Raw genomic sequence first — 230686 nt, forward strand, 5'->3', positions numbered from 1 at the left:
TTCGGCTCGCCATGCCAGAAATACAGGGACGGGACTGGAATAATGTCCTGACACAACATGACGAACACAAAGGGCCAGAACGGCCTTAATGCCGTGAGAGACGGGCTTAACGCCGCCAAGGTTGTACCAATGCCCGGTGCAAAGACAAAACAGAAAACCGCAAACCAGCGTATAGACTCACCCTGTGGCCGGTTCTTCTGTGATGCACACGGGCTATTCCGCAAGGCAGCGGATAACTCCAAAACAGATATGAAGCTTTCTGGTCCCGTCTGGATACTTGCCGAGACACGCGGGGCAGATGGTAAAGGCTGGGGCATATTGCTGGCATGGACAGACCGAGACGGGCAACAACATGAACAAGCCTTTCCTCGTGCCATGTTTTGCGGAGATTGTGCCGAACTGCGGAGCCAGTTGGCAGACGGTGGCTTAACCTTACAGGCTGGCCCCGCCGCTAAAGCCGCGTTTGCAGATTGGCTTTCTTCCATTTCCAGTCAGGACAGGGCGCTTTCAGTCAACCGTATAGGCTGGCACACCCTAAACGGAGGGCTGGCCTATGTGCTGCCTGACGCCACCTACGGCAACCTGAAAGAGAGGGTTGTGCTGCAAACAACCGAACAGGAAGCCAGCCTGTTTGGTATTTCCGGCACCACAGAAGAATGGCAGCGTCATATCGGGCAATTCTGTAAAGGAAACTCTCGGCTTGTTCTGGCTGCCTCTACTGGCTTTGCTGCTCCACTTTTAGGGGCATTAGGGCTAGATGGCGGCGGTGTTTCGTTTGTGGGGGCTTCTCGTGCTGGTAAGTCTACCGCGTTGCTGCTTGCCTCTAGTGTATGTGGTGGCACTCCGGAAGCCGGGGCCAAAGGTTATGCCCGCTCTTGGCGCTCTACCTCTAACGGACTGGAAAGCGTGGCGCTGGCAAGCTGTGACAGTCTTTTGCCTATGGATGAAATTGGCCAGCTAGACCCAAAGGAAATTGGTGATGTGGCCTACATGCTCGCCAACGGCCAAGGCAAGGTGCGTGCCAGCAGGACAGGCAGTGCCCGTGCCACGACACGTTGGCGTGTCCTGTTTCTCTCTACTGGCGAAAAGACGCTTGATGACCTGAATAAGGAAGTCGGCAGGACAACAAAAGCAGGGCAGGAAGTTCGCTTTGTGGATGTCCCTGCCGATGCCGGGCAAGGCATGGGGCTTTTTGAAAATATCCACCACCATGACAGCCCCGGTGAGTTTGCCGATTATCTGGGTACTGTCTGCGGGCAGTATTACGGCGCACCCCTCCGAACCTTTTTAGCCAGTCTCTCCCAGCGTATGGAGGCTGAGGGCATCAAGCCATTTCGTGAGGCACTCCTAGAGCGGTTAGAAGTCATAGCCACAGGCTATCTCCAAAACTGGCCTAGTGCCTCCGGTCAAGTTCGTTCCGTTTCCCGGCGCTTTGCCATGATTGCACTTGCTGGGGAATTAGCCACCAGCTTTGGCCTGACAGGTTGGGACAACGACACCGCAGAAGTCTTGGTTGGTATGGCCTTTGGTGACTGGCTTCGTGCGCGTGGCACAGCAGGCCGGAGGGAAGATGAACAAGCCTTACAGCAGCTCAGAGACTTCATTGCTCGCAATGCCTCTGCCCGCTTTGAAGATTGGGTGGATAAAACAGCGGAGGAACTGCCTCAGAGTGGTGAGGAAGGCAAACCACCAGCAGAACGCTACCGCACACAAAACCGCGCTGGTTGGCGTTATTGGGTGAAGGCGCCAGATGGGCGGTATGTTTGGCGCTATCTCCTGACTTCTGCTGGCATGAATGAAGCTCTGAATGGCCTAAACATAAGGGATGCCAAGCGAGTGCTGGTAGAACGCGGCCTGCTCATTCCTGCCAAGGATGGAAAACTTTCGGAAAGCCTGCGCCCACCTGGCCAAGGTCTGGTGAGACTCTACCAAGTGCATCATGACATTCTGGCTGTTGCCACCGGTGACAGGTAGGCGGTGTGTGACCGGAGGGTTTATGTACCCTTTATCGCTCTCTCCATTTGCCATGCGCCTCATACATGGCTCGGAATGTACCAATAGGGCAAGGTCTATTGGTACAGATGATGTGGAACACTTTTACCCCCGCTTTCTGTTCCAATAGGGTTGTTTTTCGTAGTTTGGAACGATATAGGCCTAGGGTCTAGACCTTTTGGAACAGTTTTAGGAACGCTCTCACATGAAAATTGGATACGCACGGACTAGCACCACCGATCAGGTGGCTGGCCTTGAAGCACAAGCCCGTGACCTGTCAGCCAATGGGTGTGAACGTATCTTCCGTGAACAGGTGAGCGGTAGCAGCACGGACCGACCTCAGTTGAGTGCGGCGTTCGATCACATGCGGGCCGGTGATGTGCTGGTAGTGACCAAGCCAGACAGGCTGGCCCGTTCCACTGCGGACCTGCTGCGACTTGTAGAAGAGGTCAAGGCAAAGGGTTGCGGCCTGATCGTGCTATCCATGAATGGCATGACGCTGGATACCACAAGCCCCACCAGCAAGATGATGCTGACCATGCTCGCCGCTGTCGCTGAGTTTGAGCGTGATATTATGAAAGAGCGGCAACGAGAAGGCATCACCAAAGCCAAAGCAGAGGGGCGCTATAAAGGGCGCAAGCCTACAGCACGAGGTCAGGCCGAGCAGGTGCAAGCACTGGCGGCTCAGGGTGTGAATGCTACGGAGATAGCCAAGCGTCTGGGCATTGGCCGGACCTCTGTTTATCGCTGTCTGGCGGCTTCTGCTTCGTCCTGACTGGGCATTGTGCCGTGGGCGGGTGTGCGCGGGCAGCGCGCGGGTTTATTTCCCGCGATTTTAGCCGTTTTATCCCGAAACGAAATAATATTACTTTGATGCATGTCGTGAGCGCATGGCTTATCGGGGCAAAAACACCCTGTTTTTTGATCCTAAAAATGCGTCCAATACGTTAAAATTTAGTAGAATAAGCCAAAAATGACCAGAAAACAGCCAATCTTCTTTTTCAGGTGTTACACCTTTTTCGGCAAGGTGTAACATTCTGAAATAGCTTGGTGTGACATTTTTTCTGTTTATTATCATATGCTTATAAAGAGTGTTACACCTTGTACACCTGTTACACCTCTTTTTGGTAGGGGGTAAGGTAAGGACGCGGGAAGCAAGGCATGGAGGTTCATGCACAAATTGCATAGCTAAGGATAAAGACGATTAGGGGGGTAGGTTCAATGTTGAAACCGGCATGGGCACTGCAACCGCTTCAGGGCCACGCACAGATTTTCTTGGCAATTTTTGAAAACAATCAAGTTTTTCAAATAGGCCGGGGGCAGCATTAAATCTCTAGGAGCGTTAAGCACCCGGACCGCACCATAGTAAAATTTTCACACCCGCGAAATTGAGAAGAAAAGATACCAGGGCAAACAGAGAGAATGAGGCACGCACGGTAGATAGACACCTAGAGCGAGAAAAAGCCTCTACCCTGCCAGCACCAACCCATTTCAAATGACTCCGGATTGACTCCGGAAGTCTACCGGGGTGAAGCACCCCGAAGCCTGAATACCACCTAAGTCTTTGAAAAGATTGGTGGGCGCACAAGGGCTCGAACCTTGGACCCGCTGATTAAGAGTCAGCTGCTCTACCAACTGAGCTATGCGCCCTTACAGCCTATCAGACTGAAGTGGGGGCTTTTTATCACCCCCATGATAAAAAGACAAGATAGATTTTCAGCTTTTTAAACGCAGAAGCACGTCATCCAGTTGGTCGAGACTTTTATAGTGAATTTCGAGAAAGCCGCCCTTGCGTCCATCAAAGTTCACCTTGACCTTGAGCCCTAAACGGGAAGCCAGCTCTCTCTCCAACGCCGCAATTTCCGGATCTTTTGCTTTCTTGGTAGCGGCTGTTTTGCCGGCCTTTCCTTTATTTTCGGATGCGGCCTGCACGAGGGCTTCCGTCTGCCTGACTGACAACCCTTTGGTCAGGACATCATGTGCCGCTGCGACAGGGTCAGGATGCCCCAACAAGGCGCGTGCATGCCCGGCAGATAAAGCCCCGCTCCCCACTGCTTTACGGACAGAGTCAGGCAGCCTTAACAAGCGGAGTGTGTTGGCTACATGGGGGCGTGACTTCCCGATAGCAACAGCCAGTTCATCCTGTGTCAGGCTGTAGTCTTCCATCAACCGGCTGAAGCCTTCGGCTTCTTCAATCGGGTTCAGGTCAGCGCGCTGAAGGTTTTCAACCAACGCCGCAGCCATGGCATCGGCCTCGTCCAGATCCCGTATATGCACTGGCACTGTATGGCACTGCGCCAGTTGCGCCGCACGCCAGCGGCGCTCACCTGCGATGATCTGGTAATAGCCCTCTTTATCCGGATTAGGACGCACAAGAATGGGCTGCAAGATACCTCGTGCACGGATGGACTCTGCCAACTCCTGCAATGCCTCAGGCTCCATTTCCTGCCGAGGCTGGAAGGGGCCGGGAGCAAGAACTTCTACTGGTAACACGTTAGATGGTGCAGCCAACTGCGCATCTTCCCCTTTTTCAGATTTATTCCCCTCTGTGTTTGTAGACAGAGAACGCGGGGCTGTATCCCCCAATAAGGCAGCCAAACCACGGCCAAGCTTTGGCCGTGCAGCAGGTTTACGAGCCATCTTACGCTGTTCTCCTCTTAATTTCCGCTGCCAGAGCACGATAAGAGGCAGCACCACTTGCCCGTGGGTCATAGCTCATAACGGGTTGACCATAGCTTTGCGCTTCAGAGATACGGATATTCCGAGGGATAACAGTCTCAAGCACATCATCCCCAAAGAAGCTCCGGGCATCTGCCCCGACCAATTCCGAAAGATTGTTCCGGCGGTCATACATAGTGAGCACAATCCCCGTGATAACGAGAGACGGATTAAGCTTCTTTTTGACCCGGTCAATTGTTTTAACCAGGTGCCCCAACCCTTCCAGTGCAAAAAACTCACACTGCAAGGGGGCCAGTACACCGTTGGCAGCCACAAGAGCATTCAATGTCAGCAGGCTCAGGCTGGGGGGGCAATCAATAATGATATAATCGTGGTTTTCAGCCAGGGTCGCCAAGGCTGTGCGGAGCCGATTTTCACGCCCCTCTTCATCAACCAGTTCAATCTCAGCCCCGACCAATTCCGTATTGGCCGCTATGACTGAGAGGTTTTCAATTTCTGTCGGTTGAAGGAGTTCTATTGCTGGCTTTTCCTGCATCAGCAGAGAGTAGGATCCACCCTGCCGCGCATCATAACCAACACCAAGCCCTGTAGAGGCGTTTCCCTGCGGGTCCATATCGACCAGAATGACGCGCTTTCCGTCTTCTGCCAACGCGGCTGCCACATTGATAGCTGTTGTGGTTTTACCCACCCCACCCTTCTGGTTGGCCACGGCCAGCACAAAACATTTTCTGGTTGTTTTATTCGTTTTAGACACGGTCAAGATTGCTCACTTCAAGAATCACCCCATCATGGCTGGTTATACTGGGGTGAATAGAAACATCCATGTGCCAGCAGCGTCGAGCCTCGGTCAACTCATCCTCAGCCTGCTGGCCTTTAAGAAAAATGGCTTTTCCGCCCTTGGCCAACAGTGGAGCAGTCCACTCCAGCAGTTTTGGAAGGGCGGCCAATGCACGGGCGGTTACCACGGGGGCAGGCGCAATGTCAGCTCGCTCGATGCGTTCAGCCAGAACAGTTATCGGTGCCTGCGTAACGCGTGCAGCCTCCCGCAGGAAGGTTGCCTTACGTTGGTCTGACTCAATCAGTGTGCCCGGCACATTGGTTGCAATGGCCGTGACAATACCCGGAAAGCCACCGCCTGAACCAATATCAATAAACTGCTTTACCCCTGCCACCAGAGGGGCAATTTGCAAGCTGTCCTTGACGTGACGGTCCCACACAAAAGGAATATCCCGCCCTGATACCAGATTGATACGTGGGTTCCACTTTTGCAGCAGGGCTACAAAGGCCTCTAACCGCTCCTGTGTTTCACGTGAAACGTCCATACTCTCCCCTGATCGGCTTAGTGTGACACGCGCTGCCGCACATGCGCCAGAATAGCCACGAGGGCTGAGGGTGTTATACCCGGTATTCTCTGCGCTGCACTAAAATTCTCGGGCTTTGCAGTTTCAAGTTTTTCCTGCATCTCCGCGCTCAACCCGCCAATTGCTTTAAAGCTGATCCCTGCCGGGAAACGTATTTCACTTTCAGCTTCAAGCTGTTTGATCTCGCGCTTCTGCCTTGCAAGGTAGCCTTTGTAGCGGGCTTCCGTGGTGACAAAATGACTAACACGCGGGGGCACCATTGCAAACCATGGTGCAAGCTCTTTCAGGCTTTCCTCACCCACACCATATCCCAGAATCTCCAGTAAGCTCCGGCGGCGACCATCCTGAGCTACCCTTACCCCAGCCTGCAACAGAACCTGCGGTTGCCAGCTTTCCTGCTCTGCTTTTTCTGTCACCTGCTTAATAGCGGCGCAGTCCTGTTCAAAAACAGACTGCCGCTCAGCACCCACGCATCCCCACTCCACACCAATTTGGGTCAGCCGCATGTCAGCATTATCAGCCCGCAAAGTCAGCCTGTATTCTGCTCTGGACGTAAACATACGGTAAGGCTCGCTCACGCCTTGGGTGGTCAGGTCATCTACCATAACCCCGATATAGGCCTTCCCACGATCAAGGGTAACAGCCTGTTGCCCGCCTGCCCGTCTGGCTGCGTTCACGCCTGCCAGAAGGCCTTGTGCGCCTGCCTCTTCATAGCCAGTCGTGCCATTAATCTGGCCTGCGAGAAAGAGATTAGGGCATTTTCTTAACTCAAGAGATGTCGTCAGTTCTCGTGGGTCAACATAATCATATTCCACCGCATAACCGGGCTGAGCGATGACCGCGTGTTCAAGACCCGGAATAGCATGGATCATTTCTTCCTGAACATCGGCAGGAAGACTTGTGGAAATCCCATTTGGGTAAATGAGATCACCGCCCTCATGGTCTGGTAGCGCTTCTGGCTCAAGAAAGATTTGATGGCTGGTTTTTTCCGCAAACCGAACCACTTTATCCTCAATTGACGGGCAATACCGTGGCCCTCTGCCTGAAATCGCACCACCATATACAGCAGAAAGATTAATATTTCTTCTTATTATATCATGTGTTTTTTCGTTTGTAGCTGTAATGCCGCAAACAAGCTGGGGGTTTGTAATACTCTGCGTCAAACGGCTAAACGGTTCTGGAATTGCATCCCCACGGTCTTCCGCCAAGGATGCCCAGTCAATCGATTTTTTCAATAAGCGTGCAGGTGTGCCTGTTTTTAGCCGACTAACCGCAAGCCCCAACTTCCGAAGCCTCTGCGCGAGCGCAACCGCTGGTTGTTCGCCCACTCTTCCTGCCGGTTGGGATTTATGCCCAATGTGAATAACTCCACCCAGAAAGGTTCCTGTGGTCAGGACGACCGCCCCTGAGCGATAGGCCGTGCCATCTTCACACACGACCCCTTCCACTGCGCCCTGATCGTTGCACAACAGGTCTCCTACAGCACCTTCTGCACACTCCAGATTAGGGGTTTCAGCAAGAAGTTCTTGCACCGCTTTTTTATAAAGGTAGCGGTCAGCCTGTGCCCGTGGCCCCTGAACCGCTGGCCCCTTTGAACGGTTGAGCAGCTTAAAGTGAATGCCTGCACGGTCAGCCGCGCGGGCCATAATGCCGTCCAGCGCGTCTATTTCCCGCACCAGATGACCTTTACCAATGCCACCAATAGCCGGGTTGCAGGACATGGCCCCGACTGTGCTTTTGTGATGTGTCAGCAAAAGGGTGCGGGCACCACATCGGGCAGCCGCCGCAGCAGCCTCGCACCCGGCATGGCCGCCACCCACAACAATCACATCATAAAAACGGTTCATCATATCCCGCCTTTTTCAAAAAACTTATTTGCCAATGCAAAACTGCCCGAACACAGCATCTAACAAATCTTCCACACCAACATGTCCGGTCACACGCCCCAGGGCGCGCATGGCAAGGCGAAGTTCCTCCCCACGCATTTCCGGCCAATCCTGTGCTAAAGCCGCCTGCAAACAGGCAACCGCCTCCTGCACACCGGCTTTATGGCGTGCACGTGTTAACAACGGAGCGCCGAAAGAAGACCGCGCTGTCAAAGCCTCAACTTTCTGTTCAAGCAGTTGACGCAATGCCTCAAGCCCTTCGCCTGACTGAAGGCTAATGGGCACTACTGTCTCCCCTAGCACTTTTGCCGGCACAGGCCCAAGGTCTGTTTTGTTACCTATGAGTACGGCGCCCGGAAATATGGTTTTTGGCTGATCATCCGCAGGGAACATCTGCAATACGCAATCGGCCTGTTTCACGTGAAACAGCGCACGCTTCACACCCTCAGCTTCTATCGCGTCCTCAGTTTCGCGCATGCCGGCAGTATCTACAAATGTTACACGCACCCCTGCAAGGCTACCGTTGACCTCAATGGCATCTCGCGTCGTCCCGGCTACGGGAGAAACAATAGCCGCGTCACGGTCCGCAAGCCAATTCAACAGGCTGGATTTGCCTGCATTTGGAGGGCCTGCGATAGCAAATACCACACCGCGCCGGATACGCTCCCCGCGTTCCCCTTCCCGAATATGGGTCTGCATGGCGTTAATCAGGGTGTTAATTTCTGTCAGTAAACCTTGCTCGACTTCGGGGGGAAGGTCTTCGTCCGGAAAGTCAATCAGGGCTTCCTGATGCGCCAGAACATGCTTAAGCCTGTCAGCCCAGTTCTGATAGAGTTTGCTCAAAACACCGTCTGACTGAGCTAGCGCCAGTTTGCGCTGGCTCTCTGTTTCCGCTTCAACAAGGTCCGCAATCCCCTCAGCTTCAACAAGGTCCATACGGCCATTCGTGAAGGCTCTACGGGTGAATTCGCCTGGTTCTGCAGGTCGTGCTCCGTAGGCAACAAGGGCTTCTGCTACCGCTTTAATAACCGCAGGGCCTGCATGAAGATGAAGTTCAAAACCGTCTTCACCCGTATAACTCTTCGGGCCGGGAAACCACAGGACGAGCGCTTCATCTAGCAAGTTTTCCTTTGTACCTGCATCCTGCCAGAGCTTACGCAGCGCCGCATGGCGGGGCGGGGGCACATCCCCACACAGGCGTGTCAGCAGGTTTTTACTCTCTGCTCCACTCACACGCATTACGGCAATGGCGGCACGCCCCAAGCCGGTGGAAAGTGCAAAAATGGTTCCTTCGTTTTCATATCCCATCAGTGCATTACTCCTTCCACATGGTGGTTATTGTCATTTCTGTATGCGCTTTGCTGCGGTTGTTCTACCTTGCGTGCAAAGCGTGCAGGAATGTGTGTCGAGCGGGTTCTAAAACAGAATAAGGCTCAGGCGTAGCCCTTAAATGGTCACATACATAGCCTCGCATTAAAGCATGGTCTTAATGGGTACGTCCTCCTACTATAGGCGCCATACTTATTTTTCCTTTTACGGACCAATCTGCCATGCCTCAGCTCTCACTTCATTCCCCACTCGGGCCACTCACTTTGTCAGAAGAAGATGGTAAGATCATTTCTCTTGATTGGGGCTGGGGCCGGGACCAGACGGAAACACCATTGCTGTGTGACGCACGGGACTGGCTGGACAAATGGTTTGATGACCCCAAAGCCCTTGGGGCATGTCCCTTCCCTCTGGAGGCCTTTGGCACACCCTACCAGCAAAAAGTATGGGCTGCCTTGTGTGCCATCCCGGTAGGGACAGTCACGACATATCAGGCCCTTGCCCACTCTGTGGGTGGTAGCGCCCGCTCTGTTGGGCAGGCCGTGGGCCGCAACCCTATTCCCATTCTTATACCATGCCACCGTGTTGTGGCGCGGCATGGGCTTGGCGGGTATTCTGGCGATGGTGGCGTTGATGATAAAAAGTGGCTTCTTGCCCTTGAAGAAGCCACCCTGCCATCTTTCAAAAAATGATCTTTGAGCGGGGTTTTATTTCCCGCTTATCCCTCGTGCTGCGGTGCCTGCGGCCTCTACTGGCACAACAATGCCGTCTTCCGGCAGGGCCTGTATTTCTGTTTTAACCTTGCCCACAAAACTATTATCGCCGCGATTAATGTCTGGAATAACGTGATCCGGGTCCAGTATAGCGGAGCGTATGGCCTGCCGCCCTGGCACTATGAGGCTCACCTCGTTTTTCTGATACCACGCCTCTGTTGGGATCGTGGTGCGGGTGGTGCTTCCATCCGCCCATGTCACTGCCAGTACGACTGGCAACGGTAACCAGCCTTTATTAAACACATGCACAACGGTGCTGTGGGCGGGATCATTTTTCACAGAAGCAACGGCACCCACTGCATAGTCGGGGGCCCAGTTTTTGAAATACCATCCCCGCCAGAACCAAGACAGATTTTCTCCCCCCTCACTTTCCATAACACGGAAAAAGTCGGACGGTGTTGGGTGTTTATAGGCCCACAGGGCAATATACTGCCTGAAGGCATGGTCAAAACGCTCTGGCCCCAGAATCTGCTCCCGCAGTAATTTCAGCCCGTAGGCACCCTTGAAGTAGGTTATGCTGTGGCGGTATTTTTCAGGGATAAGGTCAGCCTCAGTCATCAGGCTTGGCGCGGCGGGGTCCTGCAAAACAGGCACAATATCGTCAGCCGGGTTACCCGTTTTGGGGGCAAACTCCACATCCTGCTTTGGCGCAAATTCACCTTTGTTGAAATGGTCCGATGCATACGCATCAATGAAGGTATTGAACCCCTCATCCATAAACGCAGCGCGGCGTTCATTTGAGCCTACAATCATTGGGAACCAGTCATGCCCCAGTTCATGTGTGGTAACCCAGAACAGCTCCGCTCCGGCATCTTTTTTGCCGTCAAACACTATGCCCGGATATTCCATAGCTGCACCATGCCCACCAACATTAATGGCGTTAGGCCAAGGATACGGAAACCACTTTTGTGAGAAATATTCTATGGCGTGTTTGACGTATTCCGTTGAGCGATCCCATTTTTCCTTTCCAACGGATTCAATAGGGTACACAGACATGGCCAGACGCGGCTGGTTATTCCCTCCCTCTTGTGCAGGAAGGTCGAGTTTGGCGGCGTCCCACAGCAAGGCCGGAGAAGCGACAAACGCCACGTCCCGCGTGTTGGCCATAGTGAAGTGCCAGGTCTGGGTGGCCTGTGTGGGGTGCTGTGCTGCAAGAAGATCTTCCGCTGTGCGGATCATGACACGGCTCTCACTCTGCGCTGCCTGTGCCAGTCGTGTTCTTTCTGTGTCTGTCAAAACGTCTTGCGGGTTGACCAGAGCCCCACTCCCAACAACCAGAAAGTTTTTGGGAACAGTCACACTGTACTCTATATCTCCGTAATCAAGATAGAATTCCTGCCCCAAATACGGCTCCGTATCCCACCCTCTTACATCATCATAAACAGCCATGCGTGGGTAGAATTGGGCAATCTCAAAGACTTCTCCGGTCTTATTGTGACTGTAGGCTGTGCGCCCTCCCCACTCACCTGGGATTGAGTAATGCCAGGAAATCTTGAGCTTTGCAGTGCCGCCTTTTGGTGCAACAGGGCTTTGCAAAACAACCTGAAGCCTTGTGTCCGAAACAACAGTCCTGGCTGGTACGTCTTTTCCATCTGACGAGATATTTTGAACCGCATCCAGGCACAGGCCGGACGTGTGGTGCCGTAACCATTGCGGCGCAGCAAACGATGCTCTGGACGCTGGCCCATACATGTTCTGATCCAACTGGACCCATAGAGAGGACAAAGCGTCAGGGCTATTGTTGGTATAGGTCAGAACTTCCGTGCCAGACAGAGTGTGCGTGGCTGGATCTATGGTAACGTGAATGGAGTAATCTGCTTTGTTTTTCCATGCCAGCGGGCCGGGTGCGCCGCTGCCTGAATGGTAAGCATTGACCGGCTGCGGGTAGCTCAACGGGGCAAAAATGCTTTGTGGGTCCGGTGGTGCGGCCAGAGCCATGCGGGCACATGGCACGGCGCATAGAAAACTGATCCAGAAGCCACTTTGCCGCCACCGTATTTTGCGCTTGCCGTCTTGCACCTTACACCTTGTCCCATCTCATTTTTTCAATACTGTCCCGTAATGTAATATGACGGCGGGTGAAATACAAAGAGGGGAGGATAAGCCCAAGCCTATCCTCCCCTCTTTTCTAGTGTGGCACGCCATAGTCAGTGCGTGATGCTGTTAGCGAGCGTCACAGCTTTCTGTGAGCGTATTGAAAAACTTGCCTGCACTACAATGCACGACATCCGCCCCTTGGGCGGCCGCAGAAGGCGGAGGGGGAACATTCTGGTATGATGTCCCCTCTCCCTGCAAATACGAGCCTCCTGGGGCTTCTACGGGCTGTTGTGGCGCTGCATAGTAGCTTGATGGCGCATAATAACTTTGGTCGGCATAAATAGCCGGCGTGGAGGACGCCGCAACCGCACTCCCTAAAGCCAGACCAACGGCCGACCCAAACAGGAACGGGGCACCCCAACCCCAGCCCCAACCGACACCACCATACGGGCCTGCGCCCCAGCCCCAGCCGGGGGCTCCCCATGACCAGCTATAAAACGGGTAACCGCCACCCCAGCCCCAACCAGGGCCGCCGCGCCACCCGTATCCGCCGCCCCATCGTGGGCCGCCACCCCAGCCAGGCCTTCCCCAGCCCGGACCACGAAAGCCACCCGGCGGGCCACCCCGCCAACCAGGCCGAAAGCCGCCGCCACCCCAGCCACCGGGACCACCTCCAAAACGCCCCCCTGCCGGAGGGCCAAAATGCCCAAACCTAGGGCCACCGCCACGCGGGCCAAAGCCGCCTCCACCTGGGCCACCACCATGAAAGCCACCGCCTCCGCCACCTCCCCCTGGATGTGCAAAGGCCGGCGCACTACAGACCAATGCTGAAGACAGCAGGAGCATGGCCGCACTACGGTATGTGAAAGATGCTTGTTTTTTCATGTGTCCCTCCTCAAGGCCACATCCGGAAGCCACATAAGGCGGCCTCTTAATCCGTCTCTCGTGCTTTGATAGTCTTTAACGTGGGGCAGTCGTGCACAAAGTGCCACACAATTCAGCCCTGAAACCTTATCAATACGGTCTTGTAGACAGGTCTAAAGGCTTTCTCGTGGCACAATTTCTGTATTGTATGTCTTTGGAATACTTACAGAATAGCCTGATGCCAAAGAGGAGCGCGCCTGCTTTGTATCAATAATATTATATTTCATGGATTTTTTTGGTCGGAGTAAGAGGATTCGAACCTCCGGCCCCTGCGTCCCGAACACAGTGCTCTACCAGGCTGAGCTATACTCCGTCGACCTGACGGCGGCTATAGCGCCCTCAGGCCATTTTAGCAAGAGTGGAAACGGAGGGAATATGCTTCCGCTCCAGTTTTCTCTTGTTCGTCCTTAAAACTGCTCAATCGACACAGGCTGAGTTTTTGGTTCTGTCTCGCTATGCTTCAAGGCAGTTTCAATATCAGAGACAATTTCTATTTTGCCGCGTGCGGAAGCCGTTGCAAACCCTTGCGTTACTGCGGCATCCAGCATGGCGATTACCTGATCAGCCCAGCCTGCTGTGTTGACGATAATAATGGGCTTTGCATGCTGCTGAAGCTGCTTCCATGTCAGAATTTCCATCATTTCGTCAAATGTTCCAAAGCCTCCGGGTAATATCCAGAAGGCATCCGCACGGGAAAACATGATCTGCTTTCGAACATGCATGGAATCCACAACGATCAGTTCGGCCACGCCCTCATGCATAACTTCCCGTTTATGCAGGAAATGGGGGATAACACCTGTAACCTGCCCCCCTGCCTGTAAGGTTGCGTCTGCCACAACCCCCATGAGCCCTTGTGCGCCACCACCATAAACCAGCCTGATATTTTTCTGTGCCAGCACCTGACCAGCCTTCTGTGCAACCTGTTTGTACAGCGGGTTATTCCCCAGGCGTGACCCGCAAAATACGGCAACAGCTTTAACAGATACCGGCATGTCCATTTTCTCCTGCTTGCGTTTCTTTTTTGTATTCTCTCATGGTCTTTTAACCAACACCAGATGCATCCGCCCGCTCTTTGCTTTTTAGAACAAGACAAAGAGCCATACCTGCCAGGCAAACTAAAGCTGTAATTTCAAACATGGGGCCATAGCCCCACCGCGGAATAATAAGCCCCAGCAGGGGGCCGGAAACACCAATAGCAATATCCAGAAAAAGCGAGAACGCGCCTATGGCAGCACCCCGGTTTTCTGCCCCTACCTGTGCAACTGCTCCAACACCAAGTGCTGGAAACAAAAGGGAAAATCCTGCACCGGCTATCCCTGCCCCAAGACACGCCCAGAATGGTGTAGGAGCCCACGACAAAACAGACAGCCCCAAAGCCTCGACCAGCAAAGAAGCCACCGCCACACTGGCACCACCATGCCGTGCGATCTGTTTGGTAAAAGCAAAGCGGGTTAGCACAAACACTATACCAAACAGCGCAAGCGCCGTGGCAACGCCATGCCAATGATTATCGGCAAAATACAAGGCCAGAAGTGCTGAGATAGCCCCAAAACCGATAGACCCAGTTGCCAGTGCCAGCCCAAAAGACCAGACACTGGAAAGCGTTTTAAAAAAGGATTGAGGACGCACGCCCGGAAGAGGTGCAACGGCAGGCTGCCTGATAGCTAACGGAAGCCCTATAAGCATAAGCAGCGTGCACATAAGTCCTACGCCACAATAACCCGACAAAACTGACGGGAACTGACTATGATAAAGCATAGTTGCCACGGGCGCACCGACAGCAATACCCCCATAAGAACAGACCCCGTTCCAGGATATAACCTGTGCCGTGTTGGCAGCCCCTACGCGCCGAATGTTCCAGACAATGACCGCCGTTGAAACCCAGCTTTCTGCAAAACCAAGAATAATGCGCCCTACAAAAACGCATACCAACGCCATGGTGGGCCACGCTGTCAGTAACGCTGCGGCCGTTATGAACAGCCCACACAATACGCCGGCGACAAGGCCTATCAGCACAACATATCTGGGACCCTGCGTGTCAATTCTGCGCCCTACCCCCACACGCGTGACAAAGGTCGCTAAATACTGAACAGACACGGCAAAGCCTGCCATGGCAGAGCTAAAACCCAGTTTTTCACGCACAAACAAAGGCGTTACCGCCATTTGCAGGCCTATGACCATGTAGCAAAGCAACGTGAACAGCACGACCGCCCATAAGGTTCTGACTACAGATGGCGGACGCGCAGGCACAGCAGGCATGAAAAAACCCTCTTAGATAATACCAGCACTACTTTTGTGCATTCTGATCAGTCTTTTCTGGTTCGAGACTGAAAAAACTGCAAAATTCGTCTCTCATACTTCATACAGGCAGCAAGGACACCTTATGACCAACCCCGTGCCAGACGCTGGCGGCTACCTCGTTCTGTCTACCCGCATTGCCTATGAAAACCCATGGACCCGTGTAAGGGAAGACATCATTCGTCGTCCCAACGGCAAAGACGGCTTATACGGCGTGGTGGAGCGCGGTCAATTTGTTGTTATCCTCCCTCTTGGACGGGATGAGAATGGCAAACCGACCATCACTTTGATCAACCAGTATCGCTACCCTATTGGTCAGCGTTTGTGGGAATTACCCATGGGCATGTGGGAATCCCGCCCAGATGCAACACCCGCAGAAGTTGCAGCAGGAGAATTGCGGGAGGAAACCGGTTTAAGTGCCGGAGCCATGCACCATGCAGGTATTGTGTATCAGGGTGCTGGCTATTCCACCCAAAAAGGGCATGTCTATCTGGCTACAGACCTGACGCAAGGTGCCACACAACTGGAAGAAACAGAACAGGACATAACCTGCCATACATTTTCACTTGAAAAAGTGGAAGATATGATAAGAAAAAATGAGATTACCTGCATGGTAACGCTTGCTGCTTTTGGGCTTTTGAAAGCTCAAAATCTTATCTAAAACAAACAGGGCCGCACTAAAACCAGTGCGGCCCTGTTCTAACCCTTTGTGTTTCTGTCACTAAAAATCAGAACGGACGCACAATAACCATAATAACAATAATCATCATCAGTACGGTCGGCACTTCGTTCGCAATACGATAGTATCGTTCTGAATGACTGTTTTGGTCACGCTCAAAATCTTTACGCCAGCGGGCACAAAAACCATGGAATAGAAACATGAAGACCAAGGCTGTCATTTTACAGTGCCACCAGCCTGCGTGCCAATCTACCCCCCCCGGTGTTAGTACCAAAAGCACACCAAAAACAAGACTTGCAAGCATGGCGGGATTGATAATGGCCCGTAAAAGACGCCGTTCCATAATCTTAAAACGTGCGCTCTCCTCAGAACCTATCTGAACCTGACAATGATAAACAAATAAACGCGGCAGATAAAACATGCCTGCCATCCATGCCATCACAGACATGACGTGAAAGGCCAGAATCCAGCGCATCCAGGGGAGAAGGACTTCAAACACCATGAAATTCTGCCTGCTTCAACAAGGTTTTTTGTAACAATGGCGCAAATTCTGACAGATGATGAATAACCAGAAGATTTGGCCATTCTGGTACAGGCTCACCCTTAGCCCGCAGTAACACACACACCATACCGGCATCTACCGCAGCACGTGCGCCTGTATTGCTATCTTCCAACACAACACAATTGGCAGGGTTTACGCCTTCCTGCTGTGCTGCGTACAGATAGACATCCGGCCTTGGTTTTGGAATCCCCATATCTTGTGCAGAATGGATACGATTTTCAAAATACTGCGTCATTTTAGTTGCCTGAAACTTGGCTTCCATTTCTTCGCAGGAAGAATTAGAACCAACTCTTACAGGTAAACCAAGTTTCCTGATGTCTTCAAGCATAGCGTGAACACCATCAATGGCCTCCACCCCTTGCCGCATAGCCGCGACAAAACGCTTTTTTGTTGCGTCAATCCAGTCTGACGGTAATTGATTTCCTGTTTTTTCTTCAATTATTTTTTTAACGGAGGGGAGTGCCATGCCGGAAAATGTTGCAACAGCATTTTTGTCAGATACATCCATTCCGGCAGCACGGGCTTCTTCCGCACTGATACGGCAACAGGTTTCCTCACTATCTACCAGAACCCCATCACAATCAAATATGACCAGCTTGAGCTGGCCATCCGGAGAAAGAGCGAGTGGAGCTGCCATTATTCTGTCTCCCTGACAGTTTTGACCAGCTCTTCTACATGTTCAACTGGTGTTTGTGGCAAGACGCCATGGCCAAGGTTAAAGACATGAGCACGGCCTTTACCAGCATTCCTCACGCTTAACGCTTCACGCCGCATGGCTTCACCGCCAGACAGCACGGCAAGTGGGTCCAGATTGCCTTGCAGCCCAATATGCTCAGGGATCAGTGTGCGCGCCAAAGACAGATCAGCCCCGGTATCAAGCGCTACAACATCAACCCCAGTTTCACGGGCGTATTCAGGCACAAGCATACCACCAAGACGCGGGAAACCGATAACACGCACTGTGGGGTGTTTCGCCTTGATCGTTTTTACAATTTGCCGTGTTGGCGCAATGACATGCTTGCGGAATTCAGAAGGCGGAAGCAGCCCTGCCCAGGAATCAAACAACATCACCGCTTCTGCGCCAGCTTCTATCTGGGCGCACAGGTAATCTGCTGTGGTTTCTGTCAACAAAGCCATGAGCTTATCAAACAAGGCTGGTTCTGAAAAAGCCATGTCGCGGGTTACGGCAAACTCTCGTGAGCTACCGCCATCAACCATGTAGCAGGCAACGGTAAAGGGAGAGCCGGTAAAACCAAGTAATGTTGTTGCGCCAGCCTTTGCGGCACCAATATTTTCTACACCATTTAATGTTTTGTGCAGGCGGCTGAGAGTTTCCAAAACAGGTGCCGTTGCTTCGGCAATGCGGTTACGGTCAAGTTTTGCCAGGTCCTGCGCTGTGCGTATGGCACCCAAGACCGGGCCTTTCCCTTCTACAAATTCCAGTGACTGACCCATAGCCCAAGGCAGGATCAAGATATCTGAAAACAGAATGGCACCATCCATCCCGAACCGACGGATGGGTTGCAGTGTTAATTCTGTTGCAATGTCCGGTGTCATGCATCGTGTCAGAAAATCTGCCTTTGCACGCATGGCGCGGAATTCAGGCAAAAAACGTCCGGCCTGTCTCATCAACCACATCGGAGGGGGCCACAGGGCCTCACCATTCAGAGTTCTGAGAAGGCGTTTCGCGGAGGGGATGTGTGAGTTGCTGTTCATGCTCAGCAGTCCTGCACGTCTTTTCCCACGCTGTCCACGCCCCCTTAAATATAAAATAAGAGATAGAAATGATTGTTGAGAGTAGTAGGTACTGTGGATGACGGGGTACCCAGCATTCCAAAAATGTACCCCAGCTTTCCCACAGTGTGTACAGTTTACAGATGCTTGAGAAATAAGGTATTTTTCGACTTATCCAGAAAACTCCACAGAGAGGCTGTGTACAACTCACCGGTTCATGAGTCTTGAGAGTTGTGCACGGTACTCGGTACGCCGTTGTCATGATCGCCGTACAATCCACATGTACCCCGGTACTCATGACAGTACTCACAGCCCCTATTTTACGCAGTACCTGAAAGAGACTCGTAGCGATGACAGATTTAGTACTGAAACCGACTCCATTACAGAACAGTGATTCGTTGCTAGTACTAGCGAGCGGATCTGTTACAAGAAGACATCTGCTGAATAGTGCAGGGCTTTCCTGTTCTGTCATGCCTCCAGACCTAGATGAAACCGAGCTTAAACAAAAAGGCAGTGCAGAAGGGTGGAGTGCAGCAGAAATTGCCCTCCGGCTGGCTGAAGCAAAAGCGCTGGCTGTGCAGAAGCCAGACGCCTTTGTTATTGGCGCAGACCAGGTGCTGTCCTGCAACGGGACGCTTTATGACAAACCTGCATCCATCAACGCGGCGCGGCAGCAACTTGAAGCTTTGAGGGGGCAGACACATACGCTGCATACAGCAGTGGTTGTGTGCCATCAGGGACAAGTGGTCTGGCATCATGTGGCAGAGCCAAAACTGACCATGCGTGCCTTCTCATCCCTATTTCTGGAAGCCTATCTGGCGGAAGAAGGGACACGGTGCCTCTCTTCCGTAGGCGCTTACCGGGTAGAGGGGCCGGGGCTGCATTTGTTTGAACGCATTGAAGGCGAGTATGCTGCTATTCTTGGCTTGCCGCTTTTCCCGCTCCTGCACGCTTTGCGGGACAGAGGGGTCATACTTTCCTGAAAAAAGGGGCTTGCAAGCTGTCACAACGCCTTGTATTAGCGAGCACACGCACATCATACCCAAGGATGTTGCCTGAAACAGTGTGGGGCCATAGCTCAGTTGGGAGAGCGCTTGAATGGCATTCAAGAGGTCGTCGGTTCGATCCCGATTGGCTCCACCAGTTTTCTTCTCTCATAAAATATATTTCTTATTAGAAATCCAAAGTCTCAAGCTTTGTCATGCTTGCGTGTTGCACCCTGCCAGCAGCTTTTAGCCTCAGGATACCGTCCCAAAATATCCCTCCCCACCCTGTTCAAAATTTATCAGGGGGGATGGAGCGTGTGTGGTATGCGCCACCTGTTTGCACGGAAAGTCTGGACAAGGTGGGGTGAACTAACCCAAGAGCAGGGTAGATTTTCCTTTTTTCACATCAGGTCTGTTGCATGACGCCTTCTTCCTCCTCCCATGCACCACCGGCTCGTCAGTTTTCAGCTTGGCATATTGTGCTGTTGGGTTTGGTTACCGGTATTGGTCCGCTTGCAACGGATATGTACCTGCCTGCTTTCCCGGAAGTGGAGCAGGATCTGGGTGGCGGTCCCGGCTCTGCCCAGTTTACGCTGGCTGCGTGGTTTCTTGGGCTGGCCTTTGGCCAGTTTTCCCAAGGCCCCTTATCTGACCGGTTTGGACGGCGTGCCCCTCTTGTAGTGGGGCTGGCTATTTTTGCCGTGGCATCCGCTGGGTGTGCTGTTGTGCAGGACTATCACCTGTTCTGCCTCTGCCGTTTTCTGGGAGCTGTTGGGGGGTCTGCCTCTGCCGTTGTCCCTCGGGCTATTGTACGTGATGTGGCAACCGGCAAGAAAGGGGCGCGCATTATGTCCCAATTGACGCTGGTTTTTGGCGTAATGCCCGTACTTGCCCCAAGCTTTGGCAGTATTGTGCTGAAATTTGGGAACTGGCGGTGGATTTTCTGGGTTGGCGCACTGTATGGTGTGCTGGCAATTCTGGGCATTCTCCTCACCCTGCCGGATACACTGGCTAGGGAACGCAGAATACCCTTCTCTCCAACCCGTATTGCTGCGCGCTATCTTGTCATTTTGCAGGAGCCAGTGTTCCGGGCAAATGCGCTTATTGCGACCTTTTCAACATTCGTCATGTTTGCTTACTTGGGAAGTGCTCCTGTCTTGTTTGAACAGGTGCTCCATTTCTCCTCAGCGCAATTTGGTCTGTTTTTTGGGGTGAATGCAGCGGCGTTTATTCTTGGCACGCAGATCAATGGTAAGCTGGTGCATAAAGTTGCCATGCCTGCATTGCTGGAAGGTGCCTTGCTCTGGGCGTTGGTCATTGGCGCTGTGTTCGTTGTACTGGCCTGTATAGGGGTTGCGGGCGAGCATCATCCCATCCTGACCTGTGCGCTTATTACCAGTATCACAGGTGCGCTTGGCTTTATTGGCCCTAATGCAACTGTCATGTCTTTCTACCATCATGGTCACCATGCCGGGAGCGCATCAGCCATGTTGGGAACCTTACAGTTTAGTATTGGTTCACTCAGCAGTGTGCTGGTGGGGCTATTGCCAGGTGGGAGCGCCATCCCCACGGCACTGGGCATGATGGCAGGTATTCTTGGTATGGCAGTGGCTGACGGTATGCGCCGCTTTGCCCCGCCAATAGGGGCGGAGGACGACTAAGCCCTGTTCTGAGCACAAAGGTGATAAGGCAGAATGAAACGTAAAAACGGTTTTCTCAGTCCCATGCCCTGCAAAGGACATGCCTTTTCCCTACTGGCGGGTGTTTGCCTGACGGTATGGTGCGCAGGGGTAACCCACGCAGCACCATCGGACACTACTCTGCTTGAGCATGTGCAAGTTTTTGATGGATCATCCCTTACAGAGCAGCCTGAAAGGGATGTGCTGATCCAGAACGGTGTTATTCGCGCTGTTGGTAAAAGCGGCACAGTGTCCGTGCCTAAAGGGGCACGCCATACTGATCTGAGCGGGAAAACGCTTATCCCCGGCCTTATTTCTGACCACAGCCATGTAGGCGTGGTGTCCGGCACACAGGTTGGGTCTGCCAACTTCACCGCTCCCATCATTCAGGCTGCTTTAGGGCAATATGCACGGTATGGCGTGACAACGGTTACGGCGCTGGGGCTGACCAAGTCTCCTTTGTTTGACCAACTCCGCCAGCAGCAACATCAGAATACACAGGGGGCCGACCTGTTTGGCGTGGACCAAGGGATAGGCACCCCCGGAGGGATGCCGCCTGAAGGTATGGTCAAAGTCGGGAAGGACCAGATCTTCAGGCCTGCCACGGCAGAAGAAGGCCGACAGGCTGTCCAGAAGATGGCGGCTGAGGGCACGGACCTCGTCAAGCTTTGGATTGATGATTTCAAGAATGGCGTATCGTCCGCCAAACCATTGCCTGTCATGAAACCTGAGGTCTGGCAGGCAGTCATACAGGAAGCTCACGCCCGGCATTTGCGGGTTGCTGTTCATATTCATGATCTGCGCTACGCCAAGCGGTTGGTCGCGGATGGAGCAGATATTATTGCTCACGGTGTCAGAGATGAACCTGTGGATGGTGAGTTCATAACCCTCATGAAGTCTCATTCTGCCTGGTATGTACCTACTATCAGCCTGGATGAAGCGACTTATCTGTTTGCGGAACAGCCAGCCCTGCTGCAGGACCCGGTTTTAAAACCAGCTTTGAGTGAAGACCTTATCCGGCAGATTTCTGACCCCGCCTGGCAGGAAAAAACCCGTACAGCGCCTTTGGATGCGGCATCGCACAAAGCTGTAGCCATGAACCAGCAGAACCTTTTGGCTCTGTATAAAGCGGGTGTGAATATAGGGTTTGGCACGGACTCAGGTGCGGCACCGGTCCGTTTGCCCGGTTTTGCTGAGCACAGAGAACTCCGCCTGCTGGTAGAAGCCGGTTTGACCCCGCTGCAAGCCCTCCGGCTGGCAACCAGTCAGGCCGCGGCATTGCTGGGCCTGTCCGACCGAGGCATGATTGCACCTGGCAAACGGGCTGACTTTGTCGTGTTGGAGGCAGATCCCGCACAGAATATTGCGGCAGTAGACCAGATTGCTGCGGTCTGGCGGGGTGGCGTTAAAACGGAAGGACCGCTCGTTCCACGATAATACGGTGCATTACTCTGGCAGATACCGGGAACAGTCTCTGCCAGACGGTTTTATTGTGGAGACTGTGGCGTGGTCTGCGGTGCTTTGCCGTATATGGGCTGTGCTTGTGGAATAACCATATGACCATCGCCAGACTCAAGCGGGCCAGATGTTGCGTTGGACGGCATGAGTGCTTCAAACCGGTCTTCAGGACGGTTTGATGGCTCAGGCGGTTTCTGACCATTTGCCGCAGCCAGATCTTCGCGGTCCTGCGCCTCCTTGGAGCGGCGTGCTTCTGCTGGAGCAGCTTCCGGAATAAAGCGGCCAGGCCGTTCTGGGGGCAGGTCTATGTTTTCACCTTCAATTTCCCGGTGGCATCCCGTCAGGCACGGGATGCAGGAAAGCAGGGCAAGCCCAAGGCAGAGTGTTACAGGTGAGCGGCGCCAAATCCCGCGCGGCCGGAACCGAACAGGAACAGTTTGGGTGCAGGGGGAGTGATGGATCACGAGCAAGCTACACCCAGTCCTGTATCAGCCTTCCAGGTGGCGGGCTTCTTCTGGCAGCATAACAGGAATGCCGTCACGAATGGGGAAAGCAAGCCCGGCCTGCTGGCTGACCAGTTCATTTGTCTCGGCATTATAGGTCAGTGGCCCTTTGGTTACGGGGCAGACCAGCAGAGACAGCAGGCGGGGGTCAAGCGGGGCGTGGGTATGGGCACCGGACATATAAAGAGCATTCCTACAAAATCATTTACGAAGGCGGACCATTATCTTCCGGCCCGGCCAGATCAAGCAACATCTGTAGCACACGCACACGCTCTGTTAAGGTGGCTGCATCAAGCAATGCCTGTTTTTCTGCCGGAGGGAAAGGACAGATCATGGGAAGGGTGACAAGCAGAATGTCATCTCCCATCTGTTCAATGACCGACCAGCGGGCATTAAGGCCTTTCTGCCGAAAATAGCGGCGCAGGGCCTCCAGCAGCTTTTGCCGGTCAAATGGGGCGGACGGCAGTTCAGACAAATCTGCCGCGAAGGAAGAGACATCCACGCGGGCATGGCGATACCCCCTGTCTATTTCTGTCTCACGCAAAAGCCTGAAGCGGGCAATGCCGGTCAGGGTCACGGCATAAGTGCCATCACTGCGTTCTGTGAAGGAGGTGATACGGCCCACACACCCGATTTTGTAGAGAGGCGGGGTGGCCTCTGGCGTTTCCTCATCTTCTTCCCGCCAGACAGGCTGGATCATGCCAACAAGCCGGTGGGAGGCCAGAGCATCTTCCATCAAGGCAATATAGCGCGGCTCGAATATATTGAGCGGGAGCTTCCCTCCCGGTAGCAGCAATACGCCACTGAGCGGGAACAGGCCCAGCTCAATAGGCATATCTGCCAGAGTAAGGTCACAGACCCGCGGAATATGCCGCGGGATATCTGTCACGTCATCTTGGGGGAGGTAGGATGCCAAAATTATAGATCAGGAAAAGAGCAGGGAAGACAGCTTGCGGCGTGCTGCAAGCGTTGCCGGGTCCATATGGCCCCAAGCTTCAAAAAAGCGCAGAAGCTGCTGGCGCGCGGCCCCATTGTTCCATGTCAGGTCAGCCTTGATAACGCTGAGGAGCTCATCTGCCGCTTCCATCCGTTTGTTGGCCGCGTTAAGGGCTGTCGCAAGTTCACATCGGGCTTCGTAATCATCCGGGTTGGCGGCAAGGCGGGCTCGCACGCCTTCCATTTCCTGCGCGGCTTTTCTGCCTTCTTTTTTCAGCTCCAGTGCGGCACGGGCGCCAACAACATCCGGGGCCTCGGTAATTTTGGCGGGTACATCCGCCAGGGCAGCCGTGGCGGCTTCCTCATCATCCAGCGCCAGTAGGGCGCGCACCAAGCCGCCCCATGCCTTGGGGTTTTCGGGCTCTTCCCCAATAACGGCAGAATAGAGTTCTGCGGCTCGGTCCGGCTGGTCGGTTTCCAACGCAACATCCGCTTCAGCCAGAAGTTCGGTTGCGGGTAAGGTGCCGCCACCAGCAGCTTTTAGAACACCTTCAACAAATTTCTTGATTTCACTTTCCGGCAATGCCCCCTGAAACAGATCAAGGATCTGCCCCTTCCAGAATGCTGCAACCATGGGGATGGACTGAAGCGGCAACCCAACCTGCGAGAGCTGGGCTGCAAGAGCGCGGTTGGCATCAATATCAAGCTTGACCAGACGCACACGGCCTTTGGCTGCGGTTACAACCTTTTCCAGCACCGGGGCCAGTTGTTTGCAGGGGCCACACCAGTCCGCCCAGAAATCCACCAGAACAGGAACCGTACGGCTGGCCTCAATCACATCCTGCATGAATGTGGCCTGAGACCCTTCTGAAATAACAGGGGCAGACCCTTGCCCTGTTGCACCGTTCTGTGTCTCAGGACGTGGCTGGCCGATAATATGGTCCATCTGGTGTCTTCCTTACTCAAAACAGTGGGGAGTTTTTGTGCAACCGCTCCCCGTTTTGCGGCGTTTGCCGCCCTTGTTGTCCTAGATGGTCAATGAAAGGCGTGGGTGCAATGGGAATTCCGACGCAACATGCCCATATAGCTTATTAAGTATGCCTGACAGCATTCCATACCCTTTGGAGAAGCGCTAGAACAGGTAGTAGGACAAAACAGGAACGGCAGCGAAAATTCTGATGGAAAATACCCTTCCCCCCGATCAATCAGCTATTCGCGTCCGTGGTGCGCGGGTTCATAACCTCAAGAATGTTGATATTGATATTCCGCGTGACAGCCTGACAGTCGTGACCGGCCTGTCAGGGTCGGGTAAATCTTCCCTGGCGTTTGATACCATCTACGCAGAGGGGCAGCGGCGCTATGTAGAAAGCCTGTCCGCTTACGCTCGCCAGTTTCTGGAACTGATGGGAAAGCCGGATGTGGATTCCATAGAAGGACTGTCTCCCGCAATTTCCATTGAGCAGAAGACAACCTCCAAGAACCCGCGTTCAACCGTTGGCACTGTGACGGAAATTTATGACTATATGCGCCTACTATGGGCGCGTGCAGGCATACCGTACTCTCCCGCCACAGGTTTACCCATTGAAGCCCAGACCGTCAGCCAAATGGTTGACAAGGTGCTGGCGTTGCCGGAGGGCACACGCCTGCTTCTGCTCGCTCCGGTTATTCGGGACCGTAAGGGGGAATACCGCAAGGAACTGGCCGAGCTTCAGCGTAAAGGCTTTACACGTGTTAAAGTGGATGGAGACCTTTACGAAATTGCTGATGTACCCACACTTAATCGGAAGCTGCGGCATACGATTGAGGTTGTGGTTGACAGAATTGTGGTCAAAGAAGGGATTGAAACCCGACTGGCTGACAGTTTTGAGACAGCACTGGAGCTTTCCGATGGTATTGTTTATGCCGAGGAAGTGCTGAAAGACAGTAAAGCTGATGCTGAGAGATGGGTTTTTTCTTCCCGTTTTTCTTGCCCGGAAAGTGGCTTTACTCTGGAAGAAATAGAACCGCGCCTGTTTTCTTTTAACGCGCCCCAAGGTGCTTGTCCGGCTTGTGATGGCATTGGCACGGAAACATTTTTCAACCCGGCACTTGTTGTTCCCAACCCGGCACTCTCCTTGAAAAAAGGTGCGATAGCACCGTGGAAGGATGCAAAGTCTCCTCTGCTTGACCAGACATTGGAGAGCCTTGCTGCACATTTCGGGACCAGCATGGATACGCCATGGAAAGACCTGCCAGAGGATGCTCAAACAGGTATTTTAAATGGTGTTCTTGAAGATGTAACCTTCACCTATAAAGATGGCAAAAAAAGCTATTCCGTTACAAAACCTTTTGAAGGGGTTTTGAAAAGTCTTTCACGCCGCCTTGCCAATACCGATAGCATGTGGGTGCGTGAGGAACTTTCACGGTATCAGTCTGAAAAATCATGCCATGTTTGTCATGGCGCACGGCTACGCCCGGAAGCATTATGCGTTAAGGTTGCGGAGAAGACAATTTCAGAAGCATGTGATTTACCGATTGGAAAATCACTGTCCTGGTTTGAAAGTGTTTTGCCGACATTGACACCACAACGTGCCGAAATTGCCCGACGTATTTTGCGAGAAATTCAGGACCGGTTGAAATTTCTGGATGATGTCGGGCTGGATTATCTTACTCTCTCACGGAGTTCGGCAACGTTATCTGGAGGCGAGAGTCAGCGTATCCGTCTGGCAAGCCAGATCGGGTCTGGTTTGACAGGCGTATTGTATGTTCTGGATGAACCGTCCATCGGGTTGCATCAGCGTGATAATGAACGCCTGCTTGGAACTCTCGATCGTCTTAAAAAGCTTGGTAATACACTCATTGTTGTTGAACATGATGAAGATGCCATAAGGAGCGCTGACTGGCTGGTTGATATGGGGCCCGGTGCGGGTGTAACTGGTGGCACGGTGATTGCAACCGGTACGCCGGAGCAGGTTGCCAAAGTGCCGGAAAGTATTACTGGTGCTTATCTTTCTGGCCGAAAAGTTATTCCAGTCCCTGCTCAGCGTAGGCCGATAGACAAAAAACGCCTTCTGACTGTGGAGGGTGCAAGTGGGCATAACCTTAAAAATGTTACGGCACGTTTTCCGCTTGGTACATTTACCTGTGTAACTGGCGTTTCCGGCAGTGGAAAATCGACACTTGTTATCGATACATTGTACAAAACCCTGTCGCGTGAACTTATGGGGTCTTCAACATCACCAGAACCTTGTAAATCCATAAAAGGGTTAGAACTGCTCGATAAAATTATCGATATTGATCAGTCACCCATTGGCCGTACACCACGATCTAACCCGGCGACCTACACTGATCTGTTTACCCCCATACGTGACTGGTTTGCCGAACTGCCTGAAAGCAAGGCGCGCGGCTATAAGCCTGGCCGCTTTTCATTCAACGTTAAAGGCGGACGGTGCGAGGCCTGTCAGGGGGATGGCGTTCTCAAAATTGAAATGCACTTCCTGCCAGATGTTTTTGTGACGTGCGATACCTGTAAGGGGAAACGCTATAACCGTGAAACACTGGAGATTAAATTTAGAGGCAAATCCATAGCAGATGTTTTGGCTATGAGCGTGGATGAAGCCTTGCCCTATTTTTCTGCGCAAACCCGTATCCGGGACAGGTTGGCCATATTGCAGCAGGTTGGCTTGGGTTACGTGGCGCTTGGCCAACAAGCGACAACCCTTTCTGGCGGTGAAGCGCAGCGCGTTAAACTTTCTAAGGAACTTGCGCGCCGGGCAACAGGCCGCACGCTTTACATTCTGGACGAACCCACAACAGGGTTGCACACGGAAGATGTCCGGAAACTTCTTGAAGTTTTACATGCCCTGGTAGACCAGGGGAACACGGTGGTTGTGATTGAGCATAATCTGGAAGTTATTAAAACAGCTGACTGGTTGATAGATGTGGGGCCAGAAGGCGGCGATGGCGGTGGCCAGATTGTTGCAGAAGGTACCCCTGAAGATATTGCGGCCTGCCCAGAGAGCTATACGGGGCGTTTTCTTGCACCTCTTCTCAAATCAGTGCCAGCAAAAAAAACAACACGAAAAAAGAAATAACATGATAATTTCAAAAAAAGTCATTGCCAGGGTTTTATGTGTCTCTGCTCTGTTTTCGCCTTTTTCGGTGCATGCACAGCAGGCAGGACAGGTTTTGTTCGAGCAGCAAACCTGGACAGAAATACAATCAGCTTTGAAAGCGGGTACCACGACCATTCTTGTGCCCATTGGTGGTACAGAGCAAAGCGGTCCGTACCTTGCTGTCGGGAAGCATAATGTGCGTGTTATGGCGCTGTCACAGCAGATTGCACAAAAGCTGGGCCATACACTGGTAGCGCCTGTGGTCGCCTATGTGCCAGAGGGTACAACCAACCCCAGGTCATCCCATATGCGTTTTCCCGGCACGATAACCGTGCCGCCTGATGTTTTTGAGAAAACCCTTGTATCAATAGGCAAAAGTTTTCAGGTGCAGGGGTTCAGAAATATTGTATTTCTGGGAGACCACGGCGGGTACCAGAAATATATGGAAAAAGCGGCTACAGCGTTAAACCATGAATGGCAGGGGAAAAACGCAAAAGCGCTTTATATTAAAGACTATTATACCGCTATTACCAACCAGTATGCAAAATGGCTTACTCAGCAAGGGCACGGGAGTGAGGTAGGTATGCATGCCGATATAAGTGATACGTCTCTGCTTCTGGCTGTTGACCCCTCAATGGTAAGGGAAAGTGCGTTACGGGCTTCTGGCACTCCGTCTGCGGCAGAGGGCATGTATGGGGGAGACCCCCGCCATGCCTCTGCTGAACTGGGGCGCGTAGGCCTGGCCATGCAAGTGAACGCGGCAGTTAAGGCCATTGAAGAAGAGCGTGTTAAATAATTAGTAGTAAAAAAGTCCGAAATAGCCGGAAAATAGACGGCCTGTCCTAGTTATGCTAAGCCCATACAGTGTTCATTTGGGCAAAAGTAAAAGCAAGGTACAGGCTGTAATATAATGATAGTAAAAAGGCATCTGGCAGCGGCAGCAGCTATAATGGTCACGCTGGGCACAGGGTATAACCTGGCCCATGCGCAAACAGCCGCTCCTGCCCCCGCCCCAGCGGAAGCTCCTGCCCCGGCAATTCCTTCGGGTAGTGCTGCGCCATCTGCTGGTGCAGCTCCGGTTAATCAGCCGGTGTATCCGGGGACAACTGTCTCTGCTGTCCAGACCATTCCTGGCATGCCGCCGGTCCTGAACCCGACCAACCTGTATAGTGAAACGGCAGAGGGCCATATCGCCCCCCAGATTGCTCAGGACCCTGCCCGCGTTTATGTGCCGAACCTGCGGTCTAATGATGTTTATGTTATTGACCCTGCGACCAATACGGTGGTGGATAAATATAAGGTTGGCAAAAGCCCGCAGCATGTTGTGCCGTCCTGGGACTTACGTACGCTTTGGGTGACCAATAATGCTGAAGGCACCTTTGACGGAAGCCTGACACCGATTGACGCGCATACAGGCAAACCGGGCCCAGCCGTACCGGTAGATGACCCGTATAACATGTATTTTACGCCAGACGGTAAGTCCGCCATTGTTGTGGCTGAAGCCCGCAAGCGGCTTGACTTCCGTGACCCGCATACAATGGCGTTGCAGCAGTCCGTGGATACGCCTGATTGTAAAGGCGTGAATCATGCTGATTTTTCCATTGATGGTCGGTATGCCATTTTCACCTGTGAGTTTGGTGGTCACCTGGTAAAAGTCGATACAGTTAATAAAAAAGTTTTAGGATACCTGAAACTTTCAAGCGGTGGCATGCCTCAGGATATCCTGATTTCGCCGAATGGTAAGGTTTTCTACATCGCGGACATGATGGCTGATGGTGTTTTTGTTGTAGACGGTGATAACTTCCGTGAAGTTGGGTTTATCCCCACAGGTGTTGGCACGCATGGCTTGTACCCAAGCCGTGATGGCACAAAAATGTATGTCGCTAATCGTGGGTCTCATAAAATCCACGGCAAACCCCATAGTGCTGCTGGCGGTGTAACGGTTATTGACTTTGCAACGAACAAGATTGTTGCAAACTGGCCCATTCCCGGTGGTGGCAGCCCAGATATGGGCAATGTCAGTGCAGATGGAAAAACCCTTTGGTTATCTGGCCGCTTTGATGATGTTGTTTATGCTATCAACACACAGGATGGCAGCATGGTCAAAGTGCCTGTAGGGGCAGAACCACATGGCCTTACAGTCTGGCCCCAGCCTGGCCGCTATTCCATTGGCCATACAGGTATTTTACGCTGATATTTATAGAATGTTTGAGAAAAGGGGTGCAAATATGCACCCCTTTTTTTATTCAGGCATTCAGATAGACGGTTTTGGTTTGCACATAGGCCTCCAGACCATATTTTCCGTCCTCTCCGCCTAGTCCGCTATCTTTGTAACCATGGTGGAAGCCCTGTGGTGCTTCTCCGCCTTCACGGTTCACATAGACTTCCCCAAAATTCAGGTCAGAGCTGATACGCATAATGCGTTTTAAATCCTGCGTGAATACGTAGGCGGAAAGACCATATTGGCACTCATTTGCCTGACGCAGGGCATCATCATAATCAGTGACTTTGGTAAGAAGAAAGACTGGCCCAAACACCTCGTCTTTAACAATATCCATATTTTCCGTTACGTTGGTCAGGAGCGTGGGTGCATAGAAAAATCCCTGGTCATAAACGCCGCCTGTAAGGCGTTTGCCCCCCATCTCCAATGAAGCGCCCTGTGCCACGGCCTGCTCCACCATTTTATGCACTTTTTCAAGCTCTTGCAGGCTGACTTTGGGGCCCATATCTGTTTTGGCATCCAGCGGGTTACCAACCGTCAGGGCGGCAATTTTCTGGCGCACAAGCGTTAGGAACTGGTTATAGACCGCATCATGCACATAGGTGCGTTCATTGCTGGTACAAACCTGCCCAGCGTTTGAGAATCGAGCCTGAACGGCAGCGCTGGCGGCTTTCTCAATATCTGCATCTTCCATGACAATGAAAGGAGCTTTTCCACCCAGTTCCAGACGGACTTCCTTAAGAGTGTTTGCTGCCGCAGCCATAATTTTTTTGCCGGTTGCGGTGCTACCGGTCATTGTAATCAGCTTAATGTCGGGATGTTCCACCAGGGGTGTCCCCACATCTTGACCATTCCCGGTAACAACATTCAGCACACCTGCTGGAATACCGGCTTCTTCCGCCAGACGGGTGGCCTCCAGCGCAGCTAGTGGGGCGAGTTCGTGTGGTTTGATAACAATGGTGTTGCCTGCGGCCAGAGCGGGCGCGACCTTGCGGGCAAAAAGAGCTAGGGGAAAATTCCAGGCTGAAATAGCGCCTATGACACCGTGCGGTATCTTCTCAAACAAAATTTTCTCACCCGGTCGGCTGCCGGGTATAATGTCGCCTTCAAGTCTGCGTGTGTTCTCAGCAGCAAAACGGATGAGGCCTGTTGCAAAGTTAACTTCCGTGCGTGCCTCCGCAAGGGGTTTTCCCATTTCGCTCGAAATGATATGTGCAAAATGATCCGCCTGTTTTTCTATTAAAGCCTTGAAGGCATAAAGAATGTCGGCCCGTTCTTCAGCCGTTTTTCTGCTCCATGCGGGGAAGGCATCCGCAGCAGCTTTAACAGCTTTTTCAACATCTTGCTTTGTCCCGTTTGTTGCTTTGGCAACAAGAGCACCTGTTGCAGGGTTACGAATTTCAGTGACACCATCAGCACTTCCGCTTTCCCACTGACCATTGATGTAGAGTTTGTAGGTATCTTTAAGAGCAGGATTGGGCATGAAATTTTCTTTCCCTAAAAATTGCGTGCAAGACTGGTTTCGTGAAGACTAACGCCTTGCGAGCTCATGGTTTCATAGTGCCTGCTGTTCAGAAGGGATGAAAAGTGATTAATTAAGACGTTCATCCTCATTTTTTATGAGTCTTAAAAAATGTATCATCCCAAACTGTCTCAGCTCCGCTTTTTTTGCGCTATTGTGGAAATGGGTTCGATTGCTGCGGCAGCGGATAAAATGCACTGTGTGGCATCCAATATTACCATGCGCCTGAAAGAGCTGGAAAATGATATTGGGCATCCGCTTTTCACGCGGGAGAACAAAAGCCTCATCATCACTCCGGCAGGCCGAAAGTTTTATCAGGACGTCAAACCACTGGTCGAGAAATGTGACGAACTTCCGTCTTTATGGGCGCAGAACAAACAGAGAGCTATTTTCAAAATAGGCGCTCTGGATGTTGCGTTTCTGACTTGTATTTATCAGAAATTACCACAATTTATAAAAAATTATCCTGATATTGATCTAAGCCTTATTAAAGGCTCCAGTTTTGCGTTGGAACGTATGGTGCTGGAGCAAGCCATTGATCTGGCCGTTACAGATGGACCCGTACAAACAACCCAATTGCAGAGTGTCTTTGCTTTTCATCAACCGCTTTATCTGGTTATGCCGCAAGGTATGAAAAAAGAGAGAGCCGATATCATCAAAAAATCGAATTTTTACCTTTTTAATCGGGATTGTTTTTACCGGCAGCGTGTTGAAGTATGGCTTGAACAAAAAGGGTATCAGCCGCGCTCTATTCAGACGATAGAATCTTACGACGTCATAACCGCGTGCCTGGATCTCGGGAATGGCTTTTCCTGTATGCCGGAGAGCATCATCAGACAGTTGCGCAAGCAGGGTCATGTTTTGAATGTGCGGCCCATGCCCGAAATTGGGCCAACAGATGTTTATTTTGTTTGGCGCAAAACTGCGGCGTCCGAAATAAGAGAGAAATTTATAAGCATGATGAAGATATAAAATTTTAAAAACCAGCCTTGATAGAGCAATCTACAGTCTGTGTGTTGTTTTGCTACCGATATATCTCGACACTCTAATGTTATAATGCTTCTAGTAGGAGCAGTTTTTCCCCGGCAGTTTGGCGTGTGTGGCTGATCTGATACCGGGGCACAGGGAGTATATCACAGTATGTCTTTCCGCCGTTTTATTCTGTCTTCCGTGGCTGGGGTCGGTCTTATGTTTGGGGCTGTGCTGGCTCATGCGGCAACGCCACAGGAGCAGCCGCAGCCTCTACCGCTGCCTCCCGCGCTCCCAACCCCTCAGGACAAGCCTTATGCCGGGCAGTTGTCCCTTCAGGTTGATGCTACGGATCTGTCCCGCCACATACTGAGCATGAAAGAGACGGTACCTGTTCCAGCAGATATCGCCCAGAATGGCGGTGATTTTGTTTTACTCTACCCAATGTGGATTCCGGGTGATCACTCCCCTACCGGCACCATAGACCAGTTGGGCGGCATAACCGTAAAGGCAGCAGGCCAGTCCCTGCTCTGGAAGCGCGATACGGTAGAGGTCAGCGCCTTCCATATTCAGGTGCCTAAAGGCACGCACGAAGTCACGGTTGCCTATCAGCTCTTAACGCCCGTTTCCCCTAATGAGGGGCGTGTTGTCATGACTGATGCCATGGTCAATGTGCAATGGTCGGCCGTCTCGCTTTATCCTGCCGGATATTTTACACGGCAGATTATGGTCAAACCGCAGGTTACTCTGCCCACGGGCTGGGATTATGGTACCGCCTTGCGTGCGGATGGCGCAAAGACCGGCGGAACAGTCACATTTAAGCCGGTCTCCTTTAACGTACTAGTTGATTCCCCTCTCTTTTCTGGAAAATACTTCAAGAAGTTTGACCTGACACAAGAGGACCATGTTCCTGTAACGCTAAACGTCATGGCAGATCACCCTGAGGATCTTGCCGCAACAGATGCGCAGATAAAAGCGCATAAAGAGTTAGTAAAGCAGGCAAACCTGCTGTTTGGCTCACACCATTACGACCATTATGATTTTCTTCTGGCTTTGACCGAGCATCTGGGCGGGATAGGCCTGGAGCATCATCAGTCCAGTGAAAATAGTGGACCACGTGGTTACTTTACCAAATGGGATAAAACATTCGCGGCGCGCGACCTGCTGGCACACGAATATACGCATTCCTGGAATGGCAAATATCGTCGTCCGGCTGGTTTGTGGGCGCCTAACTTCAACACACCGCAGCGTGGTGCCGGTTTGTGGGTGTATGAAGGGCAGACCCAGTATTGGGGCTATGTTCTGGCTGCTCGGTCTGGTTTGATGAGCATTCCGCAGGTGGAAGAAGCTCTGGCACAGGTTGCTGCGGTGTATGATGACCGACAAGGCCGCCAGTGGCGCCCCTTGATTGACACGACCAATGACCCGATTATTGCACAACGTGCTGCACAATCCTGGAAAAGCTGGTTGCGGAGCGAGGATTACTATTCTGAGGGCCAGTTAATCTGGCTGGATGCAGATACGCTTATTCGCAAATTGTCGAATAACAGCAAATCCTTGAATGACTTTGCGGCGAAGTTTTTTGGCACGCACAATGGCAGCTTCATAACCAGCACGTATCAGTTTGATGAAGTGACACAAACGCTCAACGCTGTGCAACCGTATGACTGGGCTAGCTTCCTGCACCAGCGTGTTGACGAAATTCAGCTTCACGCCCCCTTGGATGGGCTGACGCGTACAGGTGCCAAGCTTGAGTTTTCGGAAAAGCCTTCAAGTTACATAGAGTCCGCTTCTGGCATCCGTCATAGCTCAGACTTTCTCTTTTCTCTTGGCTTTTCTGTCAGCAAAAAGGGCGCATTGTCTGAGGTTCTGTGGGGTAGCCCTGCTTGGAAGGCCGGAATCACCCGTGATCAGGACCTTATTGCCGTCAATGGGGAAGCCTACGATGCCGATACTCTGAAAGATGTGATTACGCAGGCCAAAGGCGCTAACAAAGCCCCAATCACGTTACTCCTGCGTGACAGAGACCAGTATCGCACTGTCACCCTCTCTTACCATGATGGGCTGCGCTATCCGTATCTAGCGGGTAATCTGGACGGGCTGAAGGCTCTTTTGTCCCCTATTACAACGCACTAACCGCACTATCTTCTGGCAGGGTTGGCAAAGCATAACGCCAACCCTGCTTGGAGCGGGTTACCATATCAGGTAGCGGGTCTGCCTGACTGTATGGTTATACTCCGGCGCTGTCAGGGCGTGCCTGATAGCTGGAGAATGGGTTTTCTTTTTGTAACAGGACTTGCCGTGTCCTCATTCTGATGCCACCTGATAGCGACATAGTGAGCTTTTCAGAGATCAGGACCCAAACCGATGTTCATTGAAACAGAAGACACCCCTAATCCCGCCACTCTCAAATTTCTACCAGGCCGCCCTGTCATGGGGGATGCAGGCACAATAGACTTTATTGATGCTGATGCCGTGATAGGCCGCTCGCCTCTGGCAGATGTGGTGTTTGCTATTCCGGGTGTGTCCCGCGTGTTTCTGGGGCAGGACTTTATTTCCGTAACCAAAGCCGATGGTACGGATTGGTCAGACCTGCGCCCTGCCATTCTGGCTACGGTGGCAGACCATTTTGCTGCGGGCCTGCCGGTGGTGGGTGAGGGCGTAGGGGTTGTGGAAGACGCTATTGCCCCGGAAGATCAGGAAATTGTGGCGCAGATCAAGGAACTGCTTGATACCCGCGTACGCCCTGCCGTGGCAGGCGATGGTGGGGATATCGTCTTCCGTGGGTATCGGGACGGTATTGTGCGTCTGACCATGCAGGGTGCCTGCTCTGGCTGCCCATCATCCCGCGCAACACTCAAGCATGGTGTGGAAAACATGCTCCGGCATTATGTGCCGGAAGTGGTTGGGGTTGAGCAGGTAGAAGGCTAACAGCCCCACCATCTTTGCGTTGGCGCGTCTCTGACCTAAAAGGGACGTACCAAATGCACTATACCGCCATCATGCTGGTGGCGGGACTATGGAGACAACATACCTATGCTGGACGAAAGCGGGCTGGACCTTCTTTTCCATAAAGCGCGCACGCCACGGCGCTGGATGGCCCGCCCGGTGGAGCCAGACCTCTTGCGCCAGCTCTACGAGGTGGTCAGTCTTGGCCCTACGTCCGGCAACTGTAGCCCTGCCCGCTTTGTATTTATTACAGGTTCGGAGGGGCGGGAAAAGCTGCGCCCTGCTTTGTCCGCAGGCAACGTGAACCGCGTTATGGGGGCACCGGTCATTGCCGTGGTGGCGCATGACCCGTTGTTTTTTGAACAACTGCCCCGTCTGTCCCCCAACGAAGAACTGCGTTCGTGGTTTGCCGCAGATGTAGGGCTTGCGGAAGAAACATCCTTCCGGAATGGCACATTGCAGGGCGGGTATATGATTTTGGCGGCCCGCGCATTGGGGCTGGACGCCTTGCCCGTTTCCGGTTTTGATCAGTCTGCTGTGGAAGATGAGTTTTTGGCGGACACTGGCTGGCGCGCCAATTTTCTACTGTGCCTGGGGTATGGGGATACGGAAAACCTGCCGCCTCGTGCGCCACGTCTGGCCTTTGAAGAAGCCTGTCGTCTGCTGTGAAACAGATGAGCCGAATTCTTGTGCTGGATGGCAGTGCAGCAGGTGATGCAGCCTTTGGTCTTGCTGCGTGTGTGCAACAGACTGACGGGGGAGACTTCCAGCCAATAAGCTGCCAGCAGGCTCCGGGGAAACAAGCTGCGGAGGGCATAGGTCTGCTGGCCGCGCAGGCGCTGAAGGATGCCGGGTGGCAGGCGGGTTCACCATTTCAGCCAGAGCTTGTGGCAGTGGTGGTAGGGCCGGGTTCTTTTACCGGCCTGCGGGCTTCCTGCGCTACGGCTGCCGGTTATGCTCTGGGGCTTGATGTGCCTGTTGTGGGCGTTACACGCGGTGAAGCGCTATGCCCTGTGCTGGACGCAGAGTGTACGCAGCAAGAGAACGAGGCCCTGCAAGGCTGGATGGTGGTGACTGCCGCGCGGCGCGGGCGTGTTTTTGTAGAAACAAAGGCTGGCACACAAGCGGTCGCTTTGGACGCATGGCAGTTTCCCGCAGGGCGCTGGCTGGTTGCTGGTGACGCCGCAAATGTTGTGGCAAGTCCGGACTGTGTTTTGTCCAGCACTAACATCCCTGATCCAGCGCAGATTGCCGCTGCGGCCTGCGCACGTTTGCGCGGAGAATTGCCCCCTCGTGATGCGCTTCCACTTTACGTAGATCCACCTGAAGCCAAACTGCCAGCAGCGGGTTTGCGGTCGGCTCCTGTATGAGCGCTGATATTCCAATTTACCCCGTGGGGGCCGCTCATGCCGGTGTTCTGGCTGCACTGCATTGCGCAAGTTTCTCTGCGGGAGATCAGTGGCAGGAAGCTGCCATACGCGAGCTTTTGCCGTTGCCTGGCACATATGTAGGGCTTGCAGTTCAAGGGGGGCACCCCGCAGGTTTTATTATGATCAGATGTGTTGCGGGTGAAGTTGAAATCCTGACCATTTGCGTAGCCGCAGACTATAGACAGCATGGCGTGGGAACCGCTCTTTTGACGTGGGCCATACAGCAGGCTGAGGCAGAAGACGCGGAAAGCCTGTTTCTGGAGGTTTCCTCACACAACCATGTTGCGCAGCATGTTTACCAAAAAGCAGGTTTCAAGCAGGTGGGTTTGAGAAAGCGTTATTACCCTGATGGCTCTGATGCATTTGTACTTGGTTACACCTGTAACAGAGCAGCATTGGCTGAAGCCTGAAACTTCCGATACCTATTTTCTGACTATGCGGTGTAAGGAAGGGTGTAGCGAGTATGCCTTTGCCTGCATAAGGAGAAAGAGTGCGTAAATCTTTTTTTTTAATCAGTTGTTTTTATTTTTTTCTACCTACCTCTGGTTTAGCCGCGTCCTGCCCGGACATGTTTGCAAACGGGCAACCGCCTGTTGTGTTGTCTGAAACACAGCGTATCGGGACAGTTATGCTGTGCAACACACACTATGCTGTTCTTGCATCTGAGCAGAAGCGCGCACCGTTATGGTCTGCGGAAGATCTGACAGAAGAAAACCTTGAAATAGCGGATAAAACCCGTCGGCAGGGCAGTTTTGCTCCAGATACCCGGCTCCCTCCTGTTATGCAGGCGCAGCCGGAGGATTACACCCGATCTGGGTATGACCGTGGGCACATGACCCCAAGTGGAGACCAGCCGGGGCTGGATGCACAAAAGGAAAGTTTCTTGCTGTCAAACATCGTTCCCCAAACACCCGAGCTAAACCGTGGGCCGTGGGAAGGTGTTGAAAGTGCTGTAAGAGGTTGGGCGCGGGAGGAAGGCGAGATATTTGTAGTGAGCGGGCCAGGATACGACCCGGACTCATTCCGGAGTATCGGGTCCCATCATATTCCCATTCCAGCCGTAACATGGAAGGCCGTTTATGACCCGGCAGGCAACGGAACTGGTGCGTATGTGTGCATGAATACCCACACGCCAACATGCCGTATTACATCTGTTGCCATGTTGACCCGGTTGGTAAACATAGATCCCTTCCCCGGCGTGCCGCAGGCCTTAAAGGACCGGGTGACAGCTATGCCCCCTATACGGGAAAGCCCATATGCTTTGGCCAAACACGATAATACACGTAAACTGCTTAAAGAATGGGGAACAAAGGCTGCCAGAAAGGCGCTGAGAGCTTTGGTGAAATCTCTGGTGCCGTAATGTGCAGAGAAAATGAATTTCGAAACCCTTAGTGACGCAATAAAAGGGTTTCGAAATTTTTAAACCAAAAACCTAGTTTAAAGAGCGCGGTTGCCGATATCTGTGCGATACTGTGCACCATCCCACGTTATGGCTTTAACACCAGCATATGCTCTTTCCTGTGCTTCTTTAACAGTTTTACCTAAAGCACAGACAGCCAGCACGCGGCCACCAGAGACGACAGTTTCACCAGATATGTTTTTCTGTGTGCCTGCCTGAAAAACCTTGACGCCTTCAAGAGCATTGGCATCCTCAATGCCGGAAATAACAGCACCGGTTAAGGGTTTTCCAGGGTAGTTTTGTGCGGCCATGACAATACTGATGGACGCACTGTCAGAAAACGTAATGGGTGTTGTGTCCAGCTTTCCGTCAGCAAGTGCTTTCAGGGCGGGGAGCAGGTCTGATGTCAGGCGTAGCAGCAGGGCCTGAGCTTCCGGGTCACCAAACCGCACGTTATATTCAATAAGTTGTGGCCCTTTGTCTGTCAGCATCAAGCCGGCAAAGATAACACCCCGGAAGGGTGTAGCACGGTGGGCCATTTCGCGCAGCATGGGGCGCACCAGCAGGTCCAGCGCGTTTTCCTGTGCGGCATGGTCAAACCCACGGGGGGGAGAAACAGCGCCCATGCCGCCTGTGTTGGGGCCAGTATCCCCATCGCCTATGCGTTTATGGTCCTGTGCCGCACCAATAAGGACAGCACTTTCACCGGAACAGAAGGCAAAGAGGGAAACTTCCTCCCCCACAAGGCAGTCTTCAATAACAACACTTTTGCCGGCATCGCCCATGCTGCCCTGCGTCATCATCTCGCGCACGGCGTCTTCTGCTTCAGCAACGGTTTGGGCCACCACAACGCCTTTGCCAGCAGCAAGGCCATCTGCCTTGACCACAATGGGGGCGCCGCGTTCACGCACGTAAGTCAGGGCGCTCTCAACAGAAGTAAAGCGTTCACCCTGTGCCGTGGGAATACCTGCGGCGTAGCAGATCTCCTTGGTAAAGCTTTTGCTGCCCTCAAGCCGGGCGGCGGCCTGTGTAGGGCCTGCACAGGCAATGTTTGCCTTGGCGCAGGCATCTGCCAGCCCGGCAACCAGCGGAGCCTCAGGGCCGGGAACAATCAGGTCTATCGCCTGCTCTTTGGCAAAGGTAATCAGCGCCGGTACGTTTTCAGCCCCTATAGGCACGTTCACGCCAAGTTCTGCCGTGCCGGGGTTGCCCGGAGCAATGAAAAGCGCCGTAAGAAGCGGCGAGCGAGCGAGCGTTGCGGCCAGCGCATGTTCCCGTCCGCCTGATCCAACCAGTAGTACCCGCATTGTTTTCTCCCGCATCTGTAAGGTCTGCTCTTTCAGGGCGAGCGTCTGTAGCATAAGTTAGGCCTATGAACGAAGAGTTTGCAGCAGCGGCTCCCTCTGCGGGGAATGTGCCGGAATACACCGTCTCGGAAATTTCAGGGGCTATCAGGCGCACGCTTGAGGGCACCTTCGGCCGTGTGCGGGTGCGTGGCGAAATTACGGAATTCAAGCGCTACCCCTCCGGCCATGTTTATTTCTCGTTAAAAGATGAGAATGGGAAGATTTCCGGCGTGGTGTGGCGTGGATCACTCTCCCGCCTCGGGCTGGTGCCGGAGAACGGGCTGGAGATCATAGCAACCGGCAAGATCTCGGCTTATGGCGAGCGTTCAAGCTACCAGTTGGTGGTTGAACGCATGGAGTATGCGGGCGAAGGAGCGTTGCTCGCCCGTATTGAGCGGCTGCGCCTGAAACTTGCAGAAGAAGGCGTGTTTGACGCTGACCGTAAGCGATCCCTGCCGCTGCTGCCGCGTGTCATTGGGGTTGTGACCTCCGCTCAGGGGGCTGTGCTGCATGATATTCGCACAACGCTGGCCCGGCGTTTTCCGCGCTTTATGCTGGTGTGGCCCGTGGCGGTGCAAGGTGAAGGCGCCGCCGCACAGGTCAAGGCGGCTATAGAGGGGTTCTCGCGTCTGGATGGCACGGGGCCGGTCCCCCGGCCTGATGTGCTGATCGTAGCGCGAGGGGGCGGGTCTTTGGAAGATCTGATGGCGTTTAATGATGAGGGTGTGGTGAGGGCTGCTGCGGCCTGTACCATTCCGCTTATCTCCGCCGTTGGGCACGAGACTGACACAACCCTGATAGATTTTGCATCCGACCGCAGAGCGCCTACGCCCACAGCAGCAGCGGAAATGGCCGTGCCGGTGCGTACGGAACTGCTGGCAGACCTTGAGCACAGGGGAGCCCGTGCCTTGGGGGCTTTGTCCCGCCAGTTACAGACAAGCCGCCTCAGGCTGGACCGCGCGGCCAACGCTCTGCCTGATCTGCCGAGCCTGCTCCAGACAGCCCGGATGCGCCTGGATGACCGGGGCCGCAGGCTTGAGGTTGCGCTGCCAGGTTTTGTGCAGAAACAGCGTGTAGCTCTGGTTGCCGTGGAGCGGCACATGCCCTCCGTTGAGACACTCCTTGCCGCACGGCGTACACGCTTAGCCCTGCTGGGCAGCGCGTTACAAAACGGCCAGCGGCACATGGTACAGGTCAGGGAGGCCCGTTTGGGGCGGCTGCGTATTTCACCAGCGCCTCTTGCCGCACTAGTAAGGGAGCGCCGGGCCACATTGGCAGGCCTTGGCGGGCAGCTTGAAGCGGTTTCTCCGCAGGCCGTACTGGCGCGCGGATATGCTCTTGTTACGGCACAGGGCCAGCCCGTTACATCCGCCAAGGCCCTCAAACAGGGGCAGGCGGTGCAGCTTACCTTTGGTGATGGGAGCCGGGAGGCTACAATTGGTACACAAAACCGGCAGGACCGGCCACAAGGCCAGCTTGACCTGTAAGGCTGAGTTGAGCCGCCATACGCAGCGTATTATACTAAGACACTCCATACAGGATACCGGGGCCAGAAACGCCTTGCGGGCCAAAAACAAAGGGAAGAAGCCATGTCTGTCCGTTTTATGTCCCGTGCTGCGGGTTGTGCTGTTGTGGCCCTGTTGGCCGGATGTGCGGCCCAACCGCAGGCTCCGCAAAAAACATCCGCCCCCGGCTTTGCGCCCGGTATGATATCTGACACGCCCTCAGCGAATGAAAGCCAGTTGAAGAACGACCCGTCCGCGCCGCTGAACACTCCTCTGTGTGGAACAGCCGCACGGGAAGCCCAAAGCATGGGTGTGCAAAACTACCCACAGCCGCTTGCTGTGGGAAATAGCTGCACACAAAATGCCTGCTTCAATACCCAGACAGGCACATATATTGCTGCGGATGGCTCCGCACGGGTTTGCCGCTAACAGTAGAAAAAACCGTATAAGCCTTACTGTGTGGGACAAATAAGGCTTTAAATACAAGAAGCAGACTTTTCCCATAAGCATTTTGCTGATAGGGAGAGGCTTCAGCCGCGAGAGTGACGGAATCGGTAGACGTAGTCGGCTCAAAATCGACCGCCGCAAGGCATAGGGGTTCGAGTCCCCTCTCTCGCACCATGACTTGTCCCACGACCCATATCCGGACAGGGTGAATGACCTCCACACAATCCAGCGTTTCTTCTCGCCCGGTTACACGACCGGGCAATCCGTGTTTTTCCTCTGGCCCGTGTGCAAAACGCCCCGGATGGAGTGTAGCCGCTTTATCTGATGCCTTTACCGGGCGCTCTCATCGCTCAGCAGAAGGACGTGCGCGTCTGGCAGACGTGATTGAGCGTTCATCTGCCATACTGGGTGTGCCGGAGGGGTGGCGCGTTGGCATTGTACCCGCCTCTGATACGGGTGCGGTGGAAATGGCGTTGTGGTCTCTGCTTGGGGCCCGCCCGGTAGATGTGCTGGCATTTGAAAGCTTTTCCACCCTTTGGGCGCAGGACATTGTGTCTCAGCTCAAGCTGGACAACGCCCGCGTTCTGAAAGCGGATTATGGCCACCTGCCGGACCTGAGCGAGGTCAATTGGACGCATGATGTCGTGTTGGCATGGAATGGCACGACATCAGGCGTTCGCCTGCCATCTTGTGATGTCATTCCCGCTGAGCATGAAGGGCTGGTCATTTGTGACGCAACGTCTGCCGCGTTTGCTATGGACCTGCCTTGGGACCGCCTGGATGTTGTCACCTGGTCCTGGCAAAAGGCTCTGGGTGGAGAAGCGGCACATGGGATGCTGGCACTTTCCCCGCGTGCGGTGGAGCGGCTGGAACAGTTCGAGGCCCCACGACCACTGCCCAAAATTTTTCGTCTGACCAAAAAGAACGCACTGATAGAACCTATTTTCAAAGGAGATACTATCAACACGCCGTCCATGCTGTGTGTGGAAGATGCGCTGGATGGCCTGAAATGGGCGGAGTCTATCGGCGGTCTGGCTGGCCTGAAAGCCCGCAGCAAGGCCAATCTGGCCGAAGTGGTGGCATGGGAAGCAAAAACGGACTGGGTGTCTTTTCTGGCGGAGAAAGAGGAGGAACGCTCCTCTACCGCTATTTGCCTGCGTATTGTGGCACCGTGGTTTCTTGCGCTCGAGCGGGCTGAACAGAGCAAGGTTGTCAAACAGATGACGGGCTTGCTGGACAAGGAAGGTGTGGCTTTTGATATTGCCAGCTACCGTGATGCCCCCCCCGGTTTGCGGATATGGGGCGGTGCCACAGTTGAGGCAGCAGATGTCAAGGCGCTCTTACCGTGGCTGGACTGGGCTTTTGCACAGGTTGCCCCGTCTGCCTGATATAATGTGTTGAAAACACGCGAGAGAAAACCGGCTTCTTTCTGGAAAAGGAGCCGGTTTTTTATTGCCGTATTGGAGCGGTTGCCAGAACTCTCTGTCTATAAGTCAGAGGCAAACGTAACGACCTATCGTTTTTTAGTTTTGGTCATGAAACAGGGTGGACGATTTGGAAAAACCAACGCATCGTCCCGTTTAAAGTCTTCCGGCCGGAAGCAGAAATACTCACGCATGGAGCAGAACGCAGGTTATCATGATACATGCCAGCCACTCAGTCCTTCCCTCGGGTTTCTCTCGTATGATGCGCTATGCACTGCCTGGGGCTCTGCTTACGCTCTTATCCGGCACGGCTCTGGCTGCTGGCGCGGCCCCTGCGCCAGCACAGCAGCCGGATAACCTGAGTGTTCAGACGGGAACAGACATACCGGCCAAAGTCTCTTTTCCAAATGCTGAGCAGCAGCGTGATTATATCAAGCGGGAAGTCATGGTGCCTATGCGCGATGGCGTAAAGCTTTACACTGTTTTGGTTATTCCTAAAAATACTCGTAATGCTCCTATTCTATTAACGCGCACGCCGTACCACGCAAAAAACCGTGTAGACCGAGTATCAAATGGTCTGACCATGCGCGAAATACTTCCACAGGGCGATGATGTGTTTGTGGAAGGGGGGTATATTCGCGTATTCCAGGATATTCGTGGGAAATATAATTCACAGGGCGATTATGTCATGACACGCCCCCCGCGTGGCCCGCTCAACCCCACCCAGACAGACGAAACAACAGATGCGTGGGATACAATAGACTGGCTGGTCCATAACGTGCCGGAAAGCAACGGGCGAGTGGGGATGACTGGGTCATCCTACGAAGGCTTTACGGTTGTCATGGCGCTGCTTGACCCCCATCCGGCTCTGAAGGTGGCGGCACCAGAAAGCCCGATGGTGGATGGCTGGATGGGCGATGACTGGTTCCACTACGGTGCGTTCCGTCAGGGTGGTCTGGATTATTTTACATCCCAAATGACAGCCCGTGGATCTGGGGACACTATTCCGCGTAAAGATGCTGACGATTATACGAATTTCCTCAAAGCAGGGTCTGCAGGTGCTTTTGCAACACAGGCCGGGCTTGACCAATACCCGTTCTGGAACCGGATGCGGGCCCACCCGGCTTATGATTCTTTCTGGCAGGGGCAGGCTTTAGACAAACTACTGGCCTCTAAAAAACCCACTGTTCCTATGCTGTGGGAGCAGGGACTGTGGGACCAGGAAGATATGTGGGGCGCCATCCATGCGTGGCAGGCCATAAAAGATACAGATATCAAAACGCCGAATACCCTCGTTATGGGACCATGGCGGCATAGTGGCGTAAATTATAATGGGTCTAGCCTGGGGCCAATAGATTTTGAGGGCGATACGGCGCACCAATATCGGCGGGATGTGTTCCGTCCATTCTTTGATACCTATCTTAAACCCGGCAGTACATCAGTACATTTGCCAGACGCCATTATTTACAATACGGGTGACCAGAAGTGGAATTATTACCGCTCATGGCCATCTGTTTGTGAAGCAGAGTGCAGCGGGGCGCTCACGCCTCTTTTCCTGTCAGCAGGGCATGGTTTGAGCTTCTCCAAACCGGGAAAAGAAAGTGCTGACAATTATATTTCAGATCCATCCCACCCCGTTCCTTTCCTGTCCCGTCCCTTTGCTTTTTCTGATGGGCCACGTTGGAAAAGCTGGCTGGTGCAGGATCAACGTGACGCAGAATCTCGCCCAGATGTCGTGACATACGAGACAGGCGTTCTGGATGCGCCAGTGCGCGTAAGTGGCGTTCCTGTTGCAGACCTGTACGCAGCAACAACCGGGACGGATGCTGACTGGGTTGTAAAGTTGATAGATGTTCAGCCAGCGACAACACCGGATACCCCTAAAATGGGCGGATATGAACTTCCGGTTTCCATGGATATTTTCCGTGGGCGTTACCGCAAAAGCTTTGAAAAACCTGAAGCAATTGCAGCTAACCAGACAGAACATTATCACTTTTCTTTACCAGCCGTGAATCATGTGTTTGGCAAAGGGCATAGAATCATGGTGCAAATTCAGTCTTCCTGGTTCCCGGTGTATGACCGCAACCCACAGAAGTTTGTGCCTAATATATTTGATGCAAAACCAGAAGATTATACAACGGCAACACAAAGTATCCATTATGGTGGAGCGGCTTCGACCGCTATCCTCTTGCCTGTTGTAAAAGAGGATCAAAAATAAAAGAGTGAAACACTAAATTTTTGAAACAGTGGAAGGCATGTGTTGTATTAAACACATGCCTTTTTTCATGAATGGACACAGGGTATGACACTCAAAAAAATCGTTCATATGGCGCAGATGACAGCAGCTGATATGCGGGAGGTTGCGCAGCGTAATCCTGTTATTCTTTTGCCGTTGGGTAGTTTTGAAGACCAGGGCCCACACATGCCTATGGGTGACTATCTGTTAGCGGATGCGATTGCAGAACGTATAGCGTTGGCAGCAATGCAAGAGGGGTGTGAGACCTATGTTGCGCCTGTTCTCCCTTTTGGGGGAGCAGATTACTTTGGATATATGCCAGGTGGTATTGCGCTTTCACAAACAACATTACGTGCCGTTATTGAGGATATGCTTGGCAACCTGATACGGCATGGCTTTACAAAGTTGATTATCCTGAATGGGCATGGTGGCAACTGCACCATGATTCATGATGTTACACAGTCTATTTTAAAAAAGAACCATATCATTATTCCAAGTTTTTATTTATGGCGTGTTGCGGCAGCTTATCTGCCTGCCGTCGTTGGCGAGGAAAAAGCAAAACAATCAGGTGGTCACGGCGCTAATCCGTTAACCAGTATAGCGCTTTATCTCAAACCTGATTTAGTCAAAACAGAAAATTTAAAACAACAAGCTCTTGATAAGAAGGCTTGGGGCTTACCCGTTCTTGATTTTGGGACTGTTGAACTGAATGGCGTACCAATCTCCATCCCTCTGGAAGGGGACCAGACCGCCACGCAAGGTATTGGGCGTGGCAACCCGTATTTGTGCGATGGTAAAACGGGGGAGGCTTTAACAGATCATCTTGTTAAAATAGGCGTAAAATTAATAAAACATTTGTTAGAGCAATAAAGGAAAAGTTTTGCCCCCTGAGTTTCATCAAGGGGGCAAAACGCGTATTATCACTGCCGAAAATCGAGAACGATACGGCCTTCCACCTGACCTTTTTCCAATTTCTCAAAAATAGTATTGATATTTTCGAGCTTATCCGTCTGGGTCACAGACGTAATTTTACCATCAGCAAAAAATGAGAGTGCCTCAATCATATCCAGACGCGTACCAACAATGGACCCGCGAATGGTGGTGCCTTTCATAACCATATCAAAAATTGAAATCGGGAATTCGCCAGGTGGCAGACCATTCAGGACAAGAGTGCCACCAGAGCGTACATATCCCATAGCTTGTGAAAAGGCCTTTGTAGAAACAGCCGTAATAAGACCGCCATGTGCGCCGCCTACCTCTTTGTGAACAAAGGCAGCCGGATCTGTTTTGAGAGCGTTTACCGTGTGTGCTGCACCAAGTTTACGCGCTGTTTCCAGTTTGTCGTCATCAATATCAACGGCAATAATATTAAGGCCCATGGCAACACCATATTGTACAGCCATTTGCCCTAACCCCCCCACGCCAGAGACAGCAACCCATTGGCCTGCCTTGGCATCGGTCATTTTCAGGCCCTTATATACGGTTAACCCCGCGCATAGCACAGGGGCAATCTTGATGGGGTCAACGCCTTTCGGAAGACGGGCAACGTAGTTTGGGTCTGCCACAACATATTCTGCAAAGCACCCGTTAACGGAATACCCTGTGTCCTCTTGTTTGGCGCATAATGTTTCCCAGCCTGACAAGCAATGGTCACAATGGCCACAGGCGGAATACAGCCAGGGCACACCTACTTCATCGCCTTCTTTCACCCAACTTACGTTTGCACCCACTTTAACAACCGTGCCTACGCCCTCATGGCCGGGAATAAAGGGGAGAGTTGGTTTTGCGGGCCAGTCCCCGTGGGCCGCGTGCAGGTCTGTATGGCATACGCCACAGGCAATCATTTTTACCAGAATCTGGTTTGCGTTAATGTCTGGAATAGCCAGTTCTTCAATGCTCAGGGGTTTGCCAAATTCCCGAACAACGGCGGCTTTCATTTTTCCTGACATGTTTTTGTTCCCTTTGTGCTGTGCGATGCAGGGTTTGTCCAGGGCAACGCACGTTTCTTTACACAAAGAGGTTACAGCACAATAAGATGAGATGCCTATAGAGAGTTATAAGAATTTTGAATGAACAAGTTATATAATAACATTTTCAAAGAGTGCTCGTCTCCTGGATTTTTCAAGGCGTACAAAAATGGTGCTCATTATGCCACTGTTAATCTTTATCTTTAGTTAAAGATGCCCATTTCCGACCATCACGGGCTAATAATGTCTCGGCACTGAGCGGGCCACTGCTTCCGGCGGTATAAAAGTCGAGTTTTGATTTTTCGGTGTCTTGTAAAATACCATTTACGGCACGCCAGGCGGCCTCAATATTGTCAGCGCGCTGGAACAGGGTGGCATTCCCTTGCAGGCAGTCATAAAGCAAAGTTTCATAACCAATATTGGGTGTGTTTCCAAAAGACTTTTCATATCGGAATTCGGATGTGACTTCAGAGACTATTGTCTCCGGCCCTGGATTCTTGACGTTAAAATACAGGTTTGCACCTTTATCCGGACGGATATTGTAAACAAACCGGTTGGCGGCTTCTGGCTCGCCTTGGCCGGTATGGAACAAGGGGTTTGTCGGTGCTTTAAATTGCACAACAATTTCAGTGACCGCCCTGCTCAGGGCTTTCCCGGTACGCAGGTAAAACGGCACGCCCTGCCAGCGTGCTGTTTCAATATCAACTCTGAGTGCGGCATAGGTTTCCGTCATGCTATCAGGGCTGACACCCTGACTATCACGGTAGGAGGGAACGGCGCGCCCCTTGCAGGTGCCTGCCTGATATTGGCCCCGTACCATATTGTCTGGCGTTATGGGGCGTATGGCCTCAAAAACAGCCTGCTTGGCATTGCGGATTTCTTCAGAGTTGAGAGATACTGGCCGCTCCATGGCCACCAAGGCAAGAATTTGGAAAAGATGATTGGGCACCATGTCCCGTAAAGCGCCGGTAGCATCGTAAAACACGCCGCGTCCTTCAACCGAGAGTGTTTCAGCGGCCGTAATCTGGATATGGTCGATATAGTCTTTGCACCAGAGGGGCTCGAACAGGATATTGCTGAAGCGCAGGGCAAGAAGGTTCTGCACCGTCTCTTTACCCAAGAAATGATCCACACGGTAAATCTGCTTTTCGTGGAGTATGGAGAGAAGGTGCGTGTTGAGGGCCTGAGCGGATTGTAAGTTCGTCCCAAATGGTTTTTCAATGACAACCCGCCGGAACTGGTCCGTCTTTTCCAGCAGCAGCCCTGCCTGAGACAGGGTAGTGGTTGCTGGTTCGAAAAAACGGGGTGGCGTTGCCAGATAAAAAACGACGTTCCGCCCGGTAACAAGCGCACTTAATGGCGATAGGGCTGCCGGGTCCGTAAAATTGAGGGACAGATAGTGCATACGGCTGGAGAGCCACTGCCATGCGGAATGATTGAGCGTGGCACTGGAAGAGGCGGCATGCCGCTCCCGCATGGAGTTTTCCAGCCGAGACTGAAGAGAAGAAACCCAACCCTGCGTTGTCTGCTCTTCCAGGCTGACCCCAATGATCTGGAAGTCTTCTGGTAGGAATTTGCTGCATGCCAGATCGTATAAGGCGGGAACAAGCAGCCTGTGTGTCAGGTCTCCGCCTGCGCCCAGAATGACCAGTGTGCAGGCAGGTGCCGGATGTGTGGCAGCCGGTGCGGCAGTGGCGGCATGAAGAGCAGCAGAGGGGGAACGCAGGGTCAAAACGGGTCTCCTTCACCAGAGTGCAAAATAGACGCACCGTGCACGGAACGTAGAAAATCGTGGTTTTCTGGCCTGTAGTCAGGTGCCTGACAATTCCCTTTGCACCCACTTTAGTTTAGGTTGCGTGCCCGGCCAGACTTTTAACAAAAACAGAATATAGGTGACGTAATGGGGTATCGGGTTGCAGTTGTAGGTGCCACAGGTGCTGTGGGGCGTGAAATACTCAAGACTCTCGCTGAGCGGGACTTCCCGATTAGCGATATTGTCGCCCTTGCCTCCCCCCGTTCTGTTGGCCGGGAAGTGTCCTTTGGTGATCGTACACTCAAGGTCCAGAACCTTGAGACATTCGATTTTACCGGCTGGGACGTTGGCTTGTTCTCGCCCGGTGGGTCTGTGTCCGCCAAGTATGCTCCTATTGCTGCCAAGGCCGGGTGCGTTGTCATTGATAACACATCCCATTTCCGTATGGAGCCGGGTGTGCCGCTGGTTGTGCCAGAAGTAAACCCCAATGCTCTTAAGGGCATGAAACATAACATCATTGCCAACCCTAACTGCTCCACCATTCAGATGGTTGTGGCCTTAAAGCCGCTGCATGACCTGTTTGGCCTCAAGCGTGTTGTGGTCTCCACCTATCAGGCGGTTGCAGGTGCCGGGAAAGACGGCATGGATGAACTGTTTGCCCAGACCCGCGGCAGCTTTGTGAATGATCCGCCCAAAATTGAACAGTTCCAGAAGCAGATTGCCTTTAACTGCATTCCCCAGATTGACCGCTTCATGGATGATGGTGCCACCAAAGAAGAGTGGAAAATGACAGTCGAGACCAAGAAAATTCTTGATCCTGATATTGCCGTTATTGCCACTTGTGTGCGTGTGCCTGTGTTTATCGGCCATTCCGAGTCCGTCATTGCCGAGTTTGAAGAGCCGGTTGATCTGGCCCAGGCGCGTGCCGCCCTGCGTGAAGCAGACGGCGTGATCCTGCGGGATGAGCGGGAAGATGGTGGTTATGTGACCCCGATTGAGTGTGTGGGGGAAGATGCCACCTATGTGTCCCGCCTGCGCATTGACCCTACGGTTCCGCACGGTCTGGCGTTCTGGTGTGTGTCTGACAATCTGCGCAAGGGCGCTGCCCTGAATGCGGTACAGATTGCTGAAACCATGATTGCGCTGGATCTGCTGCCAAAACACGGCTGAGTGAGGCGGCCCCGCCTCTCGGTCTCGTGTTGCCTGACCGAATTGACCGCTTGGCAGGCGGGGCGTAGGAAAAAATTCAATGCTGGAACACCGGCACACAGGCTGGTGTAGGGATAGACGGACGGGATACGAGGCGGACAATGCAGGATATCCGAAAGGCCCTCTATGTGGGAAACCGCAGTGACGGCGAACTGATACAGCGGCCTATGTCGCCGCATTTGCAAATCTACCGTAGTCGGCTTTCTATGGTTCTCTCCATTTCGAACCGTATTACGGGCGTTGTGGCAACAGGTGGGGCTGCCTTGGGCGTGTTCTGGCTGTCTGCCGCTGCCAAAGGGCCGAAGTCTTTTGAAGTTGCGCGGAAAGTAACAGGCAACCCGGTTGGCCAGCTTGCGCTGGTTGGGTGGCTTGCTTCCGTCGTGTTTCATACTGTGGGTGGTATTCGCCACCTGATCTGGGACAGCGGTTACCGCTACGACAAGGCCGAAATTAATAAGGACGGCCCAATTGCTGTTGGTGTCACGGCTGGCGTGAGCACGGCTCTCGCTGCTGGCCTTCTGACAGTAGCCTGTGGACGCTCACGCAAGCGTGCGAAAATTGGGAAGGCATCCTGAAATGAATGCGCCTTTATCACATGTTGAGGTCATGCGTTCGCAGCTTGGGCGGGCTCGTGGTCTGGGGGCTGGTGGCTCCGGTGTCGGCCATTGGTGGGCAGAGCGTGTTTCTGCTGCGTCCCTGCTACCGCTTTCCACATGGTTTATTGTTCAGATGTTCCGCCTTGGCGGAGCAGACCATAAAGATGTGGTGAGCTGGGGCGGAAAGCCCATTAACGCAACCATGCTGACAGCCCTGATCATTACCACATTCTACCACGCCCAGCTTGGGTTGCAGGTGATTGTGGATGACTATGTTCATGGCAAAGCCCACCTGCCCACGCGGATTCTGGTTAAAATTGGAACGTCGCTGATTGGGCTTCTGGGTGTGTTTGCCGTCATCAAACTGGTGGCAACAGCAAGCAGCCGTAAATCCTGACCAAAATACTGAGCCTTATGCCGCTGGTCTGAGCAGACAGGTGCGGCATGAATCCTGAGACATGACAGGCCGAACGCACATGGGAGCGCCGTCACGATGAATGCTTCTTCCTCTCCTTCCCGGGGAGCTTACCGAATTGTTGACCACGCCTATGATGTGGTTGTTGTAGGTGCCGGGGGCTCCGGCCTGCGTGCCACGCTGGGCATGGGGGCCGCTGGCCTTAAAACTGCCTGCGTAACCAAAGTGTTTCCAACCCGTAGCCATACCGTGGCGGCACAGGGCGGCATTGGCGCGTCTCTTGGCAACATGGCAGAAGATAACTGGCGCTGGCATATGTATGACACCGTAAAGGGGTCAGACTGGCTGGGGGATCAGGACGCTATTGAGTTCATGTGCCGTGAGGCCGTGCCCGCCGTGCAGGAACTGGAACATTTTGGTGTGCCTTTCTCCCGCACGGAAGATGGCAAAATCTATCAGCGTCCGTTTGGCGGGCATATGAGCGATTACGGCAAGGCCCCCGTGCCCCGCGCCTGTGCTGCGGCCGACCGTACCGGCCACGCCATTCTGCATACGCTGTACCAACAGTGCCTGAAGCATAACGTTGAATTCTTTGTTGAATACTTCGCCATTGACCTGATCATGGATGATGAAGGGGCATGCCGGGGTGTTATGGCCTGGTGTCAGGATGATGGCACCATGCATCGCTTCAATGCCAAAATGGTGGTTCTGGCAACAGGCGGCTATGGCCGTGCTTACCAGTCCTGCACCTCCGCCCATACCTGTACGGGTGATGGTAACGGTATGGCGATGCGCGCTGGTATTCCTACGCAGGATATGGAGTTTGTGCAGTTTCACCCAACCGGCATTTACCCGGCAGGGTGCCTGCTGACGGAAGGCTGCCGTGGTGAAGGCGGGTATCTGACCAACTCGGAAGGGGAACGCTTTATGGAGCGGTATGCTCCTACGGCCAAAGACCTTGCCTCGCGTGACGTGGTCTCCCGCGCTATGACCATCGAAATTAACGAAGGCCGTGGTGTTGGTCCGAAAAAAGACCATATCATGATGCATCTGGAGCATCTGGGCGCAGATCTTCTGCACCAGCGCCTGCCGGGGATCAGTGAGACAGCCCGTGTGTTTGCTGGTGTGGATGTCACCAAGGAACCGGTGCCTGTGCTGCCAACAGTGCATTATAATATGGGCGGCATTCCTACCAATATTCATGGTGAGGTTATTCGTCCCACCAAGGATGATCCGAATGCTGTTGTGCCCGGCCTTATGGCTGTGGGTGAAGCGGCCTGCGTTTCCGTGCATGGGGCAAACCGCCTTGGCACAAACTCACTGCTTGACCTGATTGTTTTTGGCCGTGCTGCATCCCGCCGTGCTGCCGAGGTGGTGAAACCAACCGACTTCATCAAGCCTTTGCCTGCTGGTGCAGGTGAAGCAGCGCTCGACCGGTTGGATGCCCTGCGTTATGCCAAAGGTGGCACCAAGGTTTCTGCCATGCGTGAGCGCCTGCAACGTGACATGCAGGCTCATGCGGCTGTTTTCCGGACTGAAGAAAGCCTTCAGGAAGGGGTGAACAAAATTCACGAAATCTGGGGCGGCATGAGCGATATTTCCGTGTCTGACTCATCACTGATCTGGAACAGTGACCTGATGGAAGCGCTGGAATTTGAAAACCTGCTGGCCAACGGCACAGCCACGCTGGAAAGCGGTTTGGCCCGCCATGAAAGCCGCGGCGCGCACGCCCGTGACGATTACCCGGACCGTGACGACAAGGAGTGGATGAAGCACTCCGTTTCCTGGCTGGACGAAAAAGGCAACGTAAAGCTGACCTATCGCCCGGTTCATATGAAGACTTTGACAGATGACGTTGAAGTCTTCCCACCCAAAAAGCGCGTTTACTGATCTGCCGGCACGATCGAGCGAAAAAGGGAGGTAAAGATGGTTGAACTCACTCTGCCGCGCAACAGTGTGATCGGGAAAGGTAAAACCTATTCCGCACCAGCCGGGGCAAAAAACGTCAAGACATTCCGGGTGTACCGCTGGTCCCCGGAAGATGGCAAAAACCCGGTTGTAGATTCCTACGAACTGGACCTTGATACAATTGGGCCAATGGTGCTGGACGCCATTATTCACATCAAAAACGATGTGGACCCAACGCTGACGTTCCGGCGCTCCTGCCGTGAGGGCATTTGCGGGTCCTGCGCCATGAATATTGATGGTGAGAACACGCTTGCGTGCCTCAAGCCCATCAAGGACATCAAGGGTGATGTGCGGATCTATCCGCTGCCGCATATGCCGGTAGTCAAGGATCTGGTGCCTAATCTGGAAGGAGCTTACGCGCAGCTACGCTCCATCGAACCCTGGATGAAGTCTGACAGTGCACCGCCACCAGATGCAGAGCGCAAGCAGAGCATTGAAGAACGGGCCAAGCTGGATGGTATGTGGGAGTGCATCCTGTGCTTCTGCTGCACAACCTCCTGCCCGTCTTACTGGTGGAATGGGGACCGCTACCTTGGTCCGGCAGTTCTGCTGGCAGCTTATCGCTGGATTGCAGACAGCCGTGACGAACATACCGGTGACCGTCTGGATGAGCTGGAAGATACCTTCAAGCTATATGCCTGCCGCACCATCATGAACTGCACACAGACCTGCCCGAAAGGGCTGAACCCTGCCAAGGCAATTGGTAAGATCAAGGAGTTGCAGATCGAGCGCAAAGCCTGATCACCTTTATTCTGGTCAGATCATGAAACAGAACCCCCGGTTTGCCAGCGCGCAAGCCGGGGGTTTTTGTTATGTAAGGCAGGATACGCTGAGAAACGGAGAGGCTGCGCAAAATGATAACAGTACGAGATGCGACAGAGCAGGACGCGGCAGCTCTGATGGAAATTTATAACCACGCAGTGTTGCATACAACGGCAATATGGAATGAAGCCTGTGTGGATGTGCCTAATCGTATAACGTGGCTGCGGGATCGCCAGAAGGCTGGTTTCCCGGTGCTTGTGGCCAGCAGGGGCGATGGCACAGTGGTAGGATATGCCAGTTTTGGCCCTTGGCGCGCATTTGAAGGGTACCGGCATACTGTAGAGCACTCCGTGTATGTGCACCCGGCTTATCAGCGGCAAGGTATTGGCCATATTTTGCTGGAAGCTCTGATAGCAGTAGCGCGCACCAAGGCACTGCACGTCATGGTTGCGGCCATTGAGGCGGAGAATACTCCTTCTATTGTGCTGCATAAAAAACTTGGGTTTGAACAGACTGGCGTGATGAAAGAGGTTGGCACCAAATTCGGCCGGTGGCTGGACCTCACTTTTATGACACTGGCGTTAAATGCAGACCAACCGTTAGGGTGAGCAGGATGAAAAGATTGACCTTGCCGCCCGTGGATGGGAGAGAGAGCCCTATGCAGAAGAGACGAGCTGGAGCTGCGCGCTATTGTGTTTGATGGTCAGATAACGTCTCAGGCGGGCCGTACACGGGCCTGGATTGATAGCCTTTTTGTGGACCATGCAGTTTTTCGACTGGTGTGGACCAATTTCAGGGAGGTTGTACCGGGCAAAGTGTATCGGTGTAATCACCCAACGCCTGCACGGTTGAAGTGGGCCATGCGCCGCTACCGGCTGCGCACGCTGGTTAATTTGCGCGGGCATCGTCAATGCGGCTCTGACGCGCTTTCCCGCTCTACAGCTCAGGCTATCGGGCTGGGGCATGTTGATATGGCGTTTGAAAGCCGGGGTGCGCCGCATAAGGACCGTATTTTGCGGTTTGCTCAGCTTTATAAGCAAATAGACTTCCCCATGCTCATGCATTGCAAATCAGGGGCTGATCGGGCAGGTTTGGCTTCCGGCCTTGTTATCCTGTTTGAAGGGGGCTCAGCCGCACGGGCGCTGAAAGAATTATCATGGCGGTTTGGCCACTTCCGTGGGTCACGCACGGGGATATTGGATGCCTTCTTCCTGCGTTATCAGGCGGATGCAGAAGGGCGACTGCCTTTTCTGGAGTGGGTAGAGCACGAATATGATGAAGTGGCGCTGAAGCGCGACTTTGTTGCTGGGAAGCTAGCATCTTTCATGACAGATCAGGTTTTGCGGCGCGAATAAGCGTGGCTTTAATTCTCTGGCTTGAGCAATGGTTACAAAAAAGGCCGGTCACACAGGATGTGACCGGCCTTTTTCAGGACGATATGACGCTGAGCGATTAGACTGGAATGGTTTTTTCCAGCGTTGTGCTCAGAGCTGTCAGGCCGGGTAGAACCTTACCTTCCAGCCATTCCAGAAACGCACCGCCTGCGGTGGAGACATACGTCATGTCATGCAGCACGCCAGCATGGCGCAGGGCAGACACGGTATCACCACCACCAGCAATGGTTTTGAGCTTGCCCTCTTTGGTCAGGCGGGCTGCTTCCTGCGCAACTGCGTTTGTTGCAACGTCAAACGGTGGGAGCTCGAACACGCCCAGCGGGCCGTTCCATACCAGCGTTTTTAGCCCGGTCAGCTTTTCTTTCAGCAGTTTGACGGTTTCTGGTCCAACGTCCAGCGCCATCCAGCCATCAGGAATGTCGGACACGGCCGCAACAGCGGTCGGGGCACCTGCCATGAAGTCTTCCGCCAGCACAACGTCAATCGGCAGGATCAGCTCACAGTTTTTGGCCTTGGCCTTTTCCATGATCTGGCGTGCCGTATCCAGCATATCCTCTTCTTTCAAGGACTTGCCGACCTTGTAGCCTTTGGCTGCAAGGAACGTATTGGCCATAGCGCCGCCAACAGCCAGAACATCGACTTTTTCAAGCATGTTTTCCAGCAGTTCCAGCTTGGTGGAAACCTTGGCTCCCCCCACAATGGCGCCTACCGGGCGTTCCGGATTTTCAAGAGCGGCATCCAGGGCAGAAAGCTCGGCTTCCATCAGGCGGCCAGCATAGGCGGGCAGATGGTCTGCAACGCCTGCCGTGGAGGCATGGGCACGGTGTGCGGCTGAGAACGCATCGTTCACATACACATCACCTAGCCTTGCAAGGGCTGCTGACAGGTCTGGTGCGTTGGCTTCTTCACCCGGCTGGAAGCGGGTGTTTTCAAGCAACAGCACTTCACCATCCTGCAGGGATGCCGCAGCGGCCTCAGCATCAGGGCCAATGCAGTCATGCGCAAAACTGACGGATTTGCCCAGTGCAGTGGCCAGAGCGGTTGCAATCGGTTCGAGCGACATGCCCGGCACCACTTTGCCTTTGGGGCGGTCAAAGTGGCTGAGCACAATAACCCGGCCGCCCTTGTCCGCCAGTTCGCGGATGGTGGGCACAATGCGCTCAATACGGGTGAAGTCAGAGATGACTCCATCCTTCATGGGCACGTTCAGGTCCACACGCAGCAGAATGCGTTTGCCGCGCGGGTCCAGCTTATCCAGGGTGTTGAAAGGAAGCAGGGCCATTAGAGGGATCCGAACAGAGCGGCTGTGTCAGCCATACGGTTGGAGAAGCCCCATTCGTTGTCATACCAGGAGCAGATACGGACCAGCTTGCCGCCGTCGATCAGAGAGGTCTGGGTGGCATCAAAGCTGGAAGAGGCCAGAGCATGGTTGAAGTCAGAGCTGACCAGAGGCGCTGTGGAGTAAGCCAGAATGCCTTTAAGCGGGCCGGATTCAGCCGCAGCCTTAATGGCGTTGTTAACCTCTTCAACGGAGCCTGGAACCTTTTTCGGCACGAAGTCGAGGGAGACCAGAGAGACGTTGGCAGTCGGGACACGAATGGCCGTGCCATCCAGTTTGCCTTTAAGCTGCGGCAGAACCAGACCAACGGCACGGGCTGCACCGGTGGAGGTTGGAATCATGTTCAGGCCAGCAGCGCGGGCGCGGCGCAGGTCTTTATGCAGGGTGTCTACCGTGCGCTGGTCACCCGTGTAGGAGTGAATGGTCACCATGTAACCGCGTTCAATCCCAAACGTGTCTTCCAGCACCTTGGCAACCGGAGCCAGGCAGTTTGTGGTGCAGGATGCGTTGGAAATGACCGTCATGTCAGAGGTCAGCACATCGTGGTTCACACCGTAAACGATGGTGGCATCGACATCCGTACCCGGTGCGGAGATGATGACCTTGCGTGCGCCTGCCTGCAAAAGCTGGCCTGCTTTTTCCTTGGAGGTGAACAGGCCTGTGCATTCCATGGCCACATCAACGCCTGCAAACGGTACTTTTGACGGGTCACGTTCAGCAGAAACGGTGATGGGGTCCCACGTCCGGCCATGTGCGGAAATAATCAGCTTGTTGCCATCCACGCGCACATCGGCAGGCAGGCGGCCATGCACACTGTCATAGCTGAGCAGGTGGGCGTTATCTTCAACGCTGCCAAGGTCGTTAATGGCTACGGGCACAACGTCGGTCCGTCCGCTTTCAATCAGCCCACGCAGGACAAGCCGGCCAATACGTCCAAAGCCGTTGATCGCGATTTTGACTGCCATGTTTCTGTTCTCCGTTTTTATCTTATGGTCTTGTCAGTTACGGTCCCCGTGCGTGCGCCCGGGGCTGGTGTGGCGCAGCCCGTGCTGCACCGGAAACAAAAAGATGGTGTTCCACCTTTTTACAGATCGCCTCGGCAGTAATGCCAAAGCGTTCATACAAAGCGTTGGCTGGGGCAGAGGTGCCAAAATCATCCATGCCAACAAAAACTCCCTCCGGCCCAAGCCAGCGCTCCCACCCAAAGCCGGAAGCCGCTTCTATGCCAACACGCAGCCCTTTACCGCCCAGCACTTTCTGGCGGTAAGTTTGCGGCTGCATGGCAAAAAGCTCCCAGCAGGGAATGGACACTACAGTGGCGCGGATATCGCGCCGGGCCAGATGGTGCGATGCTTCAACCGCAATAGCAACCTCCGGCCCGGAGGCAATTAAGGTGACCAGCCGGTTCTCCTGCTGCTGCACCACATATCCGCCGCGGGCGGCGCTGCCATAGCTGGGTGGTGGGAGGGGAACAGCGCTATTATGGTTTTGCGGGCACAGCACCAGAACGGCCGGACCGCCCTGCCAGTCCAGCGCTGCCTCCCAGCATTTGAAGGTTTCAGATGGGCTGCCGGGGCGGAATACGGCCAGATTGGGCGTGGCCCGCAAGCTGGCAAGCTGTTCCACCGGTTGCCAGCCACCACCGCCATCCCCCAGCGCCAGACCGTCACCCGTTAACAGATACAGCATTTTCTGGCGCATCAGGGCGGCCATGCGCAGGGCGGAGCGCATACGGTCAACAGTCATCATGCTGGCGGCACAGCAGGGAAGCACGCCGCCATGCAATGAAAGACCGTTCAACACCCCGGCCATGCCGTGTTCCTGAATGCCGCAGTCCAGCCCGCTGGCAAGCGCCGGAGGGGCACGCCACCCTGTTTGTTCCTCTCCGGTGGCAGACATGCTGTAAGCAGAGGATGCGGTGAGGCACACCAGTTCCGGCAGAATATCGGACAGGGCATGTAGACCTGTCAGACCAGATTCCTGCGTGGAATTGTCCAGTGCCGACCGCATACGCCACAGCCAGGCGCGGTGCCAGTCTTCCTGAAACAGGGCTGGGCGGTGGCGCATCAGTTCCCGCTCAAATGCGTCCCGTTGGCGGTGGCGGGCAAAACGGCGCAGCCAGGAGCGGCGGGTGGAGGCCCCCCGGCGTGCTGTTGGGCTCCACGGGCCTGTCAGTTCTTCCTCCGGCGGTAAATGAACGGCCAGAGAGGACGGGGTGGAAGATGGCGGCAGGCAGGCAATAAGGGTGGGTTTTCTGGCCCGCAAGGTTGCCGCAAGGGCGGAGGTTATGGCGGGCAAATCATCCGCCGCAACCTTGCGGACCGTCCAGCCGGAGGCGCTGAACCGTGCCAGCGAGTCGGCAAATTCCGAGCCACGGTCTTCAGCCGGAGGGGCCACCAGCATGGCCAGCCTGTCCAGCCCAAAGCGCCCTGCCAGTTGGGCAGCCTCCATGGCCACACCTGTTGCAAGGTCCGTATCCTGTGCCAGCACCCATGTCCGGTGATTGACGAGAGAACGGCCAAACCTGCGGGACAAAACCTGCTCTGCCAGCGCCATGCCAGCCGCTGCGGCCACACCTTGGCCAGCAGGGCCGGGGGCGACTTCAATGGCCGGGTGTTCGCCATATTCCAGCACAGGGGTGCTGTGACTGTCGGTGCCTGTCAGGCGCAACATGGCGGCAAGCAGGGGCAGCATTGTGGTGGAGGGCACGACAAACCTGTCGCGGTCGGGCCAGTCCGGGGCTGCGGGGTCAAACCGTAAGACCCGGCACCATAGGGCGGTTACTGGCAGGCACATAAGGGAAAGGAGTTTGGCGGTGTGGGTGGGCAGATTATCTGCGTGAAGCAGGAGCCGGGCTGCGTGGCTCATGCGCGCAACACCAATCTGCTGGGCAGAGAGGCCTCCGTCCTGCTCCAAACTGCGCTGGTCTGTCGAACTGGCTACTGCCATGCGCGCCTGCCTTATGGTGACGGGCCTGATCATTGATGACAGGTCTTCTCATCACTCCTGCTTGGTCAATAAAGGCGCACCTGCATTTGGGCAAGGGGGTTTTGGGGTGCCGGAGTCGCATAGCTGGGGTGGAGAAAAGCACTTGTTTTTTTTGCTCACCCTCCCTGTTCTCCTTGCGTCTGGACGGAATGGGCGCAAAAGAAGGAGAAGTTTTGTTTTTGTGTGCGGAGATACGCCAGCCATGCCCCCAGTTGTTCGTTCTGCCACACAGCATTCTGCCATAAAAATGGTGGTGCTGGCTGGTGTTGTGCTGGGTTTGGGCGGGTGCAAGCTGGTAGACCAGAAAACCTTTAACCCACAGGCGGGCAAGGCTCCTCAACCGTATATTCCGCCAGCGCCCGTTGTTGCCCCTATTCCTCCATTGATTGAACTGGTTGGTGGAACCCCGGCGCATGAATGGGAAGGCCCAGTTGACCAGATGACCCGTAAGGCGCTGGCGCGGAAGCCCGCCATTCTGTTTGTGGTCAAGTGCCTGGTGCCTGCTTCTGGTAATTCGGAGCTTGACCAGCTAACATTGGTACAGCTTGTGCAGGGGGATGGGCAGGCGGTGGCGCAGGCCATTACGCACGCAGGAGCCCCGCTACAGCAGGTTGAAATAACGGCTATGCCGGATTCGACCGTGACGAAGCCCCTTATCAGGGTGTATGTGCAATAACGTTCACATCATATTTGTGAAAATATTGGAAAAGACCGGCCAGACGGCCGAAGGGCCATGCGCCGTGCCCCGACCGTTTCTGACGACGCGAGGAGAGTAGTAGCGTGGGATTGATCAAAAACGCCCGGCATCCGTTTTATGACCATTGTGATGCGGCGTTGAACGAGATCAGGCAACAGGGGCGTTACCGGACCTTTACGCCACTGGCCCGGCTGGCAGAGCGTTTTCCGCTGTATGAAGAAGACGTGGCAGCCCAGCCCGAGGGGCGTGAGGTTATTGTCTGGTCCACCAACGACTATCTGGGCATGGGTATTGTGCCGGAAGTACAGGAAGCCGCTATTGCTGCCATTCGGGAGCATGGTGCAGGGGCTGGTGGTACCCGCAACATTGCTGGAACAAGCCCACTGCATACGCAGCTTGAAGCAGAACTGGCGTCTTTGCATGGCAAGGAAGCAGGGCTTCTGTTCGTCTCGGGTTACGTGTCCAATCAGGCCAGCTTGCAAACCATCCTGACCTCCATGCCGGGCTGGATCTGTTTTTCAGATCGTCTGAACCATGCCTCCATGATTGCAGGCATTAAGGGGGCTCGTGGCTCCCAGACCGTTATTTTTGAACATAACGATCTGGTTGACCTTGAAGCCAAACTGGCAGCCGCCCCGGTTGATGCTCCCAAGCTGATTGCCTTTGAGAGCGTTTATTCCATGGATGGCGATATCTCGGATATTGCTGGTATTTGTGCTCTGGCGCGTAAATATAATGCTCTGACCTATCTGGACGAAGTCCATGCCGTTGGCCTGTATGGGGAAGAAGGCGGTGGTATTTCCCAGCGTGATCAGGTGGCGGATCAGGTCGATATTATTGAAGGAACTCTGGCCAAAGGGTTTGGGGTGCATGGCGGTTACATCACGGCTTCTGCCGAGATTGTGGATTTCCTGCGCTCCACAGCGTCTGGCTTTATTTTCACCACGGCCCTGCCCCCTTCCGTAGTGGGAGCAGCCCTGACCAGCGTGCGCAAGGTGCGGGCTGAAAACTGGCGGCGTGAGGCTATTTTTGAGCGGGTCAACACCTTCCGTCAGCGCCTGCGTGCTGCGGGGGTGCCCTTTACCATGACACCAAGCCACATTGTGCCGGTTCCGGTAGGGGATGCAGAGGTCTGCAAGCGTATAAGCCGCCGTTTGCTGAACGATTACGGGCATTACGCAACGCCTATCAACTACCCAACTGTTCCGCAGGGAACTGAGCGGTTGCGCCTGACGCCAGGCCCATTCCATACGGATGAGATGATGGATGATATGGTGCGTGCGCTTGCCACGCTGCTGCGTGAAGAAGGCGTTATTCCGGTACGCCAGACAGAAGTTGCCGCCTGAGACTAGAACGCATTGATTCTGGGAAAAAGCCTCTTTCCTCCACCCGTGGGGAAAGAGGCTTTTTTTGTGACTAACCTGCTTTACGCAAGCGTGCCAGAGCGGCCTTCAGTTCATCCAAAGACGCTGCGCCGGGGATAATTTCCTTGTCACCGAACACGAAGGTTGGTGTGCCTTCCAGATCAATGGAGCGGGCAAGGTCAAGATTCTGGCGCATCATGTCCGTAACCTTGGGGCTTTTCATGTCCGTTACCAGACGATCTGCATCCAGCCCGACCTTTTTTGCCACGCGGCGAATCCGGTCTGTAGAGGGGCTGGCGGCATCGGCCATCAGGGCTTTCTGGAACGGAACATAGGCGTTTTGCAGGCTGGCTGCCAGAATGGCCTGCGTATCCATCACGCTGTTGGGGCCAAGAACCGGAATAACTTTTTCAACCAGTTTCAGGTCAGGCTCGGAGGCGACCAGTGTGTCCAGGTCAGCCAGAACCTTGCGGCAGTAGGGGCAACGTGGGTCATAAAATTCTACAACTTCCAGTTTGCCTTGGGGGTTGCCCAGCACCACATCCGTTGTGCTCTGGCCAAACTGCGCATGGTTGCGGCGGACCGCATCCAGTGCGGAGGAGGCTTTACGCGCTGTAGCCTGCGTTTGCAGGGCTGTAATGGCCTCAGACAGAATGGAGGGGTCTGTCTTCAGCGCGTTGCGCATAATGCTCACAATTTCGGCGCGTTGAGCCGGAGTGAAGCTGGTGTCAGCCGTTGCGGGCGAAGGGGCTACGCCTGCACCCAGCAGGAAAAGGCAGGAGGCCCCGGCAAGGGCATAGTGCCTTATGGAAGAGGGAATTAGCTTTTTCATGCCAGCAAACGTAAAGCAGTTCAGAACCGATGGGAATGGCGGAACAGAGGCGTTGCATTGGCTAAACTCTCCATGAAATGCGTTGTGCGTGTTGCTGCCGGAGCAGAACAAGGTTAATCGGGAGAGAACCCTGCGCCCGTTTTCGGGTCGATCAGAAAGATGGAGAGACCACGGCGTGTCCGAGCGTTTCATAAAGACCCGTTCTGCCCGGCTTGCGCCGTTACGTTCAGCGCCGGCCCGTATGCTGGCCCTGGCGTTGGCATCTACACTGACAGCATGTAGCTCTCTCAACCCCCTGACGTCTTTTACCCGTGAGAAACCACAATCCGTTTCCGGGTTTGTGGGGGACGTGGTGGCGGATGAACCGCAGGCTGCTCTGGCGGCGCGGGATGTGCTGGCCAAAGGTGGTAACGCGGCTGATGCGGCTGCTGCGCTGGGTATGGCGCTGTCTGTTACCCTGCCCTCTCGCGCGTCTCTGGGCGCAGGTGGCGCCTGTCTGGCCTGGAAACCCGGTGAGCAGGAAGGACATGCCTTTATTTTCCTGCCTAACGCGGGGCAGGTTGATGCGAAAGCAGACAGGCCCGCTGCTGTGCCCATGCTGGTGCGTGGCCTGTACCTGATGCAGCTCCGCTATGGCAGTGTAGAGTTTGGCGATGTGGTGCTGCCTGCACGCAACATGGCGCGCGATGGTGTGCCAGTCAGCCCGCTGCTGGCAGCGGATATGAGCGCCGTTGAAGGCCCGCTGTTGGCCGATGATAAAACACGCAGCATTTTCAGTAACGGTAATGGACAGGTTCTGAAAGCCAGCGACCTGATGGTTCAGCCCCGGCTTGCTGGTGCGCTGGAGCGTATTCGCCTTGCTGGTGCGGGTGATTTTTATACCGGAGCGCTGGCAGAAACATTCGCCCAGGCCGCACAGGCAGCCGGTGGTGGCCTGAGTAAGGCTGACCTACGCAATAGCCTGGCGACAACTGAGCGCCCCCTTACTTTACATACCAACGGCGTTGACATCAGCTTCCTGCCACCCCCGGCGGATGGCGGATTGGGTACGGCGGCTGCGTTTACGGGCAATCAGGCTCAGGCGACTGTGCGTGGTGAAGCCGTTGTGTCAGGCTGGCGTGCGCGTCAGGCTGGAAAAGGCACCAGTGTCAGTGTTGCTGACGCACAGGCGTTGCTGAATTCCGGGTCATTGCCCAGTGGTTCTGCGCTGCCGCCTCTGCCTGCTTCTACATCCTTCGTTGTAACGGATAGGCAGGGTGGTGTTGTGAGCTGTGGTCTGACCATGAACAACCTGTTCGGGACAGGCCGCGTTGCTGGCTCTACGGGTATTATTCTGGCGGCGTCTCCTGCTAAACGGCCTCTGCCTCTGCTCACGGCAGCGATTGCCCATAATGGCACAAGCCAGTTCCGTGCGGCGGCAACGGCTTCCGGGCAGAATGTTGCAGCGGATACGGCTGCGGTGGCCTTGCAGGCGGCCTTGGCAGGCGGGCGGCCAGAGGTGACCAACGGTCCCGGTCGCGCCAACTTTGTGTCCTGTCCGGCTGGTCTGCCGGGTAACAGTGCCAAATGTTTTGGTTGGACAGACCCGCGTGGCAATGGGCTTGCAGTCTCATCTGGCGAGCAGAAATAACCGGCCGCGCAGCGGATAAGCTATGTATTCTGGCAGGCGGCGTAAAAGCCGCCTGTTTTTGGGTTGAAATGTTCCCATTTTGTTCTATTTTAGAACAAAGAGAGATCAAAATATTAAGAACGCCTGCAAGCAGAGTCCTCCCTCCACACGTTGCGGAAAACTCTGTTTTTGTGGCACGTCTTGTAACACAAGCGTTGGGCACACGGTAAGAAATGCGTCAACGCGCTACTGCCACTGGAATGCGCCTTTGGTCAGCTCCAAAGGCAATTGGAAAGGTAAAGCATGGATAAGGCAAAAGCTCTTGAAGGCGCGTTGGGGCAAATTGAGCGCGCTTTTGGTAAAGGCTCTGTCATGCGTTTGGGCCAGCGCCCGCGTGAGCAGGCAGATGTCATTTCCACAGGCTCTCTGGGGCTGGACATTGCGCTGGGTATTGGCGGCCTGCCACGTGGCCGCGTTGTTGAAATCTACGGGCCAGAAAGCTCCGGTAAGACCACGTTGGCGCTTCATGCTATTGCAGAAGCCCAGAAACGCGGCGGTACCTGCGCCTTTATTGACGCCGAGCATGCACTGGACCCCGGCTACGCCAAAAAACTGGGCGTTGATATTGATAACCTGCTGATCAGCCAGCCAGACGCAGGCGAGCAGGCGCTGGAAATTGCCGATACTCTGGTGCGCTCCGGTGCCATTGATGTTCTGGTTGTGGACAGTGTTGCCGCCCTTGTGCCTCGCGCCGAGCTGGAAGGCGACATGGGCGATAGCCATGTTGGTCTTCATGCCCGTCTCATGAGCCAGGCCCTGCGTAAGCTGACTGGTTCTGTTGCCCGTTCCAACACCATGATGATCTTCCTGAACCAGATCCGTCTGAAAATTGGGGTCATGTTCGGGAACCCGGAAACCACGACAGGCGGGAACGCCCTGAAGTTTTATGCTTCCGTCCGTCTGGATATCCGGCGTATCGGGTCCATCAAAGATAAGGATGAGGTCGTAGGTAACCAGACCCGCGTTAAGGTGGTCAAAAACAAAATGGCCCCGCCTTTCCGGCAGGTTGAATTTGACATCATGTACGGCGAAGGCATCAGCAAGGTTGGTGAGTTGATCGACCTTGGCGTGAAAGCCGGTGTGGTGGAAAAATCGGGTGCATGGTTCTCCTGTGATAGCCAGCGCATTGGTCAGGGGCGTGAGAACGCCAAGCAATATCTGCGTGACCATCCCGACATGGCCAACGCCATTGAGCGTAAGGTCCGTGAGCAGGCCGGTGTTGTGGCAGATGCCATGATGGTCGGCCCGGATCAGGATGACGCTGTAGACGACGCGTAACAATACACTGCCACCCCCACCTTTTTGGTGGGGGTGGCAGTTTAAAGATGCACCGGGCGGGAGAGAAGCTGGGCGTAGGGGTCGTAACTGGCCAGAACAGCTTGTTCTTCCGCTGGCGTATTCTCTGCCATGAAGCCCTGTTTGTGCCAGAACCCCAAGGCATGACGTGTGGAAACCAGACTGATTAGGGGGAGGCGATGGTCCTGTGCCGCCTGCTCCACCAGAGAAATGGCTTTTTGAGCACAGCCCTGCCCCCTTACCTCTTCCGTTAACGCAATATCATGCAAATACCATCGGTCTGGCTGTGCAGGCAGGCGGTGCAGAAGTGTATTGAGTGCAGGCGTAAGGGTGCCCCGCCATGGGTGGCTGAGCAGATAGCCTTCAAGCTTTTCCGGCCCTTGCAGCACAAAACAGCCCTCAGGCGATAAAGCCAGCCGCTCCATGAAAATTTCGTTATCTTCAGGGTAATCCGTGTGCAGTTTACCTGCCAGGTGGATAGTAGGCTCAAGATCATCTGGTGTCATGGCGCGCCAGATGGTAGGTGCTAAATCTGTTATCACAATAGAATGCCTTGGTCAGGGCCTGAAGTAAGAGAACATATGAGTGCTCAAACTATCATGCATAATGGCCCGTTGCGACAGGAGAGCGCCTCATGTCACAACGGTTGAAATTGACGTTGCGGCTTGATGCGGACGGAAAGGCAGCTATTGGGCACGGCAAGATAAAGCTTCTGGAAAAACTGGCTGAGACCGGGTCCATCTCTGCTGCGGGGCGTGCTCTTGGCATGTCATATCGCCGGACATGGCTGTTGGTGGATAGCCTTAATTCCCTGTTTTCTGAACCAGTTGTGGCAACGCGCCCTGGCGGTGGTGGCGGTGCATTTCTGACAGAAACAGGCCAGACAGTTCTGTATTTATATCGAGATATTGAGCAGCAGGCAGCCCGCGCCAGCGCCCCCAGCATGAACAGGCTTGCGCGCCTGCTGGCGGTGCCGGAAGCCGAATGCCCTTAAAAAGCCGTATGGCAAGAGCAACCCTTGAAGGAAGAGTTTAGAGTATAATGCCGTCAGATAACGGAAAGCGGGAGATTGGTGTGTCATCATCTATTCAGCGACGCGACCTGATGCGGGTTGGCGCAGGCGCAACGTTGGCGACCCTTGCTCAGGGTGTGGTCAGTCAAGCGCAGGCGCAGAGCAACACAGCGCCAGGGTTGGCAGGCGCAACAGGAACATTTGATGACGGCACAGTAAGGCAAATTGCCAAACGCCTTGCTTCCGCACCGTATAAGGCCCCAGATCAATCCCTGCCCAAAGCAATTGATAACCTCAATTTTGACCAGTTCCGGAATATCACCTACCGGGAAGAGCGTGCCCTCTGGCACGGTGACAGTCTGGCGTTTGACGTAGAATTCTTCCCCCGTGGGTTCCTGTATCGGCCCCGGATTGATATTTTCGAGGTCAAGGACGGTCAGTCAGAGGCTGTTCCCTATAGCCCGGATTTGTTCAGCTATGGTGACCCGGCTTTGGAAGTTCAGGAAGACGTGGGCTTTGCCGGGCTGCGCCTGCGTACAGCCATCAATACGCCTGGCGTGATGGAAGAATTCTGCGTTTTTCTGGGGGCCTCCTATTTCCGGGCTGTGGCCAAGGGGCAGAATTATGGTCTGTCCGCACGTGGTTTTGCGGATGGCACTGGCGACCCGAAGGGAGAGGAGTTTGCGCTCTTCCGGGCTTTCTGGCTCGAAAAACCGCAGCCTAACGTCAAATCCGTTGTTATCCATGCCTTGATGGACAGCCCGTCCGTTGCCGGGGCGTTCAGCTTCACAATTCGGCCTGGGGATACGACTGTTTTTGATGTGCAGTCCACTTTCTTCCCCCGGACAGCCATTCAGCAGTCAGGCATCGCGCCGCTGACAGGCATGTTCTATTTTGACACGAACGACCACAACCATGTGGATGACTGGCGCCCCGCAGCGCATGACAGTGAGGCCCTGCAAATGTGGACGGGAGCTGGCCAGCAGCTTTTCCGCCCCTTACGCAACCCGCTGGACCTTCAGTTCTCAGCTTTCCGGGATGTTTCGCCTCGCGGTTTCGGCTTGATGCAGCGGCGCAGAAGCTTCCATGATTTTGAAGATCTCGCGTTAAATTATGAAAAACGCCCATCCCTCTGGATTGAACCGATCGGGGATTGGGGTGAAGGTTGGGTGGATCTGGTTGAAATTCCTACCCCTAATGAAGTGAACGATAACATCGTCTCGTTCTGGAGGCCTAAAACACCCTTGGCTGCGGGGAAAGAATACAGCTTTACCTACCGTATGTACTGGGGCTGGGATAACCCCTTCCCCACCTCTCTGGCACGGATTGCGGGCACGCGTGTGGGCTCCGTTGTGGATGACAAGAACGCGCGTTTCTTTGCTATCGACTTCAGCGGCGCACCGTTTGAGAACCTGCCGCAGGATGCGCATTTGCATCTTGTGCCGCAGGCTTCGGCTGGCACAATCCGCAATGTTGTGGTGGAGCCTAACCCGAATATCAAGGGGTGGCGCACCACCTTTGAATTTGTGCCGGGTGATGAAAAACTGGCAGAACTCCGTGCCGTACTGGCAACTGATACCGCTCCGATTTCAGAAGAATGGTTGTACCGGTGGACACCGTAACACAGCAGGCCTCCCCCTCTACCACTCCGTTTTTTGAGGCTCTGCCTCCGGAATCTCCCCTCTCCATGCCCGTGCAGGACCTGCACGGTGCACCGGATTTTGAGGGTCGGCCCCGTACACCGGTCACAGAGCCGCGTAGTATTGTGGCACGGCGTCTGGCTGTGCTGGGCTCTGCCTTTGCGCTGACTGTTTTTGGGGCATGGCGCACCCACAAGGTGCTGGATGCCAATGGGCTGACAACGCTTGGCGTGATCATGATGGTGCTGTTCGTAGCCCTGTTCATGTGGATTGCGCTGGCGTTTACGTCCTCCCTCGCCGGGTTTTTCTCCCTCATTACGCGTGGCGGTCTTGGTTTGGGCATTACCCGTTCCGGCCCCCTGCCGCAGCTTAACAGCCGCACCGCTTTGCTGCTGCCAACTTATAATGAGCCACCAAACAGAGTGATGGCTGGCCTTAAGGCCATTTACACAAGTCTTCAGGAAACCGGGCAAGGACACGCGTTTGACGTGTTCATCCTCTCTGACACAACGAATGCCGATGTCTGGGTGCAGGAAGAAGCCGCTTTTCTGGCCCTGCGTGAGCAGACAGGTGGGCATAATACCATTTTCTATCGGCGGCGGCACAACAACATAGAGCGTAAAGCCGGGAATGTGGGTGAGTGGGTGCGCCGTTTTGGTGGTGCCTATGAGCAGATGGTGACGCTGGATGCGGACTCGGTCATGTCCGGGGACACCCTGGTGCGTATGGCTGCTGCCATGGAGCGCCACCCCAGTGTTGGCCTTATTCAGACTCTGCCGGTTATTGTAGGTGGCACGACCCTCTTTGCCCGGATGCAGCAGTTTGCTGGGCGTGTGTATGGCCCCATTATTGCGCACGGTATTGCATGGTGGCACGGCTCGGAAGGTAACTACTGGGGGCACAATGCCATTATCCGGACGCGTGCCTTTGCGGGTCAGGCTGGTTTGCCACATGTGCCAGGGCGGCCACCTTTTGGCGGCCATATTCTGAGCCATGACTTTGTAGAAGCGGCTCTGATGCGGCGGGGTGGCTGGGCCATTCATATGGTGCCAGCGCTTGATGGCTCCTACGAAGAAAGCCCCCCTTCCCTGACTGACGTGGCTATTCGGGATCGCCGGTGGTGCCAGGGTAATCTTCAGCATGTCAAAGTGCTGCCCAGTAAGGGGCTGCACTGGGTTAGCCGGATGCACATGATTGTGGGGATCGGGGCGTATGTGACATCCCCGCTCTGGCTGATCTTCCTGCTGACGGGTATCCTGATTTCTCTTCAGGCCCATTTTGAGCGGGTCGAATATTTTGGGGATACCAAAACCCTTTACCCGCATTGGCCACATGTGGACCCGGTGCAGGCAAAATATGTGTTTATTGGCACCATGCTGATTTTGCTGGCACCAAAAATGCTCGCCTTCTTGGCGTTGTTGTTTGATCGTACGACCCGCAAAGGGTGCGGCGGTATTGTGCGTGCTGCAGGGTCTGTTCTGGTTGAAACGTTTATTGGTGGCCTGATTGCCCCAATAGCCATGCTCATCCAGACCTCTGGCGTTGTGTCTATTTTGTCAGGGCATGACTCCGGCTGGAATACCCAGCGCCGGGACGATGGGGGTTTTCCTCTCATGGTCGTTGTGCGGCAATATGCCAAATTTACACTATTTGGCCTTATCCTTGGCTGTGGTGCCTGGGTTGTATCCCCATCCCTGTTTTTCTGGATGACGCCGGTTCTCCTTGGGCTGGTTTTCTCCATTCCTCTTGTGGCGCTGACCAGTAGCCGAGCAGTTGGGCAAAGCTTTTTGAAAGCCGGACTGCTGCTGGTGCCTGAGGAAACACAGATGCCTGACGTGCTGCGTAAAACAGTGAGGGCGCTGGAAAGCGATGAAACCCCTCACCTGCCCCACGGTGCGCTGCGCGCCTTACGGGCTGACAGCAGTTTGCTGCAAGCACACAGGGACATGCTCCCGCCTGCCCGTAAAGCAGGAGAGCCAATTAATGCAGACCGTTTGGTAGGTTTGGTAAAAATTGCTGAGGCAGAAAACATCGCCATGGCGGACAAGGCTTTGACCCCTAAGGAAAAAGCTGCTGTTTTGGGTTGCGCTGAGGGGATAGACGCAGTGTTGCGACTGCCCGAATAAATCCAGCAAAACGAGAGATATAAGGTGCATGGCGTGGGGTGAAAACTCCACGCCTTTTTGTTACGAAGCCTCGGAATATCCTAACAAACACAGTGTACACTATGGTAGTAAAGAGCCATTACCTCTTAAAACCAGCAGCACAAAATCACAGGGGTCGTACCCCTCTTATTTCATAGGACATACCCACAGCATGCGTCTGGATGATGAGCGCGAAAGCACCAATATTGACGACCAGAGAAGCAGTGGTGGCGGCGGTGGCCGTATCCCGTTGCGCATTGGCGGGATTGGGAGTCTTGTTCTTGTGCTGGGGGCTTTATATTTTGGGGTGGACCCAAGGCTGGTCATGAGCCTGCTTGATGGCGGATCAGCTTCTGCGCCATCCGTCTCGCAAAGCACAAGTCAGGATGGGCTGGTGGCTCGGAATGATTCTCAAAAGCGGTTTATCTCCAAGGTTTTGGCCTCAACAGAAGACACATGGGGCACCTATTTTCAGCAGATGGGCCGCACATATCATGATCCGCGGCTTGTGCTGTTTACGGGAGGCGTGAAGTCCGCCTGCGGTTATGCACAGACCTCCGTAGGGCCGTTTTATTGCCCCGCAGACCATAGGGTTTATCTGGATCTCGCGTTTTTCAGGGAGCTGGAAGGTCGGTTGGGGGCCCGGGGAGACTTCGCAAAAGCGTATGTCGTGGCGCATGAAATCGGCCACCATGTCCAGAACGAGCTTGGCATCATGGCGCGGTATGCAGATATGAACGCCCCCATGCCGGAGAAAGGGGACAACGGTAAGTCTGTCCGGTTGGAATTGCAGGCGGATTGCTTCGCAGGGATATGGGCAAAGCGTGCGGATGACAGCAAGGGTATTTTACAAAGCGGTGATGTGGAGCAGGGCATGAATGCCGCCGCCGCTGTTGGGGATGACAGGCTGCAAAAGCAGGCGCAGGGCTATGTTGTGCCAGACAGCTTTACGCATGGGTCTTCTGCCCAGCGCGTAGAATGGTTCCGGCGGGGGCTTGCCTCAGGCGATGTGAAGCAGTGCGACACGTTTAGCGTGCCGTCTCTGTAACGTATTTACACAGTGTGTTGGACGGGAGAAGCAGGGCACTCGCCCTGCTTTTTTATTAAGGCGTACTGGCGTGTTCCAGTTCAGCCTTGTCTTCATCCGTCAGGATAAGTGTGGCGGCTTTTGCAAAGCTTGCAACATGGTCCCGCCGTGTGGCGCTTGCAATTGGGGCGGTAACACCCTTGCTGGCAATAAGCCATGCGAGCGCAATTTCAGCCGGTTTTGCGGCATGGCGTGCTGCAACATGGTCTAGGGCTTGAAGGATACGCAGGCCGCGTTCGGTCAGATATTTTGCAATGCCGTCACCGCGTGCGCTCTGGCTCAGGTCTTTTTCCGAGCGGTATTTCCCGCTCAAAAAACCAGATGCGAGGCTATAATAGGTCACAACACCCAGATTGTTTTGCAGGCAGAGGTCTTTCAACGCACCGTCAAAGCCTGAGCGGTCATAAAGATTATATTCCGGTTGCAGCACATCGTAACGGGGCAGGTTGTGTGCCTGAGAGACCGCTAAAGCATCCCCAAGTTGCTGGGCATCCAGATTGGAGGCTCCTATGGCGCGGATTTTTCCGGCTTTCAGCAGTTTGTCGTACGCCCGGAGGGTTTCCTCGTACGGTGTGTCCGGGTCTGCCCAGTGTGAAAAATAGAGGTCAATCCGCTCACAACGCAGCCGTTGCAGGCTGCCGTCTATTGCCTCTGTAATCCAGCGTTCGGACAGGCCTTTTTGCCCTGCGCCTCCCAGATCTGAGCCTACTTTTGAGAAAATAAGAACCTGATCCCGTTTGGACGGGTTGGCCTTCAGCCAGTTGCCAATAATGGTTTCAGACTCACCGCCTTCATTGCCGGGGCACCAGCGGGAGTAAACATCGGCAGTATCAATGGCGTTAAAGCCGTGATCGACGAAGGCGTCCAGAATGGCAAAACTGGTTTTTTCATCAATGGTCCAACCAAACACGTTGCCGCCAAAGACCACAGGGGCAATGCGTAAATCGGTTGAGCCAAGTTGGCGAAAGTCCATGACGTTAATCCCTTTTCTGGAAGACACACGGTTACGGTGTGGGTCTTCTGTAAAGCGCCCTTAAAAGGCAGGAATGCTGCCTCAAGGTAACGTCAGTGTGCTGGCGGCTGTTCCGTAAAAAATAACAGACAAGGCAGCCAACAGGCTCCTTTACTGCGCGGATGCCGTTGTGTCTGGCAGGCTGCCAACATTTTCGCAGGCTTTTACCAGTTTGACATCCGGGTTCTGGGTCTCACACAGTTTGTGCACATCTGGTGCGCACATTTCTATGGAGTTTTCAAAGTCAGATTCCAGAACATCCTGCGCAATGGCGAGGTCCTGATCGTTGGTGTGTTTCTGCTCTTCTTCCAGCAGGGCCTGCGTTTTGTGCAGTTCTTTCAGCGACTCGATGCAGGCTTCACTCGCGGCTTCAGGCTGAAACTGGAGAACAGCCAGTTCTTTCTGCAACTGCATGTTGGGTACTTTGCTGCGTACCTCGTCTCCGCCTTCTGCATGGGCGCTCAGCGGCACACACAGGAGGGCAACAAGCAGGGCGGGCAGGGCGGACAAAGCTGTAATTCTGGACACGCGCGCACACTTTCTGGGTCAGCAGGAAACAATAAGCCCATCTGGCTAATGTTTGTGTCCTAGCGTGGTCTTGGGCGTTGGGCCAAGGGGTAAACACCTGTTATTTGGGTTTGGGGGCTATGTGCAGGGTTGGCATGGGGGCTGATTTGGTGTTATTGCTCGCGGCGGAAAGTCAGCGGTGGACGGATACCTTGTTGACCTGGTCAGATCCGGAAGGAAGCAGCCACAGTGAGTTTCGTCCGGGTCATTGTCTGGCTTTCCACCTATTCCGCCCGGCTCTCTGGTAGTCCTGCGGCGTGACCCTTAGTCCTCGGAACTGTCATGACCGATAAGACCGATGCCGAACTTCCTCAGGATGAGGGGCTTCCCACTCCTGCTATGGAAGGTCCCGGTCTGTTTGGTGAAGAGCCCGCAGCGGCTCCTCCCGCCCCAACGCCTCCTGCTCCGGCAAGTGCGTCTTCTCCTTACCGTGTTCTGGCGCGTAAGTACCGGCCCACCACCTTTGATGACCTGATTGGTCAGGAAGCCATGGTGCGTACCCTGCGCAATGCATTTGCGTTGGGCCGTGTGGCACATGCCTTTATGCTGACCGGCGTGCGTGGGGTGGGTAAAACAACCACAGCCCGTATTATTGCCCGTGCGCTCAATTGTATTGGGCCAGACGGCAAGGGCGGCCCGACACCAGACCCTTGTGGCGTATGCGCCAACTGCGTGGCCATTCTGAACGACCGCCACCCCGACGTGCTGGAAATGGATGCTGCATCCCGCACCGGCGTGGATGATGTGCGTGAAATTATTGAGGCCACGCGCTTCCGCCCCATGCAGGGCCGGATGAAGGTCTTTATTATCGACGAAGTGCATATGCTCTCGCGCAACGCGTTCAACGCGCTGCTGAAAACGCTGGAAGAGCCACCTGCACAGGTTACCTTTATTTTTGCAACGACCGAACTCCGTAAAGTTCCGGTCACGGTTCTCTCCCGGTGCCAGCGCTTTGACCTGCGCCGTGTGCCCCAGGCGGATCTGACAGCTTTGTTTGGTCGCATTGCGGACAAAGAGCATGTTCGTCTTTCAGCCGATGCACTGGCCCTGATTGCCCGTGCGGCGGACGGCTCCGTGAGGGACGGGCTTTCCCTGCTGGATCAGGCCATTGCGCAGGGTACTGCCGCTGATGGTTCCGCGCAGGAAATTGGTGCAGCACTGGTGAGTGACATGCTGGGCCTGGCGGACCGGCAGGTTGTGTTTGACCTGCTGGAAGCGGTCATGACCGGCAAGCCGGACAAAGCTTTGGCCTTGGCCGATGCGGCCCATGCCCGTGGGGCTGACCCCGGCCTGATGCTGACCGATATGCTGGACCTGGTTCACACAATCTCCCGGTTACGCGCCGTGCCAGGTTTGCGTGATTCAGCCGACCTGCCTGAGGCCGAGCGCGTCCGTGGGACAGAACTGGCCGAAAGTTTGCCTGTTCCCGTGTTGATGCGGGCATGGCAAATGCTGGTCAAAGGCGTGCGGGAAGTAGAAGCGGCACCAGACCGCCGTGCGGCTGCGGATATGGTGCTGATCCGCCTGAGTTTTGTGGCTGATCTTCCCTCTCCGGAAGAGGTGATTCGCCACTTGTCCGCCCAGCAGGGAAGCGGCTCTACAGGCTCAGGCTCAGGCTCAGGCTCAGGCTCAGGCTCAGGCTCAACGAGCAACGCACCTGTCACATCCTCCGCCGCCCATCTTCCTTCTGCCGGGAGTGGGGATGCTGTGGCGGTTCAGGCGTCAGCGCAGACTATGCCCATACAGGGGAGCGGTGGACCTGCCTTGCGTATGGTGGGTGGTACCGCCCTTGCCATGGCCTCAGAGCCAGTTGCGGAGCCGCAGGCGACAGTCTCTGCCGCTGTGGTGCCGGAGCCCGTGGAGCCTCCTCCGGTTGCTGCTGAGCCAGAAATAGCGCCCATGCCCCGCACATGGCGGGAAGCCGTTGCGTTGATTAAAGAGTGCCGTAAAGCGCGTCTGCACGGGCTACTGCGGAATGCGGTCCATATGGTCTCTTTTGCGCCGGGGCATATTACCATTCGCCCACAGGCAGGCATTCCCCCGGATATTGGTAAGCAGCTTCAGCAGGCCTTGCAGGAGGCAACCCAGACGCCATGGCGTATCAGCCTGTCGCGTGAGGCGGGTGAGCCAACGCTGGATGAGCAGGGTGCAGAAATTATCCAGTTTCAGCGGCGTACAGCAGAGGCCCATCCACTCGTCAAAGCCATTCTGGCCGTTTTCCCGGATGCAGAACTGGGTGAAGTGCGGGACCATGCGCTGGATGATTACGGCCTGCCGCCCGAAGAGGTGCCTGATCTTCTGTTTGCCCCGCTTGACGCAGAACTTCTGGACGACGATGAACGACCCTTCGACCCCGGCTCCTCCATGGAGTAAGTCGGGCTGGTTGCGTCTGCGGTTTGACGTTTGATGACCACCGCACCAGTTATAACCTATGCCAGACTACCTTTCTGGTGGTCAGATTAAGGAGAGCAAACCATGAAGAACCTTGCCGGACTAATGAAGCAGGCAACGCAGATGCAGGCCAAGATGGAAGCCATGCAGAGCACGCTTGAAGCCATGAACATTGAAGGCTCTGCTGGCGCTGGGATGGTCAAGATCGTGCTGAGTGGCAAGGGTGACATGCGCTCCATTTCCATTGACCCCAAACTGGCAGACCCTGCGGAAATGGAAATGTTGCAGGACCTTATTCTGGCTGCCTGCGCAGATGCCCGCACCAAGCTGGACGCGACAGCCGCTGAAGAAATGCAGAAAGTAACAGGCGGCCTTAACCTGCCAGCAGGCATGAAACTGCCGTTCTAAACAGCGTTTATCAGCATACAACAGGAACGCGGTCTTATGGGCGGCCATGAAATAGAGCAGCTTATCAAGCTACTGGGTCGCCTGCCGGGGTTTGGCCCGCGTTCTGCACGCCGTATTGCCCTGTTTCTGCTCCGGGAGCCACAGGCGCGGCTGGCACCGCTGGCGCGTGCGCTGGAACTTGCCGGACAGGCCGTGAAAACCTGCTCAACCTGCGGAAACCTCGATACATCAGACCCCTGCCATATCTGTACGGACCCGGTGCGGGACCGCAGCATTGTGTGTGTTGTGGAAACGGTGGGTGACCTCTGGGCGCTGGAGCGTGCAGGGGTACATAGGGGGGTGTATCAGGTGCTGGGCGGTACTTTGTCCCCCTTGGCGGGCATTGGGCCGGAAGACCTCAACATTGCTTCACTGCTGGACCGCTTGGCGTGTGGCAGCGTGCGAGAGGTTATTCTAGCCCTTGGGGCCACGGTGGAAGGTGCCACAACCATGCACTGGCTTATGGACCGTCTGGCAGACTATGATGGCGTTGCCGTTAGTCGCGTAGCGCAGGGTGTGCCAGTTGGCGGCGCTCTGGATGTGCTGGATGATGGCACACTGGCGGCGGCTCTCGGGGCAAGGCGGCCTGCGTAAGGCCTGACACAAAGCCGCATAACAGAGAAAGTAGGCATGGCTGACAACCTATTTCCCATTTCCGCTAAAATTCCGCGTCGGGCGCTGGTTACCGGCGGCAAAGCCCGCTTGGGTAAGGCCATTGTTCTGGCTCTGGCTGAAGCCGGGTTTGATGTGGCTATTCATTACCGGGGCAATGCCGAGGAAGCGGAAAAAACCCGTCAGGCCGTGCTGGCCCTTGGCCGAAAGGCATGCCTTCTTCAAGCCGATATGATGCGGGAAGAGGAAGTTGAACCGCTGATTGGCAAGGCGGCGGAGGGGCTTGGTGGCCCGCTGGGGGTGTTGGTCAACAACGCCTCTACCTTTGAGCGGGACGAATGGCATGATGCCACCCGCTCAAGCTGGATAGAGCACATGAAGCCCAACCTGCGCGCCCCATTTGTGCTGATGCAGGACTTTGGCAAGGCTCTGCCAAAAGGGGCTGAGGGTCTTATCCTCAACATGCTTGACCAGCGTGTGTGGTCACTGACACCCCATTTTGTAAGCTATACCGTGTCCAAAAGTGCTCTCTGGACTTTAACGCGCACCATGGCGCTTGCGCTGGCTCCGCATGGCATCCGGGTGAATGCTATTGGTCCTGGGCCGGCAATAGCCAGTGTGCGGCAGTCAGATGAGCAGTTTGCCCGCCAATGCGCTTCTGTGCCTTTGGGGCACGGCACATCTGCCGCCGAGGTTGCGCGTGCGGCCTTGGCGTTTTTGGCTCTCCCCGCCGTAACAGGTCAGATGCTGGCTCTTGATGGCGGGCAACATCTGCAATGGTCTCCCGCTGCTGTTGGCAGCCCGCTGGAAGAATAAAACCCGACATGACTGTTTTTGCTCCATGGGGCGATGAGCCACCCCTACGGTCCCTGTTTCTGAACAACATGGTGGTGGATGCGCATATTGGCATTTTCCCGCATGAGCAGGGGGTGACCCAGCGTATCCGGGTTTCTGTCACGTTTGGTGTAGATGATGATGACACCCAGATAATTGGGGTGGATGATCTGAGCCGCACGGTTTCCTATGAACCTGTTGTGCAGTTGGTGCACCGTATTGTGCGGGAAGGGCATGTCAGGCTGGTTGAAACACTGGCCGAACGCATTGCTGCTGGTGTTCTGGCTGATGAACGCGTGCGTGTGGTACGGGTCAAGATTGAAAAGCTGGATGTCTTTGCAGAAATTGAATCCGTAGGCGTTGAGATAGAACGGCGGACGGCGCGCGCCACCCGCTGAGAGTAGTGAAACACGCATAAAAAAAGCCTGCATCAAGCAGGCTTTTTTTACGCTCTGTCCCGGACTTTGGGTCCGGGAGGGTGCTGGTACAAATCAGCTATCGTGCTCATCCGTATCCGTGCTGACATCAATATCAGAGCTGATGTCATCATCGTCGTCATCCAGATCGGATGTGTCTTCCATCACATCATCGTCATCGGACTCGGTGTCCGTATCCAGATCCAGATCCTCGTCATCATCCTTCTTCTTTACCGGGGCTGTATCAGCCGGGTTGGCAGAAAGGCTGTCCGTGCTGCGGCGCAGACGGGAGACAAGTTCAGGCTGTTCCGTGCTGCATTTCGGGCAGACAGCGGGGGAGCGGTTAAGGTCGTAAAAACGGGCACCACAGGACACGCAGACGCGTTTGGTGCCGAGATCGGGCTGGGACATCTTGCTACCTGTCGATCCTGAGCAGACATTGGGGGGCATATCACCCCGTAAAATGGGCGATTCCCTGATCGGATCAGCCCCGATGCCGGAATCACACACAACTCTTTAAGCCGAGGGCAAATGCCACTGCATACGGGCGCTGTCAAACCCCACAAGACTGAAAAGCACGATTTTCCCTATTTTAAGGGCAGTTTCCTCCCTCTGGCGGATTGACTTACGGCAGGACAAGCCGGAATGAACATGAGCATGACACAGCCAGTATCCGCCCCATCCCATCCCGCTGTTCGCTCTTTGCAAGTGAGCCGAATTTCCACACCCCTGACCGGCACTGTGGCCGTGCCGGGTGATAAATCCATCAGCCATCGCTCGCTCATGTTTTCTGCCCTTGCAGAAGGCGAGACGCGCATTGTGGGCCTGCTGGAAGGTGAGGATGTTCTGCGCACAGCAGACGCCATGCGCGCACTTGGTGCACGGATTACACGGGAAGATGATGGCCGCTGGCATGTGCATGGCTGCGGCCTTGGTGCCCTGAAGGAACCAGCCGATGTGCTGGATATGGGCAATTCCGGCACCGCGGCACGCCTTTTGTCCGGCTTGCTGGCCAGCCACGGCATGACCTCTGTCATGACCGGCGATGCCAGCCTGCGCCGCCGCCCCATGAAGCGCGTGACCGACCCGTTGGCCGCAACGGGTGCCGTGTTTTTAGCGCGGGAAGGGGGGCGTCTGCCTTTGGCCATTCAGGGCAATGCCAACCCGCCGCCGCTCAATTATCGCCTGCCTATGGCATCGGCTCAGGTTAAATCCGCTGTTTTGCTGGCCGGTTTGAACGCTGAGGGAGAAACCCGGGTTGAAGAACCCGTGCCAACCCGCGACCATACTGAAAACATGCTGCGCCATTTTGGCGCAAAGGTGAGTGTGGAAGAGACGCCAGAGGGTGGGCGAGTCATCCGCCTGCAAGGGAAACCACGCCTGATTGCGCGGGATATTACAGTGCCCGGTGATCCTTCCTCAGCGGCTTTTGTGCTTGTTGCGGCGTTGCTGGTTGCCGGGTCGGATGTGGTGATTACCAATGTTGGCCTGAACCCCCTGCGGACCGGCCTGTTCACCACCCTGCGGGAAATGGGGGCACGGCTGGATATTACCAATGAACGCACGGAAGGCGGAGAACCTGTAGGGGACCTGCACGTCAAGGCATCCTCCCTTCTGGCCGTGGATGTACCGGCAGACCGTGCTGCTTCCATGATTGATGAATATCCTGTTCTGGCCGTAGCGGCCGCCTATGCCCGTGGTATTTCGCGCTTCCGTGGCGTGGAGGAATTGCGTGTTAAGGAAAGTGACCGCTTGGCCTCCACTGTGGCGCTGCTGGAAAAAAATGGCGTGCGCACCAAAGTGGACGGTAACGACCTGATTATTTACGGCACACAGGGTGCCATTCCCGGTGGCGGTGTTGTGGAGACCCACATGGATCACCGTCTTGCCATGAGCGCCTCCGTTCTGGGGCTTGTGGCAGAGAATCCGGTGGAAATTGACGATACCGCGTTTATTGACACCAGCTTTCCCGGTTACTTCCCACTGTTCAACAGCCTTGGGGCGGGGTTTACGGCATGACACCCCACGGCCCGGTTATTGCTGTTGATGGCCCTGCGGCTGCGGGGAAGGGAACTCTGGCCAAAAAGCTGGCGCAGGAACTAGGCCTGCCGTATCTGGATACAGGGCTGCTCTACCGTGCTGTTGCGCGGTTGGCGCTGGATGCCGGGCAAGATCCGTCTGGTCCTGCTGAGAATTTTGCCGAGCACCTGACCCAGCAGGATATGGCCCGCAAGGACCTGCGGACTCCAGACGTTGCGCAGGCTGCCAGCAAGGTGGCAGCTCAACCCGCCGTGCGTCAGGCACTGGTTGAGACACAGCGCCGGTTTGCAGCAGAGCGTGGCGCGGTGCTGGATGGGCGGGATATTGGCACCGCCATTTTCCCTAATGCGGATGTAAAGCTTTTTATCACGGCTTCTCCCGCCACACGGGCCTTGCGCAGATACATGCAGATGCAGGGCAACCCGGCGGCACCGGATGCTGGGGAAAAACTGGCAGAGATGGAAGCCACGTTAAAGGCACGGGACGCGGCGGATTCCAGCCGTGCAGCAGCACCATTGCAGGTTGCTGCTGATGCAAAGGTGATTGAGACAGACCACCTGAGTGCGGAGGCCGTTCTGGCGCTGGCCCTGGCCTACACGCGGGAGCGACTCGGCAGCTAGCATGGCCTTTCCGCCGGGGGTGGATGTTACCTGCGCGGCACAACCGCCTGTTTTCAGGCTCCCTCACGTTATTTTCGTGGGGTTTGTGTTGACAATGCGCCGCAGGACGGTGTCTCTGCCAACAGATGCCTGCTGTTTGACGGCAGGTCTTCGTTTTCTTTCGACATATGGCCTAGCGGACCATGAAGGGCCCTTCCTTCATGCCACGGTCCCGGGCAAGCCGTGCTGCATTGGTGGCGCGCAGGAGTGACCGGTTTAGCCACACAGCAGGCCGGTGCAGGATTTACAGTTACACATGGCTTCAGCCGCAACCCCGACCACGGACCACTTCCGTGGTGAAGATTTTGCTACCCTTCTCGACGAGACCCTCGGCCGCGATACCGGTTTTGACGGGTCTGTTGTGCGTGGACGCATCGTTCGCCTGACCGACGAATTCGCTATCGTTGACGTTGGCCTGAAGAGCGAAGGTCGCGTTTCCCTGCGTGAATTTGCACCTCCGGGTGTAACGCCGGACATCAAGCCGGGCGACGTGATCGAACTGTATGTTGAGCGTTACGAAGACCGTGACGGCAGCATTGTTCTGTCCCGCGAAAAAGCACGCCGTGAAGAAGCCTGGACCAACCTGGAAAAAGCTTTCGAAGCAAACCAGCGCGTGAACGGCACCATTTACGGTCGCGTTAAAGGTGGCTTCACGGTTGATCTGGGTGGCGCCATGGCGTTCCTGCCTGGCAGCCAGGTTGATATCCGCCCTGTGCGTGACGTCAGCCCGCTGATGGGTGTTCCCCAGCCTTTCCAGATCCTGAAAATGGATCGTGCACGTGGCAACATTGTTGTCTCCCGTCGTGCAGTGTTGGAAGAAACCCGTGCAGAACAGCGCAGCGAACTAATCCAGGGCCTGACCGAAGGCATGATCCTGGACGGCGTTGTGAAGAACATCACCGACTACGGTGCGTTCGTTGACCTCGGCGGCGTTGATGGCCTGCTGCATGTGACCGACATCGCATGGAAGCGTATCAACCACCCATCCGAAGCTCTGCAGATCGGCCAGCCGGTTCGCGTGCAGGTTATCCGCTTCAACTCCGATACGCAGCGTATCTCCCTTGGCATGAAGCAGCTTGAAGCTGATCCATGGGAAAATGTTGCTCTGAAATATCCACCAGGTGCACGTTACACCGGCCGCGTGACGAACATCACCGATTACGGTGCATTCGTTGAGCTGGAACCGGGTGTTGAAGGTCTGGTACACGTTTCTGAAATGTCCTGGACGAAGAAAAACGTCCATCCGGGCAAAATCGTTGCAACTTCTCAGGAAGTTGACGTGATGGTTCTGGATGTAGACAGCGCAAAACGCCGTATCTCCCTGGGTCTGAAGCAGGTTCAGCGCAATCCTTGGGAACAGTTTGCGGAAGAGCACAAAGTTGGCTCCACCGTAGAAGGCGAAATCCGCAACATTACCGAATTCGGTCTGTTTGTGGGTCTGTCTGCAGACATCGACGGCATGGTTCACATGTCCGACCTGTCTTGGGACGAAGCTGGCGAAGAAGCCATGAAGAACTACGAAAAGGGCCAGGTTGTAAAAGCCAAGGTTCTGGACGTGGACGTGGAAAAAGAACGTATCTCTCTGGGCATCAAACAGCTTCAGGAAGATCCGGCAGCTGACGTTCTGACCAGTGTTCAGAAAGGCGCTATCGTAACCTGCACAGTGACCGCTGTTCAGACCAATGGCATTGAAGTGAAGGTTGACGACGTTCTGACCGGCTTCATCCGTCGCGCTGAACTGGCTCGTGACAAAGCAGAACAGCGTCCGGAACGCTTTGCAATTGGTGAACGCGTTGACGCGAAAGTTGTCTCCGTTGACCGTGCAGCCCGCAAGCTGGCCCTGACCATCAAAGGCCGCGAAGTGGAAGAAGACAAACAGGCTATCAACGAATACGGCTCATCCGACAGCGGTGCGTCTCTCGGTGATATTCTGGGTGCGGCGATCCGTCGTCGTAACACAGACGCCTAAGAGACGAAGCCTGTCAGGCTCTGGCGCGGGGACTACTCCTCGCGTTACAGAGTGTGAGAGATCGTTTCTTGAAGAAAGCGGCACCCGCAAGGGTGCCGCTTTTTTTGTGTCTGCTCGTAGAAAACGTGATGGGGGAGTGGGGTAGGCAGGGTTGTTTTAGGCGGGAAGAGGTGAAACCATGCTTGCATACCCCTGATTGGGGCATCTTCTGCCGCCACTGAAAGTTCGGACCTCATGCCCCGTAAATTTCTTACAGGAAACTCCATGCCCTCCTCTTCCGCTATGGGGGGTGCAAACACGCATCAAAGGGTAAGAGACGGGCTAAGCCGCCGTATAACGCTTCTGGCCGGGCTTTGCGCGGGCAGTGCGGCTGCGTGTCTGAGCCCACATGCACGGGCAGCGGGTGGCATGCTGACAACAGGGCCAAATGGAGACCAGGGGTACGAGCCCGCCGGGGCCTTTGAAATTGTGGCGGATTTTTACGGTCCGGGCCCTTCAGGCGTTGTGGTGACGGAGAGCGGGCGGATTTTTGTGGGGTTCCCCCGCCATGCGGTTAACCATAAAGGGGCAACACTGGGTGAGCTTGTGCAGGGGCGTGTCGTGCCTTGGCCAAGTGTGGCGCTCAGTCTGCCTTCTGGAGCAGAGCCTGCCGACAGGTTGATGTCAGTGCATGGTATGACCCTGGATAGTCAGGGGCGTTTATGGGCTATTGATGACGGTAAGCTGGCCGGACAACCCTTGTCTCCCGGTGCGGCCAAAATAATGTGCTTTGATACAGGTTCAGGCCGGCTGCTGCATAAGATCATTCTCAAAAGCCCAGCCCTTTTGCCGGATAGCCACATGAATGACCTGCGCGTGGATCTGACGCATGGCAGTCAGGGCACCGTGTTTGTAACAGATAGCTCTTTTGGGCATAGCCCGGCCTTGGTGGTCGTGGATGTTGCGTCTGGCCAACAGCGGCGGGTGCTGGCGCATCATCCTTCAACACAGGCAGAGGCCGGGTTTATGGCCGTCGTGGAAGGGGTGCCGCTTGTGTATAACCCAGACCAGAAACCGCGTTTTGTAGTGGGAGGTGCAGACGGCATAACCCTGAGCCCGGAGAGTGACCGACTTTATTATGCCCCTTTGACAAGCCGCAAACTGTACAGCCTGCCGACGGCTTTATTGGCAAACCCGACCGTGACAGAGGCTGATTTAGGCGCAGCCGTGCGGGATGAGGGTGAAAAAGGCACAGCAGACGGTCTGGCAACAGATTCAAAAGGACGTATCTACACAACCAATTTTGAGCATGACTGTATTTTACGCCGGAATGTGGATGGTACGTTTGATTTGATGGTGCATGACCCGCGTATTTTGTCACCTGATGGCATTTTTTGCACAGCCACGCATGTTTATTGTACCCTTGGGCAATGGAACAGGCTTGCAAGCTTTAATGGTGGGCAGGATAAACGCCGCCCACCGTATCACCTTATCAGGTTCCCCATTGAGGGCGTTGCCGCCTATAATGCAGAACAAGGATAAGGGATAAGAAAGGATAACTTTCTAACAGAGTGTGAATGCAACACTAAAAATCATAAATTATTTTCTTTGAAAGGTATGATGTTTTGGAAAAATATTTCAAAAACATCCTCCAAACTTTTCGCACTGTTTCTGTGTATTAAAAGATTTTTTGCGAACAGAAGCACCGTTTTTTTACGATCTGCAATTTTATTATGATCTTTCAAGGCCGAAAAATCTGCAACATGCGCGTAGCCAATAATGCGGCGTATAATTTCTGTGGCGCAATAGCCTAAAGCATCCTGAAAAATAGTCTGTATGAACTTCTTTTTGTTTGCAGATGAGTTTTTAGAAGAAGAGTCTTCCTCATAATAATGTGTGGATGGGTCAGGGTTTTTGGAGGTGGTCATCCAGAGTTTTAAAAACTCTGACTCGAAGGAAATCCAGAATTTTTCAATCATTCTTATCTGAAGAGATGTTTTTTCAATAGTCTCTTGCGCGGCGAGGCTCAGAAACAGGTTGGCCATAAAGAGCCCTATATCAAACCCGATAGGCCCATAGGTTGCAAACTCGCCATCAATAACGCGCGTATCAGACTGGGTGGCCATCACAGAGCCTGTATGCAGGTCTCCATGTAAAAGAGCTTGAGGGTTTGAGAGAAATTTCAAACGCAACTCATCAACACGTGTTTTCATAGTCTGGTTTGAGCGTATGTCCGCTACAATAGCTGTCAGTTCCGTCTCCGCCCAATGGTTGCGTGGGTGGGGGATGTAAGGGTCTGTCAGAACGAGATCTACTGTTATCCGGGTCAGTGTCTGATTGCGCGCAAAAAGAATGCGCTGGTCCATTATTTTTTCAAAAGAATATGCAAATAACGAGGTATGGAAAGTGCTGCGGGCTACAAAAAGCCCGACATGTGCAGCGCTTTGCTCAGGGGCTGTTCCGTTCATCAGGGCTGTGCGGAGCACTGTGTAACCCGCAAGGCTTTCGACGATTAAAATAAATTGCTCAGGGTCAAAATGCAGGCACTCTGTTGTCAGGTCAGGCACATAATTAAATACTTCCCGCAGGTAGGAGGCTTCAAAAAATGTGCGGTCAAGCGGCATTTTCCAGGAAGGATCTACCCGCACATGGGGGAGAGCCTGTTTCAGACAAAGCCCTCCGTTTGGCCCGTGTGCCAGAAAAACCATATTCAGGTTGCCATCACTGACTTCGCGTATGGTCCAGTCAGCGGGGTTCCCGCCAAGACGGGCTGCAAGATGGGGGAGTTTGGCTACATAAGCCCGAACACCCTCAGCATCCACAGTGCGGTAAGCGGATTGGGGTGTGCTCATGGGGAGTGATCCTGACAGACTTTATAAAAATACAGCCAGAGCATAAGGCCCCGGCTGTACAAGCCTATCAGACGAAAAAAAGCTTTGCCAAGGCTTCAGGCCAGACACTCTTTCTGAAACAGGGCAAAGGCGCGGGCACGGTGGCTGATGGCATTTTTTTCTGCCTCGTCCATTTCCGCAAAGGTACGTTTTTCACCCTCTGGGGTAAAAATAGGGTCATAACCATGCCCTTTGTCCCCGCGTGGGGGCCACGTAATCTGCCCATCTACCCGCCCGGCAAAGCTGTAGGATGTGCCGTCCGGGAACGCCAGACACAGAACGCAGGTAAACCACGCATCCCGTTCATCCTGACCAATGCCTTCCTGTATGCGGGTCATGGCTGCCGGAAAATCCTTGTCCGGCCCCGCCCAGCGGGCAGAGTAGATGCCGGGTGCGCCACCAAGGGCAGAAACGCACAATCCGGAATCATCCGCCAGAGCGGGCAGGCCTGTTGCCTTGGCGGCGGCCAAAGCTTTCAGGGCGGCATTGCCAGCAAAAGTGGTCTCGGTCTCCTCGGGTTCTGGCAGGTCCAGGTCCCCAGCCGAGAGAACGGTAATGCCAAAGTCTGCCAGCAGAGTGGAAAACTCTGCCAGCTTGCCTTTGTTATGGCTGGCCAGCACCAGTTTGGTGCCAGCTTTCAGAGGAAGGGTGCTCATGCCTTAGCGGTTTTCAGCACGATTAACGGCTTCTGTCTGTGCTTCAAACAGAACGGAAACCCCTTGGCGCGCCAGAGCGAACAGCTCGTTAAAGGAGTCTTCCGTAAAAGGAGATTCTTCGGCAGTACCCTGAATTTCCACAATGCGGCGGTCAGCGGTCAGCACGAAGTTTGTATCGGCCGCAGCGGAGCTGTCTTCAACATAATCCAGATCCAGCACAGGCCCGGCGGCGGTCAAACCGCAGGACACAGCGGCAACCTGCCCCCGTAAAGGCAACTGGCGCAGAACATTGGTGGCTACCAGCTTACCCAGTGCCAGACGGAGTGCCACCCATGCGCCGGTAATGGAGGCGCAGCGGGTGCCGCCATCTGCGTTCAGCACGTCACAGTCCAGCGTAATGCTCATTTCACCTAGCGCGGGCAGGTCCACAACGGAGCGCAGGGAACGGCCAATAAGGCGCTGAATTTCCTGCGTGCGGCCAGATTGCTTGCCCTTGGCAGCTTCACGGTTGCCACGGGTATGGGTGGCGCGGGGCAGCATGCCGTATTCAGCCGTAACCCACCCCGTGCCTTTGCCACGCAGGAAAGGGGGAACGCGGTTTTCAACGCTGGCGGTGCAGAGCACTTCCGTGTTGCCAACGCGAATAAGGGCAGAGCCTTCAGCGTGGTGGGCAAAGCCGGTTTCAATGGAAATGGTGCGCATTTGGTTAGCAAGGCGGCCTGATGGACGCATGAGAGAAATCTCCTTGGGGCAACGGTTTACCTGCACATAAAGCGGTTTGCGCTTGAGTGAAACATTATCCTGTCTTGTCAGATACGTTCCGGCTGCGCAGAAAGAAGGCTGGTGCTACGTAATGCGGCTTGACGCATGCAGGTGTAAAAGGGAGGCCTGTTACCCATGAAGCGCGGTCTGCTGCCTGTAAAATCAGCCCTACCGCCGGGGCTGGACGCACGTTCTGCAACCATTTTGCGGGAAGTGGTGGAGGAATATGTGGCCAGTGGGGAGCCGGTGGGCTCCCGCACGCTTTCCCGCAGGTTGGGGATGCCCCTTTCTCCGGCCACTATTCGGAATGTCATGGCGTCCCTTACCGAGGCCGGGCTGCTGTTCTCCCCTCACACATCCGCAGGGCGGCTCCCAACCGAGGCCGGGTTGCGCCTGTTTGTAGATGGGCTTTTGCAGTTTGGTGGTCTGTCTGAAGAAGAGCAGGCGGGAATTGGGCGCTCTTTGGAAGCGCGGGGCCGCTCCCTTCAGGACACTTTAACGGAGGCATCCTCCCTTCTGTCTGGTATGTCGGATGCTGCTGGCCTTGTTGTCGCCCCCAAGGGGGAAGGCGGTATCAAGCATATTGAATTTGTGGCCCTGGCTGGTAACCGTGCCCTTGTTGTGCTGGTCGGCACGGATGGGCGTGTGGAAAACCGTGTGATGGAAACACCGGTTGGCATGCCGCCTTCAGCCCTTGTGGAGGCCGCAAACTACCTGAACACCCGTGTTCTCGGCAGTACCTTGCCTGACCTGCGTAAGCGCGTAGGGGCAGAAATTGCCGAAAACCAGACCATGCTGGACCAGTTGACAGCAGATGTGGTGGAGAGCGGACTGGCCGTGTGGGGTGGCGGGGGAGATGAGCGTGGCGGAACGCTTATTGTCAGGGGTCAAGGTAAGCTTCTGGCGGATGTGGACGGGCAGGAACGCCTGCAAGCCATTCAGACCCTTTTTGACCGGCTGGAAACGCAGGAGACCATGCTGCGTTTGCTGGAGTTGGCAGAAAGCTCGGAGGGTGTGCGTATTTTTATAGGGGCGGAAAGTGGGCTTTTCGGGTCTTCCGGTATGTCCATGGTGGTCGCCCCCGCCCGGAACGAGACCAACCGGATTGTTGGCGCTATAGGCGTTATAGGGCCAAAGCGTATCAATTATGGCCGGATTATCCCGGTTGTGGACTATACAGCCCGTTTATTGGGCGAAATGCTGAGTTAAGTACAATTTCTGCCATCATGCGGTCATGATACCGCATGAGAAGGAAGACGGCAGAGCATGGGAGTGGTAAAGGGCCGGCATGACACAAAATTCGTCTTCTGGTGATTCTGGTTCGTCTTCCGGGCAGGATAAGCGTGTGCGTACACCGCGTTTCCGCCGCTGGCGTGGGCTGTTGGGTGGTGTTGCTGCTGTGGCACTTGTTGGAAGTGCCGGGGCCGGGCTGGTAGTCTGGCACCAATATGAAGGCATAGTTGCAGACCTACCCACCGTAGAAGGGTTACAGTCCTACCAACCGCCGGTGATGAGCCGCTTGTACGCAGCGGACGACAAGGTGATTGCAGAACTGGCGGATGAACGCCGGGTTTTTGTGCCGTACAGCGCCATCCCGGACCGGGTAAAAAACGCCTTTATTGCCGCTGAAGACCAGAAATTCTGGACCCACAAGGGGGTGGACCCGCTGGCTATTATCCGTGCGGGCCTGACTGATCTGACGCGGGGCAAGGGGCGGAGGCCTATTGGGGCTTCCACCATTACGCAGCAGGTCGCGCGTGTCATGCTGCTGGGCAGCAATGCTGTCTCCATGAAAAGAAAGGCCAAGGAAGCCTTTCTGGCCATGCGGATTGAGCAGGTACTGGCCAAAGAGAAGATTCTTGAGATCTATCTGAACGAAATTTACATGGGCAGCGGGGCTTACGGCATTGGGGCCGCCGCACAGACCTATTTTAACAAGCCGCTCGATCAACTTGATGATGCCGAGGCTGCATTTCTGGGTGCCCTCCCCAAGTCTCCCACCAACTACAATCCTACCCGTTTTCCGGATGCGGCACGGGGGCGGCGTAACTGGGTGCTGGAGCGTATGGCAGAAATTGGTGCCATTACGCATGATGCCGCCCGCGCTGCTGAAGCCGAGCCACTCATCCCGCGTGCCTTCGTGCGCCCCGGCCCAGCCCCTGGTTCCGAGTGGTTTGCAGAAGAAGTCCGCCGTCAGCTCATTGAAAAATATGGTCAGGACGTCACCATGCAGGGTGGGCTGGATGTTCATACCAGCCTGGACCCGGACCTTCAGTTGACCGTGCAGAACACGTTGCGGCAAGGCCTTCTGGCGTATGACCGTGTGCATGGCGGCTGGCGTGGAGCCATCAAGCATGTTGCTGGCGTTACGGCAGAAACGGCGCAGGACGGTTGGGTTGCAGCACTTCAGGCTGAGCTTGCTCCACCCGGCATGGTGGACCAGTGGCGTCTGGCTGTGGTGCTTGACCCCGCAAAGGGGCGTGTTGGCTGGCTTGAAGGCGCTATTGTGCGGCGTAATGGCGCAGCACAGGGCGGTGTGCCGCAGAGCGGACAGATTCTTGACCGCGACCTTGGGTGGGCGCGCCGGACTCATCCGCTCAAAGCAGGGGATCTGGTCATGATCCAGCCTCAGGCCAAAGCGGAAAGCGTTGCCCTGATGCAGATACCCCATGTGGAAGGGGCGGTTGTTACACTTAATGCCCATACAGGGCGTGTTCTGGCGCTTGTTGGCGGCTGGTCTTTCCAGATGTCACAGTTTGACCGTGCTACGCAGGCACTCCGTCAGCCGGGGTCTTCGTTCAAGCCGTTTGTGTATCTGGAGGCAATGGAGCAAGGCATTTCTCCTTCCCAGATGTTTGACGACTCGCCGGTTTCTTACGGGACGTGGCACCCTAATAACTATGAGAAAGACTTCTGGGGGCCGACCTCCCTGCATGATGCGTTGCGGGAGTCCCGTAACCTTGTGACCATTCGTCTTGCGGCGCATATCGGCATCAAGACCGTGGCTGATCTGGCAACGCAGATTGGTCTGGTTGACTCCATGCCTCATGTCCTGCCAGCGGCTCTGGGGGCTGTGGAAACAACTGTCATGAAGGAAGCGGCAGCTTATGCCACGCTGGCAGCCGGGGGGCGAAAGGTTACGCCTACCCTGATCGATGATGTACAGGACCGGCAGGGCAAGGTGATCTGGCGTCCGGACAGCGTTGCGTTGACCACAGCAGCTCAGGCTGAAGCCGCGGCGGCAGACGGTAAAAATACGGCATCCCAGCAAGACCAGCCGGATGCAGTCTTTCCCGGTGGGCAGCCTGAGGCACAGCCCGCAGCGTCTCCTAAGCCGGTAACGGCAGCCGCTCCGGTCTTGGGCATGGATGATCTGCCCTATCTTCAGGATAACCGGCCGCGCGTGGCATCAGAGCAGAGTGCCTTCCAGATTACCGCCATGTTGCAGGACGTTATCCGCCACGGTACCGGTTTTTCTGCCGGGAAAGGTATTGATAGGCCAGTTGCCGGGAAAACCGGCACAAGCCAGAACTTCAATGACGCCTGGTTTGCGGGCTACTCCCCAGACCTTGTGACCGTTGTGTGGGTCGGGTTTGATACGCCACAGTCTCTGGGTAAAAATGAGACAGGTGGCGTGATTGCTGGCCCAATCTGGAACAAAGTGATGCGGACGGCTTTTGAAGGCCAACCCAAGCTCGACTTCCCTGTGCCGGAGGGCATTACCCTTGTGCGGTATGATACCGGACGTGGTGTGGGGATTGATGGCTTTAAACCGGACCAGATTCCGGGTGTGAGCGTCAGTCTGGCTGACAATGGCGCATCGCAGGAGCTGACAGCCGCCGATACGGGTGCTGAAAACATGCCGGATTCGGAAAGTGACATGGCTGCGGGGGGCGGTGGTCAGCCCGGCAGTGGGGCAGGCAATGGCCAGCGACCAGATGCACAAAGACCCGCCCAGCAGCCTTCCGGGGGTGACATTGGCATGGGTGGCCTTTATTGAGGCCACACTAAACCAGACAGATACGTCTAGCAGTTGATGGAGAGCAGGCCCCATGTCCGCCGAGACAGACGCCCTTAACGAACAGATCAAGCAGTCGGTCGCGCTGCTGAGGAGGCATCTTTAACTGGGATGTCGCTGAAGCCAGACTGGCAGAACTAAACAACCGGGCAGAAGACCCCGAGTTGTGGAACGACCCCGAAGCCGCCCAGAAAATGATGCGCGAGCGCACCCTGCTGGCAGGACAGATTGACGGCGTTCTGGCACTTGAGACAAGTGTGCAGGACACCTGCGACCTTGTGGAAATGGCCGAAGCCGAAGCTGACACTGAAATGGTGCAGGAGGGCGTGAAAACCCTTAAAGCTCTGGCCGAGGAAGCCAAACGCCGCGAAACGGAAAGCCTGCTTTCCGGGGAAGCGGACAGCAATGACTGTTACCTTGAAGTCAACGCCGGTGCAGGCGGTACAGAGGCTCAGGACTGGGCCCAGATGATGCTGCGCATGTACACGCGCTGGGCAGAAGCCCACGGGTACAAGGTTACACTGATGGAAAGCTCAGAAGGCGAGCAGGCCGGTCTGAAGTCTGCCACCATTCTGGTCAGTGGTCCCAATGCCTACGGGTGGCTGAAAACAGAAGCTGGTGTGCACCGGCTTGTGCGGATCTCCCCATTTGACTCCGCAGCACGCCGTCAGACCTCGTTTGCATCGGTCTGGGTTTATCCCGTGATTGATGATTCGATTGAGATCGAGGTGAACGATTCGGATTTGAAAGTTGATACGTTCCGTGCGTCAGGCGCGGGTGGTCAGCATGTGAACAAAACCGATTCGGCCATCCGTATCACCCATATCCCGACAGGGATTGTGGTGGCGTGCCAGACTGACCGCTCGCAGCATCGTAACCGTGCCACAGCCATGCAGATGCTGCGTGCCCGCTTGTACGAGGCCGAGTTGCAGAAGCGTGAAGCGGCGGCAGCGGCAACGGAAGCAGCCAAAACCGATATTGGCTGGGGGCATCAGATCCGCTCTTACGTGCTGGCACCCTATCAGATGGTCAAAGATCTGCGGACCAGCGTGGAAACCGGGAACCCGGATGCTGTGCTGGATGGTGACCTGGATGCCTTTATGGCAGCCGCTCTTGCGGCCCGTGTGGGCGCAACCCGCTCCGAGGCGAGTGCCAACGCACAGTAAGCTTTAGAGAAAAAAGACAGTTTTGTTAAAAAGCGGGCCCCGGTTTCGAGGCACGCTTTTTTTATATTTCGCTGATGTGAAGAAACTCTTTTACGATCCTGTGCGTTCGGCAGAATTTTTTTTCATTATCTTGCTGTCATAAAAAAGCGCAGTGGTTAGGAAACTGGTAAAGATTTCTTGATCAAATATGGCGTTTTTCTGCCAAAAAAGGCGAGGTGCCTGTTTTTTACGCTATTTGCTTTATACGAGGCAGGACGTATTTTACAAAAAGAACATTCTTGACATATGTGCTTCCAAATTGCCCAATTAGCGTCAGGAAGATGGCAGATATGCAGCTCTGTCAGTCTGCCCAGTGCTGAGGCACGAAATGTTGGGGTGTAGCCGCACACTCGACAAATTGGGCGAAGAGTGCGGAACACACACCAGCGTTTTATGGCTGGCGTGGAAGAAGGAGGATGTAGAAATATGAAGGACCACGCGCAACAGCAACGGAGACCGATGAATTATGTCATCGGGACAGGAGCTGTTGTCGGTGTTGTCGCTCTGCTGGTTGTTATTCTGCTGCACATTTTAGCAGTTGTCGGTCTGACACTTGGTATGGGAGCTTCTACGAGCGTTCCGGTGCCCAAGCCGCCTATCAAGACCAGGGTTCTGCCACCACCGCCACCACCGCCACCGCCGCCACCACCGCCGCCGCCACCGCCGACCATGGCAGTGCCGCCGCCGCCATATATTCCGCCGCCGAAGATTCAGCTGCCGCCGCCGCCAAACCCGCCGATCAAGCATGTTTCGCGGACGCCGCCTAAGCATCCTTCGCCGCCGCAGACAGTGACGTCACCGGCACCACCGGTTACGGAGCCTGCGTCCAAGGCTGCACCGTCTGACTCGCCGGATACAACGGCTGGTACGTCGCCGCTTAATAACGCCCGTCCGGTCTATCCACCGGATATGGAAGAAGAGAACATTGAAGGCCGCGTAACCGTAGCCTGTGACGTTGAGACAACCGGTATGACGAGCAACTGCTCCGTACAGGGCGTACAGGGTGGTCAATCCTTCGCTCAGGCTGCTCTCGACTATGTTCACAAGGCACGCTACCGCCCAGCGACCAAAAACGGGGTTCCCGTTAAGGAGCTGCACAAGGTTTATGTGATCAGGTTCAGACTGGACGACTGATCCCGGCGTTTAGCCGAGTTACTGGGGAAACTGCCTGGTGCCAGATTAAAGGGTACTGACACCAGGCCGCACAAGAATAAGGATTTTACGTTTCATGATCAGACTGTCTCGTCTTCCAGTGTCGGGTCTCGCGGTTCCGGCTCTCGCGGTCATGCTGGGCACGGCGACACCGGTCCTGGCTCTGGCTCAGGATGCCTCTGCTCCTGCGGCTTCTGCGCCTGCTCCTGCAGCGCCTGATTCCACAGCTCCGGCTGCTCCGGCACCTGATGCAGCAGCACCTGCCGCACCGGCTGACAGCGCAGCGCCCGCAGCCCCGACCCCTGATGCTTCTGCTCCGGCAGCCGCAGCACCAGACGCAGCAGCGCCTGCTCCAGCAGCAGAAGCTCCTGCAAAAGACACCAAAGAAGAAGCCAACCCCTACGGTCTGAGCGCTCTGTGGTCCAACGGTGACATCATTGCGCGTGGCGTTCTGGTTATCATGCTCATCATGTCCCTTGGCACATGGTTCATCATGATCACGAAGTTCATTGAGCAGGCTCGTCTGTTCACGGCTGCTAAAGAAGCTACCAAGAACTTCTGGACCAAAACATCCATTCAGGAAGGTGCAGCTTCTCTGAGCGCCAACTCACCTTTCCGCTACATTGCCGACACCGGTATTGTGGCTGCTGAGCACCATGAAGGGACGATGCAGGAATCCATCGACCTGAACAGCTGGACCTCCATGTCCATCCAGCGCTCTGTCAACAACATCCAGAACAGCCTTCAGAAAGGCCTCGCCTTCCTGGGTACGGTTGGTTCCACCTCTCCGTTCGTGGGTCTGTTCGGTACCGTTTGGGGTATTTACCACGCTCTGACAGCTATCGGTATTGCCGGTCAGGCTTCCATCGATAAAGTTGCAGGCCCTGTTGGTGAATCTCTCATCATGACCGCTATTGGTCTGGCAACGGCTGTTCCTGCGGTTCTGGGTTACAACCTGCTGGTACGTCGTAACAAAGCTGCCATGGACCATGTGCGTGACTTTGCTGCTGACCTTCAGTCCATCCTGATCGGTGGTTTCCGTCACGGTGCTGGTGCAGCTGGCATTACGGTCCGCGCTGATAACTCCCCGACCACATCAACTGTTTCTAACCGGGTAGGCTAATCATGGGTATGTCTGTCGGAGACAGCGGGGGGGAAGACGACGTCGTATCTGCTATCAATACGACCCCCCTCGTCGATGTCATGCTGGTGTTGCTGATCATCTTCCTGATCACAATTCCGGTCGCAACGCACACGGTAAAAGTTAAATTACCGAAGGATATGAACCAGCCGACACAGACCAAAATGGGAAATGTCGTGCTTGCAGTGACGGAGAACGGACAGGCATACTGGGACGAAACGCCGATTAAAGGACGTGCTGATCTTATGAGCCGTCTGGAAAAGGTCGCTGTCATGCAGCCCCAGCCGCAAATTCAGATCCGGGGTGACATGAAGTCCCGCTATGAATCTGTGGGTAAGCTGATTGAAGCCTGTCAGGAAGCCGGTATTGCACATATCGACTTTATTACAGAAAAGCCGAAAGACGGCTGATCACCTAACGAAGCCCTGCCTTTTCTGCCCTTAGGGGCAAGGGCAGGGCCTCTGTCCCCCTCCTTCTGTTACCAGGCCATTTTGGGCCCGGATGGCAGAACCAGAAGTTTGATAAGAGAGTGACAGCCCATGGGCATGAATGTCGGATCTGAGAGCACGACAGAAGACGAAGGCATTGTAGATATCAACACCACACCGTTGATTGACGTCATGCTGGTGCTGCTGATCATGCTTATCATCACTATCCCGTTGCAGACCCAGGCCGTTTCCATTGACCTGCCACAAGGCAATCCCCCGCCATCTACGGTGGAAACACCAGTCGTCACCCTTGCTGTAGATTTTGATAACAGCATTACGTGGAACGGCTCCCCCATTTCTGGTGAGGATGACCTTCAGGCACGTCTGCGCGAAGCCGCTACTGGTCCTGTAGAAAACCAGCCGGAAGTTCATCTGCAGCCAAACCGGCTAGCGGATTACAAAACGGTGGTGCATGTTATGGCAGACGCCCAACGCCTTGGCGTGACCAAACTTGGTATTGTCGGGCAAGAGCAGTTTGCAGAAGGACAGTAAGTTTATGTCTTCCCATCTTTTACGCATCTCGCTGTTTGCCACTGCGGCATTCGCATTTGCCCAACCCATGGCCCACGCAGAAGACACGCTGAAGCTGGAAGTGGGTAAAGCGTTGCAGCAGGCCCAGAGCGCTCTGGCTGCACATAATTACACCAAAGCCATGGCCGCGGTGGATGAAGCAGATGCCGTAAAAGGCAAGACCGACTACGACTCCTACACCGTCACACAGATGCGTGCTGCCGTGGCAACACAGGCAGGCGATGTTAGTGCTGCAAGCGCTGCATATGATAAGCTGATTGCTTCTCCCCGCACGCCCAAAGCGACCAAACAGCAGATGCTGATGTCCGAAGCGACCATGGCCTACACCGCCAAGGATTACCCGCGTGCGGTTAAAGCGATTGAGCGTTACCAACATGAAGTGGGCCCTAACCCCACAATGGATACGCTGCTGGCGCAGTCTTACTATCTGCAAAAGGATTACCCCAACACAATCCGCGTTTTGAAAGCGCAGATTGCTGCTGAGGTCAAAGCCAAAAAGGCACCTACAGAAGCACAGCTTCAGATGCTGGCGGCCAGTGCAACTGCACAGAAAGATTCTACGGCAAGCACCCATGCTTACGTCATGCTGGCAACCTACTACCCCAAAAAGGAGTATTGGGACCTGCTACTGCATGAGCTGATTGTGAATGCCAAAATTCCGCCAACACTTCAGCTTGATGTGTACCGCATCCGTCTGGCAGCCGGGAATGTGTCTCAGGTCCGTGACTTCATGGACATGACCGAGATTGCTGTGCAAACAGGCCTGCCGCAGTTGGCACTCGACCTGATGAATAAAGGGTACGAGGCGAAAGTGCTGGGGCAGGGTGCGGAAGCACCGCGTCAGGCACGTTTGAAAGCACTGGTAGAAAAAGCCGTTGCTGACAAAAAAGCGTCTATCGCTGCGGATGAAGCTAAGGCACTTCAGGCCAAAACAGGCGATGACCTGCTGAACGTTGGCTATAACTACGTCATGTTCGGTCAGGCTGATAAGGGCTTGGACCTTATGCAGAAAGCCATTGCGAAAGGGGTTAATGACCCTAACCTGGCTTCTCTGCATTACGGTCTGGCTCAAATGCAGGCTGGTAAGAAGGCAGACGCCATTACAACGCTTAAAGCGGTTGAAGGGGACAACGGAACGCATGATATTGCCCAGCTTTGGGTGCTCAAGCTTTCCCCGGCTCCGGTTGCTACCAAGAAGTAAGAGACTTTTTCGTTAAAAAGGCTGTCCTTGTGGCAGCCTTTTTTTATTGGGAGACCCTATGCTGCGTGATGCTATGCCTCATCCGCCCTTTACTATTCGTGCAACGCGGCAGGAGGACGTAGGCCAGCTCCCTGACCTTGAATGTTCAGCAGCACAAAGTTTCAAGGCACATCCTGATCTGGCTTTTCTGGCTCAGGAGCCTGCGGCTATTTCTGTAGAAGAGCATAGCGATTGCCTTGCCAAACAGAACAGTTGGGTTGTTGTTGATGCAGCGCAGAGGCTGTGGGGGTTTCTCTGTGCAGAGACGCACGGAGACACGTTGCATATTCTGGAGCTCTTTGTGGCACAGGTTGCTCAGGGCCAAGGGCTGGGAACCGCGCTGATGCTAGAAGCCTGCACGCAGGCCCTAACCCGCCATTACAGGCGTATGACCCTCACAACCTTTGAGAGCGTGCCATGGAATAGGCCGTTTTATGAAAAGCTGGGGTTCGTCAAAACCGTGCCTACACAGCAGGATGGTTTTTTACTGGATATTCTTCGGGAAGAAGCGGCTTTTGGGTTTCTTCCAGGGGTAAGGTGCGTCATGCACAAGCTGTTGGCAGGCTAGCACAGCAGCATAAAGAGAGAGGCACCCAAAGGCTTATATGCCAAGGGGTGCCTCTTTCTCTGTTTAGCGTGTTTGAGACATAGGGTGCTGGGCAACATTCACCGGAGATTGTGGTGGGAGAGTATGCTCTTTCCATCCGCCGCCCAGAGCACGATAAATCGTGATCAGGTTTTGATAGTTGGAGACATCCACCATAATCTGTATCTGGCGGGATTGCAGGTAAGAACGCTGGGAATCCAGAGTGGTCAGGTAAGAATCCGTTCCCGCATCATAGCGCATCTTGGCCAGACGGAAGGCATCCTGAGAGGATGTGACAAGCTCATCCACCTGCTTTTTCTCATCCAGATAGGCCTCACGCGCAGCAAGCGCATCCGCCACTTCGCGGAAAGCAGACTGAACAGTTTTTTCATAAGACGCAATTTTACCATCACGCCGCGCTTTGGATGCCTTGAGGTTGCCGCTGTTCATGCCCCAGGTCCAGAGCGGTATTTGCAGGCTGGGGTTCAGGCCCCATGTGGTTGCGGCGGACGTAAACAGCTTATGAAACTGAAGGCTGGAGACGCCATCATTCGCGGTCAGGGTCAGACGAGGGAAGAAGGCTGCCCGTGCTGCCCCAATATCAGCCTGTGCTGCCAGCAGGTCATGCTCTGCTGCCACAATATCCGGACGACGGTTGAGCAGGTCAGAAGGCACACCTGCGGGCAGGTCTGCCAGAATGGTCTGCTGCCCTAACGGCTGCGGAGCGGGCAGGGTGTCCGGAATAGGTGCCCCAATAAGCAGGGTTATCAGGTTTTCGTCCTGTGCCAGCTTGCGGCGGGAATCGGCCCGCAAGGCAGCGCTTTGGCGTACCTGTGTTTCGGCCTGACGCACGGTCAGCAGGTTGGCTTCCCCGTGGTCATATTTCTGCTGGGTCATACGCAGGGTGGCTTCCTGCGTTTCCAAGGTGCTGTTTGCAAGATCCAGCGCTTCCTTGTCGCCCAGCCAGGTGACGTAAGCGGTGGCAACCTGAGAGACAATGCTGATAAGCAGGCTGCGCAGGTTGGCTTCCTTTGACAAAGCCGTTTCAGCAGACTCACGGGTCAGACTGCGGATGCGGCCAAACAGGTCAATTTCGTAGGACGAAAAGCCAATTCCACCTTGGTAGTATTTGAAAACGCGGCCGCCACCAAACGCCGCATCACTTCTGTTTTGTTCCAGCCCAGGTGCAAAGCTAAGGCCGGATGCACTGGCTGGCGCCTGATAAATGGGGCCGCCTGTGGCAGAAATGGTCGGGAACAGGCCCGCATGTTGCACATCGTACTGGCCCTGAGCTTCCGCAATGTTGGCTGCGGCAACCCGAAGGTCACGGTTTTCACGAATAGCAATGGCAATAAGGGCCTTCAGGCGAGCATCGGTAAAGAAGTCGCTCCAGCCGATATCATAAGCTGCCTGTTGCATACGGGGGTTACCCGTGCCGGGGTAGGCAGGCCATGTTTTTGCCAGTGGTGGCGCTGGCCGGTTGTAATGCGGAATCATGGTACACCCCGAGAGCAGCCCCCCAGCCAAAGCCAGGGAAACTGCACGGAAGCGGAGTGTGCGGGAAAAAGGCGTGAAAGCTGGCATACTCTTATTTGCTTTCATGGAGGGTCTGGACGGGGGCTGCTTGTTCCTGACGTTCGCTAAGGCGTTTGACCCGGAACAGACGCAGCACCGCGATAAAGAAGACCGGCACAAAATAGACAGCCAGAAGGGTTGCTGTTGCCATCCCACCAACCACGGCAGTGCCAATGGCAATGCGGGACGCAGACCCGGCACCAGACGCAATGGCCAACGGAAACACACCAACCACAAAGGCAATGGAGGTCATAAGAATGGGGCGAAGACGCTCACGCGCTGCTGTCTGCACAGCTTCTTCAAGGCTTTCGCCGCGTTCAAATCCGGCTTTGGCGAACTCCACAATCAGAATGGCGTTTTTGACTGCCAGACCAACCGTGGTGAGCAGACCCACCTGAAAATACACGTCGTTAGCCATGCCCCGTAAGAGCGTTGCCGCAATGGCGCCCAGAACACCCAGAGGCACCACCAGAATAACGGCAAACGGAATGGCCCAGCTTTCATACAGAGCCGCCAGGCAGAGCAGAATAACAATAGCTGCCAGAGCATAAAGCGGGCCGGTGGCGGAGCCAGAGGCAAGCTGTTCAAAAGACAGGCCGGTCCATTCATACCCTATGCCGGTGGGCAGTTTTTCCAGAATAGCCTTGATGGCTGCAATGGAGTCCCCAGAACTGTAACCCGGCGCTGGCTGGCCCAGAATTTCAAAGGAGTTCAGGCCGTTATAGTCTTCCACCTTCTGCGGCCCCATGATCCAGTGGCCGCTGACAAAGGCGTTCATGGGGGTCAGGGTGTTCATGGCGTTGCGGATATACCATTTGTTCAGGTCCTGCGGCAGCATACGGCCTTCCGGAATACCCTGAATGTAAACCTGCTTTACACGGTCATCCCGCGTAAACTGGTTGACGTAAATGGACCCCAAAGCACCTTCAATGGTGTTGTTGATATCATCAATGGTGATGCCAAGGGCGTTGGCTTTTTCACGGTCAATGTCCAGAGAGTACTGGGAGGCATCTTCCATACCATTCGGGCGCACAGCCATCAGGCGGTGATCCTTGGAGGCGAGGCCAAGCACCATATTACGGGCTTCAAGCAGTTTGGCATGACCAAGATGGCCACGATCTTCCAGCTCAAGGTCAAAACCCGTTGCGTTACCCAGTTCCAGCACGGCAGGCGGGTTGATGGCAAAGATCTGCGCCTTTGGGTTGAACCAGAAGTGCATCATGATGCGGTTGGCAATGGCCGCAGAGGTTTCTGAAGACTTGGTGCGGAATTTCCAGTCTTTCAGACGGATAAAGAATGCCCCTGCACTCTGTCCCTGACCGGCGAAGTTAAAGCCGTTCATGGCATACACGGATTCAACCAGATTACCCTCGGTCTTGAGGATGTAATCCGTGATTTCGTGGTTCATCTGCGCCGTTTTTTCCATAGGCGTATTGGGTGGCATGGTGACCTGCCCAAAAATCAGCCCCTGGTCTTCATCCGGCAGGAAGCCGCCCGGCAGCTTCATGAACAGGAACACGGCCAGACCGGTAATGATGGCAAACCCGATGAAGGACACCACCATACGGCTGACAAGGAAATTGACCCCTCGCAGGTAACCATTGGTAAGCTTGTGGAAGTTACGGTTGAACCAGCCGGCAAGGCCGGTATCTTTCTCATGCGTGCCGGGTTTGAGCATGGTGGCGCACAGGGCAGGTGTGAGCACCATAGCCACCAGCACCGACAACCACATGGCGGCAACAATGGTGATGGAGAACTGGCGGTAAATCACGCCAACGGAGCCGGAGAAGGCTGCCATAGGCAGGAACACTGCACTGAGCACCAGCACAATGCCGACCAGTGCGCCGGAAATTTCATCCATGGAGACGCGGGAGGCTTCAACCGGAGAAAGGTTTTTCTCCGACATCACACGTTCCACGTTTTCCACCACAACAATGGCATCGTCCACTAGCAGACCTACGGCCAGCACCATGGCCAGCATGGTCAGGGTATTGATGGAGTAGCCCAGTATGTTCAGCAGCCCGAATGTACCAAGCAGCACCACAGGCACGGCAATGGTGGGAATAAGGGTGGCCCGGAAGTTCTGCAGGAAGATGAGCATGACCACAAACACAAGCGCAATGGCTTCCAGCAGGGTCACGACAACGTCTTCAATAGACAGGGTAATGAAAGGCTCTGTATCCAGCGGATAGACGGTTTTCAGCCCCGGCGGGAAGAACTTCTCAAGCTCTTTCATCTGGGCGCGCACGGCAGATTCTGTAGCAAGCTGGTTGGCACCGGGGGCAAGCTTCAGCGCCATGCCGGACGCGGGCATGTTGTTGTAGAAAGAGTTGGTATTGTAGGTTTGTGGGCCCAGCTCAACCTTACCGATATCGCCAATACGGACCTGTGACCCATCAGGCTGCACCTTAAGCAGAATACTGCGGAACTGCTCGGGGTCTTTCAGGCGGGTCGGGCCAATAATGGTGGCATCAAGCTGGATGCCTTTTGCGGCAGGCAGGCCGCCCAGTTCACCTGATGAGACCTGAATGTTCTGGGTCTGGATGGCCGCCTGAACATCCTTGACCGTCAGGCCGTAGCTGAACAGTTTTGCAGGGTCCATCCAGATACGCATGGCGTATTCGGCACCGAACAATGTGTGGTCGCCCACGCCGGTAACGCGGCTGAGGGGATCAGAGATGTTGGAGGCCACATAGTCCGCAATGTCAGCACCACTCATGCTGCCATCGGTTGAAATGAACCCCAGAACCATCATGAAGTTCTTGACGGCCTTGGTGATGCTCAGACCCTGCGCGGTAACTTCCGTTGGGAGTTTGGGCTGAGCAAGCTGGAGTTTGTTCTGTACCTGCACCTGCGCAATGTCAGGGTTGGTCCCCTGCGCAAAGGTGAGGTCAATTTCCATTTGGCCAGAGGCGTAAGACTGCGAGGAGATGTATTCGAGGTGATCCAGCCCGAACATCTGTTGCAGAATGGGGCGTACCACGGTGTCGTTCACCGTATTGGCGGATGCGCCCGGATACGTCACGGAAATGGCGATCTGTGGCGGAGCAATGCTGGGATACTGCGCAATAGGCAGACGGAAGATGGACAGGCCACCGATCAGCATGATGATAAGGCTGATAACCCATGCAAAGATGGGCCTATCAATAAAGAAGCGTGACAGAGACATGGGTCTTACTGCCCTTTGTTCTGGCTGGCTGGGGCGTCAGGTGTGGCTGTGGCAGAAATTTCCTGCGGCTTGACCTTGGCTCCCGGTGTGACCTTTTGCAGGCCTACCACGACAATGCGCTCACCGGCTTTAAGGCCGCTCGTTACCAGCCAGTTGGTGCCAAAGGCAGCGCCGGTCTGGATCTGGCGGCGTTCTACCGTGTCGTCAGGTTTGACAACCCATACTTCCGCATCACCATGGGTGTTGTGGGTTACAGCTTCCTGAGGCACCAGAAGGCTGTTGGGGTCAGTGCCTTCTTCAAGTTCTGCATGCACATACATGCCGGGCAGCAGCAGCTTGTCCGGGTTGGGCATGATGGCACGGACAATGACAGAGGCCGTTGACGTATCAACATTCACTTCCGATAAGGCCATGTGGCCTTTGTGCTCATAGCCTGAGCCGTCTTCCAGTGTCAGGGTGACGGGCACTTCACCATCCGGCTGGCGCTCAATACGGCCTTCAGCCAGTTCCCGCTTGAGGCGGAGCAACGTAATGGCGGGCAGGTTGACGTCCACATAAATAGGGTCAAGGCGTGTGATGATGGCCGTATTATCTGTCTGGTTTGCGGTCACCAACGCGCCGACCGTAACCAGGGTACGGCTGATTCTGCCGGAAATAGGGGCATACATTTTTGTGTAGCCCAGATTGACCTGTGCGCTCTCCACCTGACCTTTGGCGCTAAGAATCTGACCCTGTGCCTGCTTTTCAGCGGCGACAGCATCATCATATTCCTGTTTGCTGACGGCGTGTTCTTTCACTAGGGAGCGGTAGCGTTCCAGCTTGGCGCGCGCCGTAACTTCCCCAGCCTCGGCTTCGGCCAGTTGGCCGCGTGCCGTGTCATACGCGGCCTGATAACGGGAGGCATCAATCTGATAAAGCTGCTGCCCGACTGTTACGTCAGACCCTTCCTTGAACAGACGTTTTTCAATAACCCCGGTCACCTGTGGGCGAACCTGCGCAATTTCAAAAGCGTCCGTGCGGCCCGGCAGGCTGGTATGGATAACAACCGGCTGTGTACGGAGGGTTAATACACCAACGCTCTGGGGCGGCATCTGATGTTGGTCATTTTTACGTTCGCACCCTGCGAAAGCCAGCATAGCCACAGCTGATGCCAGAAGCGGACGTAGGGGAAAGCGGTGCGTTGTCACTCTGGCAAATCCTGTTTTTTGAAAAACAACACAAAAAAATGCGCTCGGGCATTCTGTTAGACGGGTCGGGCCCTACGGCCTCGGGGAGAGAACGAACAGAAAGCCAGTGCGCACGAAAAGCGTTATGGGGGGAAAGAATAAAAACAGTACTGTTTGTTACCTTTTCCGAGGCAAGCTAAGAGCGCTTTTGACATAAGTCAAGAGAAGACACGCCAGAGCGCCGTGCTTTTAACAAGCACGGCGCTCTGGCCCCAAGGCTGTATCAAAAAGGGAAAAGGAGAGGCGAGGGGCGGTTTATTGCCCGATATCGCGCAGTTTTTTACCGGCCATCAGGTTCTGCTCAATACGCTCCAGAGAGGCCCCCCGTGTCTCGGGAACAAACAGGAATGTCAGTGCAAAGAACACGGCATTGAGCACCGCCATAAGCCCGAATGTGTTGGCACCCCCAAGCCAGCCCAGCACACTCAGGAAGGAGGCACCCACAACCATGTTGGAAATCCAGTTGGTCAGGGTGGAGATGGTAATGCCCAGATCCCGCCCTTTGATGGGCTGGATTTCAGAGCAGAGCACCCACATGAGTGGGCCAGCAGACATGGCATGTGCGGCAATAAAGACAATGATAAGCCCGACACACAGGAATTTGGCCGTTTGCGTTTCCATGCCGGTGTAGTTAAGCCATGCCAGCGCCGCCAGTGCGGCTGTCATGGTGGCAAAGCCGCAATACAGGATGGGTTTGCGGCCCCAACGGTCCACCAGCCCAACGGCCGCAATAGTGGCCAGCACATTCACAAACCCGACAATGGCTGTGCACCAGAGCTGTGCTGCCCCAACAAAACCGGCCAGCGCAAAAATTTTGGGGGCGTAATACATAACCACGTTAATACCGGCAAACTGCTGCATGACCTGCAACAGGATGCCCAGCATAATGGACCGCCGAAAGTTAGGGTTTGAGCGCAGCAGGGCAAAGCCGCCCTGACGCTGCTGAAGCTGGGCTTCAATGGCCTCAATTTCCCCGTGTGTATCGTGTGACTTGGGGCGCAGGTAGGACAGGACATTAAAGGCTTCCTCCCTCCGGCCACGCATCATCAGCCAACGGGGGCTGTAAGGCAGAAACACCACACCGATAACAAACAGCACACCGGGGATAGTGATTACCCCAAACATCCAGCGCCATTGCCCATGATAGCTGAACAGCGTGTCACTCAGAAAAGCCAGAAAAATACCCACGGTAATCATGAGCTGATAGGTGGAGATCATGGCTCCACGCGTTTTCTCGCTGGCAATTTCAGACAGATAGAGCGGGGAGGTAAAAGCTGCGACACCAATGGCAAGCCCCATCAGTGCCCGGCCCATGATCATGCTGGCGACAGACCACGCCAAGGCGCAGCCAAGTGAACCTAAAATGAAAATAAGGCCACCAAGCACAAGCGACCATTTGCGGCCCGTAACCCGTGAGAGCCAGCCTGCGGTGACGGCTCCTATGGCCGCCCCGGCCATCATGGCGCTGACAATCCATTCCTGCGCCATGGTGGACGCATTGAAGTCCTTCGCCACGAAGTCCAGTGCGCCAGAAATTACCCCGATATCCAGCCCGGACATCAGGCCTGCTGTTGCCGCCAGAGTACCAATCAGAGCGCTCCTGATGTGGAGAGAAGATGAGGTGGGCGAAGCTGAGAGGTCTTGGGACATGGGGTGATCAGATTTCCGGCTCTGGTTCTTGTTATTCGTTAAAAGACCACTTGCATGGTCCCCGACCGTAAAGGGCAGGTAGGTTCAAAAAAGTGTTGCACCCTTTACCATCCTATTATTGGCCAAAATAGTATTGCTGTATAGCGCGTGGGTAAAACAACGCCTTGCTTGCATGGTTGTTCAGGAGGTTACTGGGTATCTTCTTCGTTAATTTCTCCGAAACGGGAATCACGATGAACCCATGTGGAGAGAAGCAGACCAAACCCCAGCATAACGTTCAGCATGGCAGATCCCCCATAGGAGACCAATGGCAGCGGCACGCCCCCTACGGGAATGGCCCCCATGACCATGGAGAGATTAACCAGACAATACAGAAAGAAGTTCATGCTGATGCCCAGTGCGACCAGCCGCCCAAAGCGGTTGCGGCTTCGGATGGCCATGACCATACCACCCAGAATAAGCAGCAGCAGTAACCCGATAACAGCAATAGCGCCCGCAAACCCCCATTCTTCCGCCAACATGGTGAAAATGAAGTCGGTCTGTTTTTCCGGTAGGAAGTTGAGCTGCCCCTGAGAGCCATGCAGGTAACCCTGCCCCCACATGCCGCCTGATCCGAGCGCAATTTTGGACTGGATAATATTGTAGCCAGCCCCCAGCGGGTCACTTTCCGGGTTCAGGAAGGTGGTGATACGCGCACGCTGGTAATCGTGCAGATGCGTGTAGGCAAATTTGGCCAGATACGGGACAGGCAGCAGCAGGAGTATGATCTGCCAGAGCCGCATTCCTGCTGCAAAAAACAGCGTTGCACCAATGCCGCCAATAATGGTGGCTGTTCCCAGGTTAGGTTCCTTAAGAACCAGTACCACAGGCAGTAGCACCATAAAGGCAGGGGGAATAAGCCAGAGCGGGTTGCCCATGCGGCGGTAATTGATGCGGTAAAACCAGGATGCCAGCGCCAGAACAAGCGCCACTTTGGCATATTCAGAAGGCTGAACCTGTAGGCCGCCTATCATCAGCCAGCGCTCTGCACCTTTGCCGGTATGCCCCATGTGCAAAACGGCAACCAGCAGGATGATGGAGACAAAATAGAGCGGCCAGGCCCCCCGGACCAGTATTTTCGGGGGAAGCATGGCTACGGTTATCATGAGCACCAGGCCCACGGCAAAGCGTGCTGCCTGCGGTGCCGCAAAAGGATAAGGTGCCCCGCCCGCAGCGGAATACAGCGTGACATACCCTACACCGGCCAGCGCACAGATAAGCAGGACATATAGCCAACTGATGCGCCAGAGTTTGGACAATAACCGGAAGCTGGGTTCATCCCGCAAAAGGCGTTTGTGAAACTTCATTGGCTATTCCGTATCCGGGGGAACATCCCCTTCTCCCGACGTCGCAGCGGGTGCAGGCCCGGATGCAGGAGGGGGCGCGGCATCGGGTGAGGGGGCCGGTATGGGGTCTGGCGCAGGGGTTGTACGGTTTGCAGGGTCACGTTGCAGGGTATCAATCATGATGTCCCGCGCCAGAGGGGCTGCTGCATCTGCCCCCGTGTTACCGTGCTCAATAACTACAGACACCGCATATTGTGGGTTTTCGTAGGGCGCAAAACAGATGAACAGCGCGTGCGGCCTATATTCCCACGGCAGGTTGGCGGAGTTGAAGTGCCCGCTTTCCCGCATGGCGCGGGAGACGCGCCGCACCTGCGCGGAGCCGGTTTTCCCGGCCATGGTGATGTTAGGCAGGTTCAGCTTGGCCTTGGGGGCTGTACCGTGCGGTTCATTGACCACAGCAAACATGCCTGACCGGAGGGCTTCCAGATATTTGGCAGGCATGTCCAGTGCAGGCCAGTGGTCTGGCGTAGCCTGTGGCCCGATGTCCCGATTGAGGGCGCGTACCAGATGCGGCTGTACCGCGCGCCCCGTTGCCAGCCGGGAGGTATAGGTCGCCAGTTGCAGGGGGGTCACCTGCACAAACCCCTGCCCGATACCGCTGACAATTGTGTCACCCCCGTTCCAGTGGTGGTGGTGGGCCTGCCGCCATGCGGGGGTGGGAATAAGGCCGGAGCGAATATGGGGCAGCTCAATATCAAGCTGTGTTCCCAGCCCGAACTGATGGGCGGTTTCCGCAATACGGTCCATGCCAACGCGGCGGGCCATTTCGTAAAAATAGACGTCACAGGAATATTTGAGCGCCTGGTGCAGGTCTACCGACCCATGCCCCCAGCGTGACCAGCAGTGAAAGCGCGTGCCGCCCACATCCAGATGGCCGGGGCAGAACACACGGTCGGAAGGGGAAAATAGGCCGGATTGCAGCCCCGCCATAGCCACGGCAGGCTTGAAGGTGGAGCCGGGCGGATAAACACCGGCCACGGTTTTATTGATAAGGGGCGTGCGTTCGTTGTTTGTCCACTCCACCCACTGAGCGTGGCTTACACCACTATCAAAGAGGGACGGGTCAAAGGAGGGCGTGCTGACCATGGCCAGCACCTCACCATTCCGGCAGTCCATCACAACGGCGGAGGCCGTTTGGTCTGCAATACGGTTCAGAACCTTCTGTTGCAGGCCACGGTCTATGGTCAGGCCAATTTCTGCCCCCGCGGCGCCTTCCTCACGGTTCAGTTCGGACATGACACGGCCGATGGCGTTCACCTCCATTTCGACCGAGCCAGCGGTGCCGCGCAGTTTTTCGTCCTGACTCTGCTCAATACCAGCCCGTCCCACCCGCATACCGGGCAAGGCGAGCAATGCAGAGCGGGCCACGTCCTTTTCGTTTGGTGGGGCGACATAGCCCACAATATGCGCCAGCAACTCCCCTTCCGGGTAGACGCGCCGTGTGCCCACATCAATGAGCACACCGGGGAGGGAGGGAGCGTTCAGTTCAATACGCGCCATCTCATCCCAAGACAGGAAGTCCCGGAGCATGACCGGTACAAAGCGCCGCTGGTGGCGCATTTCCCGCGCAATACGGGCGCGGTCGCGGTCATCCAGCGGTATCATGGTGGAAAAGCGCTCTATGGTGCCTGCAACATCCGTTGTTTCTTCCGGCATGAGCAGAGCGCGCCAGTTTTCCTTGTTATTGGCCAAGGGCACCCCGTAGCGATCCACAATCCGGCCACGTGGCGGGGCCAGATAGCGTTTGCTCATGCGGTTGCTGGCCGCCATGCGGGCGTAGCGGTCACCATCCTTGACCTGAAGCGTATAAAGCTTGTGGGCCAGAGTGCCCAACGCGCCAGTCTGAACAGCCATCAGCAAAAGGGCACGGCGGGTAAAGACACCCTGTGCCGGGTCTTTCTGGTTCTTGATAGGCATGAGGCGCTGGTTTTCGCGCTTGCGCCGCTTCAGCCGCATGGCACGTCTCCCCGGCGCATCAGGCGTCTTCCTTGTCGTCCAGCCGGTTCAGGATCGATGAAAACAGGGCCGAAAGAGGGGGATAGAGACCAATACACAGGAAGGCCTCAAATAACGCTGGAGGCAGGTCCATAAACGTGAGCCTGAACAGGCAGGCCAGCCCCCATTGCAGCAGGCAGGCTGCCAGCGCAACAAGCGAAAATACGCCCCACACCAGCAGAAAAGGCAGCCGCATCAGGCCAAAGCGGGCATAGAGCCCCACGCCATGCACAAGCAGCAATAACAGGGCGCTGACCCCAAGCGGGGTAAACCCGACAAGGTCCATAAACAGGCCCAGTAAAAATACAGCAAGGCTGGGCATGCCGGTTGGCCGCCAGAACGACCAGAAAAATACGGTGGTCAGGACAATGGCGGGCATAAGTTCTGCAATGCCGGGTATAGGCAGGGGGGCCGAAAGCACCACAATAACCAGCGCACAGAACAGGGTGGGCAGCAACCGGCGCGCACCATGGTCCAGCCGATGCCAGATCGTCTGGCGTGGCTGAATTTCAGGCTCCCATGCCCGCATGGAGGGGTCAGGCATCATGGCTCAGGCTCCTCCTCATTCCTGCCCCAGCAGGTTTTTGAATGGCAGATCAAGGGATTTGTGTGGCGGGGCGAGAGGCACATGGCCCGGTGCGTCCGGTGGTTCAACCTGTGACCGTCCGAAGTTGAAAACACGCAACAGGGACAAATGGTCCAGTTGCGCAAAAGGAGCCACAACAGGCCGCCCTTCGGCAACGTAATGGACCGTGCCAATCGGCAGACCGGCCGGGAACGCGCCTGCCTGATCACTGGTGACAACACGTTCCCCCTCAACCGGGCGGGTATCCTGCGCATAATACATCAGGCGCGGCATGGGGGAGTTGTCCCCTACCATGATGGCCGGAGCCTGACTGGCCTCCAGCATAACGGGCAGGCGGCTGGCGATATCGGTAATAAGCAGAATACGCGCGGAATGGGTCCCCGTTTCCGTTACACGGCCAGCCAGACCATTTGCAGCAAGGGCTATGTTGCCAACCTGCACACCGCTATCCGTGCCCGCGACCAGCAACACGGCGCGCGTATAAATACCGCCACTGTCTGCCACAACGCGCCCGGTTACAAAGGCGGGGGCAGGCTCGGGAATCCAGTGCAATGCGGTTTTGAGGGAATCGTTTTCCCGCGTGAGGGAGACGGCAACATCATACCACCGGCGCAGATTTTCGTTTTCTGCTTTCAGGCGTGCATTTTCCTGCGCCAGCTGCCCGGCCTCTTGCAGGTTATGGGTAATGGCAACTGCGCGTTCCTGCCCAATGCTCACCAAAGACCAGAAAGGGGACAGGATATCGGTCGTGTACATCCGGGCCCTGTCTGCCAGCTTACGGTTTGCCTGACCGGCAATAAGAATAGCCAGAGAAAGCAGGACCAGAAGGGGCAGAACAAGTTTGCCGAGAGCCTGACGGAGCTGAATGGAGACAGGAATCACGCGCACAAAGCCTTGGGCGGCAGGAGGGGTGCCGCACCGTAAGCGCTCAGGGTATGGATGCTCTTACCCCACATGACCTGTGATATGTCCTTTCTGTCAGTCAGGCTGACGGGATGATCGCCCTTCCGTAGCAGGCAGCAAGGCGCAGGAGTTGCGAAGTCTGTAAACGATATGTTTTGACGAGGGTTTAATACATTGTGGTCAGGATGTTGCGCAGCCGCTTCATTTCTTCCAGTGCGCGGCCGGTACCAAGTGCCACGCAGGACAGAGCGTCTTCCCCCACAACAACAGGCAGGCCAGTGGCAAGGCGCAGCACATCGCTCAGGCGGTACAGCAACGCGCCGCCGCCTGTCAGCACAATGCCCTTGTCCACAATATCAGCGGCCAGTTCTGGCGGTGTGTTTTCAAGGGCCGTGGTAACGGCGTCAACAATCTGGCTGACAGGCTCAAGCAGGCTTTCCGCGATCTGAGCCTGAGACACCTGCACTTCCCGCGGGACCCCGTTAATCAGGTCACGCCCTTTGACGTCCAGCCACGGGCCGTGGTCTTCCGGGTCATCCGGCATCATGGCGGAGCCGAGTTTGATCTTGATGCGCTCGGCAGAGCTTTCACCAATCAGCAGGTTATGGGCACGGCGGATGTAGGAGATAATGGCCTCATCCATCTTGTCACCGCCCACACGCACAGAGCGTGCATAGACAATGCCACCAAGAGAGATAACGGCAACCTCGGTCGTGCCACCACCGATATCAACAATCATGCTGCCGGATGGCTCTGTAACAGGCAGGCCAGCACCGATGGCAGCAGCCATGGGTTCCTCAATCAGGAAGACCCGGCGTGCGCCAGCACTTTCAGCACTTTCCTGAATGGCGCGGCGCTCAACGGCGGTTGAGCCGGAGGGCACGCACACAATAATCTGGGGGCTGGTAAAAGCACGGCGGTTATGAACCTTGCGAATGAAATGCTTGATCATTTCTTCCGCGACATCAAAATCCGCAATAACGCCGTCCCGCATGGGGCGGATGGCGGTGATATTGCCGGGGGTACGGCCCACCATCAATTTTGCTTCCTCACCTACGGCAAGAAGCTGTTTTTTACCTCGCACATCGGCAATGGCCACCACGGACGGCTCATTGAGAACAATGCCGCGTCCTTTGACATAGACGAGGGTATTGGCAGTACCCAGGTCAATTGCCATGTCAGCAGACATGAGACCGAGTAGACGAGAAAACATCCAGGACTCCTGGCTTGAGAGAAAGGCGGCACAGTACGATCAGGCCAAGCGCAAGCCAAACAGGACGTAACTTGGGTCGATCGTGTTGGTGTATGTGGGGCAGGCATTAACGACCCGCAACCTGCGGCACAAGACCTTTCCTCAACAAACAGGGCGGAAAGATGGCAGCCTGCCCAGTTTAGGCTCCAAAGGCGCGGCAGAATGATACCACGCCCTTTGGAGGGTAAGCGGGAATTAAGCCGTCAGGGCTTCTGGTTCCGCACGGTCACGCTTGACCAGCAGCTTGTTGAGGGCATGCACATAAGCGCGCACGGCGGACACCACAGTGTCAGCATCCGCGCCCTGACCATCAACAAGTTTGCCTTCTTCTTCCAACCGCACGGTTGTGAGGGCCTGTGCATCCGTCCCTTCGGTCACAGCACCAACGGAGAACAGGGCCAGACGGGCTTCATGCGGGAAGGCAACGCGCAGGGCATTAAAGGCGGCATCGACCGGGCCATTGCCGGAAGACTGGGCTGCAACCGTCTTGCCATCAACCTGCAAGGCCAGTTCCACCTCAGACGGTTTGCCGGAGCGGGAAGACAGGCTGAGGCTTTCAAAGCGAATACGGTCGTGGTCGCGCACTTCATCATCGACCAGCGCGACAATGTCTTCGTCGTACACAACCTTTTTGCGGTCAGCCAGATCCTTGAAGCGGGAGAAGGCATCATTCAGCTTGCTGTCTTCCAGCTCGCCATAACCCAGTGCTTTCAGCTTGTCGCGGAAGGCGGCACGGCCGGAATGTTTGCCCATGACCAGAGAAGACCGGCTCCAGCCTACGCTTTCCGGTGTCATGATCTCATAGGTCGCGGCGTTTTTCAGCACACCATCCTGATGGATACCGCTTTCATGGGCAAAAGCATTGCGGCCCACAATGGCTTTGTTGGGCTGAACGTCAAAGCTGGTGATAGTCGCCAGCATGCGGGACACTTTCAGCAGGCTGGGTGTGTGAATGCCGGTGGTGAAGGGGTACTGGTCATGGCGGGTACGGATGGCCATGACAATTTCTTCCAGAGCGGCATTGCCTGCGCGTTCGCCAATACCGTTGATGGTACATTCAATCTGGCGGGCCCCGCCGCGGACGGATGCCAGCGTGTTGGCAACGCCCAGCCCCAGATCGTTATGATTATGTGCGGAGAAAATAACTTTCTCTGCTCCAGGTACGCGCTCCAGCAGCATGGCAAAAATCCGTTCCATGTCTTCTGGTGTGGCATAGCCTACCGTATCGGGAATATTGATGGTGTTGGCACCAGCCTTGATGGCGGCCTCAACACACCGGCACAGGAAGTCCGGGTCTGTGCGGGAGCCATCTTCGGCAGACCATTCCACGTCATCAGTCAGGTTGCGGGCTGCCGTGTTGCCAGTCGTAATCAGGTCCAGAACGGTCTCTGGCTCCATCCGCAGTTTGTATTTCATGTGCAGCGGGGAGGTGGAAATGAAGTTGTGGATTCGCTTGCGTTCAGCCGAGGCCAGAGCTTCACCCGCAGCAATAATATCTTTCGGTCCACCAGTACGGGCCAGAGCGCAGATAACAGCCCCTTTTGTGTTACGGGCAATCTGGCTGACGGATTCAAAATCGCCCTTGGAGGCTACGGGAAAACCAGCCTCAATAACGTCCACACCCAGCGCGGCCAGGGCTTCTGCCATGCGCAGCTTTTCAGCAAGGTTCATGGAGAAGCCGGGGGACTGCTCCCCGTCACGCAGGGTGGTGTCAAAAATAATGACCCGATCTGCGCTCATCTGACCAAAGGAAGGATGGGTAATGGTATGGGTGGCTGACATGAAAGGACTGTCCTTGGAATCTGTCTTGTCTGGTTTCAGCATGCGGTGACGCACGCCCTGCTCCCGCACGAATGCGAAAAATCAACTTCATTCATCCCCTAAGCGCGACAGCACGAGGCCGCCTCGATCGCTCAGGGGCAGATTAGTCGAAGGAGGAGGAGGGGAAGACGCAGGCTCACGCCGCCCGCCTGCGCCGTAACGGCGCCGTGCGGTAGGTCTGACGTGAACAGAACGGAGGTCATACACGGCACCATACAGGCTCAAACCGTAAAAGCAACCGCAGAAAAAGCAGAGCCGCCTGCAAAAAACGGCTCAATCCTTGCGCGGTTGTTCTGCTTTTAGCGGGCGGAAGCACCCCGCAGGCCATGCAGCACATACAACATGACACCCAGCAGGACCGCAGCAAAGGTCTGGTGCACCGTACCCGCCCAGACGGGAACGACCAGCAAGAGAGTGGTGACACCCAGTGCGTACTGAATGGCAACAGCCCACCCCAGCGCCATCAGGGCACTATGGGCACGGCTACCCGGTGCAAAGTTTTTCAGGCCCACCAGCAGAATGCCGCCGATGGTCAGAGCCGTCAGGGTGGCCAGAAGGCGGTGGTCAAACTGAACAGCCGCCTTGTTTGCAACCCAGTTCAGCCAGAGTGGAGTCAGGTTGGCATAGTCTGTCGGGACCAGATGCCCGTCCATAAGCGGGAAGGTATTGTAAACAAAACCGGCGTGCGTGCCTGCGGTAAAGCCGCCCGCTATGATGGTCAGGCAGATAAGAGCTGTGCCAAGCCACACCAGCTTTTTGGTCAGACGTGCGCCAGCCGAGGCAACGCTGGGCTGTGGTTCTGGCCAACGGATGGAAAAAGCGGTCCACAACACGGCGCTGTAGAGAATGAGCGCGGCACTTAGGTGTAGGACCAACCGCACAGGTTCTACTGCCGTGCTGTCCGGCCGAAAGCCGGATGCCACCATGAACCAGCCGATGGCGCCCTGAAGCCCACCCAGAATAAAGAACAGGAACAGCCGGAGGGCGAGGCCACGCGTAATCATGCCGCGAATGGTAAACCAGATAAGCGGCACAATGAGCACAAGGCCCATCAGACGCCCCCAGAAGCGGTGAATCCATTCAGCCCAGAAAATTTTCTGGAATCCTTCCAGCCCAAAGCCTTCATGCTGCAAATGATACTGCGGAATAGTCTGGTACAGGGCAAACAGGCGCTCCCACTCAGCGTGGGACAAGGGGGGGATAAACCCGCTGACCGGCTGCCAGTCCATAATGGACAGCCCGGAGCCTGTCAGGCGCGTAATGCCCCCAATGGCAATCATGCCCAGCAGCATGAAGCATAGAACGAAGAGCCAGTTTGAAATCAGACGGCGATGGTGGGGCGCCATGTCAGCATGGCGTGCAGGAGAGGAGGACATGGCAGCCTTTGCAAGGTGAGACATCGTGTGCTGAAGGCTTTAAACCCTGCTTGCGGCCTGCGGCAAGAAGATGCTAGCGCCGCCAGTATGGAACCTGCCCCGCCTTCTTCACCTGTTGCGCCGCCACGGCCTGTAACGCGCTTTCTGCGGCCTGTGCTCATGCTAGGTTTTCTGGTGGGGGGAGCGCTCCTGCTGCGGCATATTCCAGGCCTTAGGCATGTGCTGGACAGTACGGACCTGTTGCGTGCAGGGCTAAAGGGCCGGGCGCTGTTTGTGGCGGGGGCGGCTGTATGGTGTGCCTTCGGGCTGCCGCGTCAGGTTGCTGGTTTTGCCGCCGGGTTGGCTTACGGTTTGTGGGAGGGGACGGCACTGATTACCCTAGCCTCTACTGCCGGATGTGTTGCCGGGTTCTACTGGGCCAGATGGGGCGGCCGAGACTGGGCCAGAACCAAGCTGGGGACTCGTTTTGCCCGTATGGATGCCATGCTGACAAAACAGCCCTTCCTGAGCATTCTTACCTTACGCTTGCTCCCTGTTGGGTCTGCTTTGCTGCTCAATATTCTGGGCGGTGTATCGGGTATGCGGTTGCTTCCTTTTGTGGGAGGAACCGTTCTGGGCGGGTTGCCGCAGAATCTGGTGGCCGTTCTGCTGGGGTCGGGTGTGCGCCTGAATGCTGTGTGGCAAACCGTGCTGGGCGGAGGGCTGTTCCTTGTCTCAGCTTTGTTTGGTATGTGGTTATGGCGGCGTTCCACTATGGTCAGTTTGTTGCCGCAGACGGAAGAAAGCAAAAAATAAACGTCTCACTGTCGCCACTTAATACTGTCAGAATACGCCTTGAATGAAGGCATGTTCTGATTATCTCTGCGTATTACTACAGCATCCCTGCTTTTTTCTGACATTGACCTGTTTTGGAGCGCCTTATGGCTTCTGCCTCTGTCTCTCGAGACTCTGCTGCACAAGCAATCCCTTCTGAGCGTGCAATCCCCGGTTGGGTGCCCCTGCTGCTTGGTTTTCTGACAGCTGTTGGCCCAATTTCAACAGACATCTACCTCCCGGCCTTTCCCGCCATGGAGCAGAGTTTCCAGACGGATGCAGGCAATGTGCAGATGACATTGTCCATCTGGTTTATAGGGCTTGCGTTGGGGCAATTAACGGTTGGCCCCCTGTCTGACCGTTTTGGGCGGCGTGGGCCCATGCTGGCGGGCAATTTCATTTATGCGGTGGCGTCAGCGGTCTGTGCCTTTGCACCCGATATTCTGACATTTTCCATCGCCCGCTTTGTAGCGTCCATTGGGGCATCTGCCAGTCTGGTTGTGCCAACCGCCTGCGTGCGGGACATGGTGCCAGACCGCAATGCCGGGGCCAAAATGCTCTCACGGCTGGTGATGGTGATGGGTGTTGTGCCTATTCTGGCCCCCATGTTGGGGGGGATGGTTGTCGCAGTTGTGTCATGGCGGGTTATTTTCTGGGCATCGGCTGTGTATGGCGCGTTGTGTGTTGGTCTGGTGTGGTTCCTGTTGCCGGAAACGCTCCCGCTTCAGAAGCGTGTGAGCCTGTCCCCCTTCACGCTGATTGCCCGTTATACAACACTTCTGAAAGACCGGGCATTTTCATCTCATGCGCTGGTGACCGGCTTTTCCACTTTCATGCAGTTCAGTTACCTGACGGCTGCTGCCTTTGTGTTCATCAAGATGTTCCACTTCTCCCCTCTGCATTTTTCCATGCTGTTCGGGGTGTTCTCGGTGTTCATGATCGGGGCATCGCAGATTAACGGTTTGCTGGTGGGGCGTATTGATTCCACCCGCCTGCTTACAGGTGCCGTGCTCGTGTCCATGCTGGGTGGGATTTTGCTTGTGGCTCTGGTTGTCTGGGGCAAATGGTATGCTGGCCCCGCATGGCAGCAGCATCAGGTCTGGTTCATTATCGCCGCCATGCTGTTAACGCTGGCCCCTACCGGCATTATTTTCCCTAATGCCATGATGGGAGCGTTAGCAGATCACCCAAGCCTTGCAGGGGCTGCCGCAGCACTGGCAGGCACCATGCAATATGTTCTGGGTGCGCTGGCAGGGTTTACGTTGGGGCAATTTGCAACAACGTCTGCATTGCCCATGGCGGGGTGCATGTTGTTCGGGACCATAATGATGTTCGTTATGTGCCAGTTCAGGCCCAAAAGTGCTGCAACCGCATAATTCCGCGCTCTTCAAATAGCCGATCAGAAAAAGCATTATGCGTCACGAAGGCTTGACGGATACGGTCAGGACTGCACAGTCCTGACTTTTCGCGTGGCGGTTAAGGGAGCTTGTACACCGCATGGCACGGCACCCGGCAAGAAGAGCCCATATACTCGCCTTGATTGGCGCAGGCCTGCTTATTGTGACGTTTGGCACAATGGGCATAGAGCTTGGCAATGAAATGGCCCGCCATGGTGACATGGACAGGCAAAGCACCGCCGCAGGCAGTTACCTGCGAGCCCTGCATCATGCCACCAGTCAGGCGCGTATTTGCCATTATGCGTGGGAAGCCAAAAAACAGCCTAGCGATGCTGCCTGTTATAGCCATGCCGTTACCCAGATTGGGGATGCACAATCCGGCTTTGATGCCTTTAAGGCAGTGCACCAGCGGGAAGGCTCCAACCGTGCAGAGCCCCTGAAGGCCATTGAGCAGGAACTGGCCCGCATCGCATCCTGGAAAAAGGAGGCCGCGGCCATCCCCGCCAATGGGGAGGCGGTACTGGCCACGCTGGATGAAAACCTGTCCGTTCTCAGCCGTGTCAGTACGCTTGATCAGGCAGACCGTGTGGCCAACATGCTGCGTAATACCGGCTGGCAGCGCAGGTTGGCGCTCCTGGGTATTTTGACGGGTGTGCTCAGTCTTATCGCTTCCGGCTGGGTGTTGGACCGGTCCTCCCTCGCCGCAGTACGTGCTGAAACATCGTCCCGTGATCTGGCGCTGCGTTTGCGTGCCACGTTGGACAGCCTCAGCCTTGGTGTGGCGGTTTTTGGGGCAGATGGCCGCCTGTGGCACTGGAACGAAAAACTGGGCACAGTGCTGGGTTTGGAGAAAGATTTTCTCAAATTCGGCCTGCCTTACGATGAACTGAGTGGCGTGTTGGTCGTGGGGGGCGTTCCCCTTCTTGAGCCGTTTGAACATATTGAGGAAAGCCTTGCGCTCGGCAAAGCTGTGCCGCCGGTTGTGGCTGAGTGTAAAGGCCCCAATGGGGCGGACCTCGAACTCTGCCGAACCCTGTTTTTTGCGCCGGATGGTGCCGCAGGCCAGAGAGGCTTTGTGTTGACCGCAGCGGATATTAGCATGCGGTTGCGGAGCGAACGTGCGTTGGGTGAAGCCCAGAAGCTGCGTGCCCTCGGTCAGTTGACCGCCGGCATTGCGCACGACTTCAAAAACCTGCTGACCGTTATTCTGGGTAATCTGGAACTGGCAGCGGATTACGATCAACCTGAACATGTAGAGCAGCGTCAGGAATATCTGTCTGCGGCAACACATGCAGGCAGACGGTCGGAAGCCCTGACGGGCCAGCTTCTTTCCTTCATGCGGCGTGAAAGAAGTACCCCGGATTCGCTGTCCCTTTCGGACCTCTTTTCGTTCTTGAACGGGTTGCTGGGGCGTATTATCGGGTCGCGTATTGAGGTCACGTGCCTTGATGCAACAGGGGTATGGACTGTGCGGGCGGATGCCGCCCAGCTTGAAAGTGCGGTGCTTAATCTGGCCATTAATGCGCGGGATGCCATGCCAAAGGGCGGCAGGCTGCGTATTGAGGCCCATAACATAACCTTCCCCGTTAACGCAGACCTTATGAGCCTGCCGGTTGAGGGTGGGCGGAACCGTCGTGTCGTGTCAGACATCATGCCCTTGCCTGCCGGGGACTGGGTGCGGCTGGATGTGATTGATAGCGGCAGTGGCATGACAGAGGATGTGTTGAATCATCTGTTTGAACCTTTCTTCACCACCAAGGCAGAAGGGGCAGGCACCGGGCTGGGTATGGCCATGGTCATGGCGTTTGCACAACAGATGCGCGGGCGTGTGATGGTGGCAACGGGTATGGGGCAGGGCACATCCGTATCTCTCTGGTTACCGCGTGCCACGGCAGAGGTGCAGGATGCTGCGCTGACATTGCCAAAACTTCCCGCCGCCAGCACAGAACCCCGGCAGCTTCAGGTGTTGGTGGTGGAAGATGATGCCGCTATTCGAGATATTGTCGTGACCATTCTGGGCATGGCGGGCCATCGTGTGCTGGATGCGGCAGATGGTGAGCAGGCTTTTGATGTGGCCGCCGCTGCCGGAGGGCAGATTGACCTTCTGGTAACAGATGTAAACCTGCCCGGCCCACTGGATGGCCTGACCTTATCCCGTGTTCTGTCAGACCGTTATCGGTCCATGGCCATTGTGTATATGTCCGGTGACCTGACGCCTGAAACCGTGTCACTGCCCGGTGCGGTAGAAGGCGCACGCCTGCTGGCCAAACCTTTCCGGCGGGACGGGTTGATGCAGGCGGTCACAACCGCCCTTGGCGCACGGGCCCGCGTGTAGCGTCAGGGTGGGTTTCTCTTGCTTAAAGGGTGTTGCACGGGCTAGAGCGTGTGCCGACCTTGCAGCAGCCGGTTATGGCTGTGGGCTGTACGCAATATTATTTTAAGGAAAACTGCGGGACTATCAGGCTCTTTCCGCAGCTTTCAGACAGGAAGGAAAAGACCGAACATGACGACGCACGAAGAGATTGATCTGAAGCGTTATATTCGGAATATTCCGGATTTTCCCAAACCCGGTATCCTGTTTTACGATATCTCCACCCTTCTGCGTGATGCTGATGCCTGGCAGCTTGCTATGGGGCGTGTGGCCCGGCAGGTTGCGCCTTGGCAGCCGGATATTCTGGCGGCAGTGGAATCCCGCGGTTTTCTGACGGCAGCACCCCTTGCAGACCGTCTGGGCTGTGGCCTGCTGATGATGCGTAAACCGGGCAAACTGCCGGGTGAGACAATCTCCCATACCTATGACCTGGAATATGGTAGCGATACCCTCCAGATTCAGGCTGATGCGGTTAAGCCCGGCCAGCGCGTTGTGGTCATGGATGATCTGCTGGCAACAGGCGGCACTCTGGCGGCATCTGTTGCACTTCTGCGCAAAGCGGGGGCCAACGTTGTTGGGGCCTCTCTGCTTGTTGAACTGACAGGTCTTGGTGGGCGCAACAAACTGGACGTGCCCGTAAAAAGCCTGCTCTCTTACGAAGACTAATCGTCTGTTCTGCTTCGTATTGTGCTGTGAAAGTCTGATCTAGGCAGAAAGCACATACGAGGTGTGAGTACAGTTTTACGCTGGCATGGGGTATGTAAAACCCCATGCGACAGGCACAGACTCCCCTTTTATCAAGACAGGTTGCATGAGGCGCGCGGTGCTCTCTGCACACCAGTTTTATCTGGCTTTGGCGGAGATGGTCCGGCAAACGCTGCTGGGAGAAGGGCCGCCACGCAAACTTGACCATTTACGCTGGTTATTTGCGCCAGACTTATTGTCCTTTGGGTATGCGCTCCGTACAACTATTTCGTCCCTCATAGCGCTTGGTATTGCGTTATGGTGGGAGCTTGGCAGCCCGCAATGGGCGGCGCTGACAGTCTGGATGGTTGCGCAGGGCACGCGCGGGAAGTCCATTGCCAAGGCGCGTTGGCATATGTTCGGCATGGTGGTGGGCACTGTATGCGCCATTATGCTGGTCGCATGTATGCCGCAAGCGCCGCTGCTGTATGTCTTCAGCCTTGCTGTGGGCATAGGGGCCTTTTGTTTCATAGGCACGCTTCTGCCCGGCCCTGCCGCCATGACCAATTACCGTATTCACGGGATGCGGGCCTCAGGTTTTACTTATGCCATTATTGCGTTGGATGGCGTGCTAGCGCCCGACCATATTTTCGAAATTGCCATGGCGCGCGCCACCTATATTACGCTGGGTATTGTTGTTGAAACGACCATTTCCTCTCTTTTTCAGTATCGGTTGGAAAACCGGGCAAGGGACCGCCTTGCTACCAATTTTGTACAGGCTCTTGGAGGGGCGACACGCGCCCTGAGCAAACTGCTCCGGGGTGAGCGGCAGGCTGTTGCACATTCCACAGATATTTTTGGCACGATCCTGACACTGAGCGATCAGGTCGAGTTTGCAGAAATTGAAATGGGCCGCCATCAGCATGAAGGCCACCATGCCCGCGCAGCTCTGGCGGCCATGACGGTCCTGATGTCTCGCGGGTTGGAGTTGGCGGCCTTATTGGCTGTGCCCAACAGTCAGGGCGGTCATTACCGCCAAACGGCTGAACAGGTGAGCAACTTTTTACAAACACTGCCCCAGCGCCTAAAGGGGCAGTTGCCTATTCAGCCAGTGTTGGCAGAACTGTCCCTGCAACGGGCAACCTGCCGCGAACTAGCAGCAACCTGCTTGCAGGAAGAAATGGTCGCGGCCACGCACCCCCCAGTTGATCTGCCGCTTGAGCGCCAGTTGTCGCGCGAGGGGCAGATTCTACACAAACTGAGTGAAATGCTGGATGAACTTTCTCTGGCACTGCAACAGTTTGAAATGAGCCGCAACCCTCAGCCGCATGACCATTTCCATTACGGCATGCAGACATATCGTGACTGGCGCATGGCCTTTACCAACAGCCTGCGTGCTTCGGTCACTATTTTCTGTGCCGGGCTGATCTGGGTTGTCACCGCGTGGCCGGACGGGCTGACCTTCATGATGTTTGTGTCCATCGTGTGCGCCCTGTTCTCAACGCTTGAACAACCGGCACTGGCAACGCAGGCCTTTTTGCACGGCACCATATGCGCCATAGGCATGGGCGCGCTGCTGGACCTATGGGTGATTGCCCAGCCCACAACTTACGAAATGCTGGCACTCTGTCTGGCTGTTCCCATGTTGATAGGGGGGCTGGCTTTTGCGTACCTGCCCCTTATTCTGGGGGCTGTGGCCTATAATCTTTTCCTGCCCATCCTGATAGGCCCTATTAATCAGGGGCGGATGGATGAGATCATGTATTTCAACACAGCCTTGCCGCTCCTGCTGGCCATGGTTTTTGCCATGTGGATGTACCGTGTTTTTCTACCGTTTGACCCGGATGGTTTGCGGTGGGACATGCGGATGGACATTCTCCACTGGCTGCGCAGGCTGGCCACATGGCGCACACCACCATTGCCATCCGAGGTTGTGGGACGCGGCGTTGATAATTTTGTGCGCCTGTCTTCCATGTCCAGCAACAAGGGATCTTTTGTTCTGGAACGCTATTTAAGCGGCGTGCTGGCTAGCATGACCATCGGGCTGAATGTCCTGCGCCTGCGCGATATTCTGGCACGGGGTGTCCTGCCTGCGGGGGCGCACAGAGCCACACAGGACATGATGAACCGTATGCAGCGTTTTTCTGGCCGATATGGTGGCCAATATGGGCGCACGGCACGAGCAACGCATCTGGCTGTCAGCTATCTTGTGGACTGTGAGCAGACGGAAACAAACCTGTCTGTCCGGCTGGAAATGCTGCGTGCTCTGGCCTGCCTGCGGGTTATTGAGACAGAGCTTGCGCAGAATCAGGCCTTTTTTGATGCCTCGACACCATATCTTGATAAGGCTTTTCCCAAGCCGGACCTGACAGAGAAACACTGAAAAATCATTTTTCTCATTATTTTATAGAGTGTTTTTCAAGACTGTTGAGTGATGCGTCTGGTTAAAAGAAACTCATCCACACGGTGTATGGTGGCTTTCGGGAAAAGGGTGCCGTAAAATCAAGGTCTTGGTTTTGACCCGTGTGGCTGGAAAAATAGATGCGCCAGGTTTCTGACTCGTCCCTGTATCATGACAAGGCAAACGCGCTTTATGAGCGTGTGAAGCATGTTGTGCCCGCTATGGAGTGGGCGACTTTTGTGGATGATATTGCAGCTATTCTGGAACTGAAGGAAAAACGGAACGCCGTTATTCTGGCGCATAATTACCAGACACCAGAAATTTTCCACTGCGTTGCAGATATTACTGGTGACTCACTCGCACTGGCGCGCAAGGCCCAGACCGTGCAAGCCGATGTTATGGTGATGGCTGGTGTTGAGTTCATGGCCGAAACGTCCAAACTGCTTAACCCTTCCAAAATGGTATTGCTCCCGTCTCAGGAGGCCGGGTGTTCTCTGGCCGAGTCCATCACAGCGGATGATGTCAGGCTGATGCGGCAGAGATACCCCGGTGTGCCTGTCGTTACTTACGTCAACACCTCGGCTGCGGTAAAAGCTGAAAGCGATATTTGCTGTACGTCAGGCAACGCCCGTCAGGTCATAGAAAGTCTGGGTGTTGAGGAAGTGATTATGATTCCGGATGAGTTTCTGGCGCAGAATGTTGCCAGGGAAACCGGGGTCAAGGTCATTACCTGGAAAGGCCATTGTGAAGTGCATGAGCGCTTTATACCTCAAGAAATCAGGGAATGGCGTAAGGCTTTTCCGGATATTGTGGTGCTGGCTCACCCAGAATGCCCACCAGAGGTCGTGGCTGAGGCTGATTTTGCAGGCTCCACTGCCGGGATGTCTGACTTTGTTGCATCCGGCAAAGCGGCACGCGTCCTTCTGGTGACGGAGTGCTCCATGAGCGACAATCTGGCAGTTGAGCATCCGGAAGTGGAGTTTGTACGCCCCTGCAACCTGTGCCCGCATATGAAGCGTATTACCCTTCCGGCTATCCGGCAGACGCTGGAAGCAATGTCCGGGCAGGTGGAGGTTGATGCAGCCATAGCAGACCGTGCCCGGCAGTCTATTGAGCGCATGTTGGCTGTAAAAGTTTAAATCAGGAGTCTTTCCCATGGTGCCCTCCCTGCCAGATATCATGCTGGAACCACTGGTAAGAACCGGTTTGCTGGAAGACCTTGGCCGTGGGGGAGACCTTACGACCAATGCGTTGATTGGCCCGCAGGAAAGGGTTCGTGTTGCTGTACGCAGCAGGCAGGCCGGGGTGCTGGCGGGGCTTGATCTGGTGCGTTTGTCTTTTCACCTCATTGACCCTGCGGTGCGGTTTGAACGCCTGATGCAGGAAGGGGCAAGCGTTGCTCCGCACGATGTTGTGGCCATAGCAGAAGGACCAGCCAGCTCCATCCTGACGGGCGAGAGAGTGGGGCTAAATTTTCTATCTCATCTAAGTGGCATTGCGTCAGCAACGGCGGCCATGGTGCGTTCCGTACAGGGCAGTGGTGCGCAAATTTGCTGCACACGCAAAACTCTTCCGGGTATGAGAGCCCTTCAAAAATACGCCGTCAAAGCTGGTGGCGGAGCAAGCCACCGCATGGGGCTGGATGATGCCATCCTCATCAAGGACAACCATATTGCGCTGGCGGGTAGTGTTGCCGGTGCCGTGGCGAAAGCGCGCGCCTATGCAGGCCATATGGTGAAAATAGAAGTGGAGGTAGATACCGTTGAGCAACTGCAAGAACTGTTGCAGGCTGATCGGGTCGATGCCGTTCTGCTGGACAATATGTCCCTGCAGGATCTGAAAACCTGTGTCAGCATGGTGCAGGGCGCTATGGTGGTTGAGGCATCCGGTGGCATTACCCCGCAAACGGCTCCCGCCATTGCTCAAACAGGGGTGGACCTGCTGTCTGTCGGCTGGCTGACGCACTCTGTGACAGCGCTTGATTTTGGGCTTGATTTTGAAAAGGCGCTTTAGGTTTCCTTGGTGGAAGAAAGAGCCATCAACAATCTTTGAACAGACTTTTGTATAGCTCTTATGCAAGGGTGGCGGGTCTATAAAACACAACAATAAGAGTGGCTTTCCATGCGGGTTTCCCAACAGGATAAAGTGTCAGACTTTACCAATACGGCACCGGAGGCGTGGTCTGACCAACAGGTTCGGGCTTTTTTACGCAGTCTGTTTGATGCCGCTATAGCCAGTGCCCAACCATCCCGCATTTTAGCCAAAGCCCTGCCGGAAAAGCCCAAAGGCCGCTGCATTGTGGTGGGAGCGGGCAAAGCGTCTGCCGCCATGGCCGCAGCACTGGAAGAGGCATGGCCCGACGTTGCGCTGGAAGGCGTTGTGGTGACGCGGGATGGGCACGCAGTGCCTACGCAGCATATTACCATTCTTGAGGCGTCTCACCCCGTGCCAGATGCCCGGAGTGCACAGGCTGGTCAGGCCGTGCTCAACGCAGTGAGCGGCCTTGGGGAAGAAGATTTGGTGATAGCGCTTATTTCTGGGGGCGGGTCATCTCTTCTTACCTTGCCCGTGACAGGCATGACGCTGGAAGATAAAATTTGCATTGGTCAGGAACTTTTGCGTTCTGGCGCAACAATTTCAGAAATGAACACCGTACGCAGGCATTTGTCTGCCATTAAGGGTGGCCGTTTGGCACAAGCCGCATTCCCTGCGCGTGTTGTCACGTTTGTCATGAGTGACGTGCCGGGTGATGACCCCGCAGTTATTGCCAGTGGCCCAACAGTTTCCTCCCCCACTACGGCGGAGGATGCACTGGCTATTCTGGAAAAATACGACATCACTGTGCCGGAAAGTGCCAAAGACTATTTGCGGCAGCAGAAAAAAGCATCAGAGAAACAGGCTGCCACGCACCCGGACAATAGTGTGCATATGATAGCAACCCCTTATCTGGCCCTTCAGGCAGCTGCACGTGCTGCCGGAAAAGCTGGGGTAAGAACCCTCGTTTTAGGGGATGCGCTGGAAGGCGAAAGCCGTGTAGCGGGCACTGTTTTGTCGGGTATTGCCCTGTCCGCCAAACAGCATCAGGTGCCTGTTAAAGGGCCTGCGGTTTTGCTCAGTGGGGGGGAAACCACAGTAACAATCCAGAAAGGCGAAAAACCCGGCAAAGGAGGCCGCAATACCGAATTCTTGCTGTCCTGTGCGTTAGCTTTGCGAGAAGCGGAAGGAATTTGGGTTCTGGCGGGGGATAGTGATGGCATTGACGGCACAGAAGACGCAGCGGGCGCTCTTGTAACCCCCACCACCTTGAAGCGTGGACAAAAGTCAGGTCTCAACGCAGAAAAATTCTTAAAAAATCATGATAGCTATAGTTATTTTGAGGCTTTGAAGGATCTGATTATCATGGGTCCAACACTGGTCAACGTGAATGATATTCGCCTGATTTTTATACAATAAGGCAAGTCTTGCGGCAGGCTTTGGGTCTTTACGCGCTTAAAGCCTGCGTGACAGCCTGCCTGAGTGCAGGAAGAACATCGTCCTGAAAGGCCGGTGTGTGTCGTTCCCATGCGCCTGTACGCCATGATGGGTGCGGCAGCGGAAAATATCGGGGTAAATAGTCCCGGAACGCAAGGGTTCTTTCATAAACCTTACCTTTTCCCAACGCATAAGTTTGGGAATACGCCCCCACCAGCAGGGTAAGGCGAATATTGGGAAGAAGCGCCAGCACACGTTGCCGCCATAATGCGGCACATTCTGGCGGCGGGGGTTTGTCACCGCCTTTTGGCAAAACTCCTGGGTAACAAAACGCCATGGGAACAATAGCGATCTTGTGGGGATTATAGAATTCATCCCGGCTCATGTTCAGCCATGACCGAAGGCGCTCGCCTGAGGCATCATTAAAAGGAATGCCTGTTTCATGCACGCGGGTTCCTGGTGCCTGTCCGGCTATCAGAATACGGGCGTCCGGTGAGAAATCGAGAACAGGCCTTGGTGCAAAGGGTAATTTTCCAGCACAGGCCGTGCAGTGCCGTACTTCCTTTAAAAAGCAGGAAACCTCTTCCTGTGATGGCAGCTCAGCTAAAGCATGACCCTGCGTAAAAAGATCCATCACGCACGTCTCTTCCAGCAGCGTCTCTCTGCGTAAGGTGAAAAGTGTGCGGGGGAGCGGTGACCAATCATGCTCAGCATATGAGGTGCTGGGGACTTGCCTGCAAGATGTGTGGCATGGTCCTTTCAGAGAAGCAGGCATAAAAAAAGCGCCGCCATGTTGCCACGGCGGCGCTTTTCCCTGTGGCTCTCTGTTGCCAGAGAGCCTGCAAGGTCGTGATTTTACTGAGCTGCGTCTTCGCCCGTGTGGGTCTGCGGCGCAAAGGTCCAGCCAGAGCCGTATGGCTGCGGATGGAACACACCCCATGTTGCCGTTGCATCTCCACCGAAACCCCAGGAGGTGGTGGAAATTGGAGCATGGTTCACGCGCAGTTTCTGAATGTCAGAAGCTGTGACGTTAGCAGGTGCTTTATTGCCCCATGATGTGCGGATGAAGTTGACTACATCAGCAATCTGCTGGTCAGACAGAACGCTTTTGTAACCAGGCATAGCGACGGCAGAGGGTGCCCAGTTGGTCGGAGGCAGAACGCCACCGGCAACAATGATATGCGCCACGGATGTCGGGTTATCCGTTACCACAACGGAGTTGCCAGCCAGCGGTGGGAACATACGGCCTACGCCGCCCCCATCATTACGATGGCAGATTGCGCATTGTTCAACATAGGTGGCGGCACCCGGAGCAGAGGTATTGCCGGAATCCAGCGCCTGTGCCGTTGAGGCATCATACGTGTAGTCTCCACGTGACGGTGGGACCGGCGGCAGAGCCTTCAGGTATTTTGCCATGGCGTGCAGGTCTGCATCCGTAAAGTACTGGGTGCTCCAGCCAACAACGTCTGCCATGCCACCAAATACGGCGGAGTGGTCTGTACGGCCAGACTTCAGGAACAGGTACAGGTCTTCTTCAGACCAGCGACCAATACCAACAACCGGGTCGTTCCGCAGGCTGGGAGCAATCCAGTTATCAATTGGTGCGCCGCCAGCCAGGAAGTCTGCACCACCGGAGGCATCAAGCGCTTTTTCCTGCATACCAAGGCCACGCGGGGTATGGCACGCACCGCAATGACCTGGGCCTGTTACCAGATATTCACCACGTGCAATCTCAGCATCGGTGCCGGGAGCCGGGGTGAAGGGTTTTGGTGTGGGGGCAAAGGTGGAGCGCCAGATGGACAGCGGCCAACGCATGGACAGCGGCCAGGAGATACCAACAGGTTTGTTGGGCTGGGCAACCGGCTTTACGCCATGCATGAAGTAGGCATAGAGCGCCTTGATGTCTTCGTCCGACATGCGGGCAAAGGACGGGTAAGGCATTGCCGGGTACAGGCTGCTGCCGTCTTTGCGCACGCCATGACGGATGGCTTTGTCAAAGTCTTCCAGCGTGTAAGAGCCAATCCCGTAAGTGGGGTCTGGCGTGATGTTGGTGGAGTAGATGGTGCCGACCGGTGTTTCGATCGTCAGGCCACCTGCATACACCTGACCATGCAGTGCTGTATGGCAGGCAACGCAGTCCCCAAGGCGAGCAACATACTCGCCTTTTTTCACCAGTTCAGTGTCAGCGCCCTGAGCGTGGGCCAGTGAAGCACCAGCCAGAAGCCCGACGGTGACCGCTCCCAGAGCGGTTTTTAGTCCTTTAATCATCGTTTTTTACCACTATCTCGCTTGTGTGCCGAATGACGTCATGACTCGCCGGACCATTACGGCGTGATGCCGAGGGTCGCGTTTTCAGGAATGCCCTTGTCATTCTTTCGTGCATCGACTTCACGCTGATAGGTGTCGTTGGCACGCTTGATGATGAACTGGCGGATGTTTTCAATCTCGTCAGGCTTCATGCTCGTATCAAAACGATCCATGCCATAAGCCGTCAGAGCGCCACGACCAACCACGTTGTAGAAGGCGTCCTGATGACGGATGGAGCCGGACCACCGCAGGTCAGGCAGCACACCAGCGCCTTCTGCGTTATCACCATGGCAGGCGGCGCAATAGGTCTGGAACTGGAAGTACCCGTTATCGGTAACCTTGGTGTCGTACTGTGCTGGCGGTTTGACCGGCAGGAAGCCCTTGTCGTTCTGCGGAGGCAGTTCAGCCTTGCCATCCAGAGAGAAGGCGACAACGCGGGAATGGTTGACTGTCCAGCCGGATGTACGGGCCAGACCACCAAGGAAGAACGGATAAATGCCGCCCCAGCCCACTTCTACCGCAACGTACTGCTTGCCTTGTGCCTTGTAGGTAATAGGCGGTGCGATAATACCGCTCTGGGCATCAAAGTGGAACAGATCTGCGCCGTTGGTTGCGTCATAGGCATGGAATTCACCATTTGCCAGACCCTGGAAGAGCAGGTCACCACCGGTTGCAAGAATACCGCCGTTCCATGGGCCCTTGTGGTCAACACTCCAAGCAGCTTCCTGCTTTTTGGGATCCCAGGCGATAATCCACCCTTTCAGGTCCTTCATGAAGGCTGTGCGGGCTTCTGGGGTATCCGGCAGACCGGCCTTGTTCATGTCCAGACCAAGGTTCCAGGAATCCGGGTGGGCTTTAAAGCCGCCAACCTGGTTTTTATACAGGAACGGAACCTGCTGGGCCGGAATGTACACCAGACCGGTTTTGGGGCTGTACGCCATGGCCGCAAAGTTATGGCCGCCAAGGTCACCCGGAATGCCGTACCATTCTTTACCGTTGAGGGTGTAAAGTGCGTCAGGGTTATAAATCGGACGGCCCGTTTTGGGGTCCAGACCCTGTGCCCAGTTCTGGTACACATAGTTTTTGCCGGACAGGAATTCACCCGTTTTGGCATCCAGAATATAAAAGAAGCCGTTTTTAGGAGCATGCACAATAACGCGGCGGGTTTCACCGTTAATGGGCATATCCAGCGTCATGATCTGCTGAACCGAGGTGTAATCCCACTGGTCCATCGGCGTTTCCTGGAAGTGCCACACATATTCGCCGGTTTCCGGCTTAACGGCGACAATGCTGCCAAGGAAGAGGTTATCGCCAATCCCGTCAGAGCGGTATTTGTAGTTCCAGGGGGAGCCGTTCCCAACAGCCAGATACACAAGGTCTGCCACCGGATCATAGGCAATGGAGTCCCAAACGGTGCCGCCACCGCCCTGTTGGGTCCATGCGCCCGTGGGGCTCCAGGTCTTGTAGGCCTTTTTCATGAGCACTTCATCAGAAGCGGCATGGTCAGCCTGGTTCTTGTTGTTAGGAACCGTGTAGAAGCGCCATTTCAGCTCACCGGTTTCTGCATCAAACGCAGACACAAAGCCACGGGCACCAAATTCTGAGCCGCCATTGCCGATCAGCACAAGGCCTTTGACAACGCGCACAGCACCGTCAACGGTGTAGGAGCGCTGCTGGCCGAGGGAGGCTTCTTTGGGGATGGTGTTCTTTTCCCAAACCCGTTTGCCGGTTTTGGCGTCCAATGCCACCAGTCGGCCATCAAACGTCCCGAAGAAGACCTTGCCGTTCCAGTAACCAGCGCCACGGTTAACCGTGTCACAGCAACCTTTGTCAGCAATGTTGCCCGGCACGCGCGGGTCGTATTGCCACAGCAGTTTACCGGTTGCTGCGTCGAGTGCTTTCATTTTGGACCAGTTGGTGGTGGCATACATCACACCATCAACAACCAGCGGAGTGCCTTCCTGGCCACGGTTGGTATCAAGGTCAAAATACCAAGCCAGCTTGAGGTTACCAACGTTGGATTTGTTGATGTCTTCCAACGGGCTGTAGCGCTGCTCGGTATAGGTGCGGCCGTAGCTCAACCAGTTTTCAGGATGGTCGTCAGCATGGACGATTGCTTGTCCCGTATCACCCAACCCATCAGCATGGGCGGGAAGAAAGGGAGCGGCACAGATCGTTCCAGCCGCGAGAATTCCTAGCAGCGAACGTCTCTTGGCGGAGGCGGGGCGGGTCATATGATAGTGTCCTCGACTGGTATTAAGGTGAGGAAAAAAGACAATAAAAGCCGGTATTCCGGTTTAGGAGACACTCAGCCAATGCACCCTGTTTCTGTCAATCACGCCAACGGAATGGCTGCCTCCATTCTTGTCGCGGATTTGCGACAGGTGGAACGGTCATGACGGGTGGTGTGCAGGCTTTATCGTGTGCCTGAAAATACAGTTATAGCTGTTATAACATTTGCCAAAATCGGCTGAATTTCTCTCAGAAAGGGTATTCGGTTTCCGCCGTATAAAAAGTTGTTTCGGAATTTTTCCAAGTGCTGAAAAGGGTAATTTCCGAAATCGTGTCTTCTTCAAAAGGCGTGGAGTGGTGCACTTGTAACCATGCGCTCACGTCTTCTGCCTCCACACCTGTAATGGTTGCCAGCGGGATGGAGAGAGGGGTCATGACGTGAGGATTTTTCACGCCTGCCCGTTTGGCTAGCGTTCCAATTTTCACGGAAAGGTGATGTAAAACGGGGGCGCGTATTTTCAGTTCAAGCGTGATTCGGTCCCGGCGCGTAAAGACGCCAAAACCGTCAGCCGCCAGCGTGGCTGGGCCTTTGCCACGTAGCCCTAGCAGGCCGTGGTCCAGCTCTTCCAGAATAAGGGGGGAGGTCACCTCACCAAGTTTGCACAAGGGCAACATCAGGAATGAGGTAGGCTCCCACGCATCGCTCCAGAACTGGCTTTGGAGCGCTACAATCTGGGCGCGGAGGCTATCAGGCGGCGCAACGCCGAGAATGAGGTGCATATAACAACCCTAATGCCTGAGTTCTGACAAATTAAGCCCGTATGACGTACTGCAAGAGCATGTATGGCCCAAGGCTTATGTTCTGTGAGCCTCTTCCTTGAATCACGGAATCATCAGGCCGCAACCCTTGACGCAGGGGCAGGGCAGCCACAAGTATAAAGCAAAGCCGGCTGAGCCGGACAAGGAGAGGAAAGCATGTCGTTCGGTCACGACTATCGTTCACCCGCTGCGGCTTCTGGCTGGAATGCTCAGGCAGGAGCTTTGGATGCAGGCCTGCGGGCCTACATGCTGCGTGTTTATAACTGGATGGCTTCTGGCCTGCTGCTGACAGGCATTGTGGCCTATGCTGTGGCCTTCACAGGGCTGCGCAATCTGTTTTTCCAGGTTGTGCCAACCGCTGGCGGCTTGGCTGTGCACCCCACGTTGCTGGGCGGTGCCGCCATGATTGCGCCGCTGGGTTTTGTGCTGGTCATGTCCTTTGGTGTAAACCGCCTGTCCCGGCAGGGCGCGCAAGGCCTGTTCTGGGCATTCTGCGCCACCATGGGGGCCAGTCTTTCCAGCATCTTCCTGGTTTACACGGGTGTTTCGGTCGTTCGCGTTTTTCTGGTAACTGCCTGCATGTTCGCAGCCACCTCACTGTGGGGCTACACAACCAAGGCTAATCTGGCCAAATTTGGCTCGTTCCTGATGATGGGGCTTTTTGGTCTGGTTATTGCAGGACTGGTGAACATCTTCCTGAAAAGCCCGGCAGTGTATTTTGTCTACAGCATTGTAGGCGTGCTCATTTTCACGGCATTCAGCGCGTTTGATGCTCAGCGTATTCGTGTGACTTACCCGCAATACGCTGCTTATGAAGGGCCGGATGAAGCTGCCAAACGCAGCGTGTACGATGCGTTGAGCCTCTATCTCAACTTCATCAACCTGTTCCAGTTTTTGCTACAGTTCATGGGTGTTCGCAGCTCTAACGACTAAGAGCTGAACCCAAACATAAAGCCTGCGGTGTAGGAGTCTGCACCATTATGCAAAGCCCGACCCCAAAAGGTCGGGCTTTTTTGCAACAGCTGCTATGCATAAAGAGAAAAGGACTATTTTGGTCTGGAATACGACAAAAATAAGACTTATACTAAGCACGAACAGGTGAGTAACAGGTTTGTGATTTTGTGAAACACCACTCAACTGGTTGATCTAAAAAAGATTTCTCAGAAATATCCGAAAATTTGTAACATTTTGAAATAAATTGTGAAGCCTTGTCGGCCTTCAAAAACAGCGGAATAACACCGGGATAGGACATTCCTACGGGAGGAACCTCTGTGTGGTGAAGGGCTGCTGTCACTTTTCTGACATTGAGAATCTGGCCTTTAGGAATAAAGTAGCGTCCAAGGCGTTTCCACTGCCCGTGGAGCTGAAGCATTGTTCCGGCATGAAGCCTGTCACTCTTCCTGAAAGAAGTGGCGGATTTCCTGCCGGTTTCATGGTGTTTGAGCCTCATGGGGAGATGAGCGTAGTTTCTTGCTGTTATCCGGCTTCTATGGCAGCAGGAACAAGAGAGTCTTTGTGAGGCTAAGTTGATGTCAGAACCAAGAGGCGTGCGATGAAAAACAAGTTACTGGCGAGAATGGCGCGATTGGGCGGCCTATCGTCAGCGTTGCTGCTTGCCGGGTGTGAATTAGATGTTCTGGACCCGAAAGGACCGGTTGGGGAGGGCGTTAAGTCGCTCATCCTGACCTCAACAATCGCAATGCTGATTGTGGTCGTTCCGACCATTATTCTGTCACTTTATTTTGCTTGGCATTACCGCCAGTCAAACACCAGTGCAGAATATCTCCCCAAATGGTGCCACTCCAACAAGATCGAACTGATCATCTGGGGCGTTCCCACCCTGATCATTATCTTTCTGGCAGTGATCACCTACCAGACGTGTCATTCTCTTGACCCGTACAAACCGCTGGAAGCAGAAGCCAATACCAAACCGCTGCATGTTGAAGTTGTAGCGCTGGACTGGAAATGGCTGTTCATCTACCCGGAACAGGGTATCGCAACAGTTAACCAGCTGGCTATTCCTGTTAACACCCCCATTGATTTCGTAATCACTTCCGATTCCGTGATGAACTCTTTCTTCATCCCGCGTCTTGGTTCCATGATCTACGCAATGGCCGGTATGCAGACCCAGCTTCACCTGCTGGCTAGCGAACCGGGCGACTATCTGGGTGAATCCGCTAACTATAGCGGTCGTGGCTTCTCGGACATGAAATTCCGCACGCTTGCTGTAAGCGGTGACGAATTCAATGCCTGGGTTGAAAAAGTCAAATCTTCCTCTGAACAGCTGGATGCCCAGACGTATCCTAAACTTGCTGCTCCGAGCGAAGCCAATCCTGTTGAATACTTCTCTCACGTAGAGACCGGCATGTTCGACACGATTGTGGCCAAGTACAACAACGGCATGGTCATGGACAAAAAGACTGGACAGATGCTCCAGATGCAGTCCGCGATGTCCGACATGAATATGAAGGAATAGGATCAATGTTAGGGAGACTATCTCTATCGGCCATCCCGTTTGATGTGCCAATTCTCGTTGGTACATTTGCTGGCGTTGTCATCATTGGCCTCGCGGTTCTGGGGCTGATTACTTATCTGGGTAAATGGGGCTATCTCTGGAAAGAGTGGTTCACTTCTGTTGACCATAAGCGTCTGGCTGTCATGTACATCGTACTGGCGCTAGTTGCCCTGTTCCGTGGTTTTGCGGACGCTATCATGATGCGTACCCAGCTTGCGCTGGCTTACGCAGGTAACCCCGGTTACCTCCCACCCCATCACTACGATCAGATCTTCTCCGCTCACGGCACGATCATGATCTTCTTCTTGGCCATGGCGTTCATGACCGGTCTGTTCAACTTCGTTGTGCCGCTGCAAATCGGTGCCCGCGACGTTGCATTCCCGTTCCTGAACAACCTGAGCTTCTGGATGACCGCTATTGCGTTTATCCTGGTGAACGTTTCCCTGTTCATCGGTGAGTTCTCGCAGTGCGGCTGGCTGGCTTACCCGCCGCTGTCCGAATCTCAGTTCAGTCCTGGCGTTGGCGTGGATTACTACATCTGGGCTATTCAGCTCTCTGGTGTTGGTACGCTGCTGACCGGTGTGAACTTCTTTGTGACCATCGTGAAGATGCGCGCTCCTGGCATGACCTGGATGAAAATGCCGGTCTTCACCTGGACCGCTTTCTGCGCTTCCATTCTGATCATGGTATCCTTCCCCGTGCTGACCGTTGCGGTTGCACTGCTGGGTCTGGACCGTTACTTCGGCATGCACTTCTTCACCAATGACGGTGGTGGTAATCAGATGATGTACCTCAACCTGATCTGGGCTTGGGGCCATCCTGAAGTTTACATTCTTGTTATTCCCGCCTTCGGCGTGTTCTCTGAAGTTGTTCCGGCATTCTCAAAGAAACCGCTGTTTGGTTACGGCACCATGGTTTACGCAACCTGCGCCATCATGGTTCTGTCCTTCCTTGTGTGGGTTCACCACTTCTTCACAATGGGCGCAGGCCCGGACGTGAACGCTTTCTTCGGCATTGCAACCATGGTGATTTCGATCCCGACGGGTGTGAAGCTGTTTAACTGGATGTTCACCATGTATAAGGGCCGCATCGAGTATCATGCTTGCATGTACTGGGTTATTGGCTTCATGGTGACCTTCACCATCGGTGGTATGACCGGTGTGATGATGGCTATTCCGGGTGCAGACTTTGTGCTGCATAACTCCCTGTTCCTGATCGCCCACTTCCATAACGTGATTATTGGTGGTGTGTACTTCGGCTACATCGCTGGCATGAACTTCTGGTTCCCGAAAGTGATGGGCTTCAAGATGAACGAAAGCTGGGGCATTCGTGCTTTCTGGTTCTGGTTCGTTGGCTTCTACTTTGCATTCGTTCCGCTGTATGTTGTCGGCTTCGAAGGCATGACCCGTCGTCTGAACCACTACGACAACCCTGCCTGGTACCCCTGGCTGCTGGTTGCTGAAGTTGGTGCAGTGCTGATCCTGCTGGGTATCGTCTGCCAGCTGACGCAGCTTTACGTCACCATCCGTGACCGTAACCTGCCGCAGAACCGTGACGTTACCGGTGATCCATGGAACGGCCGCTCTCTGGAATGGTCTACCTCTTCACCGCCTCCGATTTACAACTTCGCTATCGTTCCGCACGTGCATGAGCTTGATGCTTTCATGCATGACAAAGAAAACGGTATTGATACCCGCTGCGCTGGTGGCCCTTACGAAGCAATCCATATGCCGAAAAACACGGCTGCTGGTCTTCTCGTGGGTGGTTTCAGTCTGGTGTTTGGTTTTGCTGCCGTCTGGTACATCTGGTGGCTTGCAGCAATCGGTCTTATTGGTGTGATCGGGACAGTTATTGCCCGTAGTGCCAACAAAGATATCGATTACTACATCCCTGCTGATGAAGTTGCCCGGATCGAGAACGAGCATTCCCGTAAACTGATGGCACAGGCAGCTGAATAATGGCACACGACACAACTGTTCAGACCGCGGGCCACGACGAACACCATCACGAATCTCCGGTGGTGTTCGGGTTCTGGGTCTACCTGATGACCGACTGCATTATCTTTGGCTCGCTATTTGCCACGTTTGCAGTCCTGCGTAACCAGTTCAACGGTGGCCCTTCCGGCCACCAACTGTTCGAAATTAGTGGCCTGGCGATTGAAACCGCCCTGCTGCTTATTTCTTCCATCACTTATGGGTTCGGCATGATTGCTGCCCATAAGAATGAGATCAGCAAAGTCATCATGTGGCTTGGCGTGACCTTCCTGCTCGGCCTCGGCTTCGTTGGTCTGGAAGTGAACGAATTTGCCAACATGATCCATGAAGGTGCAGGTCCGGACCGCAGTGCGTTCCTGTCCGCCTTCTTCACGCTGGTGGCGACCCACGGTCTGCACGTGACCTGTGGTTTGATCTGGATTGTAACCCTGATCGTTCAACTCATGGGGACAACCGCTATTCCGGAACGCATGATGAACAAGCTCACCTGCCTGAGCCTGTTCTGGCACTTCCTGGATATCGTCTGGATCTGCGTCTTCACCTATGTCTATCTGGCGAGCATGGTCTGATGAGCGAAATTCACACATCCTCCTCCGGCGAGAGCCATGGTAGCGTAACGTCTTACGTTATTGGTTTTGTTCTTGCTGTTATCCTGACGGTTCTGGCTTTTGCAGTTGTTGCAACGCACAGCCTGTCTCCGTCTGGTACAATTCTGGCTCTGTCCGTTCTGGCTCTTGTTCAGGTGGTTGTTCACCTGCACTACTTCCTTCACATGGGTGGTGGGTCTGAACAGCGCTGGAACAACATGTGCTTTGTGTTCACTGTTGGGTTTGTTGCCATTTTCATCATTGGCACACTGTTCATCATGAACAACACAGCTATCCACATGATGTCCCGCTAATATCGGGTTTTCTGGCCAGCCTTCGGGTTGGCCAGAACATGACGAAAAAAGCTCCGGGGGTAACTCCGGGGCTTTTTTGTGCCTGTCTTCCGGCTGAGTGAATGGCGTTATGTGCTGTTTTTCGTGCAGAAGCTGAAAGGGGCGACGTTCCTCCAGTTCATGAAAGACGCGCCTGAAACGGTAGGGTGTTTTAAGTTTGGCTCTTTAAGAGCAGGCCAAAAAAATGGCGCGGCTACCACAAGGGTAGGCGCGCCAGAGTAAACAACCACGGAAAAGGGTGGTGGTCTTAGCCTTTGTGGGGCTCTGGAGAAAGCAAATCAGCCTTATTGGGTTTGTCTTTCCATTCTTCCGCATCTGCCGGGGCCGTGCCCTTACGGGTAATGTTCGGCCACTTGGTGGAGTAGGATGCGTTAAGTTCAGCCCAAGCTGTTGCACGGTCATCGCTGTCGGGGAAAATGGCTTCAGCAGGGCATTCCGGCTCGCAAACGCCACAGTCAATGCATTCATCCGGGTTAATAACCAGGAAGTTTTCGCCAGCATAGAAGCAGTCAACAGGGCAGACTTCAACACAGTCCATGAATTTGCAGCGGATGCAGTTTTCAGTGACCACGTAGGTCATTGCCATCTCCGAAATTATCTGAAGGCCTGAACAGGGTCTGGCCGGGGGTCAAATGGCATGGCACGATAGGCGCATACCACCAAGGATGGCGCATGATATGAGGGCGTTTGCGGCCAATGGCAACCCGCTTGCACAAGGTATCGCCCTTTCCGGGTGTGCGTAGCTCACTTTATAGGCGTTTTTGCAACACTGCCAATGCGGCAAATGCACCAGATGCAGGGGGCGGTATAGGCCTTTGGCGGCCTCGCTGCTTCGTGCGGTGTTTATGCGGCATAGCCTGTTTTGCAGGTTTTATCAGTATAGGGGCAGGGGGCCCGTACTGCTTTTTGCCAAGTAATGCTGGTAATTGTAGCGGAATAGACAAACCCATGAGAACATCCGGCAGTATGGCAGAGGTTGCCCCCAGTCTATTTGCCAAGCCCGTAGGCAGTGGGACGGGCCTTTTTTCCGCCAGATGGTGCAGAGAGCGCTTTATCTCTTCTGCGATATCGAGTCGGACCCAGAGTGGGCCTGCCGGTATCCACCCAATCCGTGGCAGCGCAGAGTGTGCTTCCTCAGCAGGAAGGGAGAGGCTGTCGGCCTTGAAGGATACTGCACCAGCCCGTGGTAAGGTAAATGGCGTGTAGCCACCCTGCACGGCCAAAAGCAAAGCCCGTAGTGCCATGGCCTGTGGCCGGAGCACAGCAGGGCAAAATAACGCTGTAGGGCCTGAGAGTACCCCATGTTTGCGTAAGGCTGCGGCATTGCGTGGCGTCAGAAACTCACGGGGCGGCAAGGGCATGACACCAGCATGCTCTAGCAGGCCGTGCATCAGGCCACGTAAGACAGGTACACTCGCCACGGCATCCGCTGCCTTAAAAAGCGGGGCCAGACCATGCTGAATGGTGCGGGTGACAAAATCCGTCAATTTAAGGCGGATACGCTCGCGGTGTGCAGCATCCAGAAACTCGGCTGTGGTCACATGCACAGCGGGTTTAAGGAGTTCATCCGTTTTCTGAAGCCTGCCAATCGGGTCATCCTGCCACAGTAGGACACCCGTTGCGATATCAAGGCGCAACGTGTCATCGGGCGCGTGGAGAAACTGGGTGACCCGGCGTGGTATCTCGCTACGGGCCGCCCGGCGGGCCGCCCGCAGCAGCAATGGCTGGTCTGAGCGGGCAGCCTCAGGGTCTGGCAGGAAGGCAAAGCCCTGCATTTGCCCGACAGGGTGGCCTTCAACGCTGACCTCCCCTGTGCGTGTAATGGCGGAGAGCAGAGGGCGCGTATCAGCCTCTTCCAGGCGGCGGGCCAGACTGGTGGCCCGTTTATCCACAAATCGTGCAGCCAGACGCTCATGCAGAATGTCAGACAGAGCATCTTCCACAGTGCGGGTCCGGCTACGCCAGAGCTCCGGGTTCTCAACCCAGTCTGCGCGGTTGGCGACATAAGCCCAGAGCCTTATGCCCATCAGACGCTGCATGAGGGAGTCGATATCCCCTTCTGTGCGTTCCAGATTGACCAGTCGCGTTTCCAGCCATGATGATGGAAGCTGATTTTTGCGCACAAGGGTTACAAAAATCTGTGCACATTGGCGGATATGGCTGTCTTCTCCCAATTTACGAAAATCGGGTATCTGGCAGACCTCCCAGAGCAGGCGCGTGTGCTCTGGGCTTTTGCACAGGCTCTGGATGGTCGGGTCGCGCATCAGCGCAGACAGGGCGAGCAGATCGGAGGAGGGGTCAGCCCCCCATAATCCGGGTGCGGGCGTTTTCCGGCACAGGCTGGCATGCAGGGTTTGGAGGGTGGTGTAGTCCAGCGCACTATTGCGCCAGTATAAGTGGTGGAGAGGCTCGAACTGGTGGTTCTCGACCGCATCAACCAGATTTTCTGTAAAGGGTGTGCAGTCTCCGGTTGTGCCAAAGGTGCCATCCTGCGTGCCACGGCCCGCGCGGCCTGCAATCTGGGCTACTTCTGCCGGGGTCAGGATCCGCCTGCGGGAGCCATCAAATTTGGACATGCCAGCAAAGGCGACATGGTGAATATCCATGTTCAGCCCCATGCCAATGGCATCGGTCGCAACCAGATAATCCACCTCGCGGTTTTGATAGAGGGCAACCTGTGCATTACGGGTGCGGGGGGAAAGCTGCCCCATAACAACCGCGCAGCCGCCGCGCCTGCGGCGGATCAGTTCTGCAATGGCGTACACATCCCCGGCTGAAAACGCCACAATGGCCGTGCGGGGTGGCAGGCGGCTCAGGCGCGTATACCCCGTATGTTCAAGGTTGGAGAGCCGGGGGCGCGTTTCAATCTCCACTCCGGGTATCAGGGTGCGGAGCAGGGGGGCTATGGTCTCAGCGCCCAGAAACAGCGTTTCGGACTCACCCCGGGCGTTCAGCAGGCGGTCTGTAAAGATATGGCCGCGCTCTGGGTCGGCGCAGAGCTGAATTTCATCAACAGCAACAAAGTCCACCTTGCGGTCTACAGGCATGGCTTCAACCGTGCAGGAAAACCAGCGAGCACCGGGGGGAATGATCTTCTCTTCCCCGGTAATGAGGGCTACGGCCCTCACCCCTTTCAGCTTGACCATGCGGTCATAGTTCTCCCGCGCCAGAAGGCGGAGCGGAAACCCCATAATGCCGGAGTGATGGGCCAGCATACGCTCCAGGGCCAGATGGGTCTTGCCGGTATTGGTCGGGCCAAGAATGGCTCTGACCGGCGTTTCATCATCAGCGGTAAGGGCACGCACACGGGGGGCCGGGCGGCGGGGGGTATCCATCATGCCGCTATGGTCAGCCGGTATGCTTTTAAAAGCAAGCTGTTGCTGTTTCTTAACCATTGCATCCCCACCCACGGACAGGCAATTTTGCGGACAGGAGGAAAAAGTCATGCCCGTTCAAGATGCAGAGTGCCTGAGTGTTTTACGCCGTAACCAGAAGAAAGCGCACACCGTTTATGCGGTGAGAGCGCCCGATATAGCGCGACTCAAGACTCATCTTGGCCCCACAGGGGTGGCTTTCGTGCAGGCATGTGGTTTTACCGGAGAGCCGGGAGATATAGCACTTGTGCCGGACACAGCAGGGCAGCTTTCAGCCGTGTTCGGGATTGCGCCAGTTGGGGTGAAAGACCCCTACCAGTTTGGCGCACTGGCAGGAAAATTGCCGCCGGGTAACTGGCAGGTTCACGCCCCCGACGATGTAGAGCGGGACGATGTGGTGCTGGGCTTTTGTCTGGGCTCCTACCAGTTTTCCCTCAAAGCCAGTGCCACCGAGCAGACGGCCAAGCCGAAACTGGTGGTCATGGAGGAAGAAAAAACTGGGCGCGCGGTGGAAACGGCCCGTTCCATCTGGTTGGCACGAGACCTGATTAACACCCCCGCCAACCTGCTTGGCCCAACCGAACTGGCCCACGCTGCGCGGGATGCACTGGCCCCGCTTGGGGCTGAGGTGGAGATTATAAAAGGGAAGGCGCTGGACAAGGCTTACCCTCTGCTCGCGCATGTGGGTAACGGCTCTGACCGTGGCCCCCGTGTTGCCATAGCCCGGTGGCGTGGCAGTAAGGCAGGCAAGAAGGCGCCCCTGATTTCACTGGTAGGCAAAGGTGTGTGCTTTGACTCCGGTGGGTACGACATCAAGCCGTCTGCGGGCATGTTGCGTATGAAAAAAGATATGGGGGGTGCTGCATCCGTCTTGGCTCTGGCACGGATGATCATGACGCAAGATCTGCCTATACAGTTGGAGGTACGGCTTGGCTGCGTGGAAAACAGTGTGTCCGGCCATGCTATGCGGCCGCTGGATGTGGTGAAAAGTCGGGCTGGCCTGACAGTGGAAATTGGCAATACGGATGCGGAAGGCCGTCTGGTGCTGTGTGATCTGCTGGCTGAGGCCGGAGAAACGACTCCAGACCTATTGCTGGATATGGCCACCTTGACGGGTGCCGCTCGCGTTGCATTAGGGCCAGATTTGCCCGGCCTGTTTTGTAATGATGAGGGGGTGGCTGAGGCCCTTCTTGCAGTAAGTCATGCTCAGGCGGACCCTTTATGGCGGTTACCACTCTGGCAAGGCTATGCCGGATGGCTGTCCAGTTCAGTAGCGGACCTGAATAATATTTCATCTAAACCTATGGCCGGTGCAGTAACGGCCGGACTGTTTCTTGAGCGTTTTGTAAAGGCAGGCCAGCGGTGGGCGCATATCGACACCTATGCATGGAATGATTCCAGCCGCCCCGGACGGCCTGAAGGCGGGGATTCTCCTGGGGTTAGGGCTGTTTTTGCTATGCTTGAAAAATTGTTCGCGAACCAGAATGGAGCGGATGCGTAAAGAAAAGTGACCACCGGTGGAACTATTTTATCGTTACAGGATTTAAATACCTGTTCCGGTTCCTATATAAGCCGGATCTACTCTGCCGGATAACGGTTACCAAGACCGATGCCGCGCCTTCTACGGGCTGACCATCGGTATCAAAACAAGGATGAAACGCGATGGCACAGAATGCAGCCCACGCAGAAGAACTGGTAAAAACACTTCGGGACACTGTGGTGTCTCTCGTGCGTGGCGATGGCCCAGACTTGTCTGCGCGCCAGCTTGCAGTGTTCCTGACCTGCTATCTGGACGAATCCGGTCACACGGTGCGCGGCCTTGCGTCCAGCCTTAATGTCTCCAAGCCGGCTATCACCCGCGCTCTGGACCGTCTGGGAGAGCTGGATCTGGCCCGCCGTAAGGTTGACCCGCTGGACCGTCGTTCCGTTCTGGTACAGCGCACACCCAAAGGTGCGTCTTACCTGAAGGAAATTCGCTCCATCATGGGCAGCGCCGCAGATGATGAAGCCAAGAAGGCAACTCAGGCAGAGAAAAAAGAACAGCCAGTACGCCGCCTGCGCCGCGTAGCCGCGGCTTAAGCCAGACTACAACCATGCTCTTGAGCCGTTGACGCAGAAAATTTTGCGCTTCAACGGCTACAAGGCAACTTTTCCGCATATCAGAACGTTTTGTTAAACAACTTTCAAATGCAGCACTCAGGGTATTTTAAAGCCTGCAACTGTATCTGAGACGAGATTGTTAACCAAAGGAACGTTCAAATGCGGTTTGCTACATTTGCCGCCGCTGCGGCTCTCACTTTTGCAACAGCTTCTCTGGCTCCAGCCGCCTTTGCTGCAGGCGATGCCATGGGCACCAAAACCGGTACGATTACCCTTTCTGCTAAATCAGCAGATGTAGGCATCGGCTATACGTGGGGCGACGCCAAACTGCGCTTTGGCGGTAAGACCTACAAATACTCCATTACCGGTGGAACGATTGCAGCCGTTGGTTTCTCTCATATCGAAGGCAAAGGCACGGTTTACAACCTGCACAAGGCTGAAGACTTTGCTGGTACCTACGCAGCCGCCCATGGTGAAGCCACACTGGGGAACGGTCTGGGCGGTCTGGTGCTTGAAAACAAGAACGGCGTACGCATCAAAATTGAAACGGCAACCAAAGGTGCTCGTCTCGCCAGTTCTGCTGAAGGCCTGACCTTCGAACTTAAGAACTAAAGACCAACCCTCACAGCTTAAACGACTGTGATAGGCGCGCCGCTACCACGGGCCAACCGGGTGGCGGCGTGTTCTTATAATGGCCAGTGCCAACCACCCCAGTTGCGGGAGTGCGAGTAAAGGCATTGCCACGCAGGCCGCCTTGAGCGGCAGGAAGGGCGCTGTGTACACGGCAACCATGCCCCCCCAGAGCACAAACCCACATTCGCACAGCGTAATGAGCACAGGGTTCATGCCGCTGCGGTGCAGCACCTGATACAAATGGCCTCTATGCGCCTGCATAAGCGAGTGGCCTGCTAGCTTGCGCCGTACAAGCGTGAACAGGACATCGAAAATCAGAGGGGAGAGCAGTGCAGGCCCCAATACCCAGCCGGACGGCTGACTGGTGTGCCGGGTCATGTACAGGGCGGCCGTACCTGCCAGCAGGCCACAGCCCTGACTGCCGACATCCCCTAGAAAAATACGGGCTTTAGGGAAGTTGAACGGCAGAAAGCCGCACAGGCACCCTGCAAGCATCAGGGCAGGCCATACCAGATCCGGCAGGCCAAAATATGTGCCGGTTGCAGCCACAAACAGGTTGCCGACAATCAGACAGCCCGAAATAAGCCCGTTAAGCCCATCCATGAAATTGACGGCGTTGGTAATAAACACCAGCCAGAACAGTGACAGCACCAGCCCATAAGACGGGGCGGGCCATGACGTGGCCGTACCACCAGCAATAACCAGAGCCGCAGCAGCGGTCTGAGCGACCAGCTTGATGGAGGCAGGCCACTGGTACAGGTCATCTGCCCAGGACACGCAGGCCAACAGAGCTGTGGCCACGGCTGTCAGAATAACATCGGCCTGCAAAACGCTATGGCCAGTAATGTCCTGCACGAGGGGAAAAAAAAGAAAAAAAGACGCCATAACCCCAACACCACCCCCTTTAGGGACAGGGGTTTCGTGTGCGCTGCGGTGTCCTGGGTGGTCCAGTACGGCCAGATTAATCATGACACGCACCAGCCCTGCCGCAAAAAATGCAGCGCAAAGCAGGCAGAAAACAGCCAGAATGGGGTCAGAGAGGAGCATGGGCATATAATCGCGGTAATGTGCAGCTTCTAGGATGGCAAGTGCTACGCTATAGGTGCAAGATAATGGTATCGCAACGCTCAGAGCCTTTGCATCGTAGTCCCAAGCTGCGCCCGCTCAATAGAATCCTGGTCAACATCCTTCTTGACGGCATGTTGGCGGCTATTGCTGCGCCGCTGGCACGGTGGCTTGCTGCCCCGCAGGATGGCCTCCTGCATCCCCTCTGGTTTTTGGCAGGGGGCGCCATAACGCTGGTTGTCAGTGGTCTGCCTTTTCGTATGCCACAGCAATACTGGCGCTTCTCAGGCGTGTCTGACCTTATCGGCATTGCTGGTGCTTCTGTTGCCAGCGCGCTGCTGTTTTCGGTGGGGCTGCGGCTGGGGCACCATAACTTACCCAGCCCGACGTTTCCCATTATTTATGCGCTTGTGCTGCTGGTCATGCTGGGTGGGCTGCGTGTGTGCTACAGGCTTGCCTACAGGCGGGCCTTACGCAAAGCTGACCAGCGCCGCGTTGTGTTAATTGGCGTGGATGCGGTGGCAGACCTGTATTTGCGCTCCATTGAGCGTAACCCGGAAGATGGCATCCGGGTTGTCGGTCTTATTGCTCTGGGAACGCATCAGGCTGGGCGACGGATTCATAACGTGCCTATCCTCGGGCATATTGAGGATGTGAGCGACATTCTGGATCGTCTGGAGCGTGCGCATACCCTGCCCGAATCTCTGGTTGTGACGGAGCCAACATTCCGGGGGCAGGCACTCACCAAGGTGCTGGATGCCGCAGCGGCCCATGGCATTACGGTGCTGCGTACCCCCGCCCTGACAACTCTAACCCCTGCCGAACGTGTTGAGTTACGCCCTGTTCCGCTGGAAGACCTGTTGAACCGTCCGCAGGTTCCACTAGACCGGGAAGGCATGGAGCGCATGATCGGTGGCCGCACTGTGCTGGTGACCGGGGCAGGGGGGAGTATCGGGTCCGAGTTGGTGCGGCAGATTGCACATCTCGGTCCGGCTCGTCTGATCCTGCTGGACCACGGTGAGTTCGAATTGTGGCAGATCGATACGGAACTGGCTGAGCAGGCCCCCCATGTGCCGCGTGTAGCGCTTGTGGCCGATATTCGGGATGAAAACCGTATTGAACGGATTATGGCGGCATATAAGCCCGCCCTTGTGTTTCACGCCGCAGCGCTCAAGCATGTGCCGATTGTAGAAGCGAACCCGGCGGAAGGCCTGCTGACCAACGTGCACGGTACCCGTGTGGTGGCTGATGCCGCAGCGCGACATGGCGCACAGGCTATGGTAGTGATCTCCACAGACAAGGCGGTTAATCCGTCCAGCCTGATGGGGGCGGCCAAACGCGCTGCGGAGATGTATTGTCAGGCGTTGGATATTCAGGCACGGGCCTCGGGCAATGCGCAGGCCATGCGCTGTATTACGGTCCGGTTCGGGAACGTATTGGGGTCAACCGGGTCTGTTGTGCCGCTATTCCGTCGCCAGTTGGAGCGTGGGGGGCCTGTGACCATCACTCATCCGGATATGCGCCGCTATTTCATGACTGTGTCAGAAGCTGTAGGGCTTGTGCTGCAAGCCAGTGTGCGGGGCACACATGGGGCAGGCCTGTCCGATACGGACACCCTGTTGCGCGGTGGCGGCATATTTGTGCTGGATATGGGAGATCCGATCAAAATTGTGGATCTTGCCCGCCAGATGATCCGCTTGGCCGGGCTGCGTCCGGAAGAGGATGTTGCTATCCGCTTTACTGGCATGCGTCCGGGTGAAAAGCTGTATGAAGAACTGTTCCACGGTCGGGAGGCACCGGTGCCAACGGATAATCCGGGACTGCTGATGGCAAAGCCGCGCGTGGTGGACTTGCAGGAAGTCTCTCACGCTGTTGATCAGATTGCGGCCTTTGCCCGGCAAGGCAATGTTGAGGCAGCCTTGCGTATTCTGACGTTGCTGGTCCCCGAATTCACACATAATCCCGAGGGCAATCCCAGCGCGGCTGCAGCACAGGCGGTCGTGGCGGAGGGCGCGCCTCCCTTACATACAGGCAGCACAGAACAGGTGGTTCAATGACCGATAAGACTGACAAACCGATTGCGTTTCTGGACCTAATAGCGCAGCAAAAGCGCTTGGGGCCGGGGCTGCGCCAGCGTGTGGATGCGGTGTTTGACCACTGCCACTTTGTCATGGGCCCGGAAGTTTTTGAGCTGGAAAAACGTCTGGCGGAATGGTGTGGCGCCAAGGAATGCGTTGGTGTTTCTTCCGGAACGGATGCCCTGCAAATTGTCATGATGGCCGAAAATATTGGCCGTGGTGATGCCGTTTTCCTGCCAGCTTTCACGTACACCGCCACCGCAGAAGTTCCACTGGTGCTTGGCGCTACCCCGGTTTTTGTGGATGTTGACCCCAATACCTTCCAGATCGACCCTCAGCATCTGCGTGCGCGTATCCGTGCCGTGCGCGATGCGGGTAAACTGACACCCCGCGCCATTGTAGGGGTGGATCTGTTTGGCCAGCCTGCTCCCTGGGCAGAGTTGCGTGCCATTGCACAGGAAGAAGGCCTGTTTCTGCTGGCGGATTGTGCTCAGTCCTTTGGCGCAGACCTTGAGGGGAAACCGCTTGGGCGGGAAGCAACTGCCACCACGCTTTCCTTCTTTCCGTCCAAACCGCTGGGCGGCTATGGGGATGGCGGTGCCATTCTGACAGATGATGCAGAGCGGGCAGACCTGTACCGCTCCCTGCGGACGCACGGTGAGGGCAAAACGCGGTATCAGGTGCTCCGGACTGGCATGAACGGGCGGTTGGATACCATTCAGGCTGCTGTGCTTCTGGCAAAACTGGACGGTTTCAAACAGGAACTGGCACGGCGCGATGCGATTGCCCAAGCCTATGATGCCGGGCTGAAAGATGTTGTGCAGACACCGGTACGGGTACCCAATAGCAAAAGTGCATGGGCTATTTACGCAGTGCTGCTGAAAGACCCGGCGGAGCGGGCGCCTCTTCAGGCACGACTTAAAGAGAAAGGCGTACCCTCCGCTATTTACTATCCGCTGCCCCTGCATAAGCAACCAGCGTACGAAACCCACCATGATGGCGCGGCTCTGCCTGTTTCAGAAGATCTGGCAACCCGCATTCTGGCGCTGCCCATCCACCCTGAGCTGACCGATGCCGAGGTGGCGCGTGTCATCGCTGCGGTACGCGGGTAAGGAGCACATTGGCATGAGAAAAGAAACGGTCTTTCTGATCGGCTTTTTTATTCTGACAGTTGGCACCGCGAGTCTGATCTGGACATTCGCTCTCCCCAACCTCAAGCCCGTCACGTTCCCACAAGTGGCGAGCGGCGAGATTGAAGTGGGGCCGATGCGGCACAAACGTGCGCTGACTGCTGATGAAGTAAAAACCCTCAACACATGGTTTGAAGACCATAAGGCAGGCTGGGGGCCGCTAAACCGGACACCGCCTTCTTCCGGGGATTCACGCGTCAGCCTGAAAGACCAGAACGGGCAGGAAGTGCTGGACCTGACGCTGTGGACCGGCATTAGTGCGGCAGACTGGAATGCCACCGTGTTTGTTGAAAGCCCGGATGGCCAGCATGTGCATACCGAGACATTCTCAGAAGAGCAGTTTGCCCCTCTCCGCGCATTGGTAGACCGCTTCAAGTTCCAGCGGACCGCGTTTCCGTAAACGGCAGACTGGCGCAGGCCGGACATCAAAAAGGCCATGGGGATGTTCCTCATGGCCTTTTTTAATTGTGCATCGTAACGGGTCAGGCGTGTCCGTTCATAAGGGCAAGTCCTTCGGCAACGGACACAAACTCGCCGCCCGTATCCACGCGCTCCTGGCCAAAACGGTCAGTAAACAGGCGGCGCACTGCGGGAACAAAAGACGTGCCACCTGTCAGGAACACACGGTCAACTGCGGAGGCGGGTAATCCGGCATTTTTCAATGCCTGATCAACTGCACGGTCAAACTGAAGAAGGTCTGGCGCAATCCAGCTTTCAAAATCCGCACGGGTAATGGTGTGTTTGACGTGAAACTCTCTGTGCTGAAAGCAAAGCTCAGTGCTGTCTGCCTTGGAGAGAGCACTTTTGGCGGCCCCAACGGCACGGTAGAGGGCCTGCCCCTGCTGGTCCTGCACCAGATCAATCAAGGCCCGTAACTTTGCTGGGTCTGACACTGTGCGGGCAACATCTTCCATGGCGCGCAGGGTCTGGGGGGTACGCATAAGCGCCAGACGATGCCACCGGCCCAGACTTGCATACCATTCTATGGGAACAGGCAGGGGTTCCCCGCCCATTACACGGTAGGTGCAGTCCCGGCCTAGCAGAGGGGCAATGACCGTATTGATAATCCGGTAATCAAACTGGTCTCCGGCAATGCCAACACCTGCATGCCCTAAGGGTTCGGCGTGGCCGGGTTTGGCCGGGTCAAACCGCATGACCGAGAAGTCACTGGTGCCGCCACCAAAGTCCCCTACCAGAATGGTGGTGGGTTCCGTCAGGCGCTGGGCAAAGCGCCAGCCTGCGGCCTCTGGTTCCCACGCCAGGGTAACGTGAGAGAATCCGGCGGCCTTAAAACTGTCCCGCAGGCGTTGCTCACCCAATGCATCGTCTGGAAAGTCACCTGCAAACTCGACAGGCCGGCCTACGGTCACATGCACACCGTCAGGGTTTACACCCACAGCCTTCATCAAATTGGCCAGAAAATGCGCAATCAGAGCTTCTAAGCTCAGGCGGCGGCTGAAGACCTGTGTTTCCCGAAAAGATTTCTGCGCCAGATAAGACTTCATGGACATGATCATGCGGGAGTCCGCCGGGTCTTCCAGATACGCATCAATGGCGGCAGCGCCTATGGCTTCCTGCTGGACAATGCGGGCCCCCACTTCTTCCTGCCAGAAACACAGCAGGGTACGGCAGGTGTCTGAAGTCGGGTGTTCAGGGAAGGTAAAACGCAGGGTTTCCGTTTTGCCATCAGGGTGGGCCAGCACAACAACGCTGTTGGTTGTGCCAAAATCCAGACCGAGTTTCAGGGTTTTGTCAGGCGTGGGCATTGTGCAATCCGTCAGGCGATAAAAGACAAAAACATCCGGGCAGATGCTGCCCGGATGTGTCAAAAAGAACAGGACCTCAGAAAAAGGAAAAAGCTGCTTATCAGACCGTGGGGCGGTCTGTCGCGTCAAATTTCAGGGGTTCGCCAATGGCCTGCTCAGCCAGCGTACCCTCCCACATGACCTGATGGCCCCGCACAATTGTGCCAACAGGGCGGCCTATAAGCTGCGTGCCGGTAAAGGGAGACCAGCCACATTTGGAAGCCAGCCAATCCTGCTCCACGGTCCATGTAGCCTTCAGGTCCACAATGGAGAAGTCAGCGTCATATCCCACAGCAATGCGGCCTTTGCGCACAAGGCCGAACAGGCGCTGTGGCCCGGCGGAGGTCATGTCCACAAGGCGGCGCAGGGTCAGACGGTTATTGGCCACGTGGTCCAGCATGAGGGGCAGCAGCGTTTGTACCCCCGGCATACCTGATGGAGAGGCCGGATAAGGCTTGTTCTTGTTGGTAAGGGAATGAGGAGCATGGTCGGAGCCAATAACATCCGGCATGCCCTGACTAACCCAATGCCACAGCCCGTCACGATGCGCACCGGAGCGAATGGGCGGGTTCATCTGTGCAAGCGTCCCAAGGCGGGCATAGGCTTCCTCACCCGCCAACGTCAGATGCTGGGGAGTGACTTCACAGGTTGCAATGTCCCGATGCTGTGAGATCAGTTCCAGTTCCTGCGGTGTAGTGATGTGCAGGATATGGACCCGGCGGCCCGTTTTACGCGCAAGGCGGAGGGCGCGGGTTGTGGCCCGCAGCGCGGTCTCATCATCCCGCCAGACAGGGTGGGAGGACGGGTCACCTTCCACACGGTAGTCCACACGCTCTTTCAGCCGTGCTTCATCTTCCGCATGGATGGCTACCCGGCGGCGGCCAGACCGGAAGACGCGTTCCAGCATGTCATCTTCAGAGACCAGAAGATTACCGGTGGACGAGCCCATGAAGACTTTGATGCCTGCTGTGCCCGGCAGTTTTTCAAGTTCACCACAGTGGTCAGCGTTGTCGCTAGTGGCACCCACATAAAATGCGTGGTCGCACCACATGCGGCCTTTGGCGCGGGCCAGTTTGTCTGCCACCGCTTCAGGGGTTGATGTGGTGGGTTTGGTGTTGGGCATTTCAAAAACGCCCGTCACGCCACCGAGTACAGCGGCGCGGCTTCCGCTTTCCAGATCCTCATTTTCCGTAGCACCCGGCTCACGGAAATGAACCTGTGTGTCAATGACGCCCGGCAGAATGGTCAGCCCTGTGCAGTCTAGCGTGCGCTCGGCTTTGCCTTGCCCGCCAATGGCGGCAATCAGGCCATTGCGCACATAGACATCCGTTATGACCGTGGCGTCCGGCAGCACAACGGAGCCACCTTTCAGGACCAGATCATAGGAGTCGTGGGCCGTAGCGGCAGCATGCGGTGGGGTGCTGGAAAGGGGCATGGGGCTTTTTCCTGTCAGGGGCGTGGTAAAAAGCGTCTTAGCTGGCTTTTGGTGTTTCGCGCGTGCGGGTACGCAGTGTGACCAGTTCCTCGGCGGAGGTCGGGTGGATGCCAACTGTGCGGTCAAAATCCACTTTCCGGAGGCCGGCAGTTACGGCAATGGCTACGCCCTGCATCATTTCGGCAGCATCATCACCCAGAATATGCGCACCCACCACTTTCTGGCTGGCTTGGTCCACAACCAGTTTCATGATGGTTTTGCGGTCTTTACGGCCGCTCAGGGTGTGGCGCATGGGGGTAAAGCGGGTCAGGTAAATATCCAGCACACCGTTTTTGGCGGCTTCCTCTTCCGTCAGACCGACTGATGCGAGTGGAGGAGAGAAAAAGACCGCCTTGGGTGTGGTGTCGAGAGACCAGGTGCGCGGCGGTTCCTTGCCAAACAGGCTGTCTGCCAGATTATGGCCTTCTGCAATGGCAACGGGGGTCAGGTTCAGGCGGTCCGTTACATCGCCAATGGCATAAATGTTCGGCTGGCTGGTTTCCTGCCTGTCATTCACGGCAATGCGGCCGCCCTTGGCTGTGCTGACGCCAGCTTTCTCCAACCCGAGCGAATCGATCTTCGGGCGGCGGCCTACGGCAAAAAACACGCAGTCAGCATCCAGCGTCTGGCCGTTGTTCAGGCTGACGGTGTATGCGGTGCCTGTCTTTTCTATGCGTGTGGGGGCGGCATTGCCGTGCAGGGTGATGCCACGCACGGCAATGGCATCCTTCAACTCTTTCCGCAGATCTTCGTCAAAACCGCGCAGGGGCAGGTCGTGGCGTTGCACCATGTCAACGGTAGAGCCAAGGCCTGCAAAAATACCGGCAAATTCCACGCCAATATAGCCACTGCCGACAATCACAACGCGCTGAGGGCGCTCGGTCAGGTGGAAGGCCTCGTCAGAGGTAATGGCATAGTCTGCGCCTGGAATATCCAGCTTGAGCGGTGTAGAGCCTGTGGCAATGACAATCCGTTTGGCCGTGACCGTACGCGGGGCCTCGTCGGGTGCAAGCGGGGATGGCTCAACCACAACGGTATGGGCATCTTCAAACCGTGCGTGGCCGGTAAACAGGGCAATGCCTGCTTTTTCCAGCATGGACACGTAAATACCATTCAGGCGGGTAATTTCTTTGTCTTTGGCGGCTATCAGAGTCGCCCAGTCGTGGGTGCCGCGTGTGCTGGACCAGCCAAAAGCATGGCTGTCATCCACCAGGTCACCATATTCACTGGCCTGCACCATCAGTTTTTTAGGGACGCAGCCCAGATTAACGCAGGTACCACCCCAGTGGCGGCTTTCAACAATAGCAACTTTGGCACCATGGCTGGCGGCAATACGCGCGCAGCGTACTCCGCCAGACCCTGCACCAATCACAAGAAGATCGAACTCGTGGGACATGGTGCAGGCTCCTTGGTGTGTTGGGTCTGAAAAAGAGATAAAAGACCCTTAGCGTCCAGCGAAGGCTTTTTCCACCACATAAGAGCCGGGGTTGGACATGTTGCCTTCATCAAACCCACGCGCCTGAAGCAGGGCTTCCGTATCGGCCAGCATTTCAGGTGACCCACAGATCATGACGCGGTCATGCTCAGGGTCCAGTTCCGGAATGTTGAGGTCACGGAAGATCTGACCGTTTTCAATCAGCTTGGTGATACGGTCCGTTACGGCATATTCTTCACGGGTAACAGCCGGGTAGTAGAGCAGTTTGCCTGCAATATCTTCCCCCAGAAACTCATGCTCTGGCAGTTCGTGGCGAATGTGGTTGTAATAAGCCAGTTCGCCAGACAGACGCACGGTGTGGCTCAGAATAACCTTTTCGTATTTTTCATAGCAGGCCGGGTCTTTGATCAGGCTCATGAAAGGCGCAAGCCCCGTACCTGTGGACAGGAAGTACAGGTTACGGCCCGGGCGCAGGTTATCCAAAATCAGGGTGCCAGTCGGTTTGCGGCCCACCAGTACGGTGTCCCCCACCTTGACATGGCGCAGGCGGGAGGTCAGCGGGCCATCCGGCACGGCAATGGAGAGGAACTCAAGTTCATCTTCATAGTTGGGAGAAGCCAGAGAATAAGCGCGCAGCAGCGGCTTTTCGTTCACTTCAATCCCGATCATCGCAAACTGCCCGTTTTCAAAGCGTAGGCCGGGGTCACGTGTCGTGGTGAAGCTGAACAGGCGTTCCGTCCAATGGTGTACGGTCAGCACTTTTGCCGGGTAGAGGTGGCCATACTCCTTAGTAGGCGGCGCAAGGTGCCATACACCCTCCTGCCCTTCGACCGGCAGAAGGGCTGTAGGCACTTCGTCAGCCGTCATTTTGGGCAGGATGTCAGAGAAGGTTCCGGTCAGCTGTTCTGTCGTGGTGTCAGACATGGGCCGCTTTATACTCCTGATTGCGGGTGCGCTTTTGCGTATAGTGTGGCGGCGTTTCTAAGGGGTACGGCGGTTTTCTGCCAGCTTAAAGTGAACAAAGCCCCTCTTTGCTTCCTGCACGGGTGCTATGCTTTTCCATGGTAAACAAGGGGTTAGCAATAGAATAAAGTACCGTTCCCCAGCGTGGGACAGAGCGGTTTTTGGGCAGGATAGTGCCGGTATAGTCACGCAGCGCTGCGTGAATCCCACATTCTGCTTTTGCAGGGGCGTGTTTGAAAAGCAGAAAGGTTATGTGAAAACACGTGCGTTTTCCCGCGCAGGCCATTGTTCCGCACCGCGTGATAGCGCAAGAGTAATGGCATGACGTCAGAACCTTTTGCTTCCCCCGCCCGCGAGGCGTTTGCCCATGTTTCCGCCCGCACAGGGTTTGCAGTAGACCCCAAGGAAGAGCAGGAAGTCATCCGCCGTGTTGCCCGTGCGCTGGAGCCGGATGCACGGGACATTCCGGATGAAACCTTCCGCGATATTCTCTGCACCGTGCGCCGCAAAAAACGTATCTCCCGCCTTGTTGACCTGACGCGCCGGAGCGGGCGCATCTGGGTGACGCGGGACGAGATCGAGCAGGCGGTTGCCACCATTACCGAGCCCGAGGCGAATGATACCGTGCTGGAACGGGCCTTGGCACCCGTTGCACAGGAGCGCCTGCGGTCTTATGCCGCCACGCCGCGCAAGGTTTTTGACGCCATTCAGGCAGACCTGCTGGATACAGGGCGCGTTTTATCCCCCGGCCAGATAGACCTTCTGCTTATGGCCATTGCCATTGCGTTTGGCCTGCCGGAGGGAGACCCGTTTCTGGACACGGCGCGCAGAGACGAAGCCCAGCGCCAGAAAACCGCCCACACCATTGAGCGCACCGCGCAGGAAAAACGCCAGAAGGAAGAACAGCGCCTCGCGGCGTGGGAAGAAAGCCTTGTCCCGTTCAAGGACGTGCCGCGCCTACTGCGCTGCTCCCACAAGGAGGCGTTGCGCTGGATTGCAGAGAACAGGCTGCCTGTTGCCCGAAAGGTCAGCGAATCGGGTGGCCGTGAGCGGTGGGAGTTTGACCCTGCCGAACTGATTGCCCTGCGCGACAAGCTGGGGGAATGGCGGGATGGCGCGGCAGCAGCAACGCCTGGCAGCCCCCGTGTTCAGGCAGATATGGGCCGCAAGGTGGCCAATTCCGTTATTGCGCGTGTGGCGGCGCTGGACCGCTATGCGGCCCATTTCCGTACCGCCCGCGCCTTGAACCGGCAGATTACGCTGGTGACTGGCCCAACCAATAGCGGTAAATCCTACACGGCCCTGAATGCTCTGGCGCAGGCCGATAGCGGGCTTGCCTTGGCCCCCCTGCGGTTGCTGGCGCATGAATTTCGGGAGGCTCTGGCGTCTCGTGGTGTGGAGGCTTCGCTTTCTACGGGGGAGGAGCGCATTCTGGTGCCCAGCAGCAAACATCTGGCTGCTACGGTTGAGATGTGCCCCTTCTATAATCCCGTTGATGTTGCGGTGATTGATGAAGCCCAGATGCTGTTTGACACAGACCGTGGGGCCGCATGGACAGCGGCCATTATGGGGGCACCCGCCCGGCATTTGTATATTCTGGGTGCACCGGACTGTATCCCCATGGTGCGGCGTATTGCTGAGCTCTGCGGTGACCCGGTGGATGAAATTTCACTGGAGCGTAAAAGCCCGCTGCGGTCAGCCAGTCAGCCCGTCAAGTTGGCAGACCTGACAACCGGCGATGCATTGATAGCCTTTTCCCGCCGTGAAGTGCTGGACCTGCGTGCAGCCCTTATGCAGCACGGCAAACGGGTTGCGGTGGTGTATGGCGCGCTCAGCCCGGAAGTACGCCGTGCGGAAGCCCAGCGCTTTAACTCCGGTGCCGCTGATATTCTGATTGCAACAGACGCCATTGGCATGGGGCTTAACCTGTCCATCAAGCGGGTGGTTTTTGCTGCGCTCAAGAAGTTTGATGGCCGCCAGACACGTGACCTCACTGTGCAGGAGGTCAAGCAGATTGGCGGGCGTGCTGGCCGTTACGGAAAGCACGAGGTCGGTACGGTGGCCGTATTGGCCGGGGCAGGCAGCCCCTCCTTTATCCGCCGACAGCTTGAAGCCGATACGGAAGAGCAGAGCGACCTGCGGCCCTACGTGCAGCCTGACGCAGATATTGTGAAAGCCGTTGCGGCTGAAATTGGGTCGGAAAGCCTTTACGGCGTTCTGTCACGCATTCATCGCGCGGTGCTGCGTAAGGATGACCCCAATTACCGCCTTGCGGATATGGAACAGGCCTTTGACATTGCGTCTGCTCTGGAAGGGGTGGAGGGGCTGGATCTCACAACCCGCTGGTCTTACGCCATGTGCCCCGTGGATGACCGCGATAACGGGATCAAGCGTTTGGTAGGCTGGGCGGCGGACCACGCAGCGGGCCGCCGTGTCATGCCACCCGGTACGGGCAGGCTGCCACCCAGTGAGCGGGCAAGCCGTGAAGAGCTCGAGCGGGCAGAAAAACGCCATAAACGCTTGGTCGCATGGCGCTGGCTGGCTTTACGCTTCCCCGATTTCTACCCGGACCGGGAAGAGGCAGAAGAGACAACGCGCAAACTGAATGACTGGATTGAAAGCGTATTGCGGCAGCAGAGCCGCACCCGCACCACATCTGGGCGCGAACGGCGGAAATAGGCAGAAGGTACGGGCTGGCTTTAACCAGCCCGTTGGTCTTACCAACCCAGACCGGTCAGGCGTTCGGAAACATCCCATAGGCGCTCAGCCGTACTGGCTTTTAACGCGGCGGCAGGAACATGCGCTGGCCCCGGTTGGCCCCGGCGCTCCTTGGTACCCTGTGGGCCGTAATAATCTCCGTCCCGCGCAATGGGAGCCAGCGTGGCATAGAGCAGCGGTTCTGCCCCACGCGCAGCCGACTGGCCCATAACGCGCAAAACCGCACTGCCCAGCACGCGTTCTACCTTACCCAAGGCTTCAGGCAGCGCGGAGGCCGGACCATTGGCGATGATGGAGGTAGAAGACCAGCCCGGATGCGCTGCGCGGGAATGAATATTCCAGCCAGCTTCACCCGCTTTGCGGGCCAACTCCCGTGCAAACAGAAGGTTGGCCAGTTTGCTTTGCTGGTAAGCCCCAAAAGCGCTGTAGCGGTGCCGAAACTGTAGGTCATCAAAATGGATGCTCCCTTTGCAGGCAGCAAGGCTGGCAACGGTTGTCACAACGCCGCCGCCCGGTGCTGCCTCAAGCAAAGGGCGTAAGTGGTAGGTCAGGGCAAAATGGCCAAGATGGTTGGTGCCAAACTGCACTTCAAACCCATCCTGCGTTTCCTGCCGCTGGGCCGGCGCCATAATACCAGCGTTATTAACCAGAATATCCAGCCGGTTCGTAAGTCTGGCAACGTCTGCTGCACAGGCGGCTACGGACTGGAGGGATGTCAGGTCAAGCGTAAGCATCTCAACCAGCGCAGTGGGGCAGCGGGCCTTTAGTGCTGCAAGGGCTGCCGTGCCGCGCTCTGCATTGCGTACAGGCAGTAATAACCGCGCCCCACGCGTGGCCAAGCCACAGGCTACTTCAAACCCCAGCCCGCTATTGGCACCTGTTACTAGGGCAACCCGTCCGTCAAGGTTGGGCTGCTTGGCCGTTACGGCCCATTCATGGCGGCCCAGCATTATGGGGTTATCCGCAAGCGGTCGTCTTTTTCCGCAGCTTTCATGGCTTCCTCCGTCAGACGTTTCTCATTGCGTTTGAGGAACAGGAACGAGCCCCCGATGATAATGATGGCGCAGATGCCAAACCCGATGCCGACCGGCCCGGACAGTTTCAGAACTTCATTACCAAGCAGGTAAGTGCCTATGGCGTAACCGCCAGCCCAGCACAGTCCACCCAACGCATTGTGCCATAAAAACGTATGCCACGGCATATGGTTCGCGCCAGCCAGCAGGGCAACAAACATACGCAGCACGGCAATAAAACGGCCAAAGAACACAACAGACCCGCCATGCTTCAAAAATACATAGCGGCCAAGCAGCAGGCGCTCTGGTGTCAGGCCGAATTTGGGGCCGTATTTCTGCAACAGCTTCAGGCCGAGGGCACGGCCTATCAGGTAGCCAAAATTATCCCCCATAATGGCCCCAGCCACGGCAGCAATAATAACGCCGGTAATACTGAGCTTATGGGTGGTCGCGCAGAAGAGCGCACCTGTTATGATCAGGCTTTCTGCGGGTAGCGGAAACCCCATGCTTTCCAGCATGACCACAATCCCCACAACTGCGTAGCCGTAATGAGCAAACAGGCTGTTGAGGTGCTGAAGCGAAAAGAAGGATTCAAGAGTGTGTAGCAGGACAGGGCATCCAGTTCTGTCTATGGCAGGTCTTGCAGGCAGGAAGCCTGTAGACGGCGGAGTGTCAAGCCTGTGCCATGGTGGGGCAAAGTCTGCGGTGCCATGGCAGTCTCTGCTGTGCTGCCCCTGAAGGGGTTGAGGCTGGCGGTATCATGCCTGAAGATAGACGCTCTGTCTTGTCGCTTCCATGTGGCATGAAACAGCTTTTGCCATTTGCCTCCGTAGTCAGGAAAACTGCCATGTCTGTTTCCACCAAGCCTGCTCCTTTGCCTCTGCCTTTACCCTGCGGGTCATGGCCGTCTCCGGTTACGGTTGATCTGGTGGCAGGGAAAGCACTCTCCCTGTCTGAGGTGAACGCTGATGGTGCCATGGTGTACTGGCTGGAACGCAGACCTGCTGAAAAAGGCCGCACGGTGCTTCGGCGGTGGCAGGAAGGCCTTGGCGCGCAGGATGTTCTGCCAGCGGTGTACGATGTAGGCACCCGTGTGCATGAATATGGCGGTGCTCCTTACGCGGTGGGGCATGGTCATGTCGCGTTTTCAGAGAAAAAATCCGGCGCATTGTGGTTTTTCGCCAAAAGCGCAGAGGCCCCAGTGTGCCTGAGCCACACGGAGGGCCTGCGTTACGCCGACCTGCGTTTTGCTCCGGATGCCTCCTGTCTTCTGGCCGTGCGGGAGGATCATCGTGCGGCAGGTGAGCCAAAAGCCGCTTTGGTGGCCTTTGCGCTCACACTTACCGCAACAGGCGTGCAGGCTGGCCCGGAACAGGTGCTGCATATGGGCCCGGATTTTCTGGCAGCGCCCAGTGTGTCTCCCGATGGGCGGTATCTGGCATGGATTGAGTGGCAACACCCGAACATGCCGTGGGACTCCACACGTCTTTGCGGTGCCACGCTGGTACGCACACCGGAAGGGCAGATTTCCGGCCTGTCAAACCGGCATGTTCTGGCCGGGGCAACGCAAAGTGAATCCCTGATAGAACCGCGTTGGGCAGATAATGGCACGCTTCAGGTTGTGTCTGACCGTACTGGTACCTGGACCGTCTGGTCCATACAGCCGCAGGAATTTGAGCACTGTGATGTGACTTTAACGCCCGCGCCTGTTCCGGGCGGTGAAATCGGGCAGCCTGCCTGGGTGTTCGGGCAGCGGAGCTATCAGCCTTTGCCCGAAGGTGGGTATGTGGTGTTGGTCGTGCAGGATGGCACAACCCGCTGCCAGATTACCGATGCAGCGGGAAATGTGACGCTTTTTCACGCGCATCCGGAGCAATGTCCTGTTCGGCTTGATGACGGTCGGTTTGCATGGCTGGAAGCCCCCTGTGACGCATTGCCTGCCGTGGTGGTTGGCACGGCGCAGGCTGGGGTGGCGCATAGTGTGCAGCGGGCTGCTGACCTAACGCTGGACAAGCTCGACATTTCAAAGCCTGAAACGATTCGCTTTCCCGTTGAACCTGGTGGCCCGGCGCTCGGCCATGCCTTTTTTTATGCGCCTGCAAATAGCAAGGTCTGCATACCGGAAGGAGAAAAACCACCTATGATTGTGCTTGTGCATGGCGGCCCAACGGCCCGGGCACAGGAAGGCTTCTCCTTCAAGGTACAGTGGTGGACCTCGCGCGGCTTTGCCGTGCTGGATGTCAATTACGGAGGGTCCACCGGATTCGGCCGGGCATGGCGCAACCGGCTGAAAGGCGCATGGGGCCTTGTGGATGTGGCGGACTGCATTGCGGCCGCACAGCACATGGTCAACACAGGCCGCGTTGACCCCCAGCGACTCGCAATTCGTGGTTCAAGTGCCGGGGGTATGACCGTTTTAGTCGCTCTTGCGTCCTCGTCTTTGTTTGCTGCCGGGGTCAGCCTGTATGGCGTGACGGATCTGCGGGCTTTGGCGGCAGAAACGCATAAATTCGAGGCCCGATATCTGGATGGGTTAATCGGCCCCTGGCCGGAAGCCGAATCGGTTTACCTTGAACGCTCGCCCATCAGCGTGGCCGCGCAGATCAAAGCGCCTGTTCTCATGTTGCAGGGGTTGGATGACACGGTTGTGCCCCCCAATCAGGCACGCAGCATGGCGGCAGCGCTTCAGAAAGCCGGGACATCCTGCACACTTCATGAGTTCGCTGGGGAGGGCCACGGTTTCAGGCAGGAGAGCACGTTACGTCAGGCGTTGGCGGCTGAACTGTCCTTTTACGGGCAGGTTTTCGGGTTCACCCCAGCCTCCTGAGGCATTGAAGTGGACACACTAAAAAAGGCCGATTCTCCCTTGAGAGAATCGGCCTTGCTGCCTCAAGCGCTCCGGCTTAGCGGAAAGCCTGAGTCTAGCTTTGGTAGCGTGGAGAGTAGGTCAGGCTCTCAATCCAGGCCCGAATATCCTGCGGGCGCTCGACGGTTGCGGCACCTTTGTCAAAAATATACTCGGCAATGCGCGCCGCAGAGGTGATGGAGACCTCCAGAATATCACTCTGGGGCGGGAATAACCGGCCACGCTCCTGGTAAACAGGGCTGACCTGGTCAGCCAGCGCTTTGGCGGATTCAATCACCATATCATCGGTAATAATATCAGGGCAGGTAGCGTACACCGCCAACCCAAGGGCTGGGAAAATATAAAAATTGTTGGCCTGACCGGGATAGTGGGTTTTGCCGTTCAACTTGACCTCGGGGAACTGAATACCAGCCGCAAACAGCGCCTGCCCGTTGGACCATTCGTAAGCCTGCTCCGCCGTGCACTCACTATTTTTTTCAGGCAGTGAGAGCGCAAAAATCACCGGGCGCTCATTGAGGGCCGTCATGGCTTCCACCACTTCCTGCGTGAAGGCTCCTCCAGCCGTCGAGACCCCAACCAGCACGGAAGGTTTGAATGTCTTGACCATACTGAGCAGATCACGGGAGGCCGGAAGCGTCTTGGCATAACGCTGCTGGGATGGGGACAAATCCGTGCGGGAGGTTTCCAGCAGGCCGTTTACATCCATCAGCATGATGCGAGAGATCGCTTCTTCCTCCGACAACCCTTCCAGCTTGAAGGCAGAGACCAGCATATCCGCCGTGCCTAACCCGGAAGACCCGGCACCAAGGAACAGAATTCGCTGGTCCTTGAGCGATTCGCCCTTAATTTTCAGAGCGCTGATCAGCCCCGCCAGAGTAACGGCGGCCGTGCCCTGAATGTCATCATTATAGCAGCGGATACGGTCTTTATAATGTGCCAGATACCGGATGGCATCCGTGCCTTTCCAGTCTTCAAAATGAATCACACAGCGCGGGAAAACGGTGTGGACGGCCTGAATGAACTCCTCCACAAAAGCGTCCAGCTCTTCTTCCGGAGGCGGTTCGCGCCGCAGGCCCAAATAGAGCGGGTCTGCCCGCAGGGCGCTGTTTGTGGTGCCAATATCAAGCTGGATGGGGAGCAGCACATCCGGCGGCACTGCGCCGCAGGCGGTGTAAAGGTGGAGCTTCCCGATGGGAATACCCATGCCGTTCACGCCAATATCGCCAAGGCCCAGAATACGGCCACCGGTGGTGACGCAAATAACCCGTACATCGTCTACAGGCCAGTTGCGTAAAACCTCTTCAATGCGGCCGCTCATGTCCAGGCTGATATACATGCCGCGCGGGCGACGGTAGATATGGCTGAACTGCTTGCAAACAGTGGCCAGCGTTGGTGCGTAAACAATAGGCACAAACTTGGCGGGGTTTGACATCAGAACCCTGAAAAACAGGGTTTCGTTCTGGTCACGCAGGCCGCTCAGATAAATATACCGTTCAAGGTCATTCGGTTTGGTATCAAGATGGCGTTGCACACGCTCGACCTGCCGTTCCGGGCTTTCCACATGGGTAGGGAGCAAGCCTTCAAGACCATAGAGCCGTCGTTCTTCAGCAGAAAAGGCAGTGCCTTTGTTCAGTCGGGCATCGTTTAGTAAAGACAGGCCCCGTGCATGGGGGGCGGAAGCGGTTGGCATGGCAAACCCTTTTGAAGTGGAAAACAAATTCCGGTCAAACCGTATGGCAAAGAACAGGCTGGCGAGGCGTGATGGATGTAGAACGCAGCAAAACTCTAAGTGTCGCTGTCTGATCTTTTCAAGAGTGAGTTACGCAGCACGAGGAAATGTGAAACTGAATTTAAAATGGCCCAAACGCAGAAAAGGCAGCCGAAGCTGCCTTTTGAGAAATCCGATGAGAAAGCAAGGCAAAAGCCTTACAGCTTTTCTACCTGACCATATTCCAGATCCACAGGCGTAGAACGACCGAAGATGGAAACGCTGACCTTCAGGCGAGCCTTTTCTTCGTCAATTTCTTCAATCACACCATTGAAAGATGTGAATGGCCCGTCAGATACACGAATCTGCTCACCAATTTCAAAGCTGACTGCAGCGCGTGGGTGCTGGATGCCTTCAGCCGTCTGGTGAATAATGCGCTCTGCTTCAGCGGCAGAAATGGGGGTAGGGCGGTTTCTGGTACCCAGAAAACCCGTAACCTTGGGTGTATCCTTGACCAAATGCCAGGATTCATCCGTCATTTCCATTTTCACCAGCACGTAGCCGGGGAAAAACTTCCGTTCAGCGTTCACTTTCTGACCGCGACGTACTTCTATGACTTCTTCAGAAGGCACCAGAATTTCGTCGATATGGTCAGCCAGACCTTTTTGTTCTGCCTGCTCGCGAATGTGCTGCGCAATTTTCTTTTCGAAGCCCGAATAGACGTGGACCACATACCAACGTTTGGCCATGTCGTTTCCTCAGCCTCCCAGCCCGAATAATTGACGCACACCAAGACCAATAAGCTGGTCTACGGCAAAAAAGAAAACAGATGCCAGACCAGCCATAGCCAGAACAGCGCCTGTTGTAATCAGGGTGGCACGCCGAGAAGGCCAAGTAACCCGTTCGGCCTCGGCACGCACATCACGCAGAAACTTACCGGGACTGACCGACACGTACCATCCTCTCTTGCCACCCGCCCCGGCTTGATGCGGGAGGCGGCGCAGCGTGAAAAACCATATTCAAACTGTCAGGAGTTTTTTCTGCGGTTAAGGCAGATCAGGTTCCAGCCAGCATGAGATGGCAGGGGTGGAGGGTCTCGAACCCACAACCTTCGGTTTTGGAGACCGACACTCTAGCCAATTGAGCTACACCCCTGCAATGCGACTGCCGCCACGAAACAAGCCTATAACGGAAAACCGTTTGTCTGGCTAGACCGTGGTGTGGCCCTCACAGGAGGCGGAAGAAAATATGTTGCGGGCATAAAGTCAAGAGGCAGAAGACAATATTCTTCAACAACAGGCGTCAGGCGGATAAAAAACCCCAAAAAAGGGGGCTTGCAGAACGCGCTGGTTTAGCGATAAAACAGGCACCAACAGAGCGCGGGCATAGCATAGTGGTAATGCTGTAGCCTTCCAAGCTACCGAGGAGGGTTCGATTCCCTCTGTCCGCTCCAGTTTTTTTCCAAAAATTTAAAAAATCTGCCTCAATATACGTCGCACGAGCTGTGACTTCATGTGCGTGGTTGGCATACGGTCTAGCCTGTTCGTGGCGTTGCAGGGTATGCCCCGGATTAGGGTGCCGAGAAATATTATCGCTGCCGGTCCCGGCCCTTCATTTTTCACACGAAACCAGATGAGGCCCCGTTCCGGTTGCCCTTTTTAGCGGGTTGCCGGGTGGTTGAGTTCCGTATTCCGGCAAATTAGCGGCAGACGCCAGTTGCGTGGCGTGTTTCGTCATGCTAGAGGCCGCGCCGACGAATGCTTATGGTCCCATACGGGCCGCAGGCGGAGTCATTGATGTGGAATGCCGGCGCGCACAGAAGGAAAGAGCCTAAACAGTGGTGGCCTCGGGCGTAACGACAGCACAACCGGTTGCTTTTGCTGCCAACGGTCTTGAAGGCCGTTATGCAACTGCGCTTTATGAACTCGCAGCAGACCAGCAGCAGCTTGATGCAGTGCTTGATGAAGGTGCGGCGCTTGCCCGCCTGATAGATGAAAGCGCCCCGTTGCGCACTGTTCTGGCCGATACCCGGCTGGATATCCTTGTATCGCGCAAGGCCATACTGGCCGCGCTTGATGCGCAGGGCTTCAGTCCAATCATTAAAAATTTTGTTGGCGTTGTTGCTGATAACCGCCGCCTGCCAGTCCTGCGCCGCATTCTTGCCGCGCTCGATGCTCTGGCAGCGTCCCGGCGCGGGGAAGTTGTGGCAGAGGTTTCCTCCGCCCAGCCGCTCAGCCCCGATCAGCGCACCCAGCTTCAAGTTCGTCTGGCTGAAGCCGGTTATGCACGTGTCACGATTTGTGAGCGTGTTGATGCCACCCTGCTCGGCGGCCTTGTCGTACGTGTAGGGGCAAAACTGTATGACGCCAGTCTTCAGACCCGCCTGTTTCGTTTGCATTACGCCATGAAGGGAGCCGCGTGATGGAAATCCGTCCCGCAGAGATTTCGGATATCCTCAAGCAGCAGATTGCGTCGTTTGACAAAGAATCCGACGTTGTCGAAACCGGTACTGTCCTGTCCGTAGGGGACGGCATTGCCCGTGTGTTCGGTCTGCAGAATGTTATGGCAGGCGAACTTGTTGAGTTCCCTTCCGCTGGCCAGAAAGGCATGGCGCTCAACCTCGAAAGCGATAACGTCGGTATCGTTATCTTCGGGGATGACACCAATATCCGTGAAGGTGACACAGTCACCCGTTCCGGTGTTGTGGTTGAAGTGCCAACAGGCAAAAGCCTGCTGGGGCGCGTTGTTGACGGTCTGGGTAACCCGATCGACGGCAAAGGCCCTCTGGGCGCAGTTGAAATGCGTCGCGCTGAAGTCAAGGCTCCGGGCATTATGCCACGTCAGTCCGTCAGCGAGCCAATGCAGACCGGCATTAAAGCCATTGACGCACTGGTGCCCGTTGGCCGTGGCCAACGTGAACTGGTGATTGGTGACCGTCAGACCGGTAAAACAACCATTCTGACCGACACCATCCTGGCTCAGAAAGCTGTCAATGACCTGGGCGACGACAAGAAGTCCCTGTACTGCATCTATGTTGCAGTCGGTCAGAAGCGCTCTACGGTTGCTCAGTTGGTACGCCTGCTGGAAGAAAAGGGTGCGCTTCAGTACTCTATCGTTGTGGCAGCTACCGCGTCTGACCCGGCACCGCTCCAGTATCTCGCACCCTACGCTGCATGCGCCATGGGCGAATACTTCCGCGATAACGGCATGCATGCCCTGATCTGCTATGACGATCTGTCCAAGCAGGCTGTGGCTTACCGTCAGATGTCCCTGCTGCTGCGCCGTCCGCCAGGCCGTGAAGCATATCCGGGTGACGTGTTCTACCTGCACTCCCGTCTGCTGGAACGTGCTGCAAAAATGTCTGACGCCCACGGTGGTGGTTCTCTGACGGCTCTGCCCGTTATTGAAACACAGGCTGGTGATGTGTCTGCTTACATCCCGACCAACGTGATCTCCATCACCGATGGTCAGATCTTCCTTGAAACCGACCTGTTCTACCGTGGTATCCGCCCGGCTGTGAACGTGGGTGGTTCTGTGTCTCGTGTTGGTTCTGCCGCACAGATCAAAGCCATGAAACAGGTTGCAGGTAAGATTAAGCTGGAACTGGCTCAGTATCGTGAAATGGCTGCGTTCTCGCAGTTCGCTTCCGACCTTGACCCGGCAACCCAGAAGCAGCTGGCACGTGGTGCACGTCTGGTGGAACTGCTCAAGCAGCCTCAGTCTTCTCCGCTCACGGTTGAAGAACAGGTTATTGTGCTGTTTGCCGGTACCCGTGGCTTCATTGACGGGATTGCAGTTGAGAAGGTTGTTCCTTGGGAACACGCTCTGCTGAAAGACCTGCAGAATGGTGGCAAGGATCTGGTTGACACAATCCGCAAGGAACGTGCCCTGTCCAAAGACACTGAAGCCCGTCTCACTGAATATCTGACCACCTTCAACCGCAATTTCGGCGGCTGAGGCAGCAGGAGCAGTCATGGCTTCCCTCAAGGAACTCCGCGCCCGGATCGGAAGTATCAAGTCGACACGGAAGATCACCAGCGCGATGAAAATGGTCGCGGCCGCAAAATTGCGCCGCGCTCAGGCTAGTGCTGAAGCTGCCCGTCCGTACGCTGCGTCTATGCGCCGCATGCTGGCCGAATTGGCAGGCGCTACGAAGGGGGAAGAAGGGGGACCGCTCCTTCTGGCCGGAACCGGGCGTGATCAGATCCATCTGCTTGTGCCTCTCACGAGTGATCGTGGGCTGTGCGGTGGCTTCAACGCCAACGTACACCGCAAGACGGAACTCACCATCCGTAAGCTTCAGTCTGAAGGTAAGACCGTTAAGCTGCTTCCGGTTGGTCGTCGTGCTATCAACTATTTTTCCCGCGAATATTCTGATCTTATCGTAGATAAGGTTATGGGGTTCAGCGGGAAAGAAATTCCGTTCTCTGTGGCAAGCGGTCTTGGTGACAAGATCAACGCTCTGCTGGAGTCTGGTGAGATTGACGTTTGCACACTGGTCTATAACCAGTTCCGCAATGCCATGACGCAGGTTCCCACTTGCCAGCAGCTTGTGCCGCTGGTGATGGATGGTGCTGTGGGTGAAACGCCTGCCGCACCGGCAGCAGATGCGGCCCAATATGAATTTGAACCGGATGAAGCAACGCTTCTGGCTATGCTTCTTCCGAAAAACTTGCAGGTACAGATCTATGCTTCTCTGCTGGAAACGGCAGCAGGCGAGAACGGTGCCCGCATGACGGCAATGGACAACGCCACGCGGAATGCAGGCCGGTCCATCGATAGTCTGAGCAAGGTCTATAACCGGACCCGCCAGACGAACATTACTAACGAACTGATCGAAATCATTTCGGGCGCACAGGCTGTCTGAGCCCGCTCGTTTGCCCCGCAGGAGCTGACCCATGTCGGATACCACAACCCAGACCCAGGCCCCTGCGGCCACGAAGTCCAATGCTGTTGGCCGCATTACTGAGATTAGAGGACCAGTGGTTGATGTGCAGTTCCAAGGTGAACTGCCAAAAATCCTGAACGCCCTTCATGTAAAGCTTGGCGATCAGACACTGGTGCTGGAAGTGGCCCAGGAAATTGGTGAGCACGAAGTCCGTTGCATTGCCATGGAAACCACAGACGGACTGGTACGTGGTGCCGAAGTGGTGAACACCGGTTCCCAGATCTCCGTTCCTGTTGGTCCGGAAACGCTTGGTCGTATTCTGAACGTCACCGGTGAGCCGATTGACGAAAAAGGCCCGATCACAACAGCACGTCGTGCGCCAATTCATCGTGAAGCTCCGTCTTTCGAAGAACAGGCAGCCTCTGCTGAAATCCTGATGACCGGCATTAAGGTTGTCGATCTGCTCTGCCCTTACCTCAAGGGTGGTAAAGTTGGTCTGTTCGGTGGTGCTGGCGTTGGCAAAACCGTTATCATTCAGGAACTCATCAACAACATCGCAAAAGCACACGGTGGTGTGTCTGTGTTTGCTGGTGTTGGTGAGCGTACCCGTGAAGGTAACGACCTGTATTACGAAATGCAGGACGCTGGCGTTATCAAGCTGGGCGAAAACAACGAAACAGACGGCTCTAAAGTGGCCCTCGTGTTCGGTCAGATGAACGAACCACCGGGTGCCCGGGCTCGTGTTGCTCTGACCGGTCTGACGCTGGCTGAATATTTCCGTGACGAAGAAAACCAGGACGTTCTCTTCTTCGTGGATAATATTTTCCGCTTCACGCAGGCTGGTTCTGAAGTGTCCGCTCTGCTGGGCCGTATTCCATCAGCAGTGGGCTATCAGCCAACACTGGCTACGGAAATGGGTGCGCTGCAGGAGCGTATTACGTCCACCAAGAAGGGGTCCATCACGTCCGTTCAGGCCGTGTATGTCCCTGCCGATGACTTGACCGACCCTGCACCAGCAGCAACCTTTGCCCACTTGGATGCAACAACGGTTCTTAACCGCTCTATTGCTGAAATGGGCATCTACCCGGCTGTTGACCCGCTGGACTCCACATCCCGCTCACTTGACCCCGCTATTGTGGGTGAAGAGCACTACAATGTGGCGCGTGAAGTGCAGCGTATTCTGCAGACCTACAAATCCCTGCAGGACATCATTGCCATTCTGGGTATGGACGAACTGTCCGAAGACGATAAGCGCATTGTGGCTCGCGCACGCCGCATCCAGCGCTTCCTGTCTCAGCCGTTCCACGTTGCAGAAGTCTTTACGGGTTCTCCGGGTGTTCTGGTGTCTATTGCTGACACGGTCCGTTCGTTCAAAGCCATCTGCGCTGGTGAATATGACGACCTGCCAGAAGCCGCTTTCTACATGGTAGGCACCATTGAAGAAGCTGTTGCCAAGGCAGAAAAACTGAGAGAATCAGCTTAATAGCTGATTTTCGGGAAGGAGCACGTTCATGCCGGTCCAGGTCGAGATTATCAGCCCTGAAAAGGTTCTGGTATCACGGGAAGTAGAAATGGCTGTCATTCCGGGCGCGGAAGGCGATATTGCGGCCATGCCTGACCGCGCTCCCATGATGCTGCTGCTTCGTGGTGGCGTTGTGTCTTTGTATGACAACGGCGCTGTAACAGAGCGCTTCTTTGTTGGTGGTGGGTTTGCTGACATTACGGCAACCCGCTGCACCATTCTGGCAGACCGGGCTGAACCTGTAAGCGAAATCTCTATTGATAACGCAACAGCACAGCTCGAAGCTCTGACGGAAGCATGGGGCAAGGCCGACAAAAACGATATGTCTCGTCTGGATGTTCTGCAGGAAAAAATTCTTGCTGTACGGGCCGAGATCGAGGCCGGGTCTTCCCGCTAAATTAAGTGCTTGTTTTTGCCCGGTTATGATCGGGTCAGCCAAGACGGAAAAAGCCACCTTCGGGTGGCTTTTTTTATGCCCTAATTAGCCACGGCCACGATAGGTCGGTACATCCTGCGAGGGAATCCAGACATCCACCGGGGGTGCGCCGGTTTGCCAGAATACGTCAATGGGAATCCCACCACGCGGGTACCAGTACGCCCCGATACGCAACCAGACAGGGGACAGAAGATCGACAAGGGTTGTGGCTATTTGAATGGAGCATGCTTCATGAAAAGCGCCATGATTCCGGAAGCTGGTCAAAAACAGCTTTAGTGATTTGCTTTCAACAATCCATTTGTCAGGCACATAATCAATGACAAGATGGGCAAAGTCCGGCTGGCTGGTGACCGGGCACAAAGATGTAAATTCAGGTGCCGTAAAACGAACCAGATAATTCCTGTCCGGGTAAGGGGCGGGTACACGTTCCAGAACAGCCTCTTCCGGGCAGCTTGGGGCTGCAATGTTGCGGCCAAGCTGGCTCAGGGCTGCACTGCCATCATCAGGGCGGCTCATAGGGTCTTCCTTTCTTAGCAGAGAAAGGCAGGATGTTGAGGCTTAAGCCTGTTCCGTCAAGCTTTTCCGCTCAAACAGGCGCTGCATCCGCTTCTTTTTCTCTGCAGGTTGTGTATGAAGGATATATGGCTAAATCCTCAGCTTCTGCATTTCCCCAGCCCCGCCTCATTTCCACTACGGAAGATCTGGCAGAAACCCTCTCACGCCTGCGGAGTGAGCGTTTTCTGACCATTGATACCGAGTTCATGCGTGAGCGCACCTATTGGCCCGAACTCTGCCTTGTGCAGATTGGGGGGCTTAAAGAAGTTGTGCTGATTGATGCTGTGGCGGAAGGCTTGGATCTTTCTCCTCTTGCAGAGCTGATGGCCGATACCTCTGTTCTGAAGGTGTTTCATGCTGCGCGGCAGGATTTGGAAATTTTCCTGTACCTGTTTGATGCCCTGCCAAGCCCGGTTTTTGATACACAGGTTGCCGCTATGGTGGCAGGCTATGGTGACCAAGTGGGGTACGATAGTCTCGTTGGGTCTCTGACTGGTCATGCTATTGATAAAAGCCACAGATTTACAGACTGGTCAGCGCGGCCCCTGTCGCCTGCTCAATTGACCTATGCGGCGGGGGACGTGACCTGGCTGCGGCTGGTTTATGAAAAACTCCTGAAAAAACTTGAGAAAGAAAAGCGGCTGGAATGGGTTTCTGCTGAAATGGCAGAACTGGCAGACCCTGCGACCTTCCGCCCTGATCCTGAAAAACAGTGGGAGCGTTTGCGCGCCCGCACCAATAACCGGCGTATGTTAGGGGTGTTGCGTGCAGCCGCAGCCCTGCGTGAGCGTGAGGCTCAGCGCGTCAACGTGCCACGCCAGCGCTTGCTGAAAGATGAAAGCCTGCTGGAAATTGCTGCCACCGCCCCAACCACAATAGAGGCTCTGGCACGTGTGCGTGGTGTATCGCGCGGGTTGGCAGAAGGGCGGACAGGGCAGGCCATGATCGAGGCCGTAAAAAAGGCTCAGGAACTTCCTGATTCTGAATTGCCGAGACTACCAAAGGGAAGAAGCAAAGACGCGGCCCGTCCATCCGGTGCTTTGATGGCTATGTTGAAGGTGCTTTTAGCAACCTGCTGTGAAGAACATGATGTAGCCCCCAAGCTTGTTGCATCACTTGATGAACTGGAAGGCTTAGCCCTCGACCCAACGCAGCCTAACCCCGTGCTATCCGGCTGGAGAAAGCGTGTATTTGGCGATGCCGCACTGTCTTTAAGAAGTGGGGAAATTGCTCTTGCCGTGAAAGACGGGAAAGTGGCGCTTATACCGTGTGGTTCCCCTTCCCAGGACTGAGGGAAGAGGAACAAAAGGATGGGCTGATTAGAAGCCCATTTCCTGCCAGATGTTGGAGAGCGGGCGCGCTCCGACATGAGAAATAATTTCTGAAGCTGCAACAGATGCCAGACGCCCACATTCCGGAAGTGTGCGCCCCGTTGTCAGGCCCGCCAGGAAACCTGCGGCGTAGGCATCCCCAGCGCCTGTTGTATCCACAACCTGAGTGGGTACCGGATCAATTTTCGTGATTTGACCATCATGAATGACAACGCTTCCAAGCCCTGAGCGGGTAAGGGCGGCAAAGGTTGTGTCCTTCAGGGCGTGTTGTGCAGCGGTGTCAAAATTTTCTGTTTCATACAGGGCGCAGATTTCATCTTCATTCGCGAAGAGAATATCAACATGCCCGCGGACCAGATCTAAAAACGCCTGACGGTGGCGGCCAACACAGAAGGGGTCAGAGAGAGAAAGTGCAACCTGACGGCCATTCTGGTGTGCCAGTGTTGCCGCGCGGCGGAACGCTTCCTGAGCATGTGGCGGGTCAAACAGATACCCTTCCAGATACACAATGCGTGAGGCCGCGATTGTGCTCTCCAGAACGTCGTCTGGTGTAAAGTGCGTGCAGGCCCCTAAATAGGTTGCCATCGTACGCTGGCCGTCCGGAGTTACCATTACCACGCAACGTGCAGTTGGCAGGTTGTCGTGCACATGACCGTCCAGCGGCGTAGAGGGGAAGGTAATACCGTTTTCCCGTAGATCCTGCGCAAATTTTTCACCAGATGGGTCACGGGCTACTTTGCCCAGATAGGCAACGCGGGCCCCAAACTGTGCCGCAACAACGCAGGTATTAGCGGCAGAACCCCCACCCATAACCCGCTCGGTTTTCAGGTTGGCGGTAATGGCATCAGCACGGGCAGCATCAATTAATGTCATGCTGCCCGGTGTCAGATTTTGCTGTTCCAGAAAGGCAGGATCAACATGGGCCAGAATGTCGGTGATGGCATTGCCAATGCCCAGAATATCGTAAGTAATCTCAGAAGCCGTCATGACAGGTATATTTTCCCGAAAAAAAATGACTGTATCGGCTCTTCCGGTACCCTGCTGCCACAAAAAGGGCAACACTAAGCCGTATGCAGTCCTTGCCGCCACATTTGGTGGCTGTATAACATTTGAAGATGCCAGCTAGGTGTTTTACTGCAAACATCTGGCGGTAGTCGTAAAACCGCTGTCTTGAAAAGGCAGCCAGCATGGCGGGGGTGTTCTTGTTCAAGAGACGCAAACCTGAAGAAACCAAACCGGCCGCATCCAGTTCTGGGCAGAGTGCCAGCCAGCCGGGCGCTGGCAGCAACCCAGCGGGTGCTTTCGGTTCCATTTTCCCATCCTCATCGTCCCCAGCCGGTTCTCCGTCGCCTGCTTCTGGCAGCCCGACTCCGGCTTCCCATCCTGCTACAGCAAAGGAGACCTCTATGGGTCGCGCGCCACTTCCCCCCGGTTCCCCCCTTTCCCCCAACGCATCCGTACCCCCTATTCCGGGTGCAGGACGTGGTTTGCCGCAGCAGGCACAGCCAAAAAAAGATGTGCCTGAGCAGCGCACTCTTGTTGTGGGTCGCGGCATTAGCGTGCAGGGCACCGTGCAGGACGCAGAACGCCTGGTGGTTGAAGGTACAGTTGAATCCAGCATGATCTCAGCCAAAGAACTGGTTGTGATGCCGGGTGGCCTGTTCCGCGGTGGTGTGGAAGTTGAAAATGCTGAAATTGCAGGCACCGTTGACGGCACCCTGACTGCTCGTGGCAGCCTGACGCTGCGTGCAACGGGGCGTCTGCTTGGTAAGGCAGCGTGTCGTCGCCTTAAGGTGGAAGATGGTGGCCAGATCAGCGGTCAGCTTGAAATGCTGAAAGACGATAATGGTGCCGCCACGCCAGCCCCAGCCGCTGAAAAAAGCGCCGAAAGCTGAGATATCAGGTCTGAGGGGTGTGGCGATGACTTTCCCCTGTATGGAGTTGCTTCCATCAGGGGAAAGGGGCGCCCCAGCCTTGGGGTACCCTCTTTAAAAATTCAGGCTACGTTATCGCGTCTGTCACGCAGTTTGACGTAAGCAATCTGTGCATGTTCGGCACAGTAAGGCTTCCCCGGGAGTGGGGTTGCTCCACAAAAATGAAAACCCGGTGTGCCGGGGTCACCAATCGGCCAACAGCAGGATGGGCCACGGCGCTTTTTGGGTTCAGCGTCCGAAATGCGGCTTAGCGCAGGTTTGGAGCGTGACTGTGCACGGGGTGCCGCGGCGGGTTTTTCTGGTTTGGCAGCAACTGCTGCTTTAGGTGCCGCTTCCGGCTTGGGGGCAGGTGGGACCACAGCGCTTACGGGCTTTACGGCCTCGTCTATCGCTTTGGGGGCTGCATCTGCGGTAACAGGGGTTTTGGCGGCAATAGCGTCCGGCTTGTCCGTTACGGGTGCTTCAACAGGAGCTACTTTGGTCGCTTCAGCAACGGGCTTTTTCTCGCTCCGACGAATAGGCGACGGGCGGGGCGGCAAGCCAAGGCGATGCGCCTTGCCGACAACCGCATTTTTGGTGATGGAGAGTCTACGGCCAATTTCGGCTGTTGAAAGACCTTCTGCCCACAGCTCCCTGAGCCGGGAGATCGTTTCCTCGGTCCACTCCATTCACAGCCACCTTTTCACTTTGTCCCGAACGGCAGAAGCTAAATGCTTCTTTGGGAACGCATACTAGTGGCTGAACGCTTCTACCTCAAGGACTAAGCCATAAAATCCTGTCGCGAGGTCTGAAATGGCGTCAGATCACGCCATTGCATGTGGGGAGGCATTTTTCTGCTGCCGCGTTTGAGACCTGGTCATTAACCGCTGACAAGAGGCACTTTTAGGGCAACGGCGAGGCACAGATAGGCTGGTCAAAGCCGAACTATGTCACGCCAATCAAAGCGCCTCGCTCTGGTGCAGAACGCTTTCCGTACAAAGCGCCCGGCCTGTTTCAGGATTTTGGCAAGATTTCCAGCACAAGTTCCTTCGGTCTGCATGCCCGTGTTCCGAGCGGCGAGGTCACAACCGGCCGGTTTAAAAGCTCAGGATGGGCAGCTATAGCGTCCAGAATAGTGTCATCAGACACTGTTGGGGAAGCCAGACCGAGTTTTTCGTAAAGCTCTCCTTTTTCACGTAGGAGAGCTCTGACAGGTTGGCTACTGGTGGCGGCCAGTTGGGCCAATGTATCCCGGCTGGGAGGCGTTTTGAGGTAAAGCACAACCTCGGGCGTTATGCCTGCGTCCTCAATCATGGCCAGAACAGCGCGGGATGTACCACAGGCCGGATTATGGTAGAGAGTAACCGTCATCAAGAAATATCCTGATAGGAATGTTAAAGAGGTAGTGGGCGATTATCCGCAATGGCTTCCATAGCCATGTAGGATGTCACGGTATCCAAGTCGATATGTTCAATCATTCTTCTGTAAATAGTGTCAAATGCATTCATGTCTTTGGCGACTATTTTCAACATATAGTCATAGTCTCCGGCAATACGGTAAAAATCGACAATATTGGGAATAGAGAGAACAACTTTTTTGAAATTATCCAGCCATTCTTTTGCATGATGCCGTGTCTTGACCAGCACAATGACGGTCAGGTCCATTTCTATGCTGGCACGATCCAGCACAACGGTTTGGCCGCGCAGAATGCCCGCAGCTTTTAAGGCCTGTAGTCGTCGCCAGCAGGCATTTTGTGACATACCGACCTTTTCAGCCAGATCCCTCTGGGAAAGCGAGGCATCCTGCTGCAAGGTACGCAACAAGGCGCGGTCTAGATGATCTAGTTTAAGGCTCATAAGCGATCATATGATCTGATTTTTGAGCAATCAAGCAGGAAATTGGGTAAGTTATTGGGGCGTGAGCCCGGTAGTCTGTGTGAACTCTCACTCCCTCATGACGGCTTGTTGATCATGCATACTCCAGAAACGCTTTTCCCCCGGTTTGCTGCTTCACTCCAGCAGGATGCGATTGTGCAGCGCCTTGGAGCGGATGTCATAGGCGATGGTATGCCAATAGAGGGGCCATACGGTGTGGTTCCCCTGATCTATGCAGACTATGTGGCATCAGGCCGGGCGTTGGGCATGATAGAGCAGACCATCGCGCAGGATGTATTGCCTTATTACGCGAACAGCCACACGGAAGCTTCCCTATGCGGACAGGTTATGAACCGTCTGCGTCACGCAGCACGGCAGACCATTGCGCGGTTATGCGGGGCGGAGCATGGCTACGCGACCATTTTTGCGGGCAACGGTGCTACGGCGGGCCTGAATAAGCTGGTTCACTTATTGGGTGTGACGGCAGCCGTTAAAGCCGGACAAAAGCCTTTGGTGCTGATGGGGCCATATGAGCACCACTCCAACATTCTGCCGTGGCGTGAGAGCGGTGCCAGCTTGATAGAACTGGCCGAAGCGCCAGAAGGTGGCCCAGACATGCAGCAGTTGGAAGATTGTCTGCGGAATGCCGGGGCGGGCCGTTTGGTCATTGGCGCATTTTCAGCGGCATCCAACGTCACGGGAATTGTCACGGATGTTGATAAAGTCACAAGGCTTTTGAAATCATACGGGGCAAAATCGGTTTGGGATTATGCCGGGGCTGGGCCGTATCTGCCTATTTCCATGCAGGCTGGGACCGAGTGTGAAAAAGATGCTGTGGTTATCTCCACACATAAATTCATTGGGGGGCCGGGCGCATCTGGTGTGCTTATTGTGCGGGATGCGGCGGTTGAGGTGTCCTGCCCCAGTGCGCCGGGTGGTGGCACTGTAAAATTTGTTTCTCCGTGGGGGCATGATTACTCAGCTAACCTCGTGGCACGGGAAGAGGCGGGTACGCCAGATATTATTGGCAATATTCGTGCAGCACTCTGCTTTATGGTGAAAGATGCCATTGGCCAGACTTACATGGCTGAGCGTAATGCGGCTCTTTACCAGAAGGCGTATAAAAGTTTGAGCGCCAATCCCCATATTCAGGTTTTGGGAAATGCCAAAGCTGACCAGCACTTGCCCATCTTCTCTTTTCGAATAAAGGATGATGCAGGCATGCTTGTGCATCATCAGCTTTTTACGCGTATGCTGTCTGACCGGTATGGTATTCAGGCCCGGGGCGGCTGTGCCTGTGCTGGTCCATACGCGCATAGATTGCTCGGGATAGAGGAAGAGCAGTCCCGTGCGTTACATGCTGTTATTCAGGCAGGTCAGGAATTGGAAAAACCTGGCTGGGTGCGACTAAATTTCAGCGTTCTCATGAGTGATGAGAAAGTGGAGTATATTCTTTCTGCTGTAAATGAACTGGCTGACATGGCGCGTGACGTAGGGAGCAGCTATCACTGCGATGCTGCCACAGCACGTTTTCGCTATGACGTTGCCCAAGCAGCAGAGTGACGCAGAAGCGTGCTGGAATTATTTGCCCAACAAGCAGTAAAAATCTCATACTTTCATGGTGGTCGATGAGAAGCCCGACTTTGGGAGCTAACTACATCCTAGTTTTTACGAAGCAATATTTATAAATTCTATTCTGCTTCCGTAGTATTGAATAGGGCTGTGTAAAGAGAGAACTTCCTCTTTAAACAGCTCTTTTTTGTTTGATACGGCAGGATGATATACTGTGCCACGTAGTCAAGACGATTAAGTGTTAAGCGAGTGGCGGTATGGATATACAGGGTAGAGCAGGAGCCATGTGGCGTAGGCTAAGTGGGTTGCGGCACAAAGACAGCAGAAAGCAAGCCATGCAGGATGCGCTTGCTGGTCTTTCCTTGGCGTCCATGACCATTCCGCAAGTTCTGGGCTATGCCCGTATTGCAGGTATGCCTGCCGTCACGGGGCTTTATACAGTTCTTTTGCCACTTATGGCATTTTCCGTGTTCGGGTCGTCCCGTCATCTTGTGGTGGCGGCAGATTCTGCAACGGCTGCCATTTTTTCCAGCTCTCTGTCCGAAATCGCTTCCCCCCAAACGGCTTATTATACAGAGCTGGTTGGTATGGTGGCTCTACTAAGTGGGGCTCTTCTGCTTGTTGCCCGTTTTTTCAAATTAGGTTTCCTTTCAGATTTTCTTTCACGGACCGTTCTGGCTGGCTTTATGGCAGGGGTGGGTGTTCAGGTCGCCTTGGCCATGCTGGCTGATATGCTGGGCGTTGTTGTGCATACGCGTAATTCCCTGCGACAGGCTTACCAGTTGGCTCTGGCATTGCCGCACGTGGTACCGTTTGCCGTGTGTCTGGCTATCGCCACGAGTAGTGTTCTATGGCTTGGGGAGCGCTGGTGCAAACAGGTGCCGTGGTCGCTGGCAGTTGTTGTAGCTGGCATCACTATGGGGTGGCTTTACCCCTTGCAGGCTTATGGCGTGCATCTTGTAGGGCCAATAACTGCGGGCCTGCCTTCTTTACATATTCCCCGTGTGGCATGGGATGACATGCTGGCTCTTCTGCCTGTTGCGACATCATGTGTGTTTGTCATGATTGCACAAAGTGCAGCAACAGCCAGAGCGGCTGCGGATAGTTTTGATGAAACTGTTGATGAAAACAAGGATATTCTCGGCTTAAGTCTGGCCAATGCCTGCGCCGCGTTAACCGGCGCCTTTGCGGTTAACGGAAGCCCCACACAAACAGCCATGGCAATAAAAGCAGGGGCCAGAAGCCAGATGGCCCAGGGTATTTTTTCACTGATTACCTTATCTGTGCTTCTGTTTTTGACAAAGCCACTACAATATCTGCCGCATTGTATTCTGGCGGCTATCGTTTTTAATGTTGGCGTTGGCATGATAAGGCTGCGTGTTCTTGATGCCATACGTCGTGAGAGCCCCGGGGAGTTCTGGTTGGCCGTCATGACAGGTTTGACGGTTGTGTGTTTAGGGGTGGAGCAGGGTATTTTTGCCGCTATTGCCCTCTCTCTTTTCCGGCATGTGCGGCATAGTTATCTCCCACATACACAAGTTTTAAAAAAAGACCCTGTAACAGGTCTGTTTGAGGCAGAGCCTGTAAAAACAGGAAGTTTTTCCGAACCCGGAATAGTGATTTATCGTTTCTCGGCTGATATTTTTTATGCCAATAGCACCAGATTTGCTGATGATATTATGCTTCTGGTTCAGCCTGGATTAAAAAGCATTGTCATTGATGCCAGTGCAATTACGGATATTGATTATTCCGCAGCAGTGGTTGTTCGTAAGTTGCTTCAGGATTTGGTGCAGCGGAATATCTGCATTATTTTTGGCCGTGTCAGCGTTTATCTGAAATCAGATATGGACCGCCATTTTATTTCTCAAATTGTTGGGGAGAGTAATATTTTCCCGCAGCTTCATACTGCGTTGTCAGAAGCCCGTCGTCATGTTCAGAAATAAGTGTGAACATGACGACAGAAGCTTGTGAGGCTTGTTCTGTCAGAACAAAGTTATTTTATGGGAAAAAACGCTTCCCGAAAAGGTATGCAGCACAAAAAACTGTAAGATAAATAAAGGGAATAAACAAAATTATTCCTTCTATATCTCCTAACATGATTATACCTCCCTATCCTGAGATGAGTCCATTTGGGCGTCAAACAGAACAGCGCCTGCACCCGAAACCAGAATAATCATGACAGTGCCAATAACCCATGCAAAGTACCACGGGCCTTGGTCACCAACAAAAACAGCAAACAGCAAAGCCACAACAAGCGTTAAGGCCAGACCGGCTAGACGGAGCAGCAACATGACACGTCCTCCTGTATTAGTAACTATGGGAGTCATGAATGATATCAGCCGTGCGCACCTTGCCGCGCATGACATAGTAGCACCATGATGTGTAAGACAGAATGATAGGCACAAAAATAAGAGCAACAACCAGCATGCAGGACAAACCATAAGCACTGGCACTACTGTTCCAGATAGTCAGGCTTTGGTCCGGTGCGGTTGTGGATGGCATGAAGAAAGGGAACATGGCGGCAGCAACCGTGCCAATAGTGCCAACCCAGGAGCCAAGGCCAATCCACCATGCGGCTACTGATTTGCCAAAATAGGCGGCACAGGCTCCGGCTACCATGCAGAACAGGCCAAGAGCAGGCACCAGCCACAAAATGGGGTGTTGTGTGAAATTATGCAGCCATGCTCCGGCTGTATGTAGCACATGCTGCCCATGAAGCGGGTTGGCTGGCATGGCAGGGTTTACATCCCCTATCAGAACAAAACCCTTCTGCTGGCTTATGAAAACCCCGCCTATAGCGAACAGAACCGCAGCAACAAGGCCACCACGTACAGCATAGCGCTGTGCTCTGTCATAAAGCGGGTTTTCACTCCGGAGCATCAGCATGACGCCACCCTGATACACGCTGAGCGCCACAGACATCAGGCCGCACAGAATAACAAAGGGGCTGAGCAGATAGGAGAAGAACGAACTATCCTGATAATACTGACCGTTCCAGCCAAAATGGTAGCCAACGCCTTCCAGAATATTGCCGAAGGCAGCACCATAAATGAACATCGGCAGAAAACCGGATACCAGAAAAACCCAGTCCCAACTTGCGCGCCAGAGAGTGCTATCTGCCTTGGAGCGGTATTCAAAAGCAACAGGCCGTAAAATCATGCTGAACAACAGCAGAATCATAACCACGTAAAAAACAGAAAAAGACGTGGCGTAAAGGGTCGGGAATGCCGCAAAAATTGAACCCCCACCCAAGATAAACCACACCTGGTTACCGTCCCAATGCGGGCCAATAATGTTGAGGGCCGTCCGGCGCTCTCCATCATTGCGGCCAACAAAGCGCAGTAGGGTGCCAACGCCCATGTCCATACCAACCATAAGCCCCAGACCTATGAGAAGAATGCACAGGATGGCTGCCCAAACCAGTTTGAGAATAGCGTAAAGTTCCATAACAGGCCCTTTCTTGTGGCAGGATTATTCTGCTGCCGGGGCAGGCTGTGTTGCGTGAAGATAAGCCGGTTCCGCATTGCCATGCGCACTGCCGTGCTCTTCCGGGCCAAGCCGTGCGAACTTGAACATCAGGTAAAGTTCAGCAGCAATGAAAATGCTGTAAAGCACCGTAAAGCCTGCAAGAGAGAACAGCATGTAAGAGGTGCTGTGCGTGGAAGCTGACATGAAGGTTGGCAGCTTGTTAAACACAGTCCATGGCTGGCGGCCTGCTTCTGCCGTAATCCACCCGAATTCCGTAGCCAGAATGGGCAGCGGGATAGACCACATGCACAGGCGGAGCAGCAGTTTGTTGCGTTCAAGTTTATTCTTGAGGCTCAGGTAGGCGGAAATGGCAAACAGAGCAAAGAAGTAGAGTGCGAGGAACACCATCAGGCGGAAAGCCCAGAAGGTTACAAAAACATTCGGAAGAATGTCGGGTTTTGTTTCCTCTACAACCTGATCAAGCGCTGTCGCGGGGATGGCCGTAACGTCCTGATTGGGGGCGTGGCGGGTGGCCAGAAAACCAAAGCCCATATCGCCTTCATGAGCATGGAAAATATCCAGGTCAGACTGCTGGTGTGTTTCACCGTAACGGCGCAAAGCTGATACGGCTTCAATGCCAGAGCGGATACGCGGGCCAGCGGCGTCCTGTAATTCATGCAGGCCGGTGATGGGGGTATTGAATTCGTGCGTGATAAGAGGCGTTAAAACGAATGGAACACCAATTTCAAAATGGTTTTCCTGTTTTGCGTCATCAGGGAGGGCCGCAAGAATCCAGGGTTCATATGGCGGTTTGCTGGTGTGCCAAAGGCCTTCAATAGCCGCAATTTTAGTAGGCTGTTTTTCATAATCCATACGGCCGAGAACGTCACCAAGAGTAATGACGGCGACGGTAGAGATAATGCCAAACAGGGCTGCCATACGGAAGGAACGCGCCGCAAACTCTTTGTGCTGACCGCGCAGAATGTAGAACGCGCTAATACCCATCACAAACAAGGCTGCGGAGACATATCCGGCAACGGATGTATGAACGAATTTGGATTGGGCATCCGGGTTGAACACAACGCTGACAAAGCTGTCAAACTGCATGCGCATGGTGTCTGGGTCAAAATGCGCACCTTCGGGCACATTCATGCTGGCGTTTGCAACCAGAATCCACAAGGCAGAGAGGTTGGAGCCAAGTGCTACCAGATAGGTGATGGCCAGATGGGCAGGTTTGCTCAAACGGTCCCAGCCAAAAAACATCAGCCCAACAAAGGTTGATTCCATAAAGAAGGCCATAAGTCCTTCAATAGCCAGCGGCGTGCCAAACATGTCCCCAAAGAAGCGGGAATACATGGACCAGTTGGTGCCAAATTCGAATTCCATGGTAATGCCCGTTGCAACACCAATGGCGAAGTTAATTCCAAAAAGTTTGCCCCAGAACTGGGCCATATCTTTGTAAACTTTGCGCCCGGTCACCACATAGACGGTTTCCATGGCGGCAAGCATGAAAGTGAGCCCCAGCGTCAGCGGGACAAACATGAAGTGATACAATGCGGTCAGTGCAAACTGAAAACGCGAAAGATCAACAACAGTCGGGTTGATAAGATCCATTTTAAAAACCTTTACTAAGAAGAAAAACCAGAAAAATTTTGTTAGATCATGGTTTTTTCTCCTCGCTGGGGCAGAAGGCATCATCCTGAATACGGAGCACTCTTGTCATAAAAGGCAGGACTGCTGCCCTATGTGTCATGCAAAGCAGCGTAGCATCCGGTCTGGCCGCTATGAGCTGCTCAAGCAGATGTTGCTCTGTTGTGGCATCAAGCCCTTCTGTGGGTTCATCCAGAATAATCCATGGCGTCTTGCGCAAAAGTGCCTGAGCAATACTCAGGCGTTTGGCCTGACCACCGGAAAGCTGCAAACCTTCGTCTCCCACAAAGCTGTCCAGACCATTGGGGGCTGTTGCCAGGAAGTCGGTAAGCTGCACGGTATGGAGTGCGGCTACCATGTCCTCTTCTGTAGAGGCAGGGTTTGCAAAAAGAAGGTTGTCCCGCACTGTGCCGTTGAACAGATGAAAGTCCTGGCCAGCAACGCTTATGACCTGAGCAAGGTCTTCAGGCGTGCGTGTATGTACATCGCTACCGCCTAACAGAATGCGGCCTGACTGAAGGGGATAAAACCCGAACAACATGCTAATAAGGCTGCTTTTTCCGCATCCTGAAGGGCCAGTTATGGCAACACGCTCGCCCTGTTTTACGCAGAGCGTGGCGTGATGGAAAATATCCTGCTCCTGACCGGAATAGCGGAAACAGATATTTTCAAACTGAAGAGATGAATAATCCGAAAAAGCTTTATCGTTGGATGTGCTTTTTGCAGTCGTATTGCTGAAACATGCATCTTCAAGGCGATCGAATGCACGGTGGACCTGAGCAAGCGTTTTCTGCGCTGTGGGGAGGGGGGACATGACATCAAAAGCTGCCAACCCGCCCAGAACCAGCATGGGAACTTCAGGGAGCGTGAGAAGATGGGCCTGAAAATCCTTAACTGCAAAGAAAAGAATGCAGAGCGCTGTAAGTGTCGCGCAAAATGCAATGAGGCTACTTGCGCCGTTTTCCAAAGCAGCGAGGTGACGCTTTGTTGCTGATAACTCAGCCTGACACTGCATGATGACGCTCTGTTGGTGAAAGCTGGCACCAAGGGACAAGCTTTCCCCTATGGCGGTAATGGTGTCTGCCAGTTCACTTTGAATACGGCTTTGCGTTGCTGATAGACGGTCAGACAAAGTAGCGCATCGTGCTTTTATGGCGCCCGCTATAACGATGCAGAGTAAAAGGGCAACAGCAAGAGTGATGGCGCAGTGAAAAGAAAAAATTGCAGTGATAGCAATGAAGAAAATACCACACACACATGCTCTTATGAAGGGAATCAGCACATCTGTGTAATATTGTCCCGCAGTATCGGTGTCGGTGACAAAGCGGGCCAGGAGGTCCCCACCACGCTGCGCATGTAAAATGGCGGGTGCCTGCGGAGCAATACGGCCATAACAGGCAACCCGCAACTGGCCTATGATGCGCAATGCACCATCATGCGTAACAAGCCGCTCCCCATACCGGGCAAGAATACGCATCATGGCAAAGAAGCGTACGCCCGTTGCAGGCAGCACCATGTTAAAGGCTTGCTGTGCAGCCAGACCGGCCAGACCTGCACAGGCCGCACCCGCCAAGAGCCAGCCTGATAAAAACAGAAGGCCAAAATTGGCTAAAGCTGCAAGACAAGCCAGAATGGCACCAAAGGCAAGCTGCCGTTGTGCTGCGCGGGATAACGTAAAAAAGGCGCGGAACAGGGTCATGCTACAGCCCTTTCACGGAAAGACGTGACATGGCCTTGTGAAACATACAGCACCTGATCGGCATGGCTGATAAGAGTGTCCTGATGTGTGGCTGCAATAACAATGCAGTCACGGGCACAACGGCTCAGGGTTTGCGTAATGCTGGCAGTGCTTTCGCTATTCAGGTGCGCTGTCGGTTCATCCACGCACAATATATCTGGTTTTCCTAAAAGAGCGCGTGCCAGAGCTAATCTTTTTAGTTGTCCGCCAGAAAGGGAGGAGCCCCGTTCCCCCACCTGAGTCTCAAACCCATGCGGGAGGGACTGGATGAAGGGCAGAATATCAGCTTGCTCGGCTACGTGGTGCAGATCCGCCAAGGACGCATGGGGCGCAGCAAGACGAAGGTTTTCCGCAATTGTGCCAAAAACAAGGAGGGGGCGTTGTGGCACCCACGCCATACGACAATTCTGTAACGCGATGCTCTGGCCATTCTGGTCAAAAGCTGCGCAGGTATCAGAAGATAGTGGCAGAAAGCCGAGAACGGCCCGGAGCAGAGTGGTTTTTCCTGCGCCACTTTCCCCCACCAACACTGAAAGTTGGCCTTTGTAGAAGGTTGCCGTTACACAGTTGATCTGCTCTGTTTTGCCAGTCGCATATCCGGCAGATAGCATATGACAGGAGAGCGCCTCTACGCTGCCTGCGTGTTTGGGCTGTTCAGTGCCATAACGTGCTGCGGCATAGGCAGGAAGGGTGAACAGATCAGCTAAACGTTTTGCCGCAGCATTGGCATTTTGCCTTGCATGGTAGCTGGCAGAAAATGCGCGCAATGGCATAAAATACTCTGGTGCCAGCAACAGAACCAGAAAAGCAGACCGAAAATCTGCTGTGCCAGACAGCAGGCGTGCGCCAAAAATGACAGCGACTAAGGCAATGGAGAGGCTGGCAAAAAACTCCAGCACAGCAGAGGTCAGAAACGCAATACGCATGACCGAGAGCGTTGCCAGCCGGTGTGCCTCGGTTTGGGCTGTCATGGCTTTTATGCTGTTCTGAGTTTGTGCAAATAGCCTGACGGTGCGCAAACCTTTCAGATAGTCCATGAAGCTGGACCCCATAAGCACCAGTTGCACCCATTGGCGGTCCATAACGCTTTGTGCGCTATACCCCACCAGAGCCATAAAAAGCGGTACCAAGGGGCCCGTGCAGGCCAGAACCACAAAACTCCACCCATCCAGCGCAAAAACACGTGCCAGAATAAAGAGGGGTAAAACCACCATCATGGCAGCCCGTGGAATATATTGGGCAAAATAGGGCTCAAGAGCCGTAGTGGCCTCCGTCAGGGTGGTAACAAGTTGCCCTGTGGGTTGGGTGGCGGACCCAACAGGCCCAGCGCGGAAAAGGTGCTTTAGCCCATCTTGTTGAACAGAAGCGCTAATGCGCAGCCCAGCTTCTGTGCCAGCCATGTCCGCCAGCCATTGCAGAACCAGAAATCCTGCACTGAAAGCAATTACTTTTAAAAAATCGCTTTCAACTGAGGTGAGTGGTTGACCCTGAAAAGTGAGGTCATCGACAAGGTGGGCCAGTAATGAAAGCTGCCATACAAACAGAATGGCCGCGCCACTCCCTAAAGCGACCGATGCACCAAGCAGACCTCTGGCCCGACGGGTGAGCCCCGAAAGCTGCCACTGTGTTTGAGACTGTGAGGACTGCATGGAATGCGCCTGACCCTGCATAAAGCGCTGGAAAGCATCACAACACTTTATTGAAAAAATAAAGTATGGAAAAAATATTCATAAAAACATTAAGTGTCAAGCAATCTGATGGCTTTAGATCAACTTTAAGAGATCTTCAAATGTCGGGATATGGAAAGGAAAACTCAAAAAAATGATTAAAAACAATGTTTTGACGTTTATTTCGACAAAAAGAAAGGCAGCTATGATGCTGCCTAACACTTTCATATAAATATTAAATATTGGTATTGGTTTTAGCGGAGACTCTGCCAGATCATGTAGCCAGCAACGCAGAAGATGACTGTCGCAAAAAAGAGGATCAGGGTGCCTTTGGAGCGGGCCATGCGCCGAGCAACCTGTGTGCCCAAGACGCTACCAATGGCTCCCCCAAAAATGAACAGGGCGGCAAGCTGCCAGTCTATGTAGCCGGAAATCATGTAACTGAGGGCTGTGCTGAAACCAAAAGCTGAGACAGCCACAAGAGAAGTGCCAACAGCATTCAGTATGGGCATGCCGGTTGAGGCAATGAGCCCCGGCACAATGAGAAAACCGCCGCCGATACCAAAGAAGCCGGAGAGCAGGCCGGTGCCAAGGCCAAACCCGGCCACTTTTCCAGCATTGTTGCGGTTACAACTGGCGCCAGGGCAGCCCTCATTGCGGCGGCCACGGATCATGATGATGGCAACACCAATCATGAGAATGGCGAAGCAGAGGAGGAGGTGTTTGCCGTCAACAGCCTTACCCGCAGTGGCGCCAAGGAAGGCCCCGACAATGCCGCAGGAGGCATAGATTGCCGCGCAGCGCCATTTGACTGTGTGGGCGCGTGCGTGTTGCGCCAGCCCCACCAAAGCGTTGACCGCAACGGCTAGAGCGCTTGTGCCTAGCGCAACATGAGGGTTGGTCACACCCACCAGATAAACCATGAGGGGCACAGCAAGAATGGAGCCACCCCCACCAATCAGCCCCAAGGTAAAGCCCACTAACATGCCGGAAAATATTTCTAGAACAGTATGAAGAAGAGACGCTGACATGATGTGGGCCTAGTGTGGGTGGGAGTGGGGACGAGATACTTAGAGTTTATTGATAGGAATTTTTATATAGCTTACGCCGTTCTCTTCTGGTTCGGGCATGTGGCCGCCCCGCATATTGATCTGCACGGATGGCATGATCAGGTTGGGGAGAGAGAGCTTGGCATCTCGCGTTGTGCGCATTTGCACAAATTCGTCTTCCTGTGCGCCGTCATACACATGAATATTGCCTGCGCGTTCAGCGCCAACCGTTGTTTCCCACGCAAATGTATCGCGCCCCGGTGCCTTGTAATCGTGGCACAGGAAGAGGCGTGTCTGGTCAGGAAGGCTGAGAAGGCGGCGAATGGAGCGGAACAGCATGCGGGCATCGCCGCCCGGAAAGTCTGCTCTGGCGGTGCCGTAATCGGGCATGAACAGGGTGTCACCAATAAAAGCGGCATCCCCGATAATAAAGGCCATGTCCGCAGGGGTGTGGCCCGGAACATGCAGGGCTATGGCATCCAGTGCACCAACCTTGAACTGGTCTCCATCACGGAAAAGATGGTCAAACTGTGAGCCATCGCGTGCAAAGGGGGTGCCAGCGTTGAAGATTTTGCCAAAGACCTCCTGAACGCGCACAATATCCGCACCGATGCCGAGTTTGCCGCCCAGTTGTTCCTGTAACCAAGGGGCGGCGGACAGGTGGTCAGCGTGGGCATGGGTTTCAAGTTGCCAGGCAACGCTCAGCCCTTCGGCTTTGACATAGGCGACAATCTGCTCGGCAGAAGTATGCTTGGTGCGGCCTGATGCCGCCTCATAGTCCAGCACGCTGTCGATAATGACGGCTGTTTTGGTGCTGGGGTCATGGACGACATGGCTGGCGGTGAAGGTGGTTTCGTCAAAAAAAGTTTTGACTACAGGTTTGAGGCCGGGCTCGCGTTCGGCTTTCAGAATTTGAGCTGTTGCCGTGGCCAGAGGCGAATCCGTCATCTTTGGCACCCTTACAGTTTAAGATTTAATATAAATGTGTATATCATATTTCATTAAATACGAAACCATCTTGCGTCAAGCACGCCAATCCGCTTAAGAACGCTTTATGAGCGACAGTAATTTGGACTCCTGCCCCCTTTATCACTCGCGGGCCATTCTGCAGATTGGTGACTCCGCGCCAGATTTTATGGCACGCACCACACATGGTGACCTGACTTTCAGTGCTTTACAGGGGCACTGGGTTCTGCTGTTTGCGCATCCGGCTGATTTTACACCGGTCTGCACAAGTGAGTTCATAGCCCTTGCGCGTGCTGAGCCGCAGTTCAGAGCTTTGAATTGCGCTCTTGTCGGGGTGTCTGTTGATAGTCTGCCGTCTCATCTGGCGTGGGTGGAAGCTATCCGGACACAGTTTGGTGTGACCATTCCCTTCCCGATTGTGGAAGACCCTTCCATGTCTATTGCCCGTGCTTACGGTATGCTGGACATGACGGCCCAAAGCAGCGTGACGGTACGTGCTGTGTATGTCATTGACCCTGACGGCATTGTGCAGGCCATTAGCTGGTACCCCCCAACCGTTGGACGCTCCGTGCAGGAGTTGTTGCGTCTGGTTCAGGCTCTTCAGCGCGTGGCGCAGGATGGGGTCATGACTCCTGAAGGCTGGCAGGTGGGACAACCCGTTATAGCCCCCATTCAACAGACACAGCAGGCCGTGGCAGCCGCTGGTCCTGCATGGTTTATGGATTTGTCACAGGGGTCTAAGGCATGACCCCGCTTTCACTTGAGGAAGCAAAACAGCTTGTTGAGCGCCTGAAGCTTTTTGCGCAGCCACAGCGTTTGATTATTGTGGATGCCCTGTTGCGTGGACCGCTTGCCGTGAGTGAGCTGGAAGCCAAAACCGGCATTGGCCAGCCAACACTCAGCCAGCAGCTTGGCACATTACGCCGCGCTGACATTATTGCGCCACGGCGCGAATCTCGCGCCATTTATTATAGCCTGACAAATGAAGAAGAGGTCTTGCGCGCCCGCGCTTTGATCGGTCTTTTACGTGAGGACAAGGCCGCTATTCCGTTAGCGCAGCGCATGGCCGAACAACGGGCGGCTGTTTCGTCCCCCTCTAAAAAACAGGTTGAGAGTGGGGCGCAGTTTGCCTTTATTCGCCGACCCCCACAGGCTAGCGAAGCCTGAGAGAGGCACGCTGGTGCAGGCCTGGAACACCAGCCGTAAAACTCCCAGCACCCTAAAGAATTCTACAGTATGCCATTGGAAATATGGCACCACTATGCTGCCTTTGTTTGTAAAATTTTTTCGTTCTGCAAAATAATATTTCCTGCCCATGCAGGGCTAGACCCGCTGCACGAGACGGTGTTTGGTAGTGTGACAACATGAACACCCCTTAAAACGGTGAGGAGCAGACACACGCATGGCAAACATCAGCCCATTGGCAGGACATAAGCTACCCGCAGCAGATCTGGCCGATATTCCCGCTCTTCTGTCAGCGTATTATGACCGCAAACCGGACCCTGCCATTGCAACCCAGCGTGTGGCGTTTGGAACATCGGGTCACCGTGGTTCACCGTTGCATACCAGCTTTAATGAAAACCATATTCTGGCAATCTGTGAGGCTATTGCCCGCTACCGCAAGGCGGAAGGCATTGATGGCCCGCTTTTTCTGGGCATAGATAGCCATGCCGTATCAGCGCCTGCTCAGCGGAGCGCGCTGGAGGTTCTGGCGGCGCACGGCATTTCTGTGCACATTGACCAGGCAGACGGTTACACCCCAACGCCTGTGATCTCTCATGCTATTCTGACGTATAATAAAGGCCGTACCACGGGTCTTGCTGATGGTATTGTGGTCACACCCTCTCACAATCCACCCATTGATGGCGGGTTTAAATACAATCCGTCCCATGGTGGCCCGGCCGATACAGCTATTACAAAAGCCATTCAGGACATGGCGAACGGATTTCTGGCTGATGGGCTGAAAGACGTAAAACGCCTGAGTTATGAAGAGGCGATCAAACAGCCCTGCATTACCAAATATGACTTTGTGACGCCGTATGTGGCGGACCTTGAGTCTGTTATTGATATGGCCGCTATTCGGGACGCAAAAGTCCGGATTGGCATTGATCCGCTCGGTGGTGCCGCAGTGGATTACTGGCAGCGGATTGTTGACCATTATGGTCTGAACGCCACCATTGTCAGCAATGAAGTTGATCCGCAGTTTGGCTTTATGACGGCTGACTGGGATGGCCAGATCCGTATGGATTGCTCTTCCCCCTATGCCATGGCGCGGCTGATTAATCTGGGTTCAGAATTTAATGTCGCTTTTGCGAATGACACGGATGCAGACCGTCATGGCATTGTGGCGCAACCTGATGGGCTGTTGAACCCTAACCATTATCTGGCTGTTGCAATTTCCTACCTGTACCAGAATCGCCCGCAGTGGAGCAAAGATCTGGGGATTGGCAAAACACTGGTGAGCAGCAGCCTGATAGACCGTGTTGCGGCAGAGCTGGGCCGTAAACTGGTTGAGGTTCCGGTTGGGCTGAAGTGGTTTGTGCCCGGCCTTATGGATGGATCACTGGGTTTTGGCGGTGAGGAAAGTGCAGGGGCCACCTTCTTGCGGCGTGATGGCACGGTTTGGACAACAGATAAGGACGGCTTGATCCTGAGTCTTCTTGCTGCGGAAATTACAGCCAAAACAGGTAAAAACCCGAGCCAGCATTACCACGAGATCAGTGCGCGGTTGGGCACACCCTACTATCAGCGCATAGATGCTGCGGCTACGCCGGACCAGAAAGCAAAGCTTTCCAAGCTGTCTCCCGAGCAATATCCAGGGGATACGCTGGCGGGTGAGGCTATTACAGCCAAGCTGACCAAGGCTCCCGGCAATGGGGCAGCGATTGGTGGCCTGAAAGTGACCACACAAGATGGTTGGTTTGCGGCCCGTCCGTCCGGCACGGAAGATGTGTACAAGATTTATGCGGAAAGCTTTAAAGGCCCTGAACATTTGAAAGAAATTCAGGAAGAGGCACAGGCAGTTATTAGCAAGGTTCTGTCTGCTTAAGCTCGTAAATTTGCGCCCTCACGGCTTTTGCTGTGGGGGTACGCAACTAAGAGAAAAATTATGAATACCTGGCCCCCGTTACAAAGGGCAGGGCGATTTTCTGAGAGTAGCACCGAAGCTTTACTTGGCTAAAAGCAGAACTCTCACAGTAAAAAATCATGTAATTTTTGGTGTGATGAGGTGGTGTCCGCGACGGGATTCGAACCCATGGCCCCAGGATTCATACCACTTCGGTTTTCACCGCCCCGCCTTTGCATATGCAAAAGCGTGTTCGTGGTCTGGACTGTCCCTTTGCCCTAGACCGTATGGTCCTTAGGCATCGCCCATCCAGTCTCTACACCTTCCGGCCTTTTCAGGCGCGGCTTGGCTCGGGATTGGCACGACCCAAGAGGGTCAGAGCGTTCCCCGACTTTGAGCGAATACACCATGGGGTTTCCCGTCATGGCGCCCAATTACATTAGGAATCCTGTGCTCTATCCTGCTGAGCTACGCGGACACACCGGCCCTGCTTATACCAGACAGGTCTGTCCCGGCAAGAGCGCTTAATACCGCCGCGCTGCACGCGCCGCTTTGGCGCAGAGAGTGGCAACATGGCGCTTGCATAACAGCTCGTCTGGCGCACCAGTCTGCTTGCAGGCCAATTCAAGCGCCTGCGTCTCTTGTAGGGCTTCTGTTAGCGCTGCGAGTGACCAGAGGTCCAGCGCACGGTTAAACCCTGCGGTCCGTTTAAAGAACACAGGGGGGCGGAGTGCTTTTACAGCCTCCGTCCGGCTTTCTCCATCAGCCATGGCCGCCCGCACACGGCGCAGACGGTGTAAATGGCTGAGAAAAGCCCGGGCAATGGTAATGGGGCTGGTACCCTCAGCCAAGGCTCGCTCTATGGCCAGGTCAGCATCGGCTCTGCGTCCTTCCGTTGCCGCAAAGGCGGCATCTTCTATGGATACGCTGCCAGCATCTCCAATGCAGGCTCGTGCATCATCCAGTGTCAGGGTTCCGGTGTCTCCGGCATAGAGCGCCAGTTTTTCAACTTCGCTGCGTGCAGCCCCTCGGTCTGACCCCAAACGCCCTGTCAGCCAATGCAGAGCATCCTGCTCTATACGAACATGATGTGCGGTCAGCATTTGGGTAATAGTGCCCTCCAGCGTGCGCCCTTCTTCCGGGTAACATCCTACGCTTGCGCAATCCTGCCGTTTTTCAAGCAGGGCACGTAGCTTTGAGCGCGAAGGAAGGCTTGGCGCTTCCAGAATAACCAAAGTGTCTGTCGGGGCGTCGAGCAGAGTTGTTACGGCTTTGAGTAAGCTGTCAGACGCGTCCCGCACACGCACGACGCGCCGCCCGCCCATGAGGGAGAGGGCCGTGGCTTCTTCTTCCAGCCTGTCGTGTGTTTCCTTGTCCAAAACGGCAACGCGGAACGGGTCATCGGTGGAACCGGCAATCTGGCGTGTGGCATCCTGCGCCCGTTCACGGATCAGGCCAGTGTCTTCCCCATGCAGCAGAATGACGTGCCATGCTCCGGGGTCTTTCGTGACACGGGGGAGGGAGCGTGCGTCAATTTTCATGGTTCAGCCCAAAGTTTCATGCAGGGTTCTGGCGTAACCCTGCAATGGTGCATCCTGACAGTTACAGAGCGCCAGCGCTTGGTGCGCCGCGCCCTGTCGCCATGTCGGGAATAGCGTCTGCACCTTCTTCTTCCATCGGGGACTGCTTCTCGGAATCAGGCATGGCGTTGGGGGTTGGGTAGTAGGTTTTTGGCCCTTGTGCACGCTTGACAGAGGGGGCGGCGTGGGTGCGGAACCACGTGGCAACCTGCTGTGTTACCTGCTCGGCTAAGGCTTGCGTAACACGGGCAGTTGCCGTCTCGCTATTTAAAGTCTGTGCAAAATATTGTTCGTACAGGGAGCTGTAGCCGTCCATGCTACTGGCATCGCCCTCTGCCAAGAGTTTGGGATTTTGCTCAACAGTGTAAAGCTGCCAATGGGCATGAGCATTGATACGGATACGGCCTGCGGTGTTGTCCGCATGAATATCAATGACTTCCTGCCCAATACTGGGCTGGGCATACAGAGTGTAGCCTCCAGGGTTTTCGGGGCCGTCCCCTGCCATATTCTGCTGAAGCGCCAGGCGCATTAACTGGCCTGTGCGTTCAGGAATGTTGGCGACATAAACCTGCTTCAGTTCGTCTTCCACCGGCACGGTATTCTTGGCACCCTGCGTACCATAGAGCGGCTGAAACCCGCAGCCACTCAGGGCTACAGGCAGCGTCAGCAGCGGCAGGACTGTAAGAGAACGGGCCAGAGCAGCGCGAAAAGAGCGGGAGTGGGACATCAGCCTGCCGTTACAAAGTTAACAATTCGGTTAGGCACATGGACCCGTTTGACAATCCGTTTGCCTTCCAGCAACCGGGCCACATTGGGCTCGGCCTCGGCACGGGCCACTACGGCATCCTTGTCTTCATCCGGAGCCGCTTCAATCGTACCGCGCAGCTTACCCATGATCTGCACGGCAATGGTGACTTGCGTTGCTGCCAGCAGGGAAGGCTCTGCTTCCGGCCAGGGCTGCTGAACAACCATGGGCGCGTCCGGCTCAAGCTGGGAGAACATTTCTTCTGCCAGATGCGGCATCATGGGGGCGGACAGCAGGCACAGGGTACGGGCTGCCTCACGGCGGGCAAAAGCCATGCCTGTGGCGTCAGCCGTTTTTTCTGCGTCCGCCAGAGCGGATGTCAGTTCATGCAGGCGGGCAACAGCCACATTGATGGCAAAGCTTTCCAGTGCTTCCGTAACGGCGGCAATGGTGCGGTGGGTTGCGCGACGCAGGGCATCTGCCTGCGCGGCAATGTCAGCGGGGCAGGCGTCTTGCGCGGGAACGGTTTCTGCGACCGTACGGACCAGACGGAAAAGGCGTTGTGCAAAACGGGCTGCCCCGGCAACGCCTGCTTCTGTCCATTCCATGTCGCGTTCCGGCGGGCTGTCTGAAAGAACGAACCATCGGGCCGTATCAGCACCAAAGCGCTCAATAATGGCCACCGGGGCCACAGTATTACGCTTGGATTTGGACATTTTCTCTACACGCCCAACGGTGACGGGTTCATCCGTCCCACGTTTGGTGGCTGTGTCACCCTTACGCTCTACTTCTTCCGGATAGAGCCAGTTGCCTGAAGCATCCTTATAGCTTTCATGGCTGACCATGCCTTGCGTAAACAGACCGGCAAACGGTTCACTTACGTTCAGGTGGCCAGTTTTCTGCATGGCTTTGGTGAAGAAGCGCGCATAGAGCAGGTGCAGAATGGCATGTTCAATGCCGCCAATATACTGGTCTACAGCCAGCCAGCCATCTGCGGCATCCCGCACGGTGGGGGTGTCCGCTTTTGGTGCTGTAAAGCGGGCAAAATACCATGAGCTATCGACAAATGTGTCAAACGTGTCGGTCTCACGCGTAGCGGGTTTGCCGCATTTGGGGCAGTCAACATGTTTCCATGTGGGGTGGTGGTCCAGCGGGTTGCCCGGCTTATCAAACGTGACATCTTCCGGCAGTTTGACCGGTAGCTGTGCGTCTGGCACGGGCACTGCACCGCACTCTTCACAATGAATAACCGGAATAGGGCAGCCCCAGTACCGCTGGCGGGAAACACCCCAGTCACGCAGGCGCCAGTTGGTCACTCCTTTGCCAACGCCCAGCCCTTCAAGGCGGGCAATGGCTTCACGGCGCGCTTCCTCCGTGCTCAACCCATCCAGAAAGCCTGAATTGATCATGGTGCCATCACCGGTAAAGGCGTTTTTGGTAATGGCGAAGTCTGCGGCATCTTTACCCGGTGGCAGCACCACAGGGGTTACCGGCAGAGAATATTTGTGTGCGAAATCAAGATCGCGCTGATCCCCGGATGGGCAGCCAAACAGCGCGCCTGTGCCGTAATCCATCAGCACAAAATTGGCGATCCAGATTGGAAAGCTTTTATCCAGGAACGGATGGTTGACGCGCAGGCCCGTATCAAAGCCGCGTTTTTCAGCCGTTTCCACGGCTTCCACGGATGTGCCCAGGCGGCGGCATTCTGCAATAAAGTCTGCGGCCTGAGCATTCTGCTGCCCGACCCATGCTGCCAGCGGGTGATCTGGGGCAATGGCAAGGAAAGACATGCCAAACAGGGTGTCTGGTCGTGTGGTAAAAACCTCAAGCGCGTTAAGGTTGGTGTCCAGCCCAGCAGGAGGCTGATGAAGGGAGAACGTGACATGCGCCCCTTCTGAGCGGCCAATCCAGCGTTCCTGCATGGTGCGGACACGGTCTGGCCAGCGGTCAAGGCTCTTCAGGCCATCTAGCAGGTCTTCTGCAAAATCGGTGATTTTCAGAAACCACTGAGAGAGTTTCTTCTTCTCAATTGGCGCGCCTGAGCGCCAACCGCAGCCATCTACAACCTGTTCGTTCGCCAGAACGGTCTGGTCCACCGGGTCCCAGTTGACCCAGCTTTCCCGGCGTTCCACCAACCCTGCCTGCATGAAGTCCAGAAACAGCTTCTGCTGCTTGCCGTAATAGTCTGGCAGGCAGGTGGCAATTTCACGGTCCCAGTTCAGGGAGAACCCGAGGCGCTGGAGCGTGGTGCGCATGGCCGCAATATTGTTGAGCGTCCATTCCTGCGGGTGAACGCCGCGCTCACGTGCGGCATTTTCTGCGGGAAGGCCAAAGGCATCCCACCCCATAGGATGAAGAACGGCGTAGCCACGGGCGCGCTTGTAGCGGGCAACCACGTCCCCCAGAGCATAATTGCGGACATGGCCCATGTGCAACTGGCCGGAGGGGTAGGGGAACATCTCCAGTACATAATATTTGGGGCGGTCAGCCGGGGGAACATCCGGCACGGTAAAGACACTTGCCTGGTCCCACGCCTTCTGCCAGCGGGGTTCGACAGAATCGAAATCGTAAGATGTGGCAGAAGGAGCCGCTGTGGCTGGTGTGTTGGCAGGCTGTGTCATGGAACTCGTACAAATGAAGAGAGAGAATTAGGGAGCGCTGAAAAACCGGGCTGGATTAGTTGTCCCGGTTGCCGTTGTCAGCGCGCAGCTTGCGGGCGCGGGACAGGATGCGTGCCCCAATGTCAGACGCCGTATTGCCTGCGGCTGGTGTGTCGACCCACTCCGTCCCCTGTTTGACCTGCCGGAAAACGGACAGGCGCAGGGCGTCTGACCGCAGGCGGCGGTCAATAATGAAGGCGGTAATCTTGAAGCGTTCATCATGTGCTGCGGGCGGCGTGTACCAGTCCGTCAGGATAATGCCGCCCTCGGCATCCGCTGTGGCAACGGGCATGAAGGAGATGGTGTCCAGCGTGGCGCGCCAGAGATACGCGTTGACCCCGCCTTTCAGCTTATCCTCACCGCCTGAGGCACCGCGGTCTTCTGCCATAAGGTGGTTGCGTGGGGCTGTGAGGTCACCCACAGATTTGGGAGAGCTTGAGCAGGCGGACAAAGCGGCCAGACCCAGCAGGGCTGCGGTGGGAAGCCAGGACGTGCCGCGCAGTGACTGTGCGGCAGAACCGGAGGCGGAACGGCAGGGCATAAGACGACGTGGCATAATGTCGGTACGGCTCCTTCGGCGCGGGGCGTCGATATTTCCAGTCCTGCCTTTAGTCTGTTTTCAGGCCAGGCACCGGTTCGTGGTCACAGGGGTCTTGCCTGCCTTCATATCGTGTCGGGGCAGTCCCGCCAAGCGTCTGCGTGCGTAAGGCGTATAAGCGTGGTCTGGTTATGGGTTTGTGACCGGAACACAGGGTACGCCCTGCTGCCGCAGGCTTGTGCAGATTGTGCCGGTTTGCTCGGGCGGAAGCCCCGCAAGGCGGGTGCGCCAGACAGGGTGCGCAGCCCCGGCAGGGGAGATCAGATCAATCTGGCTGACGGCGTTTGCGAGCGCTGTAGAGCTTTGGCGGGCTAGTGCCGTGGCATGCAGGGCGCGGTCCTGTGTGGAGAATGCGCCAATCTGAATACTGGCGGCATAGGTTGCGGCATTATCCTGCCGCCATATGGCCGCAGCCGCGGGGGCGGCATAAGCGGGTGCTGCCGTAGCGGGCTGCGCATAGCTTGTAGCAGGTGCGGGTGTATCACCCGAGGAAACAGCAATGGCACCATCCGCTCCATTATAGGGCGCGGGTGCCGCAATGCTGTCATCAGGCAAAGGAGGCGCTGTGCCTGTTGCGTAGTGCGGTGTGGACGCCGGAACAGCGGTTTCCGCCACAACCCGGACCGGAGGCGTGGGCGCTGGCGCATACGCAATCTGGGTAGGTTGCAGCAGGGCGGGCACGGGGTCATTGAGGTGCGGTTTGATAGCTGCCATGTAGGTCTTGGCATAGTCCGGCAGGGCAGTGCCACGCGTCCTGTGGTTTTCTGCGCATTGAGGGCCGCAGTTATAGGCTGCCAGAAATTGCGGAGACCCGAAACGGTCATACAGTTCACGAATATAACCGCTGCCCGCCATAATATTATCGTGCGGGTCATACGGGTCTGAGCCCAGACTGTAGCGTTGCGCCAGCTCGTAATATGTTGCGGGTTTTATTTGCATAAGCCCCACAGCGCCATGAACCGAGCGCACTTTACGGCCCCGAATATACTGATGACCGCCAGATTCCTGCTGCATGACAGCGCGGATCCAGGATTGTGGGATTGAAAACCGATTAGAGGCTTCCTGAATGTAGCTGCTCCACTGGTTGACGCTGGAGCCCGCCACTGGTGTGCGCATAACCGGTTGGCTTGCACAGGCAGATAAAGCTGCCAGCCCAGCCACCGAGAGCACGGTCACAACACGGGGCATACCCCGGATGGCGCGCTGTTTTTCACACACAGTTTTCATGGAGCTGTAATCTGCCCGCGTTGGCGGCGGGATGCAATCTGCGAGGCAGGAGGATTACACTCCTGCCCGGCATTTTTAGCAGGATTTATGACGTGGGAGTTGCGGGCTGCCGCTCACGCTTTGTGCAATATCCTGCATCAGGTCCGGGTTGGTGCGCCGTATCTGCCCGGCACGCAGAATGCTGGCGGCGGAGGCACCTGTGCCGCCAGAGGCCCATTGCTCCATGAACTGTAGGTCCGACAGGCTGGTGGCCCCATGCTGGCGCAGGGCGCGGTGGGCTGCAAGGCTGCATAAAGTGGGGCGAAGTTTAGTGGTCTGCATGGCTGAAAAACGATTCATGGTTCTAAGTCTGTGAATAACGCGCAAACCTAGAGCATTACGAATATGTCATTTTCAAGGGCGTTTGATAACACTTTCTATTGATGCCCTGTACGCCGGGCCTTAACGCTTCTGTTTTTCCTGCAAAATGCGTGCGCCCAAGGACTCCAGGGCAGCTCGTAGCGGGCTCTCTTCCATATCTGGCACAACACAGCTTGGTGCGGGCCGCAGGCTTTTCCGGCGGGAGGACGTGGTCAGACGAACTCCGGCCTGGGGGTCCTGCACAAAACGGAGTCGGGTGACCAGAGTATGGCCGCACCAGGTGTTGATACGGGCTATAAGTGTGCTGCTGAGATGCTGTAATTCCATGGCAACCGGCCCAGCGCAGGCAATGGTCAAGGTGCCAGCGCTCAGTTTGCTGGGCGTGGTTACGGCGGCATGGGCAGGCCCCATAATATCCGCCCAATCGGTAAAGACCTGAACACTGGCCGGGGAGCGGCGGCGGAAAGCTGGCGCTGTCACGGCTGGCAGCAGGGACGCAAGGCTGCGCGCGGCAAATGCCCGTTTGGGGGGCGGGGACGGCGGTTCAGTCTTGCTGCGGGCAGGGCGTGTAGGGGTGGCAGGTTTGGCACGCGGGGTGGTGCGCGCAGTCTGACCCATCTTGCCGGGGGCACTCTCCTTCGTCATAACGTCCTCCGTGACACTCCCATCTGCCCACCTCCTGCTTGATTGGTATGACCGCCACCGGCGTGTGCTGCCGTGGCGTTCCGGCCCTGACCAGAGCGCAGACCCTTACCATGTCTGGCTTAGTGAAATTATGCTCCAGCAGACAACGGTTAAAGCGGTTGGTCCGTATTATCATCGTTTTCTGGAGAAATTTCCAACAGTTAACGCATTGGCGGCTGCGGAACGCGATGATGTTCTGGCTGCATGGGCGGGGCTTGGCTATTACTCCCGTGCTCGCAACCTGCATGCCTGTGCGCAGCAGGTGGTACAGTTAGGGGGCTTTCCCCGGACTGTGGAGGGTTTGCGCGCTCTGCCGGGCATAGGGGCTTATACAGCCGCCGCAGTGGCGGCCATTGCGTTTGGTGTGCCTGTTGTGCCGGTGGATGGAAATGTGGAGCGCATTACCGCCCGCCTTTTTGCCGTGCAGGAGCCTCTTCCAGCAGCCCGTAAGGCCTTGGGCCAACTGGGTGCAAGTCTGAATGCGGATAAAGAGGCCAAGGCCCGCCCGTCCGATTTTGCACAGGCGTTATTTGATCTGGGTGCGTCGCTCTGCTCGCCCCGCTCTCCCGCCTGCGGGTTGTGCCCGTGGCAGTCAGGGTGTGCCGGGTATAAAGCAGGGCTGGCGGAAACCCTGCCACGCCGCGCCCCCAAAGCAGAAAAGCCCGTGCGCTACGGGGTGCATTTTCTGGTTATGGATGAAGCGGGTTCGGTCCTGCTGCGTAAAAGGCCAGAGACAGGCCTCCTTGCCGCCATGACAGAACTGCCGGGAACAGAATGGCGCAGTGCCCCGTGGTCTGAGGCTGAAGCTCTTGAGCACGCACCCCTTAAAGCAGACTGGCTGCTATGTGGTGATGTGCGCCATGTTTTTACGCATTTTACGCTGGAAGTCAGTATTTACGCAGTAAAGGTCAAACGGTTTTCAAACCTGATTGCCCAGATCGGCTTTCTGACGTCCGTTGATGCAGTGGAAACACTGTCGCTGCCATCGGTTATGGTCAAATGTTTCAGGTCGGGTTTGAAAACCCTTGGCGAGTGAACACGTTCTCTTTGCGTCTCGCACGGCACGGCGTTTGCTGACTGCGCTTATATAACCCGGCACAACAGGCAGGTATGCGCCGGGTTTTAGAAAGGTTTTTTATGGTTTTTCATTATATTCCGCCGCGTAAACGCCCAGACGGAGCCGCCCGCATTGCCAGCCGCCCCGGTATCTTGCTGCTGAACCTTGGAACACCGGATGATACCGGATACCGGTCAGTGCGGCGGTATTTGTCGGAATTTTTGTCCGACCGGAGGGTTATAGAAGGCTCACCCGTGCTGTGGCAGCCCATTTTGCAGGGCATTGTGCTGACAGTCCGGCCCGGCAAAAGTGGCAAAGCCTATGAGCGGATATGGGATAAAGCGCGGAACGAGAGCCCCTTGCGCGGCTATACCCGCAGCCAGTCAGAAGCACTGGCCCAGCGCTTTGCGGCTGAGGATGTACCGGTTACCTGGGCCATGCGGTACGGCAAGCCATCGGTCGCTGTGGGGCTGAAGGAACTTATGGAGCACGGGTGTGACCGTATTCTGGTCATGCCACTGTACCCGCAATATAGCGCTACCACCACCGCTACCGCCAATGACCAGTTGTTCCGGGTGCTTATGAAAGTGCGGAACCAGCCTGCTATCCGTACTCTGCCAGCCTTTCCGGATCATCCTGCTTATATAGACGCCTTGGCGGCGTCCATTCAGGATGGTGTGGCGCACCTGCCCACCCCTCCGCAGATGATTGTGGTGTCCTTCCACGGTTTGCCACAGGAGTATGTTGATAAAGGGGACAGCTATCAGGCGGACTGCATCCGCACCATGGAGGCACTTCGTGCTAAACTGGGCATGACGGCAGAAACATTGGTTCTGACCTTCCAGTCCCGTTTTGGGCCGACCAAGTGGCTGGAGCCTTATACCGCTCCGTTTGTGGAAGCCCTGCCGGAAAAAGGCGTGAAAAACATTGCCGTCATTACGCCTGGCTTTATGGCGGACTGTATTGAGACGCTGGACGAAATAGGGAACGAGGTACGGGATGAGTTTCTGGCAAAAGGGGGAGAGACCTTTACCCTGATCCCGTGCCTGAATGACAGTCCTGCCTGCATAGACCTGCTGGAGCAACTTGCCCGGCAGGAACTCTCTGGCTGGTTATAAGGGTGCGCCCCCTCGGGCGGACAGGCTCGTAGGCGACAGTCAGACTGACGTGCCGCGGGGTGGCTTGATAACAGGCCGCTCCGTTTTTGCGGGAAAAAGGCAGGGAGCCATGGCCGCACAGCGCCAGCATTCCGGCTTGCGGGCTTTACAAACGTAGCGGCCCTGTAAAATCAGCCAGTGGTGAGAATCCCTTATCATGTCTTTGGGAATGCGCCGTTCGAGCGCGGCTTCCACAGCTTCCACCGTCTTGCCACGGCCCAGCCCCGTCCGGTTGGCCAGCCGGAAGACATGGGTATCCACCGGCACCGTGGGCTGATTGAACGCAACATTCAAAACCACATTGGCGGTTTTACGGCCCACGCCAGCAAGGGCTTCCAGTTCTTCCCGTGTGCCGGGCACTGTGCCGCCATGCCGTTCCAGCAATTGGCGGGAGAGCGTTACCACGTTCTTTGCCTTGTTCCGCCATAGCCCGATGGTGCGTATAAGCGCGCCAACGCCCTCATCCCCCAAAGCGGCCATGGCTGCGGGTGTAGGGGCCGCAGCAAACAGGGCAGGCGTTACTTTATTAACCGAAGCATCCGTTGCCTGAGCAGAGAGAACAACGGCAACTAATAAGGTAAAAGGTGAGGAGTAATGTAACTCTGTTTTCGCATCAGGCCAGGCCTGCGCAAGATCTTTGAGGAAAGCCCGAATTTCTTCCGGCTTCATGTCGCGCGGTGCCTGTGTTGCCGGCACGGTTTTGGGTGCTGTGGCCTTGGCGGCTTTGGTCGCTTTAGACGGCGCACGTTTAGCCGTAGCTTTTGGGGCTGCCGTGCTGGCGGCGGAAGTTTTACGGGTGCGAGTAGGGCGGGGGGCATCAACCATGGGGGTCTTGTATCCCGTTTGCGCAAGCGGCGTCTATGCTGCGGCAGGCGGGGTAACGTGTTTGCCAAAAAAAACGAGGCAAGATACAGTCGCAAATCCGTTTTAGCCGTTCAGGCTTCCTCAGCGCCTGCTGAGCGATGATTGTTTTTTTCGGAATCTCCTCATGAATACGTCCTCTTCCGATGCGCAAACTGCCGCACGGAGGCAAAATCTGTTTGTCGATGTCCTCAAATTTGTCATGCGGCGGTGGCTGGATTTTCCAGTCCCGCTCTGGATTACGGTGGCGGGCGTCATGTTCGCTACGGTGCTGGACGTGCTTATGCCAGTGCTGGCGGGGCGCCTGGTGTCAGACGTGGCTGTGCCTGCCACCCAGTCCAGCCGCACGCAGGATGCGGTGTGGATGCTTGTGGCTATGGCGGCATGTGGTGTGGGCAACGTACTGGGCAAACGGGCCGCGTATCTGGGCATTACGCACCTGACCACGCGGGTTATGCATAAAATTGCTGCACAGGCCTTTGCGCATGTGCAGCGCCTGTCAACGGACTGGCACGCCAATACATTCGCAGGCTCTACCGTCCGCCGTCTGACGCGCGGCATGTGGGCCGTGGACATGCTGGATGACACACTGTTGCTCATGCTGATCCCCGAAGTCTGCCTGCTGGTGCTGACAACGCTTGTTCTGGCATGGCACTGGCTGTTCATGGGGCTGCTCTTGGGTGTGCTGTCCGCTGTGTTTATTGCGGTCTCCATTACCCTGACGCTCCGCTACGTTGCACCTTCCGCACGGGAGTCCAACCAGTGGGATAGCCGCATGGGGGCCGCACTGGCGGATGCCGTAACCTGTAATGCCGTGGTCAAGGCCTTTGGTGCGGAAGAACGGGAAGAAAAGCGGCTGGAAGACGTTATCAGTGCATGGCGCAAGCATACCTGCCGCACATGGACGCGCGGCACCAATAGTGCAGGCGTTCAGAACCTTCTGGTCACCTTCATGCGGCTTGCGCTTGCCGGGGCTGCGGTCATGCTGTGGCTGTCCGGCGCGGCTGGCCCAGGTGATGTGGCCTATGTGCTGACCATGACTTTTCTGGTGCAGGGTTATTTGCGTGATATTGGGCAGCAGGTCTCTGTTGTGCAGCGCTCCGTGAATGAAATGGAGGAACTGCTTGTTCTGTGGCGCACGCCGCCGTCCGTTAAAGACCCGGTCAAACATCTACCCTTCAAGGCGCAGGAAGGTGAGATCCGGTTTGAGCATGTTAGCTTTCAGTATGCAGGCCAGACGCGCCATATCTTCTCTGACCTGAATGTCACCATTGCGGCAGGCAGCCGGGTTGGGCTGGTTGGGCCGTCCGGCTCCGGTAAATCCACCTTTACCAAGCTGTTGCAGAGGCTGTACGAACTGGATGGTGGCCGGATTGTCGTGGACGGTGTGGATATTGCCACCATTCAGCAATCCGCCCTGCGGGCCGAAATAGCGATTGTGCCGCAGGAGCCAATGCTGTTTCACCGCAGTCTGGCAGACAATATTGCCTATGGCAGCCCAAACGCCACGCAAGCCCAGATAGAAGAAGCGGCCAGACTGGCAAATGCGTCCGACTTCATTGACCGTCTGCCCGAAGGGTATGACACACTGGTAGGGGAGCGTGGGGTCAAGTTGTCTGGTGGTGAACGCCAGCGTGTGGCCATTGCCCGTGCTTTTCTGGCCAACACAGCTATTCTGGTCATGGATGAAGCAACCGCCAGCCTTGATTCCCAGTCCGAGGCATTGGTGCAGGAGGCCATGCAGCGTTTGATGGTGGGGCGTACGGTTATTGTAATTGCCCACCGTCTGGCTACCGTGGTGGACCTTGACCGTATTCTGGTTTTTGAACGCGGGCAGGTTGTGGAAGATGGGACCCATTCGGACCTGGTGCAGAAACCCGATGGCCTGTACCGGCGTTTATATGAACTTCAGTCCCTAGAGCAGTAAGAAGAGGGGCTGGCTACGTTACCCCCACCTGTTGCGGGGGTGACACAGTTTGTGTCTGATTTCAAACAGGCTGTATTTTTCCTAATGCCTCAGCGCACAAAGTAACATAACAATTAAACGATTGTTTGTTGTTGTTTGTGTTGGGAGCATCTCTCGTGCGTCAGCGTTCTGTTCTTGCAGCTGAGTTTTCTGCCCGTCCTTCTAAAAAACGGGTGGTAGGGGGCAGTTGTGCCTCTGCTCTGCTGGCGGCTACCCTGCTTTCCAGCCCCGTGGGTGCACGCGCAGCCACAGTCTCTACCCCTGAAGCCCATCATGCAGGCGCACACCCGCAAAAAGCCCCGGTGCGGGCTGTTGCTGCGCGTAAGACGCCGGTTGCACGTCCCGCAGCACCCGTTGCCAGTGTGGCGGCCGTGCCTCACCGTGTTTCTGCGCCGGTTGATAGTACGGGTGAGGAAAGTGTGATTGTGACCGGCACGCGTGAGACAGGCCGCAAGGCCCGCCAGAGCCTTGCGCCGATTGATGTGGTTTCAGCCAAACAAATCAGCCAGACCGGTCAGCCCAATCTGCGTGAAGCGCTGGCCCAGCTTTTGCCGTCTCTCACCATGCCCACCGCTGGCTTTGATACGGGCGCTCTGACAGATTCCATCAGTCTGCGTGGCCTGAACGCCAATGAAACGCTGGTGTTGGTGGACGGCAAGCGGAGGCATACAACAGCCAATATCTATTCCAACCCCGGCCCACAGCAGGGTACTACCCCTGTGGATATCGACATGATTCCCATGGCGGCGATTGACCATGTGGAAGTGCTGCGTGACGGCGCGTCTGCCCAGTATGGGTCAGATGCTGTGGCGGGTGTTGTTAACATCATCCTGAAAAAGCAGGATCATGGTTTCCATGCGCAATCCATTAGCGGCATTACGGCTGCCAAGGATGGTTTCCAGCAGGGCGTGTATCTGGATGGCGGGGCCAAGCTGGGCCAGCGCGGTTTTGTGCATGTCAGTGGCGATTTTTTCCACACAGACCACACCTACCGCAGTGCACCGGATGCCCGTACGGGCACCAAAGTGAATAATGTGCTCAGCCAGCCAGAGCAGACGCGTGAAAGCGTTGCCATTAAAGCGGGATATGACCTGACGGATAGCATTCAGGCCTACGCAACCGGCACTTATGCCCACCGCCACGCTGAATCATACCAGAACTATCGTCTGCCAAGTTCGGTCTCCAAATACCCCGGATATGCCGCGCAGTATCCATGGGGTTATTCCCCCCTGATTACGCTGGATGAGGATGATTACGAGCTTACAGCTGGCCTGAAAGGGACCTTCATCGGCTGGAACTGGGACCTTTCAACCGTGTATGGCCGTGATTTTGATAGCATTGGCCTCAAGAACTCCGCCAACACCACGCTGGAAACCACACAGGGCCGCTCGCCCACAAAATTTAACGATGTTCAGGGCTTTAACAATTCGCAATGGACCAGCGGTCTGGATCTGTCGCGTAATTTTCACCTGTCTGGCTGGCCTCATGCCATTAACGTGGCGGGCGGAACATCCTACCGGTACGAAAGCTATTCCATTGGCGCGGGATCTGCCGATTCTCTGGCAGGAAGCGGGTCTGACGCCCTGAGCGGCACAAACCCTGGTAACACCGGTAACTTCAACCGGGATGTGATTGCGGGTTACATTGATGTCTCTACTCACCTGACCAAAAACTGGCAGATTGATCTGGCGGGTCGGTATGAGCACTATACTGACGTAGGCGATACCGAAAACGGCAAGATATCCACCCGATATGATGTCTCACCGCGCCTTGCTTTCCGGGCAACACTATCCAACGGGTTTCATGCACCCACACTGGCGCAGGAGCATTACAGCTCTCTGGCAGTCTCCCCCACGGCTGCACGTGGCCTGATTGCCGTGAACTCTGCAGGGGCGCTTCAGAATGGTGCCTCACCATTGAAGTCTGAGCGCTCAACAAACGTCAGCGGCGGTATTGTCATGGAGCCGTTCCGCAAACTGCATGTGACGGTCGATGTGTATCAGATCAACCTGCGCGACCAGATCATGCCAGGTGGACAGGTTTATGGTACGCAGGCTGCTGCTGCATTGCAGACCAACGGCTTTACCTTGCCGAATACAATATCATGGCAAACAAATCCGAATGCGCTCTCTACCAACTGGTTTGCAAACGTAGCCAGCACCCGCACACAGGGGCTGGACCTGACGGCAACCTACGCCACTCGTTTGGGTGACATTGGGCGGATTGACTGGGACGTTGCCATTAACCTCAACCGGACACGCTTGAGCCATCAGGGCACGAACGCCAACGGAGCGCCGCTGCTTAACCCACAGAGCATAGCCTATCTGACCACGGCGTACCCCCGCAGCAAGATGATCTGGGGTGGGCGCTTCACCAGCGGTAAATGGACCGTAGGTGTGCATGAAATCCGGTATGGGCAGGTTACGTCACAGCTCAGCTATTACGGCGGCGCAGGCAATACCCAGTCGCTTTCTGGTTCAGGCAACTATCGCGAATTTAAAAATACGCCCAAGTTCATTACCAATATGGAAGTGACTTACCGCGCATTGCCGCAGCTTGCCGTAACACTGGGGGCCAACAATATTTTTGATGCGCGGCCAAGCCGTGTGCCAGACAACAACCGCTACCTTGGTGCACCACAATACTACATGAGCACATCGCAACTGGGTATGAATGGCGGGTTCTACTACCTGCGGGGTGATATTTCTTTTTAATAATAAATACCCCCTGCATGGAGGCTTAAGCGTCCGTGCAGGGGGTATTACATTATTTAATATAAGTGGCCTGGCTGTTGGGGCGCACGGGCACGGTAAAGCTACTGCCTTTGGGCGCCTTATCATAGGCGTGGGCAATCGTGTAAAATCCGCGGTCTGGATCTGCTGGCATACGCCAGTCACGCGGGATGCCTGTTGTAACCATAATAGCAAGAATGGCCATAGCCGCAGCTTTGGTCCATCCCCACGGGGCAGCCAATGCTTGCACAACAACAACAGTTATCCAGAATACGCATGTGTCGGACAGGTACCGCACGCCAGCATCAGGAATTAGCATGGCGCGCCAGACGGGTGTGTCATCAGATGACTCAAGCGGGTGTGAGAGGCAGGCAGCCAGAAGCAGGACTGTCAAAAACAAGGCCATGCGCATAACAGGCCAGCGATACATTGCGGACACACTCAGCCACAGAGCAACCAGAAAAATAATCCATGGCAGAACACCGATTTGCCAAAGGCCGAGCGCATACCATGAAGGCAATTGTGTATGGCCGACCGTGAGGGCCAGCACGACCTGACTGGAGATAAGGCGGACAAACGCAATGGGGGATGCCCCGAGATTAGCTGGAACACCGCGCTGTGTAGCGTGGATGAGCAATCCCTGTATTACAGCACCTACAGCAATCAGGCCAAAACGGATAATACTGGCCCTGGAGCGCTCTTGCCATACTCTCAGCGCGGCCACAGGGGCTAAAACAAGGCTGAAAGGTCCGCTCAACGCTCCAATAGTCAACATGCTGCAATCAAATATCCACTCGCTCAGGCGGCGTGGGGCGCCTGACATCACGATAAGGAAGGACAGAATGCAGAGGTGCCATTGGGTGTTTGTCAGGTTGCAATACCCTTCCCGCGCGTTGGGAATAGCACACCAAGCCAGGCCGATGGCGCAGCGCAGGAACAGGGACGGGCAAAGTGATGCGCCACGCGAAGAGATTAAAAAGAGTGCAGGCAGAACCTGAAAAATAAAGGCCGCAGTGGCGAAAATGGTAGGCCCATAAGTTAAGGGAAACGGCACGGCAATAAGGGCTACAATGCGGTCTATTGTTTGAAGATAGCCTGTGTGCGGCAGCCAAAGACTGGGTAGGCCTATGGTTCGGGCTTCAGGCCACCAGTTCCAGCCGTCTTCACCCCAAAATTGGGCATTAAGCAGCAGTTCTGGCCACCGGACAAAAGTTACAACGCAACATAACAGCATGGTTATGCGTATAATTGTTCGTTCCGTACCAACTGTACGTTGCAAAGAGGACAGCATTCTTAACCTTAATGGGTTAGGTGTGAATTTTTAAAACAGTGATTTCGGGAGTAAAGATTACTTTCAAGAGCTATAGATAAGCTCTGAAAGTAATCTTCGAACCAACAGGTCTTTGACTTATGGTGAAGAAGGTTAAAATCAGAAACCTTACTGATCTAGCCTTCTATCTGGCTGAAATCTGCAATTAGGCGCATCATGCGGCCTAGACGGGCGAGGAGATGCAGCCGGTTGAGGCGGAGTGCAGCTTCTGGTGCGTTGACCGTAACCTCTTCAAAAAAGCGGTCCAGTGGTGCACGCAGGCTGGCCGCGTCCCGCATGGCATCCGTAAAGCGTTCTTCTGCAAAAGCCTTTTCCACAGCAGGTTCTACGCGGTCCAGCGTTGCGGCAAGGTCACGTTCTTCTGGCTGGGCATACAGCGTTGCGTCGGGTGCTTTTTCGTGCGGGCCGTCCTTTTTATCCTCAATACGCAGGATATTGGCGGCGCGACGGGTGGCTGCAAGCAGGTTTTTACCGTCCTCGGTTTCCAGCATGTCCTGCAAAGCCTGTGCGCGGGAAAGCAGGCGAACAATATCGGTGTCCGTATTACCAACCGAAATAGCTGCCAGACAATCGTACCGCGCCCCTTCTGCCCGCAACTGAACACGCAGGCGCTCGGCAATGAACTGCGGCAGCAGGTCGAGGTCTTCTGCGTTCTGCAGGTTTTCGGGCAGAGCCTCTGCCGCCAGTGTGAAAACTTTAACCAGATCAAGCCGTAGGGTGTTCTCACGAATCAGGCGGATAATGCCCAAAGCAGCACGGCGCAGGCCGAAGGGGTCTCCGGAGCCGGACGGTTTTTCACCGGCAGCAAAAAAGGCTGTCAGCATATCAAAGCGGTCTGCCAGACCGGTCACAACGGCTACCGGGGCTGTTGGTACGCTGTCACCGGGGCCGCGTGGCTGATATTGCTCACTAATGGCCTGCGCCACGCTTTCAGCCTCGCCGTCATGGCGGGCGTAATAGCCGCCCATCACACCCTGAAGTTCAGGGAATTCCCCAACCATGCCGGTGGGCAGGTCAGTTTTGCTCAGCAGGGCTGCGCGTTCGCACTCTGCTTTTGGCGCCCCAAGCATATCGGCAATAAGGCCAGCCAACCGAACCATACGGCGTGTGCGCTTGCCCTGTGTGCCCAGTTTGGCATGGAAGGTAATATTATCCAGCGCAGTCAGGCGGCTTTCAAGGGTCTGCTTGCGGTCCAGGTCCCAGAAGTGGCGGGCGTCAGCAAAGCGGGCGCGGAGGACACGCTCGTTGCCGGCAACCACCATTGCACCACCATCCGTTGGTGTGATGTTAGCCACAAAAGCAAAACGGGGGGCGGCGGTGCCATCGCTATTGCGCAGGGCAAAATAGCGCTGATTGACGCGCATGGAAACCTGCATGACTTCCGCTGGAAGGTCTATGAAGTGATCGTCAATGCGGCCAAGGAACGGCACAGGCCATTCCACCAGTCCTGCAACCTCATCCACCAGTCCGGCATCCGGCACAATGCTCAGGCCTTCACTTGTGGCCAGTTCTGCCAGAGCGGTGCTGATAACGGTACGGCGCTCAGCAGCATCCACCATCACAAAGCGTTCACGCAGAACTTCTGCCCACTGGGCCGCGCTGGTGACGGTTACCGGGCCGGGGGCCATGAAACGATGGCCTTCCGTTACGGCATCCGCCGTCAGATGGTGGCCGTTATCCTCACCCTGTGCCAACGTGACGGGTATGGCTTCACCGTCCAGCAAGCAGACAAGGCGGCGCAGCGGTCGGACCCATGTAAAGCTGCTGCCAGTGCCCCACCGCATGGATTTAGGCCATGGGAAACGGCGGAGCAGGTCTGGCAGGGTGGCAAGCAGATGCGTGCGGGCCTCAATAGCCGGTTCTTCACGTTCCAGAATCCAGAAGCCATTTTGCAGGGTCAGGGCATCCGGTGTGACACCATGTTTGCGCGTAAACCCTTCCAGCGCTTTTTCTGGCGCACCCTCACGCGGGCCACGTTCAGAGACTGTGCGGCCGGGAACAATGGCATTCAGGCTCAGGCTTGCCGCAATACGGCGTGGGCCGGTGAAGGCTTGTGCAGCCTGAGGCGCCAGCGGAGCCAGTGCTTCGTTCAGCAGGCGGAGCAGGGTTTCACCGGCCTGCTGCTGCATACGGGCAGGGATTTCTTCTGAAAACAGTTCTATCAGTAGTTCAGGCATGATCTTATTTGTCCTCGCCAGCCAGCCAGGTCTCGCAGCATAATTTTGCCAGAGTGCGCACACGGCCAATGTAGGAGGCACGCTCGCTCACGCTGATAACCCCACGGGCGTCCAGCAGGTTGAACAGATGGCTGGCCTTCAGGCACTGGTCATAGGCAGGCTGAGCAACACCGGCTTCTGCCAGTGCAACACTTTCTTTTTCGGCATCTGCAAAATGGCGGAACAGGCGGTCTGTGTCGGCCAGTTCAAAGTTGTGGCGGGAGTAATCTTGCTCAGCGCGCAGGAACACATCCCCATAAGTCAGGCCCGTACCGTTATAGTCGAGGTCGTATACGTTCTCGACACCCTGCACATACATGGCCAGACGTTCCAGCCCGTAAGTGAGTTCGGTTGAGGGGAGAACGACCGGAATACCCCCTACCTGCTGGAAGTAGGTAAACTGCGTTACCTCCATGCCGTCACACCAGACTTCCCAGCCTAGGCCCCAGGCGCCAATGGTCGGGTTTTCCCAGTCATCTTCCACAAAGCGGATATCGTGCTTATCCGGGTCAATGCCAATGGCACGGTAGCTATCCAGCAACAGTTTCTGGCTTTCTTCCGGCGTGGGTTTGAGCAGCACCTGGTACTGGTAATAATGCTGAAGACGGTTCGGGTTTTCCCCATAACGGCCATCGGACGGGCGGCGGCAGGGCTGCACATAGGCAGCTTTCCACGGCGTATTACCCAGTGCGCGTAAAGTTGTGTGGGGTGAGAGTGTGCCTGCACCGACTTCCAGATCATAGGGCTGGAGAATGGCGCACCCCTGCCGGGACCAGAACTGGTGAAGGGTCAGGATCAGGTCCTGAAAGGAAAGAGGCCGCTCGGTCGGGCGGGGAGACGCCGGGTCCATGTCAGACAGAAGCTCCGCAGTAAAAACAGGGTCAGAACATACGCACAGGCTTGGCCGTGCATACAATAAGGCCCACACCATACAGATGTGCATGGCATACAGGAAGAGAAGCATGGCACCTGATGCCGCCAGAACTGTTATAAGTTTTGCGCAAACCGCTGCACGGGTGGGTGTGGCCTCTTGCAAGCGCCTTGCAGGCGGGCCACATCTTGGTCAAAGTGCCATGAAAGTTAATCTGGTACGGGCTGTGGCTCTGGGCCAAAGCCAGTCAGTGCGCCGTAGTCAGGCAGGAAGGTATGAGATGAACAACGAAGAACGCGACCTCATTTCCAAATTTGTCGCACGGGTTGGTGGTGCGCCACAGGCTAGTTTTGGCAGCGTACCGGGCACACGCCCCAGCCTGCCCGCCATAGACCCGGAGGCTGACCAGTTTATTGCCCAGCAGTTCCAGCAGGTACCAGAAGCCCGTTACCGCATTACACAGATGGCCGTTGTGCAGGAAGCAGCACTGGTAGAAGCGCAGAACCGTATTCAGCAGTTGCAGTTTCAGTTGCAGCAGGCCCAGCAGGCTTTGCAACAGGCACAACAGCAGCAGAAATCTGGTTCCGGCGGTGGTTTTCTGGGTGGTTTGTTTGGCGGTGGCCAAAGGGCGCCGCAGCAGACACCTCCTGGTTGGGGTGGCAACACGCAGGCTCCGCCACAGCCGCCGCAGTATCAGCAAATGCCTTATGGTATGCAGCCCAGCACGTTCCAGCGTGGCGGGTCAGGCTTTCTGGGGTCTGCGCTTACAACGGCAACAGGGGTTGCCGGGGGTATGCTGGCAGCCAATGCGCTGACAAGCCTGTTTAGCGGGCACCATGATGCCGCCGCAGGTGGATGGGGTGCAGGTGCAGGTGCGCCACAAAGCGAAACCATCAATAATTATTATGGTGACAACTCAGACCCGTTTGCCGGTCAGGGTCAGGCAGCAGACCCGAACTTTGATGCAGGCAATAACGACTGGGGTGGTCAGGACGCTGGCGGAGACGGTGGTGACTTCGGTGGCGGTTGGGGAGACGATAACTTCTAAAACCACCCTAAATTGAGGGGCAGGGGCTTCTGCCCCTTCCGGCCTAATGTCGCATTTACTCGGCGGTAGGTGTGTGGTCGGGCCTCATGGAACGAACAAGTTCAAGCACATTCTTTCGGATTTTGATGTCCGGAATGGCGTGGTAGGCCCGTACCAGTTCAAGCGTATCTTTGTTGTTGAGCAGAGCCGCTGTTTCAGAGTCCTGAACGTGAGCAGGAAACCCCTCAAAAGCCTTGCGACTTTCTGAAACGCCGCTGCTCCGGTAGCCACTCCCGGGGGATGGATGCCTGTCAACGCCTTCAAAAAAGAACGCTATGGGCACATCCAGCGCCCCGGCAATATCATAAAGGCGGGAGGCACCAACACGGTTCGTGCCACGTTCATATTTCTGAATCTGCTGAAATGTAATGCCCACTAATTCTCCCAGTTTTTCTTGCGAAAGGCCAAGGAGTGTCCTGCGCAGGCGGATGCGTCTTCCAACATAGGCGTCAACTGATGTCGCGCGGGGTATAGCTGTGTGGCAGGTGTCAGAATTTTGCAATTTTTCTTGCATCACTATTTTCGCCAACGCTCCGACAGGAAATGGACTGGTTGGGCTAGTATCTACCATTACAAAAATTTTTAGTAACCTTTTATTAATGCATTGAGCTCAGACCCGTTTGCGTACTGGGCTAAAGGCCGAAATCATAACTAAACAGCATAACGCCAGCGCAATGACCCGACCGTAGAGGGAAAAGAGCGGTGCGGGTAGGGGGGCGGGCAAAGGTACGACCAGACTATCGGTTTTATCCCAACCCAGACGCGCCAACTCATGCCCAAATCCGTCATAAGCAATGGAAATACCGGTGTTTGCAGCGCGGGCTATAGGCAACCCTTCCTCAACAGCGCGTAACCGCACAGAAGACAAATGCTGGCGCGGCCCGGCACTGTTTCCAAACCAGGCGTCATTGGTCACGTTGGCCAGCCAGCGGGGGCGGTCTTTTTCATCCACCACACTGCCGGAAAAAATGACTTCATAACAAATCAGAGCCCCAACAGAGGGTATATCAGCCAGGTGCCATGTATGCGGGCCGGGTCCTGCGGCCAGCCCTCCTTGCGGGACAATTTGCAAAGGAATGTAAGAAGGCTGGTATTCTCCAAAAGGCACCAGCCGTGCTTTGTCGTAAATGGCGGCAACCTGCCCATCCGGGGCAAGAGCCAGAACAGAGTTACGGTAGCGCCCATTTTCGTCATGACGTAATGCGCCAATCAGGCCAGCCTGTGCGCCTTCTGCCCAACCCATAATAATCTGCCGCGCGCGCGGGCTATCCTGTAACAGCGGATAACCAGGGTATGCTGTTTCAGGCCATAAAAAGACAATAGCCCGGTTTGGGGCTGACGTCTGGAGGGTATGAGCACGCTCTACACCTTGCGCGGTGAGGGTCAGGTAGCGTTCAAAAACCTCCCGTGCGCTCTGGTGAGCAACTTTCTCGTTCTCTGGGACATTCCCCTGAACAAGAACCGTGATAGGTCCGGCCTCTCCTGTCGGTGTTACCATATGCAGGCGGCTGTAACCGGCAGCGCTCCACCCCAGAATCATGGCGGCGCTTAGACCCAGTGTTATGCGTTGCTGTGTAGGGCTAAAGCAGACGGTTCCCGTTTTGCGTGCGCGGTGCCAGTAATCCTGAAGCGCTGTTCCGGCTAAGAGAGCAAGCAGCACAAGGCATAAGGTCATGCCATCAACACCCATCCACGCGGCTGGCTGTATCAGCACATCCCCAATCCGTCCCGGCACGGCAAGCGCACTGCCAAGAGGGTTCCACGGGAAACCACTGAACAGGAACACACGCCCCATATCAAACACCGTCCAGCTTGCAGCAAACAGGATGAGGCGTCTGGGGCCGGATTTTGCCAGCATGCTGAGGGCAGCCGGGGCCGCTGTCATAGGCGCCAGAATGAGCGCGCAGCCGAGTGAGGGGAAGGGGACAAACCACCAGAAGTCTTCCGCCCGGATCATGACGGCATTGACCAGCCAGTAAAGGCTTGCAGCATAGAGGCCAAACCCGAAGAGCGCCCCTGCCCAGGCCGCACTTTTCGAGTTTTTAGAGCGGTTAAGCACGGCTCCCAACAGTGGGAATGTAATGAGCAGCACGGGAAGGGCATGAACCGGTGGCAGGGCCAGTGCGGACAAAGCCCCCAACCCAAGCAGGGAAAGGGTATGGCGCAGGCTGGCGCGGCTGGGCTTGCGCAGCCGCAGGCGGCCCGGAAAGACGCGGGATGGGCTGTTCATGGTCACCGGTATGTCTTGCTGGAAGTCTGCCGCAAAACCGGCAGACTATGGACGCAGAATTTTAAGGATTAATCCAGCGCGTCGCGTAAGCGGCGTTCATAGTGGCGGTAGTATTTGTCCGCCAGCAGTTCGCTTTTTACAAGAACCGCAACATCGGTTGTGTTGAACTGTGGGTCAATCACAGCGCCATCCCCAACGTAACCGCCAAGGCGCAGGTACCCTTTTACCAGTGGGGGCAAACCAGTCAGGCATTTGCGGAAATCCAGCGTATGCGGGTCTTTACGCAGCATTTCCACCCGGCGTTCAGGCAGTGCTTTAACGCGCAGGGCAGGGGGTGCCAGATGATTATGGTAGAGATAGGTCAGTTCGTCTGCATTGGCGTCAGGGTCTGTGCCCTGCAGGCTGGCGCAGCCAAACAGCACATCAATCCGATGCAGGAAGATGTATGAAGCAATGCCCCGCCACAACAACTGCATGGCGGCACGGCCACGATAGTCCTTATCCACACAGGAGCGCCCGACTTCCAGCAGGCGGCCGGGGAAGTCGGTCAGAGGGGAGATGTCGTATTCGCTTGACGAATAAAAACGGCCAATTTTCGCGGCTGCATCGCTCTGCACAAGCCGGTAGGTGCCAACAACGCCACGCGCATCAGGCGCTATGGCGTTATCAATCACCAGCAGATGATCGGCCACAGCATCGAATTCATCAATGTCGCGTTTCAGGCGCAGGGTTTCTGCGTCTGGATGTGCGCCCATTTCCTCGTAGAATACCCGGTAGCGCAGGGCTTGAGCGGCATCGCGCTCAGCTTCTGTCTGGGCAATGCGTACACTGAGGTTGCCGCCCCGTAATTCGGGAAAGCCGTTCCGTTCCAGTTCCAGCGTTGCGAGTGTTGAGAGAGAGGCCTCTTTGTTTTGCGCGGCACTCATGCGGTCTCTCCTTTACGGCGACCCTTGGGAGCAGCGGCCTTGGTCTCTTTCTGCGCAACGGCCCGTTTTTTACCGAACAGCTCCAGACGCATGGACACAAAATCAAAACCCAGACGCTCGGCCACGCGGCGCATTAGCTCTTCGTGCTCGGGGTCCTCAAATTCTATCACCTTGCCGTTATCGACATCAATAAGATGATAATGGTGCTTACCACCCTCGGTTGCTTCGTACCGTGCGCGGCCTCCGCCAAAGTCCCGGCGTTCCAGAATCCCTTTTTCTTCCAGCAGGCGCACGGTGCGATACACCGTGGCAACTGAAATACGGGAATCCAGCATCGCGGCGCGACGATAGAGTTCTTCCACATCCGGATGGTCATCCGCGTCTGACAGCACACGTGCGATTACCCGCCGTTGTCCGGTCATTTTCAGGCCATGTTCTACACAGAGCTGCGCGATCCGCGATTCTTCTGCCGACTGAGATTTCAAGGGCGCAAATCCTGCTTAACTTACCACCTGTATTTCTTATGCATGAGGTAGCCGAAACGGAGTGGGTTTGTCCAATTTTACACGAGCGGGCAGGTTTTCTATGTTCAGTCTCCATTAGCACGTTCCATGTGCCCGGACACCCCGGGTTGAGAGAGGCTGAACAGAATGCAGGATATCTCCACCATGCAGGATAACCGTGTGCCGGATACTGTTATGCTTGATATTACCGGCGAGAAATGCCCCATGACCTTTGTGCGGACCCGGCTGGCGCTGGATGGGCTGTTGCCTGGCGGCCTGCTGGCCGTGCATCTGCGCGGAGCGGAACCTCACAAAAATGTCACCCAGTCAGTGCGCGCTCTGGGGCATCTGATCTTGGCCGATCAGGCCGAGCCTGACGGGACATTTGTGCTGACCATACAGAAAAAGCTGGTCGCACCGCCCAGCGCCTGACGGGTACATACAAAAACAGGAGGCCGGAGCCTCCTGTCTGTGTGCCATACTGTCAAAGCACTACAGCGTTAGTTGTTCATGGCTTCAAAGAAGTCATTGTTGGATTTGCTGTATTTCAGCTTGTCCAGCAGGAAGTCCATGGCGTCCATCGTGCCCATAGGGGCCAGAATACGGCGCAGAACCCACATTTTGGACAGGGTTGCGCGGTCAACCAGCATTTCTTCCTTACGGGTGCCACTCTTGGTGATGTCAATGGCAGGGAAGGTACGCTTGTCAGCCAGCTTGCGGTCCAGAATAAGCTCGGAGTTACCCGTGCCTTTGAACTCTTCAAAGATCACTTCATCCATACGGCTGCCGGTATCAATCAGTGCCGTGGCGATAATGGTCAGAGAGCCACCTTCTTCAATGTTACGGGCAGCACCAAAGAAGCGTTTGGGGCGTTGCAGCGCGTTGGCATCCACACCGCCGGTCAGTACCTTGCCGGATGACGGCACAACGGTGTTGTAAGCACGGGCCAGACGGGTGATGGAATCCAGCAGGATGACTACATCGCGTTTGTGCTCAACCAGCCGTTTAGCTTTTTCCAGCACCATTTCCGTAACCTGCACGTGGCGATGTGCTGGCTCATCAAAGGTGGAGGACACAACTTCACCGCGCACGGAGCGGGCCATGTCGGTCACTTCTTCCGGGCGCTCGTCAATCAGCAGCACGATGAGGAAGCATTCCGGATGATTGGCGGAGATAGAAGACGCAATGCTTTGCAGCATGACCGTCTTACCCGTACGGGGTGGTGCCACAATAAGGGCACGCTGGCCCATACCAATGGGGGCTACAAGGTCAATCACACGGGGTGTGAAGTCCTGAGTGCTTTTGCCTTTTTTGCCTTTGGTTTCAGCCACCGGCGGCGCAGCACCTTCTACTTCCATACGCAGGGGGCGTTCGGGGTAGAGGGGGGTCAGGTTATCAAAGTTGATGCGGTGGCGCACAGCCTCCGGCGGTTCAAAATTGATGCTGTTGATTTTGAGCAGAGAGAAATACCGCTCACCATCCCGCGGGGCACGGATCTGGCCCTCAACCGTGTCACCGGTACGCAGGCCGAAGCGGCGCACCTGTGTGGGGGAGATGTAAATATCATCCGGGCCGGGAAGGTAGTTTGATTCGGGGGAGCGAAGATAGCCAAACCCGTCATGCAAAATCTCGAGCGTGCCATCGCCGTAAATGGCCTGATCGTTGTCTGCCAGCGTCTTCAGGATGGCAAACATCATATCCTGTTTGCGTAAAGACGAGGCGTTTTCGATATTGAGGTCTTCAGCGCAGGCTAGAAGATCGGCCGGAGATTTGGCCTTGAGTTCCGCAAGATGCATTGAGAAATGCCCTGATTGGCAAGTAGGTCAGAAAAGGGAGGTCTGGACCATAGGGAAGCCAGCGTCAGGGAAATACAGCCTTGCATGACACACGAAGCGCCACGCCGACACACCGACGCAGGATGGATCCTGACTAAGGGAGGAAAAGCACTGGGCAGGTGAAGTCAGCCAGTGTCTGGCGCAAAATATAATGGTGTTGCGCTACGGCGTCAACCTTGGGCCAAGGCAACGCCCGAAGCATCTGTTGCGCTCAAGGCCGGGTGGCTGATGGCGTGGTGGCCTGCTGCCATGCCTGCCGGGTCAGCCAGTATTGGGACAGGGTCGGGTCCGGCGAGATGAACTGAGACACCTGGGACCATAACTGGGACGGGCGTTGATGCACGCTCAGTGCGCCAGACATCTGGCTGTCCGAGCACGGACCATCCAGCAGAAGGTCACGCTCCGGCAGGGTAATGGAGACCGTGCAGCGAGCGGTCTGGTGCAGGGCTGTTCCGGTAAAATGGCCTTTGGCTGGTCCGGCAAACTGGGGCCGCATGGTGGCATCCAGTTGCATCATTTCCCCCTCAAGCCCGCCTTGCGCAGTTGGGTGCAGGCCCAGCAGAATACGGGCGTTGCCGGGGGAGGAAAGGCCAGCATAGCGCAGGGGCTCTGCCGCCAGACGGTCGAAGGTCGCTTGGTCTGCGTTGGCGGGTGGGTTTTGCGCGGCATGCGCGGGCAGGTTTTGTGCCAGCAGAACAGTGAAGGCTCCGAGTGCTGATGCTATAAAAAAGCGGGTCATTTAATGCCTCCCAACCAGCCTTTACGCCAGAACCACAGCAGTGGCAGCACAACAGAGGCCGTCATTAATGCAAGAGAATACCAATAGCCGTATCGCCATTCTAACTCCGGAATGTCCTTGAAGTTCATTCCATAAACCCCTGCAATCAGGGTGGGAGCCACACCAATAAAACTGACAACCGTCAGCACTTTCATCATGCCATTCTGTTCAATGCTGATGAAACCGAGTGTGGCATCCAGAAGGAATTCCACTTTGCTGGCGGCTTGGGACACGTAATCCGTCAGGGAGGACAGGTCTCGGTTGGCGGTTGTCATGCGCCCTCTTAACGCGCCCGATAGGGCATAAGGCGCGTTTTCTGTGGAGAGGGAGCTGACTCCAGCCTCAAAGCGTCGGGCGGAAAGGGGGAGGCCAGAGGCAGGCGCTGCCCCATCCTTTTTACTCTCGCCCAGAAAAATGGTGATGCGCTCCAGACCCAGCAATGCATCCCGCACGCGGGAGCAGAGGTCTCCGGCACTTCCTACCCGTTCCAGCAGGTCTCGCTGCCATGCTGCAATACTGTGCATGGGGGATTTGTTCTGCCGCCGTTTGAAAATATCCTGCGAGAGTTTGTCCAGTAACAGCCCCACATTCTCCAGAATATCGGCCAGACGATCGACAATTGTCTCAATAAGGGCAACCAGAATTTCTCCCGCACCGATGGGTGCGGGCTTCAGGCGCTGCGGTGGGGCGGCAGCGGTTTGCGGGCTTTTCTGGTCCGGGTGTGCTGCATCCTGTGCCGGGCCAATAACCGTGCTAGGTGCGGGAGTGGATGCCGGGGCAGGGGGCAGGGTATGTTCGGCCACAAGCTGGGCAACAGCTTCAAAAGAAGGATAGGGCTGGTAGCGAATGGTGATCAGTCGGTCTGCCGTTAGAATAAACCCTACGGGTGAACTCTGAAATTCAGGACCGATTTTTTTGAGAAGCGGTGTGGAGAGGAAAGCTGCCCCATTACGCACACTGATGCGTGATGAGCTTTCAATTTCGCTCAGGTCATCCAGCGTTGGCAAAGGTTGCCCACAGATGCGGCCCGCCAGAGCCTGCTCCTGCGGGGTGGGGTTCAGCAGGTCAATCCACGTTACGTCTTGCGCGTCAGCCTCACTTTCAATGGCTCGGGCGGGGGCTCCGGGCTTGTGGGCCAGAAACATGCAATTCTCCTCACAGCGTATCGTTTTATGACAGGGCCAATCCCTGGAATGCAGGCGCTGGAACTATGGCCTGACCGAAAGGAGAGTGACAAGTGACAGTCTGGAATAACGGAAATCTGGCTCTGTTGTGTCATAACTCTGTCGCGCCATGCCGGGTGAGGCAGCGTTTCCGTCGGAACAATGATGTACGGGCCGAGGTAAAATTTAGCGTGCCCGCCCTCTGTGCAACTGCGTCAGGCTTCTGGTAAGCCAGATGCCTGCTTTTGGGCCAGGGCGGCCCCGGCATACCACGCAAATTCAGGAGCGTTAGAACCAGCTATGGCAGACACAACAGAACACGGCATATCCGCAGCACAAGCTAACTCCCTCCGGCACGGGCCGGATGAGCGTGGGCACTTTGGCGGGTGGTATGGCGGGCGCTTTGTGGCTGAAACCCTCATGCCTTTGTTGCTGGAGCTGGATCAGGCCTATAGCGCAGCCAAGAGTGACCCGGCTTTCCAGAAAGAGCTGGCATTCTACCTGCGTGATTATGTTGGCCGCCCAAGCCCGCTCTGGTTTGCCCAGCGCATGACCAAGGAACTTGGCGGTGCCAAGATTTACATGAAGCGTGAGGAGCTGAACCATACGGGCTCCCACAAGCTTAATAACGTCATGGGGCAGATTTTGCTGGCCCGCCGTATGGGCCGGACCCGTATTGTAGCTGAAACCGGTGCAGGCCAGCATGGTGTGGCGACTGCAACGGTGTGTGCATTGTTCGGCATGAAATGCGTTGTTTATATGGGGGCTACGGACGTTGAGCGCCAAAAACCCAACGTGTTTCGTATGCGCCTGCTGGGGGCCGAAGTTGTGCCTGTTACCGCTGGTGCAGGCACCCTGAAAGACGCCATGAACGAAGCCATGCGGGACTGGGTGGCCAATGTGGCGGATACTTACTTCCTTGTGGGCACAGTGGCTGGCCCGCACCCGTACCCCGCCATGGTTCGTGATTTTCAGAGCATTATTGGCGAAGAAACCAAAATACAGATGCAGGAGCTTGAAGATCGCCTGCCGGATATTGTGGTGGCCGCTATTGGCGGTGGCTCCAATGCCATGGGCATTTTCCATCCGTTTCTGGATGATGCCTCGGTGCGTCTGATTGGTGTTGAAGCCGCAGGCCACGGGCTGGATAGCGGGAAAACCGCAGCGTCTATTGAGCGTGGCCGCCCCGGCGTGCTGCATGGCAACCGGACCTACCTGTTGCAGGATGCTGACGGACAGATTGATGAAGCCCATTCCATCAGTGCTGGGCTGGATTATCCGGGCGTGGGGCCTGAACACTCATGGCTGAATGATATTGGCCGTGCTGAATACGTGGGCGCTACGGATCAGGAGGCGCTAGACGCCTTCCAGCTCTGTACCCGCACGGAGGGCATTATCCCAGCGCTGGAATCCGCCCATGCCATCGCCTATGCCGCCAAAATTGCCCCCACCCTGCCTAAGGACACTCTGCTGGTCGTGAATATTTCAGGCCGGGGTGACAAAGATATCTTTACCGTTGCTGAACATCTGGGAGTGAAACTGTGAGCCGTATTGCCGCCCGCTTCAAATCTCTGGCCGCCGAAGGGCGTGGTGCGCTCATTCCCTATCTTGAGGCCTTTGACCCGGACCGTGAAACCTCGCTGGCGCTCCTTAAAGCCATGCCTGCCGCCGGGGCAGATCTGATTGAGGTTGGGGTTCCCTTCTCTGACCCATCAGCTGATGGTCCGGTCATTCAGCTTGCGGCCCGCCGCGGGCTGAAGGCTGGCTCAACGCTGGCGGGTGTACTGGGTATGGTGTCCGCCTTCCGTGAGGACGATACCGAAACCCCCATTATCCTGATGGGTTATCTCAACCCCATTGAAGCCTATGGGTATGAACGCTTCTGTGCGGATGCTGCCAAAGCTGGTGTGGACGGCTTGATTATTGTTGATCTGCCGCCCGAGGAAGCAGACGTTATTGAACCGCATACAGAGGCCAACGGCCTTGATATCATCCGTCTGGTCGCACCCACCACGACAGATGAGCGCCTACCTTATGTGCTCTCTCATGCTTCAGGTTTTGTCTATTACGTCAGCATTACAGGCATTACCGGTACACGCACAGCCAGTGCGGAAGATCTGCAAAAAGCACTGCCGCGTTTGCGGGCCGCAACTTCTCTGCCTGTCGCCATCGGGTTTGGTATCCGTTCTCCAGAACAGGCTGCAACGGCTTCCAGCATAGCAGACGGTGCGGTTGTTGCCTCCGCATTGCTGGCCACATTGGCTGAAACGCTTGATGAAAACGGTAAGGCCACTGCGCAGACACTCCCAAGCGTTCTAGGGCAGATTAAAGACCTGGCAACCGCAGTGCGTGCAGCCGGGGGCGGGCAGAAAGCAGGGTGACCCTGAATACCCCCCCTTTGTCGCCTCTCTCTCAGGCGGCTCGTGTCTGCGTTGTCGGTGGTGGCCCGGCCGGGCTGGCGGCGGCAGAAGTGCTTTCTGCCGCAGGCTGCGCCGTGCAGGTGGTAGAGCATATGCCCAGCTTTGGCCGTAAGCTGCTGATGGCGGGGCGAGGGGGCTTGAATATCAGCCACTCCGAGTTGCCCGATAAGCTTCTGGCCCGCTATGGCACCGCAGCGCCGTGGTTAAAGCCCGCACTGGATGCTTGGACTACCGATGATATTCGGGAATGGATGTCGGGGCTAGGGCAGGAAAGCTTTGTTGGCTCGTCCGGCCGGGTATTCCCTACGGTTATGAAGGCGTCTCCACTGCTGAGGGCATGGCTGGAGCGCCTGCGCCAGCAGGGTGTTGTGCTTCACACTCGCGTCAACTGGACGGGGTGGGACGCAGCCGGTCACCCGGTTTTTGCGCCTGCACAGCCGGAGGGCACGCTGCCAGCCTCCCTCCAGTCGCCTTATGTGCCAGATGTGATGGTTCTGGCCCTTGGCGGGGCCAGTTGGCCGCGCCTGGGTAGCACGGGCGGTTGGGTGCCTGCGTTACAGGGGCAAGGTGTTGCCGTGTCACCCCTTGCTCCCTCCAATTGCGGTTTTCAGGTTGCGTGGTCTCCGGCCATGCAGGAACGGTTTGCAGGGACCCCACTCAAGCCTATTGCGCTTTGCTTTGGCGACCAGACGGTACGCGGTGAAATTGTGGTGACGGCAACAGGGCTGGAGGGCGGAGCGCTCTATGCTCTGTCAGCTGCTTTGCGGGAGCAGAGTGCTCAGCACGGTTCTGCCACTCTGATGCTGGATTTACGCCCGGACCTGACCGAGCAGGCGCTGGCCAGCCGTCTCTCCACTGTGCGCCCGCGGGAGAGCCTGTCCAACCGGCTCCGCAAGGCTTTGCGGTTACCGCCTGTTGCGGTCGCCCTGCTGCGAGAGGCGGGAGAGGTTCCTACTACCCCACAGGCTTTAGCAGCGCGGCTCAAGGCCTTGCCCATTACCCTTACGGGGCCCCAACCTCTGGCGCGGGCTATTTCCACTGCCGGGGGTGTGGCGCAGGCGGCTTGCACGCCACAGTTCATGCTGGCGGCCAGACCCGGCGTTTTTGTGGCGGGTGAAATGCTGGACTGGGAGGCCCCAACCGGCGGTTATCTGCTGCACGCCTGCCTTGCAACTGGCCGGGCAGCGGCAAAGGGTGCATTGCAATGGTTGCGGGATACCCACGCATAGCGGTATCTGCTCCCCCATGACCAACATGATCACACTGGGGGAAGTGCCGGGCGGCGGCCCCGCACACATGGACCTTGCCGAACTTCTGGCAACGCGCCTGCTGGTGCAGGGCAACTCTGGCTCAGGGAAATCGCACCTGTTGCGGCGGCTGCTGGAGCAGTCTGCACGGCTTGTGCAACAGGCGATCATTGACCCGGAGGGCGATTTTGTCAGTCTGGCCGAGAAGTTCGGCCATCTGGTGATTGATGGGGCTGATTACTCGGAAATGGCGCTTCATGCCGCAGGGGAGCGTATGCGGATGCATCGTGCGTCCGTTGTACTCAACCTTGAGGGGCTGGACGCTGACCAACAAATGAAATGGGCCGCCGCCTTTCTGGGCGGTATGTTTGAGGCCCCACGGGACTACTGGTACCCCGTTCTGGTGGTGGTGGATGAGGCGCAGCTTTTTGCCCCCGCTGCTGCGGGTGAGGTGTCTGACGAAGCGCGGCGTGCCTCCCTTGGAGCTATGACCAACCTGATGTGCCGTGGCCGTAAACGTGGCCTTGCGGGTATTATCGCCACCCAGCGTCTGGCCAAGCTGGCCAAGAACGTGGCGGCTGAAGCCTCCAATTTTCTGATGGGCCGTACGTTCCTGGATATTGATATGGCGCGTGCGGCGGACCTGCTGGGTATGGAGCGCAGGCAGGCCGAGGCCTTCCGTGATCTTGCGCGTGGTACGTTTGTTGCACTGGGTCCAGCCTTGTGGCGCCGCCCAGTTCCGGTGCGTATTGGTGCGGTTGAGACGGAAAGCCGTTCTGCGGGACCGGTTCTAGCCCCGTTCGTACCGCCGACCGAGCCTGTGCACGATCTCATTCTGGCCCCCCTTCCGGCCACAGAAAGCTTTACCCGCCCGCGTAAACCCCCGGCAGCTCCCGCACCGGACCTGTTGTCCCAGCTTGCTGCGCACGGGGAAGCACAGGCCACCACCGCTCAGGCCGAGCAGGAGCAGGACGAACCGCCCGAAGATCAGGGCGAGCGGGATGCCCGGATGGCCGCCATATTGCGGGATATGCTGGAAGATGAAGAAACATCCTTCCGCTCTGCGTCCGTGCTGTATCAGGATTTTCTGGTGCGTTGCCGCATTGTGGGGCTGGGGCGTAACGCGCTGGACCTCAAGAGCTTCAACCGCGCTCTGGCAACTGCCCGCAGCGGGGTGAGTGAAGATATGTCCGCCACTCCGGAGTGGCAGGAGGCCGAATCGCTGGCGCTTACGCTGCCAGAAGACCTTCAGTCCGTTTTTCTGTGCCTTGCCCGCACAGCCATTGCCAGACAGCCCAGCCCGTCCGATGCGGAAATTGCCCGCGTATATGGCACGGTTTCTCAAGGCCGCGCCCGCCGCCTGCTGGAATGGCTGGAAGACCGCAATGTGATTGTGCTTCAGGCTGATGGTATGGGCCGCCGGATCATCACCATTATCGGGCCGGGTTGGGAAACCCTGCCGGGTATGCCGCAGGCTTAGGAGCAGTAATCTTGCGGTTAAATGCGCCCGAAAGCGCAATCTTTGGGGGCTGTGCGGAAACTATTGTGACGGTAAAGCAGCCTGTGCAGCCACACTAATACCCGGCTGGCGCTCAATTTTGAACTTTTGAGGCCGGTTGCGGATGAAAGAACTGCAAAAAAGTGCGCCTTTGCGGGCATGACGTGTGCGGCTGGCAATGCTATAGCCGGAGGCATGACGGAAGACCCGCCCTTCAGTCCGGCCCTGCTGCCGGCCGGTTTCGTAGATTTGCTCACGCCCGATGCCCGTACAGAGGCAGAGGGTGTGACTACTCTTATGGGGGTATTTGCCTCGCACGGGTATAATCGTGTGCGACCCCCGCTGATGGAGTTTGAAGAAACCCTGCTTGCAGGCTCTGGTGCTGCGCTGGCGGAGCAGAGCTTTCGGGTCATGGACCCGGACTCCCGGCGCATGATGGTGCTGCGCCCTGACATTACACCACAAATTGCCCGTATGGCCGCGACTCGTTTGTCGGGCCTGCCGCGCCCGCTGCGTCTGTCTTACGCCGGGCCGTGTGTGGTGGTCATGCCCGCTGCGGCGGAAGAAAGTGGCCGTCAGATCATGCAGGCGGGTATTGAATTGATCGGCCCGGATGTACCGGAGGCAGATGCTGAGGTTGTGACGGTTGCCGCACAGGCGCTGGAACGGTTGGGCGTGCCCGGTGTGTCCTTTGACCTGACCATGCCCCCGTTTGTTCCCGCGTTGCTGGAAGAGGCTGGCATTGCACCGTCTGCACGGCAGGCGTTGTTGCGGGCGCTGGACCGTAAGGATGCCGCTGCCGTGGCAGAACTTGGCGGCGCGCTGTCAGAAACTCTTATTGCGTTGTTACGGGCCGCAGGCCCGGCGGCTCAGGCTGTCAGCCTGCTGAACCAGATTACTCTGCCCCCCAAAGCCCGCGCGATTCTGCAACGTCTGATAGATGCAGTTGAAGCTGTGCATGCCCAACGGCCAGACCTGCGTCTGACTGTGGACCCGGTGGAGTTCCGGGGCTGGAAATACCATACCGGCGTGTGCGTTACGGTGTTTGCCGTGGGCCGTGCGGAGGAGCTTGGCCGGGGTGGCCGTTACCTGTGTAACGATAACGAACCTGCCTGTGGCCTTACTTTCCGGCCGGATGTGTTGTTCCGCATGATTCCGGCCGCGCAGCCTCTGCCCTGTGTGTATCTGATGCCTGGGGCCGATAGCGCTACCGCAGCCAGCCTGCGTGCCAAAGGTTACGCAACGTTAGCTGCTCTGCCTGCGGCAAACGGGCAGCATACAGACCATTCGGCTGAGGCTGTGCGCCTTGGCTGTAGCCACGTTCTTGCCGGTGCAACATGCACGGAGCTTGCATAACCACCCGCTTTTAGGCCGAGCCCTACGCCCTACAGGGTTGTTAACCGGCATTTTTTCTTCCAGGAGCAGACAATCCAATGTCCAACGTCACCGTAATTGGCGCCCAGTGGGGCGATGAAGGTAAAGGCAAAATTGTCGACTGGCTTGCCAGTCGTGCCGATATCGTTGTGCGCTTTCAGGGCGGCCACAATGCGGGGCATACGCTGGTTGTTGGGAATCAGGTTTACAAGCTGTCCCTGCTGCCATCAGGTGTTGTGAGTGGTAAGATTGGCGTTATTGGCAACGGCGTTGTGGTAGACCCGCAGGCGCTGCTGGCTGAAATCAGCCGGGTGCAGGAGCAGGGGCTTGTTGTGACCCCGGCAACCCTGAAAATTGCTGAAAACGTACCACTTATTCTGCCTGTTCATGGGGCACTGGACCGTGCGCGTGAAGCAGCACGCGGTGACCGTAAGATTGGCACGACAGGCCGTGGCATTGGTCCGGCTTATGAAGACAAGGTGGCCCGCCGTGCTATCCGCCTGTGTGATCTGGCAGAGCCGGAAACGCTGGACTGGAAGCTGGATGAGCTCCTGCTGCACCACAACACTCTTCTGGCCGGTTTGGGTGCGGAAACGTTCAAGAAGGAAGATCTGCTGGCCTTCCTGAACGATATTGCCCCTAAGGTTCTGCCTTACATGGCCCCCACATGGGACCTGCTGGATGAAGAACGCCGCGCAGGCAGCCGTATCCTGTTTGAAGGTGCGCAGGCCGTCATGCTGGATGTGGACCACGGCACCTATCCGTTTGTAACCAGCTCCAACACGGTAGCTTCCAATGCAGGGACAGGGTCAGGCATGGGGCCAGGCGCTGCCGGGTTTGTACTGGGCATTGCCAAGGCGTATTGCACCCGCGTGGGGGAAGGGCCTTTCCCGTCTGAATTGCATGATGAAACGGGGCGCAAACTCGGTGAGCGTGGGCACGAGTTTGGCACCGTGACGGGGCGGCCGCGCCGTTGTGGCTGGTTTGATGCCATTCTGGTGCGTCATGCTGTGCGCGTTGGCGGTGTTAACGGTTTGGCTTTGACTAAGCTTGACGTGTTGGACGGTTTTGAAGAAATCAAAATCTGTGTTGGCTATGAACTGGATGGGCAGCAGATTGAGCGCTTCCCCTCCGCACCGGCTGCTCAGGCGCGTATCAAGCCGATTTTTGAAACCATGGAAGGGTGGAAAGACACAACCCATGGTGCGCGGAGTTGGGCTGACCTGCCAGCACAGGCCATCAAATATGTCCGCCGTATTGAAGAACTGGTGGGGGCACCTGTCACCCTGCTGTCCACCAGCCCGGACCGTGACGATACCATCCTGATGCGCGACCCGTTTGAAGACTGAGTGCCACGCAAAAGAGTTCTGGTAAGAAAACCCCGGTCAGTGCCCGTCACTGACCGGGGTTTTTTATGATGTGATGTCTGGCTTGGTTCCCATGGTGCGTTGCCATTGGCTGGGGGTGCAGCCAAACTGTTTTTGAAACGCGGCGCTAAAATGGCTTATGTTGCTGTAGCCTAGCTCCATGGCGGTCTCGGTCACACTGTTGCTGTGCAAAAGCCGGGACGCATGCTCCATTCTGTGTATCTGATAAAAAGAATACGGGCCGCAACCAAACTGCTTTTTGAAAGCCTGTTTAAGGCGGGTGGGGCTGACTTGGCACATTTGGGCCAGGTCAGTAATGGCGGGTGCGCGATCATACCGTTGCAATAAGGCTTGCCGCACTTTTTCCAACGGTATGGGGGAGTAAGCCGGCGGAGTTGCCGTTTTGGGGCTGGTATGGGTGAGGGCATAGCCCAAGAGAGTGGTAGCAAGCCCAAAACGGATCAGTTGTTCCGGGGCAGTACAAGAGGCTGCGCCCGTGGCGTTGTTTTGAGACAGCAGAAAAAGCTCTCGTGCCACTTTGAAAGTCTTTGACTGAAGTTCTACTGCCTGACACTCAATTTTTTCAGAAACAGGAAGCTGCATCGTTTTTAAAAAATGGCCGGGCACATGAATTTCCAGAGCGGAAAACTCATCACTGTTTTCAAAAGAAAACGTTTGTTGGTGTAGCGTGGCTAAAATGACATCTCGTGCCTGAAAATGGTGGCTTTTGCCGTTGGTGGTCATGCTGCACGCACCAGAAAGAATGATCGAGCAGTGAAGTATGGCATCGGGTTCGTTAAAACATCCGTGCAGTTGGTCAGAACGAGGGGCCACAAAGCTTTTCGTATTCAGCCCGCAAGGAAGGTCCAGTATAAAGGGTGCGTGAAGGGACGGACCAATCGTGCTGGGTGCAGCGGCACGGTGGACAGGTGTGGGACCGATCAGTGTCATCAGTGTATGTCTTTTTCTGTCCGATTTGGGTGGATGAACTCATCCGGGTAGCGAAGATAATAAGAATTATTATCATAATCGGCTATGAAAAAGAACGTTCCTTTTACAAGGCGTGGGCTTTGCTTCCGGCTGCGTGGCGCCGGGGGATGTTCCCATGTTTTTGTGTCAGTCATGCTGGCAGCGCTCCCAACCGGAGCCTATGCGGCCGCGTCACAGCCTGTCACGCAGGATAAACCGGAAGCCTGCCTCCACCCCAGTTCAGACAAAACCCAACTCACCTCCGCCCAGACCTGTCCAGACCGGAAAGAGCCTGTAACCGTATGGGGTAAACGGGCCGGGTTTACGGCACCTGCCAGCACAACCCATCTCTCTGCGTCGCTTATGCAGGCATATCGTATGCAGACGCTGGGTGACATTGCCGAGCGGATACCCAACCTGTCCTTCACCAACACCACACCCAACAACCCTGTGCTGATGGTACGCGGTTTGGGGGGGAGTGAGGATGAAGGGCCAACCCTTTATACGCCCGTTCTGATTGATGGTGTGCCTGTGCCAAGTTTTGCCATGGGGCAGATGTTTGACTTCAGTGGTGTTGATGTCATGCGCGGGCCGCAACTGACGGAAGGCATTAACGCGTTTGGGGGTCTTGTGTCCGCTCAATCCCGTGACCCAGGGAATAAAGTGTCTGGCGCGCTGGATTTTGAATACGGTACAGGCAACCGCAAGAGAGCGATGTTTTCAGGCGATATGCCATTAGGTGCGTCCACCAGCCTGCGTGTTGCCGTGGGTGGGGAGACGGCGGATGGGTACATTCACAACCACACTCTGGGCCGTACCGATACGGGTGGTTGGCATGGCTGGTTTGGGCGCATCAAGCTGCTGCATAAAGACAATGAGGGCGGTGAGTGGCGTTTCAGCCTGCACCGTATGCTCAACCATGGCGGCAACGATTATTTTGAAACGCCCGACCACGCAGCCAAGCATCAGTCTTACAATACGTCAGAAGGCACGAATAATACGGCGTATTTACTGGGGTCGTTTCAATATCACCGCCGCTTTAGCCAAAAGCTCATTCTGGATACAACCTTCGGCGGGGTTTCAACGGAGTGGCGGTATAGTAACCCGTATTCTGTCTTCTCCGCCAACTCAGGCTTTACGTTACCAACACGCCAGATTGGCGGGTCTGTCATGCTGTCTGGCTCATCAGGCAGATTGGACTGGAAAGGGGGCATTTACGGGCAGCAGGTAAAACGCTGGGCACCCTATGGTTTTGATATGTCCCCTTACTATGCCAGCCAGACCACAGCGACACTGGCTACCGCCAATGTAGCGTTTATGGCGGAAGTCGGCTGGCATTTGGCGCGTGACTGGCGGCTGGTGCCGTCTTTGCGCATAGAGCATGTGGACAGCTCCTTAAATCACTGGACCAGCAGTATGACAGGGGAAGTTCCTTATGCGTTTGCCATACAGGAAAGCCTGCCCCGGCAAACACTCTCCAAAACAGTGCCTCTGCCGGGCCTGAAGCTGGAATATAACCCGCGTGCCACGGAGCATATCAGCCAGTTTGGGTGGTTGAGTTACACGCGTGCATTTTTACCGCCCAATTATAGCCCGTATGGGTCGTATGCCAGCACGGTTTCTGTGCCCTATGCGTCGAGCTACGGTAACACACTAGAATTGGGCTACCGTATTGGGCACCCCACAGGCCGATGGTCAGTTGAAGCTATAGGATTTGCAAATTTCCTGTCCAATTTACAGGTTTCCGCAACCAATGGTGCAGGGGAATCCTTGGTTGGCACGGCAGGGTCTGCTCATTCCCGCGGTATGGAGGCCACAGCCCACTGGAAGCCTCTGCCTTCCCTCCAGCTTAATGCCTTTATGGGGCTGACTTACGCTGCGTATGACCGGTTTGTTTTTGGCGGTGTTGATTATAGCGGCAAGCAGATGTCTGGCACGCCCCGCAGTAATTTTGGCTTCTCGGCCGACTGGCAACCCCTGCCAGGGTGGACACTGAATGCAAGTGTGGTGCGGCGTGGGCGCACAACATTGTACCCCAACAGCTTTACTGAAAATGCGCCTTACATTCTGGTGGATGCCCAGATTGAAAAACGCTGGAAGCATTGGAACGTCGCGCTGTATGGGCACAACCTTACAGACTCCAGCTACTTCACCCGCGGGCTTTCTGCTGGCTACGTGGTGGCTGCAAACCCTCGCCAGCTTGGGTTCAGGGTGGGGGTGAATTTCTAGCTCATGGCAAAACAAACCTCTTACACTGGCACTGTTCCAGTGCGTCCGCTCTTGGCTGTGAGTTTGATGTATGGCGCACAGGGTATTCCCGCCGGGCTGGCGTTTAATGCCTTAGCTGGCGTTCTACGCCATGCTGGTGTGCCATTAACAGAACTTGGCTGGGTGGGATTGCTTTTTTTGCCTTGGGCTCTCAAGTTTTTGTGGGCCAGTCTGGTAGATAATGCGGGCAAGAGATGGGGCTATGGCCCCCTTGCGCTCTGCACCCATATGGGGGCTGTCGTGCTCTGTGGGCTTATGGCGTTTGTCATGCCTGCCCAGCATTTCTGGCTCATGCTGGGTGGTGTTTTCAGCCTCAATACTCTGTTTGCAACACAGGACATTCTGACAAATGCTTGCGCTGTATCGCACATGCGGGGGCGTTATGCCGGGCTGGCCAATGCGGTTCAGGTTATCGCCTTCCTGTTAGGCATGGTGCTGGGCGGTGCGGGCACGCTGCTTTTGTATAATAAAATTGGGTGGAGCGGCGCCATGCTGGCCATGGCGGCGGAATTAATGGTGCTATGGGTGCTGCTGCTTCCGTTACGGAGCTGTGTTGAGCCAGATGCTCCGGGCATGGCGTATGACCGCTCTCGTTTGCGAGACCTTTTGCAGCAAAAGGGTTTTGTGTGGGCGGCGGTAGTTGCGGTCACGTTCAAGTTTGCGGGCGCAGCCTTGTCCATGCTGGTGCAGCCCTGGCTTATGGATAATGCCTTCAGCCTTGACTTCGCGGGGACCATACAAACCGTCAGCCTGGTTGGCAGTGCCGTAGGGGGCGCGTTGTTGGGCTTTCCGGCTGTGCGCTGGCTTGGGAGCCGCAGAGCGGCTTTCTGGTTGGTATTTCCCTCAACCGCCTTGTTGGGGTCCGTCTGGGTCGTGCAGGCTCTGGGCTGGGCCATGCCTGAGGTGCTGATTGGCTGCTTCAGTCTGGAAAGCTTCTTTGATGGCGGCTTTTATGTCTCCATATGGGCCATGCTCATGAACTGGTCTTCAGTTGAGCGACCGGGAACAGACTACAGCGTCCTGCAATGCGGGGAGAGCCTGGCCAATGTGCTGGCGGGTTTTCTGGTTGCCCCGTTAGCGTCTGTTCTTGGGTATATGCCTACATTTTTCGGCATATGGGGTGTAGGGGCCGGGCTGCTTGGCGTGCTCCTGCTGGCCGTAAAAAAACTGGCAACCCTGTGCTGTGACGATCAGCCCCATTCAAACCTTCATCACACATTATAAAGGCCCCCCATGATCATTTATAATCTGCAGGATGCAGCCCAGTCCCTCACAACCATTGAGATCGGGAAAAGGACGGAGGATGTCGCAACATCAGGTCTGAAAATGCTGTTTCCGTTTGGGCAGCATGATGTCGGGCTGTTGCGCTTTCAGGGGTCCACCCCGTGGGAGGAACATCCTAACGATGAATTCCTGCTTGTTGTGGAGGGAGAAACAACCCTGACCCTGCGCACGGAGGACGGAGAAACGCAGGCCACGGCCCGGAAAGGGGATGTGCTACTGGTTCCCGGTCAGGTCTGGCACAGGCAGGACGCACCAGCCCCGGTTACCCTGATGTTTATTACCAACCATGACGGGAACAAGCACAAACACGCGGCAGAGTAAGCCTCACTCTGCTTTGCCTTGGCCGACACCACATGGTGCAGCCAAGGCTTTCTATCAGGGCAGCGGTAGCGGCCTAGCGGGACGGGCTTTGCGGCTGCGTCATAGCGGTAGCCGTGGGGCCGTCCGCAAAGGCTCCGAATGTGCCTGATACAGGGTAGAGGGCACGCAGGCGGTCTTTACGGGCGTTTTCTTCCAACGTGGCCACAATGCCTTCCAGCATACCCAGTTGCAGCATACCGCGTGCCGTAAAGGCCTGCGCTACACGCTGACAGAAGGCATTTAATAAAAATGTCACGGTGGGGCGGGGGGCCTTGCCGCTTTGCGGCAGGGAAGTGCGAAAAATACTCATGCGAGCGTACCCGGGAGGTGCATCCGGCACAATTACCGGTCCAGCTCCTTTTCGGCTCCATAATCCACAAACCCCGGCTTTGTATATAAAGATTTCGCACATCTGGTCAGCCAGCGGCGCAATGGCTGAAAACAGCCACTCCTGAAGGGGTAGGGTGTCCTTTTGGTGCGTAAAAGCCTATCGTGAGGCCCGAATCCGTTATGGGCAGGTCATGACGCAGAAAGCAAACATTCTCGTGGTTGAAGATGATCCGGCACTCTCCCGGCTCATGTGTTATAATCTTGAAAAACAGGACTATGAGGTCCGGTTGGCAACAGATGGTCAGGCAGCGCTGGACCAGATAGCCCGCCGTATGCCTGATCTGGTGCTGCTGGACTGGATGTTGCCTGGCTTGTCCGGGCTGGAAGTATGCCGCAGGCTGCGCGAGCAGGCCAAAACCCGCACGCTTCCCATCATCATGCTCAGCGCCCGCGGGCAGGAGACTGATAGCGTCAAAGGCCTGGACACAGGCGCTGATGACTATCTGGTCAAGCCTTTTGGGATGGAGGCCCTGTTTGCACGGGTCAAAGCCATTTTGCGGCGTATGCCTCCGCCTAACAAAAATCTTCAGTTTGAAAATCTTGTCCTTGATCGTGTTGCCCACAAGGTTGAGCGAAACGGGCGTCTTCTGGCGCTTGGCCCGACCGAATACCGGTTGCTTGAGTTTTTAATGACGCATCCCGGCCAGGTGTTCTCGCGAGAGGAGTTGCTGGAACATGCCTGGGAGAGAAGTTCTTATGTCGAACTTCGGACAGTGGACGTCCATATTCGTCGGTTACGTCAAACCCTTAATGAAGGGGATGAGCAGGATCTTATTCGTACGGTCCGTGCACGGGGGTATGCGCTCGATTTACCACAAAACTAACCCAGTCATGGCCTGAAAGCAGAGGAGACGAATGTG

198 protein-coding genes, 6 tRNA genes and 1 other RNA gene (2 of these 205 only partly in view) are annotated in these 230686 nt (G+C 55.5%); 110 read left to right on the forward strand and 95 right to left on the reverse strand.

Going from position 1 to position 230686, the window contains the following annotated elements:
- The 3 genes from Abci_RS09750 to Abci_RS09760 form a co-directional block, all read left to right on the forward strand.
- Positions 1-89 carry the end of a DUF7146 domain-containing protein gene (locus Abci_RS09750; protein WP_048838964.1) on the forward strand. Its footprint begins 979 nt before the window's first position, so only the last 89 of its 1068 coding nucleotides appear in the window; its start codon lies beyond the left edge, outside the window; the stop codon is at positions 87-89.
- Positions 58-1974, forward strand: a complete 1917-nt coding sequence (locus Abci_RS09755; RefSeq protein WP_048838965.1) for a DUF927 domain-containing protein — start codon at positions 58-60, stop codon at positions 1972-1974. The genes Abci_RS09750 and Abci_RS09755 overlap by 32 nt, the downstream gene beginning before the upstream one ends.
- 223 nt (positions 1975-2197) lie before the next feature.
- Positions 2198-2767 carry a recombinase family protein gene (locus tag Abci_RS09760; RefSeq protein WP_048838966.1) on the forward strand — a complete coding sequence of 190 codons (570 nt, stop codon included), beginning with the start codon at positions 2198-2200 and terminating at the stop codon, positions 2765-2767.
- Positions 2768-3566: 799 nt separating this feature from the next.
- Here Abci_RS09760 and Abci_RS09765 read toward each other — a convergent pair.
- The 6 genes from Abci_RS09765 to mnmE form a co-directional block, all read right to left on the reverse strand.
- Positions 3567-3642 (reverse strand) — tRNA-Lys (locus Abci_RS09765).
- 66 nt (positions 3643-3708) lie between these two features.
- Positions 3709-4632, reverse strand: coding sequence for a ParB/RepB/Spo0J family partition protein (locus Abci_RS09770; RefSeq protein WP_048838967.1), 924 nt, complete (start codon positions 4630-4632; stop codon positions 3709-3711).
- 1 nt (position 4633) lies between these two features.
- Entirely contained in the window at positions 4634-5425 is a 792-nt protein-coding gene (locus Abci_RS09775; protein WP_048838968.1) for a ParA family protein, read from the reverse strand.
- A complete protein-coding gene (gene rsmG, locus Abci_RS09780; protein ID WP_048838969.1) occupies positions 5418-5993 on the reverse strand; it encodes a 16S rRNA (guanine(527)-N(7))-methyltransferase RsmG in 576 nt (191 codons plus the stop codon). Before rsmG ends, Abci_RS09775 begins: the two co-directional genes overlap by 8 nt.
- Before the next feature lie 17 nt (positions 5994-6010).
- Entirely contained in the window at positions 6011-7879 is a 1869-nt protein-coding gene (gene mnmG / locus Abci_RS09785) for a tRNA uridine-5-carboxymethylaminomethyl(34) synthesis enzyme MnmG (protein ID WP_048838970.1), read from the reverse strand.
- A gap of 24 nt (positions 7880-7903) precedes the next feature.
- Complete coding sequence (gene mnmE, locus Abci_RS09790) at positions 7904-9226, reverse strand: tRNA uridine-5-carboxymethylaminomethyl(34) synthesis GTPase MnmE (RefSeq protein WP_048838971.1); 1323 nt, start codon at positions 9224-9226, stop codon at positions 7904-7906.
- Between the two features lie 242 nt (positions 9227-9468).
- Here mnmE and Abci_RS09795 point away from each other — a divergent pair, with 242 nt between their 5' ends.
- The gene (locus Abci_RS09795; protein ID WP_048838972.1) at positions 9469-9936 is read left to right on the forward strand and encodes a methylated-DNA--[protein]-cysteine S-methyltransferase; all 468 of its coding nucleotides are present in this window, start codon (positions 9469-9471) and stop codon (positions 9934-9936) included.
- Positions 9937-9951: 15 nt separating this feature from the next.
- Here Abci_RS09795 and Abci_RS09800 read toward each other — a convergent pair whose 3' ends face one another.
- The 5 genes from Abci_RS09800 to Abci_RS09820 form a co-directional block, all read right to left on the reverse strand.
- Entirely contained in the window at positions 9952-11955 is a 2004-nt protein-coding gene (locus Abci_RS09800) for a M1 family metallopeptidase (protein WP_084597627.1), read from the reverse strand.
- A 225-nt stretch (positions 11956-12180) separates the two neighbouring features.
- A complete protein-coding gene (locus tag Abci_RS09805) occupies positions 12181-12939 on the reverse strand; it encodes a hypothetical protein (RefSeq protein WP_084597611.1) in 759 nt (252 codons plus the stop codon).
- A gap of 275 nt (positions 12940-13214) precedes the next feature.
- A tRNA-Pro gene (locus Abci_RS09810) sits at positions 13215-13291 on the reverse strand.
- Between the two features lie 94 nt (positions 13292-13385).
- Complete coding sequence (locus Abci_RS09815) at positions 13386-13970, reverse strand: LOG family protein (RefSeq protein ID WP_048839144.1); 585 nt, start codon at positions 13968-13970, stop codon at positions 13386-13388.
- Positions 13971-14019: 49 nt separating this feature from the next.
- Positions 14020-15237: an MFS transporter gene (locus tag Abci_RS09820; protein ID WP_048838974.1), complete on the reverse strand. Its 1218-nt coding sequence runs from the start codon at positions 15235-15237 to the stop codon at positions 14020-14022.
- A 124-nt stretch (positions 15238-15361) separates the two neighbouring features.
- Between Abci_RS09820 and Abci_RS09825 the strand changes: the two genes are divergently transcribed.
- Positions 15362-15937: an NUDIX domain-containing protein gene (locus Abci_RS09825; protein ID WP_048838975.1), complete on the forward strand. Its 576-nt coding sequence runs from the start codon at positions 15362-15364 to the stop codon at positions 15935-15937.
- A gap of 67 nt (positions 15938-16004) precedes the next feature.
- Here Abci_RS09825 and hemJ read toward each other — a convergent pair whose 3' ends face one another.
- Genes hemJ through hemE form a run of 3 tightly spaced genes read right to left on the reverse strand, consistent with a single transcriptional unit; the run spans position 16005 to position 18233 of the window.
- Positions 16005-16457 (reverse strand): protoporphyrinogen oxidase HemJ, encoded by a 453-nt coding sequence (gene hemJ / locus Abci_RS09830; RefSeq protein ID WP_048838976.1) that lies wholly within the window; start codon positions 16455-16457, stop codon positions 16005-16007.
- Positions 16447-17157, reverse strand: coding sequence for an HAD family hydrolase (locus Abci_RS09835; RefSeq protein WP_084597612.1), 711 nt, complete (start codon positions 17155-17157; stop codon positions 16447-16449). Before Abci_RS09835 ends, hemJ begins: the two co-directional genes overlap by 11 nt.
- Entirely contained in the window at positions 17154-18233 is a 1080-nt protein-coding gene (hemE, locus tag Abci_RS09840; RefSeq protein ID WP_048838978.1) for a uroporphyrinogen decarboxylase, read from the reverse strand. The genes Abci_RS09835 and hemE overlap by 4 nt, the downstream gene beginning before the upstream one ends.
- A 368-nt stretch (positions 18234-18601) precedes the next feature.
- On the opposite strand from hemE, the gene Abci_RS09845 reads away from it, so the two are divergent.
- The 4 genes from Abci_RS09845 (at position 18602) to Abci_RS09860 (ending at position 22353) form a co-directional block, all read left to right on the forward strand.
- Positions 18602-19234: a Maf family protein gene (locus Abci_RS09845; protein WP_048838979.1), complete on the forward strand. Its 633-nt coding sequence runs from the start codon at positions 18602-18604 to the stop codon at positions 19232-19234.
- Between the two features lie 84 nt (positions 19235-19318).
- Positions 19319-19394 (forward strand) — tRNA-Ala (locus Abci_RS09850).
- 262 nt (positions 19395-19656) lie between these two features.
- Entirely contained in the window at positions 19657-20898 is a 1242-nt protein-coding gene (locus tag Abci_RS09855) for a multidrug effflux MFS transporter (protein WP_048838980.1), read from the forward strand.
- A gap of 33 nt (positions 20899-20931) precedes the next feature.
- Positions 20932-22353: an amidohydrolase family protein gene (locus tag Abci_RS09860; protein ID WP_244877639.1), complete on the forward strand. Its 1422-nt coding sequence runs from the start codon at positions 20932-20934 to the stop codon at positions 22351-22353.
- Positions 22354-22403: 50 nt separating this feature from the next.
- Here Abci_RS09860 and Abci_RS09865 read toward each other — a convergent pair whose 3' ends face one another.
- From Abci_RS09865 to Abci_RS09880, 4 genes are all read right to left on the reverse strand, one after another.
- Entirely contained in the window at positions 22404-22838 is a 435-nt protein-coding gene (locus Abci_RS09865; RefSeq protein WP_244877651.1) for a hypothetical protein, read from the reverse strand.
- Between the two features lie 24 nt (positions 22839-22862).
- The gene (locus tag Abci_RS09870) at positions 22863-23057 is read right to left on the reverse strand and encodes a Trm112 family protein (RefSeq protein ID WP_048838981.1); all 195 of its coding nucleotides are present in this window, start codon (positions 23055-23057) and stop codon (positions 22863-22865) included.
- Positions 23058-23082: 25 nt separating this feature from the next.
- Complete coding sequence (locus tag Abci_RS09875) at positions 23083-23712, reverse strand: LON peptidase substrate-binding domain-containing protein (RefSeq protein WP_371861390.1); 630 nt, start codon at positions 23710-23712, stop codon at positions 23083-23085.
- A gap of 90 nt (positions 23713-23802) precedes the next feature.
- Positions 23803-24759: a thioredoxin family protein gene (locus Abci_RS09880; protein WP_048838983.1), complete on the reverse strand. Its 957-nt coding sequence runs from the start codon at positions 24757-24759 to the stop codon at positions 23803-23805.
- Positions 24760-24991: 232 nt separating this feature from the next.
- Between Abci_RS09880 and uvrA the strand changes: the two genes are divergently transcribed.
- The 3 genes from uvrA (at position 24992) to Abci_RS09895 (ending at position 30101) form a co-directional block, all read left to right on the forward strand.
- Positions 24992-27886, forward strand: a complete 2895-nt coding sequence (gene uvrA / locus Abci_RS09885) for an excinuclease ABC subunit UvrA (protein ID WP_048838984.1) — start codon at positions 24992-24994, stop codon at positions 27884-27886.
- 1 nt (position 27887) lies between these two features.
- Positions 27888-28703 (forward strand): creatininase family protein, encoded by an 816-nt coding sequence (locus Abci_RS09890; RefSeq protein WP_048838985.1) that lies wholly within the window; start codon positions 27888-27890, stop codon positions 28701-28703.
- A 114-nt stretch (positions 28704-28817) separates the two neighbouring features.
- Entirely contained in the window at positions 28818-30101 is a 1284-nt protein-coding gene (locus tag Abci_RS09895) for a YVTN family beta-propeller repeat protein (protein WP_048838986.1), read from the forward strand.
- A 52-nt stretch (positions 30102-30153) separates the two neighbouring features.
- Here the strand turns inward: Abci_RS09895 and aldA are convergent, their stop codons facing one another.
- A complete protein-coding gene (gene aldA / locus Abci_RS09900) occupies positions 30154-31611 on the reverse strand; it encodes an aldehyde dehydrogenase (protein ID WP_048838987.1) in 1458 nt (485 codons plus the stop codon).
- A 150-nt stretch (positions 31612-31761) separates the two neighbouring features.
- Here aldA and Abci_RS09905 point away from each other — a divergent pair, with 150 nt between their 5' ends.
- The 7 genes from Abci_RS09905 to Abci_RS09935 all read left to right on the forward strand — a co-directional run bounded on the left by Abci_RS09905 (position 31762) and on the right by Abci_RS09935 (position 38358).
- Complete coding sequence (locus tag Abci_RS09905) at positions 31762-32622, forward strand: LysR family transcriptional regulator (protein ID WP_048838988.1); 861 nt, start codon at positions 31762-31764, stop codon at positions 32620-32622.
- 216 nt (positions 32623-32838) lie between these two features.
- Positions 32839-34755, forward strand: coding sequence for a M61 family metallopeptidase (locus tag Abci_RS09910; protein ID WP_146806826.1), 1917 nt, complete (start codon positions 32839-32841; stop codon positions 34753-34755).
- A gap of 231 nt (positions 34756-34986) precedes the next feature.
- Positions 34987-35550: a NifU family protein gene (locus tag Abci_RS09915; RefSeq protein WP_048838990.1), complete on the forward strand. Its 564-nt coding sequence runs from the start codon at positions 34987-34989 to the stop codon at positions 35548-35550.
- A gap of 105 nt (positions 35551-35655) precedes the next feature.
- A complete protein-coding gene (locus Abci_RS09920) occupies positions 35656-36237 on the forward strand; it encodes a malonic semialdehyde reductase (RefSeq protein WP_048838991.1) in 582 nt (193 codons plus the stop codon).
- Positions 36238-36242: 5 nt separating this feature from the next.
- On the forward strand, positions 36243-36938 hold the full coding sequence (gene tsaB, locus Abci_RS09925; RefSeq protein ID WP_048839147.1) for a tRNA (adenosine(37)-N6)-threonylcarbamoyltransferase complex dimerization subunit type 1 TsaB: 696 nt from the start codon (positions 36243-36245) through the stop codon (positions 36936-36938).
- Positions 36935-37408: a ribosomal protein S18-alanine N-acetyltransferase gene (rimI, locus tag Abci_RS09930; protein WP_146806810.1), complete on the forward strand. Its 474-nt coding sequence runs from the start codon at positions 36935-36937 to the stop codon at positions 37406-37408. Before tsaB ends, rimI begins: the two co-directional genes overlap by 4 nt.
- Before the next feature lie 80 nt (positions 37409-37488).
- Entirely contained in the window at positions 37489-38358 is an 870-nt protein-coding gene (locus Abci_RS09935) for a DNA/RNA non-specific endonuclease (RefSeq protein ID WP_048838992.1), read from the forward strand.
- A 77-nt stretch (positions 38359-38435) separates the two neighbouring features.
- On the opposite strand, the gene purD is transcribed toward Abci_RS09935, so the two are convergent.
- Complete coding sequence (gene purD / locus Abci_RS09940) at positions 38436-39719, reverse strand: phosphoribosylamine--glycine ligase (protein ID WP_181015848.1); 1284 nt, start codon at positions 39717-39719, stop codon at positions 38436-38438.
- Positions 39720-39769: 50 nt separating this feature from the next.
- Here purD and xseA point away from each other — a divergent pair, with 50 nt between their 5' ends.
- The 6 genes from xseA (at position 39770) to Abci_RS09970 (ending at position 46225) form a co-directional block, all read left to right on the forward strand.
- The gene (xseA, locus tag Abci_RS09945) at positions 39770-41230 is read left to right on the forward strand and encodes an exodeoxyribonuclease VII large subunit (RefSeq protein WP_048838993.1); all 1461 of its coding nucleotides are present in this window, start codon (positions 39770-39772) and stop codon (positions 41228-41230) included.
- Between the two features lie 102 nt (positions 41231-41332).
- A complete protein-coding gene (locus Abci_RS09950) occupies positions 41333-41677 on the forward strand; it encodes a hypothetical protein (protein ID WP_048838994.1) in 345 nt (114 codons plus the stop codon).
- Positions 41678-41784: 107 nt separating this feature from the next.
- Positions 41785-41869 (forward strand) — tRNA-Leu (locus Abci_RS09955).
- A gap of 35 nt (positions 41870-41904) precedes the next feature.
- Positions 41905-43083, forward strand: a complete 1179-nt coding sequence (locus Abci_RS09960; RefSeq protein ID WP_048838995.1) for a phosphoserine transaminase — start codon at positions 41905-41907, stop codon at positions 43081-43083.
- 295 nt (positions 43084-43378) lie between these two features.
- Complete coding sequence (locus Abci_RS09965) at positions 43379-45337, forward strand: CocE/NonD family hydrolase (protein WP_048839150.1); 1959 nt, start codon at positions 43379-43381, stop codon at positions 45335-45337.
- 84 nt (positions 45338-45421) lie between these two features.
- On the forward strand, positions 45422-46225 hold the full coding sequence (locus Abci_RS09970) for a creatininase family protein (protein ID WP_048838996.1): 804 nt from the start codon (positions 45422-45424) through the stop codon (positions 46223-46225).
- A 50-nt stretch (positions 46226-46275) separates the two neighbouring features.
- Here Abci_RS09970 and adhP read toward each other — a convergent pair whose 3' ends face one another.
- Both adhP and zwf read right to left on the reverse strand, forming a co-directional pair.
- The gene (gene adhP / locus Abci_RS09975) at positions 46276-47304 is read right to left on the reverse strand and encodes an alcohol dehydrogenase AdhP (protein ID WP_048838997.1); all 1029 of its coding nucleotides are present in this window, start codon (positions 47302-47304) and stop codon (positions 46276-46278) included.
- A 208-nt stretch (positions 47305-47512) separates the two neighbouring features.
- A complete protein-coding gene (zwf, locus tag Abci_RS09980) occupies positions 47513-49054 on the reverse strand; it encodes a glucose-6-phosphate dehydrogenase (RefSeq protein ID WP_084597613.1) in 1542 nt (513 codons plus the stop codon).
- Between the two features lie 168 nt (positions 49055-49222).
- On the opposite strand from zwf, the gene Abci_RS09985 reads away from it, so the two are divergent.
- From Abci_RS09985 to Abci_RS10015, 7 genes are all read left to right on the forward strand, one after another.
- On the forward strand, positions 49223-50245 hold the full coding sequence (locus Abci_RS09985; protein WP_048838998.1) for an aspartate-semialdehyde dehydrogenase: 1023 nt from the start codon (positions 49223-49225) through the stop codon (positions 50243-50245).
- 140 nt (positions 50246-50385) lie between these two features.
- Positions 50386-50859: a succinate dehydrogenase, cytochrome b556 subunit gene (sdhC, locus tag Abci_RS09990; protein WP_048838999.1), complete on the forward strand. Its 474-nt coding sequence runs from the start codon at positions 50386-50388 to the stop codon at positions 50857-50859.
- 1 nt (position 50860) lies between these two features.
- Positions 50861-51277, forward strand: a complete 417-nt coding sequence (sdhD, locus tag Abci_RS09995; RefSeq protein WP_048839000.1) for a succinate dehydrogenase, hydrophobic membrane anchor protein — start codon at positions 50861-50863, stop codon at positions 51275-51277.
- 96 nt (positions 51278-51373) lie between these two features.
- Positions 51374-53185 carry a succinate dehydrogenase flavoprotein subunit gene (gene sdhA / locus Abci_RS10000; RefSeq protein ID WP_048839001.1) on the forward strand — a complete coding sequence of 604 codons (1812 nt, stop codon included), beginning with the start codon at positions 51374-51376 and terminating at the stop codon, positions 53183-53185.
- Positions 53186-53221: 36 nt separating this feature from the next.
- Positions 53222-54004: a succinate dehydrogenase iron-sulfur subunit gene (locus Abci_RS10005; protein ID WP_048839002.1), complete on the forward strand. Its 783-nt coding sequence runs from the start codon at positions 53222-53224 to the stop codon at positions 54002-54004.
- A 113-nt stretch (positions 54005-54117) separates the two neighbouring features.
- Positions 54118-54633 (forward strand): GNAT family N-acetyltransferase, encoded by a 516-nt coding sequence (locus tag Abci_RS10010; protein WP_280513026.1) that lies wholly within the window; start codon positions 54118-54120, stop codon positions 54631-54633.
- A gap of 84 nt (positions 54634-54717) precedes the next feature.
- Positions 54718-55380: a fused DSP-PTPase phosphatase/NAD kinase-like protein gene (locus tag Abci_RS10015; RefSeq protein WP_048839153.1), complete on the forward strand. Its 663-nt coding sequence runs from the start codon at positions 54718-54720 to the stop codon at positions 55378-55380.
- 97 nt (positions 55381-55477) lie between these two features.
- Here the strand turns inward: Abci_RS10015 and Abci_RS10020 are convergent, their stop codons facing one another.
- From Abci_RS10020 to Abci_RS10030, 3 genes are read right to left on the reverse strand one after another with little or no spacing between them, the layout of a single operon-like run.
- Positions 55478-56701, reverse strand: coding sequence for a phosphoglycerate kinase (locus Abci_RS10020; RefSeq protein ID WP_048839003.1), 1224 nt, complete (start codon positions 56699-56701; stop codon positions 55478-55480).
- A complete protein-coding gene (gap, locus tag Abci_RS10025; RefSeq protein WP_048839004.1) occupies positions 56701-57723 on the reverse strand; it encodes a type I glyceraldehyde-3-phosphate dehydrogenase in 1023 nt (340 codons plus the stop codon). The genes Abci_RS10020 and gap overlap by 1 nt, the downstream gene beginning before the upstream one ends.
- 37 nt (positions 57724-57760) lie before the next feature.
- The gene (locus tag Abci_RS10030; protein WP_048839005.1) at positions 57761-59707 is read right to left on the reverse strand and encodes a transketolase-like TK C-terminal-containing protein; all 1947 of its coding nucleotides are present in this window, start codon (positions 59705-59707) and stop codon (positions 57761-57763) included.
- Here Abci_RS10030 and Abci_RS10035 point away from each other — a divergent pair.
- Complete coding sequence (locus tag Abci_RS10035) at positions 59706-60422, forward strand: hypothetical protein (protein ID WP_244877640.1); 717 nt, start codon at positions 59706-59708, stop codon at positions 60420-60422. The two genes, Abci_RS10030 and Abci_RS10035, sit on opposite strands and share 2 nt — an antisense overlap.
- A 104-nt stretch (positions 60423-60526) precedes the next feature.
- A complete protein-coding gene (gene hemA, locus Abci_RS10040; protein ID WP_048839006.1) occupies positions 60527-61789 on the forward strand; it encodes a 5-aminolevulinate synthase in 1263 nt (420 codons plus the stop codon).
- 70 nt (positions 61790-61859) lie between these two features.
- Here hemA and Abci_RS10045 read toward each other — a convergent pair whose 3' ends face one another.
- Complete coding sequence (locus tag Abci_RS10045; RefSeq protein ID WP_084597632.1) at positions 61860-62639, reverse strand: DsbA family protein; 780 nt, start codon at positions 62637-62639, stop codon at positions 61860-61862.
- A gap of 241 nt (positions 62640-62880) precedes the next feature.
- Here Abci_RS10045 and Abci_RS10050 point away from each other — a divergent pair, with 241 nt between their 5' ends.
- Both Abci_RS10050 and recA read left to right on the forward strand, forming a co-directional pair.
- On the forward strand, positions 62881-64269 hold the full coding sequence (locus Abci_RS10050) for a gamma-glutamyltransferase (RefSeq protein WP_084597633.1): 1389 nt from the start codon (positions 62881-62883) through the stop codon (positions 64267-64269).
- 282 nt (positions 64270-64551) lie between these two features.
- The gene (gene recA / locus Abci_RS10055) at positions 64552-65586 is read left to right on the forward strand and encodes a recombinase RecA (RefSeq protein WP_048839007.1); all 1035 of its coding nucleotides are present in this window, start codon (positions 64552-64554) and stop codon (positions 65584-65586) included.
- A gap of 41 nt (positions 65587-65627) precedes the next feature.
- Here the strand turns inward: recA and Abci_RS10060 are convergent, their stop codons facing one another.
- On the reverse strand, positions 65628-66146 hold the full coding sequence (locus tag Abci_RS10060; protein ID WP_244877642.1) for a GNAT family N-acetyltransferase: 519 nt from the start codon (positions 66144-66146) through the stop codon (positions 65628-65630).
- A 92-nt stretch (positions 66147-66238) separates the two neighbouring features.
- On the opposite strand from Abci_RS10060, the gene Abci_RS10065 reads away from it, so the two are divergent.
- From Abci_RS10065 to ypfJ, 4 genes are all read left to right on the forward strand, one after another.
- Positions 66239-66598 carry a winged helix-turn-helix domain-containing protein gene (locus Abci_RS10065; RefSeq protein WP_048839008.1) on the forward strand — a complete coding sequence of 120 codons (360 nt, stop codon included), beginning with the start codon at positions 66239-66241 and terminating at the stop codon, positions 66596-66598.
- Between the two features lie 80 nt (positions 66599-66678).
- Positions 66679-68238 carry a glucan biosynthesis protein gene (locus Abci_RS10070; RefSeq protein ID WP_048839158.1) on the forward strand — a complete coding sequence of 520 codons (1560 nt, stop codon included), beginning with the start codon at positions 66679-66681 and terminating at the stop codon, positions 68236-68238.
- The gene (mdoH, locus tag Abci_RS10075; RefSeq protein ID WP_048839009.1) at positions 68214-70382 is read left to right on the forward strand and encodes a glucans biosynthesis glucosyltransferase MdoH; all 2169 of its coding nucleotides are present in this window, start codon (positions 68214-68216) and stop codon (positions 70380-70382) included. The genes Abci_RS10070 and mdoH overlap by 25 nt, the downstream gene beginning before the upstream one ends.
- Before the next feature lie 190 nt (positions 70383-70572).
- Positions 70573-71448, forward strand: coding sequence for a KPN_02809 family neutral zinc metallopeptidase (gene ypfJ, locus Abci_RS10080; protein ID WP_048839010.1), 876 nt, complete (start codon positions 70573-70575; stop codon positions 71446-71448).
- 55 nt (positions 71449-71503) lie between these two features.
- On the opposite strand, the gene Abci_RS10085 is transcribed toward ypfJ, so the two are convergent.
- Together Abci_RS10085 and Abci_RS10090 are read right to left on the reverse strand one after the other, a co-directional pair.
- Positions 71504-72460, reverse strand: coding sequence for an aldo/keto reductase (locus Abci_RS10085; protein WP_048839011.1), 957 nt, complete (start codon positions 72458-72460; stop codon positions 71504-71506).
- A 150-nt stretch (positions 72461-72610) separates the two neighbouring features.
- Complete coding sequence (locus Abci_RS10090) at positions 72611-73027, reverse strand: hypothetical protein (RefSeq protein ID WP_052944817.1); 417 nt, start codon at positions 73025-73027, stop codon at positions 72611-72613.
- A 166-nt stretch (positions 73028-73193) separates the two neighbouring features.
- On the opposite strand from Abci_RS10090, the gene ffs reads away from it, so the two are divergent.
- The 6 genes from ffs to folB all read left to right on the forward strand — a co-directional run bounded on the left by ffs (position 73194) and on the right by folB (position 77748).
- Positions 73194-73291: signal recognition particle sRNA small type (ffs, locus tag Abci_RS10095), an RNA gene on the forward strand.
- A gap of 57 nt (positions 73292-73348) precedes the next feature.
- A complete protein-coding gene (locus tag Abci_RS10100; RefSeq protein ID WP_048839012.1) occupies positions 73349-75439 on the forward strand; it encodes a DNA polymerase III subunit gamma/tau in 2091 nt (696 codons plus the stop codon).
- Positions 75440-75541: 102 nt separating this feature from the next.
- Positions 75542-75865, forward strand: coding sequence for a YbaB/EbfC family nucleoid-associated protein (locus Abci_RS10105; RefSeq protein ID WP_048839013.1), 324 nt, complete (start codon positions 75542-75544; stop codon positions 75863-75865).
- A 36-nt stretch (positions 75866-75901) separates the two neighbouring features.
- Positions 75902-76498, forward strand: coding sequence for a recombination mediator RecR (recR, locus tag Abci_RS10110; protein ID WP_048839014.1), 597 nt, complete (start codon positions 75902-75904; stop codon positions 76496-76498).
- Between the two features lie 36 nt (positions 76499-76534).
- Entirely contained in the window at positions 76535-77332 is a 798-nt protein-coding gene (locus Abci_RS10115; RefSeq protein WP_048839015.1) for an SDR family oxidoreductase, read from the forward strand.
- Between the two features lie 8 nt (positions 77333-77340).
- Entirely contained in the window at positions 77341-77748 is a 408-nt protein-coding gene (folB, locus tag Abci_RS10120; RefSeq protein WP_048839016.1) for a dihydroneopterin aldolase, read from the forward strand.
- 93 nt (positions 77749-77841) lie between these two features.
- Here folB and Abci_RS10125 read toward each other — a convergent pair whose 3' ends face one another.
- Positions 77842-78177 (reverse strand): FYDLN acid domain-containing protein, encoded by a 336-nt coding sequence (locus Abci_RS10125; RefSeq protein WP_048839017.1) that lies wholly within the window; start codon positions 78175-78177, stop codon positions 77842-77844.
- A 240-nt stretch (positions 78178-78417) separates the two neighbouring features.
- Here Abci_RS10125 and aroA point away from each other — a divergent pair, with 240 nt between their 5' ends.
- The 4 genes from aroA to Abci_RS10145 all read left to right on the forward strand — a co-directional run bounded on the left by aroA (position 78418) and on the right by Abci_RS10145 (position 83955).
- Positions 78418-79785, forward strand: a complete 1368-nt coding sequence (gene aroA, locus Abci_RS10130) for a 3-phosphoshikimate 1-carboxyvinyltransferase (protein WP_048839160.1) — start codon at positions 78418-78420, stop codon at positions 79783-79785.
- Entirely contained in the window at positions 79782-80426 is a 645-nt protein-coding gene (gene cmk / locus Abci_RS10135) for a (d)CMP kinase (protein ID WP_048839018.1), read from the forward strand. The genes aroA and cmk overlap by 4 nt, the downstream gene beginning before the upstream one ends.
- 295 nt (positions 80427-80721) lie before the next feature.
- Positions 80722-82434 (forward strand): 30S ribosomal protein S1, encoded by a 1713-nt coding sequence (gene rpsA / locus Abci_RS10140; RefSeq protein ID WP_048839020.1) that lies wholly within the window; start codon positions 80722-80724, stop codon positions 82432-82434.
- A 282-nt stretch (positions 82435-82716) separates the two neighbouring features.
- A complete protein-coding gene (locus Abci_RS10145) occupies positions 82717-83955 on the forward strand; it encodes an L-dopachrome tautomerase-related protein (protein ID WP_048839161.1) in 1239 nt (412 codons plus the stop codon).
- A 50-nt stretch (positions 83956-84005) separates the two neighbouring features.
- Here Abci_RS10145 and mtnK read toward each other — a convergent pair whose 3' ends face one another.
- The 3 genes from mtnK to rph all read right to left on the reverse strand — a co-directional run bounded on the left by mtnK (position 84006) and on the right by rph (position 86692).
- Complete coding sequence (mtnK, locus tag Abci_RS10150) at positions 84006-85265, reverse strand: S-methyl-5-thioribose kinase (protein WP_048839021.1); 1260 nt, start codon at positions 85263-85265, stop codon at positions 84006-84008.
- A 95-nt stretch (positions 85266-85360) separates the two neighbouring features.
- Complete coding sequence (gene rdgB, locus Abci_RS10155; RefSeq protein ID WP_048839022.1) at positions 85361-85960, reverse strand: RdgB/HAM1 family non-canonical purine NTP pyrophosphatase; 600 nt, start codon at positions 85958-85960, stop codon at positions 85361-85363.
- Positions 85961-85963: 3 nt separating this feature from the next.
- Positions 85964-86692: a ribonuclease PH gene (gene rph, locus Abci_RS10160; protein ID WP_048839162.1), complete on the reverse strand. Its 729-nt coding sequence runs from the start codon at positions 86690-86692 to the stop codon at positions 85964-85966.
- Positions 86693-86857: 165 nt separating this feature from the next.
- Here rph and hrcA point away from each other — a divergent pair, with 165 nt between their 5' ends.
- The 9 genes from hrcA to Abci_RS10205 all read left to right on the forward strand — a co-directional run bounded on the left by hrcA (position 86858) and on the right by Abci_RS10205 (position 97065).
- On the forward strand, positions 86858-87931 hold the full coding sequence (hrcA, locus tag Abci_RS10165; protein ID WP_048839023.1) for a heat-inducible transcriptional repressor HrcA: 1074 nt from the start codon (positions 86858-86860) through the stop codon (positions 87929-87931).
- A 79-nt stretch (positions 87932-88010) separates the two neighbouring features.
- Entirely contained in the window at positions 88011-90722 is a 2712-nt protein-coding gene (locus Abci_RS10170; protein ID WP_048839024.1) for a penicillin-binding protein 1A, read from the forward strand.
- A 52-nt stretch (positions 90723-90774) separates the two neighbouring features.
- Positions 90775-91906 (forward strand): peptide chain release factor 2 gene (gene prfB / locus Abci_RS10175; protein WP_108912400.1). Its coding sequence is split into 2 segments (ribosomal slippage): positions 90775-90843 and positions 90845-91906, totalling 1131 coding nucleotides; the frame shifts between segments, so codons are not numbered across the junction.
- Between the two features lie 465 nt (positions 91907-92371).
- The gene (locus tag Abci_RS10180) at positions 92372-93079 is read left to right on the forward strand and encodes an energy transducer TonB (RefSeq protein ID WP_244877644.1); all 708 of its coding nucleotides are present in this window, start codon (positions 92372-92374) and stop codon (positions 93077-93079) included.
- Between the two features lie 94 nt (positions 93080-93173).
- Entirely contained in the window at positions 93174-94220 is a 1047-nt protein-coding gene (locus tag Abci_RS10185) for a MotA/TolQ/ExbB proton channel family protein (protein WP_084597617.1), read from the forward strand.
- 2 nt (positions 94221-94222) lie between these two features.
- Positions 94223-94648, forward strand: coding sequence for an ExbD/TolR family protein (locus Abci_RS10190; RefSeq protein WP_048839026.1), 426 nt, complete (start codon positions 94223-94225; stop codon positions 94646-94648).
- 129 nt (positions 94649-94777) lie between these two features.
- Positions 94778-95218: an ExbD/TolR family protein gene (locus Abci_RS10195; protein ID WP_048839027.1), complete on the forward strand. Its 441-nt coding sequence runs from the start codon at positions 94778-94780 to the stop codon at positions 95216-95218.
- Between the two features lie 4 nt (positions 95219-95222).
- On the forward strand, positions 95223-96458 hold the full coding sequence (locus Abci_RS10200) for a tetratricopeptide repeat protein (RefSeq protein ID WP_048839028.1): 1236 nt from the start codon (positions 95223-95225) through the stop codon (positions 96456-96458).
- Between the two features lie 58 nt (positions 96459-96516).
- A complete protein-coding gene (locus tag Abci_RS10205) occupies positions 96517-97065 on the forward strand; it encodes a GNAT family N-acetyltransferase (protein ID WP_048839029.1) in 549 nt (182 codons plus the stop codon).
- A gap of 63 nt (positions 97066-97128) precedes the next feature.
- Here Abci_RS10205 and Abci_RS10210 read toward each other — a convergent pair whose 3' ends face one another.
- The 11 genes from Abci_RS10210 to Abci_RS10260 form a co-directional block, all read right to left on the reverse strand.
- Positions 97129-98667, reverse strand: a complete 1539-nt coding sequence (locus Abci_RS10210; RefSeq protein WP_048839165.1) for an efflux transporter outer membrane subunit — start codon at positions 98665-98667, stop codon at positions 97129-97131.
- 4 nt (positions 98668-98671) lie between these two features.
- Positions 98672-101827 (reverse strand): efflux RND transporter permease subunit, encoded by a 3156-nt coding sequence (locus Abci_RS10215; RefSeq protein WP_048839030.1) that lies wholly within the window; start codon positions 101825-101827, stop codon positions 98672-98674.
- A 5-nt stretch (positions 101828-101832) separates the two neighbouring features.
- Complete coding sequence (locus Abci_RS10220; protein ID WP_048839166.1) at positions 101833-102963, reverse strand: efflux RND transporter periplasmic adaptor subunit; 1131 nt, start codon at positions 102961-102963, stop codon at positions 101833-101835.
- Between the two features lie 345 nt (positions 102964-103308).
- Complete coding sequence (locus Abci_RS10225; protein ID WP_048839031.1) at positions 103309-104703, reverse strand: sugar porter family MFS transporter; 1395 nt, start codon at positions 104701-104703, stop codon at positions 103309-103311.
- A 188-nt stretch (positions 104704-104891) separates the two neighbouring features.
- Positions 104892-106049 (reverse strand): rod shape-determining protein RodA, encoded by a 1158-nt coding sequence (gene rodA, locus Abci_RS10230; RefSeq protein ID WP_048839032.1) that lies wholly within the window; start codon positions 106047-106049, stop codon positions 104892-104894.
- A gap of 3 nt (positions 106050-106052) precedes the next feature.
- Positions 106053-108044, reverse strand: coding sequence for a penicillin-binding protein 2 (gene mrdA / locus Abci_RS10235; protein WP_048839033.1), 1992 nt, complete (start codon positions 108042-108044; stop codon positions 106053-106055).
- A 19-nt stretch (positions 108045-108063) separates the two neighbouring features.
- Positions 108064-108630: a rod shape-determining protein MreD gene (locus tag Abci_RS10240; RefSeq protein WP_240554597.1), complete on the reverse strand. Its 567-nt coding sequence runs from the start codon at positions 108628-108630 to the stop codon at positions 108064-108066.
- 15 nt (positions 108631-108645) lie between these two features.
- Positions 108646-109551: a rod shape-determining protein MreC gene (gene mreC / locus Abci_RS10245; protein WP_048839168.1), complete on the reverse strand. Its 906-nt coding sequence runs from the start codon at positions 109549-109551 to the stop codon at positions 108646-108648.
- A 187-nt stretch (positions 109552-109738) separates the two neighbouring features.
- A complete protein-coding gene (locus Abci_RS10250) occupies positions 109739-110785 on the reverse strand; it encodes a rod shape-determining protein (protein ID WP_048839034.1) in 1047 nt (348 codons plus the stop codon).
- Between the two features lie 234 nt (positions 110786-111019).
- On the reverse strand, positions 111020-112606 hold the full coding sequence (locus tag Abci_RS10255) for a 2-isopropylmalate synthase (protein ID WP_048839169.1): 1587 nt from the start codon (positions 112604-112606) through the stop codon (positions 111020-111022).
- A 338-nt stretch (positions 112607-112944) separates the two neighbouring features.
- Positions 112945-113991, reverse strand: a complete 1047-nt coding sequence (locus tag Abci_RS10260) for a COX15/CtaA family protein (RefSeq protein WP_146806824.1) — start codon at positions 113989-113991, stop codon at positions 112945-112947.
- Between the two features lie 57 nt (positions 113992-114048).
- Between Abci_RS10260 and Abci_RS10265 the strand changes: the two genes are divergently transcribed.
- The 8 genes from Abci_RS10265 (at position 114049) to Abci_RS10300 (ending at position 125140) form a co-directional block, all read left to right on the forward strand.
- Positions 114049-114816 (forward strand): TVP38/TMEM64 family protein, encoded by a 768-nt coding sequence (locus Abci_RS10265; RefSeq protein WP_244877645.1) that lies wholly within the window; start codon positions 114049-114051, stop codon positions 114814-114816.
- A gap of 125 nt (positions 114817-114941) precedes the next feature.
- Positions 114942-116210, forward strand: coding sequence for a multidrug effflux MFS transporter (locus Abci_RS10270; RefSeq protein ID WP_048839172.1), 1269 nt, complete (start codon positions 114942-114944; stop codon positions 116208-116210).
- Between the two features lie 121 nt (positions 116211-116331).
- Positions 116332-118566 carry an ATP-binding protein gene (locus Abci_RS10275; RefSeq protein ID WP_048839035.1) on the forward strand — a complete coding sequence of 745 codons (2235 nt, stop codon included), beginning with the start codon at positions 116332-116334 and terminating at the stop codon, positions 118564-118566.
- Positions 118567-118734: 168 nt separating this feature from the next.
- Entirely contained in the window at positions 118735-119268 is a 534-nt protein-coding gene (locus tag Abci_RS10280) for an adenine phosphoribosyltransferase (RefSeq protein ID WP_048839036.1), read from the forward strand.
- Positions 119269-119413: 145 nt separating this feature from the next.
- On the forward strand, positions 119414-121669 hold the full coding sequence (locus tag Abci_RS10285) for an FUSC family protein (RefSeq protein WP_048839037.1): 2256 nt from the start codon (positions 119414-119416) through the stop codon (positions 121667-121669).
- A gap of 158 nt (positions 121670-121827) precedes the next feature.
- Complete coding sequence (gene nadA, locus Abci_RS10290) at positions 121828-122826, forward strand: quinolinate synthase NadA (protein ID WP_048839038.1); 999 nt, start codon at positions 121828-121830, stop codon at positions 122824-122826.
- 16 nt (positions 122827-122842) lie between these two features.
- Positions 122843-123700 carry a carboxylating nicotinate-nucleotide diphosphorylase gene (gene nadC / locus Abci_RS10295; protein WP_048839039.1) on the forward strand — a complete coding sequence of 286 codons (858 nt, stop codon included), beginning with the start codon at positions 122843-122845 and terminating at the stop codon, positions 123698-123700.
- 108 nt (positions 123701-123808) lie between these two features.
- Complete coding sequence (locus Abci_RS10300; protein ID WP_048839040.1) at positions 123809-125140, forward strand: glycerate kinase type-2 family protein; 1332 nt, start codon at positions 123809-123811, stop codon at positions 125138-125140.
- A 28-nt stretch (positions 125141-125168) separates the two neighbouring features.
- Here the strand turns inward: Abci_RS10300 and Abci_RS10305 are convergent, their stop codons facing one another.
- The 4 genes from Abci_RS10305 to Abci_RS10320 form a co-directional block, all read right to left on the reverse strand.
- Complete coding sequence (locus Abci_RS10305; RefSeq protein ID WP_048839041.1) at positions 125169-125792, reverse strand: uracil-DNA glycosylase family protein; 624 nt, start codon at positions 125790-125792, stop codon at positions 125169-125171.
- A gap of 221 nt (positions 125793-126013) precedes the next feature.
- Positions 126014-127426 carry a c-type cytochrome gene (locus tag Abci_RS10310; protein ID WP_048839042.1) on the reverse strand — a complete coding sequence of 471 codons (1413 nt, stop codon included), beginning with the start codon at positions 127424-127426 and terminating at the stop codon, positions 126014-126016.
- 56 nt (positions 127427-127482) lie between these two features.
- Positions 127483-129699 (reverse strand): PQQ-dependent dehydrogenase, methanol/ethanol family, encoded by a 2217-nt coding sequence (locus Abci_RS10315; protein ID WP_048839043.1) that lies wholly within the window; start codon positions 129697-129699, stop codon positions 127483-127485.
- Between the two features lie 247 nt (positions 129700-129946).
- Entirely contained in the window at positions 129947-130477 is a 531-nt protein-coding gene (locus Abci_RS10320; RefSeq protein WP_048839044.1) for a 2'-5' RNA ligase family protein, read from the reverse strand.
- Positions 130478-130672: 195 nt separating this feature from the next.
- On the opposite strand from Abci_RS10320, the gene Abci_RS10325 reads away from it, so the two are divergent.
- A complete protein-coding gene (locus Abci_RS10325) occupies positions 130673-131449 on the forward strand; it encodes a Bax inhibitor-1/YccA family protein (protein ID WP_048839045.1) in 777 nt (258 codons plus the stop codon).
- A gap of 151 nt (positions 131450-131600) precedes the next feature.
- Here the strand turns inward: Abci_RS10325 and Abci_RS10330 are convergent, their stop codons facing one another.
- Positions 131601-131966 carry a hypothetical protein gene (locus Abci_RS10330; RefSeq protein ID WP_158319791.1) on the reverse strand — a complete coding sequence of 122 codons (366 nt, stop codon included), beginning with the start codon at positions 131964-131966 and terminating at the stop codon, positions 131601-131603.
- Between the two features lie 102 nt (positions 131967-132068).
- On the opposite strand from Abci_RS10330, the gene cyoA reads away from it, so the two are divergent.
- Genes cyoA through cyoD form a run of 4 tightly spaced genes read left to right on the forward strand, consistent with a single transcriptional unit; the run spans position 132069 to position 135926 of the window.
- A complete protein-coding gene (cyoA, locus tag Abci_RS10335) occupies positions 132069-132992 on the forward strand; it encodes a ubiquinol oxidase subunit II (RefSeq protein WP_048839047.1) in 924 nt (307 codons plus the stop codon).
- A gap of 5 nt (positions 132993-132997) precedes the next feature.
- Positions 132998-134989, forward strand: a complete 1992-nt coding sequence (gene cyoB, locus Abci_RS10340) for a cytochrome o ubiquinol oxidase subunit I (protein ID WP_048839048.1) — start codon at positions 132998-133000, stop codon at positions 134987-134989.
- On the forward strand, positions 134989-135594 hold the full coding sequence (gene cyoC, locus Abci_RS10345) for a cytochrome o ubiquinol oxidase subunit III (protein WP_048839049.1): 606 nt from the start codon (positions 134989-134991) through the stop codon (positions 135592-135594). Before cyoB ends, cyoC begins: the two co-directional genes overlap by 1 nt.
- Positions 135594-135926: a cytochrome o ubiquinol oxidase subunit IV gene (cyoD, locus tag Abci_RS10350; RefSeq protein ID WP_048839050.1), complete on the forward strand. Its 333-nt coding sequence runs from the start codon at positions 135594-135596 to the stop codon at positions 135924-135926. Before cyoC ends, cyoD begins: the two co-directional genes overlap by 1 nt.
- Positions 135927-136212: 286 nt before the next feature.
- Here the strand turns inward: cyoD and fdxA are convergent, their stop codons facing one another.
- On the reverse strand, positions 136213-136545 hold the full coding sequence (gene fdxA / locus Abci_RS10355; RefSeq protein WP_048839173.1) for a ferredoxin FdxA: 333 nt from the start codon (positions 136543-136545) through the stop codon (positions 136213-136215).
- Positions 136546-136714: 169 nt separating this feature from the next.
- The gene (locus tag Abci_RS10360; RefSeq protein ID WP_052944823.1) at positions 136715-139303 is read right to left on the reverse strand and encodes a helicase-related protein; all 2589 of its coding nucleotides are present in this window, start codon (positions 139301-139303) and stop codon (positions 136715-136717) included.
- Positions 139304-139409: 106 nt separating this feature from the next.
- Here Abci_RS10360 and Abci_RS10365 point away from each other — a divergent pair, with 106 nt between their 5' ends.
- The 3 genes from Abci_RS10365 to Abci_RS10375 all read left to right on the forward strand — a co-directional run bounded on the left by Abci_RS10365 (position 139410) and on the right by Abci_RS10375 (position 142051).
- Positions 139410-140840 (forward strand): leucyl aminopeptidase family protein, encoded by a 1431-nt coding sequence (locus Abci_RS10365; protein WP_048839052.1) that lies wholly within the window; start codon positions 139410-139412, stop codon positions 140838-140840.
- Positions 140841-141001: 161 nt separating this feature from the next.
- On the forward strand, positions 141002-141418 hold the full coding sequence (locus tag Abci_RS10370) for a MarR family transcriptional regulator (RefSeq protein WP_048839053.1): 417 nt from the start codon (positions 141002-141004) through the stop codon (positions 141416-141418).
- A gap of 180 nt (positions 141419-141598) precedes the next feature.
- Positions 141599-142051, forward strand: a complete 453-nt coding sequence (locus tag Abci_RS10375) for a hypothetical protein (RefSeq protein ID WP_048839054.1) — start codon at positions 141599-141601, stop codon at positions 142049-142051.
- A 42-nt stretch (positions 142052-142093) separates the two neighbouring features.
- Here Abci_RS10375 and Abci_RS10380 read toward each other — a convergent pair whose 3' ends face one another.
- Positions 142094-143119, reverse strand: coding sequence for an MraY family glycosyltransferase (locus Abci_RS10380; RefSeq protein WP_244877646.1), 1026 nt, complete (start codon positions 143117-143119; stop codon positions 142094-142096).
- 65 nt (positions 143120-143184) lie between these two features.
- Between Abci_RS10380 and Abci_RS10385 the strand changes: the two genes are divergently transcribed.
- The 3 genes from Abci_RS10385 to Abci_RS10395 are packed head-to-tail and all read left to right on the forward strand — an operon-like array spanning position 143185 to position 146805.
- Entirely contained in the window at positions 143185-145194 is a 2010-nt protein-coding gene (locus Abci_RS10385) for a polysaccharide biosynthesis protein (RefSeq protein WP_048839056.1), read from the forward strand.
- On the forward strand, positions 145191-146327 hold the full coding sequence (locus Abci_RS10390; RefSeq protein WP_048839057.1) for a DegT/DnrJ/EryC1/StrS family aminotransferase: 1137 nt from the start codon (positions 145191-145193) through the stop codon (positions 146325-146327). Before Abci_RS10385 ends, Abci_RS10390 begins: the two co-directional genes overlap by 4 nt.
- Positions 146328-146340: 13 nt before the next feature.
- Complete coding sequence (locus Abci_RS10395) at positions 146341-146805, forward strand: hypothetical protein (RefSeq protein ID WP_048839058.1); 465 nt, start codon at positions 146341-146343, stop codon at positions 146803-146805.
- An 82-nt stretch (positions 146806-146887) separates the two neighbouring features.
- On the opposite strand, the gene Abci_RS10400 is transcribed toward Abci_RS10395, so the two are convergent.
- The 4 genes from Abci_RS10400 to Abci_RS10415 all read right to left on the reverse strand — a co-directional run bounded on the left by Abci_RS10400 (position 146888) and on the right by Abci_RS10415 (position 151986).
- Positions 146888-148171, reverse strand: coding sequence for an Hsp70 family protein (locus Abci_RS10400; protein ID WP_048839175.1), 1284 nt, complete (start codon positions 148169-148171; stop codon positions 146888-146890).
- 100 nt (positions 148172-148271) lie between these two features.
- On the reverse strand, positions 148272-149645 hold the full coding sequence (locus Abci_RS10405; RefSeq protein WP_048839059.1) for a dihydroorotase: 1374 nt from the start codon (positions 149643-149645) through the stop codon (positions 148272-148274).
- 37 nt (positions 149646-149682) lie between these two features.
- A complete protein-coding gene (gorA, locus tag Abci_RS10410; RefSeq protein ID WP_048839060.1) occupies positions 149683-151080 on the reverse strand; it encodes a glutathione-disulfide reductase in 1398 nt (465 codons plus the stop codon).
- 48 nt (positions 151081-151128) lie between these two features.
- Complete coding sequence (locus Abci_RS10415) at positions 151129-151986, reverse strand: ferredoxin--NADP reductase (protein ID WP_048839176.1); 858 nt, start codon at positions 151984-151986, stop codon at positions 151129-151131.
- Between the two features lie 417 nt (positions 151987-152403).
- Between Abci_RS10415 and Abci_RS10420 the strand changes: the two genes are divergently transcribed.
- Positions 152404-154761 (forward strand): helicase-related protein, encoded by a 2358-nt coding sequence (locus tag Abci_RS10420; RefSeq protein WP_048839062.1) that lies wholly within the window; start codon positions 152404-152406, stop codon positions 154759-154761.
- Positions 154762-154799: 38 nt separating this feature from the next.
- On the opposite strand, the gene Abci_RS10425 is transcribed toward Abci_RS10420, so the two are convergent.
- A complete protein-coding gene (locus tag Abci_RS10425; RefSeq protein ID WP_048839063.1) occupies positions 154800-155750 on the reverse strand; it encodes an SDR family oxidoreductase in 951 nt (316 codons plus the stop codon).
- Entirely contained in the window at positions 155750-156331 is a 582-nt protein-coding gene (locus tag Abci_RS10430; RefSeq protein WP_181015844.1) for a DedA family protein, read from the reverse strand. Before Abci_RS10430 ends, Abci_RS10425 begins: the two co-directional genes overlap by 1 nt.
- 329 nt (positions 156332-156660) lie before the next feature.
- Between Abci_RS10430 and Abci_RS10435 the strand changes: the two genes are divergently transcribed.
- Positions 156661-158640, forward strand: a complete 1980-nt coding sequence (locus Abci_RS10435) for an alpha/beta hydrolase family protein (RefSeq protein ID WP_048839177.1) — start codon at positions 156661-156663, stop codon at positions 158638-158640.
- A 94-nt stretch (positions 158641-158734) separates the two neighbouring features.
- Here the strand turns inward: Abci_RS10435 and Abci_RS10440 are convergent, their stop codons facing one another.
- From Abci_RS10440 to Abci_RS10455, 4 genes are all read right to left on the reverse strand, one after another.
- The gene (locus Abci_RS10440; RefSeq protein ID WP_048839065.1) at positions 158735-160369 is read right to left on the reverse strand and encodes an NAD-dependent malic enzyme; all 1635 of its coding nucleotides are present in this window, start codon (positions 160367-160369) and stop codon (positions 158735-158737) included.
- A 236-nt stretch (positions 160370-160605) separates the two neighbouring features.
- The gene (gene nusG / locus Abci_RS10445) at positions 160606-161136 is read right to left on the reverse strand and encodes a transcription termination/antitermination protein NusG (protein WP_048839066.1); all 531 of its coding nucleotides are present in this window, start codon (positions 161134-161136) and stop codon (positions 160606-160608) included.
- Positions 161137-161145: 9 nt separating this feature from the next.
- Positions 161146-161340: a preprotein translocase subunit SecE gene (gene secE / locus Abci_RS10450; RefSeq protein WP_048839067.1), complete on the reverse strand. Its 195-nt coding sequence runs from the start codon at positions 161338-161340 to the stop codon at positions 161146-161148.
- A gap of 125 nt (positions 161341-161465) precedes the next feature.
- Positions 161466-161542 (reverse strand) — tRNA-Trp (locus tag Abci_RS10455).
- A gap of 224 nt (positions 161543-161766) precedes the next feature.
- Here Abci_RS10455 and Abci_RS10460 point away from each other — a divergent pair.
- The 6 genes from Abci_RS10460 (at position 161767) to atpC (ending at position 167194) form a co-directional block, all read left to right on the forward strand.
- Positions 161767-161840 (forward strand) — tRNA-Gly (locus Abci_RS10460).
- Positions 161841-162224: 384 nt separating this feature from the next.
- Complete coding sequence (atpH, locus tag Abci_RS10465) at positions 162225-162809, forward strand: ATP synthase F1 subunit delta (RefSeq protein WP_048839068.1); 585 nt, start codon at positions 162225-162227, stop codon at positions 162807-162809.
- Positions 162809-164344: a F0F1 ATP synthase subunit alpha gene (gene atpA / locus Abci_RS10470; protein WP_048839069.1), complete on the forward strand. Its 1536-nt coding sequence runs from the start codon at positions 162809-162811 to the stop codon at positions 164342-164344. The genes atpH and atpA overlap by 1 nt, the downstream gene beginning before the upstream one ends.
- A 16-nt stretch (positions 164345-164360) precedes the next feature.
- Positions 164361-165254 carry a F0F1 ATP synthase subunit gamma gene (locus Abci_RS10475; protein ID WP_048839070.1) on the forward strand — a complete coding sequence of 298 codons (894 nt, stop codon included), beginning with the start codon at positions 164361-164363 and terminating at the stop codon, positions 165252-165254.
- A gap of 31 nt (positions 165255-165285) precedes the next feature.
- Entirely contained in the window at positions 165286-166758 is a 1473-nt protein-coding gene (gene atpD, locus Abci_RS10480; RefSeq protein ID WP_048839071.1) for a F0F1 ATP synthase subunit beta, read from the forward strand.
- A gap of 28 nt (positions 166759-166786) precedes the next feature.
- Complete coding sequence (atpC, locus tag Abci_RS10485) at positions 166787-167194, forward strand: ATP synthase F1 subunit epsilon (protein ID WP_048839072.1); 408 nt, start codon at positions 166787-166789, stop codon at positions 167192-167194.
- 84 nt (positions 167195-167278) lie between these two features.
- Here atpC and queF read toward each other — a convergent pair whose 3' ends face one another.
- The gene (queF, locus tag Abci_RS10490) at positions 167279-167749 is read right to left on the reverse strand and encodes a preQ(1) synthase (protein ID WP_048839073.1); all 471 of its coding nucleotides are present in this window, start codon (positions 167747-167749) and stop codon (positions 167279-167281) included.
- Positions 167750-167874: 125 nt separating this feature from the next.
- Between queF and rnd the strand changes: the two genes are divergently transcribed.
- On the forward strand, positions 167875-169080 hold the full coding sequence (gene rnd, locus Abci_RS10495; RefSeq protein WP_048839178.1) for a ribonuclease D: 1206 nt from the start codon (positions 167875-167877) through the stop codon (positions 169078-169080).
- Positions 169081-169107: 27 nt separating this feature from the next.
- Here the strand turns inward: rnd and Abci_RS10500 are convergent, their stop codons facing one another.
- Both Abci_RS10500 and Abci_RS14170 read right to left on the reverse strand, forming a co-directional pair.
- On the reverse strand, positions 169108-170106 hold the full coding sequence (locus tag Abci_RS10500) for an adenosine kinase (RefSeq protein ID WP_048839074.1): 999 nt from the start codon (positions 170104-170106) through the stop codon (positions 169108-169110).
- Positions 170093-170431, reverse strand: coding sequence for a hypothetical protein (locus tag Abci_RS14170; protein WP_048839075.1), 339 nt, complete (start codon positions 170429-170431; stop codon positions 170093-170095). Before Abci_RS14170 ends, Abci_RS10500 begins: the two co-directional genes overlap by 14 nt.
- Between Abci_RS14170 and Abci_RS10505 the strand changes: the two genes are divergently transcribed.
- Complete coding sequence (locus Abci_RS10505; protein ID WP_240554544.1) at positions 170322-171014, forward strand: bactofilin family protein; 693 nt, start codon at positions 170322-170324, stop codon at positions 171012-171014. The genes Abci_RS14170 and Abci_RS10505 overlap by 110 nt on opposite strands.
- A 101-nt stretch (positions 171015-171115) precedes the next feature.
- Here the strand turns inward: Abci_RS10505 and Abci_RS10510 are convergent, their stop codons facing one another.
- From Abci_RS10510 to Abci_RS10520, 3 genes are all read right to left on the reverse strand, one after another.
- Positions 171116-171721 (reverse strand): GcrA family cell cycle regulator, encoded by a 606-nt coding sequence (locus tag Abci_RS10510; protein ID WP_048839077.1) that lies wholly within the window; start codon positions 171719-171721, stop codon positions 171116-171118.
- A 325-nt stretch (positions 171722-172046) separates the two neighbouring features.
- Positions 172047-172403, reverse strand: coding sequence for an arsenate reductase (glutaredoxin) (gene arsC / locus Abci_RS10515; RefSeq protein WP_048839078.1), 357 nt, complete (start codon positions 172401-172403; stop codon positions 172047-172049).
- Positions 172404-172426: 23 nt separating this feature from the next.
- Positions 172427-172888 carry an Lrp/AsnC family transcriptional regulator gene (locus tag Abci_RS10520; protein ID WP_048839079.1) on the reverse strand — a complete coding sequence of 154 codons (462 nt, stop codon included), beginning with the start codon at positions 172886-172888 and terminating at the stop codon, positions 172427-172429.
- Between the two features lie 114 nt (positions 172889-173002).
- Here Abci_RS10520 and Abci_RS10525 point away from each other — a divergent pair, with 114 nt between their 5' ends.
- Positions 173003-174469 carry an aminotransferase class V-fold PLP-dependent enzyme gene (locus Abci_RS10525; RefSeq protein ID WP_048839080.1) on the forward strand — a complete coding sequence of 489 codons (1467 nt, stop codon included), beginning with the start codon at positions 173003-173005 and terminating at the stop codon, positions 174467-174469.
- 344 nt (positions 174470-174813) lie between these two features.
- The gene (locus Abci_RS10530; protein ID WP_244877647.1) at positions 174814-176421 is read left to right on the forward strand and encodes a SulP family inorganic anion transporter; all 1608 of its coding nucleotides are present in this window, start codon (positions 174814-174816) and stop codon (positions 176419-176421) included.
- Between the two features lie 156 nt (positions 176422-176577).
- Here Abci_RS10530 and Abci_RS10535 read toward each other — a convergent pair whose 3' ends face one another.
- The 7 genes from Abci_RS10535 to Abci_RS10565 all read right to left on the reverse strand — a co-directional run bounded on the left by Abci_RS10535 (position 176578) and on the right by Abci_RS10565 (position 184998).
- Positions 176578-176769, reverse strand: coding sequence for a hypothetical protein (locus Abci_RS10535; RefSeq protein ID WP_048839082.1), 192 nt, complete (start codon positions 176767-176769; stop codon positions 176578-176580).
- Between the two features lie 16 nt (positions 176770-176785).
- Positions 176786-177925, reverse strand: a complete 1140-nt coding sequence (cydB, locus tag Abci_RS10540) for a cytochrome d ubiquinol oxidase subunit II (protein ID WP_048839083.1) — start codon at positions 177923-177925, stop codon at positions 176786-176788.
- Positions 177926-177949: 24 nt separating this feature from the next.
- The gene (locus Abci_RS10545) at positions 177950-179560 is read right to left on the reverse strand and encodes a cytochrome ubiquinol oxidase subunit I (protein WP_048839179.1); all 1611 of its coding nucleotides are present in this window, start codon (positions 179558-179560) and stop codon (positions 177950-177952) included.
- Positions 179561-179606: 46 nt separating this feature from the next.
- Positions 179607-181295, reverse strand: a complete 1689-nt coding sequence (gene cydC / locus Abci_RS10550) for a thiol reductant ABC exporter subunit CydC (RefSeq protein WP_048839084.1) — start codon at positions 181293-181295, stop codon at positions 179607-179609.
- Positions 181292-182983 carry a thiol reductant ABC exporter subunit CydD gene (gene cydD / locus Abci_RS10555; RefSeq protein ID WP_048839085.1) on the reverse strand — a complete coding sequence of 564 codons (1692 nt, stop codon included), beginning with the start codon at positions 182981-182983 and terminating at the stop codon, positions 181292-181294. The genes cydC and cydD overlap by 4 nt, the downstream gene beginning before the upstream one ends.
- 272 nt (positions 182984-183255) lie before the next feature.
- Complete coding sequence (locus Abci_RS10560) at positions 183256-184032, reverse strand: sulfite exporter TauE/SafE family protein (protein WP_048839086.1); 777 nt, start codon at positions 184030-184032, stop codon at positions 183256-183258.
- Between the two features lie 39 nt (positions 184033-184071).
- Positions 184072-184998, reverse strand: a complete 927-nt coding sequence (locus tag Abci_RS10565; RefSeq protein WP_048839087.1) for an MBL fold metallo-hydrolase — start codon at positions 184996-184998, stop codon at positions 184072-184074.
- A gap of 106 nt (positions 184999-185104) precedes the next feature.
- Here Abci_RS10565 and Abci_RS10570 point away from each other — a divergent pair, with 106 nt between their 5' ends.
- The 3 genes from Abci_RS10570 (at position 185105) to pgm (ending at position 188065) form a co-directional block, all read left to right on the forward strand.
- Positions 185105-185764, forward strand: a complete 660-nt coding sequence (locus Abci_RS10570) for a peroxiredoxin (protein WP_048839088.1) — start codon at positions 185105-185107, stop codon at positions 185762-185764.
- Positions 185761-186183, forward strand: a complete 423-nt coding sequence (locus Abci_RS10575) for an ArsR/SmtB family transcription factor (protein WP_048839089.1) — start codon at positions 185761-185763, stop codon at positions 186181-186183. The genes Abci_RS10570 and Abci_RS10575 overlap by 4 nt, the downstream gene beginning before the upstream one ends.
- A gap of 235 nt (positions 186184-186418) precedes the next feature.
- Positions 186419-188065, forward strand: coding sequence for a phosphoglucomutase (alpha-D-glucose-1,6-bisphosphate-dependent) (pgm, locus tag Abci_RS10580; RefSeq protein ID WP_048839090.1), 1647 nt, complete (start codon positions 186419-186421; stop codon positions 188063-188065).
- Between the two features lie 542 nt (positions 188066-188607).
- On the opposite strand, the gene holA is transcribed toward pgm, so the two are convergent.
- The 7 genes from holA to Abci_RS10615 all read right to left on the reverse strand — a co-directional run bounded on the left by holA (position 188608) and on the right by Abci_RS10615 (position 195898).
- Positions 188608-189624, reverse strand: a complete 1017-nt coding sequence (holA, locus tag Abci_RS10585; RefSeq protein WP_048839091.1) for a DNA polymerase III subunit delta — start codon at positions 189622-189624, stop codon at positions 188608-188610.
- 61 nt (positions 189625-189685) lie between these two features.
- On the reverse strand, positions 189686-190390 hold the full coding sequence (locus tag Abci_RS10590; RefSeq protein WP_048839092.1) for a lipoprotein: 705 nt from the start codon (positions 190388-190390) through the stop codon (positions 189686-189688).
- Entirely contained in the window at positions 190390-193029 is a 2640-nt protein-coding gene (leuS, locus tag Abci_RS10595; RefSeq protein WP_048839093.1) for a leucine--tRNA ligase, read from the reverse strand. Before leuS ends, Abci_RS10590 begins: the two co-directional genes overlap by 1 nt.
- Positions 193030-193084: 55 nt before the next feature.
- A complete protein-coding gene (locus Abci_RS10600; protein WP_084597619.1) occupies positions 193085-193624 on the reverse strand; it encodes a DUF3576 domain-containing protein in 540 nt (179 codons plus the stop codon).
- 171 nt (positions 193625-193795) lie between these two features.
- Positions 193796-194893, reverse strand: coding sequence for a lytic transglycosylase domain-containing protein (locus Abci_RS10605; RefSeq protein WP_048839094.1), 1098 nt, complete (start codon positions 194891-194893; stop codon positions 193796-193798).
- Positions 194894-194968: 75 nt separating this feature from the next.
- The gene (locus tag Abci_RS10610; RefSeq protein WP_052944818.1) at positions 194969-195232 is read right to left on the reverse strand and encodes a hypothetical protein; all 264 of its coding nucleotides are present in this window, start codon (positions 195230-195232) and stop codon (positions 194969-194971) included.
- Between the two features lie 102 nt (positions 195233-195334).
- Positions 195335-195898, reverse strand: a complete 564-nt coding sequence (locus tag Abci_RS10615; RefSeq protein WP_048839095.1) for a DUF721 domain-containing protein — start codon at positions 195896-195898, stop codon at positions 195335-195337.
- A 10-nt stretch (positions 195899-195908) separates the two neighbouring features.
- On the opposite strand from Abci_RS10615, the gene mutY reads away from it, so the two are divergent.
- Positions 195909-196973 (forward strand): A/G-specific adenine glycosylase, encoded by a 1065-nt coding sequence (mutY, locus tag Abci_RS10620; protein WP_048839096.1) that lies wholly within the window; start codon positions 195909-195911, stop codon positions 196971-196973.
- 101 nt (positions 196974-197074) lie between these two features.
- Positions 197075-198112, forward strand: coding sequence for a ferrochelatase (gene hemH / locus Abci_RS10625; RefSeq protein WP_048839182.1), 1038 nt, complete (start codon positions 197075-197077; stop codon positions 198110-198112).
- A 39-nt stretch (positions 198113-198151) separates the two neighbouring features.
- Here hemH and nth read toward each other — a convergent pair whose 3' ends face one another.
- Positions 198152-198820 (reverse strand): endonuclease III, encoded by a 669-nt coding sequence (nth, locus tag Abci_RS10630; protein WP_048839183.1) that lies wholly within the window; start codon positions 198818-198820, stop codon positions 198152-198154.
- A 319-nt stretch (positions 198821-199139) separates the two neighbouring features.
- On the opposite strand from nth, the gene Abci_RS10635 reads away from it, so the two are divergent.
- Positions 199140-200939, forward strand: a complete 1800-nt coding sequence (locus tag Abci_RS10635) for an ABC transporter ATP-binding protein (protein WP_048839097.1) — start codon at positions 199140-199142, stop codon at positions 200937-200939.
- Positions 200940-201151: 212 nt separating this feature from the next.
- Positions 201152-203692 carry a TonB-dependent receptor plug domain-containing protein gene (locus tag Abci_RS10640; RefSeq protein WP_244877654.1) on the forward strand — a complete coding sequence of 847 codons (2541 nt, stop codon included), beginning with the start codon at positions 201152-201154 and terminating at the stop codon, positions 203690-203692.
- A gap of 52 nt (positions 203693-203744) precedes the next feature.
- Here Abci_RS10640 and Abci_RS10645 read toward each other — a convergent pair whose 3' ends face one another.
- From Abci_RS10645 to Abci_RS10655, 3 genes are all read right to left on the reverse strand, one after another.
- Positions 203745-205001 carry a hypothetical protein gene (locus Abci_RS10645; RefSeq protein WP_048839098.1) on the reverse strand — a complete coding sequence of 419 codons (1257 nt, stop codon included), beginning with the start codon at positions 204999-205001 and terminating at the stop codon, positions 203745-203747.
- A 155-nt stretch (positions 205002-205156) separates the two neighbouring features.
- Positions 205157-207217, reverse strand: coding sequence for a glycine--tRNA ligase subunit beta (gene glyS / locus Abci_RS10650; protein ID WP_048839099.1), 2061 nt, complete (start codon positions 207215-207217; stop codon positions 205157-205159).
- Between the two features lie 4 nt (positions 207218-207221).
- Positions 207222-208106 carry a glycine--tRNA ligase subunit alpha gene (locus Abci_RS10655; protein WP_048839185.1) on the reverse strand — a complete coding sequence of 295 codons (885 nt, stop codon included), beginning with the start codon at positions 208104-208106 and terminating at the stop codon, positions 207222-207224.
- 301 nt (positions 208107-208407) lie between these two features.
- Here Abci_RS10655 and Abci_RS10660 point away from each other — a divergent pair, with 301 nt between their 5' ends.
- Positions 208408-209175, forward strand: a complete 768-nt coding sequence (locus tag Abci_RS10660) for a DUF2076 domain-containing protein (protein ID WP_048839186.1) — start codon at positions 208408-208410, stop codon at positions 209173-209175.
- Positions 209176-209230: 55 nt separating this feature from the next.
- Here Abci_RS10660 and Abci_RS10665 read toward each other — a convergent pair whose 3' ends face one another.
- The 4 genes from Abci_RS10665 to Abci_RS10680 form a co-directional block, all read right to left on the reverse strand.
- Positions 209231-209728, reverse strand: coding sequence for a helix-turn-helix domain-containing protein (locus Abci_RS10665; RefSeq protein ID WP_048839100.1), 498 nt, complete (start codon positions 209726-209728; stop codon positions 209231-209233).
- A gap of 96 nt (positions 209729-209824) precedes the next feature.
- Positions 209825-211444: an apolipoprotein N-acyltransferase gene (gene lnt / locus Abci_RS10670; protein ID WP_048839101.1), complete on the reverse strand. Its 1620-nt coding sequence runs from the start codon at positions 211442-211444 to the stop codon at positions 209825-209827.
- A gap of 68 nt (positions 211445-211512) precedes the next feature.
- Positions 211513-212370, reverse strand: a complete 858-nt coding sequence (locus Abci_RS10675) for a GNAT family N-acetyltransferase (RefSeq protein WP_048839102.1) — start codon at positions 212368-212370, stop codon at positions 211513-211515.
- Positions 212367-212792, reverse strand: coding sequence for a Fur family transcriptional regulator (locus tag Abci_RS10680; RefSeq protein WP_146806820.1), 426 nt, complete (start codon positions 212790-212792; stop codon positions 212367-212369). Before Abci_RS10680 ends, Abci_RS10675 begins: the two co-directional genes overlap by 4 nt.
- 228 nt (positions 212793-213020) lie before the next feature.
- Here Abci_RS10680 and Abci_RS10685 point away from each other — a divergent pair, with 228 nt between their 5' ends.
- Positions 213021-213305, forward strand: a complete 285-nt coding sequence (locus Abci_RS10685; RefSeq protein WP_244877648.1) for a sulfurtransferase TusA family protein — start codon at positions 213021-213023, stop codon at positions 213303-213305.
- A gap of 68 nt (positions 213306-213373) precedes the next feature.
- Here Abci_RS10685 and rho read toward each other — a convergent pair whose 3' ends face one another.
- From rho to Abci_RS10700, 3 genes are all read right to left on the reverse strand, one after another.
- Positions 213374-214669 carry a transcription termination factor Rho gene (gene rho / locus Abci_RS10690; RefSeq protein WP_048839104.1) on the reverse strand — a complete coding sequence of 432 codons (1296 nt, stop codon included), beginning with the start codon at positions 214667-214669 and terminating at the stop codon, positions 213374-213376.
- Positions 214670-214919: 250 nt separating this feature from the next.
- Positions 214920-215447: a hypothetical protein gene (locus Abci_RS10695; RefSeq protein ID WP_048839105.1), complete on the reverse strand. Its 528-nt coding sequence runs from the start codon at positions 215445-215447 to the stop codon at positions 214920-214922.
- A complete protein-coding gene (locus Abci_RS10700) occupies positions 215444-216631 on the reverse strand; it encodes a CorA family divalent cation transporter (protein WP_048839106.1) in 1188 nt (395 codons plus the stop codon). Before Abci_RS10700 ends, Abci_RS10695 begins: the two co-directional genes overlap by 4 nt.
- A 318-nt stretch (positions 216632-216949) precedes the next feature.
- Here Abci_RS10700 and trpB point away from each other — a divergent pair, with 318 nt between their 5' ends.
- The 6 genes from trpB to Abci_RS10730 all read left to right on the forward strand — a co-directional run bounded on the left by trpB (position 216950) and on the right by Abci_RS10730 (position 224537).
- Positions 216950-218194 (forward strand): tryptophan synthase subunit beta, encoded by a 1245-nt coding sequence (trpB, locus tag Abci_RS10705; protein ID WP_048839107.1) that lies wholly within the window; start codon positions 216950-216952, stop codon positions 218192-218194.
- The gene (trpA, locus tag Abci_RS10710) at positions 218191-219030 is read left to right on the forward strand and encodes a tryptophan synthase subunit alpha (RefSeq protein WP_048839108.1); all 840 of its coding nucleotides are present in this window, start codon (positions 218191-218193) and stop codon (positions 219028-219030) included. Before trpB ends, trpA begins: the two co-directional genes overlap by 4 nt.
- Positions 219027-220298 (forward strand): TIGR03862 family flavoprotein, encoded by a 1272-nt coding sequence (locus Abci_RS10715; protein ID WP_244877649.1) that lies wholly within the window; start codon positions 219027-219029, stop codon positions 220296-220298. Before trpA ends, Abci_RS10715 begins: the two co-directional genes overlap by 4 nt.
- Positions 220299-220314: 16 nt before the next feature.
- Positions 220315-221796: an ATP-binding protein gene (locus tag Abci_RS10720; RefSeq protein ID WP_048839109.1), complete on the forward strand. Its 1482-nt coding sequence runs from the start codon at positions 220315-220317 to the stop codon at positions 221794-221796.
- Between the two features lie 177 nt (positions 221797-221973).
- Positions 221974-223170: an ATP phosphoribosyltransferase regulatory subunit gene (locus tag Abci_RS10725; RefSeq protein ID WP_084597621.1), complete on the forward strand. Its 1197-nt coding sequence runs from the start codon at positions 221974-221976 to the stop codon at positions 223168-223170.
- A gap of 77 nt (positions 223171-223247) precedes the next feature.
- Positions 223248-224537, forward strand: a complete 1290-nt coding sequence (locus Abci_RS10730; protein WP_048839110.1) for an adenylosuccinate synthase — start codon at positions 223248-223250, stop codon at positions 224535-224537.
- 63 nt (positions 224538-224600) lie between these two features.
- Here the strand turns inward: Abci_RS10730 and Abci_RS10735 are convergent, their stop codons facing one another.
- On the reverse strand, positions 224601-225506 hold the full coding sequence (locus Abci_RS10735; RefSeq protein WP_048839111.1) for a helix-turn-helix transcriptional regulator: 906 nt from the start codon (positions 225504-225506) through the stop codon (positions 224601-224603).
- Between the two features lie 171 nt (positions 225507-225677).
- Here Abci_RS10735 and Abci_RS10740 point away from each other — a divergent pair, with 171 nt between their 5' ends.
- The 3 genes from Abci_RS10740 to Abci_RS10750 are packed head-to-tail and all read left to right on the forward strand — an operon-like array spanning position 225678 to position 229397.
- Positions 225678-227753: a TonB-dependent receptor gene (locus Abci_RS10740; protein WP_084597622.1), complete on the forward strand. Its 2076-nt coding sequence runs from the start codon at positions 225678-225680 to the stop codon at positions 227751-227753.
- Between the two features lie 3 nt (positions 227754-227756).
- Positions 227757-229016 carry an MFS transporter gene (locus Abci_RS10745; protein ID WP_048839112.1) on the forward strand — a complete coding sequence of 420 codons (1260 nt, stop codon included), beginning with the start codon at positions 227757-227759 and terminating at the stop codon, positions 229014-229016.
- A gap of 9 nt (positions 229017-229025) precedes the next feature.
- Entirely contained in the window at positions 229026-229397 is a 372-nt protein-coding gene (locus tag Abci_RS10750) for a cupin domain-containing protein (protein WP_048839113.1), read from the forward strand.
- A 73-nt stretch (positions 229398-229470) separates the two neighbouring features.
- Here the strand turns inward: Abci_RS10750 and Abci_RS10755 are convergent, their stop codons facing one another.
- Positions 229471-229746 carry a hypothetical protein gene (locus tag Abci_RS10755; protein WP_048839114.1) on the reverse strand — a complete coding sequence of 92 codons (276 nt, stop codon included), beginning with the start codon at positions 229744-229746 and terminating at the stop codon, positions 229471-229473.
- A gap of 211 nt (positions 229747-229957) precedes the next feature.
- On the opposite strand from Abci_RS10755, the gene phoB reads away from it, so the two are divergent.
- Complete coding sequence (gene phoB / locus Abci_RS10760) at positions 229958-230650, forward strand: phosphate regulon transcriptional regulator PhoB (protein ID WP_048839115.1); 693 nt, start codon at positions 229958-229960, stop codon at positions 230648-230650.
- A gap of 33 nt (positions 230651-230683) precedes the next feature.
- Positions 230684-230686, forward strand: the 5' end (the start) of a protein-coding gene (locus tag Abci_RS10765; RefSeq protein WP_048839116.1) for a sensor histidine kinase. Its footprint extends 1281 nt past the window's final position; only the first 3 of its 1284 coding nucleotides appear in the window; its start codon is at positions 230684-230686; its stop codon lies beyond the right edge, outside the window.

The sequence above is a fragment of the Acetobacter cibinongensis genome, from assembly GCF_000963925.1.
GTDB lineage: Bacteria > Pseudomonadota > Alphaproteobacteria > Acetobacterales > Acetobacteraceae > Acetobacter > Acetobacter cibinongensis.

Coding starts and splice junctions, on each gene's coding strand:
- Abci_RS09755 (WP_048838965.1), top strand. CDS start 58: ATGACGAACACAAAGGGCCAGAACGGCCTTAATGCCGTGAGAGACGGG.
- Abci_RS09760 (WP_048838966.1), top strand. CDS start 2,198: ATGAAAATTGGATACGCACGGACTAGCACCACCGATCAGGTGGCTGGC.
- Abci_RS09770 (WP_048838967.1), bottom strand. CDS start 4,632: ATGGCTCGTAAACCTGCTGCACGGCCAAAGCTTGGCCGTGGTTTGGCT.
- rsmG (WP_048838969.1), bottom strand. CDS start 5,993: ATGGACGTTTCACGTGAAACACAGGAGCGGTTAGAGGCCTTTGTAGCC.
- mnmG (WP_048838970.1), bottom strand. CDS start 7,879: ATGAACCGTTTTTATGATGTGATTGTTGTGGGTGGCGGCCATGCCGGG.
- mnmE (WP_048838971.1), bottom strand. CDS start 9,226: ATGGGATATGAAAACGAAGGAACCATTTTTGCACTTTCCACCGGCTTG.
- Abci_RS09795 (WP_048838972.1), top strand. CDS start 9,469: ATGCCTCAGCTCTCACTTCATTCCCCACTCGGGCCACTCACTTTGTCA.
- Abci_RS09800 (WP_084597627.1), bottom strand. CDS start 11,955: ATGGCTCTGGCCGCACCACCGGACCCACAAAGCATTTTTGCCCCGTTG.
- Abci_RS09805 (WP_084597611.1), bottom strand. CDS start 12,939: ATGAAAAAACAAGCATCTTTCACATACCGTAGTGCGGCCATGCTCCTG.
- Abci_RS09815 (WP_048839144.1), bottom strand. CDS start 13,970: ATGCCGGTATCTGTTAAAGCTGTTGCCGTATTTTGCGGGTCACGCCTG.
- Abci_RS09820 (WP_048838974.1), bottom strand. CDS start 15,237: ATGCCTGCTGTGCCTGCGCGTCCGCCATCTGTAGTCAGAACCTTATGG.
- Abci_RS09825 (WP_048838975.1), top strand. CDS start 15,362: ATGACCAACCCCGTGCCAGACGCTGGCGGCTACCTCGTTCTGTCTACC.
- hemJ (WP_048838976.1), bottom strand. CDS start 16,457: ATGGTGTTTGAAGTCCTTCTCCCCTGGATGCGCTGGATTCTGGCCTTT.
- hemE (WP_048838978.1), bottom strand. CDS start 18,233: ATGAACAGCAACTCACACATCCCCTCCGCGAAACGCCTTCTCAGAACT.
- Abci_RS09845 (WP_048838979.1), top strand. CDS start 18,602: ATGACAGATTTAGTACTGAAACCGACTCCATTACAGAACAGTGATTCG.
- Abci_RS09855 (WP_048838980.1), top strand. CDS start 19,657: ATGACGCCTTCTTCCTCCTCCCATGCACCACCGGCTCGTCAGTTTTCA.
- Abci_RS09860 (WP_244877639.1), top strand. CDS start 20,932: ATGAAACGTAAAAACGGTTTTCTCAGTCCCATGCCCTGCAAAGGACAT.
- Abci_RS09870 (WP_048838981.1), bottom strand. CDS start 23,057: ATGTCCGGTGCCCATACCCACGCCCCGCTTGACCCCCGCCTGCTGTCT.
- Abci_RS09875 (WP_371861390.1), bottom strand. CDS start 23,712: ATGCCTATTGAGCTGGGCCTGTTCCCGCTCAGTGGCGTATTGCTGCTA.
- Abci_RS09880 (WP_048838983.1), bottom strand. CDS start 24,759: ATGGACCATATTATCGGCCAGCCACGTCCTGAGACACAGAACGGTGCA.
- uvrA (WP_048838984.1), top strand. CDS start 24,992: ATGGAAAATACCCTTCCCCCCGATCAATCAGCTATTCGCGTCCGTGGT.
- Abci_RS09890 (WP_048838985.1), top strand. CDS start 27,888: ATGATAATTTCAAAAAAAGTCATTGCCAGGGTTTTATGTGTCTCTGCT.
- Abci_RS09895 (WP_048838986.1), top strand. CDS start 28,818: ATGATAGTAAAAAGGCATCTGGCAGCGGCAGCAGCTATAATGGTCACG.
- aldA (WP_048838987.1), bottom strand. CDS start 31,611: ATGCCCAATCCTGCTCTTAAAGATACCTACAAACTCTACATCAATGGT.
- Abci_RS09905 (WP_048838988.1), top strand. CDS start 31,762: ATGTATCATCCCAAACTGTCTCAGCTCCGCTTTTTTTGCGCTATTGTG.
- Abci_RS09910 (WP_146806826.1), top strand. CDS start 32,839: ATGTTTGGGGCTGTGCTGGCTCATGCGGCAACGCCACAGGAGCAGCCG.
- Abci_RS09915 (WP_048838990.1), top strand. CDS start 34,987: ATGTTCATTGAAACAGAAGACACCCCTAATCCCGCCACTCTCAAATTT.
- Abci_RS09920 (WP_048838991.1), top strand. CDS start 35,656: ATGCTGGACGAAAGCGGGCTGGACCTTCTTTTCCATAAAGCGCGCACG.
- tsaB (WP_048839147.1), top strand. CDS start 36,243: ATGAGCCGAATTCTTGTGCTGGATGGCAGTGCAGCAGGTGATGCAGCC.
- rimI (WP_146806810.1), top strand. CDS start 36,935: ATGAGCGCTGATATTCCAATTTACCCCGTGGGGGCCGCTCATGCCGGT.
- purD (WP_181015848.1), bottom strand. CDS start 39,719: ATGCGGGAGAAAACAATGCGGGTACTACTGGTTGGATCAGGCGGACGG.
- xseA (WP_048838993.1), top strand. CDS start 39,770: ATGAACGAAGAGTTTGCAGCAGCGGCTCCCTCTGCGGGGAATGTGCCG.
- Abci_RS09950 (WP_048838994.1), top strand. CDS start 41,333: ATGTCTGTCCGTTTTATGTCCCGTGCTGCGGGTTGTGCTGTTGTGGCC.
- Abci_RS09960 (WP_048838995.1), top strand. CDS start 41,905: ATGACCTCCACACAATCCAGCGTTTCTTCTCGCCCGGTTACACGACCG.
- Abci_RS09965 (WP_048839150.1), top strand. CDS start 43,379: ATGATGCGCTATGCACTGCCTGGGGCTCTGCTTACGCTCTTATCCGGC.
- Abci_RS09970 (WP_048838996.1), top strand. CDS start 45,422: ATGACACTCAAAAAAATCGTTCATATGGCGCAGATGACAGCAGCTGAT.
- adhP (WP_048838997.1), bottom strand. CDS start 47,304: ATGTCAGGAAAAATGAAAGCCGCCGTTGTTCGGGAATTTGGCAAACCC.
- Abci_RS09985 (WP_048838998.1), top strand. CDS start 49,223: ATGGGGTATCGGGTTGCAGTTGTAGGTGCCACAGGTGCTGTGGGGCGT.
- sdhC (WP_048838999.1), top strand. CDS start 50,386: ATGCAGGATATCCGAAAGGCCCTCTATGTGGGAAACCGCAGTGACGGC.
- sdhD (WP_048839000.1), top strand. CDS start 50,861: ATGAATGCGCCTTTATCACATGTTGAGGTCATGCGTTCGCAGCTTGGG.
- sdhA (WP_048839001.1), top strand. CDS start 51,374: ATGAATGCTTCTTCCTCTCCTTCCCGGGGAGCTTACCGAATTGTTGAC.
- Abci_RS10005 (WP_048839002.1), top strand. CDS start 53,222: ATGGTTGAACTCACTCTGCCGCGCAACAGTGTGATCGGGAAAGGTAAA.
- Abci_RS10010 (WP_280513026.1), top strand. CDS start 54,118: ATGATAACAGTACGAGATGCGACAGAGCAGGACGCGGCAGCTCTGATG.
- Abci_RS10020 (WP_048839003.1), bottom strand. CDS start 56,701: ATGGCCCTGCTTCCTTTCAACACCCTGGATAAGCTGGACCCGCGCGGC.
- gap (WP_048839004.1), bottom strand. CDS start 57,723: ATGGCAGTCAAAATCGCGATCAACGGCTTTGGACGTATTGGCCGGCTT.
- Abci_RS10035 (WP_244877640.1), top strand. CDS start 59,706: ATGCGCGCCTGCCTTATGGTGACGGGCCTGATCATTGATGACAGGTCT.
- Abci_RS10030 (WP_048839005.1), bottom strand. CDS start 59,707: ATGGCAGTAGCCAGTTCGACAGACCAGCGCAGTTTGGAGCAGGACGGA.
- Abci_RS10045 (WP_084597632.1), bottom strand. CDS start 62,639: ATGAAAAAGCTAATTCCCTCTTCCATAAGGCACTATGCCCTTGCCGGG.
- Abci_RS10050 (WP_084597633.1), top strand. CDS start 62,881: ATGCTGGCCCTGGCGTTGGCATCTACACTGACAGCATGTAGCTCTCTC.
- recA (WP_048839007.1), top strand. CDS start 64,552: ATGGATAAGGCAAAAGCTCTTGAAGGCGCGTTGGGGCAAATTGAGCGC.
- Abci_RS10065 (WP_048839008.1), top strand. CDS start 66,239: ATGTCACAACGGTTGAAATTGACGTTGCGGCTTGATGCGGACGGAAAG.
- mdoH (WP_048839009.1), top strand. CDS start 68,214: ATGGTTGTACCGGTGGACACCGTAACACAGCAGGCCTCCCCCTCTACC.
- ypfJ (WP_048839010.1), top strand. CDS start 70,573: ATGCGTCTGGATGATGAGCGCGAAAGCACCAATATTGACGACCAGAGA.
- Abci_RS10085 (WP_048839011.1), bottom strand. CDS start 72,460: ATGGACTTTCGCCAACTTGGCTCAACCGATTTACGCATTGCCCCTGTG.
- Abci_RS10100 (WP_048839012.1), top strand. CDS start 73,349: ATGACCGATAAGACCGATGCCGAACTTCCTCAGGATGAGGGGCTTCCC.
- Abci_RS10105 (WP_048839013.1), top strand. CDS start 75,542: ATGAAGAACCTTGCCGGACTAATGAAGCAGGCAACGCAGATGCAGGCC.
- recR (WP_048839014.1), top strand. CDS start 75,902: ATGGGCGGCCATGAAATAGAGCAGCTTATCAAGCTACTGGGTCGCCTG.
- Abci_RS10115 (WP_048839015.1), top strand. CDS start 76,535: ATGGCTGACAACCTATTTCCCATTTCCGCTAAAATTCCGCGTCGGGCG.
- folB (WP_048839016.1), top strand. CDS start 77,341: ATGACTGTTTTTGCTCCATGGGGCGATGAGCCACCCCTACGGTCCCTG.
- Abci_RS10125 (WP_048839017.1), bottom strand. CDS start 78,177: ATGTCCCAGCCCGATCTCGGCACCAAACGCGTCTGCGTGTCCTGTGGT.
- aroA (WP_048839160.1), top strand. CDS start 78,418: ATGAGCATGACACAGCCAGTATCCGCCCCATCCCATCCCGCTGTTCGC.
- cmk (WP_048839018.1), top strand. CDS start 79,782: ATGACACCCCACGGCCCGGTTATTGCTGTTGATGGCCCTGCGGCTGCG.
- rpsA (WP_048839020.1), top strand. CDS start 80,722: ATGGCTTCAGCCGCAACCCCGACCACGGACCACTTCCGTGGTGAAGAT.
- Abci_RS10145 (WP_048839161.1), top strand. CDS start 82,717: ATGGGGGGTGCAAACACGCATCAAAGGGTAAGAGACGGGCTAAGCCGC.
- mtnK (WP_048839021.1), bottom strand. CDS start 85,265: ATGAGCACACCCCAATCCGCTTACCGCACTGTGGATGCTGAGGGTGTT.
- rdgB (WP_048839022.1), bottom strand. CDS start 85,960: ATGAGCACCCTTCCTCTGAAAGCTGGCACCAAACTGGTGCTGGCCAGC.
- rph (WP_048839162.1), bottom strand. CDS start 86,692: ATGCGTCCATCAGGCCGCCTTGCTAACCAAATGCGCACCATTTCCATT.
- hrcA (WP_048839023.1), top strand. CDS start 86,858: ATGAAGCGCGGTCTGCTGCCTGTAAAATCAGCCCTACCGCCGGGGCTG.
- Abci_RS10170 (WP_048839024.1), top strand. CDS start 88,011: ATGACACAAAATTCGTCTTCTGGTGATTCTGGTTCGTCTTCCGGGCAG.
- Abci_RS10180 (WP_244877644.1), top strand. CDS start 92,372: ATGAAGGACCACGCGCAACAGCAACGGAGACCGATGAATTATGTCATC.
- Abci_RS10185 (WP_084597617.1), top strand. CDS start 93,174: ATGATCAGACTGTCTCGTCTTCCAGTGTCGGGTCTCGCGGTTCCGGCT.
- Abci_RS10190 (WP_048839026.1), top strand. CDS start 94,223: ATGGGTATGTCTGTCGGAGACAGCGGGGGGGAAGACGACGTCGTATCT.
- Abci_RS10195 (WP_048839027.1), top strand. CDS start 94,778: ATGGGCATGAATGTCGGATCTGAGAGCACGACAGAAGACGAAGGCATT.
- Abci_RS10200 (WP_048839028.1), top strand. CDS start 95,223: ATGTCTTCCCATCTTTTACGCATCTCGCTGTTTGCCACTGCGGCATTC.
- Abci_RS10205 (WP_048839029.1), top strand. CDS start 96,517: ATGCTGCGTGATGCTATGCCTCATCCGCCCTTTACTATTCGTGCAACG.
- Abci_RS10210 (WP_048839165.1), bottom strand. CDS start 98,667: ATGCCAGCTTTCACGCCTTTTTCCCGCACACTCCGCTTCCGTGCAGTT.
- Abci_RS10215 (WP_048839030.1), bottom strand. CDS start 101,827: ATGTCTCTGTCACGCTTCTTTATTGATAGGCCCATCTTTGCATGGGTT.
- Abci_RS10220 (WP_048839166.1), bottom strand. CDS start 102,963: ATGCTGGCTTTCGCAGGGTGCGAACGTAAAAATGACCAACATCAGATG.
- Abci_RS10225 (WP_048839031.1), bottom strand. CDS start 104,703: ATGTCCCAAGACCTCTCAGCTTCGCCCACCTCATCTTCTCTCCACATC.
- rodA (WP_048839032.1), bottom strand. CDS start 106,049: ATGAAGTTTCACAAACGCCTTTTGCGGGATGAACCCAGCTTCCGGTTA.
- mrdA (WP_048839033.1), bottom strand. CDS start 108,044: ATGCGGCTGAAGCGGCGCAAGCGCGAAAACCAGCGCCTCATGCCTATC.
- Abci_RS10240 (WP_240554597.1), bottom strand. CDS start 108,630: ATGATGCCTGACCCCTCCATGCGGGCATGGGAGCCTGAAATTCAGCCA.
- Abci_RS10250 (WP_048839034.1), bottom strand. CDS start 110,785: ATGTTTTCTCGTCTACTCGGTCTCATGTCTGCTGACATGGCAATTGAC.
- Abci_RS10255 (WP_048839169.1), bottom strand. CDS start 112,606: ATGTCAGCCACCCATACCATTACCCATCCTTCCTTTGGTCAGATGAGC.
- Abci_RS10260 (WP_146806824.1), bottom strand. CDS start 113,991: ATGGCGCCCCACCATCGCCGTCTGATTTCAAACTGGCTCTTCGTTCTA.
- Abci_RS10270 (WP_048839172.1), top strand. CDS start 114,942: ATGGCTTCTGCCTCTGTCTCTCGAGACTCTGCTGCACAAGCAATCCCT.
- Abci_RS10275 (WP_048839035.1), top strand. CDS start 116,332: ATGGCACGGCACCCGGCAAGAAGAGCCCATATACTCGCCTTGATTGGC.
- Abci_RS10280 (WP_048839036.1), top strand. CDS start 118,735: ATGACGACGCACGAAGAGATTGATCTGAAGCGTTATATTCGGAATATT.
- Abci_RS10285 (WP_048839037.1), top strand. CDS start 119,414: ATGAGGCGCGCGGTGCTCTCTGCACACCAGTTTTATCTGGCTTTGGCG.
- nadA (WP_048839038.1), top strand. CDS start 121,828: ATGCGCCAGGTTTCTGACTCGTCCCTGTATCATGACAAGGCAAACGCG.
- nadC (WP_048839039.1), top strand. CDS start 122,843: ATGGTGCCCTCCCTGCCAGATATCATGCTGGAACCACTGGTAAGAACC.
- Abci_RS10300 (WP_048839040.1), top strand. CDS start 123,809: ATGCGGGTTTCCCAACAGGATAAAGTGTCAGACTTTACCAATACGGCA.
- Abci_RS10305 (WP_048839041.1), bottom strand. CDS start 125,792: ATGGATCTTTTTACGCAGGGTCATGCTTTAGCTGAGCTGCCATCACAG.
- Abci_RS10310 (WP_048839042.1), bottom strand. CDS start 127,426: ATGATTAAAGGACTAAAAACCGCTCTGGGAGCGGTCACCGTCGGGCTT.
- Abci_RS10315 (WP_048839043.1), bottom strand. CDS start 129,699: ATGACCCGCCCCGCCTCCGCCAAGAGACGTTCGCTGCTAGGAATTCTC.
- Abci_RS10320 (WP_048839044.1), bottom strand. CDS start 130,477: ATGCACCTCATTCTCGGCGTTGCGCCGCCTGATAGCCTCCGCGCCCAG.
- Abci_RS10325 (WP_048839045.1), top strand. CDS start 130,673: ATGTCGTTCGGTCACGACTATCGTTCACCCGCTGCGGCTTCTGGCTGG.
- Abci_RS10330 (WP_158319791.1), bottom strand. CDS start 131,966: ATGAGGCTCAAACACCATGAAACCGGCAGGAAATCCGCCACTTCTTTC.
- cyoA (WP_048839047.1), top strand. CDS start 132,069: ATGAAAAACAAGTTACTGGCGAGAATGGCGCGATTGGGCGGCCTATCG.
- cyoB (WP_048839048.1), top strand. CDS start 132,998: ATGTTAGGGAGACTATCTCTATCGGCCATCCCGTTTGATGTGCCAATT.
- cyoC (WP_048839049.1), top strand. CDS start 134,989: ATGGCACACGACACAACTGTTCAGACCGCGGGCCACGACGAACACCAT.
- cyoD (WP_048839050.1), top strand. CDS start 135,594: ATGAGCGAAATTCACACATCCTCCTCCGGCGAGAGCCATGGTAGCGTA.
- fdxA (WP_048839173.1), bottom strand. CDS start 136,545: ATGACCTACGTGGTCACTGAAAACTGCATCCGCTGCAAATTCATGGAC.
- Abci_RS10360 (WP_052944823.1), bottom strand. CDS start 139,303: ATGATGGATACCCCCCGCCGCCCGGCCCCCCGTGTGCGTGCCCTTACC.
- Abci_RS10365 (WP_048839052.1), top strand. CDS start 139,410: ATGCCCGTTCAAGATGCAGAGTGCCTGAGTGTTTTACGCCGTAACCAG.
- Abci_RS10370 (WP_048839053.1), top strand. CDS start 141,002: ATGGCACAGAATGCAGCCCACGCAGAAGAACTGGTAAAAACACTTCGG.
- Abci_RS10375 (WP_048839054.1), top strand. CDS start 141,599: ATGCGGTTTGCTACATTTGCCGCCGCTGCGGCTCTCACTTTTGCAACA.
- Abci_RS10380 (WP_244877646.1), bottom strand. CDS start 143,119: ATGCTCCTCTCTGACCCCATTCTGGCTGTTTTCTGCCTGCTTTGCGCT.
- Abci_RS10385 (WP_048839056.1), top strand. CDS start 143,185: ATGGTATCGCAACGCTCAGAGCCTTTGCATCGTAGTCCCAAGCTGCGC.
- Abci_RS10390 (WP_048839057.1), top strand. CDS start 145,191: ATGACCGATAAGACTGACAAACCGATTGCGTTTCTGGACCTAATAGCG.
- Abci_RS10395 (WP_048839058.1), top strand. CDS start 146,341: ATGAGAAAAGAAACGGTCTTTCTGATCGGCTTTTTTATTCTGACAGTT.
- Abci_RS10400 (WP_048839175.1), bottom strand. CDS start 148,171: ATGCCCACGCCTGACAAAACCCTGAAACTCGGTCTGGATTTTGGCACA.
- Abci_RS10405 (WP_048839059.1), bottom strand. CDS start 149,645: ATGCCCCTTTCCAGCACCCCACCGCATGCTGCCGCTACGGCCCACGAC.
- gorA (WP_048839060.1), bottom strand. CDS start 151,080: ATGTCCCACGAGTTCGATCTTCTTGTGATTGGTGCAGGGTCTGGCGGA.
- Abci_RS10415 (WP_048839176.1), bottom strand. CDS start 151,986: ATGACGGCTGACGAAGTGCCTACAGCCCTTCTGCCGGTCGAAGGGCAG.
- Abci_RS10420 (WP_048839062.1), top strand. CDS start 152,404: ATGACGTCAGAACCTTTTGCTTCCCCCGCCCGCGAGGCGTTTGCCCAT.
- Abci_RS10425 (WP_048839063.1), bottom strand. CDS start 155,750: ATGCTGGGCCGCCATGAATGGGCCGTAACGGCCAAGCAGCCCAACCTT.
- Abci_RS10430 (WP_181015844.1), bottom strand. CDS start 156,331: ATGCTGGAAAGCATGGGGTTTCCGCTACCCGCAGAAAGCCTGATCATA.
- Abci_RS10435 (WP_048839177.1), top strand. CDS start 156,661: ATGTCTGTTTCCACCAAGCCTGCTCCTTTGCCTCTGCCTTTACCCTGC.
- Abci_RS10440 (WP_048839065.1), bottom strand. CDS start 160,369: ATGCCAACCGCTTCCGCCCCCCATGCACGGGGCCTGTCTTTACTAAAC.
- nusG (WP_048839066.1), bottom strand. CDS start 161,136: ATGGCCAAACGTTGGTATGTGGTCCACGTCTATTCGGGCTTCGAAAAG.
- atpA (WP_048839069.1), top strand. CDS start 162,809: ATGGAAATCCGTCCCGCAGAGATTTCGGATATCCTCAAGCAGCAGATT.
- Abci_RS10475 (WP_048839070.1), top strand. CDS start 164,361: ATGGCTTCCCTCAAGGAACTCCGCGCCCGGATCGGAAGTATCAAGTCG.
- atpD (WP_048839071.1), top strand. CDS start 165,286: ATGTCGGATACCACAACCCAGACCCAGGCCCCTGCGGCCACGAAGTCC.
- atpC (WP_048839072.1), top strand. CDS start 166,787: ATGCCGGTCCAGGTCGAGATTATCAGCCCTGAAAAGGTTCTGGTATCA.
- queF (WP_048839073.1), bottom strand. CDS start 167,749: ATGAGCCGCCCTGATGATGGCAGTGCAGCCCTGAGCCAGCTTGGCCGC.
- rnd (WP_048839178.1), top strand. CDS start 167,875: ATGGCTAAATCCTCAGCTTCTGCATTTCCCCAGCCCCGCCTCATTTCC.
- Abci_RS10500 (WP_048839074.1), bottom strand. CDS start 170,106: ATGACGGCTTCTGAGATTACTTACGATATTCTGGGCATTGGCAATGCC.
- Abci_RS14170 (WP_048839075.1), bottom strand. CDS start 170,431: ATGGAACCGAAAGCACCCGCTGGGTTGCTGCCAGCGCCCGGCTGGCTG.
- Abci_RS10510 (WP_048839077.1), bottom strand. CDS start 171,721: ATGGAGTGGACCGAGGAAACGATCTCCCGGCTCAGGGAGCTGTGGGCA.
- arsC (WP_048839078.1), bottom strand. CDS start 172,403: ATGACGGTTACTCTCTACCATAATCCGGCCTGTGGTACATCCCGCGCT.
- Abci_RS10520 (WP_048839079.1), bottom strand. CDS start 172,888: ATGAGCCTTAAACTAGATCATCTAGACCGCGCCTTGTTGCGTACCTTG.
- Abci_RS10525 (WP_048839080.1), top strand. CDS start 173,003: ATGCATACTCCAGAAACGCTTTTCCCCCGGTTTGCTGCTTCACTCCAG.
- Abci_RS10530 (WP_244877647.1), top strand. CDS start 174,814: ATGCAGGATGCGCTTGCTGGTCTTTCCTTGGCGTCCATGACCATTCCG.
- Abci_RS10535 (WP_048839082.1), bottom strand. CDS start 176,769: ATGTTGCTGCTCCGTCTAGCCGGTCTGGCCTTAACGCTTGTTGTGGCT.
- cydB (WP_048839083.1), bottom strand. CDS start 177,925: ATGGAACTTTACGCTATTCTCAAACTGGTTTGGGCAGCCATCCTGTGC.
- Abci_RS10545 (WP_048839179.1), bottom strand. CDS start 179,560: ATGGATCTTATCAACCCGACTGTTGTTGATCTTTCGCGTTTTCAGTTT.
- cydC (WP_048839084.1), bottom strand. CDS start 181,295: ATGACCCTGTTCCGCGCCTTTTTTACGTTATCCCGCGCAGCACAACGG.
- cydD (WP_048839085.1), bottom strand. CDS start 182,983: ATGCAGTCCTCACAGTCTCAAACACAGTGGCAGCTTTCGGGGCTCACC.
- Abci_RS10560 (WP_048839086.1), bottom strand. CDS start 184,032: ATGTCAGCGTCTCTTCTTCATACTGTTCTAGAAATATTTTCCGGCATG.
- Abci_RS10565 (WP_048839087.1), bottom strand. CDS start 184,998: ATGACGGATTCGCCTCTGGCCACGGCAACAGCTCAAATTCTGAAAGCC.
- Abci_RS10570 (WP_048839088.1), top strand. CDS start 185,105: ATGAGCGACAGTAATTTGGACTCCTGCCCCCTTTATCACTCGCGGGCC.
- Abci_RS10575 (WP_048839089.1), top strand. CDS start 185,761: ATGACCCCGCTTTCACTTGAGGAAGCAAAACAGCTTGTTGAGCGCCTG.
- pgm (WP_048839090.1), top strand. CDS start 186,419: ATGGCAAACATCAGCCCATTGGCAGGACATAAGCTACCCGCAGCAGAT.
- holA (WP_048839091.1), bottom strand. CDS start 189,624: ATGAAAATTGACGCACGCTCCCTCCCCCGTGTCACGAAAGACCCCGGA.
- Abci_RS10590 (WP_048839092.1), bottom strand. CDS start 190,390: ATGTCCCACTCCCGCTCTTTTCGCGCTGCTCTGGCCCGTTCTCTTACA.
- leuS (WP_048839093.1), bottom strand. CDS start 193,029: ATGACACAGCCTGCCAACACACCAGCCACAGCGGCTCCTTCTGCCACA.
- Abci_RS10600 (WP_084597619.1), bottom strand. CDS start 193,624: ATGCCACGTCGTCTTATGCCCTGCCGTTCCGCCTCCGGTTCTGCCGCA.
- Abci_RS10605 (WP_048839094.1), bottom strand. CDS start 194,893: ATGAAAACTGTGTGTGAAAAACAGCGCGCCATCCGGGGTATGCCCCGT.
- Abci_RS10610 (WP_052944818.1), bottom strand. CDS start 195,232: ATGAATCGTTTTTCAGCCATGCAGACCACTAAACTTCGCCCCACTTTA.
- Abci_RS10615 (WP_048839095.1), bottom strand. CDS start 195,898: ATGACGAAGGAGAGTGCCCCCGGCAAGATGGGTCAGACTGCGCGCACC.
- hemH (WP_048839182.1), top strand. CDS start 197,075: ATGGTTTTTCATTATATTCCGCCGCGTAAACGCCCAGACGGAGCCGCC.
- nth (WP_048839183.1), bottom strand. CDS start 198,820: ATGAAGCCGGAAGAAATTCGGGCTTTCCTCAAAGATCTTGCGCAGGCC.
- Abci_RS10635 (WP_048839097.1), top strand. CDS start 199,140: ATGAATACGTCCTCTTCCGATGCGCAAACTGCCGCACGGAGGCAAAAT.
- Abci_RS10645 (WP_048839098.1), bottom strand. CDS start 205,001: ATGCTGTCCTCTTTGCAACGTACAGTTGGTACGGAACGAACAATTATA.
- glyS (WP_048839099.1), bottom strand. CDS start 207,217: ATGCCTGAACTACTGATAGAACTGTTTTCAGAAGAAATCCCTGCCCGT.
- Abci_RS10655 (WP_048839185.1), bottom strand. CDS start 208,106: ATGGACCCGGCGTCTCCCCGCCCGACCGAGCGGCCTCTTTCCTTTCAG.
- Abci_RS10660 (WP_048839186.1), top strand. CDS start 208,408: ATGAACAACGAAGAACGCGACCTCATTTCCAAATTTGTCGCACGGGTT.
- Abci_RS10665 (WP_048839100.1), bottom strand. CDS start 209,728: ATGCAAGAAAAATTGCAAAATTCTGACACCTGCCACACAGCTATACCC.
- lnt (WP_048839101.1), bottom strand. CDS start 211,444: ATGAACAGCCCATCCCGCGTCTTTCCGGGCCGCCTGCGGCTGCGCAAG.
- Abci_RS10675 (WP_048839102.1), bottom strand. CDS start 212,370: ATGAGTGCCGCGCAAAACAAAGAGGCCTCTCTCTCAACACTCGCAACG.
- Abci_RS10680 (WP_146806820.1), bottom strand. CDS start 212,792: ATGACCGGACAACGGCGGGTAATCGCACGTGTGCTGTCAGACGCGGAT.
- Abci_RS10685 (WP_244877648.1), top strand. CDS start 213,021: ATGCAGGATATCTCCACCATGCAGGATAACCGTGTGCCGGATACTGTT.
- rho (WP_048839104.1), bottom strand. CDS start 214,669: ATGCATCTTGCGGAACTCAAGGCCAAATCTCCGGCCGATCTTCTAGCC.
- Abci_RS10695 (WP_048839105.1), bottom strand. CDS start 215,447: ATGACCCGCTTTTTTATAGCATCAGCACTCGGAGCCTTCACTGTTCTG.
- Abci_RS10700 (WP_048839106.1), bottom strand. CDS start 216,631: ATGTTTCTGGCCCACAAGCCCGGAGCCCCCGCCCGAGCCATTGAAAGT.
- trpB (WP_048839107.1), top strand. CDS start 216,950: ATGGCAGACACAACAGAACACGGCATATCCGCAGCACAAGCTAACTCC.
- Abci_RS10720 (WP_048839109.1), top strand. CDS start 220,315: ATGACCAACATGATCACACTGGGGGAAGTGCCGGGCGGCGGCCCCGCA.
- Abci_RS10725 (WP_084597621.1), top strand. CDS start 221,974: ATGACGTGTGCGGCTGGCAATGCTATAGCCGGAGGCATGACGGAAGAC.
- Abci_RS10730 (WP_048839110.1), top strand. CDS start 223,248: ATGTCCAACGTCACCGTAATTGGCGCCCAGTGGGGCGATGAAGGTAAA.
- Abci_RS10735 (WP_048839111.1), bottom strand. CDS start 225,506: ATGACACTGATCGGTCCCACACCTGTCCACCGTGCCGCTGCACCCAGC.
- Abci_RS10740 (WP_084597622.1), top strand. CDS start 225,678: ATGCTGGCAGCGCTCCCAACCGGAGCCTATGCGGCCGCGTCACAGCCT.
- Abci_RS10745 (WP_048839112.1), top strand. CDS start 227,757: ATGGCAAAACAAACCTCTTACACTGGCACTGTTCCAGTGCGTCCGCTC.
- Abci_RS10750 (WP_048839113.1), top strand. CDS start 229,026: ATGATCATTTATAATCTGCAGGATGCAGCCCAGTCCCTCACAACCATT.
- Abci_RS10755 (WP_048839114.1), bottom strand. CDS start 229,746: ATGAGTATTTTTCGCACTTCCCTGCCGCAAAGCGGCAAGGCCCCCCGC.
- phoB (WP_048839115.1), top strand. CDS start 229,958: ATGACGCAGAAAGCAAACATTCTCGTGGTTGAAGATGATCCGGCACTC.